This window comes from Pseudomonas sp. Irchel s3h9, from assembly GCF_900187475.1.
In the GTDB taxonomy this organism is placed as follows: domain Bacteria; phylum Pseudomonadota; class Gammaproteobacteria; order Pseudomonadales; family Pseudomonadaceae; genus Aquipseudomonas; species Aquipseudomonas neuropathica.
In genome coordinates this window covers 7348-238033 of sequence record NZ_FYDH01000001.1, presented here as the reverse complement: position 1 = coordinate 238033, position 230686 = coordinate 7348, and the positions used below count along the sequence as shown (strand labels likewise).

The following is a 230686-nucleotide window of genomic DNA, read 5'->3' as shown; positions in this document are numbered from 1 at the left end:
AGAGCGGAGATCTGCATCTGGAACGCGCCGTCACGGTCAACAGCCGGAGGCGGAACGTGGTCGACTACCGCTTGGTACAGCGGGGTCATGTCTTCAGCCATGGCGGTGTGATCCAGACCGGCAATGCCGTTCAGGGCCGAAGCGTAAACAACCTGGAAGTCCAGTTGTTCTTCGGTCGCACCGAGGTTGTCGAACAGGTCGAAGATCTGGTCCAGAACCCAGTCCGGACGTGCGCCTGGACGGTCAACCTTGTTGATCACCACGATTGGACGCAGGCCGGCTTCGAAAGCCTTCTTGGTCACGAAACGGGTTTGCGGCATAGGGCCGTCTTGAGCGTCAACCAGCAGCAGAACGGAGTCAACCATCGACATTACACGTTCAACTTCGCCGCCGAAGTCGGCGTGGCCCGGGGTGTCCACGATGTTGATGTGGTAGCCGTTCCAGTTGATGGCGGTGTTTTTCGCCAGAATGGTAATACCGCGCTCTTTTTCCTGGTCGTTGGAGTCCATCACGCGCTCGTCGTTGAGCTCGTTGCGCTCCAGGGTGCCGGATTGACGCAGGAGTTTGTCTACCAGGGTGGTTTTACCATGGTCAACGTGGGCAATGATGGCGATGTTGCGTAGATTTTCGATCACTTGTGTATCTCGATCAGAGGATTCGGTTTGCTGACAAGTCTTGGCAGCGATTAGCAGTAGTGTCCGGCATGGCCGTTACAGCTTGACGGCGGTGTCGGGGGGCCGGTGACGCAGGCCACAGGCAAACAGCCCCGGGCACTTAGCTCGGTCGATAAACGCGCACATTGGCATGCCCCTCACTGAGCAAATGGTGAGCATGCAGGCGACTCATCACGCCTTTGTCGCAATACAGCAGGTACTGGCGAGTCGGATCCAGCTCCTTGAAACGAGCGTTCACTGCGTAGAACGGCATCGTCTGTACTTCTACGCCAGCGAGTTCCAGCGGCTCATCCTCGGCGGCATCCGGGTGACGGATGTCGATCACGATCTGACCGGCCAGTGCTTCGCTGACTTCTTCAATCTGTACGTCCTGGCCCAATTCGTCGATCACCCGATCGATCGGCACCAGTTTGGCGTTTTCGAGCGCACGCTCGAGCACCGCCATGTCGAATTCTTTCTCTTCGTGCTCAACGCGACCGCGTTTGGCGGCCGTCTTCGGATTGACCGAAATGACCCCACAGTACTCCGGCATGTGCCGGGCGAAATCGGCGGTGCCAATCTCGTTGGCCGTGTCGATGATGTCCTGTTTGTGCGCCACGATCAGCGGACGCAGGACCAGTTTGTCGGTCACGCAGTCGATCACCGACAGATTCGGCAGGGTCTGGCTCGACACCTGGGAGATCGCCTCGCCGGTAACCAGCGCTTCGATGTGCAGGCGATCGGCGATGTTGGAAGCCGCGCGCAACATCATACGCTTCAATACGACGCCCATATGACTGTTATCGACTTTGCCGAGAATTTCGCCCAACACTTCTTCGAACGGAACACTGACAAATAGCACGCGTTGCGAGCTGCCGTACTTCTTCCAGATGAAATGCGCGACTTCCATCACGCCCAATTCATGGGCACGACCGCCCAGATTGAAGAAGCAGAAGTGCGTCATCAGGCCGCGACGAATGATCTGGTACGCCGCAACGGTTGAGTCAAAGCCGCCGGACATCAATACCAGCGTCTGCTCCAACGCACCGAGCGGGTAACCGCCGATGCCGTTGTGCTGGCTGTGGATAACAAATAACCGTTTGTCGCGAACTTCGATGCGGACTTCGATTTCCGGCGCTTTCAGGTCAATACCGGCAGCACCACACTCACGGCGCAGCTTGCTGCCGACGTATTTTTCGACGTCCATCGAGCTGAAGGTGTGCTTGCCCGCGCGCTTGCAGCGCACCGAAAAAATCTTCCCGGCCAGTGCATCGCCATAGTGCTGTTTGCACTTCTCGGTGATGTCGTCGAAGTCGCCCAGCGGGTACTCGTCGATCTGCAGAAAGTGCGCGATGCCCGGCATGCAGGTCAGGCGCTCACCCATCTCTTTCAAGGCTTTGGGGTCGGTAACGCGGGTTTCCAACTCGAGATTGTCCCACACACCGTTCACCACCACGGCCGGGTCCAGGTCACGGAGCACGGTGCGGATGTTCTTGGCCAACTGGCGGATGAACTTCGTCCGGACAGGTCGGCTTTTGATGGTGATCTCGGGGAAGACTTTTACGATTAGTTTCATGAAAACAGCGCGCGAACGGCCAGCCGAAAAAGGGGGGCGCGGATTATAGCGGAAATTGCTCAAGGTTTAACCAGTTAATGTGCAGAAGGTTTTGCACGCACCAAAACAGATCATTTCTGACTTAAGACGCTACATTAGAGGGCGAGATTTTCCGCAATCAGGTGCTTTGCACCTTTATAAGCGTGAATTTGGGGCAAAAAACCCATGCTGGGGCACTGGCATGCAATTTGCTCCCTTGTGAGGCAGGTTGCCTTGGCAGAGTATTCGCGCCGGCATCACCCAAATTCAAGGGCATCCACTACCAAGCCCGAAGCCACCCGGAGGACATATGTCGAAGACGGTTCAACTCATCAAAGATCATGACGTCAAGTGGATTGATCTGCGCTTCACGGACACCAAAGGCACTCAGCACCACGTGACCATGCCGGCTCGCGATGCGCTGGATGAAGACTTCTTCGAAGTCGGCAAGATGTTCGACGGTTCCTCCATTGCTGGCTGGAAAGGCATCGAAGCCTCCGACATGATCCTGATGCCGGTTGACGAAACTGCCGTTCTCGACCCGTTCACCGAAGACGCCACCCTGATCCTGGTGTGCGACATCATCGAACCTTCGAGCATGCAAGGCTACGACCGCGACCCACGTGCGATCGCCAAGCGTGCCGAAGAACACCTGAAAGCCACCGGTATCGGTGACACCGTGTTCGCTGGTCCAGAGCCAGAATTCTTCATCTTTGACTCGGTGAAATTCAAGTCGGACATCTCCGGCTCGATGTTCAAGATCTACTCCGAGCAAGGTTCGTGGATGTCCGACCAGGACATCGAAGGCGGCAACAAGGGTCACCGTCCAGGGGTCAAAGGCGGCTACTTCCCGGTTCCACCGTTCGACCACGACCACGAAATCCGTACCTCCATGTGCAACGCACTGGAAGAAATGGGCCTGACCGTTGAAGTTCACCACCACGAAGTGGCGACTGCCGGCCAGAACGAAATCGGCGTTAAGTTCAACACCCTGGTGAAGAAAGCCGACGAAACCCAAACCCTGAAGTACGTTGTGCACAACGTTGCTGATGCATACGGCCGCACCGCGACCTTCATGCCGAAGCCACTGTACGGCGACAACGGTTCGGGCATGCACGTACACATGTCGATCTGGAAAGACGGCAAGAACACCTTCGCCGGTGAAGGCTATGCCGGTCTGTCCGATACCGCTCTGTACTTCATCGGCGGCATCATCAAACACGGTAAGGCCCTGAACGGCTTCACCAACCCGGCGACCAACTCCTACAAGCGTCTGGTACCAGGCTTCGAAGCTCCGGTAATGCTGGCCTACTCGGCTCGCAACCGTTCCGCTTCGATCCGTATTCCTTACGTGTCGAGCCCGAAAGCCCGCCGTATCGAAGCACGCTTCCCGGATCCGGCTGCCAACCCGTACCTGGCCTTCGCAGCTCTGCTGATGGCCGGTCTGGACGGTATCCAGAACAAGATCCACCCAGGCGACGCAGCTGACAAAAACCTGTACGACCTGCCGCCTGAAGAGGCGAAAGAGATTCCACAAGTTTGCGGCAGCCTGAAAGAAGCCCTGGAAGAGCTGGACAAGGGCCGCGCGTTCCTGACCAAGGGCGGCGTGTTCTCCGACGACTTCATCGACGCTTACATCGCGCTGAAATCGGAAGAAGAAATCAAGGTTCGCACCTTCGTACACCCACTGGAATATGAGCTGTACTACAGCTGCTGATCCGGTAGCGCTGCGTTACGTGGCGTGAGTGAAAGAGGCCTCCTTCGGGAGGCCTTTTTTATTGCCCGCGATTTATGGCGTCACGCAGATCCCTGGGAGCGAGCCTGCTCGCGAAAGCGTCGTATCCGTCACCATCACTGTCAATGACGCACCGCATTCGCGAGCAGGCTCGCTCCCACAAGGGATTTGTGGTGTCTGAATGATCTCTGGATGTTTGCCGGGTTGGGCCAACCGCCGCGTCTGGCCTATGCTGCACCCCATCGCTTTCAATCCCGGTCGATTTCATGGGTCGCACCTTTCTCTACATTCTGCTGCTGATCGCCCTGCCCGCCGCCGCGCAGATCTACAAGTACACCGACGCCAACGGCAACACGGTCTACAGCGATCACTCGCCCGATGGTGTGCGGGCGCAGCCGGTGGAGTTGCCGCCGCTTAACAGGGTCGAGCCGCAAACACCGAGCACACCGCCTGCATCCAGCACCGAAACCCGTGAGCCTGCGCGCAACGCCTACGACATTCTTGAACTCGCTGGTCTACCCACCGAAGAGGCCCTGCGCGCCAATAACGGCACGTTCACCGTCCAAGTGCTGATCAAGCCGCGTCTGCAACCGCCGCATCAGTTAAGGCTGGTATTGGACGATGAGCCTTACGGCCAGCCGAGCAACGTGCCGATCCTACAATTGGTGAACGTTGATCGCGGCGAACATCGTCTAGCGGTGCAGGTGATTGACGGGCAGACGGTCATCCAGCAGAGCGCGCCAGTCCCTCTCAGCGTACAGCGGGTGCACAAGCCATGATTCGTGCGTGGCTGATCGCGGTGCTGGCGCTGCTCACGCTACAAGCATCGGCTGAGGTGTTCACTTATATCGATGCCCAAGGTAATCGCGTCTACACCGACCAGCCGCGTGGCAATGCCAAGCGCGTACCGATCGCGACCAGCAATCGCATGTCCGCAAACCCCACCGTCGCCGTGCCGATCACGACTGCAAAAAAAAACCCAGAGCAACCGCCCTTCCACTACGACATGCTGCGCATTCTGGTACCTGAACCCGATGCAACGATTCGCAGCAGCGCCGGCGAAATCATCGTCAGCGTCACCAGCGAACCGGGCCTGCAAAAAGGTCATCGTTATCGACTGCTGCTGGATGGCCAAGCCACCGGCGAACCGGGGCTGAGCCCGGTCTTCCCGCTAAACAACATCGATCGTGGCAGCCACAATCTTTCGGTGGAAATCCTCGATGCCGAAGGGCGCACGGTGGAACGCACTGCCAACCAGCCCTTCCACATGCTACGCATCTCCCTCGCACAGAAACGCCAGGTCAAGCCGTGCACCACCGACGATTACGGCATCCGTCCGGAATGCCCCTTGAAAGACAAACCGCCCGAGCCGAAAAACCCCTTTCTGCGTTTCTTCTAACGCCATTCAGCTTTGCGCACTATATTGGTGCACAAGACTGCACCGTACCCATATCTCAACCCATTTTGGTTCGAAAGTACCCGCGAGCGCTGGCCGACTGCCACGCAAAAGAGCGTCAAACGCCTGTTTCATGGGTAGAACGCTTCTTTTCGGAGCCTTGGTTTGGTTTTTGCATTTTCCCGATACCGACGCTTGTTACTTGCGCACGCTCCGCCCCCAAAAGAGGCTCTGATGACTATTAGCGACGCAATCCACCGTTTGCTGCTCGACAACCTGACCACCGCCACCATCCTGCTCGACGCCGAATTGCGCCTTGAGTACATGAACCCGGCGGCGGAGATGCTCCTCGCCATCAGCGGGCAGCGCAGCCATGGACAGTTCATCAGCGAGCTGTTCACCGAATCCACCGAGGCGCTCAATTCCCTGCGCCAGGCAGTGGAGCAGGCGCATCCGTTCACCAAGCGCGAGGCGATGCTTACCGCCCTCACTGGCCAGACGTTGACCGTGGATTACGCGGTGACGCCAATCCTCAGCAATGGCGCGACCATGCTCCTGCTGGAGGTCCATCCGCGTGACCGCTTGCTGCGGATCACCAAGGAGGAGGCGCAGCTGTCCAAGCAGGAAACCAGCAAGATGTTGGTACGCGGCCTCGCTCACGAGATCAAGAATCCGCTCGGTGGCATCCGCGGCGCCGCGCAATTGCTGGCCCGCGAACTGCCGGAAGAAAGTCTGCGCGATTACACCAACGTGATCATTGAAGAAGCCGACCGCCTGCGCAATCTGGTCGACCGCATGCTCGGCTCGAACAAACTGCCATCGCTGGCGATGTGCAACGTTCATGAAGTGCTGGAGCGCGTCTGCCAACTGGTCGAAGCGGAAAGCCAGGGCTGCATCACCTTGGTGCGTGATTACGACCCAAGCATCCCCGACGTGCTGATCGACCGCGAACAAATGATTCAGGCGGTGTTGAACATCGTACGCAACGCGATGCAAGCGATCAGCAGCCAGAACGAATTGCGCCTTGGCCGCATCAGCCTGCGTACCCGGACCATGCGCCAGTTCACCATCGGCCACGTCCGCCATCGTCTGGTGACCAAGATCGAAATCATCGACAACGGCCCGGGGATCCCGGCGGAACTTCAGGAAACCATTTTCTTTCCCATGGTCAGCGGACGCCCGGACGGTACCGGACTCGGCCTGGCCATTACCCAGAACATCATCAGCCAGCACCAGGGCCTGATCGAGTGTGACAGCCATCCAGGCCACACCACCTTCTCGATCTTTTTGCCACTGGAACAAGGAGCCACATCGACATGAGCCGTAGTGAAACTGTGTGGATCGTCGATGACGACCGTTCTATCCGTTGGGTTCTGGAAAAGGCCTTGCAGCAGGAAGGCATGACCACCCAGAGTTTCGACAGCGCCGATGGCGTGATGAGTCGCCTGGCCCGTCAGCAGCCAGACGTGATCATTTCCGACATTCGCATGCCCGGTGCCAGCGGTCTGGATTTGTTGGCGCGGATTCGCGAGCAGCACCCACGGTTGCCGGTCATTATCATGACCGCTCACTCCGATCTGGACAGCGCTGTCGCCTCGTATCAGGGCGGCGCGTTCGAGTACCTGCCGAAGCCGTTCGACGTCGATGAGGCGGTCTCGCTGGTCAAACGTGCAAACCAGCACGCACAAGAACAGCAAGGCCTGGAAGTGGTGCCGGCACTGACGCGCACCCCGGAAATCATCGGCGAAGCGCCGGCGATGCAGGAAGTGTTTCGCGCCATCGGCCGCTTGAGCCACTCCAACATCACCGTGTTGATCAACGGCGAATCCGGTACCGGTAAAGAACTGGTGGCCCACGCCCTGCACCGCCACAGTCCGCGCGCGGCCTCGCCATTCATTGCGCTGAACATGGCGGCGATCCCCAAGGATCTGATGGAATCCGAGCTGTTCGGCCATGAGAAAGGTGCGTTCACCGGCGCGGCAAACCTGCGTCGCGGCCGCTTTGAACAGGCTGACGGCGGCACGCTGTTCCTCGATGAAATCGGTGATATGCCGGCCGACACCCAAACCCGTTTGCTACGGGTTCTGGCCGATGGCGAGTTCTATCGTGTGGGCGGCCACGTGCCGGTCAAAGTCGATGTGCGCATCATCGCCGCGACGCACCAGAATCTGGAAACCCTGGTGCACGCCGGCAAGTTCCGCGAGGACTTGTTCCACCGCCTCAACGTAATCCGTATCCACATCCCGCGCCTCTCCGATCGTCGTGAGGACATCCCGACCCTGGCCAAGCACTTCCTCAGCCGCGCGGCGCAAGAGCTGGCGGTGGAACCGAAGCTGCTGAAGAGCGAGACCGAGGAATACCTGAAGAACCTGCCGTGGGGCGGCAACGTACGTCAGCTGGAGAATACGTGCCGCTGGATCACGGTGATGGCGTCCGGGCGCGAAGTGCACATCAGCGACCTGCCGCCAGAACTGCTGAACCTGCCGCAGGACTCGGCGCCAGTGACCAATTGGGAGCAAGCACTGCGTCAGTGGGCCGATCAGGCCTTGGCGCGTGGCCAGTCGAGCCTGCTCGACAGCGCGGTACCGGCGTTCGAGCGGATCATGATCGAGACGGCTTTGAAGCACACCGCCGGGCGTCGTCGCGATGCCGCCGTTTTGCTGGGTTGGGGGCGCAATACCCTGACGCGCAAGATCAAGGAATTGGGGATGAAGGTCGATGGCGGGGATGATGATGAGGGGGATGAGGGTTAACGCTTGAGAATTGTTGTGTGCTCAGGATCCATCCCCCTCACCCCAGCCCTCTCCCCCAAGGGGTAGAGGGGGAAGGGAGCCGATTTATGTGATGTTCAAAATCTGAGTTCGGCTCGGTATTTCAGGTCGGCTTATTTTGACCGGGCAACTCGCTAAGTCCCCTCTCCCTCTGGGAGAGGGCTAGGGTGAGGGGCAGCCGTGCACCGCATCAATGCACAATGACCCGCGATCGCGCACAGCCGCATCTGCATCCTTCATTCTGAAAACACCGACAAAACCATTATCCAAGTACACAAAAGCCCCGAGTTCCGGGGCTTTCGTATTTCTGATCAGCTTTTTTGTTTCAGCAAATGAAAACCTGGCACGCCCCCTGCAGTACCTCTTACAGGTGATTCGATTCACCACCCGTTTCGGGGACCTTGGTACAGGCAGGCCGGGGATTCCCCTCTTTACACCGGGCTCATACCGCAACGCGACGAGCCCACCCTTTTGGGATCCTTGGTACAGGCAGGCCGGGGGTTCCCTCTTTACACCGGACCGACGCTAGCAGCGAAGTCCATCCTTTTGGGAACCCTGATACAGGCAGGTCAGGGATTCCCGCTTTTATTACTCACGGAGATGGATTTCCAGCCGCCAGCGGTCATCGACCTCACTGCCGACCCAATCGCCCTGCAGCGGCCGCGCCGCCAGCACCGTCAGCAACAACCCTCCGTCACTCGCTCGCGTCCGCCAGTTCACATCTTTGCCATTGAGCTTGAGCTGGCCCTTCTGCGCCGGGCCCTCAGCCTGAAACAGCAGCGCCACCGTGCCATCGATGATTTCGCCGTGCAGCTTGGGCTCGTTGTTGAACCACACGACCAACCCTTGATCCGTCACCTCGACCTGCTGCAACACCGTCGGATCCGGCGTAGTCAGGCGGCCGATCATCAAGCCGATCATCAAGCCGACAATCGCCAGCGAACCGATGACTCGCGGCAATAGTTTCGAACGGTTGTCCACAGGCGGCGTAGAATGCCGCTCATCTTTACCTTCGGAGCCGTGCATGTTTCACGTCATCCTTTTTCAACCAGAAATTCCGCCGAATACCGGCAACGTTATCAGGCTGTGCGCCAACAGCGGCTGCCACCTGCATTTGATCGAACCGCTGGGCTTCGAGATGGACGACAAGCGCCTGCGCCGTGCCGGTCTCGATTACCACGAATATGCCACGCTGCAACGTCACGCGGACCTGGCCAGTTGCCTGGAAAGCCTGGGCAACCCAAGACTGTTTGCGTTCACCACCAAGGGTTCGCGACCGTTTCATGATGCCGCGTTTGTTCCTGGCGATGCGTTCATCTTCGGCCCGGAAAGCCGCGGCCTGCCGCCGGAAGTGCTCGACGCGCTGCCGCCGGAACAGCGCCTGCGCCTGCCGATGCGCGAAGGCTGCCGCAGCCTGAACCTGTCCAACACCGTGGCGGTGGCCGTGTACGAAGCCTGGCGCCAGAACGACTTCAAGTAACACCACACCTGATCGTTCCCACGCTCTGCGTGGGAATGCAGCCCGTGACGCTCCGCGTCACTGGACGCGGAGCGTCCCCAGAGGCATTCCCACGCGGAGCGTAGGAACGATCAGCCAAGAAAAAAGCGCCTGTTACGGCGCTTTTTTCTTTGTAGCCCAGACCGTCTTATTGAACGGTTGGCGTCTCGCCGCTTTCCTGCATGCGCTGCAGCTCTTGCGCGTACAGAGCATCGAAGTTCACCGGGGCCAGCATCAGGGCCGGGAACGAACCACGGGTCACCAGGCTGTCCAAGGTTTCGCGCGCGTACGGGAACAGGATGTTCGGGCAGAACGCACCCAGGGTGTGGCTCATCGAAGCCGCGTCCAGGTTCTTGATCAGGAAGATACCGGCCTGTTGCACTTCAGCGATGAAGGCGACTTCTTCACCGTTTTTCACGGTGACGGACAGGGTCAGCACGACTTCGTAAAAATCACCTTCCAGCGCTTTCTGACGAGTGTTCAGATCCAGAGCGACCGCCGGATCCCACTGCTGGCGGAAGATCGCCGGGCTTTTCGGGGCTTCGAAGGACAGGTCGCGTACGTAGATGCGCTGCAAGGAGAATTGCGGTGCGGTTTCTTCTTCGCTGGCTGCAGTGTTCTGTTGGTCAGTCATCTCAGATCCTTATCGATCTTGGGTCTTTTAGGGAGTGCTGTACGTGGGTGCAGCCGTTCAGGCCTTGAGCAGCGCGTCGAGCTTGCCGGCGCGCTCCAGGGCATACAAATCGTCACAACCGCCGATGTGCTTGCTGCCGATCCAGATCTGCGGCACGGACGTACGTCCGGCTTTCTGGGTCATTTCAGCGCGCACTTGCGGCTTGCCATCGACCTTGATCTCTTTGAAGGCCACGCCTTTGTTCTCGAGCAGGTATTTGGCTCGCGAGCAATAAGGGCAGTAATCGCTGGAGTAGACGATGACTTCGCTCATATCACTTCACCAACGGCAGGTTGTCGCCTTTCCAGCTGGAAATACCGCCGGACAGCTTGGCGGCGGTGAAGCCGGATTTCATCAGCTCGCGGGCGTGGGTGCCAGCGGTCTGGCCCAGCGCGTCGACCAGAATGATGGTCTTGGCCTTGTGTTTTTCCAGCTCGCCGATACGCGCAGCCAGTTTGTCCTGGGGAATGTTCACCGCGCCAACGATGTGGCCGGCAGCAAAATCCTTGGCCGGACGGATGTCCACCACCACGCCTGCGTCTTTGTTGACCAACGCGGTCAGTTCGCCGGTGCTCAGGCTTTTACCGCCGCCCTGCATCGTGTGCGCCAGCAGCAGAGCCAGCAGTACGACGAAGATACCGACAAGAATGTAGTGGTTAGTGGCAAATTCAATCAGGTGAGCAACCATCGAAGGAGGTTCCAGGGCGTTAAAATGTCGGCCAGTATACACAGCCACTATGGTCGGCCAAACCCCGTCCGGCGGTGACGCGGTCGGAACTTAGCTTTAAACTCCAACTCCCTTTTCCATCGCCCTCTTCTTTATTAGCCACGAGTGGATTCCATGACTACCACGCCTAAACCTTTGGTCCTGATGATTCTCGACGGCTTCGGTCACAGCGACAGCCCCGAATCCAACGCCGTTTTTGCGGCGAAGAAGCCTGTTCTGGATCGCCTGTGGGCCACTGTGCCCAACGGCTTGATTTCGGGCAGCGGCATGGACGTCGGCCTGCCGGACGGCCAGATGGGCAACTCCGAAGTCGGCCACATGAACCTTGGCGCCGGCCGCGTGGTGTATCAGGACTTTACCCGCGTGACCAAAGCGATCCGCGACGGCGAGTTCTTCGAGAACCCGACCATCTGCGCCGCTGTGGACAAAGCCGTGGCCGCCGGCAAAGCCGTGCACTTCATGGGCCTGCTCTCCGATGGCGGCGTGCACAGCCACCAGGATCACCTGATCGCCATGGCCGAACTGGCCTTCAAGCGCGGCGCCGAAAAAATCTACCTGCACGCTTTCCTTGACGGCCGCGACACCCCACCGAAAAGCGCTGCGTCGTCCATCGAACTACTCGATGCGACCTTCCAGGCACTGGGCAAGGGCCGTATCGCCAGCATCATCGGCCGCTACTTCGCCATGGACCGTGACAACCGCTGGGACCGTGTGGCTCAGGCCTACAACCTGATCGTCGACGGCAACAGCGAATTCCACGCCGCCACTGCGCAGGAAGGTCTGGAGGCTGCTTACGCTCGCGGCGAGAGCGACGAATTCGTCAAAGCCACGACCATCGGTGAGCCGGTGAAAGTCGAAGACGGCGACGCCGTGGTGTTCATGAACTTCCGCGCCGACCGCGCCCGCGAGCTGACTCGCGTGTTCGTCGAAGACGACTTCAAGGATTTCGAACGCGCGCGCCAGCCGAAACTGGCCGGTTTTGTGATGTTGACCCAATACGCAGCGAGCATCCCTGCACCCTCGGCGTTCGCCCCGGGCAGCCTGGAAAACGTCCTTGGCGACTATCTGGCGAAAAACGGCAAAACCCAGCTGCGCATCGCTGAAACCGAAAAATACGCCCACGTGACCTTCTTCTTCTCCGGCGGTCGTGAAGAACCGTTCCCGGGCGAAGAGCGCATCCTGATCCCGTCGCCGAAAGTCGCCACCTACGACTTGCAGCCGGAAATGAGCGCACCGGAAGTCACCGACCGTATCGTCGAAGCCATCGAAAACCAGCGCTATGACGTGATCGTGGTCAACTACGCCAACGGCGACATGGTTGGTCATAGCGGTGTGTTCGACGCGGCCGTGAAGGCTGTGGAATGCCTTGATACCTGCGTCGGGCGCATTGTCGAAGCGCTGGAGAAGGTTGGCGGCGAAGCGCTGATCACCGCTGACCACGGCAACGTCGAGCAAATGGCCGATGAATCCACCGGCCAGGCGCACACCGCGCACACCACCGAGCCGGTACCGTTCATTTATGTCGGCAAGCGCGACCTCAAGGTCCGTGAAGGCGGCGTGCTGGCGGACGTGGCACCAACCATGCTGAAGCTGCTGGGCCTGGAAAAACCGGCGGAAATGACCGGCACGTCTATCCTGGTGTAATCCGTCCGATCAACCACCACAAAACCCTGTGGGAGCTGGCTTGCCAGCGATAGCAATCTGACAGCCAACATCTATGTTGAATGTGCAGACGCCATCGCTGGCAAGCCAGCTCCCACAGTGGTTTATGGAGTTTTCGAAATGGAATTCGGTGTATTGCTTGGTCCAGTTATCACACAGCCCCAATTGGGCGTTTTTTTTGCAGCCTCGGGCGGGCATACTAGGCCGTCCATTACCCTGGTGCCGCCCGCCCCTATGCTTCGCGTCCTGATCGCCCTTGCTCTGACCTGCCTGCTCCAACCGGCTTTCGCTGACGAGCGCACGCAAACCCAACAACAGTTGGACGCCACGCGTCAGGACATTGCCGAGCTGAAAAAGCTGCTGAGCAAAGTCCAGGAAGAAAAGTCCGGCGTGCAGAAAGAGCTCAAGGGCACTGAAACCGAGCTGGGCAAGCTGCAGAAGCAGGTCGACGCGCTGCAGAAAGAACTGCAGAAAAGCGAATCCGAGCTGCAGCGACTCGATGCAGAGAAAAAAAAACTCCAGAGCGCGCGCACTGAACAGCAGCGACTGATCGCCATTCAGGCCCGCGCGGCCTATCAGAACGGTCGGCAGGAATACCTCAAGCTGCTGCTCAACCAGCAGAATCCCGAGAAATTCGCCCGCACTCTCACCTATTACGATTACCTGAGCCAGGCCCGCCTGGAACAGCTGAAGAACTTCAACGAAACCCTGCGCCAACTGGCCAATGTCGAAAAAGACATTGCCGCCCAACAGGCGCAATTGCTGGTACAGAAAAGCAGCCTCGATACCCAGCGCGACGAACTGGAAAATGTCCGCAAGGAACGCCAGCAAGTGCTCGCCAAGCTTAACGATGACGTGAAGGCCCGCGACCAGAAACTCGCCGCTCGCGAGCAAGATCAGGCAGACCTGTCTAAAGTCCTTAAAACCATTGAAGAAACCCTGGCCCGCCAGGCCCGTGAGGCAGAAGAAGCGCGGCAGAAAGCGCTGATCGCCCAGCAGGAAGCGGAAAAAAAGCGTTTGCGTGAGGCGCAGGCTGAAAACAGTGACGCCCCACGAAAACCCGCCAGATCCACTCCAGGCGCGCTGGTCTCCAGCAGCGGCGAAACCTTCGGTGGCCCTTTTGCTGCAACCCGGGGAAAACTTCCGTGGCCGGTTGATGGTCGATTGTTGGCACGCTTCGGCGAATCCCGTGGCGACGACGCCCGCACCAAGTGGGACGGCGTAATGATCAGCGCCTCCGCCGGCAGCCAGGTGCATGCCGTACACGGTGGTCGCGTGGTGTTCGCCGACTGGCTGCGCGGCGCCGGGCTGCTGGTGATCCTCGATCACGGCAACGGTTTTCTGAGTCTTTACGGTCACAACCAGACACTGCTCAAGTCGGCCGGTGACGTGGTTAAAGCCGGTGAGTCCATCTCCACTGTCGGTAACAGTGGCGGCCAGGACACATCAGCGCTGTATTTCGCAATTCGTCAGCAGGGTCACCCGAGTGATCCAGCACAATGGTGCCGCGCGCAAGGATAAGCGTGCCGCCTAATTCAGGAGTTCGTTCGACATGCTGCATTTGTCCCGCCTTACCTCGCTGGCCCTGACGATCGCCCTGGTGATCGGCGCGCCTCTGGCGTTCGCCGCTCAACCGGCCCCGGCCGTCGCTCCGGCAGGCACTGCCGCGACTTCCAAGGCTCCGTTGCCGCTGGAGGAATTGCGCACCTTTGCCGAGGTCATGGACCGGATCAAAGCCGCTTACGTCGAGCCGGTGGACGACAAGACCCTGCTGGAAAACGCGATCAAGGGCATGCTCAGCAACCTTGATCCGCACTCGGCGTACCTCGGCCCTGAAGATTTCACCGAACTGCAGGAAAGCACCAGCGGTGAGTTCGGTGGTCTGGGCATCGAAGTCGGCGCCGAAGACGGTTTCATCAAAGTCGTCTCGCCAATCGATGACACCCCGGCGTCGAAGGCCGGCATTCAGGCCGGCGACTTCATCGTCAAGATCAACGGCCAGCCAACGCGCGGCCAGACCATGACCGAAGCCGTCGACAAGATGCGCGGCAAGATCGGCCAGAAAATCACCCTGACCCTGGTACGCGACGGCGGCACGCCGTTCGACGTGACCCTCGCCCGCGCGGTGATTCAGGTGAAGAGCGTCAAGGCGCAGCTGCTGGAAACCGGTTATGCGTACATCCGCATCACCCAGTTCCAGGTCAAGACCGGCGAAGAGGTTTCCAAGGCTCTGGCCAAGCTGCGCAAGGACAACGGCAAGAAGCTCAACGGCATCATTCTCGACCTGCGTAACAACCCGGGCGGCGTGTTGCAGGCAGCAGTGGAAGTGGTCGACCACTTCATCACCAAAGGCCTGATCGTCTACACCAAAGGCCGAATCGCCAATTCCGAACTGCGTTTCTCGGCCACCGGCAAAGACGAAAGCGAAGCCGTGCCGATGGTCGTGTTGATCAACGGTGGCAGTGCCTCGGCTTCGGAAATCGTCGCCGGCGCCCTGCAGGATCAGAAACGTGCGGTGGTCATGGGCACCACCAGTTTTGGCAAGGGCTCGGTGCAAACCGTGCTGCCGCTGAACAATGACCGCGCGCTGAAAATTACCACCGCGCTGTACTTCACGCCGAATGGCCGCTCGATTCAGGCACAGGGCATCGTGCCGGACATCGAAGTGCGCAAAGCCAAGATCACCAACGAGGCCGATGGCGATTACTTCAAAGAAGCCGACCTGCAAGGTCACCTGGGCAACGGCAACGGCGGCGCAGACAAGCCGACAGGTTCCGGCGGCAAGGCCAAGGCGATGCCGCAGGATGACGATTACCAATTGGCCCAGGCTCTGAGCCTGCTCAAAGGGCTGAGCATCACGTCCGGCCGTTGAGGATGTCTTTGCGTCTCCTCTTCGTCCTGTTGTGCTGTCTGGCGGGTGCGGCTCATGCAGAGCCCGCCAGCCCAAAGCCACACAAAGCCTATCTGACACTGATCATCGACGACCTGGGGCAGAACCTGCCCCGGGATCGCCGCGTGCTGGCCCTGCCCGGCCCGGTGACCACGGCGATCATGCCGGACACCCCGCACGCCACCGAGTTTGCCCGCGAAGCCCATCGCGCCGGCAAGATCGTTATCCTGCACATGCCCATGGACCCAGCCACCGGTCCCTATGCATGGCACCCTGAACTGCCCATCGAAGAGCTGGAAAAACGCCTCAACGCCGCGTTCAAAATGGTCCCCTACACTGCCGGCATCAATAACCACATGGGCAGCCGCATGACTGCGCAACCGGTGGCGATGGCCTGGTTGATGGGCGAACTGCAGCGTCGGCACAAGTTCTTCGTCGACAGCCGCACCAGCGCCCAGACCGTGGCGGCGCAGCAGGCGCAGAAGATCGATCTGGCCAGTGTCTCGCGGGACGTGTTTCTTGATGACGAGCGCACTGAGGCAGCGATCTACACGCAGTTGCAGACCGCGATCAGCCTGGCGCGCAAGCAGGGTTCGGCGGTGATGATCGGCCATCCCTATCCGCAGACACTGGCAGTGCTGGAGCGCGAACTGCCGAAGTTGAAGAGCCAGGGAATCGACTGGATCGATATCAAACAGATGATCAGCGTGCGCAGCAATCGCGCCATGGCCAGTCATGGTAAAGACGGGGTTTATCGGTAATACCCTGTGACGCTAGCACATACATAGTTACCACCCGGAAACCGTCCCCATTCCCGATAGTGCGACCTGCAACAGGTCGCGACGCCCTCGCGTCGCTTTCAACTATCAGGAATCATCATGACTATTGAAGACAACACCGCAGCGCATCCCATACCCATGGAACCGATCATGCAGGACAATCTGCTGATCAACTTCACCACGGAGTTTCACCGGGTCTGGAGCACTAACGGCTCAAAAGCCAAACCCGCCACATTCTGGCGCCCCACCCCTGCTCCGGATGCATTGCCGGGCTACTTTCCGCTGGGCGACGTGCTCTTTCCCGGCGACGCCAACATCAATGGCGAAATGGTCGCAGCAGTAGTCTGCGAGAAAGATATGGAAGGGTCCTTAAGCACTAAAGGAAAGGCACTGGCCCGCCCTGCCGATTTTGAACTGGTCTGGAAAGAAACCGGAGCACCCAGTGTCACTCGCATGTCGATCTGGCGACCTCTGGCACCCGTCGGTTACGTCGCTCTGGGGCTCGTGTGCTCCAACGATCACTGCAAACCTTCGTTGAACTCGGTGCGCTGCGTCAGGCTCGACCTGGTCATAGCGGCGAACGTCGGTGATCTGATCTGGAATGACAAGGGCAGCGGTGCCAAGCTCAGTTTCAGCGCTTTTGGCATCGAACCTTCGACTGCCGCCGCAGGCGACATCCATTTTGCGCCCGGCACCTTCGTGGGCATCCAGGGCTACAGCAAGCCGGCAGCACCTTCGACGGCGTATGGCTTGCGCATGCAAATCCCGCTGCAAGTCAACGCATCGCCGCAAATTCCGACCCTCACCGGTTACACGAAGCCCGCAGTGAACGAACCCGCCACCGTCACCCAGATTGCCCGCCTGCCTTGGTTCGCAGTGCGAGATCATGCTCATCCCGGCGAACAGTTTCGCAATTCGCCTTACTACGAACTGAAGAGAACTGACGAATATGTGCTCATTGGCCACGAGCGCAATGAATCGGACAAGTATCGGGCCGTTAAATGGACAGCACCACGTCTGCAGAACGCGGTGACAATGCGTATGTTCCATAGTTTTACCGCCATGGAAATCGTCAAAGCCTGGCCGACCGTGCCTCTCAGCGATATCCGCATGACAAAATTCTCGGCCTGCCTGCCAAAAAGTTTGACCCGCACTGAAACGTCTTCCAACGGTTGGAACGAGCTACGACCTCAAGTGGTGATTGCCATGGCGCCGAAGCAAACATCCGTCGCGGTTTATCAGATGCAAAGCCATTACGAGTTGGTACGGGAAGACGGTACTCAAGTGGCGGTCGACTTTGGTTATACCGATGATTCAAGCGTTCTGCTGACGCAATATCCGCCGGAGTCCGTCGAGCGCGCCAGCGCGTGTCCGCCGCTGACGACAGACACCCCGACAATATCTGGCACCGATGGCGCCAACGCTAAAGAGCAGCCATCATCGGGCCCGGATGTCGTTATAGATACCGCCCCATGATTTCGTCCACCACGCCTTCTTTGCGCAACTGATCCAGCGCAGCCTGAAGCTTGGCGACCACTTCGTCGGAGACGTCCTTGTTCAGCGCCAGATACAGTTCTGCACTGTTGAAACGCAGCACGGTCTTGAGACCGGTGACACCGTCCTGCCGCGCCAGATAACGCCCGGCAGGATCACCGGTGGCCCACAGGTCGATCTGACCATTGACCAGTTTCTTCGCGTTGTCCTGATCGCGCAGCACGACTATCGGCTTCAGACCTTGTTTGGTCAGTGTCTCGGCAATCGCATCACCCTTGTAGGCACCGATTTTGTACTGGCGCGCATCATTGAGGGTTTCGAGGGTGATCTTGCTGTCAGCCTTGGCCAGCATGATCCAGTCATCCGGACCGATCGGGCCGACCCATTTGAAGAGCTTTTCGCGGTCCGGCAGACGCGCCATCACGAAGGCGCCATAACCGGGATTTTCCAGAGCCAGTTTGTAGACGCGCTCCCAAGGAAAGCGCAGGGTCAGGCTGTAAGTGATGCCGGCACGCTGGAACACTTCGCGCACGATGTCGGTGGCGATGCCATTGATGTTCTCGCCTTGGGCGAAGTTCTTGCCGTTTTTCGCCATGTTATACGGCGGGAAATTTTCGGTAAGGAGCACCAGATCGGTGTCGGGACTGTTTTCGGCGCGGGCAGTGTTGATGAGCAACATCGATGCACTGGCGAGAACAAGAAGCAGGCGTTTGATCATGTCGGGCTACCGGAATCCATGGCGTGCCCAAGAGTGCCTTGGGTGCGCCATGCTGTCCACTGGCCTGTATGGTTTTCGATCCTGACCCGATTAAAAAGCATCAGCACGTGCTGACGTATCAAAAAAACAGCATGCGAAAGAACAGTTCTCAGCCGAATCAGAGATTTCTGCGACCTTCACCGACCTCACATGTTTGACTTGCAGACAACAGCACTCACAACTAGTCACATTAGCCAGCACATACCGAACAGCACAACGAATTACACTCACCAGCGAAATACAGTTACTCCATTAATTCCTGAAATACGGTCAAGGATTGATCATGACTAATAAAGCCCGAATATTTTTTGCGTGCTCAGCAATAGCACTCACACTTCCATTGATCTCCTGTGCAGGCACCACAGCCGAAGCGCCGGAAGCAATTCTGCTAAGTAACGCGGGTGGCGACTTTAATCACTGGAACGGCATTGGCAAAATTTTCAAAGACGATAGACCTTATTGCAGCGCATTCCTGCTAGACACTCGCGAAACAGGCAAAGAAGCAAACGGGCCAGCTTACGTAATGACCAATGCGCACTGCACTTCCATCAGAGTCGGCACAATCGCTGACATTGCTTATCAAGGTCAGATACAGTTCAATTTTTTCCATGACACACTCGCGGACGCCAAGCGTTATGACATCGACAAGGTCAATTGGGCCAGTTTCGCCAGTACTGATATCGCTATATTGCAGTTAGGCACCTCACTGGACAGCCTGCTGAAAGACGGAATAACCCCACTCAAGCTCGCGGCGGCAGCACCACGCAACGTCAGTCAGGTGAACCTGGTAAGCGCGCCAGCCACTGCAGCCGGCTTGAGGCTTTCCACCTGCACACAAGAGCCGACCCACACAACCCTGATCAAGTATTTGAACATTCACACCGACTACCAAAAGCAGAACTGCAAAGGAATTGAGCCTGGCTCATCTGGCGCTCCGGTGATCGATGCTGAAACGGGACAAGTGACCGGCATATTATCCGGCACTACTTACGGTATTCCTTCGGATGACTTGTGTTTCTGGCATGGTCTGTGTGGAGATAAAAATACACAATCTCTATTGCCGCATCAGGCTAGCCAGAGTTTTCCTGTCGACTATCTGACTGCTTGTTTCGTTAATGGAACATTCCGTCTCGACACAGAAAACTGCGCACTCACTCCCAACTCAAACTTTCAGTTCAGATTAAACTCAAGAGCCATTACAGACATCGGACTGCACAAAACACCCAACAACACTAACCAGTCAGCGCCAAAATGGGATATCAATTTTTCCATGAGTACCGAGTTCTATCGCTTCAAGACTGTTCGTGATGCACAGGCTTGTTATTCACCTGACCACTACAGCGACCGAATCAGTACAACCAACGCAAAAGTGCAATCAGAAATTGGCCGAGAACCCGGACTGCATTATTTATGTTTGATTGGCGTGAACTCAATCGATCAACAAGCCGATAGCCGACTTCTTGGAAACGCCCAAATCCTGGCAGCAAGAGTCGTAACTCCCGTGCCGATGCAATTACCCGCGCCGACACTCACCATTGAGCCAGACGGCGATTATCTTTTTATAAAGTACCGCGAAGAGGCGGATCGCAATCTCTGGACCCGGATATACACGGGCCCGACAGAAGAAACCAATTGCTCCGAGATCAATCCTGAGCACTACAGCAAAGTCGACGACGGGTTTTACACCCCCGTTCAGGCGCTGCCATTGACGCTATGCAGTTACACGATGGATCGAAACCTGAGTGTTTCAGAGGTTCGGACTGATCAGCTTTACCCTACGCAATCCCGGATAGCAGAATGAGCCATGTGGCGGGTCTCGCTCGACGCGAAGTCCGCCACAGCACCGATGGCCATCTAACGCATCACGATCCCGCGATGCGCCATATAGGCCTTGGCTTCCTGCACGGTGTATTCGCCGAAGTGGAAAATACTCGCTGCCAATACGGCGCTGGCATGGCCCTCGAGAATGCCGTCAGCCAAGTGCTGCAGATTGCCGACGCCGCCGGAAGCGATCACCGGGATGCCCAGCGCATCGCTGATCGCGCGGGTCACGCCGAGGTCGAAACCGTTTTTCATGCCGTCCTGATCCATGCTGGTCAGCAGGATCTCACCGGCACCGAGGCCTTCCATTTTCTTCGCCCACTCGACCGCGTCGAGGCCGGTTGGCTTGCGCCCGCCGTGGGTGAAGATTTCCCAGCGCGGGGTTTCGCCCGGGCCGGAGACTTTCTTCGCGTCGATGGCGACAACGATGCACTGCGAGCCGAAATGCTGCGCCGCTTCACCGACGAACTCCGGGTTGAACACGGCAGCGGTGTTGATCGACACCTTGTCCGCGCCGGCATTCAGCAGATTACGGATGTCCTGCACGGTACGCACGCCACCGCCGACGGTCAGCGGGATAAACACCTGGCTGGCCATGCGCTCGACAGTATGCAGCGTGGTGTCGCGACCATCGACGCTGGCGGTGATGTCGAGAAAGGTAATCTCGTCGGCACCCTGCTCGTCATAACGACGGGCGATTTCCACCGGGTCACCGGCGTCACGAATGTTTTCGAACTTCACACCTTTGACGACCCGGCCGTTGTCCACGTCCAGGCAAGGGATGATGCGTTTGGCCAGCGCCATGGTCAGTCCTCAGCCTTGGTACGAATCGCAGAAAGCTTGCGCTTCGGCGACGTCGAGGGTGCCTTCGTAAATCGCCCGGCCGGTGATGGCGCCGATGATGCCTGGTGCTTTGGCGTCGAGCAGCGACTTGATGTCACCCAGATTGTGGATGCCGCCGGAAGCGATCACCGGGATCTTGGTAGCAGCGGCCAGCGCAGCGGTGAACGGCACGTTGCAACCCTGCATCATGCCGTCTTTGGCGATGTCGGTATAAACGATCGAGGAGACGCCGTCGGCTTCAAACTGCTTGGCCAGATCGATGACCTGCACGGTGCTGATTTCAGCCCAGCCATCGGTGGCGACGAAACCGTCTTTGGCATCCAGACCGACGATGATCTTGCCCGGGAACGCGCGGCAGGCCTCAGCGACGAAGGCCGGATCTTTAACGGCTTTGGTACCGATGATCACGTAGCTGACGCCAGCCTTGACGTAGTGTTCGATGGTTTCCAGCGAACGAATGCCGCCACCGATCTGGATCGGCAATGTCGGATAGCGCTTGGCAATCGCAGTCACCACTTCGCCGTTGACTGGCTGGCCTTCGAACGCGCCATTCAGATCGACCAGATGCAGACGGCGGCAACCGCCCTCCACCCACTTGGCAGCCATGCTCACCGGGTCATCGGAGAACACTGTGGAATCTTCCATGCGGCCCTGGCGCAGACGTACGCAGGCACCGTCTTTAAGATCGATAGCGGGAATAATCAGCATCTGGCAAACCTTCAAATTTGAATGTTCAGCTTGGCTCGGAAATCAGTTTTTCTCGAGCGCCCACAGGTCGCTTTCGATGCTTTCAAACCGCTCTTTGAGGTGGGTCTGCACATCGAAAATCGCCCTGTTGTAATAGTGCGGAGCAATTTCGCGGGTAAATAACTCAAGAATTTCCGCCGCTTCGAACGACCCCAGGTCCAATTCGAAACGGTCTTCCATGAACCGCTGAATCTTGCGATTGGCCTCGTTCTCCTGTTCGGGAGTAAGGGTCAGGATCGGCGGTTTGGATTTCTTGGCAGCCATTTACCAGCGACCATCCCATGCGGCGAAGTTCTGCAGTAATTGCAGGCCATGGGTATGGCTCTTCTCCGGGTGGAACTGCACGGCGAAGCGCGAGCCGTCGGCCAGCGCTGCAGCGAAGTCGACGCCATAGTGACCGCCACCGACCACCTGCCGCGCGTTGGCGGCGGCGATGTAGTAGCTGTGCACGAAGTAAAAACGCGCCATGTCCGGAATGTCGTGCCACAACGGGTGGCTGACCTTCTGCTTCACCTCGTTCCAGCCCATGTGCGGGACTTTCAGGTGCTCGCCGTCTTCATGCAGGTCTTTGCCGAAGAACTTCACCGCGCCCGGGAACAGGCCGATGCAGTCGACGCCGTCGTTCTCTTCACTGGTGTCGAGCAACGCTTGCATGCCGACACAGATACCGAGGAACGGACGATCCTGGCTGACTTCACGCACCAGTGAATCGAAGCCGAGGCGACGGATCTCCGCCATGCAGTCGCGAATCGCGCCAACACCGGGGAACACCACGCGGTCAGCTTCGCGAATCACGGCGGCATCGCTGGTGATCAGCACTTTACCGGCGCCGACGTGCTCGAGGGCCTTGGCCACCGAGTGCAAATTGCCCATGCCGTAATCGATAACTGCAACCGTCTGCATTACAGAACGCCTTTGGTCGATGGCATTTGCCCGGCCATGCGCTCATCCAGCTCGACAGCCATGCGCAGCGCGCGGCCGAAAGCCTTGAACACGGTTTCGATCTGGTGGTGGGTGTTGGTGCCACGCAGGTTGTCGATGTGCAGACTGACCAGCGCGTGGTTGACGAAGCCCTGGAAGAATTCCTGGAACAGGTCAACGTCGAAGCCGCCCACGGTGGCGCGGGTGTACGGCACGTGCATCTGCAGGCCCGGGCGACCGGAGAAATCGATCACCACACGCGACAGCGCTTCGTCGAGCGGTACATAGGCATGACCATAGCGACGGATGCCTTTTTTATCGCCGATGGCTTTGGCAAACGCCTGGCCGAGGGTGATACCGACATCTTCCACCGTATGGTGGTCGTCGATATGCAGATCGCCCTTGCATTCAATATCCAGGTCGATCAACCCGTGACGGGCGATCTGATCCAGCATGTGCTCAAGAAAAGGAACACCGATATCGAATCGGGCCTTTCCGGTGCCATCAAGGTTGATCGAGGCTTTGATCTGGGTTTCCAGAGTGTCGCGCTCGACAGACGCCTTACGTTCGGCCATCACCAGCTCCGCAAAATCATTGGGCGAAAAAGGCAGCCATTATAGGCACGCGAGGCGCAAACAGAAACACGAGAGGTGAGATGGCTGACGGATAGAATGCCCGGCTGTCGCGGGTAGACATGTCCATACAAGCCATAAAGGGCAATGATCGCTCCCACGCTCTGCGTGGGAGTGCAGCCCCGGACGCTCTGCGTCCGCTTCGAATGTGACGCAGAGCGCCACGGGAGGCATTCCCACGCAGAGCGTGGGAACGATCAGGTAGAAACGAACTTAGTGAAACAGTACCGCCGTCTTCTGCAGGGTCACCCACACCCCCCACGCCAACGGAATACCCACCACCAGCCACGCAGCGATCGCCAGCGGCTTGCTGCCCGGGGCGGCTTTCCACTCCAGAACCGTGCTGGCATCAGCACCTTTGTCGTGGCCCAGCGCCTGTTCGGCAGCCAGCTCAGCGTCGGTCATGAAGTATTTGTCAGCCACCGGACGCACCAGCAGGTTGCACAGGAAGCCCAGCACCAGCAGGCCTGCGAGGATGTACAGGGTGATGTCGTAAGCGGCAGCGCGCTCAACGCCGATGCTCAACTGATACTCACGCAGGTAGTTCACCAGCACCGGACCGAGCACGCCGGCCGCAGCCCAAGCGGTCAGCAAACGACCGTGGATCGCACCGACCATCTGCGTACCGAACAGGTCGGCCAGATACGCCGGCACCGTGGCAAAACCGCCGCCGTACATCGACAGAATGATGCAGAACGCCGCCACGAACAGCGCAACGTTGCCCAAATGGCCCATGTTCGGGATCAGCGCGTACAGGGCAAAACCCAGGGCGAAGAACACGAAGTAGGTGTTTTTGCGGCCCAGGTAGTCCGAGAACGAAGCCCAGAAGAAGCGGCCACCGATGTTGAACAGGCTAAGCAGACCGGTGAAACCGGCAGCAATCGCAGCGATCGAGGCCAGTTGCCCGGCGTCGAGCTGACCAAACGGCACATCGACACCCAGCAGTTTGCCGCCGAACACTTCCTGCAGCAGTGGCGAAGCCATGCCGAGGATGCCGATGCCGGCAGACACGTTCAGGCACAGCACCAGCCAGACCAGACGGAATTGCGGGGTTTTCCACGCCACATTCACGTGCACGTGACGGTGGGTGATCATCGAGTTCGAGGCTTTCTTCGCCGGAGCGGTCCAGCCTTCAGGTTTCCAGCCGGTTGGCGGGACACGGTAAGCCAGAGCACCACCGATCATGAACACGAAGTAGATCGCGGCCATGGCGACGAAGCTCTGCCAGACGCCGACACCGGTTGGCGAAGCGAAGTGGCTCATCAGCGCGGTTGCCAGCGGTGCACCGACCATCGCGCCGCCACCGAAGCCCATGATTGCCATGCCGGTAGCCATGCCGCGCTTATCCGGGAACCACTTGATCAGGGTCGAGACTGGCGAGATATAGCCCAGGCCCAGACCGATACCGCCGATCACGCCAGAGCCGAGCCACATCAGCCAGATCTGGTGGGTATAAATACCCAACGCGGAGATCAGCAGACCGCCGCACCAGCACAGTGCCGATACCACACCGGCCTTGCGCGGACCTGCGTGCTCCAGCCAGCCACCCCAGATCGCTGCCGAGCAGCCGAGGAAGATGAAGAACAGCGTGTAGATCCAGCCGAGCATCGAGATCGGCCAATCACATTGCGACGAGAACACTTGTGCGATGAAGCTCATGTCCGGTGCGCAAGCCACCGGAGCAGTCACGCCCAGCGCCTTAGACAGCGGCAACCAGAACACCGAGAAGCCGTAGGCCATGCCGATGCACAGGTGGATGGCCAGAGCGGCCGGTGGGACTAGCCAACGGTTGAAACCGGGCTTGGCGATGATGCGTTCCTTGGACAGGAACGCGGGCTGATCGGCTTTGAGGCCGTCCGCCGTGATGCTCGTGCTCATTGTGTATCCCCCAATTATTAGTATGGTTCGCCAGCCACTGTTCACCCCCGGCCTTTATGCACGCAGGCATGACCGTTTTTTGGGTGAAGCTCCTTGAAGGCGCGACGTTAAGTCGCAGAAGGACGGACGAACGGGCGAAGGTTACCATTTGCACGTGACAGAAAAACCAAACTGATATCACCTTTTTTCTGTCGTCTGATCTCGTATCACTCAGGAAAACGCCATGCCAATCGTCGTACAAGCGCTGAACGCCGCCAATTATCAGGACCAGGAGGATTTGCGGAAGATTTATCGCGACGCGCCGGACTGGCTGTTTGCGCCGTTTTCCGGTGAAAACAATCTGATCGACCGCACTCTCGCCGAGGGAAGTTTTATTGCCGGGCGTTTCAACGACCGCTTGCTCGGTGCCGCGCGCCTGCAGAGGCACCACGACGTTTGGTACTTGTCCCATTTATGCGTACGAAAAGTTACCCGTCGCCGTGGGGTTGCTGAACGGCTGGTGAACCAAGCGCAGAAAATGGCGTCGCAAGCGGGGGCTGAACTGCGTCTGCTGGCGCCTGCCGGGCATCCTGAAGCCTTGGCAATTGCAGCGAAGTTACACCTCCCGCTGGAGGTACTGGCAACATGACGCCACACCGAACCGGGCAATTGCAGCGCTATACTCCCCGGCTAAATTACGAATTCGACTAATTACAAGGACTCGCCCATGAAAGCGTTCGGCAAAATCCTGGGTCTGGTACTTCTCGGATTGTTGCTGATCATTGTGGCGGCAGGTTTTGCCCTGACCCACCTCTTCGATCCCAACGATTACAAAGACGAGATTCGCCAGATAGCCCGCGACAAGGCCCACATCGAGCTGACGCTCAATGGCGACATCGGCTGGAGCCTGTTCCCGTGGCTCGGCCTGGAACTGCACGAGGCCAGCGTTGCCACCCTGATCAATCCGACTGAACCGTATGCCGATTTGCAGATGCTCGGCCTGTCCGTGCGCGTGCTACCGCTGTTGCGCCGCGAAGTGCAAATGAGCGATGTCCGCGTTGAAGGACTGAACCTGCGCCTGAAACGCGACAAAAACGGCCACGGCAACTGGGAAGACATCGGCAAGGTGCCGACAGCCGCCGCACCTGCCGGCAGCCCGGCACCTGCCAGCGCAGCCACTGCAGAAGCGCCTGCCCAACCGGAAAAACCGCCACAGCCGATCCGCCTCGACATCGACAGCCTGACCGTCAACAACGCCCGCGTTGAATACAACGACGAGCTGACCGGCAAGCAATTCAGCGCCGAGAGCATCCAGTTGAGCACCGGCCCGGTACACGATTCGACGAATATTCCGGTGAAAGCCACGGCATTCCTCGGCACCAACCAGCCGGTCCTGCGCGTGCGTACCGAGCTCACTGGCGAGCTGCGCATCGAGCGCGCGCTGCAGCGCTACAGGTTCGAAGATATGAAGCTTTCCGGTGAATTGGCCGGCGATCCGTTGCAAGGCAAGACCATGACCTTCGCAGCTCAGGGCCAGTTATCGCTGGACAAAGCGGCGAACGTCGCCGAGTGGACCGGCATCAAGATCTCCGCCAACCAGTTGCGCGCGCTGGGTGAACTGAAAGCCAACGACCTCGACAAGACTCCGCAGATCTCTGGCGGCCTCTCCATCGCCCAGTTCGATCTGGCGAAATTCGTCGACAGCATCGGCCAGAAACTCCCGCCCATGGCCGAAGGCAGCCTGAGCAAAGTCGAACTGGTCAGCCGCGTGGCCGCCACGCCAACCAGCATTGCCTTCGACAATATCAATCTGAAACTCGACGACAGCAGCTTCAGCGGCCGCATCGCCGTCGAAGACTTCGCCAAACAATCGCTGCGGGCAATTCTCAAGGCCGATACGTTCAACGCTGACCGCTACCTGCCGCCGAAATCGGCACAAGCCAACAGCGCCACGCAAGTGCGTCAGGCCGAAGTCGCCAGCACCGAAGCCGATGCCATGGCCGGTGCCGGCTCCACGCCGCTGCCGGACAAACCGAGCAAAACCGCCTGGAGCACCGAGCGCCTGCTACCGGTTGAGCGCCTGGCCAAACTCGACGTCGACGCCGACCTGACTTTTGGCCAACTGACCCTCGACAAGTTGCCGATCCAGAACGCCGCACTGAAAGCCACCGGCCAAAGCGGCTTGCTGACCCTGACCAACCTGAGCGGCGAACTGTACAACGGCGGTTTCGCCGCCAATGGCACCCTCGATGTACGCCCGAGCGCGCCTGTGCTGAACCTGCAGACCAAGCTCAATCGCGTGCCTGTAGAAAAAATCCTCGAAAGCCAAGGCAAGAACCCGCCGGTCAAAGGTCTGGTGACCCTCACCAGCAATATCACTGGCAGCGGCAACAGCCAGCAGGCGCTGATCGATACGCTTAACGGCAACGCCATTTTCGTGATTAACAACGGCGTGCTGCTCAACGCCAATCTTGAACAGCAACTGTGCAAAGGCATCGCCACGCTTAACCGCAAAACCCTCAGCGGCGAACCACGCGGTAAAGACACGCCATTCCAGGAACTCAAGGGCAACCTGACTTTCCGCAATGGCATTGCCAGCAACCCGGACCTGAAAGTGCGCATCCCCGGCATGACCGTCAACGGTGACGGCGACATCGACTTGCGCGTGCTCGGCATGGACTATCGCGTCGGCATCATCGTCGAGGGTGACACCAGCGCCATACCGGATCCTGCGTGCCAGGTAGGCGAGAAATTCGTCGGTGTCGAATGGCCGCTGCGCTGCCGTGGTCCGCTGGAGCTGGGCGCCAAGGCCTGCCGCGTCGACAACGATCGCCTCGGTCAGGTCGCGACCAAACTGGCCGGCGACAAGCTCAGTGAAAAAATCGACGAAAAACTCGGTGACAAGGTCAGCCCGGAATTGAAAAACGCATTGAAGGGGCTGTTCAAGCGATGAGAGCGGAGCAATTTTCCACGGCGGTGCTGGATTGGTTCGACCGCCACGGCCGCCACGATCTGCCTTGGCAGCAGAACATCAACCCGTATCGGGTGTGGGTGTCGGAGATCATGTTGCAGCAGACCCAGGTCAGCACCGTGCTCAATTACTTCGACCGTTTCATGGCCGCGCTGCCGACGGTCGAAGCGCTGGCAGAAGCCCCCGAAGACGAAGTGCTGCACCTGTGGACCGGGCTGGGTTACTACACCCGCGCGCGCAATTTGCAGAAGACCGCGAAGATCGTCGTCAGCCAGTACGCTGGCGAGTTTCCGCGTGACGTTGAAAAGCTTACGGATCTACCGGGCATTGGTCTGTCCACTGCCGGCGCGATTGCCAGCATCAGCATGGGCCTGCGCGCGCCGATCCTCGACGGCAACGTCAAACGCGTGCTGGCGCGCTTTACCGCGCAAGAGGGCTACCCCGGCGAACCGAAGGTCGCCAAACAACTGTGGGCCACCGCTGAACGCTTTACGCCGCACGATCGGGTCAACGCCTACACCCAGGCGATGATGGATCTCGGCGCCACGCTGTGCACGCGTAGCAAACCGAGCTGCCTGCTGTGTCCGCTGGAACGTGGCTGCGAAGCGCACATGCTCGGCCTCGAAACCCGCTACCCGATTCCCAAGCCGCGCAAAACCATTCCGCAGAAGCGCACGCTGATGCCGATGCTGGCCAACGACGACGGCGCGATTCTGCTTTACCGTCGCCCCTCAAGCGGTTTGTGGGGCGGTCTGTGGAGCCTGCCGGAGCTCGACGACCTCGATGACCTGCAACATCTCGCCGATCAGCACTCGCTGACCATGGGCGAGCAGCAGGCCCTGCCGAACCTTGTTCACACGTTCAGCCATTTCCAGCTGTCCATCGAACCCTGGCTGGTTCAGGTGCAGGAGGCCGCCCATCACGTGGCCGAGGCCGACTGGCTCTGGTATAACCTCGCCACCCCGCCGCGCCTGGGCCTCGCCGCCCCGGTCAAAACCTTGCTCGAACGCGCGGCCGCCGTCTTGAATGCAGGAGAGTCGCCATGACCCGCACCGTAATGTGCCGCAAGTACAAAGAAGAATTGCCCGCGCTGGACCGCGCCCCTTTCCCGGGCGCCAAAGGTCAGGATATTTTTGACCACGTCTCGGCCAAGGCCTGGGCTGACTGGCAGAAACACCAAACCCTGCTGATCAACGAAAAGCGTCTGAACATGATGAACGCCGAAGACCGCAAATATCTTCAGGGCGAAATGGACAAGTACTTCTCCGGCGAGGAATACGCCAAGGCCGAAGGCTACGTTCCGCCTGCTGAGTAAACCCTGCAAAATCGGGGGCCGGATCGTAAGCGACGGAATTAATTTAAGAAATTTTAAAAAAGTCGTTGACGTAAATCCGAAAAACCCTTTTAATGCGCCCCGTTGCCCAGATAGCTCAGTCGGTAGAGCAGGGGATTGAAAATCCCCGTGTCGGCGGTTCGATTCCGTCTCTGGGCACCAAATACCGAAAACCCTGAATCGCAAGATTCAGGGTTTTTTTATGCCTGCGATTTGATCACGCCTCTCTCTGCGTCCCGCAACGCCCTCCTCTCGATACACCTCAAACCCGCCTGTACTGAAAAATACCCAAAATCTGTATCTCTCCCCATGTAGGAAAATTCGCCAGTATTCCTCCAAGCCTTGGCGAGCCAACGACTGGCTCTACTTTGCGCCCCGCAACACTCTGGGCCCCTGAAGCCCTCAGAGCGCAAAACCTGATTTTTTGAATAGATCGGCGTCCACCGCAAGGTCACTTCCTGTCCAGCTAAAAAATCTAAAAACAAACCCAACAGGCGAACTGCATTTACTGCTTTTCAAACATTCCAGGATGAATGCTGGCGCCCCTGTGCGCCCGGCAAAAGAGCGAAACGGACGACGTATGATCAAGCAACTTATCAATGAAGACAGTTATGTGCAGATTGGCGATCTGTGCAGCGCAACGATTCAGCTGAAAATCGAAGGACTGAATCCTGCCGGATCGATCAAGCTCAAAACCGCACATGCCCTGATCACGGATCTGGAAAATCAGGGCCGGATTCACCATAAGACCCGGCTGGTCGAGTCTTCCTCGGGGAATCTGGGGGTCGCGCTGGCCATGGTCTGCGCCGCCAAGGGTTACAAGTTTGTCTGTGTGATCGACCCGAACATTTCTGCGCCGAACAGAAAACTCATGCAGGCACTGGGTGCCGAAATGATCATGGTCGATCAGCGTGACGAAAACGGCGGCTACCTGAATTCGCGTATCCGTTTGATCGAGCAACTGGTCGCAGAGAACGCCGACTACATCTGGCTCAATCAATACAAAAACCCGACCAACCCCCTCGCTCACTATCAAGCTACCGCAAAGTCCATCGCCCATAAATTTCCACACGTGGACTACTTGTTCGTCGGCGCCGGTACCACCGGTACTTTGATGGGCTGCAAGAACTACTTCGCCGAACACCATCCGCACACCAAAGTGATTGCCGTCGATACGGTCGGCTCGGTGACCTTCGGTCTGCCGGGCGGTACGCGGCATATCCCGGGGCTGGGTACCAGCCGTCTGCCAGAGATCTTCGAGCCGTCGGGGATTCACGACTTCGTATCGATCGCCGAGGAACAGACGATCAAGGTCTGCCGCTGGCTGGCGCAACGCTACGGCCTGCTTTTTGGTGGCTCCACCGGCACTGTCCTGGCGGGCATCCAGCAATGGGCGCCGCACATCCGTCCTGACGATGTCGTCGTGGCGATCTCCCCCGACATGGGTGAGCGCTACCTCGAAACCATCTACTCCGATGACTGGGTCACCCAGCGGATCGGCGCAAGCGCTTTGCAATCACTCTTCCCAGAAATCGCTCTGGCACTCTCGGCGTAATCCCCATGACCACACAGAACCCGATTCAACCGTTCCATGTCATCCCAGGCGCCGTCGTCAAGGACATCCTCAACGGGCTGCGTCACGCAACCATCGACATGGTCGCCCAGACCTACCTGACCCACGAGCGCGGCGAAACCGTTAACCCGGATAGCTACTTCCTGCGTTTTCCGGCGCAACCGGCGAACCGGATCATTGCCTTGCCGGCGGCGATCGTCGACAGCGAGGGCGATCAGTCCGTCTCCGGGATCAAGTGGATTGCCAGCTATCCAGACAACATCAAGTCGGGCATCCCGCGTGCTTCGGCGGTGCTGATCCTCAACGATCCTGACACCGGCTATCCCTATGCGCTGCTTGAAGGCGCGCTGATCAGTGCCGTGCGCACCGCAGCGTCGGCGGTGCTCGGTGCCTGGTGGCTGAATGGCCAGAGCAAGAGCGCACAGAAACTCTCGATCATTGGCGGCGGGGTGATTTCGCGGAACATCCTTGAGACGTTCATCGCCGATGACTGGTCGTTCGACAGCGTGGGCATTCACGACCTCAACGCAGAGTCAGCGCAAGCGCTGTCGTCCTTCGGCAAACAGCTCGGGGTGCCGGATGTACAGCTGTTGTCGCTGGACGAGGCACTGAGCGCCGACATCGTGGTGTTCGCCACCAGTGCCGGCGAACCCTACGTCAACGGCAGCGGCACCTTCCGCCCGGGGCAGATCGTGCTGAACATCTCGCTACGGGATATCGGCGCAGAGATCATCGAAGAAAGTTACAACTACTTCGACGACGTGACCCATTGCTTGAAAGCCAATACCTCACCTCATCTGGCCGAGCAAAAGTACGGGCATCGTGATTTCGTTACCGGCACCGTCGGGCAATTGATTCGCGGTGACCTGCAGGTTGCCACGGACAAGCCGCTGATTTATTCGCCGTTCGGCATGGGCATCCTCGATCTGGCAATTGGCCGGATGATCCACGACATCGCGGTCAAGGACGGTTCGGCGGTCGCCATCCCCTCCTTCTTCGGGGAGGAGCGCCGATGGTGAAGGCGCCTCTGCACATCGGCCTGGTGGGCTGCGGCTCACGCGGGCTGTCGATTTTCGAACGCCTGCTGAGCCTTGCTGAAACGCGCCCGGAGCAGCCAGTCGTCATCGATATTCTCGATCCGAATGTGCTCGGAAGCGGCGCGCATTGGCCGGATCAACCGGACTATCTGCTGCTCAACACCGTTGCCGGTCAACTCGGGGTTTTCCCCGACGCAGCAGCCTTCGGAAACCTGGCGGATGCGCGGGAGCGGCCGGGCGCGGATTTCCTGACGTGGTGCCACGAGCAGCGCATCAAGGTCGACGCGGACAGCGGACTGCTCGCCGCCGACGGCCGTGACGTCGAGCCGCAGGACTTTCTGCCGCGCCATTTGCTCGGCGCCTATCTGGCGGACGCCTTCGCGCAAATCCTCGCGACGGCACCGCACTGGGTGAGCGTGAACCTGCATCAGCAGGCCGTCACCGCGGTCGAGCGCAACGCGGGTCAGCAATACCTGCTGCAGACCGCTTCGGGGGCTGCGGTCACCGTGGATCGGCTGATTCTGACGGTCGGCCATACCGGTCGCCTGCGCTCGGCGGATCGCAACCGCGTTGATGATGTCTATCCGCTGCCCGGCAGCCTCGCCACCATCGAGCCCGGCGAAACCGTGCTGGTCGAAGGGCTTGGGCTAGGTGCGATGGACACCCTGGCGGCGCTGACCTCCGGCAGGGGCGGTCGCTACAAGCGCATGGCCGACGGCAGTCACGCCTATCAGCCTTCGGGCCAGGAACCGGTGATCTTTATCCAGTCGCGGGACGGGTTGCCGTTTCGCACCCGACCTAACGGCCTGATTGAATGCCCGCGCCATCGCGCCGTACTGCTGACGAGTGCGCGCATCGAATCCCTGCGGGCAAGCAGCAATAACCGACAGTTGGACTTCGAACAGGACATCCTGCCGCTGATGCTGCTGGAGATGCGTGCGGCGGCCGTCGCCGTCGTGCACAGCCCATCAGCGCCAGAGCAGGTGCTGGAGCGACTCAGGGCCGTCAGCGTTGCTGGCGAACCCGGTGTTGTCGCCTGTGAAGCGTTACTACGCGATTACGAGGCGACTGGTGGTGCGATCGATCCGCAGGCGCTGATCTGGCATGCACTGCCCGACGACGTGCAGCCCTACAACTATCACGCCTGGATCTACGACACCCTCGAAGCCGATTTGCACGAGTCGCGCCTGGGGCGCGGAGGATCGGCGATCAAAGCCGCCATCGAAGTCTGGCGCGATCTGCGTGACCGCCTGCGTGAGGCCGTCGATTTCGACGGGCTGACCGACGCGTCGCATCGGCAGTTCTATGGCCGTTGGCACAAGGCAATCAACCGCCTCGTTGCGGGCCCGCAAAAAGAGCGCCACGCCGACCTGCTCGCCCTGTGTGACGCCGGTCTGCTGACATTTCTCAAGCCCGGCTCGCGCCCTGCGATCAACGACTTCAAACGCGTCGCCGGTTATGTCCAGAGCAGCGGCGTAAGCAACAGCGACTGCGCGCCGGTGCGTGATCTGGCGCGGCTGGGCCTGATCCGCCCGAGAACCGACGAACCAGGCATCGACGGCATCGATGTCGACGCCGCGTGCCACCCGAAATCGAGCGCTGGCGAACCGGTGCGCAACATTTGGGTACTCGGCCCGCTCGCCGAAGGTTCTTGCTACTACAACCACTACGTCACCTCGGCGGGCGCGCCTTCGCGTCTGTTCATGGACGCCCATCGAGCAGCCACTGCCATCCTTGAGACAGGGACTTCAGCATGAAGCTTTTCTACCAGACGCATTCACCCTACGCCCGCAAGGTGCTGGTGCTGGCTCACGAACTCGGCATCGCGTCGAGCCTGGAAGTGATCCACCACGAGACCAGCCCGACGTCGCCAAACGAGACCATCTACAAGGCCAATCCGTTGGGCAAAGTGCCGGTGCTGATCCTGCCTGACGCCACGGCGCTGTTCGATTCCATCGTGATCTGTGAATACCTCGACGACCTGAGCGACGGGCCGAAACTCATCCCGGCAAACGGCCCTGAGCGCTACAAGGCGCTGCGCCTGCAAGCATTGGCGCAGGGCATGTGCGATGTCGGCATCAAGCTGCGCTGGGAAGTCGAGCGCCGCCCCGAAGCCTTGCGCTATCCGGCCTACGCCGACGGCCAGGCGTTCAAACTCAAGGAGGCTTACCGCTTCATCGAGGAACACGTCGACCTCAATGGCCCGATCACCCTCGGCCACATTGCCTTGGCGACCGCGCTCGACTGGATCGCCTTTCGCCAACTCTCGGACTTTTCCGCTCAAGCACGCCTGACCGAGTGGTATCAGACTTTTTGTGAGCGGGCGTCCATGCGGGCGACCGAGTACAGCGGGCAGACTCACGATTAAGTTAAGGAAAACCGGGTATGAGTTCTCTCTTGTTGCAAATGTCACCGATCGCGCTGGTGATCGCGTTGATCCTGATCGTCCGCCGACCGCCAGTGCAAGCGGCACTGGCCGGCGTAGTGCTGGTACTCGTGCTGTGGGCCTTGGGCGCAGCCGGGCCTGTGTCGGCGGCAATCAGCACGGCCATCTTTCAGGACACCACCATCCTGTTTCTCAGCACGGCGTGCGTGATCATCCCGGGGCTGGCCTTCGTCATCCTGGTCGAGCGCGGTGGTGCGCCGCAGGCCATCGGCGCCTGGGTCAAGGAACTCGGCTGGACGCCGCCGGCGCAAGTCATCTTCATCGTGCTGGGCCTCGCACCGCTGCTTGAAGCGATGACCGGTTTCGGCGTTTCGCTGATCGCAACCGTGCCATTGCTGATGGGGCTGTTCGCCCGCCAGTCGGGGATGAAAATCGCCCTCGCCGGGATGGTCATCATGCCGTGGGGCACACTGGGTCTGGCCACCGTGATCGGCGCGCTATTGGCGCACTTGCCGGCGCAAACCCTTGGTAGTCATTCGGCGCTGATCAGTGCGCCAGTGTTCCTCTGCCTGGCGGCGATTGCTCTGTGGCAGGGTGGCATCCGTAAGGTTTCGCCGTGGCTTGGACTGATCGTGGTGACGGCGCTGTTCGTCGCGGTGCTGTTTTCCATCAACCTGTGGATCGGCCCGGAAGTCTCCGGTGTGCTGGCCGGTCTGGCAGTGGCTTGCGTCGGCCTGGGGATCTCTTATGCACAACGGAAGAAACTGGTGCGCTGGCCGAACGCAGCCTGGCCCTATCTGGCCTTGCTGGGGGTAATCGTTGCGTCGCGCGGGTTGTTCGTCCTGTCGGGCTGGGATGCGCTGTGGATCATCAAAGGCGAGCATGTTTCGTGGAAGCCATTGGCCTCCCCGGGGCTGGCGTTGCTGATCGTCACGCTGTTGATGGCAATCAAGCAAAGCGCCGCCGCAGGCTTCCCGTGGCGAGCGCTGTTCAACCGGGCGAAGTTTCCGGTCACGACAATTTTCCTGTTCCTGCTGCTTTCGCAGGTGATGGTCAACGCCGGTTTCCTGGTCGAAGCACAGCGCACACTGCAATCGTTGTCGGGGATTTCCCTGGCGCCAACCATCGCAGTGCTGGCGGGGCTTGCCGGTTACGTCACCGGTTCCAACGTCGGCGGCAACACCCTCGTCATGCCGTCCATCGCCGCGCTGAGCAGCGAACACGGTGCATGGCTGGCCGCGATGGTCAACAGTGCCGCCGGGCATGGCGCACTGGGGTCGCTGTCGATCCTGTCGCTGATCACCGGGCTGGCGGGCGCCAATCGGCATGAAGAAAACAACCTGATCCGATTCGCCTTCGGCCTGGTTGCGCTCAACATCGTCATAGTTGCTGCAACGGGAGTCGTTTTGCTCTACTTTCTCTGAATTGTTTCGAGACATCACAGAGAACTTATGGACAGGTTTGATCTACCGGACAAGCGCTGGCGGATAGTCAAGGACTGGATTATTCGTCAGATCGACAGCGGTGAGTGGGCAGCCGAAGCGAAACTGCCCTCGATCCGTACGCTGGCGCGAATGTTTGAAACCAGCATCACCACCGTTCAACGCGCGTTGGCGGATCTGGAAGCCGATGCTTACGTTTCGACCAAACCGCGCATCGGCTACTTCGTCTCAGCCTCCGGACAAGCAAAACCCGCCAGGGGCTTTGACTTCTCCAGTGTCACCGTCAACGTCAATCATGCGGTGGTCGCGATGCTCTCCCAAGCGGCCTCGCGCACCACCGCGTCGTTGAATTCAGCGGTGTTGCACAGCGACCTCACACCCAACGTGCTGCTCAACAAGTGCCTGTCGGTATTGGCTGGCAAAGCTGACAACTCGCTCACCGGACTGGTCGCACCGCCCGGTCTGCCGGCACTGCGACGACGCATCGCCGGGCTGATGCTGACCCGTGGCGTGGTCTGCGGGCCGGACGATATTCTGGTGACGTCGGGCGACACCATTGCCTTGGAACTGGCCCTCGAAGCCGTCGCCTCGAAAGGCGCTACGGTCGCGATCGAAACGCCGACTTATTACGGCATCCTGCAGACCATCGAACGCCTGGGCATGCGTGCCTTGCCCATCCGCACGCACGGTAAACTCGGTCTCGATGTCGATCACCTCGAAGAAGCGTTGAAGCTGAAAAAGGTCGCGGTGATCTTTCTCAACCCAACCCTGCAGAACCCGCGAGGTTTCATCATGCCCGACGAGACTCGCGCACGGCTGTCACAGATCGCACGCGAAGCGGACGTGCCGATTATCGAGGACGACATCTTCTTCGACCTGGTGCCGGAAGGCGATCGCCCCCGCGCCATCAAGAGCTACGACACCAGCGGGCAGACGATTTACTGCTCGTCGTTCTCCAAGACCATCGCGCCGGGTTATCGCGTCGGCTGGTGTCTGGCTGGCAAGTACCGCAATGCCATTCTGGCGCAGATGTTTTCGCGCAATCTGGCGGTTTCCAGCCTTGCGCAAAATGTCCTCAACGAATTTATCGGGCGCGGCTACATGGAAGAGCACTGCGCCAGACTCCGCTCGCAACTGTCGTCGCTGGCCAGTTTTGTCGAAGCGCTGGTGCGCACGGATTTCCCTGCGGGCACCGTGTACGTGCCGCCACGTGGAGGGTTCATCCATTGGATTGAACTGCCGCTACACACCGACATGTCGGCATTGCAGGATTTAGCCAGCGAACGCGGCTGCCACGTGGCCGGCAACGGCATCTTCTTCGCCGACGGGCATGCAACCACGGGTGTGCGCATCTGCCTTGGCACTGCGCTGACTCCGGGAGTGATCGAGATCCTCAAGGTGATTGCCGAAAGCGCACACCTCGCCGGGCGACCCTCTGACGGACGGCAAAACCTGACTGAGCAACATCAAGAACCAGCCGTTTCCTGAGCGCAAAAGGACGTTTGCAGTAACACTTCATGAATCAGAAAAGAACCCGCATTCCCCTGCCCCATCCGCCGCCGTATCGCCAGAGCCGGACAACCTTCTGGCTGACCGTGCTCGTCGGCGTACTGATTGCCTTCGCCCTGTGTGCATCGATCTACATACTGATCGACAGCTGGATCAGCGGCGCCATCACCACCACCAACCGTGGCCCCAAGCACACCTATTACCTAGCTGTGCAACCACGACGGTTCTGGATCGAGTTTGTCTCGCAAAGCCTAGGAACCGTGTTTCTGCTGGCTGCCGGGGTGTTCGGCCTATGGATTTATCGCAAAGTGCAGGAGCCGGCGGAGAAGCCCAAAGGCAAGCGCATACGACGATAATCAGGTCAGCGGTTTCAGAGCGTATTGACGTAGTCGATGGGCAACAGAACGGTATCCACGGCGGCATCTACCGGTAGCGATACGACAGTTATCAAAGGGCAAACGATCGTGACATAACAGATCACCGCTGTTGGCTTGCCGTCGTCATCCCTCACGCCGAGCAGGCGTAAATTACCGTCGACACCCTTGTAGTAAGGCTCTGGCGAGGCGCCACTCAAGCGCCCCGTCATCGTTCCACAACCGGCCAACAGCGCAACAAGGCTCGCCACGGAGCCAAAACGCAAAATCCCTTTCAATTCCAACATCCTTCTGACCATAAAGCGTGAGGGCCGCGATTGTACGCACAATCAACCGCGACCTCCGCGCCTGGCACCCGTGATTAATCGCTCGGGGCCCGTGCGAAATGGACTACAGACCGAAACCACCAAAAGCGCTCTTCGCCAGCAACTTCCTGCAACACCCATCCCGTCTTCCTGCTCGCTTCCAAGGCTCGGCCGACATCCTTCGCAAGCGGTTCTCGGCATGCTGACGCTTCTGTTTTCAATGATGCGGAAAATTCGATGAGCCAGCTGAAACCTGCTGACCTGCAAGACCCGAAAATCGATTCATTGCTGGGCGATCTTGGCGAACTGATCCGTCAGGCACGGCAAAAAGTGCTGCGTGTGGTCGATACGATTCAGGTTCAGACCTGTTGGCAGATTGGCCGGCATATTGTTGAGCTTGAACAGGACGGCGCCCGGCGAGCGGGGTATGGCAAGCAGTTGCTGGCCATACTGGCGAAGGATCTGACGGTTCAATTCGGGAAGGGATTTGATGAGACCAACCTGCGCAAGGTGCGCCTTTTCTATCAGACCTTCCCAATTCGAGACGCACTGCGTCCCGAATTGAGCTGGACGCACTATCGCAGGCTCCTGCGGGTTGAAAGTGACAAGGCTCGCCAGTGGTACATGGATGAGTGCGCCACCCTCAACTGGTCCAGCCGCGCTCTGGATCGCCAGATCAATACGCTCTACTACGAACGCCTGCTGATGAGCCGGGACAAGGCCGGTGTGATCGACGAAGCCACAACCAACATTGCCGCCCTGAACTGCCATCCACGCGAGTTCATTCGCGACCCCGTCATTCTCGAGTTTCTCGGCCTGCCATCGCCGGGCAAGGTCAACGAAACCGGACTTGAGCAAGCGCTCATCGATCACCTGCAGAGCTTCCTGCTTGAACTGGGCAAAGGGTTTTCCTTTGTCGCTCGACAACAACGCATCAGCGCCGGTGGCTCGGATCTGTACATCGATCTTGTGTTTTACAACTACTTGCTCAAATGCTTCGTGATCATTGATCTCAAACGCGGCCAGCTCAGTGCGCGTGATGTCGGACAGATGGACATGTACGTGCGCATGTACGACGAACTCAAGCGCAGTGAAGGCGACAAACCCACTGTCGGGATCATTCTGTGTTCACAGGACAACGAGGCCGTCGCGCGCTACTCAATACTCAAAGGCAGTGAGCAACTGTTTGCCAGCAGCTATAAAACGGTGCTGCCAAGTGTGGAAGAACTGCGAGCGGAGCTGCAAAGAGAGCAAGCATTGATCGAGGAACGCTTGCTCACCGAGTCCACTGAATAAGCGCTGCGGATTGTCCGCTGGATGCACTGAGACTATTGTTGCCAGCTACCCGCGAAGGTCGAGCGCCATGAGTTTTCAGGACACGCCTCCATTGCCAGCTCTGCAGCGCAAGCCGCTATTGGCCGCCGAGCTGCAAAATGAAGCCTTCAAGGAAACAGCCGCCGACGGTTTTGTCCTTGGCGGTTTCACCTGGCGCCATGCCCTGCCCGACCTTCAGCGCCCGGTGGTGATCATCAACGCCGCCACGTCCGTGCGCTGTCGCCATTACTCGCGTTTCGCGGCCTATCTGTTCGCCAATGGTTTCGATGTGATCATCTTCGACTACCGTGGCATCGGCGAATCTCGACCCGACTCAATGAAAGGCCTTGAGGCCTCGTGGACAGACTGGGGCGCGCTGGATTTCGAGGCGATGCTCAAACGCGCACAACGGCAATTTCCCGGTCAGCCGATCGATGTGGTCGGCCACAGTTTTGGTGGCTGCGCCGCTGGCCTCGGTGAGTCGGGAAAGTTTATCCGACGGCTGGTCACCGTCGGTGCGCAGTTCGCCTACTGGCGCGATTACGCCCCCGAACAGCGCTGGCGCATGTTCGGCAAATGGCATGTGTTGATGCCACTGCTGACGCTGGTCTGCGGTTACTTCCCGGGCAAACGTCTTGGCTGGCTGGAGGATACGCCGGCCGGTGTAGTGCGCGACTGGAGCACGCCTGCCGCCCATTATGAACGGCGTCCCAGTGGCAGCAGGATGTTGGCAAAAAATGCAAAATTGCCCTTCGCCAATGTCCGTGCGCAGACCTTGGCCATCAGCATCAGCGACGATCCCTACGGCACGATTCCAGCCATCGAACGCCTGCTCGACTACTTCAGTAACGCTGCAAAAACCCACTTGCGCATCGAACCGCAGGACATCAACGAACAACAAGTCGGACATTTCGCCTTTTTTCGCAGCGCATACCAAGCCACACTATGGCCCATCGCTCTGACCTGGCTGCAAACCGGAGAACTGGCCCCCGATACTCCCGGGCGGCAAGTGCCGCGCAGCTGAGCCCCTCTCAACGCACGACGGAACACATCATGGCCTCCGCCAACAAGCAGCAAAAACGCGCCACCCGGGCCAAAGCCAAGGCCAAACAGAACCGCACCAAACGCGCCGAAGCGCCGGTCGAGCTGGACCCGAACGATGATCGTATCGACTTCGAATCGGTGGACCTGACCGAGCTGTTCAAGAAAATGATCGACGCCGAGAAGATCAGCCAGCAAGCGCTGTGCAGCGCGTTCCTCGAAGACCCGCTGCTGGAGCTGGTCTACGAACAGGAAGGCGAAGAAGGCGCGATGGATTTCATCCTCGCCGCACTGATCGAGTACCGCCAGTGGTCGCAGGAAACCGACGAGGCCGGCGCGCTGGCATGGATCGAATCCCCGGCCTTCCAGGCCGACTATGTGGCGGCGTCCGACGCGATCGCCGCGCAAACCCAACAGAAGAACTGAGTTCCCATGGCATCCCTGAACAAGCAACAGAAACGCGCCAAACGCGCCAAGGCCAAAGCCAAACAAATCCGTATGGTCGGCCGCAAGCCGCTGGACCAGGACGAAGACCTCGACCACCTCGCCGAGCCGATCCCGGAATACACCCTGGCGATGTTCAGCAAAATGCGCGACGCCGAAGCCGTCAGCCGCAACGAAATGCTGCTGACCCTGCTGCGCGAACTGGCGTTCGTCATCGTTGATCATCCAGAACTGCTCGACATGGAAAACGCCGACAACGAAGGCATGGCCGCCACCCACCTGGCCGCCGACATGCTGATCGACTACCGCATGTGGGCTGAAGGCGTAACGATCGAAGAGGCCCAAGCCTGGCTGAGCGAACCGCAGTTCATCACCGATTTCGGGATTGCGCTGGATGCTTATGGCAAGTCGGTTGAAGACACCGAACCCAAGGCCGAGTAATTTTTTCCGCTTCACGTCCACGCACGATCAGGAAAAGGAAGTCAGATGAAGACAGCAGACTCACGCGAGGACGGGCAAATCCCGAAAGCAGAAGACTCAGCAGCGAACCTCGAGAGCGACCCTGTTAAATCTCTCAAACAACCAACTTGGGATGAATGGTTCGACGGAGAGAAATGCAGCTCAGACTTCATGCTCTCGCGAGAGCAAAGCTGATTCGGATCTGAAGCGCAGAATATTTCGAAACCGTTAGCAGAAACAAAAACGGCCGCTAGTCATCACTGACAGCGGCCGTTTTGCGTTACGCGTAACGGATCAGTTCAACACCACCGCACCACGTTTTTCCAGTTTGCGCCGGCGTGCCACCAGCAAACCGGCAGCCACCACCATCAGGCTCAGCAGACCAGTCGCGAGGATCTCCACGCGGTGCGCTTCCTGGAACAACATGATGGTCAGGGCCGCGACGATGAAGATGATCACCGCGTAGGTCAGGCCCGGGAACAGCCACATGCTGAAGACGATTTTCTCGCCGCGCGCCATGCGTTGTTTACGCATACGCAGTTGCGAGAAAGCGATCACCAGGTACACCAGCAGTGCGATCGCGCCGGAGCTGGCCAGCAGGAATTCGAACACCGCCGCCGGGGCCACGTAGTTGGCGAAGGTGCACAGGAACGCAGCGCCGGTGGACAGCATGACCGCCCAGTAAGGTGTGCCGCTTTTGTTCACCCGAGTCGCCATGGCCGGTGCATCGCCACGCTTGCCGAGGGAGAAGAGCATGCGCGACGAGGTATACAGCGCCGAGTTCAGGCAGCTGGTCACCGCGACCAGCACCACGATGTCGACGATCATTTTCGCGTTCGGGATGCCCATGCGCTCAAGCACGGTCTGGTAGGAACCGAGGTTGGCCAGCGTAGGATCGTTCCATGGCACCAGAGCCACAACGATGAAGATCGACACGAGGTAGAACAGGCCGATCCGCCAGATCACCGAGTTGGTGGCCTTGGAGATTTGCTTGCCCGGGTTCTTCGATTCCGCGGCCGCGATGGTCACGATCTCGGTACCCATGAAGGAGAACATGGTGGTCAGGATCGCACCGAGTACCGCGCCCATGCCGTTGGGCAGGAAGCCGCCGCTGTCGAACAGATGCGAAACGCCGCTGACCTGGCTGTTCGGCAGAAAGCCGAAGATCGCCGCAAGGCCGAGGATGATGAAGCCGATGATTGCCAGCACTTTGATCAGTGCGAACCAGAATTCGAACTCGCCGTAATTCTTTACGCTGAACAGGTTGGTGACGGTCAACAACAAGGTGATGACCAGCGCGAACGCCCAGATGCCGACATCAGGGAACCATGCATGGAGAATGGTTGCGGCGGCGTTGGCTTCCAGTGGAATCACCAAGACCCAGAACCACCAGTACAGCCAGCCGATGGTGAAACCGGCCCAGTGCCCGATGGCACGGTCGGCGTATGTCGAGAAGGAGCCAGTGTCCGGCGAGGCAACGGCCATTTCGCCGAGCATGCGCATCACTAAAACCACCAGGGTACCGGCGGCGGCGTAGGCCAGCAGCACGGCAGGGCCGGCGGCAGCGATGGCGTGGCCGGAGCCAACGAACAGACCGGCGCCGATTACACCGGCGATCGACAACATGGTCACATGACGCGGTTTGAGCCCCTGTTCGAGGCCATTGGAGCTTGGGGTACTGCTCATCGAAACTACCTTTGCAAGGAAAGCGATTGCGTCCGGCCCGTCTGGCATTTTCTTTCTCGTAAAAAGAAACCAACGGGGCGTTCCTTATTCTGCACGCAAGTTTTGCGCCAAAATGTTTCAAACTCTTCTGTGCCGCGGCTTTGCGCGCGACCGGACAGTCATCGCAAGTCCTTGGATTTAATGGCAATCCGCCAGAGCGTTACCCTGCGACTCACTTTTCAAACGAAACAGCGCACCAGAAACACACTGAAAAAGTGTGGGATGCACAATAAAAGGGCGATTCAGGAACGTTCGGCCGGATAGCGCTTCCAACACCCCGCCAAAGCTGGCAACATCGCGCCTTTTTTTACGCGACACCCACGGGTTTGCACGATCAAACACCCGTTCGGTTGTTGATGGGGCGACAGTCTGCTGTGCCGATGCGACAACCTGCCACATGCCACCCGTTAACCGCTCGTAGCGCTGTTGGCTGCCATTGAAACGCTATGCTAGCTTGGCCGCCTCGCCAGGAAGGCCATCCAACAGCAGGAGCGCAACATATATGAGGAACGCACATGGCTGAGGCCACGCCCGCGCTTGAAATCCGCAACTTGCATAAACGCTACGGACAGCTTGAGGTGCTCAAAGGTATCTCGCTGACCGCACGCGACGGCGATGTGATCTCGATCCTCGGTTCCTCCGGTTCCGGCAAGTCCACGTTCCTGCGCTGCATCAATCTTCTTGAAAACCCGCACCAGGGCCAGATTCTGGTGGCCGGCGAAGAACTCAAGCTCAAATCCGCCAAAAATGGCGAACTGATTGCCGCCGACGGCAAACAGATCAACCGCCTGCGCTCCGAGATTGGTTTTGTGTTTCAAAACTTTAATCTGTGGCCGCACATGAGCATCCTCGACAACATCATCGAGGCACCGCGCCGCGTGCTCGGCCAGAGCAAGGCCGAAGCCATCGAAGTGGCGGAAGCGCTGCTGGCCAAGGTCGGCATCGCCGACAAGCGCCATGCCTACCCGGCGCAACTGTCCGGTGGCCAGCAACAACGCGCAGCGATTGCCCGCACCCTGGCGATGCAACCGAAGGTGATCCTGTTCGATGAACCCACCTCGGCGCTTGACCCGGAAATGGTTCAGGAAGTACTTAGTGTCATCCGCGCATTGGCCGAAGAAGGCCGCACCATGCTGCTCGTGACCCACGAAATGGGTTTCGCCCGTCAGGTCTCCAGCGAAGTGGTGTTCCTTCATCAGGGCCTTATAGAAGAGCAAGGATCGCCTCAGCAGGTGTTCGAAAACCCGCTTTCGGCGCGCTGCAAACAATTCATGTCCAGCAACCGCTAACGGAGCAACATGCATGCAGAATTTTAAAAAGGTCTTCCTGGCCGCCGCCGTCACCTTGGCGTTCAGCGCCGGTGCCATGGCCGAAACACTGAAGATGGGCATCGAAGCGGCTTACCCGCCGTTCAACAACAAAGACGCCAGCGGCAACGTGGTCGGCTTCGACAAAGACATCGGCGACGCCCTGTGCGCGAAGATGAAAGTCGAGTGCACCGTGGTCACTTCCGACTGGGACGGCATCATCCCGGCCCTGAACGCGAATAAATTCGACTTCCTGATCTCCTCGCTGTCGATCACCGACGAGCGCAAGGGCGCGGTCGACTTCACCGACCCGTACTACTCGAACAAACTGCAGTTCATTGCACCGAAAAACGTCGACTTCAAAACCGACAAGGACTCGCTGAAGGGCAAGTCCATCGGTACCCAGCGTGCCACGCTGGCCGGCACCTGGCTGGAAGACAACTACGGCAGCGATCTCAACGTCAAACTCTATGACACTCAGGAAAACGCCTACCTCGACCTGACGTCCGGTCGTGTCGACGCGATCCTCGCCGACAAGTACGCCAACTACGACTGGCTGAAAAGCGACGCGGGCAAGAACTACGAGTTCAAGGGCGACCCGGTTGTAGAAAGCGACAAGATCGGCATCGCTGTGCGCAAGGGTGACAACGAACTGCGCAACAAGCTGAACGCTGCCCTGAAGGAAATCGTCGCCGACGGTACCTACAAGAAGATCAACGACAAGTACTTCCCGTTCAGCATCTATTGATCCTGACCTGTGGGACTGGCGCCGTGATTGCACGGTGCCGGCTCCCGACTTTGCCTGCCGCAATTTGAACAGAAACCCATGATTATCGACCTCTACGGATTCGGCCCGGCCCTCGCTGCCGGCGCGCTGATGACCGTCCAACTGGCTCTCACCGCCCTATGCCTGGGACTGGTGCTCGGCCTGCTCGGCGCCTTGGCCAAGACTTCCCCGTACAAGCCGCTGCAATGGCTTGGCGAAACCTACTCGACCATCGTACGTGGTGTGCCGGAACTGCTTTGGGTTCTGCTGATCTACCTCGGCACCGTCAAGACGATGAATGCCATTGGCGAATACTTTGGCAATCCAGACCTGGCGCTAAGCCCCTTTGTGGCGGGCGTAACCGCACTCGGACTGTGCTTCGGCGCCTATGCCACGGAGGTATTTCGTGGCGCCATCCTGGCCATTCCGAAAGGACACCGTGAGGCCGGTCAGGCCCTGGGCCTGTCGAAATGGCGGATCTTCACCCGGTTGATCATGCCGCAGATGTGGCGCATCGCCCTGCCCGGCCTGGGCAATCTGTTCATGATCCTGATGAAAGACACCGCTCTGGTGTCGGTCATCGGCCTGGAAGAAATCATGCGCAATGCGCAGAACGCCGTGACCTTCGCCAAGCATCCATTCACCTTCTATCTGGTCGCAGCCGTCATGTATCTGGGCCTGACCATATTGGCGATGGCCACCATGCACTTCATGGAAAAACGCGCCGCCCGTGGCTTCGTGAGGACGACGTAATGGAATGGGAAGTCATCTATAAGTGGCTGCCGAAGTTCTTTCAGGGCGCCGTCCTGACACTCGAACTGGTGGGCATCGCCGTTATTCTCGGGTTGTTGCTGGCGATTCCTCTGGGCATCGCGCGCTCCTCCAAGCTCTGGTTTGTTCGCGCATTTCCTTACGCTTACATCTTTTTCTTTCGTGGCACTCCGTTGCTCGTACAACTGTTTCTGGTCTACTACGGCCTGGCTCAGTTCGACGCCGTACGCGACAGTTTCATGTGGCCGTATTTGCGAGAACCCTTCTGGTGCGCTGTCGCCACGATGACCCTGCATACTGCCGCCTATATCGCCGAAATCCTGCGTGGCGCCATTCAAGCGATCCCGCCGGGCGAGATCGAAGCCGCGCGTGCACTGGGCATGTCCAAGGCCAAGGCATTGTTCTATATCGTCCTGCCGCGCGCCGCGCGCATCGGCCTGCCGGCCTACAGCAACGAAGTCATCCTGATGTTGAAGGCCAGTTCTCTGGCGAGCACGGTGACCTTGCTCGAGCTCACCGGCATTACCCGCACGATCATTGCCCGCAACTACCTCCACGTGGATATGTTCTTCACCGCAGGCGTCATTTACCTGCTGATGTCGTTTGTTCTCGTTCAGGCATTCAAACAGCTGGAGCGATGGTTGCGCGTCGATGCCTGCCAAGGGCGTTGACTCCTCCTGCGTGCTGACGGGCGAGGAGTTACTCGCCCGCTTCACTGCGCTGGATGCTTTTTTGATTGAGCATCAGGTGCTGTGGAAACCTCGTCCGTTCACTCATCTTTCGCCTGCCTGGGAAGCGTCCTACCCGGAGCTGGCCTTGTGGCTACGCGGGCGCTCACTGGAAGACGCGGAAAGTGCTCACAACCAACCCGCTGATCTGGCCGATGCGCCGCAGCCGTTTGCTTCATTGGCGACTCTGTCGGCTGAGCTGAGCGCGGTCGGTGAGTTGCCGGGGCATGCGCTGGAAGCTGCGGGGCATCGGCTGAATGTCGATGTACCGGGACGCAAGTGGCAGCAGATCGAGGCGTTTGCCAGCCGTTTGTCCTTTGCTTCGCAGCCGACGCATTGGCTGGACTGGTGCTCGGGCAAGGGGCATTTAGGGCGGCGCTTGCTGGGGGCGGGGCAGCAACTGACTTGTGTTGAATATGACCCTCTATTGGTCGCCAGCGGTCAGGCACTAAGTCAGCGTCATCACTTGCACGCTTTGCATGTGGAACAGGATGTACTGGCGGCGAATGCCTCTACCGTGTTGAGCGCGACTCACACACCCGCGGCCCTCCACGCCTGCGGCGATCTGCATGTGCGCTTGATGCAACTGGCCAGTGCTGCCGGCTGCCAGCAAATGGCGATCGCGCCCTGCTGTTACAACCGCATCAGTCGCAGCGAGTATCAGGCATTGTCCTCCGTCGGTTTGCGATCCGCCCTACAGCTCTCGCTCGAAGATCTGGCTCTACCCATGAGCGAAACTGTCACCGCCGGTGCACGGGTCCGACGTCAGCGTGACACCTCCATGGCCCGGCGCTTGGCTTTCGATTTGCTGCAACGGCAAGTACGTGGAATTGACGAATACCTGCCCACCCCGTCCCTGCCCAGCGCCTGGTTGGACAAAACCTTCGCCGATTACTGCCGCGATCTGGCAGCGCTGAAAGAGTTATCCACAATCGGCTCGCCAGATTGGTCGACACTGGAAGCCGCCGGTTGGCAGCGGTTGGCCGAAGTTCGCAATCTGGAATTGCTTCGCGGATTGTTCCGACGGCCGCTGGAGCTTTGGCTGAATCTGGATCGAGCGCTTTTCCTTGAAGAACAGGGCTACACCGTCCGCCTAGGCACCTTCTGCGACACCCCGCTGACTCCGCGTAATTTGCTGCTACTGGCCGAACGCGTTTAAAACATCACAGCCTGTGGATAACTCTGTTGATGGTTTTCCCATGGATCCAATATCTGCGCCTGTTTCGCTGCATTAACAGCACTGGTCATTTTTTGTTCATATGAATAAAAAACCTGTAAAACAGGTATTTGCGAACAAAATGAGAATGGATTCACAAAACCCCGCCTGAGTCCGATTTCGTGGCTCTCAGTTGTGCATAAGCTGCCAATCAAAACGACATAACCGCCGAATAATGGGCTTACCGAGCGAATAATTGCGGCGCTCAAGAAAGCCGAAATTCAACTGTGCACCCTGTCAAACAGCCCTATCGTACGTAAGGCGCAAATCCTACGTTGCGCATTGCGCAGGGCTTAATTTGCTGCGATGCAAAAATAGTCTGAATTCAGGGGTTTACAGGATCTTCCCAATCGCTATAATCGTCGCCCACAACGCCGGTATAGCTCAGTTGGTAGAGCAACTGACTTGTAATCAGTAGGTCCCGGGTTCGACTCCTGGTGCCGGCACCATACAAAACAAAGCCCCTGCAGAAATGCAGGGGCTTTGTTGTTTCTGGGGTGGTCATATTTTTGGCAGTGTTTCTGCTTCAGTAGAAATTGCTCCCTTCTTCCCCGTACTCGCCACACTTCCGCTTACAAACCCCGAAAGCATCGCGTTGCCTCATAGGTTCACACTTCAGTCTTTATGCCAAATTATGAGTTGGCGATAATTATTGTGTGGGCATAAAGAGGTGTAATCGTATGAGCCGCATTTTTCAGCGCCCTGTATTGGCTGAATCAATGGCACGCCGGCTTCTCAATCCAGATGTACTCGATGAAAGTCTGCGCTCAGGGCTCTTTCTGTTTGGCCTGCGCCGTACAGGCAAAACGACGTTTCTGAGGAATGATCTCATCCCGGCCCTGGAAGAAGCAGGTGCTTTGGTCATCTACGTCGACTTATGGAGCGACACTCTGGCTAACCCGGCAACGCTCGTGCACAACGTCATCCGGGAAACCCTGAAAGATCTGCAAACACCTGGCTCCTCTGCCTTGGAAACATTCAAGCGAGTCAGCAATGTTGAAATCGGCGCCGCTGGGTTCAAGTTCGGCTTCAAACTCGACAGCATTGGCAACGTCGACAGCCCAACACTGGCGCAAGCACTCACCGAAGTCATAGATCAAGCTAGGACTGATCTGGTGTTGATCATTGACGAGGTGCAGCACGCCATTTCCTCAGACGACGGCAATCAGCTGCTCCTGGCACTCAAAGCCGCTCGCGATGCAATCAACCCTCGTCCGAAAACGCCGGGATACTTTCTATTTATCGGAACAGGTTCGCACAGAGCGCAAGTCAGCGAACTGACCGCCAAACGCAACCACGCCTTTTCCGGAGCCACGTCAGCAGCCTATCCATTGCTGAAAGGCGATTACGTTGAATTCCTGCTCAACCGACTCGCAATGACCGTGAAGCAGGACAAATTACCGTCCCTCGAAGCTGCAATCGAAGCGTTCGACACTTTGGGCAATCGACCTGAAGAAATGCTGAAGGCCCTACGCCAACTCTTACAGCAAGAGGGCGAGCCCGATGTGTTCCTACCGGTAATCGCCAGCACATTGCGCTCGGCAACGGCGAGCATCGAGCTGGAAAAAGTCGAGCAACTGGGTAGCCTCGCTCAAGCCGTTTTCAACAAGATCGCCTCTACAGCAGGCGATGCTCGCGGAATTTTCTCCACTGACGCAGCGGCTGAGTATTCAAAGTCAGTCGGGCGAGAGGTACGGATCGAAGAGATTCAACCGGTGGTGATTGCGCTGGTTGCCGAGAACATCATCATGCGACGCGGCCATGGGATTTATGCGATTACAGATCAGTTTGTTCAAGAGATCTGGCTGGAAGAGCGGGCTTTGATAGAGGGGAGTTAGGCTGCGGGCTGATTTTTTTCAGTGACGGCATTTCTGCCGTGCAGTTAACGCAATCATCTCAGTGAGCCAGTTCGGGGCGAACGTCACTCCTCCAAGATCAAGATGACGAACTATCCACAGACGTAGAAAAGATCGGGCAAAACGCTGTCTTTGACAGCAACCCAGGTAGCCAGAACCTTTAAGGCTACACCACACCGTGGTGGTTCTCCCAAAGTGCGATTAGCGTCCGGCGGCTCGCACGGTCACAGCGATGTGATGGATGCCTACTTTTACCAGCGTGCCCACTGCGGCAACTCATTCCCTTTCCTAGCTGCCCTGCAGCAACCTATCCGCTTGGCCATTTCATTGCGCCAACCTGCGCCCGTCTCTTTCTCCCGGAAAGAGACGGGCGCTCCTACCGCTGCTGCAGCCCAAATCGTACAAGGCTTTGCGGCATTCCCCCTCGTGACAATCGGCGTGACAAACACCGAAGTCACCAGCAACAGCGATGCAGATGATGGTGCCGCAGCCCACGGAGTGGACTGCACCTGACTGACAGTCAGGCATGCCCCTGTCATCGCATCACAGCCTTCACCCGACTCAGGATCTCGCGGCATCGGTCTCGTCACCCAGTGCAGCCTCCACCCGCCCACTTCTTCAGAGGTGTTCAGGAGGCCAGATCATGAGATGCCCAAGATCCCGGTCGTGGAGAGCCGCCAGTCCCGCGTTTGTGGACAACCCTCACAGGTCGCAGGGGCCTTGATCCCTGATAACACTCAACATTCTTGGCGGGATGACGTGGGGAAGGTTTTAAAAGTTTTGGCTTCGAGAGGAGTTCGAAAATGGCACTGGTAGGTAAACGTGACGGGCGCAATTTTGGCTATGGCCGGCAACTGAGTTATGCCGGGCCGCAAGCGCTGAAAGATCTATTTGGCTGCGGACATTACGGCACGGTCAAGGCGCACAGTGATCGCTGGCAGGCGTTCGTGCGCTGGTGTCGGTCGGAGGATGGGCCGGGGTTTAACGATGCACGAAAAGTTGATCGGCAGACCTTGCTGGACTACGTCGAACATCTGCAGCAGCAAGTTGAACATGGGGCTATCTGCATCGCCACCGCGCAGAACCGGTTATCCAGCGTGAACCGAACGATGGCGGCGCTTCGCGGTGATCAGTATGTGAAAGTACCGAGTCCGAGTAAGGCGCTAGGCATGCGGCGCACCAGTGTTCGTCGTTCAGTGCCGCAAGGCCAAGACCGCGAACAGGTGAAGCGGATCGCCGAGGTGCTTTGCGAGCACCGGCAGCTGCGCCCCGCGGCCATTGCGCAGTTGGCGCGAGCTACCGGCATGCGCATATGCGAGACCATTTTGGCCGACCTTCCGCGTCTAAAGCGTGAAGCCGAGCACTACGGCAAGATCAATATCCAGGACGGAACCAAAGGTGGCCGCTCCGGCGCGTCGGCACCCCGCTGGATTACTGTAGATGATCATATTCGTGACGCGCTCAGTTTTGCCGAACAGGTCTCGCCTGACGGTAGTCACAACTTGCTTGCGCCGAACGAAAGCTACCTCGATTTTCAACGGCAGATCGTCCGCCCTGCAAGGGACATCCTCCATACCCACAACCTCAAGGGCTTTCATGAACTACGGGCGGTTTATGCGTGCGAACGCTATGAGCAGATTACCCAGCATCCCGCACCCATCAATGGTGGCCGTTGCTACCAGATCGACCGGCACCTAGATCAGGAGGCCCAAGACCCAATCAGCTATGAACTCGGGCACGGCCGTATCCACGTGGTATCGGCTTACATTGGCGGTCGAGCATGAGCAAGCCATTCGATATGGAGCTTTTCCTGGCCGGCATCCTGACCGGAGCACATGACACACGCCAGTGTCACCTACGCCAGGCAAAGGCCATTCAAGTGGCGATTGCTAATCGCTGGCAACGAGATAACCCATGGACCTGGAAGCAAAAACATCTCTACTGGTTTCTAAATCAGCACTTGGACCAGTACGCAGAATCGACCCGCTATTACTATTTGCTGACCGTGTACTTGCTCACTTACCGCTTAGGTAAACCCTGGCAGTTCAAAGTACTAGGCGAATGTCATGGAGCGGCCAGAAGAGCGCGATAGAAAAGCGAAATCTAAAACGTCCAGCAGTCGATGCCGGGGTACATCACTAGTAGTGACCAGCGGCAATGGCGAGAGCCATCAGATCAAACCTGGACAGGTTACAAAAGCTTAGCGTCTAAAAATGGACCACCCGGAACTGGCCATTGCCGATTTGGTACACATCACCCGCCCCCCCTCACTCGACCTGACCAACGGCGACCGGATGCGATTGGTCAGCACAGCCAACGCTGTGATCGAGCTGGTTTCGACCAAAGAGCGGGACGGAAAGCCGGAGTGCGTGGTGAAGTTGCCAGAGAGAAAACCGTTGCAACTAGAACACGCTTACTCCGCGATTTTTTGCAGTGAACAGGGTCTGACCAATGATCTGGTGATGATCTTCGCCACCACCAAGAGCCGTACCACTTCGCTCAATATCTTCTACATGTCCATCAGTCGGGGGCGATTAGAGGCGAGGATCTACACCGACGCTATCGCCGGTTTGCCAAGGGCCATTGCCAAGCGCAACGAAAAAACCATAGCTCTGGCCCTGCAAAAGGAGTGTGGCGTCCAGCGTCTGCAGAAAGCACATGCTCCAAAAACGGTGGTGGATGGGCCGAAAACCGAGCGTACCCTGGAACGCGAAAAACGTATGCGGTCCAACAGCTCAAATGGCGGCATGGAACACACTAAATAGGGGAAAAGAGAGAACACGGAAAAATAGCTGTTAGACCAAGGCGCAGCCTTCTAGGCCCACTACCACGAAGGGTTCTGGCGCTGTAAACCGCAATCATCGGGATTTTGCTGAAGCCTGGTATCTATTTTTATTTTGAAAAACATATCTATTTGTTTTTTATAGTTTTTTTTACTTTATCGCGTTATTAAATTCACATAAATAATAACTAAGATGTTGATCTTTAACGATTTTTTTAGATATTGCACATGTTCTATGTTTTGGCTATCGTAGTGCCATCACCCACACAGATAATAGGATATTGGCAATGTCACATACCCAAAACCAAAGTGCTACCACCTCAAACCAAGCCAGTGCGTTTGGTTCGAAGGTGGAAATTGATCCAACGAGTCTTTCGAGCATCACACTCGCTCGCTTGGCGGAAGAAGTTAAAAATCACGGTCCTATGGTATACGGATCGTTCGATCGCGTTCATAACCGTCATAATCGTTAAGTAGAAGGTGCAGTACGTGCAAATTGATACGGTTCTGGTGAAAGTCGCGAGCAGATGTAATATTAATTGCACGTACTGCTATATTTATAATATGGGAGATGAAGGTTGGCGTGACATGCCAAATTTGATATCCAAAGCCACAATAAAGGATTTGGCCCGCTCCCTTGCTCAGCTAATCAAAGACCAAGTTAGTCAATTTGCCACCGTGCTTCATGGAGGGGAGCCTTTAATGCTGGGAGCGCGGCGCCTCCAGTATTTGCTAACGGAGCTTAGAAGCGTTTTGCCACTTGAGTATCCGATAAGTCTACAAACAAATGGCATTTTGATCACAGACGAAATTTTAGATTTATGCGCGCTGTATCGAGTTAGCGTATCGGTCAGCATTGATGGCCCTCAAGCCATTAATGACAAATTTAGAGTAGACAAACAAGGACGAGGAACTTATCAGAAAGTTGTTGACGGGATCACCCTCCTTAAAAACCATTCTGATTCCGAATTCCTCTATGCAGGGTTATTGTCTGTTATCGATCCTAGCTCAGACCCTGAAGCAGTTTATAACTGTCTAAAGAGACTTGGAACAAAATCTATAGACTTCCTATATCGAGATGGCAATCACACTAGCCTCCCCTATGGTAAAGATAGTTCAATCTCGACCGAATATGGAGAGTGGCTCGCTAAGCTGCTGGATATCTACATTGCTGACAGAGAGCCTGTTAAAATTAGATTTCTTGATGATATTTTGCGTATCGCGTTAGGTGGTTTTGGTGTTAAAGAGGGGCTTGGCGATAATTTTTATGGCATCGCCATTATTGAGACTGATGGAAGTCTTTCCAAAAACGATACATTAAAAAGCAATTTTGACGGCGCAGATAAGTTTGATGAAAAATGGATGATAACAACAGATCGATTATCAGAAGCATTTAACACATCAAGCTTCGAAGAGTACTATAAGCTTCAGCGCCCGACGTCAAGTGAATGTAACTCTTGCAAATACCTGACCATATGTGGCGGTGGAATGCCACTTCATCGCTGGAGTAGGGAAAACGCATATGACAATCCATCAGTCTACTGCAGTGATCAAAAACTATTGATAAGTAAAGCTATTACTATTCTTAACAACGAAGGAATGCTCCGTTGACGCTTCCTAATTTTCTAAATATTCCAAGAATAGCCCCTTACCCACACGCACTACAAGAAGGCGCGCTTTCAGACGCAGACAGTGAAGTGCTTCTTACTTGGCTTGAAAGTGATGCACCCTGGAAGTTAAAAATTGCTGAATTCTACCAACAGTATGAATTCAGTTTTCATGGACTACAACTACCAGATCACATTAACAGAATTTTTTCAAAAGACGCTATAAGCAAGCTTCGTGAAAATATCGAACAGTTATTTAGAGTTGATTTATCTGACAGAATTGACATAACAGCGCACAAACTAATAGGTAGTCAAGTAATTAAAATACATAACGACTTTATCCCGAAGCAAGAAACTCATAGGGTTTTAATCCAGCTCAATAGGGGTTGGACAGAAGCGAACGGGGGTATTTTAATGATTTTTTCTGACAAAACACCTGAAAGTTTATCGAGTGCGTTTCTGCCGCTGCACAATACTGCCTTTGCATTTGAAATATCACCTAGGTCGTTCCACGCTGTATCTGCTATAAATTCTGGAAAAAGATTTACTATTGTTTTTTCGTTCTTTAGGGCTGAGAAATGATTTCTTTACAAACCCATATTCAGAAGTATCTGAATAATTCTCGATCTGATATATGGTGGCCAAATCTCGCGTCATTTATTATTTTTCACTCGGGCCGCTACAGTTACCATTTGGAAAATTATAGTACAGCTTCAATAATTAGCAGTAAAGAAGCTGAGCCAGTGAAGATTCTTCCTATCTCCGCCCTTCCAGCTGCAAAATTAGAGTTCTTATGTGACGCACATGCTAAGTTTTTCGCTAAACAAAAAGTAAGACAAGTAAGCCTTGAGCGGTTTTGCGCTCCTGAAACAATAGAAAAAATAGACTCTGCCATCGACCTAATTAGAGTATCACCGACACTACTGGACGTTATCTCAAACCTGGTAAAGTCAGTCCATATAATCCATGCAGATCCTGGCTTTGACATCAGCTTTACAGACCCTGAACTACCGTTTAGTATTTTTATTTCCATTGCAACAGATAATAAACACCCTAAATTAAGGCTAGCAGAATCCATCATTCATGAGGCTATGCACCTGCAGCTTTCGATTATAGAGAAAGAAATCAGCCTAGTTCATGATGACAAATCAAAATTTTATTCTCCATGGAAAAAAATGTTACGCCCAACATCGGGAATTATGCATGCACTGTACGTATTTACTGCAATCAAGCAATGGCTTGAGTTGATAAAAAATACGCCAGAAGGGTACGACTATGCATGCTATCGACTAAGGGAAATTCAAGAAGAGTTTGCCTTGTTAAACTACGACGCTTGTTACGACTCTCTTACTGATAGCGGAAAAACTTTATTCGATACTATGACCTGTTCCCTAGAAGGATAAGTACTTCATGTCGAATCAGAAGGTGCGCACACTTGAGTTGAAGTTTGACGTCAAAGACAAAGATCATCTTATTTGGAATGATCAAGTGGTGATGTCCAGTAGTGAAACTGATTACTTTGAGAAGCTTTTCAGCAAGCTCAAAGAAACCAATATTTTATCGAGAAATACTTTAGAGATCGGTTTTGGGTTAGGAATTTCTGCAAAACTAATTCAGAAAGAACTTTCACCCAATAGACATGACATCATAGAAATAGATAAAGGAATATATAGCGATCTACTAGTATTCTCTAATCAGCACCCATCAGTAAAGCCTATCTTAGGTGATTGGAGATCCTTAGAGTTAAGCAAAAAAGAATATGACTTTATTTTTCATGACTCTTACGATTACAGCGGCGCCGAAGGCTGGGAGTTTGATAGCTCAAGAGATGACTATGAGACGTTTAAAAGTATCTTAAAGCCTGGCGGGCATGTGTGTCACCCACATTTCGGAGATGGGCCGGTCAGGGACGTTAATGGTTTTGAGACAATTATTCTAGAACGCTTAGTAGTAGCTCCAATTTTGATGTGGGACAAAACCATATGTCATGATGTCGCTATAATTTTACGAAAACCTATCAGATAATTTTCAGTAAAAGCGAGTTGATTTTCTTTACAAATTCCTTGGACAAACGCTTTCTTTAGTCATACGCGCCAGGACGTTTTTATTACTCAGATTTAATCTACCTTCCACAGCACACAGACAACAAGTCCAAGCTGCTCGCACTCTTTTCTAACCCCTCTAACTTTCCCAGTCCACGCCATTTAGTAGGCCCTATGCTCTCATTACCGCGTTGCTGAAAATTGACCCGGCAGTTGGGGCAATCGTGAAGCCAAGCACTCGGATCTGCGGCATCTTACTTTCGAGCTCTAAAGTTCACCCGTGAAGTTGACCGCCAGAGGGAATGTAGTTCCAGAACAGAATTTTTAAATACACCATGGCATCCCTTTGCGATATCAATTTTACTTATCCGAGTATTAATGAATCAGTCAAAAACTCTGTAACTACCAGCATCAGCCCAGCCGCCCATATGCGCGACAAGTAGATTGCATAGTATTAAAGCTAGGGATAAGGATACTCCATGAGGTAGCGCATAATACTATAGGATAAAATAATGATATAAATCATTAGCTTATGTAGCAATTCGATTCTTGGTGCCGCACCATACAAAACAAAGCCCCTGCAGAAATGCAGGGGCTTCGTTGTTTTCTGTAGCAGAAGTCTGCCCAAAGGTTTTAAGTGGTATCAAGCAGGATGCAGATCCCGCAAAGCTTCCGGATGCTGGCTGGCGACCCTAAGGAGAGTTTGAGCCGCACCCGTCGGCTGCCTGCGCCCCTGCTCCCAATCCTGCAAAGTCCGCAGACTCACACCGATCAGTTTGGCGAACGCACTTTGAGAAACGCCCACTTTGGCACGCGCTTCTGCTGCCGCAGAGAGCGGCACTTGAGTCACGCGTGCAGCCTTTCCAGCCTTCATCTGACGTACAGATTCCAGCAAGTCCTGCTGGAATTGCTCCAGTTCATCGACCATCGCTGATTTCCTCCTTCAGTTGCTTAAGGAAGGCTAAGGGCAAATCGTCAAACTTTGCCTTGGTGTAGGCAATGAGTAACCAGATCGAGCCTTCAGAAAGCGTGTTGTAATAAATGACACGTGTACCGCCTCGCTTACCCATGCCGTTGCGAGTCCACCGCACCTTGCGCAAACCTCCACTGCCAGGCACGACATCACCAGCCAGAGGATTTGCAGCAAGCCAATTTATGAATTCATGGCGCTCACCATCGACCCATATGGCGTCTGCATAGCGCTTGAACATTTCCGTTTCGATGATTGTATACATGAACCTGACTATACGGCTACGCCGTACAAACAAACCATAAACGTTTATAGGGACAGATCGACGAAATGCATGGCGCGAAGCCTTGTGAAATCTGTTGTAACGACAAGCCACTACTAGCCACCGTTGCTCATTCGCCCCTCGCAAAGCTACCGTTCAGTTCGTCGCTGCCAATTCAGCGACCGGGCCTGATAACCCGCGTAAGATACAGGCGCACCAGCGCCCCAACTCACATTTGCCGGCGCATTTTTTGTGTCTGCATAACCGTGCAATGGCGGCTGTGCGTGGGAGACCTTCGGGTCTGCCGGGTTCCTGTATCTCCGGTTTATCAGCCCGCGCATAGCTGCCACCCATTCGTCTGATAACGAATTGGCAGCTCTCATTTGATACAGGGAGTTAACAAATGAAAGCCATTGATCCGTCAGCAACACCGGTCAATTTACACCGTCCATCTCGAACGGCAGGTGAACCGAAATGACCCATTCTCAAGATCTGAAAACCCTGGGCCTCACCCACTTTTCCTTCCACTCCAATCAAGCGATGTTCCGCACCAATCGTGGTGTTCCCGTAATCGCCGCCCTTTCCCACGCCTCTCACTTGCTTCACATTTCACGACTGCTCACTGCGGACACTTCAGTCGCGCGCGATCCTGACCTTCACGCTTATGCCTCGCAGTATTTGCAGGAATTGAGCAAAGCGCTGATCGATGATGTCGTGAAAGTATTGGATGCGCCGCCGGACAAGCCGTTGATGTGAACGCCGGTGTCAGGCCCTCGCCGATACGAGGGCTTTTGCGTTTCAGACCTGACTGATCTCAAGCACAAACGAAATCTTCTGCTGACTTGCACTCCACACATACCGCAAATGCTTGCCCTGCTTCGGAACCGATACCGCTGGAGGTCGAAACGCGGCGACACACTCATGGCCCGGCAAACGAACGCTGTTGTAGAGCAGTCCCCACGACTCGGTTTCGCGCAGTTGACGGGCGAATAGCTGAGACGGCCCGTAAACCTCAGGATCCGGATTGTGCAGCTCGGGGTGATCGTGGCGGATATCGTGCAGCGGTTTAACCACCCGATTGACGTAAGTCCGCATGGTCAACTCAAGATCCGCTTCTTGGGTTGCCGCAAGAAATCGCTCCTGGTGATAACAGGTTTCGGAGATGGCCGCGGCTTGGCTGCTCGCAGCGTAGTAAACGCCGAAGCTGCCGTCGCAGAAACGACTGCGTTTGCCGATGTGGGTAAACGCAGCCATCACCGGAGTCGAGCCGGGGCCGGAGAGTCGATCTTCGGGACGCACTCGGGCGAGAACCCCGGCCTGTTCGATCAGGCGATCGTTGGTCAGCGCTTCTAGCGCGTAGGCAACTTCCAGGTCTTCGGGATCGAGCACGTCTTCGAACAACGCGATCGGCGGGAAGCTGCTGTTGACGATCCGGTAGGCTCTCGGCCATTGCACATCCACCAAATCGGGCATTTTCAACCGCGCACCCCGTCGAGGTAGCGGCGAACGTCGGCGATATCGATCACGCGCCCAGCCAGCATGTATTCCAGCGCCGTTTGGCCATTGAATGGCGCTGCCGTGTTCGGACTACTGACCCACGTGTAGGCACGCTCACGGCTGTTGCTGAAGATGATGCTCAACGCCTTATGAATGCCCATCAGGTAGGAGATGCGCTCAAGGGTGTCGTTAGGCAGACGTATGTTCGGCAGGTGTTTGTATTTGTAGAACGTGGTGTTACCAACGCCGCCGAGTAATGTGCGTTGCTGCTCGGCGCTACAGCCCCAGCGCTCCATAAGGTTGAAGAAGAACTTCAGCGCGACGCGGCCCGCTTCGGGGGCATCAAGTTGTTCACGTGGGATGAGGGCTGGGGATGAGGTAGTCATTGCGCCTCTCCTGATTTGATTTGCTTTCATACTAGTACAGATATGAACCAATTTATAAATCTGATTCGCAAGCGTAGAGACAATAATCCAAACCCAGATTGACAGCTTTACTCGCGATGCCGAGAATCGGCCCAAGAGCGCGAAACCGACTGCTATCAGGTGGCGATAGTCGGCGTTAGGAACCCCATTGATGACCTGAGGATCAGTGTCCGGGTGAGACCTCTCTCCCTATTTGGGGAGTAAAAAAAGACCGACAGCGATGTCGGTTTTTTATTGCCTCAATTATTTGAGCATTCCGTCGACCGACTCAAACCGCTGCAGAATATTCAGTGCTTCCAACATCGTTTGAGCTGTCTTATCCGTAGGGATTCGTGCAACGGAAGGCCGCTCTCGAGTCTCAATAACCTGGTGCTGCCGGGTGCCATTTGGGCAGTCCAGATCAACCGCTTCTTGTGATGCACTCAATTCGCCCACCTCATTCGGATCCGCAGCCATATAGGCTTGATGCCTTCCCACTGCTACTTCATCTGCTTTGACGAGTCGCCGCTATCAGCTCGGTCGCAAGTTAGCCTAAGACGCATCCACGTATTTCGCAGGCCAAAACCACTAACGTTGTCAGCCTTTTCCCCGTGAAAAATCGCCCCCTCGCACCAAAACCACGCACTTTTTTTGACCCCCATCACCCCCACGTCACCAAAAACCCCGATCCTGTGTCAGCCTCCAGCCATCGGCGAGGACATCGATTCGCTACTAAACCCGCGACAACTATGCTCAGGTACAGGAATATAGCCAGCATATGGCGCCTGACCGGCAGTCTCGTAAACAACAATACCCAGCCCACTTCAGAGGGCATTACCCATGGATAGCAGAACCTTACGCAACCTCATGCGCATCGTGCAGACCGGCTCGTTGTCGGCCGCAGCCGAGCATTCGTGCCTGACTGTGCAGGCGTTGGCCGCGCAGTTGAACAAGGTCGAAGAGCAGTTCGGTTTCCGCTTGTTTCGACGTTCCAACAAAGGGCTGACGCTGACGCCGCAAGGCACTGAGCTGACGCCTTATATGGACAAAGTGCTGATTGCCACGCGACAGATGGAAGAGAAAGTCGAGGCACTGAAAGTGCCGGGCCAGCGCACGTTGAAGGTTGCGTTGAACAACACCTTGTCGCCTGATTTCAACCGGCGAATGATCGGACGCCTGATCGAGGTGTTTCCCGATTATCAGATGGAATTCAGCTACGCCGAGTCGATGGAAAACCTCAGCAAGCTGAAAAATGAGGACTTTGACCTTGCGGTGCTGATCGGTCCGCAGCGGCCGGGTTTGCCGAGCATTGTCTTGCCGGATGTGCAGGTACAAGTGGTCGGCGCGCATTGCGGGCAGGAAAACGATCCGCTGACATTACTGGGCAACAAGTTTCAGGTGCGTCCTGCGGAAGATTGTCCGTATTCCCACAGCTTTTTGCGTTTTCTCGACGCCGGGCTGGGCAATCACGAGAACGGCCAGCGCATGGTCTATTCGTGCAGTGAAACGTTGACGCTGTCGTTGATTACGCAGATGGATGCGGTCGGCATGGTTTCGCGTGAGGCCGCGCAGAAGAACGGCCTGACGATTTTCCCCGGTTTCGAGGATTTCCTCGAGGTGCGCCTGGCGGTGAACAATCCGGAGTTGTCGAGCCAGGCGCTCAGCGACGTTGTCGATTTGCCGTTACATGAACGAGCCGAGCGCAATGTACGCAGCCGTCCCAACCGCCACACTGAGAAAGAGGTTTTTGCTGAAATACGCACATAACAACGTCGGAATCGCGGCATAGAATTCCGGGCGATCGAGCTGTATGTGCTGATCCTTGATCAACAAGGGTGTCAGGCTGATCGCAGCGACGATCGCCACCGGCAAGTATTCCAGCGCCCGCGCAACGAACGGCGGCCAGTGCTCGGTGTTGACTTGCAGTGGCAGCGCGCGTGGCAGGAAAGTCACGGCCATCATCAGCGCAACCACCAGAATCAGGAACGTTTGGTCAGGCATACACCCACTCCGCAGCCCACAAACGTGGCGATAAACACATTGAACGGCGAACTGCCGACCAGACTCAACGCGCCCATGCACAGCACAGCGGCCGCAGCGGCAATGAGTTTGTTGCGCGTGTTGCACAGCGACACCAGCACGTAGAGCATCATCGCCGTCAGGGCGTAGTCGAGCTGATATTTGATCAGGTGCGCCGCGTACTGTGCGCAGACCGCGCCAAGCAAACCACCGAGCACCCACGAGGTGTGGCAGAACAGGTTGAAGCCGATCAGATAACGCACGTTGACCGGTGCGCCAGTGCCAAGTTTGACGCTGTGGAACGCGAAGGATTCATCGGTCAGGCCACCGGCATAAGCCCAGCGTTCCATGCGGCTGAGCCCCAGCGCCCGCAGGGCCTTGGCCATGTACACCGACATCAGCATGTGCCGCGCATTGATCAGGAACGTAGTCAGCACGATGGTGGTCAGCGAGGCGCCGCTAGAGATCAGCGCCAGCGCGGCGAATTGCGAAGCGCCGGCATATACGAACAAACACATCGCCACTGGCAGCCACATCGGCAACCCGGCGTTGACGGCCATCAGCCCGAACACGAATGACACCGTGAAGTAGCCAGCGACGACCGGGCTGGCTTCGGCAAACGTGCGCGACGGCTGATGGGCAGCCATCAGCGGCGCACTGCCGGACGTTTCATTCATAGATCCCTCTCAAATGTCCGCTCGCCGTGGGGCTCGCAAAAACCCTGGGCAGTCCAGAATCGCTTGCCCGCGAGGTTAGCATCGTCGACGAACAGAAACATCCGTAACACGCCGACCCGTTTCATATCGGACGACGCCGCTTCAACCAGTCGTTGACCCACGCCCTGACTGCGATAGCGCGGGCTGACCGCCAGATGATTGATGGTGCCGCGACTGCCGAGCATGCCACCGAGTACCGCGCCGACGATCTCGCCCGCCACGTCAAAGGCGAGATAGGCCGTGGTGGTTTTCTGGATCAGCACGCCACGCAGGCACTTGGCGTCCTGCCACTCGCAGAAGGACACTTCGTCGAACTGGCGGAAAAAGCGCTCCATGCGCTGCGCATCCTTGGCCGTGGCGCGTCGCAGCACCACCGGCGTCGAGCACTCGACGCCGTCGATTGGGGTGATCTGATTAGCGAACAATGTCGAAAGCGGTCCCGGGCCGCGAGAAGGAGATCGCCAGAATCTGCCGGTACGCCATCGCATGGGTGTGCGTGTTGCGGGCCGGGGTCACGTAGTGGCGCATGTCGCGATCGAGGAAGTAGGTGGTGTCGAGAATTTCCTGGTAAGTGGTCGACGCCAGTTGATGCTCGTGGATGTCGTACAAACGACTCTCCGCGCCCTCGACATTATTGCGGCCCCAGAAGTGCACACCGCTGAACGGATAGCCGTCGCAGTGAATGCCTTCGGGGGTGATTTCCAGTTGCTTGCCGGGTTTGATTTCGATGCGGATCTGATGGATCTGGCACTGCCAGATTTCATCGTGCAGCTCTTCCGGCAGTACGCTTTTGTACACTTCGAAATCGGTGTCGATCAGGCTGCGCATCACCGGTGAAGTAATTACTTCATCGGAGAAGTCCTGAAAGTGTCGTACCAGGCCGCCAACATAGGCGTTGTTCTCTTTCGACTGCACGTAGGCGCGATGCTCGAGTTGCTTGAGCTCGCGGGTTTTCGGGTTGTACTCAAAGTCGCTATAACGACGGTAACGCATGCCGGCTTCGGCCTGACCGTAGTAGCTGTCAGGCTCCATGTTTTCCCAACTTTTGGTCAGTCTGACGAAGTCGGCAAAATGACCGTAGAGATTGAAGTCACCACCCTGGACGTTGACATATTTGTCGCGCCGTAGCGATTCGCCCACTTCTCTGTTCAAAACGATCATTACCAAATTCTCCGCTGCGTTGAGCGGCCTAATCTATTAGGTGGAGAATTTGCGTCCATGAGAAAGAATTTCAGGCATTTAAAGTCCTGTTTGAAGCGGCGCTTGAAGCGACCTGAAAACAACTTTTACATGACAAAAACACCGGTTTATTCCGGTTTCCATCGAAAAACCGTCGAAAAAAAACCCCGAACCAGTCGGGGTTTTTCTTACGTTTCTTACACTGGATCAGGCATTAGAAAATGTTGATCGGGTAATCCACGAAAACGCGCAGTTCGTTACCGCTGACGTTGTACTCGCTGGATTTCTGCGAAACACGCAGGATCGAGCTGCGCAGTTTCACGCTCAGGTCTTTGGCCGGGCCACTTTGCACGACGTACTTGAACTGGTTGAAGATTTCGCGCTCGGTGCCGCCTTCGCTGGTGGACGTGGTGATGTTGTCGCCACGTACGTAAGCGAAGTTGTAGCTCAGGCCCGGCACGCCGAATGCGCCGAAGTCGAGGCCGTAGCCCAACTGCCAGCTGCGCTCGTCTTCAGCGTTGAAGTCCGACCAGTAGGAGTTGGCCAGGTAGATGGTGTTGCCGCCATCGCCGACACGCTGCTGATCTTTCTGGTAGCCGCCGTAGGCGTAGCCCAGGTTGCTGTCGCCAGTGGAGCGCTGGTGCGCCACGGTGAACGAGTGCGGGCCGGTGGCGAAGGTGGCTGCCAGGCTCCAGATCTTGTTGTCCTGACCGGTGACGATGCTTTTGCCAGGCACGGTGTTTTCGCGCACGTAGGAGCTGTCCAGCTTGGTGCGATAGCCGTTGAAGTCCAGGGTCAGCGACTGATCCTTGTTGAACGGCAACACGTAGTTGGCGTTCACGTATTGTTTCTTCAATACGTCTTCAACGTCAGAAGCGTACAGCGCACCCTTGAAGCGCTCAGTGAACTGGTAGCTACCGCCCAACACATTGATCGACTTCAGACCACCGCTGTCACGGCCTTCATCGCTCTTGCGCGATTCGGCGGTGAAACGACCGGCGTTCAGTTCCAGGCCTTTGATCTCTTTGGAAGTGATCAACGTACCGGTGTAACTTTCCGGCAGCAGGCGGGAGTTGTCGTAGTTCAGCACCGGCAGGGCCGGCATCTGGTCACCGTAGGTCAGCACGGTGTTGGAGAAGCGAAACTTCACCGCCGCGCCGGCCTTGGCCAGGTCGTTGGCCGCACTGCCGTTGTGGCCTTCCTGATAGCTGTTTTCTTGCTTGAAGAAGTCGATACCACCGGCGCCGCTACGGCCCTTGCCGCCGTCCAGACGCAGGGCGTACAGACCGAAAGCGTCGACGCCGACACCGATGGTGCCTTGAGTGAAACCGGACGAGAACGTACCGATGGCCGCTTGGCCCCATTCGGCCTTGTCGTCGTTACCGTTTTTGTAATCACGATTGATGTAGGCATTGCGCAGCAGCACTTTGAGGCTGCTGTCTTCAACAAACCCCTTGGACTCGGCCTGGTCGTTAGCCATGGCCTGAGTGGCACTCAACATCCCCAGTGCGATCAGACTGATTCGCTTGTTCAACATTTTGTTTTCCTTATTACGGGTTGAAACGCGCTGTGTCGAACGGCGGAAACGGCGCTTTTGCACTCTTTTATTCACCCCGAAACAAAAAGGCCCGCCCACGATAATGTGATGGCGGGCCTGCTCCTTATTTTGAGTCATGGCGGTTGGCCACAGGCGTTGGGCCGAATCGTAGCCGTGCCCTGAACAATGTGTCAATTTCAAGAATCGTCTTTAAATAGGCGAAAAACGTCTAAGAAACGTAAATTTTGCGCTGAGTCCTTGCTGGGAAATGCACGCAACCAGTGAATCCCGTGCGTATCACGCACAGCCGTCGATAGAACAAAACGCAGAGGCTTTACCTGGCTCATCGAGCACGATGGCTTGTCTCAACCAATCGGCAAAAGCCTGCGGCTTGCCCAGCCAGGGACTGATGTCGACCAACTGGAATGTGCCGTCCTGCTCCAGAGCCATGGTCGGAAAACCCTGACCGCCCAATTGCGCCAGAAACCGGCGACTGGCTTTTATATGGCTCTCGCTGTCAACGGACTCCAGCGCAACGTGGAAATCTGCCTGTGCATAGCCCATCTGCATCGCCAATTCCAACAGCACGGCTGAATCGGCAATGCGTCGCCCTTCCACATAGTGCGCCGTCTGCAACCGCCCCAGCAGGCGCAAACCGCCGCCGTCGATGGCTTCAGCCGCCATGACCGCAGCAATCGCTGGCGTCGAATCGAACACCGCTGAGTAATCACGCAGCAAACCTTCGAAATAGGCCTCGCCAAAAGGCTGGCCGGTGTACTCGGCAATGCGTCGGTCATGGGGCATGACGTAATTGCGCAATTGCGGGGAAACACGCTGGCGATTGGCACCACTCATCATTCCGCCGGCATGGGCATTCACCGGCAACACTGACTGTGCCGCTTCCACCAGCGGCTTGGCGCCGTAACACCAGCCACACAGCGGATCGTAGATGTAGTGAAGAATCATGGAAAAACTCCGGGAGAAAGTCAGGAAAATCGATGGCGGCAGATTAGTCCTCGCACTCTTGCGGAAAAACGCCGGAATGGCTTTCAGTCTGTTTCATGAATCGGTCGAATGATTCGTTCAGCCAGATTGTGTCGATCAGGACACAAATTGAAACAATCAGCCAAGGGAACTTATAAGGAATAATTAACGGAAGTAAATGCAAAGCATTACCATTCGCGCGATCGAATTCTTCCACCCTTTCGGATGCGCTGTTCAATGCCTGCCCCGTTCCGTCTTACGCCCGCCACCCTTGGGCTTTCTGCTTTTCTGTCCAGCGGTTTTGCCTACTCCGCGACCGAGTTACCCGCCACCGCAATCAGCGCCGAAGCGCAAGCCGATGACCCTCGGGTGAAGCTCAGCAGCACCGCGACTCGGACCTCGACGCCCGTACGTTATGTGCCGCAGGCGATCGATTCGATCAAGACCTCGAACGTCGCCAGCTACGGCACCAATGACATCGGCGACGCGTTGAGCGGCATGCCTAACGTCAGCAGCAGCGCCGACACCCGTTTCGACAGCCTGCGCATCCGCGGCTTCGACGCGAGCAACGATTTCTATCTGGATGGCATCCGCGACGACAGCCAATACAAGCGCGACTTGCACAATATTGAACGCGTCGAAGTGCTCAAAGGCCCGGCCGCCGTACTGTATGGCCGTGGCAGTCAGGGCGGGATCGTCAACCGCGTGAGCAAAATGCCCGAGTTCGGCCGGCGCTCGACTATCGAAGCCCAGGTTGGCAGCGAAGATTTGCGCAGTCTTTACGCCGACCTCAGCAGCGACCCGAGCGAAAACATTAGCCTGCGCCTGAACATGGGCAACATGGATGAAAACAGCTTCCGCGACGGTGTCAGTGGCAATCGCCAGTTGTTCGCGCCGTCGATGAGCTGGCAACTGACGCCGGACCTGAACTGGCTGGTGCAGTACGAATACAGCCGCTACAACCGCACCCCGGATCGCGGCATCCCCGGCATCAACGGGCGCCCGGCCGATGTCGGGCGCGATACGACCTACGGCAACGATCACGATTTCATCGACGACAAGTCGCAATCGCTGCGTTCGAAACTCACTTATGAAATCAATGACAACTGGCAACTGCGCCAGACCCTCGGCGTGTTCAAGCTCGACAGTGATTTCGACAACACCTACCTCACCGGTTACACGCCGGCGACCAACAAGGTCACGCGCCAGCACTGGCAGCAGGATCTGACCACTCGCAACGTCTATAACAACGTTGAACTTGAGGGCGGATTCGATACCTTGGGCCTTGAGCATCGCCTGCTCACTGGCATCGAGATCGGCAGCCAGCGCCGCGACCCGACGCTGTACAACGCGGCCTCTGGCAGAACCCCGGGCGCGCAGCCCGTACCGTCGCTCGACCTGTACAACCCGAACCGTGATCTGCGCCATACCGGCAGCATGCAGGTCTCCAGCAGCAGCCACACCGAAGTCGAAAGCCGTGCGGTATATGTGCAAGATCAACTGCGCTTGAACGATCAATGGCAAGTGCTCGCCGGTCTGCGTTACGACACTTTCGATATCGAGTCGACCAACAAACTGCGCAACATCTCCGAAGACCGCGACAGCCACAGCACCAGCCCGCGCGTCGGCCTGGTCTGGACGCCGCTACAAAACCATTCGTTCTACGCCTCGTGGTCGAAGACGTTTTCGCCGGTGGGCGGTGGCTTGATCGGCATCACTCCGGGTGCGGCCGGCAACACCAACGACCTCAGTCCCGAGCTGACCAAGCAGAAAGAAATCGGCGTGAAAAGCGACTGGTTCGATGACCGCTTGAGCACCACGCTGGCGATCTACGATCTGGAACTCTACAACCGCCGCACCACTGATCCAAACGATCCGACCCTGACGGTGATGTCCGGTCTGCAGCGCTCGCGCGGGATCGAATTGACGGCCACCGGCAATCTCGTCGGCAATTGGTACATGCGCGGTGGCGTCGGTCTGCAGGATGCGAAGATCGAGAAGGACAACAACGGCCTGGAAGGCAAACGCATCAACAACGTTGCCAAGCATAACGGCAGCCTGTTCCTGACCTGGAAACCGGAAATGGGCTGGTACGGCGAAACCGGCCTGACCCTGGTTGGCCAACGCTATGCCGATAACGCCAACACCACCGTGTTGCCGGGTTACGGCCGCTGGGATGCCCTGGTCGGTTACCGCTTCAAGGATTGGGATTTACGCGCGGCGCTGAACAACATCACCGATCGTGAGTACTACGCGTCGGCGACCAGCCAGTATCAGATTCAACCGGGTGCGCCACGTAGCGTCGTAATGACCGGCACCTACAGCTTCTGATTTCACACCAATCCTGTGGAAGCGAGCCTGCTCACGAAAGCGTCGGATCAGTCGGCATCTTCGTTAACTGATCCACCGCTTTCGCGAGCAGGCTCGCTCCCACATTGATTGGGTGTGTACAAAATAGCCGTGCATAAAAAAGCGCCGCCATCCCGGCAGCGCTTTTACCAATCCCTGTTGTGCTTCTTATCCTTCCATCACAGCCCACAATGCTTCCAGTTCGGCCTCGCTGAACAGGCCAGCGGGGTAACGCTCGATCATCATCCGGCGCGGATCAGGTTCCCTGATCTGACGCGTTCCATTGGACTTCAACCAGTGCGCGACAATCTGGAGCGATTCGCCGTTAACGGCCACGGGATGCAACGTCCGCTCGCTGACTACGTTCACTTCGGCGTTCATTTCAGCGCTCTCTCCCCGTTCGTGAGCGGCTACGTTATCCAAGGTTTATGACAGAACTGTTGAAGTTCTCCCCCCTCCCTAGTGCACGGGTGATGAATACAAGAGCTATGCCAATGTTTCTTAGTTGTCGACAAGCGGATACAAAGAAGCCCGCGGTCCTGTCGGGCTGCGGGCCTCAGTTGATGCATAGCGAGCTAATCATTACCCGGCTGATTTGTTAATCAACTCAAGGTGTTACGACTCAACTCACTCTTTGTGCGGCGCGGGTTGCTGTTGGGTAAGGCAATGGATATTGCCGCCACCCAGTAACAGTTCGCGACCCGGCACCATCACCACTTCGTGCTGCGGGAACAGCTTCTGCAGGATTTCCTTGGCCGGCGCGTCCATTGGATCGTCGAAGCTCGGCGCGATGATGCCGCCGTTGACGATCAGGAAGTTCACGTAGGAACCAGCCAGGCGCACAGACGGATTGCGTTCCTGCGTGCCGTCCACCGGGTCGACACCGGCGCACTCTTCTTCAGTCGCGTAAAGCGGCCCCGGAATCGGCATTTTGTGCACCGTGAACGGGCGACCCTTGGCGTCAGTGCTGCTTTGCAGAACTTTCAACGCAGCCTGGCAGCGCGGGTAGTTCGGATCCTGCGGATCGTCGGTCCACGCCAGCAGCACTTCGCCAGGACGCACGTAGCAGCAGAAGTTATCCACATGGCCGTCGGTTTCGTCGTTGAACAGACCGTCCGGCAGCCAGATGATTTTATCCACAGACAGATTGGCGCTCAGTACCGCTTCAATCTCTTCGCGGCCCAGGTGCGGGTTGCGATTGCGGTTGAGCAGGCACTCTTCGGTGGTGATCAGCGTGCCTTCGCCGTCGACGTGAATCGAGCCGCCTTCAAGCACGAAACCTTCAGTGCGGTAACGCGGGCTGCGCTCGATCTCGAGGATCTTGCCGCCGACCTGCGAATCGCGATTCCACGGCGAGTACAGGCCGCCGTCGAAGCCGCCCCAAGCGTTGAAGTCCCAGTTCACACCGCGCACTTCGCCGCTATTGTTGATGACGAAAGTCGGGCCGCTGTCGCGTACCCAAGCGTCATCGCTGGACATCTCGACCACGCGGATATTCGGCACGTCGAGGCGCGCGCGGGCGTTTTCATACTGGCCAGCGGACACGGCCACGGTGACCGGTTCAAAACGCGCGATGGCCTTGGCCACCGCAGCATGTGCAGCTTGCGCCGGTTTGCCGCCCAGACGCCAGTTGTCCGGGCGCTCGGGCCAGATCATCCAGGTCTGCGTTTGCGGCGCCCACTCGGCCGGCATGTGAAAGCCGTCGGCGCGCGGGGTACTTTTCAAAGTTGTCATCGGGATCAGGACTCCAGGGAACCGTCGAGGGTTTTCAACGCGCCGTACAGGTTCGGACGGCGGTCACGGAATGAACCCCACGCGCTGCGAATGTGTTCGAGCTCGTCGAGGTTAAAAGTGTGCACAAGAATACCTTCTTCGGTTTTATTCAGCTCCTGCACTTTTTCGCCGAACTGGTTGGCGATGAACGAAGAGCCGTAGAACGTGATGTCGTAGCCGTCCTGTTCTTCGTTGCCGATGCGATTGCTGGCGATCAGCGGCATCAGGTTGGCGCCGGCATGACCCTGTTGCACGCGCTGCCAGTGATCGCGCGACGAAATGGTCTTGTCGTGCGGCTCGCTGCCGATCGCGGTTGGGTAAAACAGAATCTCCGCGCCTTGCAACGCCATGCTGCGTGCGGCTTCCGGGAACCACTGATCCCAGCAAATGCCCACGCCGATTTTTGCGTAGCGGGTGTTCCACACTTTGAAACCGGTGTCGCCGGGGTTGAAGTAATACTTCTCGTGGTAGCCCGGGCCGTCAGGAATATGGCTTTTACGATAAATCCCGAGGTTGCTGCCGTCGGCGTCGATGATCGCGATGCTGTTGAAACGCGCGCGGCCGGCCAGCTCATAGAAGCTGATCGGCAGCACCACTTGCAGCTCTTTGGCGATTTTCTGGAAATGTTTGATCGCGACGTTTTCTTCCACCGTCGTCGCCAGTTGCAGATAGTCCGGGTTCGGCTTCTGGCAGAAGTACGGCGCCTCGAACAGCTCCTGAATCAGGATGATCTGCGCGCCTTTGGCGGCGGCTTCGCGCACCAGCCTTTCAGCGATTTCGAGGTTGGCTTCCAGATCCCAGGAACAGGCCATCTGAGTGGCGGCAACGGTAACGATACGGCTCATGAATCATCTCCGGGCAAGTGCTTTGACGGTCGACAATTCGACCGAAAAGAAAACGCGCGCACCGGACATGAGATCACCAAGCCGGAGCAATGGCGACTTTATAGCCGATAAATATCGGCTTTAGAAGCTTGTTAAATGCCTTTCGTCTAAATAGATTCAATAAAAGCCGATACAAATCGAACTATTGTCGCACTTCCTGTAGGAGCTGCGTTATAGGCCCTCGGTGAGGACTCGGTCGAGCATGTCGACAAAGAAATCCACACTCTGGCGCGACGTCACCATCGGCGGTTTGATCTTGAGAATGTTCAGATCATCCCCGGTCGGCTGCATGAAAATCCCCAACTCACGCAAGCGATCACACAGCAACACCGTCTCCTCGGTCGCCGGCTCCAGCGTCTCGCGATTGCGGATCAGCTCAAGTCCCAGATAGAACCCGGAACCGTGCACCGCGCCCACCAATGGATGTTTATCGATCAACGCTTCCAGACGCGCCTTGAAGTGGCCACCGACCACCTGCGCGTTCTCCCAGAGCTTTTCTTCTTCCATGACATCGAGTACCGCCATGCCGATCTGACAACTGACCGGACTGCCGCCCGCCGACGAGAAGAAATAGCCCTCGGCCTCCAGCGCCTCGGCAATTTCCCGTCGCGTGATCACCGCGCCCAGCGGTTGACCGTTGCCCATGCCCTTGGCCATGCAGATGATATCCGGCACCACACCCTGCTCTTCAAAGCCCCAGAAGAAGTGGCCCATGCGCCCGTAACCGACCTGCACTTCGTCGGCGATGCACACGCCGCCCTGCGCGCGCACCAGCGCGTATACCTGCTGGAGATATCCCGGCGGCAGCGAGATACCGCCGGCATTGCCATACACCGGCTCGCAGATAAACCCGGCCAATTGGCGCTTCTGCTCGGCGAGTTTTTTCAGGTGATGCTCAACGCTGCGCACGTAATCCGGCGCCGAGTCGAGACCGCGGAACTCCCCGCGATAAGTGTTTGGCGCAGGCACCGGATGCACCCAGTCCGGGCGGCTTTCCAGGGCTTTCGGGTTGTCGGCGATTGACGTCGATACCGCATCGGCGCCGACCGTCCAGCCGTGATAGGCCTCAAGCACGCTGATCATGTCGCGCCCGCCGCTGTAGGCCCAGGCCAGACGAATCGCCAGGTCATTGGCCTCGCTGCCGCTGTTGACCAGAAACACTCGATCCATGCCTTCCGGCGCCAATTTCAGCAAGCGCTCGGAAAACTCCGCCACCGCCGCATAGTTGAATCGCGAGTTGGTGTTGAGCAGCGACCACTGCCGAGCGGCGACCGCGGCCATGCGCGGGTGACCATGACCGAGCACCGCCACGTTGTTGAGCATGTCCAGATAGGAGCGACCCTGCATGTCGATCAGGTGATTGCGCCAGCCGCGTTCAATGCGCGGCGGATCAACGTAGTAGTGTTTCTGCGTGCGAGCGAAACTGGCGTCTCGGCGTTCGAGCAGGGTTTTTGCGTCCAGCTCCGGCTCGGCATCGCAGGCCAGTCCTAACAACGCCGCTGGCGACGGGCACAGGGCCCGCCACGCTGCTGCATGCGCCGGGGTGCAAAACAACGGCGTATCAATCTGCGCGCCCCGGCACAACTGCACCCGTAATGGGCCGCTGACCGCGCCCAGCACCTGGCCTTTGACCAGCGCCACGCCGCTGTGCAGCGAAGGTGTCACGCCCCACAGGCGCACGCTGAGTTGCGGGCCATCCAGTTGCAGCACACCATCTGCTGGCTGATGCACGACGCCAGCGAACGGCGCTTCCACGGCGGTACCATCGGGCACGCGCAATTCCACGTGCAGCGGGAAGGTATCCGGTTCAACGGCGCTGTCGGGACGGGTGCGCGACAAACGGTACTGACCATAACGGCTCGCCGCCAAACCATGCGCCGTCGCCGCTTCGTTCAACAGGTGCTGATCGATGCCGGCCTGCTCCCAGTTGCCGGCCTCGAAATGCGGGCTGAGGACACCGAGATCGATCAGCGCAAACTCGCGCCCGACCAGACCGGGCAGCAAGGGCGCAAACCCTTCGCTGTCGATCGCCGGCAATGCGTGACCGACGGCAGAGAGGATCGCCGCTTCCATCAGTGCCTGTGGCACCGATGTCGCTACGCGGAAGATTTCCCACTCATGGCTTAGGTTGTCACGGCTGTAGGTATTCGCGGGGTCGATGCTGACCTGTTGCTCGCCACTGAGTACCAACACCGCCGCGCGCGCGACGATCAATGGCCACAGCGCCTGCAGCTCTTCATGTTGCAGCGGGTTGACCGCGTGGTAGGCCTGCACGGCCGGCAAGATGACAAACGGATCGCCACCGGCGTGATGCAGCAACGCCGCACAGGTCACCGACAGATCGGTGATGCGCCAGGTGCGCACCAGATCGCCAAAGTCGATCACGCCCTGCAACTGCCAGTGACGCAGGGCATCGCGCGCCCAGACGGCGTTGTCGTCGGTGATGTCCATGTGAATCGCCTGCACCGGTAGCTTGGCCTGCAACGGCTGCAAACGGCGCTCGGCCTGTTCGGCCGCATCGGCAATCACTGAGCGTTGCTGCTCATCCTTGATCACCGGCAGCAGATGGCTGATCAGGGCACTGGCGTGACGGGCATCCCACTGCAACGTGCGCTCAAGGCCCGGGTGATCGAACCCGGCCAGCGCCAGATCCATCTCACCGCAGAGCCGGCCAAACCCCGCCACCACGTCGCGCCCCAAGTGTTCGAGATGCGTGAGCGGCTGGCCCTCGATGTAATCCAGCAGCCGCACATGGACGGCCTCGCCGCCGACCTCGAGTGACAGCAGATCCTCGCCGTTATTAGCCGCGATCACCCGCGGCACCGTCACCGCCGAGTGCTCGGCCAGATACTTGAGCCCGGCATGCTGGGCTTGCAGCTCCACCAGAGCGTAATCGCCACGGCAGATTTTCAGCACGAACCGCCCACGCGGGCTGTCGACGCGGTAATTGAGATCCTGCTGACTGCCAAGAGCCTGCAACGTGCCGCTGAGCCCGTAATGCTCCGCCAGCCATTGCCGGGCCTGCTCGGCAGAAACCTGCGGGCTGGGCAAACTGGCGCGATGAATCAACGTGGCGAGCGGCATGAAACGACCCCTTAAATGTTATTAGGCGCCTATATCGCCATTGCTGGACGGGATCCGCAACCCCCAACCGCGCAAAGGTATACGGGCTATTTGTCTTGCAGCACTCGCACCCTCCGGCACTTCGCGCAAGAATGTTCGCCATTCACACCTGCCTATGGAACTCCCCATGAATGTAATCACCACCGACCTGCCCGGTGTCCTGATCATCGAACCGAAGGTGTTCGGTGACGAGCGCGGCTTTTTCTACGAGAGTTTCAATGCCAAGGCGTTCCAGGATGCTACCGGTCTGGACACGCAATTCGTTCAGGACAACCACTCGCGCTCGCAAAAAGGCGTACTGCGTGGCCTGCATTACCAGCTGCAAAACACTCAGGGCAAACTGGTCCGGGTAACTGTCGGTGAAGTACTGGATGTCGCCGTGGACATTCGCCGCAGCTCGCCGCACTTCGGAAAATCGGTGGCTGTGCGCTTGTCGGCCGAAAACCATCGTCAACTGTGGGTGCCGGAAGGTTTCGCCCATGGTTTCGTGGTACTGAGCGAGTTCGCTGAATTCCTCTACAAGACCACTGACTACTACGACCCAGCGTCCGAGCGCAGCATTCGCTGGGATGACCCCGCGCTGGGCATCGACTGGCAGCTGGACGAAGCGCCGAAGCTGTCCGCCAAGGATCAAGCCGCAGTGCTGCTCAAGGACGCTGACGTCTTCGCCTGAGCCTAGGCATAATGCGCCTGACATCTCAGGCGCATCCGGCTCATGAAACCAACCCTCCCCCGCAGACCCCGCTGGCGCAGCCTCGCGCTGCTGGCCCTGTGTCTGGCGCCGCTGCTGTGGCCGCTGGAACATCTCGCCGAGCGCTATTACCGCAGCGAACTGGCCGGACAGAACCGCCAGACCCTCGATCTGTACGTCGCCAACCTGCTGGGCACCCTGCACCGCTATGAAGTGTTGCCGCAAATTCTCGGCGACCTGCCGGCCTTGCGCGCGGTACTCGGCGCGCCAGACGACGGCGTCAGCCAAGGCAACGCCAATCGCCTGCTGAAGAACATCGCTGCACAGACCGGTGCCGAAGTCATGTACCTGATGGACACCAGCGGGCAGACGCTGGCGGCGTCGAACTGGGACAAACACGATAGTTTCGTCGGCCGCAATTTCTCGTTCCGTCCGTACTTCAGTGAAGCCATGGCCGGACGCCTCGGACGCTTTTTCGGTCTCGGCACGACCTCGGCCAAACGCGGCTACTTCTTCGCTGCCGCCGTGCGCAACGGCGAAAAAATCATCGGCGTGCTGGTGATCAAGGTCGACCTCGACCACACCGAAAGCCTGTGGGGCAAAACTCCGGAACAACTGCTGGTGACCGACCATAACGGCGTGGTCATCCTCACCTCGCGCCCGGAATGGCGCTTCCGTTCGACCCGTAACTTGAGCGACAGCGAACGCTCGGCGATCACCGCCATCCAGCCTTACCCGACCCGCGAGCCGCGCCCCCTGAACCTCAGCCCGACTGCGTGGCTGATCCAGACCCACGACATCGCCGAAACCGGCTGGAGCGTCAGCATCCTCGCCCCGCGCACGCTGATCGACCGTCCAGTGCGCACCGTGGTTGCCATCGGCGGCGCCACGCTGCTGGTGCTGATGCTGTTGCTCGGTCTGATGATGCAGCGCCGTCGGCATTATCTGGAACGCATCGCGTTCGAGGCCAAGGCACGCCGTGAACTGGAAGGCCGCGTGGCGGAACGTACCAGCGACCTCGAAGGCCTCAACCGGCGTTTGAAGGAGGAAGTGCTGGAGCGTGAACAAGCCCAACAGGAACTGGTGCGTGCCCAGGATGACCTGGTCCAGGCCGGCAAGCTGTCGGCGCTGGGGACGATGTCAGCGAGCATCAGCCACGAACTCAATCAGCCGTTGGCAGCGATCCGCAGCTACGCGGAAAACGCCGAAGTGCTGCTCGATCATCAGCGCACCGACGATGCGCGCGGCAACCTCAAACTGATCAGCGAACTGACCGGGCGCATGGCTTCGATCATCGCCCACCTGCGCGCGTTTGCCCGCCGCGATCGCCACGCGCCGGAAAGCGTTGCCCTGCAACCGGCACTCGACGATGCCTTGGCGCTGCTGGCCAAACGGCGGCGGAGCATGGAAGTCGAACTGATTCGCGATCTGCCAGCCGCGACTCTGTGGGTCGAGGCCGGGGAAACGCGCCTGCGTCAGGTGCTTGGCAACCTGCTGGCCAACGCCCTCGACGCCCTCACCGAGAAAGGTCCGCCGCGCAAACTCTGGCTGAGTGCCGAATCCACCGCCGAAGGCGTCAATCTGTACATTCGCGACAACGGCCCGGGCTTTTGCATGGAAGCCCTCGGCCGCGCCAGCGAGCCCTTTTACACCACCAAGACCCGCACTCAAGGCCTTGGCCTGGGGCTGGCCATTTGTGAAACGCTGATGCGCGCCTTCGGCGGTGAACTGTCGTTCGCCAACCACAAGCAAGGTGGCGCCTTGATTACCCTGCGGCTGCGCGCCGGTGCGCCCGGGGTCAGCCTGCAACCGTCCGAGGATCGAAGTGCATGACCATCGACAATCGCATTCAGGTGGTGTTGATCGACGACGATCCGCACCTGCGTCAGGCCCTCGGCCAGACCCTGGACCTGGCCGGCCTGAAAATTCTGCCGCTGTCCGAAGCCAAAGGCCTGGCCGCACAGCTTGAGCGTGACTGGCCGGGTGTGGTGGTCAGCGATATCCGCATGCCGGGCATGGACGGTCTCGAATTGCTCAGCGAACTGCACGCGCAGGATCCCGAACTACCGGTGTTGCTGATCACCGGCCACGGCGATGTGCCGCTGGCAGTGCAGGCCATGCGTGCCGGCGCTTATGACTTTCTTGAAAAACCTTTCGCCAGCGATGCGCTGCTCGACAGCGTGCGCCGCGCCCTGGCCTTGCGCCGACTGGTGCTGGACAACCGTAGCCTGCGGCTGGCCCTCAGCGATCGCAATGAACTGAGCGCGCGGCTGGTCGGCCATTCGACCCCAATGCTGCGCCTGCGCGAGCAGATCGGCGCGCTGGCCGCGACCAAGGCTGACGTGCTGATCCTCGGCGAAACCGGCGCCGGTAAAGAAGTGGTCGCCCGCGCCTTGCACGATTTATCCAGCCGCCGAAACGGCCCGTTCGTCGCGATCAACGCCGGCGCCCTTGCCGAGTCGGTGGTGGAAAGTGAACTGTTCGGTCACGAACCCGGCGCGTTTACCGGCGCGCAAAAACGGCGGATCGGCAAATTCGAATTCGCCAATGGCGGCACATTGTTTCTCGATGAAATCGAGAGCATGAGCATGGATGTGCAGGTGAAGTTGCTGCGCATGCTGCAAGAGCGCGTGGTCGAGCGTCTGGGTGGCAATCAACTGATCCCGCTGGACATCCGCGTCATCGCCGCGACCAAGGAAGACCTGCGTCAGGCCGCTGACCAGGGCCGTTTCCGCGCCGACTTGTATTACCGCCTCAACGTCGCGCCACTGCGCATTCCGCCACTGCGTGAGCGCGGTGAAGATGCGCTGGTGCTGTTCCAGCATTACGCCGATGAAGCCAGCGCCCGCCACGGTTTGCCGCCCCATGAACTGCAACCGGCGCAACGCGCCTTGCTGCTGCGCCACACCTGGCCGGGCAACGTACGCGAACTGCAGAATGCCGCCGAACGTTTCGCCCTCGGCCTGGAACTGGCGCTGGATAACGCTGACGTCGAGGGCGGTGGCAGCACCACGGTCGAAGTCATCAATGGGGGGCTCAGCGAGCAGGTGGAAAATTTCGAGAAATCGCTGATCGCTGCTGAACTGGCGCGCTCCCACAGTTCGGTGCGCAGCCTCGCCGAAGCCTTGGGCATTCCGCGCAAGACCCTGCATGACAAATTGCGCAAGCATGGCCTCAACTTTGGCGATAGCAGCCATGGGGACGAGAACGAATGAGTACAGACAGTCGCTATCTAGAATCGGTCCTGCATCACGATATCCCGCTGACCCGAGACATGGGCCTTAAGGTGCTCGACTGGCATGAACAGCAACTGAGCCTGCATCTGCCACTCGACCCGAACGTCAACCACAAGAGCACGATGTTCGGCGGCAGTCTTTACTGCGGCGCGGTGCTGGCCGGTTGGGGCTGGTTGCATTTGCGTCTGAAAGAGGAAGGAATCACCGACGGGCACATTGTGATTCAGGAAGGGCAGATCAGTTATCCGCTTCCGGTCACCGGGGACGCTACGGCGATTTGCCCGGCGCCTGATGCGAAGGAGTGGAAGAGGTTTCTGGCGATGTATCGGCGTTATGGGCGGGCGCGGTTGACGTTGAACACGCGGATCGTCAATGCGGGTAGCGATGAGGATGCCGTGAGATTTACCGGGCAGTACGTTTTGCACCGGTAAAGATCAAGAGCCCCTCACCCTAACCCTCTCCCCGAGGGAGAGGGAACTGACCGAGGTGTCTTGCGTTATACATCGACCTGAAAGACCGCAGCGATTGTGGATTCAGCAAAGCTCGACCAGGTCGGCGCTACTCTCAAATATCCCGCGATCAGCTCCCTCTCCTGGGGGAGAGGGCTGGGGTGAGGGAGATTTCGGATCAGCCCACTTAACCGCGAGCCAACTCCAACAATCTGGAACGCCAGGCCGCCTTGGCCGGCAATGCCAAAAAGAACTCATTGAGTAGCGATTCCCGCGCCGGGTAACAGAACGCCTCCCCGCGCAGATCCAACACCTCACCGCCTGCACCTTCCAGCACACCTTGAGCCGCCGCCGTGTCCCACTGCGAAGTCGGCGCCAGTCGCGGATAGCAATCCGCCGCGCCTTCAGCCAACAGGCAGAATTTCAGCGAGCTGCCAATATTGGCCAGTTGCAACTCGCCCAGACTCGCACTCAAGCCGGCGAGCAAACGTTCCTGCTCGGGACTCGAATGGCGACGGCTGGCGACCACGGTAAACGCCTCGCCCGGCCCCGGTACATCGCGCACCTGAATCGCAACCGGCGTGCCGCCCTTGTCGCAACGCCAGGCACCGAGGCCTGCGCCGCCAACGTAGAAACGACCATTGGTCGGCATCGACACCACGCCGAACACCACGCGGCCGTTTTCGATCAGCGCAATGTTGACGGTGAACTCTTCGCTGCCGCTGATAAATTCCTTGGTGCCGTCCAACGGGTCGACCAACCACCAGCGCTGCCAGCCGGCGCGCACGCTCTGAGGGATGTTGGCGTCTTCTTCCGACAACACTGGAATGCTCGGGTCCAGCGCCGTCAGCCCGGCGAGGATCAGGTGATGCGCGGCCAGATCCGCCGCCGTCACGGGCGAGTCATCGGACTTGGCCGTGACTTCAACGCCGGCGCGCCAGAATGGCAAAATCGCCTCGCCGGCCTGCAATGCCAGCTCAACGACCGGCGCCATCAACGGGTGGGGAAACGTCATCGATATCTCACTCATGCTGGAAAGAACCCGCGCTCGGTCAGCAGATCGCGGGTCAGATACAGTGCAGCCAATGCACGGCCTTCGGAAAACTGAGGATTGAGCGCCAGCGACGACAGTTCGCGCAGGTTCACTTTGTCGACACGCATCGGCTCAGGCTCGTCGCCTTCCAGACGTTCCTCGTACAAATCAGTCGCCAGGACCACCTGAATCTTCTGGCTCATGTAACCGGGCGACAGCGACAGCTCGGTCAGATGTTCCAGTTGTCGCGCGCCAAAACCGGCCTCTTCCTTGAGCTCACGCTCGGCTGCGGCCAACACATCCTCGCCCGGTTCGATCAGACCTTTGGGCAAGGACAATTCGTATTCGTCGGTGCCGCCACAATACTCTTCGACCAACACCGCGTGCTCGGCATCCAGCATCGCCACGATCATCACCGCGCCGTAGCCCGCACCTTTACCAACCAGACGTTCGTAAGTGCGTTCCACGCCGTTGGAAAAGCGCAGCTTGAGTTCTTCGACGCAAAACAGACGGCTGGTGGCGACGATCTCGCGGGCAAGTACGGTGGGTTTCTGGCGCATGCAAAGCTCCTTGGCGTGAACGCGCTACTATAACGCGGCTTTCCCGATTGTTTATGTCGGATATCTTTCTACCGTTCGAGACGTTGCCATGCCTTCATTACCGTGGTCCGACATCGATACCGTTCTGCTGGACATGGACGGCACGCTGCTGGATCTGCACTTCGACAATCACTTCTGGCTGGAACACCTGCCCCAGCGTTACGCCGAACTGCACGGGGTCAGCCGGGCCATGGCCGAAATGGAATTGCAGCCGTTGTTCGAACGCCATGCCGGCCAGTTGCAGTGGTATTGCCTGGATTTCTGGAGTACCGAACTGAAGTTATCGGTGCGTGAACTGAAGCTGGAAACTGCGCACCTGATTGCCTTGCGGCCAGATGCCGATACCTTTCTGGAAGCGATCAAACGCGCCGGTAAGCGGGTGATCATGATCACCAACGCGCACCGCGATTCGTTGTCGCTGAAGCTGGAGCGAATCGAACTGGCGCCATATTTCGAGCGGTTGATCAGCTCCCACGATTACGGTTTCCCCAAGGAGAATCTGCAGTTCTGGGATGCCTTGCAGGCGGACATCGGCTTTGATCCGGCACGCAGTCTGTTTATCGACGACACCTTGCCGATTCTGCGCAGTGCGCGGGATTTTGGTGTGGCGCATTTGTTGGCGGTGAAGGAGCCGGACAGTCGCAAGGGGCCGAAGGACACGGCGGAGTTTGCGGCGGTTGAGGATTATCGCAGTTTGATTACAGGACTTTGATCTTTGTAGGAGCTGCCGAAGGCTGCGATCTTTTGATCTTGTTTGGAAAAATCAAAATCAAAAGATCGCAGCCTTCGGCTGCTCCTACAAAGGTGTTGTTTTACTCAGGAATACGCAGTGTCTGCCCCGGATAGATTTTGTTCACATCCTTGAGCATCGGTTTGTTGGCATCGAAAATTTTCTGATACTTGTTGGCATCCCCGTACACACGCAGAGAAATCGCGCTGAGGGTGTCACCCGACTTGACCACGACAAATTGTGCAGCAGTGACAACTGGGCCAGTCACGGTGATCTGATCATCAACACTGCCAACCCCGGCAATGTTACCCACCGCCAACAGAATCTTCTCTTTCTCTTCCTGACTCGCGACTTCACCGGTGACGGTCACTTTGTCGCCGTCCACCGTCGCCTGCACATTCGGATTGCCCAGGCCGACCTTGCTGATGTGTTCCTTCAACTGCTCACTGGCATTGGCGTTGCCCGGGGTCAGCAGATCGATCAACTTCTCACCGGCTTCTTTAACAAAACTAAAAAGGCTCATCGTGGTTCTCTCCATGGAATAAAGGTTCAGTCGTCCAAGCCTAGACCACCGCAGACAAACCCGGTTCCAAGCCGACCAATGACCCTGCCACCGCGCAAGCGGTAGAATCTGCCACCCCTGCCAGCGCCTGGAGCGAAGATGGACATCAAGCAGCTGAAATTCCTCATCGCCCTCGACGAAACCCGCCATTTCGGCCAGGCCGCCGCGCGTTGCCATATCACCCAGCCAACGCTGTCGATGCGCCTGCGCAGTCTTGAAGAAGAACTCGACCTGCCACTGGTCAACCGTGGCCAGCGTTTCGAAGGTTTCACCGCGCCGGGCGAGCGCGTGCTGGCGTGGGCACGTTCGGTGATGGCGGCGTATGACGGTTTGCACGCGGAAGCGGCGGCGTGTCGCGGCAATCTGATCGGCACGCTGAGGCTGGGCGTGGTGCCGCTGTCGAGTTTTGATCCGCTGCCGTTGATGCAACGCCTGCACAGCGCCCACCCGAATCTGCGCTTTGAAATGTCGGCACTGAGTTCTGAGCAGATCCTCGAGCATCTGGCGAACAACCGAATCGACATCGGTGTTTCTTATCTCGACCGCCTGGATCACGAACGTTTCGAATCACTGGCATTCGACGAAACCCGCATGGGCCTGCTGTACGACCAGCGCACTTTTACCTTCGGTGAAGCTCCGCTGAGCTGGGAATCACTGATCGAACTGCCGCTAGGCATGCTCACCAGCGGCATGCATTTCCGTCAATCCATCGACCACAACTTCCACAGCCGTGGCCTGACTCCGCAACCGTTGCTGCAAACCGACGCCGTGCATCAATTGTTACAAGCAGTACACGGCGGCTTTTGCTGCGCGATCATGCCGCTCGACGGCGGCCTGGAAAAACTCACCGACCACCTGCGCCTGCAACCCATCGAAAACGCTCAAACCCTCGCCCCGCTGGGCCTGATCATGCGCCGTGGCGCCCCGCGTTCAGCGTTAGCCGAGGCCTGTTTCGCGCTGTATCAGAAATCGCCAACGGTGCCTTGATCGACGGCCTCTATCGATAGATCGACACTAGCGATTAGACGCGACAACTTGCCGCGCCTAGTCTTAACGTTGATCAAACCGTCGGTGATGCCATGAACGCCAAGCGCCCTGCCTGCGCGGCGCCTGCACTTGAAACGCCCGCGCCTGCCGCCAGCCAGACCTACAGTTACAGCGATTTACCCCGTGAGGAATCGGCCAGCACTGCGCTGGCTGAGGAAGTCGCGTTGGCGATCGCCTACAACGGCATCAGTCAGGCGGTGATGCTGGTGACACCGACCGACCTGGAAGACTTCATCGTCGGCTTTAGCCTCGGCAGCGGCATCATCGAGGACGCCACCGACATCTATGACCTGCAACTGACCGGCGCCGGGTCTGCGCAGTACGCGCAAGTGACCATCGCCAACCGTGCGTTCTGGAATCTCAAGCAACAGCGCCGGCAAATGGCGGGCACCAGCGGTTGCGGGTTGTGCGGTGTTGAAGCGGTGGAGCAGGCATTGCCCGACCTCAAGGTGTTGTCCGGCGCGCCGCTGCCACCGAGCGAATGGCTCGACGGTCTGCGTCAGCGCATCGGCGCGTTTCAACCGCTCGGTCAGCACTGCGGCGCGGTGCATGCGGCGGTGTTCATGAACGCCAGCGGCGAATTGTTGCTCGGGCGCGAAGACATCGGCCGGCACAACGCCCTCGACAAGCTGATCGGCGGACTGATCCGCCAGAAGATATCCACAGATGGCGGACTGGCGATTGTTACCAGCCGTTGCAGTCTCGAATTGATCCAGAAAGTTTTGCGCGCCGGCATCCAGACCCTGGTCAGCCTTTCCGCACCCACCGGCCTTGCCGTGCAATGGGCCCGTCGACACAACCTCAATCTCATCCACCTGCCGCAGAAAAGTGCGCCGCGGGTGTACAGCCCCGCGATGGAGAATCAAGCGTGAGCCAACATCATCAAGCCGACCAGAAACCTGTCCCGCGCTACAAGCCTTACAAAGGCGCCGCCGGCGGCTGGGGTGCCCTGATCAGTGTGGCCCAGGCCTGGTTGACCAGCGACAACGCCCTGAAAAACCTGCGCATGATGCTCAAGACCAACCAGAACGGCGGCTTCGACTGCCCCGGTTGCGCCTGGGGCGACTCGCCGGAAAGCGGCATGGTCAAGTTCTGCGAAAACGGCGCGAAAGCGGTGAACTGGGAAGCGACCAAGCGTCGCGTGGATGCCAAGTTCTTCGCCAAACACAGCGTTACTTCGTTGCTGGAGCAGAGCGACTACTGGCTGGAGTATCAGGGCCGCCTGACCGAGCCGATGGTTTATGACGCCGAAACCGATCGCTACAAACCGATCAGTTGGGACGACGCCTACACGCTGATCGCCAAGCACCTGCAAAGTCTGCCGAGCCCCGATCTGGCCGAGTTTTACACCTCGGGTCGCGCCAGCAACGAAGCGGCGTACCTGTATCAACTTTTTGTGCGCGCCTACGGTACCAACAACTTCCCGGACTGCTCGAACATGTGCCACGAGGCCAGCGGTGTTGCCCTGGCGCAGAGCGTCGGCGTCGGCAAAGGCACCGTGACCTTCGATGACTTCGAACACGCCGATGCGATTTTCGTTTGGGGCCAGAACCCGGGCACCAACCACCCGCGCATGCTCGAACCCTTGCGTGAGGCAGTGAAACGCGGCGCGCAAGTGGTGTGCATCAACCCGTTGAAAGAGCGTGGCCTGGAGCGCTTCCAGCACCCGCAACACCCGATCGAAATGCTCACCAACGGCGACAAGCCAACCAACACCGCGTATTTCCGTCCGGCCCTCGGTGGCGACATGGCGCTGCTGCGCGGCATGGCCAAGTTCCTTCTGCAGTGGGAGCGCGATGCGCAGAAGGCTGGCGAGCCTGCTGTGTTCGATCACGACTTCCTCAACGCCCACAGCGCCAATGTGCTGGAGTACCTCGGTGTCGTTGACGATACGCCGTGGGAACAGATCGTCGAGCAATCCGGCCTGACCCTCGTCGAAATCGAGCAAGCCGCGCGTATGTACGCCAAGGGCAAGAACGTAATCATGTGCTGGGCGATGGGCATCACTCAGCATCGCCACTCGGTGCCGACGATTCAGGAAATCGCCAACCTGATGCTGCTGCGCGGCAACATCGGCAAACCGGGCGCCGGCCTGTGCCCGGTGCGCGGCCACAGTAACGTGCAAGGCGACCGCACAATGGGCATCAACGAGCGTCCGCCGGTGGCGTTCCTCGATTCGCTGGAGCGACGCTTCCAGTTCAAGGTTCCGCGCCACAACGGCCACAACGTGGTTGAAGCGATCCACGCAATGGCTGAGGGTCGCGCGAAGGTCTTCATCGGTCTGGGCGGCAACTTCGCCCAAGCCACGCCGGATAGCCCGCGTACCTTCGCCGCACTGAGCAATTGCGACCTGACCGTGCAGATCAGCACCAAGCTCAACCGCAGCCACCTGGCTCACGGTAAAGACGCGCTGATCCTGCCGTGCCTCGGTCGTACCGACATCGATATCCAGACCGAAGGCCCGCAAGCGGTCACCGTGGAAGACTCGTTCAGCATGGTTCACGCCTCCAACGGTCAGTTGCAGCCGCTGTCGAACCAGATGCGTTCCGAGCCGTCGATCATTGCCGGTATCGCTGCCGCCACATTGGGCAGCAAACCGGTGGACTGGAACTGGCTGGTGGCCGATTACGGGCGCATCCGCGAACTGATCGCCGACACCATTCCCAACTTCAAAGCGTTCAACGAGAAGATCAAGAACCCGGGCGGTTTCTACCTCGGCAACAGCGCCGGCGCACGCAAGTGGAACACGCCGTCGGGCCGGGCCAACTTCCGCGCGAACATGCTGCCGAAAGATCTCGTGCACGAACGCACCCGCGCCACCGGACAACTGCCGGATCTGATCCTGCAATCGATGCGCTCCCACGATCAGTACAACACGACGATTTATGGCCTCGACGACCGTTATCGCGGGGTCAAGGGCCAGCGTGATGTGCTGTTCGCCAACGAGGCGGACATCATTCGTCTGGGCTTCCGGCCGGGGCAGAAGGCCGACATCGTTTCGCTGTGGGACGATGGTCGCGAGCGTCGGGTGAAGGGCTTCACCTTGCTGGCGTTTGATATTCCGGCCGGGCAAGCGGCGGCGTATTACCCGGAAGTGAATCCGCTGGTGCCGCTGGAGAGCACTGGGGATGGCAGCCATACCCCGACGTCGAAGTTCATTGCGATTCGGTTGGAAGCGGCGAGTGAGACTGGGTTGATCATGGCCAAGTCGGCTTAATCCAAAATCAAAAGATCGCAGCCTTCGGCAGTTCCTACGCCGATTCCTGTAGGAGCTGCCGAAGGCTGCGATCTTTTCGCTTCTGCTTTTCAAACGCCCACAAAAAAGGCCGCTTTTTCACAAAAGCGGCCTGTCCGAAGTAGCTAAAGACCGGCGAAAATCGGTTAAGTTCCGCTGAAAAAACAGCAACTTGCAAAATTGTATACAGGTCGTGTTATTCGTCGGATTTCGATTGTCACGCTTGTCACACAGCCTCAGGATCGGCGCCGTCATCCCTTTGAGGCTCATCTATGAAGTTCTCCTCGATTCTCTTGTTGTCCCTTGGCCTGGTCAGTGGTTTTGCTTCCGCAGGCGGCACCACCGAAGCAGGTGTGGGCGGCGCATTGGGCGGGGTTCTTGGCTCGGTCGTCGGTCAGTCCTTAGGCGGCAATACAGGTTCCACCATCGGCGCAGCCCTCGGCGGCGCGGGTGGCAGTGCGGTCGGCGCCGACAAACGCAGCCGTGGCGAAGCCGCCATCGGTGGTGCGCTGGGCGCAGCCGGCGGTAACGTGGTCGGCCGCAGCATGGGCGGCACCACCGGCAGCCTGATCGGCTCCGCAGCAGGTGGCGGTGCCGGTGGCGCGCTGGGTAACTACATGGGTAACAAGAGCGATGACGATGATCGTCATTATGATCGCCGTCGTGACCGTGACCGTGGTTATTACCGCGACCGTCACCCGGGCCGCGGCCACGCTTACGGCCACCGCAAACATCACAAGTATTATCGCGACTGAGGCCTCAAACACCTTGCTGGCCGGTAAAGCAAAATCGCAGCCCAAGGGCTGCGATTTTTTTTGCCGTTTACACCACCAGGTATTCCAGTGCCTGCCGCAGTTCGGCAGGAATCGGCACCGGCTGATTAGTCGCCCGATCGACGAATACGTGAACGAAGCGCCCGGCCGCACACGCCTCGCTTTCGCCGACCTTGAACACTGCCAATTCGTACTGCACTGAACTGTTGCCCAGCTTGCCGACCCGCAAACCGATCTCGATCAGATCCGGGAAAGCGATCGAGGCGAAGTAATCACACGCCGAACTGACGACAAACCCCACTATCTCGCCGTCATGGATATCCAGACCACCGACTTGAATCAGGTAGGTGTTCACGGCCGTGTCGAAGAAGCTGTAGTAGGTGACATTGTTGACGTGACCGTAGGCGTCGTTGTCGTGCCAGCGCGTGGTGATGGGCTGGAAGTGAGGGTAGTCGGTGCGCTGAGGGGTGGACATGGTTGTGCTGGTTCTCTTGTTTTTTCAGTGAGGCTGCTTGCCCTCACCCTAGCCCTCTCCCAGAGGTAGAGGGGACTGACCGAGGTGTTCTCTCGAAATACACCGACCTGAACTGTCGAGTCGAACTCAAGTTTTGAAACCCACGCAGATCGGCTCCCTTTCCCCTCGCCCCCTTTGGGGGCGGTCCGACGTTTCGGGAGGGCTGGGGTGAGGGGGATCGATTCTGGCGGCGACATCACATTTGAGCAAACCCCTTCCCTTCTGCCGCCAACTCACCAATCAACCGCGCCGGCTTCCACTGATCACCCTGCCGCGTCTCCAGCGCCAACAGCCGCGAATGAATATCCGCCAGCCCTTGTTGATCCGCCCAGGCCATCGGCCCGCCCTTGTCCGCCGGGAAGCCGTAGCCATTCAGGTACACCAGATCGATGTCGTGTGCAGACTCGGCAATGCCCTCCTGCAAAATCTTCGCACCCTCGTTGACCAATGCCAGAAGACTGCGCTCCAGGATCTCCTCAGGACCGATCTCGCGGCGCTGGAAGCCCAGCCCTTCGCTGACCTGCAATACCAGCGCATCGACCTCAGGATCGTGCTCAGCCTGACGACTGCCCGGCTCGTAATGGTAATAACCATTGCCGGACTTCTGCCCGAACCGTCCCATCTCGCACAAACGGTTATCCACCTGAACCTCTGGCGCATCCTGGCCCTTTCCGGTCAACTCGCGTGCACGCCATTCCAGATCGATGCCGACCACGTCGTACATGCGGAACGGCCCCATGGCAAAACCGAAACCTTGCAAGGCTGCGTCGACCTGCTGTGGATAAGCGCCCTCAAGCAACATTTTGCGCGCCTCCAGGACATACGGATGCAGCATGCGATTGCCGATAAAACCGTGGCAGTTGCCCGACACCACACTGACCTTGCCCATGCGTTTGCCCAGTGCCAGTGCCGCCTCCAGCACCGCCGCAGAGGTCTGTGCGCCGCGAACGATTTCCAGCAGTTTCATGATGTGCGCCGGACTGAAGAAATGCAGGCCCAACACCTGATTCGGACGCTTTGTCGCTGCGGCTATCGCATCGATATCCAGTGCCGACGTATTGCTTGCCAACAGTGCCTCAGGCTTGAGCAAACCATCCAGCTCACGAAAGATCTTCTGCTTCAGCTCAAGATTTTCGTACACCGCCTCGATCACCAGATCGACATTGCGAATCGCCGCATAATCCGCCGCCGCACTGACCCGCGCCAGACGCGCATCCGCCTCGGCCTGATCAATCCGTCCCTGGCGCACGTTGTGTGCATAAGTCTCGGCCACAGTGGCGAGTGCCTGCTCAAGCATCTGTGGATTGTTATCCACCCATTGTACCGTCACGCCGGCATTGGCCAGGCACATGACAATGCCCCGGCCCATGGTGCCCGCGCCGATCACCGCGGCTTGCTGAATATCGAAGGTTGTCTGGCTCATGTTGTTCTCTTGTTGGCGATCCAAAGACTGGTCTCACCTTAGTCAGCCATCGACGTTTTTTGAAGTTTATTACCGTGATGATCGACATTCAGCGGATGGATAGAGCCCCTTCCCTGATGACACTTAATGTAGGAGCTGCCGAAGGCCGCGATCTTTTGATGCTGATTTTTTCAAGAGCAAGAGATCGCAGCCTTCGGCAGTTCCTACAAGGATCAGAGGTGCTCTTGCGCCCAGCTGCGGACTTCGGCATAGGGATACTCCTCCAATGCGGCAAACCCGGTAATCGTCCGCGCCTTGAGCTTGGTGAACAGCGGCACGCTGATCCCACACAAAAATCGCGTCAACCGCTCAGCCGTTGGAATCACCCCGGTGTACTGCTCATGCCTGTGGATAAAATCACCACACAGCGCCGCGAAGTTTTTATCCACAAGTGCTGGCAACTCCGGTGGTGCCGGCAACCGCGCCACCTGGCCATGACACACCGAGCAATGCCCGCATTGCTCGGGCGCATTGTGATCACCGAAATACTTGGCCAGGCGATTGCCCAGGCAGCGTTCGGTGGCGAACACTTCAAGCATGGCGTGGATGCGCGCCACTTCGGCCTGCTCATGCCGGGTGAAATACTCATGCAGCTCGGCACTCAGGACGTCGCTGTCAAAGTCACTATTCAGCAGGCTGTAGACTTCGGTCATCTGCTTGCTTTCCAGTTCGACCCAGCCTTTTTCCTGAAAGTAATCCAGCGCCTTCACCACCCGATTGCGCTCGGCGGAATATTGCGAATACATCGCCTCGAAATTCACCGTGGCCCAAGTGCGCGCGCGAGCCGAGGTCTGAATAATTGCAGCGACGAAATCCCTGCGTTCGCCCTCAAAACGCTCAAGCAGCACTTCGGGTTCCAACAGGTATTTGAAACGGTATTCGGCGTAATAGGCGTAGCGCGGCGCGATCAAACCGCGCAGTTCCAGTTGCACCAGCAAGGTCTTCAGCGGCAGTGCACGAATGTTGCTTTGATCAGCCAATGGCCCGAGCAGAAACTCCCACTGCCCTTCCGGCACCGAGGCCTTTAGCTCATCGAGTACATAGCGAATGCCATCGCGCTCCGGCGTATCGCCGTAGACGAAGTTTTCCAGCACATTGAGGCTGTCGCGATTAGCCAATACCAGACAATCCGACGGCTGCCCGTCGCGCCCGGCGCGGCCAATTTCCTGACTGTAGTTTTCGATGGATTTGGGCAGGTCGAAGTGCACGACATTGCGGATGTCACTCTTGTCGATGCCCATGCCGAATGCGATGGTCGCGACGATGCAATTGGATTGCCCGGCCATGAAGCGCTTCTGGATCGCCTCGCGTTTGTCGTGGGCTAAACCCGCGTGATACGCCTCGGCCTGAATGCCGTTGCGCTCAAGGTGTTCAGCGATGTGCTCAGCAGTTTTCTGCAAGGTCACGTAGACGATGCTCGGCTGCCCCGCACGCTCGGTCATCCACTCGACCAGCCGCCGGCGCTTGTCCTGGCCACGTACCGGCTCGACCAGCAGATTGAGGTTGGGCCGGTAGAAGCCGGTGGTCACCACATCGTCAGCGGCGATAGCGAATTTGGCCTGCATGTCGGCGATGACTTTCGGTGTTGCGGTGGCCGTCAGTAGCAAAGTTTGCGGGATGTTGAACTGGCGCTGATAGTCCGGCAGCTTGAGATAATCGGGGCGGAAGTTATGGCCCCACTCCGAGATGCAATGCGCCTCGTCCACCACCAGTAGCGAGATTGGCACCTGCTGCAGAAAGTTGCGAAAGCGCTCGTTTTTCAAGCGCTCCACCGAGATCATCAAAATCTTCAATTCACCCGAGCGGGCGCGGGCCATCACGTCACTGGCATCATCGCGACTCTGCGCCGAATCGATGCTGCCAGCGGAAATACCGTGTCGCTGCAAAAAGGCCAGTTGATCCTGCATCAACGCCAGCAACGGCGAGACTACCAACGTCAGGTGCGGCAGCATCAGCGCCGGCAATTGGTAGCAAATCGACTTGCCGGAACCGGTAGGAAAAATCGCCGCCGCCGAGCGCCCGGCCAGTACCGCACTGATCGCGGTTTCTTGACCGGGTCGAAACTGTGGAAAACCAAAAACCTGGTCCAGGGTGTTGTGCATTCGCTGTCACTCCATTGACTGCTGCCATGCCAACAGCCTAGCGGGCGATCGCAGCGAGTCGAGAAAAGGTCGGGGCCAAATCGATTCGGAATGATACAGCGGATGCCACGAACACCGGGGGACTCTGTGGGAGCGAGCCTGCTCGCGAAGAGGCCAGCCGCCACACCACAAAATTTAAAAAGTCAGGGACGTAAAACCGCCACCCGCAACTGCTCATTCAGCATCTGCTCATGCACACCTTGGCTCTTGCTCGCCCACTGCGCATGGGCCGGGCTGATGTCGCCGGTGAATGCCGCTGCCAACTGCCGCAAATCAGCGACGCTGCGCACACGCGGGCAGAACGGTTGCTCATCACAGTTCTGACTGGCGCTTCGATAGGTGCTCAGCAAGCCCTCCCAGAGACCGTCGCGCACATGGCGAATCGACTTCAGTTGCACGTGCGGCACCCCGAGTCGCTGCTCAAGCCCCTCTTCATCCAGTGCTTCGCTGGCCAACAGAGCTTTGGCGAACATCAACACTTCACCGCGCGACGCCGTGTCCATGCTCGCCTGGCTGATGAGTGCCTCCGGCCAATCGGTGCGATCGAGGCGATCCAGCACCCACGCATCGCCAATGTCAGAGGCCATGGTCAAACGGCAAGTGCTCAGCCCGAGCAATAAAATTGCGGCCATTCGTAGCCAGTGCATACCTAATTCCCTTTAAGCGCGTGTCAGACGTTTGGAAACGCCCTACAGATTCTGGCGCGCACGATACAGCGGTTTACCGCGAATCGCCTGACAATCACGTAGGAATTATTACGCCTAAGGGTTTTGGCCTGAAAAAGCTGCGAAAACACGTAGGGTATTTCCTCAAAACACGGAAAAACCCCTACGAATACTGTCCATTGCGGCTGTCTTGTCCCACAGAGAAACGCCCTTCTATAGTGGCCGGCGCGGCTGCAAATCCGCTGCCGGCCCGCCCCAGCGCTTTAGAACAGGACACGCCTCACCATGATCAACCGCTATCGCCCACTCAAGACCTGCTACAGCGAAAACCCGGTACTGCTTATCGACAGCCACTCCAGCCAGACCGACCTGATCAATGCCGCCGATCAGCGCTTGCGCGCGGCCGGTGATTTGCTGGAAACGCTCTACTGCTTATGTTTCAAACAGGCTGATGTGAAAGACATTCCAAACATCGTTAACGCGCTTTATCTGCTGGTTCAGGATGGCTGCGACTTGCTTGAAGTGGCCAAGCAGAGGCCAGCGCAGCCGGCGTAAAACTAGGCCACGCCAGGTCAGCGCTATATCTCCTTGGGCAGGAATCCAACAATGAATGTTACGAGCGATGAGTTCGATCCACCGAGTGACGAGGATGACTACACGGCTTGGTTCATCCGACAGGTTCAAGCCAGCCTTGATGATCCTCGCCCCAGCATTCCCGATGAGGTATCCAGAGCATTGATGGCTGATAAACGCGCTCGTTTAAAGCAGAAGGTCGATCAGCGGCGATGACCTATCAAATCTACGTCCCGTTCCTACAAAGACAGACTCCTTGTCTTCTATCGGCTTCGTGTAGCTGATCTCTATAGTCGTGGCTGTCGCTGTCAATTCAGCGGCTCGGGCTTGGTCACCCGATTGGATCGTGTATACGCATGCGCTGTATGCTGCCGGCACTCATTTGCCTGCAGTTTATGGTGACTGTGTTTGGGACACCTTCGGGTGTGCCGGGTATGTGCACGATCCTCACCGGTTGACCAACCCGAACACAGTTGCCTCCTGTCGCTTGGTCACGATGTGGTGGCTTCACCTGAAGCATATGAGGATCAAAAAATGAAAACATGGAATCAATTCACCACCGATCGCTACCGCCCACTCGAATCGAACCTCACCGACTCCAAGCCCCTGATCATCGACACAACGGCCAACCCACAAGACATCCTCGAGTGCGCCGTCCAGCGCCTGCGCGCTTCAAGCGACCTGCTACGCACCCTTTACTGCCTCAACTTCAGACAAGCCGACGTCGAAGACATCCCCCACATCACCCACGCCCTCTATCTGCTGACGCAGGATGGCTGTGATCTGCTGCAGGTTGCGCAGCAGCGGATGCTCAATTGGAAAGCTCCGACCGGAGCTTGAGTGATTAAACCGCTCTCACCTATCCGTCGAGAGCGGTAAATAAGGCAATTAACCATCGGAGTAACCATCGGAGTAACCATGAGCAAATTTTTTGATGAGCTGATGGAAAGCGTCCAGGAAATGGACGAGATCTTACGCCGGGAGCGTAGCGCTTCCAGTCCGACCTCTACACCGAAAACAGACGACAAGACCGCGTTGTCGCTTGAGCAAAAGCGAGCCTGCTACGACAAGCCACTTCCTTCAAGTGAGTCAGCTCTCGAAATGAACCGTAGAAACACAAACTGAATGGAAATTACAGCCCCCCATAAGTGGCAGTATTCTGGCTGTATATCCTAAAAACAGTTGGAATAATGCCATTTAAAAACTTGAACACTGCAGATCCGCCCTACCCTGCATCCTTCAACTTAAGTGCTATTATTCTGGCAGTTAAGGTTAAAAAATGAAGGAATACTGCCACTATGGCCAAGAAAACAGCGCCGCTTTTGCCCTCCACTGCTCGACTTCTGGTCGACTTTGGCGAACGCCTGAAGCTGGCTCGCTTACGCCGCAAATTGACGGCCAAGCAAGTCGCTGAACGATCTGGCATGTCGCTGACAACCTTGCGCAATGTGGAGACGGGAGGATCAGGAGTGACCATCGGTGCCTACCTTTCGGTCATGCAAGTGCTGGGGCTGGAAAAGGATCTGAACAAACTCGCTGCAGCCGATGAAACGGGTCGCCAATTGCAGGATGCGCAGTTAATGCCTGCAACACGATCCGCAGCGAAAAAGCCCCAGCGAGTACGAGCAGCCAGTGCGGTAAAAAAGGGCACATCCGAACACGTCGGGGCTTCAAACGTAATCGATGCCGCCACTACCACGAAAATTCCGGCTGACTTCCCATTCAACACACACTCACTCTCCAGCCTTTTGAACAAGAAGAAAAAGGCTGGCCCCCCGACAGGTGAAGAATGACGCTGATTGCTGTTTATGCAGACTGGGAATCTTTGAAAGGCGCCAGACGCCTCGGGTTTCTACACGCAAGGAAAACAAGCAACACCAACGTGTTCGAATTTGAGTACGACCCGAAAGCGCTGGCCGATCCCGAGTTGAGTTCCATAACTCTAGACCCGCGCATCGGCCCCTTCGAAGGTCGCCAATTCCCCGGCGAACATCAGAGCCGCTTTGGCGTCTTCGCAGACTCAAGCCCCGATCGTTGGGGCCAACTGCTGATGAAACGCCGATTGGAAAGGGACATTCGCGACGGCTTGCTCCCCAGCAACAGCAAGTTGTTCGAATCCGATTACCTGCTTGGCGTGCACGACCTGTTCCGTGTCGGCGCCCTTCGCTACAAACTCAATGACGAAGGCAACTTCCTCGACGACCGCGACGGCGTTGCAGCTCCACCCTTTGTCGAGCTACGCGCGTTAGAACAGGCAAGTCTCGCCTTGGAAAACGATAGGGACAACACAGCCACCGAGGGCCGCGAATGGCTAAGAATGCTCATCGCACCGGGCGGCTCACTGGGCGGCGCCAGACCGAAAGCCAGCGTCGTCGACGAGTTCGGCCAACTGTGGATCGCCAAATTCCCAAGTACGAGAGATGACTATGATGTCGGTGGTTGGGAAATGGTCGTGAACGCTTTGGCAGTCAACTGCGGGTTACGCGTAGCGACCGGCACAGCCCGACGCTACGCAAGCGATCACCACTGCTTTCTGGTGAAGCGTTTCGACCGAACCGAACGCGGCGGCCGACATCATTTCGCATCAGCCATGACCATGACCAACCGCGTCGACGGCGACGACGCCTCAACCGGCGCCAGCTATCTAGAGTTGGCGGAAGTGATCATGGAACACGGCTCGGAACCCAACACCGACCTCCGTGAACTCTGGTCACGAATCGTCTTCAACATCCTGGTCTCCAACACCGATGACCACCTGCGAAACCATGGTTTTGTTCTGGATCCTGGTCGGGGATGGCGGTTGTCCGCAGCGTATGACATGAATCCGGTGGCACATGCGGATGGGTTGAAGCTGAACATCACTGATTCTGACAATGCGCTGGACTTGGAGCTGGCGAGGGAAGTCGCGGGGTATTTTCGGGTTAGTCGTGAGGACTCAACAGACATCATTGAGCGCATTCAAGACGTGATCCGTCTTTGGCCGGAGATCGCTAATGCGCTTGGGATGTCCAGAAGTGAGCAGGAAAGGATGGCGCTTGCTTTTCGTACCTTCTAATCACCCACAAAAAAGCCGCCCCAAAGGGCGGCTTCTTCATTCACGACAGATCTTACAACTTCGGCCCAGCAGCCTTGATCGCGTCGCTCACTTCGAACTTCTTGAAGTTCTCGATGAACAGACCGGCCAGTGCTTTCGCAGCCTCGTCGTACGCAGCCTTGTCAGCCCAGGTGTTGCGTGGGTTGAGCAGGTTGGTTTCAACGCCCGGTACGGCCAGTGGCACGTCGAGGTTGATGGTGTCGAGGTGTTCGGTGGCTGCACCGATCAGCGCGCCGCTCTGGATCGCTGCGATCACCGCGCGGGTGGTCGGGATGTTGAAGCGTTTGCCGACGCCGTAGCCGCCGCCGGTCCAGCCGGTGTTGACCAGGTAGACCTTGGAGCCGAAGCCGCGGATGCGCTTGATCAGCAGCTCGGCGTATTCGCCAGCCGGACGCGGGAAGAACGGTGCGCCGAAGCAGGTGGAGAAGGTCGACTTGATGCCGCTGCCCGAACCCATTTCAGTCGAGCCCACCAGTGCGGTGTAGCCGGACAGGAAGTGGTAGGCCGCTTGTTCTTCATTGAGGATCGACACTGGCGGCAGTACGCCGGTCAGGTCGCAGGTCAGGAAGATCACAGCGTTTGGCTCGCCGCCCAGGTTCTTCTCGGAACGCTTGGCAACGTGCTCCAGCGGGTACGCGGCGCGGCTGTTCTGGGTCAGGCTGACATCGGCGTAGTCGGCGTGCTTGGCGTCGTCGATGACAACGTTTTCCAACACGGCGCCGTGCTTGATGGCTTTCCAGATAACCGGCTCGTTCTTCTCGGAGAGGTCGATGCACTTGGCATAGCAACCGCCTTCGATGTTGAACACCACGCCTTCGCCCCAGCCGTGTTCGTCATCACCGATCAGGTAACGGCTTTCGTCGGCCGACAGGGTGGTTTTACCGGTGCCCGACAGACCGAAGAACAGGGTCACGTCGCCTTCTTCGCCGATGTTGGCAGCGCAGTGCATTGGCAGCACGTCAGCGGCCGGCAGCAGGAAGTTCTGCACGGAGAACATGGCTTTCTTCATCTCACCGGCGTAACGCATGCCGGCGATCAACACTTTCTTCTGTGCGAAGTTGAGGATCACGCAACCGTCGGAGTTGGTGCCGTCACGCTCAGGCACGCACTCGAAGTTGGCCACGTTGAGCACTTGCCACTCTTCACGACCGGCCGGGTTGTACTGGGCCGGGTTGATGAACAGGCAACGACCGAACAGATTCTGCCAGGCAGTCTGGGTGGTCATTTTCACGGCCAGGTAGTGATCTTCCGCCGCGCCTACATGCACGTGGGACACAAAGTGCTCTTGCGCGTTGTTGAAGGCTTCTACGCGAGCCCACAGCGCGTCGAACTTGTCGGCCGGGAACTTGCGGTTGATCGGGCCCCAGGCGATAGCGGCCTGGGTGGAAGGCTCTTCAACGATGAAACGGTCAACAGGCGAACGACCGGTGCGGTGACCAGTGCGAACAACCAGAGCGCCGGTATCGGCAAGCTCGCCCTCACCGCGGTTCAGGGCTTCTTTAACCAGATCATCAACACTCAGATCGGTGTACACGGCGTTATTGGCTTGCGTCATGAGGTTCCCCGTCGGCCAGTGGCCGAGTGTGCTCCAAACGTTTTGTAGTAGAAAGTCGTGCACTACTACCGCGAAAAAAGTGGGCCGGATTATGCCAGAAAAGCCCAAAAAGAGTAGGGTCCTCCCGTCGTAACGGCGAAATTCCGTCGTTACGCAGTGAATTTACCTGCGCTGAACCGTTTTAGTGCCGGGTATCTGACGGCGTGTCGACGCCTGCGCCAGCGAACAATTGAGCAATATCGGCTGCGTCGAACAGGTACTGCTGGTTGCAGAACTGGCAATCGATCTCGACAGTGCCGCCGTTCTCTTGAACCAATTGCTGTGCATCCTCAAGACCCAGACTGACCAGCGCGTTGCCCGAACGCTCGCGTGAGCAGGTGCAACGAAAGCGCAGATTCTGCACATCGAACAGACGCACCTGCTCCTCATGGTAGAGGCGATGCAACACGGTTTCGTTGTCCAGACTCAACAACTCATCGGCGGTCAGCGTGCTCGCCAGTGCAGTGAGGTGCTGCCAACTTGCGGCACGGTCTTCTTCGTCTTTCAAACGGTCGGCCGGCAGTTGTTGCAGCAGCATCCCGCGGGCACGGCGGCCGTCAGCGAACAACTTGAAGCGCGTGCCAACTTGTTGCGACATGACGAAATAGTTGGTGAAGCACTCAGACAGGGTTTCGCCATCAAGATCGACGATGCCCTGGTAACGCTGGCCAATCGTCGGGTCGACGGTCAGGGTCAGGTCACCGCCCGGCATCAGGTCGGCAAGGCTCGCGTCCGGCTTGATCCGCTCAGCGTCATAACGCGCCAGACCACGAATTTCGCGCTCGCTGGAGCATTCGATCATCAGCAGCGGGATCGGCCCTTCGGAACGCGCCTGCAGAATCAGCAAGCCATCGAACTTCAGCGTGCCCACCAGCAAGGAGGCGGCCGCCATCAATTCGCCCAGCAATTGCGCCACCGGCTCCGGGTACGGGTGCTTGGCGAGGACTTCGGCGTAGCTGCGTTCAAGCGCAACCAGTTCGCCGCGCGTGTCGCTGTCATCGAAGATGAAACGTTGAGTGAAATCGGTATCCGCTAGCTCGGTCATAATTTTGGGTATCTGAATGTGGTGACAAAATGGTTACAAGACGTGAAAATTTGCGCTTCTTGGCACTCTTTTTGGTGCCGACTGCTCTGCCATGGGAGGCATTTTATGAACAATCCGGGTTTGTTCCAATCTAGGTGGAACCTCGGCCGGCTGGTTCTGTGCAACGTAGCGCCACTGGCGCTACTGGCTTTCTGGTTATGGCCTACGGGCAACTCGCTGTGTGTGATTTTCGACGAGTGGCTGTTCCGCTCACTCAATGCACCGCTGGCCAGCAACCCGATATGGCTCCACATCTGGGCAATTGCAAGTCTGCGTCCGTTCGACATCGTTGTCGGTCTGATCTTGCTGACGCTGCTGATCAAGGGCGACTGGGTCTTCAAGGCGATTGATGTGCGTCGCGCGTTCTTCGGTTTTTTCTCGATCCTGCTATTGATGGTGGTGATTCGCGCGCTGTTTTCCAAATTCGCCGACCACATGGACTGGCAGCACAGCAGCCCGTCGATGGTGCTGGAAGGCGCGGTGCATATCAGCGATTACTTCCCGCACATGGAGAAGACCTGGGAGCTGAAGGATCGCTCGAGCCAGAGCTTTCCCGGTGACCATGCTTCGGTGCTGCTGATCTGGGCGTTGTTCATGGGCGTGTTCAGCCGCACGGTTGGCCAGTTTGTGGCGATCTGGGGTCTGGCGCTGTTGTTCATGCTGCCGCGTCTGGTGGCCGGTGCGCATTGGGGTCAGGACGATTACATCGGCGGTCTGCTGCTGGCGGTTTGGGCCTTGGGCTGGGGTTATTACACGCCGTTTGCGTATCACGCCTCGAACTTCTGGTTGAAGGTGACAGCGCCGATATTCGCGCTGCTGGGCAAGTTGCCGCTGGTGTCGCGGATGAGTGTGGTGCGTAGCGCCTGATACCGGGCTGTTTTCGGCGAGGGCTGCGCCCTCGATTCGCGAGCAGGCTCGCTCCCACAATTGATCAAGTATCCACTGGAGGAACCGGATCTACTGTGGGAGCGAGCCTGCTCGCAAAGAGGCCAGCACATACAGCCCGGAAACGTCGCGCTTACTCGTCGTTGCTGCTACCCCGAAACTTGAACAAATCCCGCCGCTGCTTCTTGCTCGGCTTGCCGTCGGTACTCACACCCAACGCCCCCGCCTTGCGCATTGCCGCAGCCGCTTCACGTTTGGCAATACTCGCCTCGGTCTCCGCGTACAACGTCTGCGCCTCCGGTGCGCCGCGCCGCACAATCGACAACGCCTCGACCTTCACCGTACGCACCTCGAACCCAGTACGAATCTCGAACTCATCGCCGATGCGCGGCTCTTTGCCAGGCTTGCAGCGCTCACCGCGACAATGCACCTTGCCGCTTTCGATCGCCGCTTTGGCCAAGGCACGGGTTTTGTAAAAACGCGCGGCCCATAGCCACTTGTCGAGACGAACCTTGTCGTCCTCTTCGCTTTTTTGCGCCATTTGAATTCCTCGTTCAGCCAGTAGTCGGAACTGTACTACCGTTTCTGTCGGGCGCAACAACTCGGCCCTCCAGATAGACTGTGATCTTGGCCGGTGCACCGGCATGGGGGTGCTCAAGTGACTAAATTTCCCTCTTCATTGACTTCGACTCACACCGGTTGCCAGGGCTGCCAGCACAGTGAACCGCTGGGCTTCGATTTTGCCTTTGCCTACCAACCTATCGTGGATCTGCGCGACCAGTCGGTTTTCGCCCACGAAGCGCTGGTTCGCGGTGTGAACGGTGAAGGCGCATTCACCGTGTTGAATCAGGTTACGGAAGAAAACCGCTACCGTTTCGACCAGCTCTGCCGAACCCGCGCCATCGAAGGCGCGGCCAATCTTAATATGCAGACACACTTGTCGATCAACTTCATGCCCAACGCCGTCTATCGTCCAGAGCTGTGTATTCGCAGTACGCTCGAGGCGGCCAAAAAACACCGTTTTCCTCTCGACCGGCTGATTTTTGAAACCCTGGAAAGCGAGCACGTAGATAACTATCGCCATTTGACCAATATTCTGCGTGAATACCGCGAATTCGGCTTCAAGACCGCCATCGATGATTTCGGTGCCGGTTATTCGGGGCTCAATCTGCTGGCTGATTTCCAACCGGACCTGATCAAACTCGACATGGCGCTGATCCGCGATGTCGATCAAGACCGTGTTCGTCAGGCGATCGTTCGGGGGATTGTCACAATCTGTGCGGAGTTGGACGTTACAGTCATTGCCGAAGGCATTGAGAGCGCCGGTGAACGGGATTTCCTGGCCGACTGTGGAATATTTCTGATGCAGGGCTACTGGTTCGCCAAACCTGCATTCAAAGCGTTGGCCCGGGTTTCACCTGAGGCCTGGACGCGTTAATCGTTGGTTTTTTTCTATTGAAGACATTTGACCATTTGACCGTTGTCGGTCTGCGCGAGTGGGTGGCGCTCCCTGATCTGGGAGTCGCAGGCCTGCGAGCGAAAATCGACACCGGCGCCAGCACCTCCAGCCTGCATGCCACCGACATCGAGCCGTTCGAACGCGACGGCCAGAAATGGGTACGTTTCACCGCGCACCTGGGCACGGTGGTGCAGTTGCGTCACCGCCGCTGCGAAGCGCCACTGGTGACGCGCAAAACCATCAAAAGCTCCAACGGCCATGCCCAGGAGCGCTATGTGATTAGCACCACTCTGGCCCTGGGTGATCGGGTCTGGCCGATCGAGTTCACCCTCGCCTGCCGCAAGTCCATGCGCTATCGCCTGTTGCTCGGCTCCAAAGCCCTGATCGATGGCCAGTTGGTGGTCAATCCGGGCATCAAATATGTACAAGACAAGCCGGTGTTCCCGGTATCTACCTCCTCCACAGGTGTTGCATGAAGATCGCTGTGCTGTCGCGGAACCCGCGTCTGTATTCCACCCGCCGTCTGGTCGAAGCCGGAACCGAGCGCGGGCATGAAATGGTAGTGATCGACACCTTGCGCGCCTACATGAACATCGCCAGCCACAAGCCGCAGATCCACTATCGCGGCAAACCGCTGGAAGGTTTCGACGCGGTGATTCCGCGGATCGGTGCGTCGGTGACGTTTTATGGCTGCGCGGTGTTGCGTCAGTTCGAAATGATGGGAGTGTTCCCGCTCAACGAATCGGTGGCCATTGCCCGTTCGCGGGACAAGTTGCGTTCGCTGCAACTGCTGTCGCGGCGCGGCATCGGTCTGCCGGTCACCGGGTTTGCGCACTCGCCGGATGACATTCCCGACCTGATCGACATGGTCAACGGCGCGCCGCTGGTGATCAAGGTGCTGGAAGGCACCCAGGGTATCGGCGTGGTGTTGTGCGAAACCGCCACGGCGGCGGAGTCGGTGATTGAGGCGTTCATGGGCCTGAAGCAAAACATCATGGTTCAGGAGTACATCAAGGAAGCGGGCGGTGCGGATATTCGGTGCTTCGTGGTCGGTGACAAAGTCATCGCAGCGATGAAGCGTCAGGCCAAGCCGGGCGAGTTCCGCTCCAACCTGCATCGTGGCGGCAGCGCCAGCCTGATCAAGATCACCCCGGAAGAGCGCATGACCGCGTTGCGCGCAGCCAAGGTCATGGGCCTGGCGGTGGCGGGTGTGGATATCCTGCGTTCCAATCACGGGCCGCTGGTTATGGAAGTGAACTCGTCGCCGGGGCTGGAAGGGATCGAGACCACTACCGGCAAGAATGTGGCGGGGATCATCATTGAGCATCTTGAGAAGAATGGCGGGCCGAATATGACCCGCACCAAAGGCAAGGGCTAAAGCGAAGAGCTAGAGCTAAGAGCAAGAGCCCCTCATCGGAACGCCGCCCGCCTAACCCTCTCCCGAAGGGAGAGGGGACTGATTGGGGGATATTGGAGAACTACGCCGACTTGAACGAGTACCGCTGAATCCATAATCGACCTGATTTTGCAGGTCGATGTATGACGCAAGACACCTCGGTCGGCTCCCTCTCCCTCTGGGAGAGGGCTGGGGTGAGGGGCTTTTGATCTACACAGCGTCCCTAGGCAACATTAGCCCCAACGGCAACCTCACCCGCGCTTCCAGTCCACCCCCGGACCGATTACGCAATTCAACATTGCCGCCATGCATCGAAGCAATCCGCTTCACAATCGCCAACCCCAAGCCGGTGCCCTTACCGCCCCGGGCACGATCGCCTCGCGTAAACGGGTTGAAAATCGCTTCAAGTTCCGAAGGATCAATCCCCGCGCCGCGGTCCATCACGCTCAGCACCACATAAGGCGCATTGACGTCACCGGACACATAAGCCGCGACTTCCACGCTACCGCCGGCATGGTTCAAGGCGTTGCCGATCAGGTTATTGAGCAAGCGCTTCATCGAGACCCGACGCAGCGGGAACGGCTGAATCGGCTCCAGACGCAAACGCACTTTCTCTTCATTCTGGTTGTATGGCGCCGCCACCTCGCGCACCAGATCAGTCAGATCCACCTCTTCCACCGACTCGTCGCGACCATCACGAATAAACGCGAGGAACTGGTCGAGAATCGCGTCCATGTCTTCGATGTCGCGCACCATGTCGTCGGTCAGGTCGTTGCGGTCGCCCATCAACTCCAGCGACAGGCGCAAGCGGGTCAACGGTGTGCGCAGATCATGGGATACGCCGGCCAGCATCAATTCACGCTCGCGACCGGCCTGTTCGACGTCTTCCGCCATCTGGTTGAAAGCGCGATAGACCTCGGTCATCTCGCTCGGTGTATCGCTGATCGGCAGCCGCACGCTACGGCCCTGACCAAGCTGCCGGGCGGCATACACCAGACGTTTCAACGGCTGGTTGAGCTGACTGACGAAAATCCATGCAGAGGCTGTCGAGAGCAAGCCGATGGCGAGGAACCAGCCGAGCACGTTCCAGATTTTCTGGCCACGCAACGGGTGCGGATACAACGGCACCTTCAACCAGCCATCACCGAGGCTCGGCGCGCGCACCCACAACGCTGGCGGCGAGTGCATGCGCAAGCGCACTTCGGTGTCGGCGCCCAGCTCCGCCTGCATTTGTCGCTGATAGATTTCGCTGTACGGCCAGTGCTGTTCGCCTTCCGGCACACCGGCGCCGACCACCCGGATCAGGGTCGCCGCATCAGCAATCTTTGCGCGGTTTTCTTCATCCGCAGCCCAATAGGCACGCAGCGTCAGGGCGACGCCATGGCTGTATTGGCGATCCACCAGCACGTCCTCGTTCATCAACAGATAAACCAGGGTCAGCGCCTTGGAAAACAGCACGACGATGAGCACCAGCCAAAGGGTGCGGGAGAAAAAACTTTGGGGGAACCAGACAGGGGTTTTCATCTATAACCGCTACACACTTGCAGGAGCGAGCAATGCTCGCATATTGCGGATTGCGAGTCTGCGGGCATGGCCGTTCGACCAAAACCTGCAGACCCGCTCCTACAAATCACCGATCACTTGGTGGCGGCACCATCCGGTACGAACACGTAGCCCACGCCCCAGACAGTCTGGATATAGCGCGGCTTCGACGGATCAGGCTCGATCATGCGACGCAGACGGGAAATCTGCACATCGATGGAACGCTCGAGGGCATCCCACTCGCGGCCACGGGCCAGGTTCATCAGTTTGTCACGGGTCAGTGGCTGACGCGCGTTCATTACCAAAGCCTTGAGTACCGCAAACTCACCGGTGGTGAGCATGTGCACTTCTTCGCCGCGCTTCAATTCTCGAGTGGCCAGCGACAAGACGTAATCACCGAAGGTGACGTTTTCGTCTTCGCTGCCCGGCGCGCCCGGTACCGGTGCGGCCTGACGACGCAGGACAGCTTTGACACGGGCCATCAGCTCATCCGGGTTGAACGGCTTGGCCAGATAGTCGTCGGCGCCCAGTTCCAGGCCTTTGATGCGGCTCATCTCATCGCCCTTGGCGGTGAGCATGATGATCGGAATCTGATTGTTCGCGGCCCGCAGACGGCGGCACGCGGTCAGACCGTCTTCGCCAGGCAACATCAGGTCGAGGACCACCAGATTGAAAACTTCACGCGACAGCAGACGATCCATCTGCTCGGTGTTCGGTACGGTGCGGGCACGGTAGCCCTTGCTGACGAAAAAACGTTCCAGCAGGCTGCTTAAGCCCGGATCGTCGTCAACGATGAGAATTTTTTCGCCTTCAGCAGTTTGTGCAGTGCTGCTCATTGGATGCTCCTTTTAGCTCGGCGCGCATTATGGCGTAGCTGCCGTTATACGCACCGTGTGCATTGTTAGCAGATTTTTCCTTCACTGCCAGAAAACCGGGGTTTATGCCTACAGACTGCGACGCCCCCGAATGACAGAACGCTGGTTATAATGCGCGGCGTTTTGTGCCAGGCAACGTCTGAATCGTTACCGCAGGTGGCAGGCTTTTTTTCCTGCCGCGCGCAGTAATTGTTCGATTTCAAGGGTCAATGGGCTGCCTTTTGACCCAGGCAGCGGCAATTTTCTAGCCGCTCAACCAGACTCCGGGCCTTTATTTCCGTGCCTGCGAGCCTGATTTCACAATATGTCAGGTGGTTTTATGGACAGCATCAACAGCCGCATTGCCGAGGAACTCGGCGTACGCCCACAACAGGTCGAAGCGGCCGTCGCGCTACTCGATGAAGGCTCTACCGTTCCCTTCATCGCCCGTTACCGGAAAGAAGTCACCGGCAGCCTCGATGACACCCAGTTGCGTCATCTGGAAGAGCGCCTGCGCTACCTGCGAGAACTCGACGAACGGCGCATCAGCATCCTCGCCAGCATCGAAGAGCAAGGCAAACTCACCCCTGCCCTTGAGCGCGACATCAAACTTGCTGACACCAAGACTCGCCTCGAAGACTTGTACCTGCCGTACAAGCAGAAGCGCCGTACCAAGGGCCAGATCGCCCTGGAAGCCGGCCTCGGCGACTTGGCCGATGGCCTGTTCAACGACCCGAACCTGACCCCGGAAACCGAAGCCGCACGCTTCGTCGATGCCGAAAAAGGCGTGGCCGACGTGAAGGCTGCGCTCGAAGGCGCCAAATACATCCTCATGGAACGCTTCGCAGAAGACGCCAGCCTGCTGGAGAAACTGCGTAACTACCTGAAACAGGAAGCGACCCTCAGTGCCCGCGTCATCGCTGGCAAGGAAGAGGAAGGCGCCAAGTTCCGCGATTACTTCGAACACGACGAACCGCTGAAAAGCATGCCGTCGCACCGCGCGCTCGCCATTTTCCGTGGACGCAACGAAGGCATCCTCAGCTCCGCGCTGAAAGTCGGCGACGAACTGCCGGGCACCATGCACCCGTGCGAAGGCATGATCGGCCAGCAATTTGGCATCCAGAACCAGAACCGCCCGGCCGACAAGTGGCTCGGTGAAGTGGTGCGCTGGACCTGGAAGGTCAAGCTCTACACCCACCTGGAAACCGACCTGCTCGGCGAGCTGCGTGACGGCGCCGAAACCGAAGCGATCAACGTCTTCGCCCACAACCTGCACGACTTGCTGCTGGCCGCCCCGGCCGGCCCGCGTGCAACACTGGGTCTCGACCCGGGCCTGCGTACCGGCTGCAAGGTCGCCGTGGTCGACTCGACCGGCAAACTGCTTGATCACGCCACGGTTTACCCGCACGTGCCGCACAACAAATGGGATCAGACCATCGCCATTCTGGCCGCCCTGTGCGCCAAGCATTCGGTTGATCTGATCGCCATCGGCAACGGCACCGCCAGCCGCGAGACCGACAAACTGGCGATCGAGCTGATCAAAAAATATCCAGCGATGAAGATGACCAAAGTCATGGTCTCCGAAGCCGGTGCATCGGTGTACTCGGCGTCGGAACTGGCGGCCAAGGAATTCCCGGATCTGGATGTGTCGATCCGCGGCGCGGTGTCCATCGCCCGTCGTCTGCAGGATCCACTGGCTGAGCTGGTGAAAATCGATCCGAAATCCATCGGTGTCGGCCAGTATCAGCACGACGTTTCGCAGTTGAAACTGGCGCGCGGCCTGGACGCTGTGGTCGAGGACTGCGTGAACGCCGTCGGCGTTGACGTGAACACCGCTTCGGTGGCGCTGCTGGCGCGGATCTCCGGCCTCAACGCGACGCTGGCGCAAAACATCGTCACGCACCGCGACGAACACGGTGCGTTCAAAACCCGCGCAGCGCTGAAGAAAGTCGCGCGTCTGGGCGAAAAAACCTTCGAACAGGCGGCCGGTTTCTTACGCGTGATGAACGGCGACAACCCGCTGGATTCGTCGGCCGTTCACCCGGAAGCCTACCCGCTAGTGCAGCGCATTGCCGCTGAAACCGACCGCGACATTCGCTCGCTGATCGGCGATGCCGGGTTCCTCAAGCGTCTGGATCCGAAGAAATTCACCGACGAGACGTTCGGTCTGCCAACCGTCACCGACATCCTGCAAGAGCTGGAAAAACCGGGCCGCGACCCGCGTCCGGAGTTTAAGACTGCCGAGTTCCAGGAAGGCGTTGAAGACCTCAAAGACCTGCAATTGGGGATGATCCTCGAAGGCGTTGTCACCAACGTGACCGCATTCGGTGCCTTCGTCGACATCGGCGTGCATCAGGACGGTCTGGTGCACATCTCGGCGCTGTCGGAGAAGTTCATCAAGGACCCGCGTGAAGCGGTGAAGGCCGGCGATGTGGTGAAAGTGAAGGTCATGGAAGTCGACATTCCGCGCAAACGCGTCGGTCTGTCGATGCGCATGGGCGACACCCCGGGCGAGAAGATCGACGGCGCCCGTGGCTCGCGTCCAGGCTCGGCGCAACGCCAGCCTTCGAACAACGCACCGCGCAAGGAAACCGCCACCGCAGCGCCAGTGAACAACGCGATGGCCTCGCTGTTCGCCAACGCCAAGCAGTTGAAGAAACGCTGATGGAGATTCCGGCCGGGCTCGTCGAGAGCGCGTTTTTCAAGCTGTTGGGCTGCCGCCTGCACAGCCTGGAAACCGGGGTGGCGCAAGTCGCCCTGGTGCTGGAACCGGAACTGCGCAATCGCGGCGGCAAATTGCACGGTGGCGCGCTGTTCAGTCTGGTCGATATCGCCATGGGGCTGGCCTGTTCCAGCACTCATGGCTTCGATCAGCAGAGCGCGACCATCGAATGCAAGATCAACTATATCCGCGCCGTTTCCGACGGTGAGGTCATGTGCACGGCGCGGGTGATTCACCCGGGCCGACGTACTTTGGTGGTCGAAGCCGACGTGATGCAGGGCGACAAACTGGTCGCAAAAGCGCAAGGCACGTTCGCTGTCCTGTAGCTACCGGTCATCATTTTGAGTTAATTTCGGCGCAACGAATCCTGTAGGAGCTGCCGCAGGCTGCGATCTTTTGATTTTGTTTTTCAATAGCAAGATCAAAAGATCGCAGCCTGCGGCAGCTCCTACAGGTATGTGTGCGGCTGACCGGCTAGAAAAACCAGGCGAAAACGCCAGTTTCAACTTCACCCTTGTAGACCGTCTTGCCCACCCCCATATTGGGGCGACTGACGCGTGAAGGAATCCAAATTGAGCGAACTTCTCAACCGCCGCCTGGCTCTGCTCGGCGAGCGCGCTAACCTCTCTCTGCTCGAGCAGTGCCTGCACGGTATCGAACGTGAATGCCTGCGCGTGACCAGCGAAGGTCGCCTGGCGCAAACGCCGCACCCCGAAGCCTTGGGTTCCGCGCTGACCAACGAACAAATCACCACCGACTACTCCGAGTCGCTGCTGGAATTCATCACGCCCGCTCTGCCGGATCCGGCCGACACGTTGGCGAGCCTGGACAAGATTCACCGCTTTGCCTACAGCAAGCTCGGCAACGAGTACCTGTGGAGTCCATCGATGCCGTGCCCGTTGCCGGCCGAGGAAGACATCCCGATCGCCTACTACGGCACCTCCAACATCGGTCAGCTCAAGTACGTCTACCGCAAGGGCCTGGCCCTGCGGTACGGCAAGACCATGCAGTGCATCGCCGGGATTCACTACAATTTCTCCCTGCCGGAAAAGCTCTGGCCACTGCTGCGCGAAACCGAAGGTTTTGTCGGCACCGATCGCGATTACCAGTCGTTTTCCTACATCGCACTGATCCGTAATTTCCGTCGTTACAGCTGGCTGCTGATGTACCTGTTCGGTGCTTCGCCAGCGCTGGACGCCGGTTTCCTGCGTGGCCGTTCGCATCAGTTGGAACAGCTCGATCCAGACACGCTGTATCTGCCGTACGCGACCAGCCTGCGCATGAGCGACCTTGGTTACCAGAGCAACGCCCAGGCCGGTCTGACGCCTTGCTACAACGATCTGGCGAGCTACACCGACAGCCTGCGCAAAGCCGTGGCCACGCCGTACGCGCCGTACGTTGAAGTCGGCACGCACCAGGATGGTGAGTGGGTGCAGCTCAACACCAACATCCTGCAGATCGAAAACGAGTACTACTCCAACATCCGCCCGAAACGCGTGACCTATACCGGCGAGCGGCCGATTCAGGCGCTGGTGGCCCGTGGCATTCAGTACGTTGAAGTGCGTTGCCTGGACATCAACCCGTTCCTGCCGATGGGCATCGACCTCACCGAGTCGCGCTTCCTCGACGCGTTCCTGCTGTACTGCGCGCTGAACGACAGCCCGTTGCTGACCAACACCTCGTGCGGCAATGCGACGTCGAACTTCCTCAGCGTGGTCAAGGAAGGTCGTCGTCCAGGCCTGCAATTGCAGCGTGACGGTGAACCGGTCGAGATGAAGACCTGGGCGGCAGAACTGCTGGAGCAAATCGCCCCGCTGGCGGCGCTGCTGGATCAGAGCCATGGCGGCGATGCGCACAGCAAGGCGCTGGATGCGCAACTGGCCAAGGTCAGCGATCCGTCCCTTACGCCATCCGCGCAAGTGTTGGCGGCGATGGCGGAGCACAAGGAAAGCTTTGCGCAGTTTTCGTTGCGTCAGAGTCAGGCGCATGCCGAGTTTTTCCGTAGCGAGCCTTTGGCGGCGGATGAGCAGGCGAAGTTTGAGGAGCTGGCGCGTACTTCTCTGGCAGCGCAGGCTGAGCTGGAGCAGAACGAAGTCGGTGATTTCGACGTATTCGTCGGGTCGTATCAGGCGAGTATTTTGGCGATCAGCAACTGAAGAGCCCCTCCCCCTAACCCTCTCCCGGAGGGAGAGGGGACTGACCGGGTTGTTGGTGCGAAGTACGCTGACGTGAAATACCGAGCCGAACTCAGGCCTTGAAAAGCACAAAGATCGGCTCCCTTTCCCCCTCGCCCCCCTTGGGGGAGAGGGCTGGGGTGAGGGGGCAAAGATCTAACGTCGAACGCAAGATCCGAAATATCCACAATTCTGATCGTTCCCACGCTCCGCGTGGTAACGCCTCAAGGGACGCTCTGCGTCCAGGTGACGCGGAGCGTCACCGGCTGCATTCCCACGCAGAGCGTGGGAACGATCTACCCCCCCAATCCCACCAAGCCTTAGATTTTTCCGCTCATAAGCTCATTCTAAAAAGTTATTTATTTACTGATTCTTAGATCATTTAGTCTCCTTTCACGCCGACGCTCGGTCGCCTGATATGGAGCTGTTCAATGAAACTGAATTTCCCGCTTCGCCTACTGGCCGCGGCCTCTCTGGCTGCCGCGAGTTTTCTGGCCCAGGCCGCCGACCTTACCGTCGCCTACCAAACCACCGTTGACCCGGCGAAAGTCGCCCAGGCCGACGGCGCCTACGAAAAAGCCACCAAAGCCGACATCGCCTGGCGCAAGTTCGACAACGGCGCCGACATCATCGCTGCCATCGCCTCCGGTGACGTGCAGATCGGCTACCTCGGTTCGAGCCCGCTGACCGCCGCGATCACGCGCAAAGTCCCGGTCGAAACCTTCCTAATCGCCACCCAGATCGGCGCCGCCGAAGCACTGGTCGCTCGCGACGGTTCCGGGATCAAGACCCCGCAAGACCTGATCGGCAAAAAAATCGCCGTGCCGTTCGTATCCACCGGTCACTACAGCCTGCTCGCGGCGCTGAAGCACTGGAACATTGATCCGTCGAAAGTCACCGTGCTCAACCTCGCCCCGCCAGCGATCATTGCCGCGTGGAAACGCGGTGACATCGACGCCACCTACGTGTGGGATCCGGCACTCGGTGTCGCCAAGGAAAACGGCAAAGTGCTGATCACCTCCGGCGAACTGGCCAAGTTTGGCGCGCCGACGTTCGATGCGTGGATCGTGCGCAAAGACTTCGCCGAGAAGCACCCGGAAATCGTCACCGCGTTCGCCAAGGTCACCCTCGACGCCTACGCCGACTACCGCAAAGACCCGAAAGCCTGGCTCGCCAAACAGTCCAACGTCGACAAACTGGTGAAACTCTCCGGCGCCAAGGCCAGCGACATTCCGCTGCTGCTGCAAGGCAACGTCTACCCGCTGGCGGCTGATCAAGTCGTCACCCTAGGCGCGCCGACCACCCAAGCCATCACCGACACCGCCGCGTTCCTCAAGGAGCAGGGCAAGGTCGAAGCGGTTCTGCCGGACTACGCGCCGTACGTCAGCGCCAAATACATCACCAACTGATCGGGAGTTAACTGCGATGGCCTTGCTACAGCTGGAGCGCATCAGCGCACAGTACCCGGGCAGCCCGACACCGGTGCTGGCGGATATTTCTCTGACCCTGGGGCCTCAGCAATTGCTGGTGGCCCTCGGCCCGTCCGGCAGTGGCAAGACTTCGCTGTTGAACCTGATTGCCGGTTTCGTCGAGCCGAGCGCCGGGCGCATCACCCTCGACGGTGTGCCGGTCAAAGGCCCGAGCGCCGAACGTGGCGTGGTGTTCCAGGACGACGCTTTGCTGCCTTGGCAGGACGTGTTGGCCAACGTTGCATTCGGTCTGGAGCTGGCCGGTATCGCCAAGGACAAGCGCGAAAAAATCGCCCGTGAAATGCTCGCGCTGGTTGATCTCTCAGGGTTCGAAAGTCGCCGCATCTGGCAACTCTCCGGTGGCCAGAAGCAACGTGTCGGCCTCGCCCGCGCGCTCGCCGCTGATCCGCGCGTGTTGCTGATGGACGAGCCTTTCGGTGCCCTCGACGCGTTCACTCGCGAACAGATGCAGGAGCTGTTGCTGCAAGTCTGGCAGCGCACGGCCAAACCGGTTTTCCTGATTACCCACGACATTGAAGAAGCGGTGTTCCTCGCCACTGACCTGATTCTGCTCGCGCCGAATCCGGGGCAGATCGTTGAGCGTCTGCACCTGGATTTCGCTCAGCGTTACGCCACTGGCGAGTCCGCCCGTGCGATCAAATCCGATCCGCGTTTTATCGAAACCCGTGAACACGTGCTGAGCAAAGTGTTCTCGCAACGCAGCGCCGCACAACGGCAGGAGCGCGCATGAGCAGTTACGACGTTTCCTCGGCTGCGGTAAAACCCGCGAAACCATCCGTGGCGATTCCCGTACGCCGCAGCCTCAGCACGCGCTGGATCAGCCTGCTGACGCTGTTCGCGTTGTTGGCAATCTGGTGGGCCGTAACAGCCACTGGATTGATCGAGCCGCTGTTCCTGCCGCCACCGTCCGCCGTGCTGCAAAAAGGCTGGTTGCTGGCGACTACTGGTTACATGGATTCGACGTTGTGGCAGCACTTGGGCGCCAGCCTGAGCCGCATCGGTCTGGGCCTCGGTTTTGCGATCCTGACCGCCGTGCCGGTGGGCATTGCCATCGGGGCCAATCGCATCGCCCGTGGCGTGCTCGATCCGCTGATCGAGTTCTACCGCCCTATCCCACCGCTGGCCTATTTGCCGCTGATCGTGATCTGGTGCGGCATCGGCGAGTTGTCGAAAGTGCTGCTGATCTATCTGGCGATTTTCGCGCCGATTGCCATTGCCACCGCGACCGGTGTGCGCACGGTTGATCCGGCGAAATTGCGTGCTGCGCAGTCGCTGGGCGCGACGCGTTTGCAGCTGATTCGTCATGTAATTTTGCCGAGCGCGTTACCGGATATTTTGACTGGCGTGCGCATTGGTCTGGGGGTTGGTTGGTCGACGTTGGTCGCCGCTGAATTAATCGCAGCCACCAGTGGCTTGGGCTTCATGGTGCAGTCGGCCGCGCAATTCCTGGTCACCGATGTGGTGGTGCTGGGGATTCTGGTTATCGCCCTGATCGCCTTCGCCATGGAAATGGGCCTGCGCGCCCTGCAACGCAAACTGGTGCCGTGGCACGGCCAGGCCCACTAAATCGCCTTGTGAAACTTCCCCTGTGGGAGCGAGTCTGCTCGCGAAAGCGTCGGATCAGTCACTGCACTGTCGCCTGACACTCCGCATTCGCGAGCAGGCTCGCTCCCACAAAAGCATGACACTCCGAATTCGAAGAGAAAGACCATGAGCAGCCTCAACATCACCCCATTAAGCTCGGCCCTCGGCGCGCAGATCAGCGGCGTCGACATCAGTCAGCCGCTGAGCCTGGAACACCGCGACGCCATCGAACAAGCGCTGCTCAAGTATCAAGTGTTGTTCTTCCGCAAACAGCCAATCGAACCGCCACAACAAGCGCGTTTCGCCGCGTACTTCGGTGATCTGCACATTCACCCGATCTACCCGAACGTGCCGGAACAACCGGAAGTGTTGATCCTCGACACCGCCGTCACCGACGTGCGTGACAACGCAATCTGGCACACCGACGTGACCTTCCTGCCGACGCCGGCGATGGGCGCGGTGCTCAGCGCCAAGTTGCTGCCGGAGTTCGGTGGCGACACGCTGTGGGCCAGCGGGATTGCTGCGTACGAAGCGCTGTCGGCGTCAATGAAAGCCTTGCTCGAAGGGCTGACCGCGACCCACGATTTCACTCGCTCGTTTCCACTGGAGCGCTATGGCAATACGCCTGAAGCGTTGGCGCAGTGGGAAGAGGCACGGCGCAAGAATCCACCGCTGTCGCACCCGGTGATCCGTACGCATCCGGTCAGCGGACGGCGTTCGTTGTTCGTCAATGAAGGCTTCACGTCGAAGATCAATGAGCTGTCGGAAACCGAGAGCGAGGCGATTCTGAAGTTTCTGTTCGCCCATGCGACGCGGCCGGAATTCACCATTCGCTGGCGTTGGCAGCAGGACGACATTGCGTTCTGGGATAACCGCGTGACTCAGCATTACGCGGTGGATGATTATCGGCCGGCGCGGCGGGTGATGCAGCGGGCGACGGTGTTGGGGGATGTGCCGTTTTTTCGTTGAGCCGTTTTAACAGCCAAAAGCCCCTCACCCTAACCCTCTTCCGGAGGGAGAGGGAACTGAAAGGGGGGATGTTTTAGAGGTACGCCGACCTGATATTGCTTTGCTGAATCCATAGTCGACTCGGTTTTTCAGGTCGATGTATGGCTACAGACACCTCGGTCGGCCCCCTCTCCCTCTGGGCGGTCCGACGTTTCGGGAGGGCTGGGGTGAGGGTGACTCACTCCGCCGTCGAAGGCTTCTCCCAAAGATTGATCCCGCCCTCTTGGGCAAACCGGTCAATCTCCGCCAGCTCCTCAGCACTGAAGCTCAAATTCTTCAACGCCCCGACGTTCTCGATAATCTGCTCCGGCCGGCTCGCACCAATCAGCGCCGAGGTCACCCGTGAATCCCGCAACGTCCACGCCAGTGCCAGTTGCGCCAGACTCTGACCACGACGCTTGGCAATTTCATTCAACGCCCGCACATGAGCGATGTTGGCCTCGGACAGATGCGAAGCCTGCAACGAACCACCGCCCGGACGATTGACCCGCGCATCCGCCGGCACGCCGTTGAGGTATTTGTCGGTGAGCAGACCTTGCGCCAGTGGAGTGAAAGCAATCACGCCAGTACCGAGTTCATCGGTGGTATCCAGCAGATCCTTTTCCACCCAACGATTGAGCAGGTTGTACGCTGGTTGATGAATCAGCAGCGGCACTTTCCACTCGTTCAACAGCGCCGCGATCTCGCGGGTTTTCACCCCGGAATACGACGAGATACCGATGTACAACGCCTTGCCCTGTTGCACGGCAGTGGCGAGGGCGCTGGCGGTCTCTTCCAGCGGGGTATCCGGGTCGAAACGGTGCGAATAGAAGATATCCACATAGTCCAGACCGAGGCGCTGCAGGCTCTGGTCGAGGCTGGCCAGCACATATTTGCGCGAGCCGCCGCCCTGGCCGTAAGGGCCGGGCCACATGTCCCAACCGGCCTTGCTGGAGATGATCAGCTCATCACGATACTGCTTGAAATCTTCGCGCAGCAGGCGGCCGAAATTGATCTCGGCGCTGCCGTACGGCGGGCCATAGTTGTTGGCCAGGTCGAAGTGGTTGATCCCCAAGTCGAACGCGGTGCGCAGTAAGGCACGCTGGGTGTCGATCGGCGTGCTGTCGCCGAAGTTGTGCCACAGGCCCAGCGACAGCGCCGGCAGCACCAGACCGCTGCGGCCGACGCGGCGGTAAGGGATGGAGTCATAGCGGTTTTCGGCAGCGGTGTAAGTCATCGAATCCTCTCTTGTCTGTCTTGAAATGGGTGTCGACTTCATCGCTAGCAGGCTAGCTCCCACATTGGAATGCATTTCCCTGTGGGAGCGAGCTTGCTCGCGAAGGGTGTTACACAAATCGATTGCCGGGTCGGGCCAGACCCAGGTTCTGGCGCAACGTCCGGCCTTCATACTCGGTTCTGAACAGCCCGCGCCGTTGCAGTTCCGGGACCACGCCATTGGCGAAGTCTTCGAGCCCGCCGGGCAAGTGCGGCACCAGCACGTTGAAACCGTCCGCCGCGCCCTGTTCGAACCATTCCTGCAAGCGATCAGCGATCTGCTCCGGCGTACCGACCAGGCTGTAATGCCCGCGCCCGCCCGCAATCTTGCGCCCCAGATCGGCAAGGCTCAGGTTCTCGCGCCCCGCCAGCTCAGTGAGCAATTTCTGCCGGCTCTGCTGACCGCTTTCCGTCAGCGGCAACTCCGGCAACGGCCCGTCCAGCGGGTACTTCGACAAATCGAAGTTACCCAGCATACGCCCAAGCAAGGCAACGCCAACCTCGGGTTCGACTAATTGCTGAAACGTTTCACATTTTTCCTGTGCTTCGGCTTCGGTGCCGCCGACCACGACAAAAACCCCGGGCATGACTTTCAGCGAATCGGCGCTGCGACCGTACTTGGGCAAACGTGCTTTGAGGTCGGCGTAGAACGCCTGAGCGTTGGCCAGAGAGGTCTGCGCGGTGAACACCACCTCAGCGGTCTGCGCCGCCAATTCACGCCCAGTCTCGGAAGAACCGGCCTGCACGATCACCGGCTGCCCCTGCGGCGAACGCGCAACGTTCAGCGGGCCTTTTACCCGAAAGTGTTCACCGACGTGATCCAGCACGTGCAGTTTCGCAGGGTCGTAATACGCCCCACTGGCCTTGTCGCGCGCAAACGCATCATCTTCCCAGCTATCCCAAAGCCCGGTCACCACCTGGTGAAACTCGCGGGCGCGGCTATAGCGTTCGGCATGACCAATATGTTCATCACGACCGAAATTCAGCGCCTCGGCAGCATTGTCCGACGTCACCAGATTCCACCCCGCACGCCCACCGGAAAGGTGATCGAGCGAAGCGAATTTACGCGCCACGTGATACGGCTCGTTGTAACTGGTGGTCGCCGTGGCGATCAGGCCGATGTGCTCGGTCACCGCACTCAGCGCCGAGAGCAACGTCAGCGGTTCGAAGTGATCGGAGCGCGCCATGCGGCTGGCGATGTCCTGAGTCGGCGCGGCGACGCTGTCAGCGACAAACAACGCATCGAACTTCGCCGCCTCGGCAATTTGCGCCAGCCGCTTGTAATGGGCGAAATCCAGACCCGCGTTGGCCGGCACATCCGGATGACGCCACGCCGCCACGTGGTGCCCGGTGGCCATGAGGAATGCGCCGAGTTTCAACTGTCTGCTCATCTCAGAAATCCTTGCGCAGTTGCACGCCGAAATAGCGCTCGTCATCCCGTGGCACGGCGCGATAAATGTAGTTGCCGCCGCTGGCGAGCAATGGCGAATAAGACTTGTCGGTGAGGTTCTTGCCCAGCAGCGCCACGCGCCAGCCATTGCTGTAATCGGCCAGCGCGACACTGGCGTTCCACAGACCGTAGGCGCCCTGCTTGGTGTCGGCGTTCTGGCTGATGTCGTACTGCACTTCGCTCTGCCAGCTGTAATCGGTGCCCAGTTCGATATCCAGACCGTTATCGAGCGGGATGGTGTAATCAGCGCGCACGTAGCTTTTCCAGTCCGGGCTGAACGGCAGCGGTTTGCCGTTGACGTTGCACGACGCCGCTGCGCCTGCCGGGCAGGCGAATTCGTCGATGCGCGCGCGGGTGTAGGCGAGTGCGCCGGACAGCTTCAATTGCTGGGTCGCCTGCAAGGCGTAATCGAGTTCGACACCTTCGGTGCTGACACTGCCAGCGTTGATCAGGCGCGTCACCACTTGCCCGGCGACGGTGTCGAAGAAGTTCGCCTGATAGTTGTCGTACTCGCTGTGGAATATCGCGAGGTTGGTGGTCAGGCGATTGTTCCAGCTCGTCGCTTTGATCCCCGCTTCCCAGGTGTTGGAGGTTTCCGGTTTGAGCGCCTCGGTGTCGCGCGGCTGCATGTTGAAGAACACGTTGTAGGCCGGGCCTTTGTAGCCGCGCGAGTAGGTCAGGTAAGTAGTGACGGTATCGCTGAGGTCGTACTGCACGCCGAGGCGACCGGACCAGCCATCTTCGTCCACCGAACCGGAACTGCTGGTGGCCGGTTGAATGCCGCTGACCGTGGTCGCCGAAGTGGAAACGCGGCGGTGATCGTATTCGAGATCATCGTGGGTGTAGCGCAGGCCGGCGATGCCGCGAAAGTCCGAGGTGAAGTTCAGCGTGCTCTCGCCAAACACGGCGTAACTGTCGCTGGTGGTGCTGTAATCAGCGACGCCGCGATCGGTGCGTGTGGTCGTTGTCAGCGTGCGTTGATAGGTCTCGTCGTCCTTGCCGTGCATGTAGAACAGGCCACCGACGTATTCGAGAAATTCGCCCTTCGGCGAAGCCAGGCGCAGCTCCTGCGAGTATTGATCGAAGGCCAGATCGCCCTTGTCCGCGGTCCCGGGAAACGCTGCGGTCACTGTGCCGAGCCGGTCGCCATCCTGATACTGCGTATTGTCCCAACCGCGCCACGCGGTGATCGACGTCAGGGTGTAATCGCCCAGTTGCCAGTCGAGCTGGCCGGACAGACCTTTGTTGGTGTCCTCAACGTGTGAGCGGGTGTCGGTGTTGATGTCGCGGTTGTGGCTGCTTGCATTGACCGGACTCAGCGCGTTGGCGAAGGCCGGGGTCAGCGACTTGCTGACCACGCCGTTTGGACCGTCGTCGTGGGACTGCATGTAGTCGGCGATCAAGGTGAAGGTGACGTCGTCATTCGGGGTGAATTCGAGTTTGCCGCGCACGCCACGATGGTTGTAACCGTTGACCTCCTGGCCATTGTGCTGGTTGTCGACGTTGCCATCGTAGGTCCCGAATAGCGTGCTGATCGAGCCTTTCAACGTGTCCGGAATCAGGCTGCCGCCGATGCCGAATCGGGTGCGACTTTCGTTGCCGCTGTAGTACGACTGATCGATGTAACCGTGGGTCTCGGCGGTTGGCGCCTTGCTGGTGATGTTGAGTACACCTGCCGAGGCGTTCTTGCCGAACAGCGTACCTTGCGGGCCGCGCAGCACTTCGACACGCTCCAGATCCAGCAAGTCGAGAGTGGATTGGCCGGGACGCGCGTAGACCACACCATCGATTACCGTCGCCACGGTCGGCTCGACGCCCGGCGAGGTGGAAATCGTACCGACGCCGCGCACGAACAACGAGGTGTCCTTGTTCGATGCGCCGGTGCGGAAATTCAGCGACGGCACTTGCTGCACGATACTCGCCACGCCGTTGCGGTTGTCGCGCTCAAGTTGTTCGCCGTCGATCACCGAGACCGCGACCGGCACCTTTTGCAGCGATTCTTCGCGGCGCGTGGCGGTGACGGTCACGGATTTGAGTGTCGGCTCCTGATCACTGCTCTCGGTAGCGAATGCGTTGGGCAACGGCAGCGCCGCCAACCCCGTAAATAACCAACCAGCGGCGCGGATCGATTGCGCCAGTTTGTTTGTCGCCCCAGGAATGTTGTGCATGTTTGCCCGCTCGAAATTGGCCCTTAACCGCTGCCGTTCTGCGACGACAGCGCCTGAATCGGTGTCTTGGGCATTCGCTCGAGCGAGTAGCAGACAGCGCGCTTTGTTAGCGCTACCATCGACAGTATTGGCAAGCCGCACATAGAGCGTCCAATACTGAAAAATTACTTTTATATGCGATTTGGTTTTTAAGAAGGATCGAACCTTGAGCGAAGAAAAACCCCGCAAACGCCGTGGCGCCGGACGTGTAACGCTGAATGCCGTGGCGCGTGAGGCCGGGGTTTCGGCGATCACCGTGTCACGCTATTTCAACCAGCCTGAGCAGGTTTCGCCCGAGCGTCGCGAGCGGATTGCGGCGGTGGTGGCCGAGTTGGGTTACGTGCCGAATCTGGTGGCCGGCGGGCTGGCCTCGGCGCGGGGGAAAATCGTCGGCATGGTGATCCCGAATATCTCCGGGCCGATCTTCGCCAATACCATTCAAGGCTTCAGCGATACGCTCAGTCGTTATGGCTATCAGCTGTTGCTGGCGTCGAGTTACTTCAGCACTGAACAAGAAGAAAACGCCGTGCGTGCGTTTCTCGGCTGGTCGCCAGCGGCGCTGGTGCTGACCAGTCACTTTCACAGTGCGGGCACGGAAAAGATGATCGCCGAGGCGGATGTTCCGGTGATCGAGACGTGGGATTACCAGCCGGCGCGTGAGCCGATGCAGATCGGTTTTTCGCATTTCGAGGTGGGCGTGACAGCCGCCAGATATCTGCTGGAAAAAGGCTACCAACGTATCGCCTTCGTGCAGAACAGTGCGCCGGGGGACTTCAGCGCCCTGGAACGCCGCGATGGTTACGCGGCGACCTTGCGTAAATCCGGCCTGGATCCTTGGGTCTACGCCCCTGACGCTGATCGTGCGCCATTCGAGGCCGGCAAACAGGCGATGGATGCGCTGATGAATGCCTCACCGCGCCCCGACGCAATCATTTTCGCCAACGACAACCTCGCCGCCGGCGGCCTGCTCGCCGGGCAACGCGCCGGTTTCAAAATCCCCGAAGACTGTGCCGTTCTTGGCTTCGGCGATTACCCGTTCGCCGAGATGCTTTTGCCGAGCCTGAGCACGATCAAACCACCGGCGCTGGAGATCGGCGTACTGGCCGCAACACGCGTATTGGAAAGTCTTGGCGTGTTGCCGAGCGACGAGGTGCAACGGCTGAACCTGCTGCAATGCCAGGTCATCGAGCGCGAAAGCACCTGATGAATATGGTGGGGGCTGGATTGGCTATGCTCTAAAGAACACCGAGGTGGCCCTATCGCGAGAAGGCTCGCTCCCACAGGGATTTCCTGTGTACGTAAAATTTATGTCCAGCCGAGATCCATTGTGGGAGCGAGCCTGCTCGCGAAAGCGATTATTCAGGCAATGCACCTTCACCAGACAGAACCCGCCATGCACACTGCCATCATCATTTTCTTCGGCCTGGTCCTGCTCGCTCTGATGCTCTACATCGGCGAGCGCATCGGCTTCAGCCGCCAGACCATGGCCTACGGCTTCGCCGCCCTGTGGCTGGCATTGACGATGATTAATGGCGCCGTGGGAGTGGTGCATGCGGGCCAGCCGCTAGGTTCGGAAATTGTGATTGGCAGTGCGGTGTTCGGCATACCGATGGCGGCGATGGTGTTGTTCATGGTGCTAAGCGCCGAGTCCTGAACGGACCCGACGCTCAGGCGCCGATCAACGGACCAAGTGCAGGAACTGCATGTGCCGTTCGTACTGGTCGAGGATGTCGTTGATGATCTGCTCTTTGGTGTAGCCGACCAGATCGTAGTCCTGACTGCCCTCGCTCAAATGCACTTCGGCGCGGTAATAGCGACGATTGTTGAGCTGCTTCGAGCCCATCCCGCCACGCGCGAACGACGGCGTGAAGTAGCCGCGCATCTGCACCTGATAGATGAACGGATGCGCATCACCATGGCCGATTTCCAGGCTGACGCTGTCATTCGCCGGATCCGGCTGGGTGACCACGTTGAGGCCTTTTTCAACGAACACCGCCGTCACTTCTTCAATTGCCGGGCGTACCGTGGTGTCCATGAAGCGGTACACCTCGTCACGCGACGGGAAGTGCACCGCCTGACTCAGCCGCTGACGCCAGCCGCCCGTACCGCGCCGTGAACCGGAGACCGGTGCCAGCGAGTGCAACTGCGCGATCTGCTTCTGCGACTCCAGATAGAACGCCTTGTGCAAGCCCCACATCATCAACAGCAGGATCAACGAGAACGGCAACGAGGTCAGCACTACCGCTGATTTCAGCGCATCGATACTGCCGGAGAACAGCAACGCACTGGTGATCAGCGCCGTCATCGCGCCCCAGAACACTCGCAGCCATTTCGGCCCGTCTTCGTCTGGGTTGCCACCCTTGGCCGACAGGGTCGAGAGCACCACGGTGCCGGAGTCGGCAGACGTCACGAAGAACACGAAGCTGATAAACACCGTCACGGCGATGACGGTTTTGCTCCACGGGTAGGTTTCCAGCAGCAGGTAAATGCTCATCGACGGATTGTCGATGGCCGACATGCCCAGCGCGCTCATGCCGTGGTTGAGCACTTGATCCAGCGCGCTGTTGCCGAAAATCGACATCCACGCGAGGGTAAAACCGAGCGGAATCAGCAGCACGCCGAAAACGAATTCACGGATGGTCCGGCCACGGGAAATCCGGGCGATGAACAGGCCCACGAACGGCGACCATGCAATCCACCAGGCCCAGTAAAACACTGTCCAGCCGCCGAGCCAGTCGCTCGGTTTGTCGTAGGCGTAGAGGTCGAAACTCTTCATCGGCAAGGCGCCGAGGTAGTCGCCAAGATTCTGGATCAAGGTGTTGAGCAGGTGCTGGGTAGGCCCGGCGAACAACACGAACAGCAGCAGCGCACAGGCCAGCAGCATGTTGATGTCGGACATCACACGCACGCCTTTATCGACGCCGGAGACGGCAACGATGATCGCCGCGCCCATCATCAGCGTGATCAGACCGACTTGAATCCACTGGGTGTGAGCGATGCCGAACAGGTAGTCGAGACCGGAGTTGAGGTGCAGCACACCAAAACCCATGTCGGCGCCCAGACCGAACACCGTGGCGATGATGCCGAAGCCGTCCACTGCGTAACCAATCGGGCCGTTGATGCGTTTGCCAATCAGCGGATACAGCGCCGAGCGCAGCGCCAGCGGCAGGTTGTGGCGGTAGGCGAAGTAGGCCAGCGCCATGCCGACGAAGGCAAACACGCCCCAGCCATGCAGGCCCCAGTGCAGAAACAGAATCTGCATCGCCTGACGTGCCGCATCCGCGGTGCCCGCCTCGCCTTGCGGCGGCTGGAGCATATGGGTCAGCGGTTCAGAGACGCAGAAGAAGAACAGCGTGATGCTGATCCCGGCGGCGAACAGCATGCCGGCCCAGGACAAGTAACTGAATTCGGGCTCGTCGTGGTCGGCACCGAGTTTTATCTTGCCGTAGCCGGATAAGGCGGTGACCACCACGAAGACCAGATACAGGGTCATCGCGAGCATGTAGTACCAGCCGACCGTATTGGCCGCCCAGTTTTGCGCTTCCAGCAGCCAGGCGCCTGCCTGCTCCGGCATGACGATGACAACGAGACCAAACAGCAGAATGACCGTCGCGGCGAAGTAGAACACCGGCGGATTCATGCGTACCAGACCGCTGGCGGGGGTAGACGATGCACTCATGAAACGTGCACCTCGAGGGGTTGAAACGTGGCTGAAATGATCGGACTCAGCAAAGGCAAGCCTCCTGTTGTGAGCGGGCAGCGAACCACCGGTTTAACTTGAATGAACGTTCAAGTTAAACATGGATAGGGTGGCAAGGACTAATCGTACGGCTAGGCGGTAGTTTTCCTACGCTAGCTCAAGGATGGGTATGACGTGGGTTTGAGGGTATTCGTTCACTGGAGAATTGGCTGATTGCCATTATCTTGATTTGGTCTGAAAATCATTCGCGAGCAGGCTCGCTCCCACATTTGAAACGCATTCCAGTGTGGGAGCGAGCCTGCTCGCGAAGAGGCCAGATGCCGCAACGCAATTTCAGAGCCTACTTCTGCGTCCCGTCATCATGCTGCAAATTGGCCTGAGTCAAATTGCACCCCGCCGGCACACTGCGCGTCAGCCACACATTGCCGCCAATGGTCGACCCCTTGCCAATGGTGATCCGCCCGAGAATCGTCGCCCCGGCATAAATCACCACATCGTCTTCAACAATTGGATGGCGCGGATGGCCCTTCTGCAACTGCCCGTCTTCATCTGCCGGGAAACGCTTGGCGCCCAACGTCACCGCCTGATAAATCCGCACGCGCTCACCAATGATCGCCGTCTCGCCGATCACCACGCCCGTGCCGTGATCGATAAAGAAGCTACGGCCGATCTGCGCACCCGGATGGATATCGATACCGGTCGCCGAATGGGCGATTTCCGCGCTGATCCGCGCCAGCAACGGCAAACCGGCGCGATACAAATGGTGCGCGAGGCGATGGTGAATCACCGCGAGAATCCCCGGGTAGCACAGCAGCACTTCGTCGACACTGCGTGCCGCCGGATCACCGTGATAGGCCGCCAGCACATCGGTGTCGAGCAGCGTGCGCAGGCCCGGCAGTGCGAGGGCGAAATCTTGTACGATCTGAATCGCGCGGGCTTCGACTTCGGTGTCAGCCTGCGCGCTGTGGCGGGCGACGTAACGCAACTCCAGGCGGGTCTGCGCCAGCAACGCATTCAGCGCGACATCGAGGGTGTGGCCGACGTAGAAATCTTCACTCTCTTCGCGCAGGTCAACCGGGCCCAGGCGCATCGGGAACAACGCGCCACACAATGCTTCAAGAATCTCCGCCATCGCTGCACGGGACGGCAACTCGCGACCGCCCTGCTCGCCGGACGCCCGGCCGTTCTGTGCCCGCCACTGATCCCGCGCGCTGCGCAGTTGACTGACGATGGTCTGCAATTGCCAATGGCTGGAACGCTCGCTCACGGTAAAGACTCCTCACGGGCGGCCGGACTGTCTGGCCGCGTCAACGGCGCCTACTTTACGGCATGCTTACGAGGGCGAATTAAGAACCGATAGTGCTGGCCTCAGTTCATTTGGCTATAAGCGATTCACGGTTGCCCCTGCAAAAGCGCGTGCCTATAGTCCTTTCATCTTCCTCCGCCAGTACGGACCCATGATCAAACAACAGCTGGACCGCTTTAACCGTCTCGACCTGCTCAACCACCCAACGCCGCTGGAAAAACTCGAACGCCTGTCCACCTGGCTTGGCCGCGAGGTGTACATCAAGCGCGATGACCTGACGCCGCTGGCCATGGGCGGCAACAAATTGCGCAAACTCGAATACCTCGCTGCCGACGCTCTCGCGCAAGGCGCCGACACGCTGATCACCGCCGGCGCGCTGCAATCGAACCACGTTCGCCAGACCGCCGCACTGGCCGCCAAATTGGGCCTGGGTTGCGTGGCGCTGCTGGAAAATCCGCTGGGCACTGACGACAGCAATTACACCGGCAACGGCAACCGCCTGCTGCTGGATCTGTTCGACACCAAAGTCGAACTGGTCGACAACCTCGACAACGCCGACGAACAACTGACCGCCCTCGCCGCCCGCCTGCGCAGCAACGGCAAGAAGCCGTATCTGGTGCCAATCGGTGGCTCCAATGCGCTCGGTGCGTTGGGCTATGTGCGCGCCGGTCTGGAACTGGCCGAGCAGATCAACGACACCGGCCTGAATTTCGCCGCTGTAGTGTTGGCCTCAGGCAGTGCCGGGACGCACAGCGGTCTGGCATTGGCGTTGAGCGAAGTGTTGCCGCAATTGCCGGTGATTGGCGTGACGGTTTCGCGCAGTGAAGAAGATCAGCGACCGAAGGTTCAGGGACTTGCCGAACGCACGGCGGCGCTGCTCGGCGTCGAACTGCCGGCCAGCTTCAAGGTCGAGTTGTGGGACGAATATTTCGGCCCGCGTTATGGCGAGCCGAATGCCGGGACGCTGGCGGCGCTGAAGCTGCTGGCGAGTCAGGAAGCGGTGTTGCTTGATCCGGTGTACACCGGCAAGGCCATGGCAGGTTTACTCGACGGGATTGGTCGTCAGCGCTTTGATGAAGGCCCGATCATCTTCCTGCACACCGGTGGCGCGCCAGCGTTGTTTGCCTACAAGGATTTCCTGTAACAGAAGATCAAAACGGCAGCTCCTACAAGTGATCTCATGTAGGAGCTGCCGCGGGCTGCGATCTTTTTCCACAGACATTACATATTCCAATAACGAATAACATTTCAAATATTAAGTATTTTCAAGTCTAACGCAGACATCTTATAGTCTCGCCGCAGGCGAATTTCGCGAGAGACGCATAAGCTGCTTTAAGGCAGGATAGCGCTGTCGTCCGAATCACCAATTCGCCAACTTTCCTTAAGCGTCTTCCATAAGAAAACACAGGGGCTTGTCATGAATTTTTCCGCACTACGTCGCAATCTGCTGGTGGGTTCGCTGGGCCTTGCGCTGAGCGCCGGCCTGATCGGCCAGGCAGTGGCCGGTGAACAGTTGCAACAGATCAAGGACAAAGGCGTTATCAACGTCGGCCTGGAAGGCACTTACCCACCGTTCAGCTTCGTTGATGCCGACGGCAAGCTGTCCGGTTTCGAAGTTGAATTCTCTGAGGCGCTGGCCAAAGAGCTGGGTGTGAAGGTCAAACTGCAGACCACCAAGTGGGACGGCATCCTCGCGGCGCTTGAGTCCAAGCGTCTGGATGCAGTGATCAACCAGGTGACCATTTCCGAAGAGCGCAAGAAGAAGTATGACTTCTCCGAGCCGTACACAGTTTCCGGGATTCAGGCGCTGGTGCTGACCAAGAAAGCCGCCGACCTGAACATCAAATCCGCTGCCGATCTGGGTGGCAAGAAAGTCGGCGTGGGCCTGGGCACCAACTACGAGCAGTGGGTCAAAGCCAACGTGCCGACCGCTGACGTGCGCACTTATGAAGATGATCCGACTAAATTCCAGGACCTGCGTGTCGGCCGTATCGACGCCATCCTGATCGACCGTCTGGCCGCACTGGAATACGCCCGCAAAGCCAAGGACACCACTGCCGCAGGCGAACCGTTCTCTCGTCAGGAAGCTGGCGTTACCTTGCGTAAAGGCGAGCCTGAACTGTTGGCTGCAGTGAACAAGGCTATCGAAAAGCTGCGCGCCGATGGCACGCTGGCCAAGCTTTCGGAAAAATACTTCAGCGCTGACGTCACTAAATAATGGAAGCAACTTTCCAAATCGTACGGGAGGCCATGCCCTTTTTGCTCAAGGGCATGTACTTCACGGTCATCCTCAGCCTCGGTGGCATGTTCTTCGGCTTCCTGCTCGGCTTCAGCCTGGCGTTGATGCGTCTGTCGCGCTTCAAAGTGGCGAACTGGATTGCCCGCATCTACGTGTCGTTTTTTCGCGGCACGCCGTTGCTGGTGCAACTGTTCGTGATCTATTTCGGCTTGCCACAGGTGGGGATCGAACTCGATCCGATCCCGGCTGCCCTGATCGGCCTTTCGCTGAACATGGCGGCCTACATTTGTGAAATCCTGCGATCTTCGATCAGCTCGATCGAACGCGGTCAGTGGGAAGCCGCCGCGAGCATTGGCATGACCCGCGCGCAAACCCTGCGGCGGGCCATCTTGCCGCAAGCGATGCGTACGGCATTACCCGCGCTCGGCAACAGCTTCATTTCACTGGTCAAGGACACTGCACAGGCCGCCACTATCCAGGTGCCGGAGTTGTTACGTCAGGCGCAGTTGATCAGCGCACGTAACTTCGAAATTTTCACCATGTACCTTAGTGCCGCACTGCTCTACTGGATTCTGGCCTCGGTGCTCGCGCACCTGCAAAACAAGCTGGAAGAGCGGGTCAATCGGCACGACCAGGAGTCCTGACCCCATGATTGTCGTGGAAAAACTGACCAAGCAATTCAAGGGTCAGGTCGTGCTCAACGGCATTGACCTCGAGGTGAAGGAAGGCGAAGTCGTCGCAATCATCGGCCCCAGCGGTTCGGGGAAAACGACGTTCCTGCGCTGCCTGAACTTCCTTGAACAACCCACAAGCGGCCGGATCAAGGTCGGCGATATCGAAATCGATACCGGCCGCCCGCTGAACCAGCAGCAAAGTCTGGTGCGCAACCTGCGCCAGCATGTGGGCTTCGTGTTCCAGAACTTCAACCTGTTCCCCCATCGCACCGCACTGGAAAACGTCATCGAAGGCCCGGTTGTGGTCAAGAAGATGCCACGCGAAGCCGCCATTGCCTTGGGCAAAAAGCTCATGGCCAAAGTCGGACTCGCCGGCAAAGAAGACGCTTATCCGCGTCGTCTCTCTGGTGGTCAGCAACAGCGCGTAGCGATCGCCCGGGCGCTGGCGATGGAACCGGAAGTGATCCTCTTCGACGAGCCGACTTCGGCGCTTGACCCGGAGCTGGTCGGCGAAGTGCTGGCGACGATTCGTGGCCTGGCTGAAGAAAAACGCACTATGGTGATCGTCACCCACGAGATGGGTTTTGCTCGTGACGTGGCCAACCGTGTGGTGTTTTTCGATAAAGGCGTGATCGTCGAACAAGGTGAAGCGAAGGCATTGTTTGCCAATCCGAAAGAAGAACGCACTAAACAGTTTCTCAGCAAGTTCCTGAATCACGTCTGAGAACTTTTATTGCATCACCGATAACTTCCACGGACGGAAGTTTCCTTTATAAAACATTTACCCCCTTCAGTCTCATTCAAACAAAACATATCCCAAACAGTACATATATATGTTCTGCAACAGATAACACCCGCCTCCTCCCCTGCCACCTGAAATGATAGTGCTCAAATAAATCCGCGCATAAAACGCCGAGAAAGCCCTGTGTCCCGTGGCTCATTTCGCCTGATCACTTAGGCATATGGCCGCGACAGCGTAGGAAACTTCTGATTAATTCGTAATTCACGGATTAACTAATATCGTCTATTGACACCCCATCCCGCAGACTCTTATCTAGTCGGCAACCGGCATCAACTAGTTTAACCACCCCGTCTTCAACTTGAATAAAAGCCCAAAGCTTTATTGCCAGTTTATTCACGCTTTTTGTTCTTTCAGAAACGGACTTCGCTGCAAGGCTTCAAGGAGAGAAATCGATGACCCGCACTTCGCACACCCCCGAACTGGCAGCGCCGACCCTCGCGCCAGCGCAAAAAACCGGCATCAATCTGGCTGCCGCCGCACACCTCTTGATCGAGGTGTCGCCCTACCCTGATATGGACAGCGGCGATCTCATCGAGCTGTTCTGGAACAAATGCTATGTCGCTTCCAAAGTGCTGACGGCGGATGACGTCGGCACAGCCGTCAGCCTAAGGGTGCCGGAAAGCTTCATCACCAACGGCACCGCGCGCATCCACTACCGGGTGATGCAGGTCGGTCAGGGGCCGGCGTTTTCGGCGGCGACGCGCGTACAGGTCAAACTGGACTGCCCCGGCGGGCAACCCACGGCGCTGAGCGCAGACGAAAATCAGCAACTGGCCCCGGTTGCCATCCCCGACGCCATACGCCGTCAGGGCGTCAATCCGAACCAGATTAAACGCGGTGTGCCGCTGACCATCGAGCCGTACCTGAACATGGCCGAGGATGACGCCATCACCTTGCGCTGGGGTGACGTGCGCATGGATCTGGCACCGGTCACCGCCGCAGATATCGGCTTGCCGATTCAGGTCTGGGTACCGCCGTCGGTGATCGTCGAAGCAGGCGAGGATCTGCGCCTGGACGTGACGTATTGCATTCTCGATCGGGTCGGCAACAACTCCCGCTGGGCACCGCCCCGCACATTGAAAATCGGCTGCGCAAATCCTTATCTGAAAGTCCCGCTCATGCCCGAACTCAAAGCCGCCGAATCCCGCAAGCCCTGAACACAATGCCCCTGTGGCGAGAGAGCAAGCGCCCTCGCCACCGGATCATTCCAGCCGCAAAAAAATTCTTAACCAACCCGACCATCACCTCTTCTATGCATATTCCTAAAAGTTAGTTTATTTAATATTTATACACGTTTAGGGTATATAAACCGGACCACCGGACATTCATTCGTTCGCCGCACTTTTGCGGCGTTTTTCATGAGATGTGAGGTAGGTAGCATGGTCCGGAACACAATCACCCCAGTGCAGATCGCCAGGGCATTGCGTGCAGCCAAGGAGCGGCACTGATGTCCAGTCTGGCAGATGCAAACGTCCAGTCTGATCTGGACATCGCCCCGTTGTTGTTGCCTGCGCAGGTCTTGCGCAACGACGCCCAAGCCATCAACGCCGCCCAAGAGCTGGCACAAGTCGCCCGCGTGCAGGCCGCGAAACGCGACCGTCAGCGCAAGCTGCCGTGGTCGGAAATCGAACAGTTCACCCGCAGCGGATTAGGCAGCATCGCCATCCCGCGCGAATACGGTGGCCCGCAGGTTTCATTCGTCACTCTGGCCGAAGTGTTCGCGATCATCTCCGCCGCCGACCCGGCGTTGGGGCAGATCCCGCAGAACCAGTTCGGCATCATCAATCTGGTACTCGGCAGCGCCACCGAAGCGCAGAAACAACAGCTATTCCAGAGCGTTCTGGAAGGCTGGCGCATCGGCAACGCCGGTCCTGAGCGCGGCACCAAAAACACCCTGGAACTGAAAGCGCGGATCACCGCCGATGGCGATGATTACGTGATCAACGGCCAGAAGTTCTACTCCACTGGCGCACTGTTTGCGCATTGGGTTGCGGTGAAAGCGCTCAACGATGACGGCAAGCAAGTACTGGCCTTCGTCCGTCGCGGCACGCCGGGGCTGCGCATCGTTGATGACTGGTCGGGCTTCGGTCAACGCACCACCGCCAGCGGTACGATTCTGCTGAACAACGTGCGTGTCGAATCGAGCCTGGTGGTCGACAACTGGAAGATCAACGAAACCCCGAACACCCAAGGCGCGGTGTCGCAGCTGATTCAAGCCGCGATCGACGCCGGCATCGCCCGTGGCGCCATTGATGACGCCATTGAGTTCATCAAAACCCGCGCACGGCCGTGGATCGACGCCAAGGTTGATCGCGCCAGCGATGATCTTTATGTCATCGCCGATATCGGCAAACTCAAAATCGAACTGCACGCCGCCGAAGCGCTGCTGCGCAAGGCCGGCAAAGTGCTCGATCAAGTGCACGCCGCGCCGATCACCGCCGAGTCCGCCGCACGCGCTTCTATCGCCGTGGCGGAGGCGAAAGTGCTGACTACCGAGATCTCGCTGTTGGCCAGTGAAAAGCTTTTCGAACTGGCCGGCAGCCGCGCCACCCTCGCCGAATTCAACCTCGACCGTCACTGGCGCAACGCCCGCGTGCACACGTTGCACGACCCGGTGCGCTGGAAATATCACGCGGTCGGCGCCTATCGCCTCAACGGCACTTTGCCTGCTCGCCATTCCTGGATCTGACGACCAGACATCTGGAGAAAAACATGACGCTTTCCCATCACGTCGCGGTCATCACCAGCGATGAGCAAGCCCTGATCGTCGCCAGCGACCTGGCCGAAGATTTCAAACGCGACAGCGCCCTGCGCGACCGTGAACGCCGCCTGCCTCTGCCGGAACTCGACGTGTTTTCCCGCTCGGGTCTGTGGGGCATCAGCGTACCGAAGGAATACGGCGGCGCTGGCGTGTCCAACGTGACTTTGGCCAAAGTCATCGCGCTGATCGCTCAAGCCGACGGCTCGCTCGGGCAGATTCCGCAAAATCATTTTTACGCGCTGGAAGTGCTGCGGGTTAACGGCAGTCACCAGCAGAAACAACGGCTTTATGCCGAAGTGCTGGCCGGGCAACGCTTCGGCAACGCCTTGGCGGAACTAGGTACGAAAACCGCTCACGACCGCGTCACCAGCCTCAAGCGTGATGGTGACGGCTATCGCATCAACGGCCGCAAGTTCTATGCGACCGGCGCGATTTATGCTCAGCGCATTCCAACTTCCGTTGTCGATGAAAACGGTGTGCAGCAACTGGCCTTCGTTCCGCGTGACAGCAAAGGCCTGACCGTGATCGACGACTGGAGCGGCTTCGGCCAGCGCACCACCGGCAGCGGTTCGGTGGTGTTCGAAGATGTGTACGTCGCGGCTGAAGACGTGCTGCCGTTTCAAAGCGCCTTTGAACGTCCAACCACCGTCGGCCCGCTGGCGCAGATCCTTCACGCCGCCATCGACACCGGTATTGCCCGCGCCGCTTACGAAGACACCCTGCACTTTGTGCGCAGCAAGACGCGGCCGTGGATCGATTCCGGCAACGACAAAGCCACCGAAGACCCGCTGACGTTGAGGAGCTTCGGCCACTTGAGCATTCGCCTGCACGCCACGGAGGCGTTGCTTGAACGCGCCGGCGAATTCCTCGACGCAGCGCAAGCCGGGACCAGCGCAGAAACCGTCGCTGCCGCTTCGATTGCCGTCGCCGAAGCACGGGCGATCAGCACTGAAATCTCTTTGGCCGCCGGCAGCACGCTGTTCGAACTGGCCGGCAGCCAGGCGACACTGATCGAACACGGCCTCGACCGCCACTGGCGCAACGCCCGCGTGCACACCTTGCACGACCCGGTGCGCTGGAAATATCACGCGGTGGGCAACTACTACCTCAACGATGAAAACCCTCCGTTGCGAGGGACGATCTGATGAGCGCGGCGAAAAAGAAGATCCTGCTCAATGCGTTCAACATGAACTGCATCGGCCACATCAACCATGGCCTGTGGACGCATCCGCGCGATACCTCAACGCGCTACAACACCATTGAATACTGGACCGAACTGGCGCAACTGCTGGAGCGCGGACTGTTCGACGGCTTGTTCATCGCTGACATCGTCGGCGTGTATGACGTCTATCAGAACTCGGTGGACGTGACGTTGAAAGAGTCGATCCAGTTACCGGTCAACGATCCGTTATTGCTGGTTTCAGCGATGGCTGCCGTGACCAAAAACCTCGGTTTCGGCTTGACCGCCAACCTCACCTACGAACCGCCGTATCTGTTCGCCCGGCGCATGTCGACGCTCGATCATTTGAGCCGTGGTCGAGTGGGCTGGAACATTGTCACCGGCTATCTCGACAGCGCCGCGAAAGCCATGGGACTGAGCGAGCAGGTCGAGCATGACCGTCGTTATGACCAGGCCGACGAGTACCTGGAGGTGCTCTACAAACTCTGGGAAGGCAGTTGGGAAAACGGCGCGGTACTGAATAACCGTGAGCAGCGGATCTACGCCAACCCGGAAAAAGTGCACAAGGTCGAGCACAAGGGCGAGTTCTATCAGGTCGAGGGCTATCACCTCTGTGAGCCGTCGCCACAGCGCACACCGGTGCTGTTTCAGGCCGGCAGTTCTGAGCGCGGTTTGCTGTTCGCCGGGCGTCACGCCGAGTGCGTGTTCATCAGCGGCCAGAACAAACCGTCGACCAAGGTTCAGGTCGACAAGGTGCGCGCCAGCGCCGTCGAGGCCGGACGCAATCCTGAGGACATCAAGGTGTTCATGGGCCTCAACGTGATCGTCGGCGCGACCGAAGAAGCCGCGTGGGCCAAGCACGCCGAGTATCTGAGCTACGCCAGCGCCGAAGCCGGCGTGGCGCATTTTTCCGCCTCCACCGGCATCGACTTTTCCCAATACGAGATCGACGAACCGATCCAATACGTGAAGAGCAACGCCATTCAGTCGGCGACCAAAAACCTGCAGAACAACGACTGGACCCGGCGCAAATTGCTCGACCAGCATGCCCTCGGTGGCCGCTACATCACCGTGGTCGGTTCGGTTGATCAAGTGGCAGATGAGCTGGAATCGTGGATCGCCGAGACCGGCCTGGATGGTTTCAACCTGACCCGGATTGTTACGCCGGAAAGCTATGTCGATTTTATCGAGCTGGTGGTTCCGGAGCTGCAGCGGCGTGGGTCGTACAAGACCGCGTATGACAGCGGCAGCTTGCGCGAGAAGCTGTTTCACAGCGAAGCGCAGTTGCCCGAGCAACACACCGGCGCAGCGTTCCGCCGCTAAAAGCATCGCTGGCAAGCCAGCTCCCACAAGGGTCTGTGGCGCTCACAAAACCTGTGGGAGCTGGCTTGCCAGCGATGAGGCCCGACCCGACACCACAAAATTAATGCACTGACTGGAAAAACCATCATGACCAAGAAACGCCTGTCCCACCCAGTCAAAGCACTGGCCCTGGCCCTCGGCCTGTTCAGCTCGGCCGTTTTCGCCGCCGACGCTCCGCTGAAAATCGGCACCACCGCAGCCTTCGCCATCCCGCTGGAAGCCGCTGTAGAAGAAGCCTCCAGACAAGGCCTGAACGTCGAGCTGGTGGAGTTCACTGACTGGATCGCACCCAACGTCAGCCTCGCCGCCGGCGACATCGACGTGAACTACTTCCAGCACATCCCGTTCCTCGAAAACGCCAAAGCCGCCGCGGGTTTTGATCTGGTGCCGTTCGCACCGGGGATCATCAACAACGTCGGTCTCTATTCGAAAAAATACAAAAGCTTTGATGAGTTGCCCGAAGGCGCCAGCGTCGCCATCGCCAACGACCCGATCAACAGCGGGCGTGGTTTGCAATTGCTGGCCAAGGCCGGTTTGATCACGCTGAAGCCGGGCGTCGGCTACAAGGCTACTGAAGACGATATCGTCGCCAACCCGAAGAAAATCAAAATCCTCCAAGTCGAAGCCGTGCAATTGGTACGCGCCTATGACGACGCCGATCTGGTCCAGGGCTACCCGGCCTACATTCGTCTGGCGAAGACTTTCGATGCCGGTTCGGCACTGCTGTTCGACGGTCTCGACCACAAGGAATACGTGATCCAGTTCGTCATCCAGCCGAAAAGCAAAACCGACCCGCGCCTGATCAAATTCGTCGACATTTACCAGCATTCGCCGGTTGTTCGCGCGGCGCTGGATAAGGCCCACGGCAAGCTGTATCAAGCCGGTTGGGAAAGCTGAGCATGACGGCCGCGATCCAACGGCGACTGGAGATTCCAGAGCCACACCATGCTGAAAAAACCGAGCTGCACCCCGAGCTGAATCGCGCCCATGTACGCTTCATCGGCCTGGGCAAAACCTACAACGGCCGGCAGGGCCCGGTCGCCGCGTTGCAAGGCATCGATCTGGCGATTCAGCGCGGGGAAGTGTTCGGCATCATCGGCCGCAGCGGTGCCGGCAAGTCGTCGCTGATTCGGACGATCAATCGTTTGGAACAGCCGACGTCCGGGCGCGTTCTGATCGATCAGGTCGACATCGGCGAGTTCGATGAAGACCGTCTGGTCGCCCTTCGCCGGCGCATCGGTATGATTTTTCAGCACTTCAATCTGATGTCGGCCAAGACCGTTTGGCAGAACGTCGAATTGCCGCTGAAAGTCGCGGGCGTAGCAAAAGAGCAGCGCGACAAAAAAGTCCGTGAATTGCTCGAACTGGTCGGTCTGCAAAGCAAGCACGAGGCTTATCCGGCGCAGCTTTCCGGCGGGCAGAAACAACGCGTCGGCATCGCCCGTGCGCTGGTGCACGACCCGGATATTTTGCTCTGCGACGAAGCGACTTCGGCCCTTGATCCGGAAACCACGCAGTCGATCCTCGGCTTGCTGCGTGAGATCAACCAACGCCTGGGCCTGACCATCGTATTGATTACCCACGAGATGGCAGTGATCCGCGAAATCTGCGCCCGCGTTGTTGTGCTTGAACACGGGCGAGTTGTCGAGCAAGGCCCGGTCTGGGAAGTGTTCGGCAATCCACAGCATGAGGTCAGCCAGACCTTGCTCACGCCGCTGCAACACGCGTTGCCGGAGGAGTTGCAGAGCCGCTTGCAAGCTCAAGCGCCCTCCTCCGACGCCGCTGTGGTGCTGCGTTTGCAGTTCACCGGCAGCGCCAGTGACGAGCCGGATCTGGCGGCACTGTTCGCTGCATTGGGTGGCCGGGTGAAGCTGCTTCAGGGCGGCGTCGAACGGATTCAGGGGCATGCGCTGGGGCAACTATTGCTGGCGGTGAGCGGCTCTTCGTTCAGCGCCGAGCAACTGCGCGAGCGCGCCACGCCTTGGGCGCAACGGGTGGAGGTACTGGGTTATGTGGTTTGATCGCTTGTTGCAGGGTTTTATCGACACGTTTCTGATGGTCGGCGTTTCGTCGCTGATCGCCTTGCTGGTGGGGATTCCCATGGCGGTGATCCTGGTCACCAGCGACAAGGGCGGCATCTATGAAGCGCCGGTGTTGAACCGTGCCTTGGGCGCGTTCGTGAACCTGTTCCGCTCGATCCCGTTTCTGATTCTGATGGTCGCGCTGATTCCGTTTACCCGGTTGATTGTCGGCACCACCTACGGTGTCTGGGCGGCCGTGGTGCCGCTGACGATTGCGGCGACGCCGTTCTTTGCGCGGATTGCCGAAGTGAGCCTGCGTGAGGTCGATCATGGTTTGATCGAAGCCGCGCAGGCGATGGGTTGCCGACGTTGGCACATTGTCTGGCATGTGCTGTTGCCCGAGGCGCTGCCGGGGATTGTCGGCGGTTTCACGATTACGCTAGTGACGATGATCAACTCCTCGGCCATGGCCGGGGCGATTGGTGCCGGTGGCTTGGGGGATATCGCTTATCGCTACGGCTATCAGCGCTTTGACAGCCAGATCATGTTGACGGTGATTGTGTTGCTGGTGGCGTTGGTCGCGGTGATTCAGTTGGGTGGGGATCGCTTGGCGCGGGGGTTGAACAAGCGCTGAGCTCATCCGGAATCATGCCGCGCCTCTGAACCCGCTTTCGCGAGCAGGCTCGCTCCCACATTTGGAATGTGTTTCCCTGTGGGAGCGAGCCTGCTCGCGAATGGCTGCGCAGCAGCCCCGAACCCGATGGCGTATATTCGGCAAATCCCAATTGCCCGCGTATCCCGACCATGAAGCAGACCCCCACCGATCTCGAACAGATCACCGCGACCACCCTCGGCCATTACAACTCAGTGGCCGAAGACTTCCGTGAAGGCACCCGCGATCACGATGTCAGCCAGAACATTGATGCGTTGCTACGGCATATTCAGGGCACGGCGCCATTCACGATTCTGGATTTTGGCTGCGGCCCAGGGCGGGATCTGCAAACGTTTACGCGCATGGGGCATGTCGCTGTGGGTCTCGACGGTTCGCAAGAGTTTGCGCGAATGGCCCGTGAGGACAGTGGCTGCGAGGTGCTGCAACAGGACTTTCTGAAGCTGGATCTGCCGGCCGAACGCTTCGACGGGATCTTCGCCAATGCGGTGCTGTTTCATGTGCCGCTGCAGGAGTTGTCGCGGGTGCTCAAGCAATTGCATGGCGCCCTGAAGCCCGGTGGCGTGCTGTTCAGCTCGAATCCACGCGGGGATAACCGTGAGGGCTGGAACGGGCCGCGCTATGGCTCGTATCACGATCTTGAGGCGTGGCAAGGGTTGCTGACGGCGGCAGGGTTTGTCGAGCTTGAGCATTACTATCGGCCGGCCGGGCTGCCGCGTGAGCAGCAGCCTTGGTTGGCCAGCGTTTGGCGTAAGGCTTGAGTCGAGTCAGAGAAAAGCCCCTCACCCCCAGCCCTCTCCCGGAGGGAGAGGGAGCCGATTGGGGGATATTTAAGCAGTACGCCGACCGGATCTAACTTAGCTGAACCCATAATCGACCCGATCCTTCAGGTCGATGGATAGCGTCAGACACCTAGGTAAGTCCCCTCTCCCTTTGGGCGGTCCGACGTTTCGGGAGGGTTAGGGTGAGGGGCGCTGTTGACTCAATCCTTCTTTGGTTCGCGAATCTTGTACCAGGCCACATACAGCGCCGGCAGGAACAGCAGCGTCAGCAACGTCGCCACCACAATCCCGCCAATCATTGCGTAAGCCATCGGTCCCCAGAACACTTCCCGGGCAATCGGGATCATGCCCATGCTCGCCGCTGCGGCGGTCAACAGGATCGGCCGGCGCCGGTGCTCGGTCGCTTCCACCACCGCATCCCACGGCGCATAGCCTTTCTGCTCGAACTCATCGATCTGCGTCACGAGGATCACCGAGTTACGGATGATGATACCGATCAGCGCCAGAATCCCCAGAATCGCCACGAAGCCCATCGGCGTGCCGGTTGGCACCAGCGCCAGCACTACGCCGATCAGCCCCAGTGGCGCGACACTGGCGACGAGGAACATCTTCTGCACGCTGTGCAACTGGATCATCAGGAAGGTCGCCATCAAAAACAGCATCAACGGCAAAACCTTGGCAATCGGCCCTTGGGCCTTGCCGCTTTCCTCGACCGTACCGCCGGTTGCAACTTTGTAGCCTACCGGCAGTTTCTCGGCGAAGGCATCAATCGACGGTTTGAGGATTTTCACCAGATCGGTCGGCTGGATCTCGTCGCGCACCGAGGCCTTGATGGTGATGGTCGGCAAGCGGTCACGACGCCACACCAGCGGCTGCTCCAGTTCATAACGCACGGTGGCGAACGCCAGCAGCGGGATCGACGTGCCGTTGGGCGTAACGATCTGCAGATTCTGCAGGGTTTCCGGCGTACCGCGCTCCGAATTCACCGCCCGGCCGACCACATTGATCAGGTAGATGTCGTCGTTGACCTGGGTCAGAGGCGCGCCGCTGACGATGCTGTTCATCAGGTTCGCCACGTCTTCGGAGGACAACCCGAGTTGCCGCGCCTTGTCCTGGGCGATGTCGATGCGCAGAACTTTGCCCGGCTCGTTCCAGTCGTAAATGATCTCGCCGATGTGCGGGTTCTTGTCCAGTTCGGTGGCTAGGTCGATGGCGTGCTTGCGCACCTGATCGATGTCCTTGCCACTGACCCGGTACTGGATCGGACGCCCCACCGGCGGGCCCATTTCCAGCGCCTGGACGTAACTGCCGATGCCGACGAAGTCTTTGTGCAAGCGCTCACGCAGGCGTTGACTCAGGGCCTCGCGGGCTTCGAAGTCTTTGCTGACGATCACCAGTTGTGCGTAGTACGGGTTTTGCAATTGCTGGTCGAGCGGCAGGTAGAAACGGATCGCGCCCTGACCGATGTAGGTGCTCCAACGCACAATGTCCGCGTCGCCTTTGAGGGTTTCTTCCAACTTGTCGACGGCTTTGCGGGTTTCGTCAATCGAGGCGTTTTGCGGCAGGTTCAGGTCGACGAGAATTTCCGGCCGGTCCGAGGAAGGGAAGAACTGGTTCTGCACAAAGCGCATGCAAAACACTGCCAGCACGAACAGCAGCACGGTAATGCCGATGGCCCACCAGCGATTGCGCATCGCCCACAATAGACCGCCATTGAACGCACGCCCGACGCGGCCCGGCTCGGCTTCATGGGGTTTCACGTTGGCGCTGAGAATGTGCACGCCGATCACCGGAGCGAAGAACACCGCCACCACCCACGAAACCAGCATCGCCACAGCAATCACCGCAAACAGCGTGTAGGTGTACTCACCGGCGGAACTGGCGTTGAGGCCGATGGGCACGAAACCGGCGACCGTCACCAGCGTCCCGGTGAGCATCGGGAACGCCGTCGAGGTGTAGGCGAACGTCGCTGCCTCCTCCTTGCTCTCGCCCATTTCCAGGCGCGTGACCATCATCTCCACGGTGATCATCGCGTCGTCCACCAACAGACCGAGGGCGATGATCAAGGCACCGAGCGAAATCCGCTGCATGGTGATGCCACTGTATTCCATGAATACAAACACCATCGCCAGCACCAGCGGAATCGAGCACGCCACCACCAGGCCGGCGCGCACGCCGAGGCTGATGAAGCTGACCACCAGCACGATGATCACCGCCTCGAACAGGGCACTGGTAAAGCCACCGACCGCTTCTTCCACCACCACCGCCTGATCGGACACGGTGTGCACACCCACGCCAACCGGCAAGTCTGCAGTCAGTTCATCGATGCGCTGGTGCAACGCCTTGCCAAACTCCTGAACGTTGCCGCCCTTCTGCATGGCAATCGCCAGACCGATGGCCGGTTTGCCGTCGAAGCGGAATTCCGGGGTAGCCGGATCGGTGTAACCGCGAGTGATGTCGGCGATATCAGCCAGACGATAGAAACGGTCGTTGAGTTTGAGATTGACCTCGGCCAGATCCTTTTCCGAGGCGAACTGCCCCGAAGTGCGCACGGAAATCCGCTCAGGGCCGGCCTCGATCACACCGGCCGGGGTCACGGCGTTCTGCGATTGCAGGCTCTGCACGACCTGACGCTGATCGATACCCAACGCCGCGAGTTTGCGGGTAGAGAAGTTCAGATAAATCACTTCGTCCTGCTGGCCGATCATTTCGATCTTGCCCAGCCCCGGTACATTGCGGATCTCGGCCCGCGCCTGTTCTACATAATCGCGCAACTGGCGCATGGTCAGGCCGTCGGCGGTGAAGGCATAGACCGAGCCGAACACATCACCGAACTCGTCGTTGAACCCGGGCCCTTGAATACCTTGGGGGAACTGCCCGCGAATGTCGTCGATCTTCTTGCGCACCTGATACCAGATTTCCGGGATGTCCTTGGCGCTGGTGGTGTCGCGCAGGTACACGTACACCGTCGATTCGCCGGGGCGCGTGTAACTTTTCACGTAGTCGAGGGAGTCGAGTTCTTCGAGTTTTTTCTCGATGCGATCGGTGACCTGCGCAAGGGTTTCCTCCTGGGTCGCGCCCGGCCATTTGGTCTGGATCACCATGGTCTTGATGGTGAACGACGGATCTTCTTCGCGGCCCAGATTGAAGTACGAGAACACGCCCATCAGCAACGCGACGAACATCAGGTACCAGACGAATGACTGATGCTTGAGGGCCCATTCGGAGAGGTTGAAAGAGCCTTTCATTGACTGTCCTCGTCAAGTTTTACCGATTGTCCGGGTTTGAGGCTGTTGACGCCGGCGCTGACCACGCGCTCGCCGTTCTTCACGCCGCCCGCGAGCACTACGCTGCTGTCGGTGCGGCTGATCACGCTGACGTCGCGGGGGCTGACGGTTTTGCTCTGAGTGTCGATGACCCAGATCCGTAGTTTGCCGTCGACCTCCTGCAAAGCGGTAGCCGGCAATTCGATGCGCGGTTTGATCGCCGAACTGAGGGTCACGCTGATCGCCGTGCCGAGGCGGAAACCGTCCGGTGTCTCGGCCAGAGTCAGGCGTGCCCGACGAGTACGCGTGGCGCTTTGCGCCTGCGGTTCGATCTCGCGAAGGGTTGCCGTGGTGTTGATGCTCGGGTCGAGTTGCCCGGCCACCAGAAACACCACGTCGGAAGGAATCTGATCGACCAGGGTGTCGGGCAGATCGATCACCGCTTCCTTGATGTCCGGTTGCGCCAGAGTCACGACCTGCTGGCCCGCCGTCACCACTTGCCCGGCTTCGGCGTTCCACGCGGTGACCACGGCTTTATGGTCGGAACGCAGTTCGGTATAGCCGAGCTGGTCCTTGCTTTGATTGACCGCCGCCCGTGCCTGGTCCAGCGAGGCCTGGGTGGTTTTCAAGTCTGTGGTGGCGATGTCCAGTTGTGCCTGCGCCCCTACGCCACGATCAAACAGCGCCTGCTGACGGCGGGCATTGGCCTGGGCATTGATCAGTTGCGCCTGAACTCTGGCCAGGTCGCCCTGGGCCGAACGCAATTGGTTCTGCTGATCAGACGGATCGAGGGTGGCGAGCAGCGTGCCCTTTTGCACTTCGGTTCCGACATCGACGTTGCGGCTGGCGATGCGGCCACCGACGCGGAAACCGGTGTTGCTTTCATAACGCGCCTGGATGCTGCCGGCGAAACGCCCGAGGCTTTCCTCGCTCAACGCTTGAACTTTGACCGATAGCACCGGACGTACCGGCTCCGGAGGTGGCTCGCTTTTCGAGCAGGCCGCCAGCAACACACCCACGGATAACAGCCCCAGACGCTTCATGGCTGTGCTCCCGGTTGCAGATCCTTGTAGGTGTTTTCAGCGATTTCGACTTTCATGCCGGGATGCAACAACTGTCCTCCGGCGACAATGACTTTCTCCCCGCCCTTGAGGCCTTCGCTGATGATGACCTTGCCGATCAGGTAGCGGCCGACGGTCACGTTGTGCAACTGCGCTTCACCTTTATCGTCGACCATCCACACCGCCGGATCACTGATGTTTTTAGTCAGCGCCGACCATGGCAATTCGACTGCCGACTTGCCGCTGCCCTTGGCGGTGGCGCTGACCACCGAGCCCAGCTGCATCCCTTGTGGCAGGCTGTCGAGGCTGACTTTGACTTGCACCGTGCCGGACTGCGCCGACACCGCCGGGGTGATTTCACGCACCGTGCCGGTGGTTTTGATGGCAGGGTTATCGAGCAGACTGACGACGATCGAGGGATCCGCAGGGCGCTCGGCCAGCAGTGATTCGTAGACATTGAACACCGCGTCACGGTCGCCATCGCGGGCCAACGAAAAAATCGGTGCCGTGGCCTGTACCACCTGGCCGACTTCGGCCTGACGCTCAGTGATCACGCCCGGGGCGTCGGCGATCAGTGCGGTGTAGCTGAGCTGATCTTTAGCGTTGGCCAATTGCGCCTGCGCCGCGCTCAAGGCGCTCTGGCTGCTGCGCAACGCGGCTTGGGCGGAATCGTATTCGCTCTGGCTGGTGTAACCCTTGGGCAGGAGTTTTTGCTGGCGCACGAAAGCGGCCGCGCTCTGTTTCACCCGGGCTTGTTCAGCGACGACTTGGGCCTGGGCCGAATCGACGTTGGTCTGCAAATCCTTGGGGTCGAGCTTGGCCAGCACTTGTTTGGCGGTGACCCGGTCGCCGACATCAACCATACGCTGGATGATCTTGCCGCCGACGCGGAACGACAGCTCGGTCTGCACGCGCGCCTGCACGTCACCGGTCAATGTCACCGCAGCGGCGTAATCCGTGGGTTTGACCTCTTGTACAAAAACCCGTGGCAGGTACTCAGCGGGAGCTTTTTTCTCGCCACAAGCGGTCACCAACGTGAGCAGACTCAGCATGACCGCTGTTTTCAAACCGGGACTCGCCATGCAGACTCCTTCCTGTGTACGAACGTGCAAGTGACGATACGACTGTGAGCTTAGAACAGGGTTCAACGTTCGCCCGTTCGTCCCCCATATTTCCTGAAGGAGCTGCCGTAGGCTGCGATCTTTTGATCTTTTAAAAACAACATCAAAAGATCGCAACCTTCGGCAGCTCCTACAATAGGCGCCTGAAGAGAAGGAATTCCATGCTCAATACTCTCGCGGTGGGCAATTACCGTTCGATCAACAAATTGGTGATTCCGCTCGGCCGTCTGAACCTGATCACTGGCCCCAATGGCAGCGGCAAATCCAATCTCTACCGAGCCTTGCGCCTGTTGGCGGAAACCGCTCAGGGTGGCGTAGTCAATGCGCTGGCCCGTGAAGGCGGACTGGAGTCGACCTTCTGGGCCGGGCCGGAAACCATCAGCCGGCGCATGCGCAATGGTGAGGTGCCGATCCAGTCGACGGTACGCCAAGGCGTGAAGCGACTGCGCCTGGGGTTCGCCGGGGAAGATTTCAGCTACTCGATCAGCCTGGGGCTTCCCGACTCGAACGGCCACTTCATGCTGCCCGAGCAGTCGCGCCCCATTCCTTCGCGATTCAGCCTCGACCCGCAGATCAAGCGCGAATGCATCTGGGCCGGCCCGCTTTACCGCCCCGCCAGCTTGCTGGTGGATCGCGACGGCCCGATGATCCGCGCACGCGCCGAGCGCAAATGGGATGTACTGGCGCAACACACGCCGAATTTCGACAGTTTGTTTGATCAGGTTGGCAGCCTGCGCAGCTCGCCGGAAGTGTTTCAGATGCGCGAGTTTATTCGCCGCTGGCGCTTTTATGATCACTTTCGCAGCGACGCCGATGCACCGGTGCGCCAACCGCAATTGGGTACGCGCACGCCAGTGCTGCATCACGACGGCCGGGATCTGGCGGCGGCGTTGCAGACCATCATCGAGATTGGTGATGGCGATGCGATGCGTGCGGCGATTACCGATGCGTTTCCTGGCGCGCGGGTGCATATCGAAGCGCAGGCCGGTGGACGTTTTGCCATCGAGTTTTATCAGGAAGGTTTGTTGCGGCCGTTATCGGCGGCGGAGCTGTCGGACGGCACGTTGCGTTATTTGCTGTTGGTTGCGGCGCTACTGACGCCGAGGCCGCCGTCGCTGATGGTGCTGAACGAACCGGAGACCAGCCTGCACCCGGATCTGCTGCCAGCGTTGGCGCGGTTGATTATCCGTGCCTCGGAGCAGTGTCAGGTGTGGGTGGTGTCGCATGCGCGGCGGTTGATTTCGGCGTTGCAGGAAGACCCGGGTTGCAATTGCATCGTGCTGGAGAAAACCCTGGGGCAGACCGGGATTGTCGGCCAGCGGGTGCTGGATGAGCCGGCGTGGAACTGGCCGGATTGAGTGATTCAGGCAAAAGCCCCTCACCCTAACCCTCTCCCAAAGGGAGAGGGGACTGACCGAGTTGTTCTTTCGAGTTACGCCAACATGAAAGTCTCGAGTTGAACGCAGGTTTTGAAAAGCCCAGAGATCGGCTCCCTCTCCCACCGGGAGTAAGCTGGGGTGAGGGACTGATTGGGGGATGCTCAAGAGTGACGCCGACGTGAAAATGCATCTGTGAATCCAAAATCGAAGTGACGCCGACGCGAAATGCGTCTGTGAATCCATAATCGACTCGGTTTGTCAGGTCGATGTCTGATGCAAGACACCTCGGTCGGCCCCCTCTCCCTCCGGGAGAGGGCTGGGGTGAGGGGCAAGCCTCACCACCGACCTGACAGGCAATCACCCCTGCCACTTGCCACCCTCGACAATCACGCTCTCAGGTTTGGTGTCATCACTCAGCTCTTTACGCACATATTGGTCGTACAGCTTGAGCAGATACTTCTCCTCACCCAGCTTGGTCAGCTCGGTATTCACCCAGTCACGCAGCTCGATATTGCCCTTCTTCACCGCTGGCGCAATCGGTGCTTCGGCGCCAAGTTTTTCATCCAGCACGCGATAGCCCGGGTTCTGCTTGGCCCAGCTGAACAACACCAGATTGTCCTGTGCGTACGCATCGCCACGACCATTGGCCAGAGCTTGCAGCGACTCGGAGTTTTTCTCGAACTTGAGCAATTTCCAGTCCGGGTGATTCTTGGTCAGCCAGATATCAGCAGTCGTGCCCGTAGTGACGATGGTAGTGCGGGTCGCCAGATCATCGAGGTTTTTCACCGCGCTGCTTTGCGGCACCAGCGCCTGCACCGCGACCTTGAGATTCGGGTTAGTAAACTCCACCGCTTCCTTACGCTCCGGGGTCACAGTCATGTTGGCGAGGATCAGGTCGACCTTGTCGCTTTGCAGGAAAGGGATGCGACTCGCCGGCTCGACGGCGACGAACTCGACCTTGTTTTCATCGCCAAGCAGATCCTTGGCGAAACGGCGGCCGATGTCGGTATCGAAACCGACGTAGCGCCCCGCTTCGTCGACAAAACCGAATGGTGGTTTATCGGTGAAGACACCGACAATCAACTTGTCGCGAGCCTTGATCTTCTCCAGGTAACCGGCCGGCGCGGTGCTTTCGCTGGCGACTTTCGGCTTTGGTGGTTCTTCGGTCTTGCTGCAACCGGCAAGTAAGGCGAGGCTCAGTAGGGGCAGTAAAAAAGCGGCAGTTTTCATAACAGTTCCAGTTCCTTTGTCGGATTCGTTTTTGGCAGTGTTGCCACGAAGGAGAACTTCTCCAGAAACTGCTGCGCGCGTGCGGTTTGCGGGTTCGTAAAGAAAATCTCGGGCGGGTTCTGTTCAAGGATGCGCCCGGCATCCATGAACACGATGCGATCGGCCACCGCGCGAGCGAAGGCCATTTCATGGGTGACGATCAACAGGGTCATGCCTTCGCGGGCCAGGCCCTGAATGACCTGCAAAACTTCCTTGACCATTTCCGGGTCGAGGGCGGCGGTGACTTCGTCGAAGAGCATCACCCGTGGGTTCATGCACAGCGAGCGGACGATGGCGATGCGTTGCTGCTGGCCGCCAGAGAGCTGACGCGGGAAGGCATCGCGCTTGTCCGCCAGGCCAACGCGTTCGAGCAGCGCTTCGGCTTGCTGCTGCGCTTCGCGGCGCTGACGTTTTTGCACCTTCAGCGGACCGAGCAGCAAATTGTCGAGCACACTCATGTGCGGGAACAGGTGATAACTCTGGAACACCATGCCGATCTGCTGGCGGATCTCGCGCCAGTCGGTGGACTTGTCCAGCAGCTCGCGGCCGACAAATTTCAGGCTGCCGCTGTGGGCTTCCTCCAGACCATTGAGGCAACGCAGCAAGGTGCTTTTGCCGCAACCGCTGGGGCCGAGGATGACGATCACTTCGCCACTCTGCACTTGCAGGTCGATGCCGTTGAGCACCTGCTGCTCGCCGTAGAATTTGTTGAAACCGTGAAACTCGATCAATGCGCTCATGCTTGCGTCCAGCGCCGCTCCAGCACGCGCGAAGCGGCCGAGAGCGGGTAGCAGATAAAAAAGAAAAACAGGAACAGCGCGCCGTAGATCAGCACCGATTCGTAAGTGCGCTCGATGATCTGCTGGCCGACCTTGATCACATCGACCACACCGATCAGTACCGCCAATGAGCTGGTCTTGATGATCCGCGTATAGACGTTGATGGTCGGCGGCGTCATGCGCTTCAACGCTTGCGGCAGCAGTACGTAGCCATAAAGTTGTGCGGCGTTTAGGCCGATCGACAGCCCCGCTTCACGCTGCCCGCGCGGCAACGAATGCAGCGCACCGCGCGCCACTTCGCCCACCTCGCTGGCGCCCCACAGCGACAGCACCAGCACCGCGCACCAGAAACTTGGCAGGCTCAGTCCGAAGAAAATCGGCAAGCCGAAGAACAACAGGTACAACCAGACCAGCACCGGAATCGCCCGGAACAACTCCAGATAGACCCGCAGGATCGCGTTCAGCCACCTCACGTTGAGCGTTCGCAGCACACCGTAGAGCACGCCGCCGACAGTGCTGATGGCGATGCTCAGGAACGAGATCGACAAAGTTTGCCCGGCGCCTTTGGCCAGTTGCGGCAACGACACCCAGAGCAGTTCAAGACCCGAACTGGCCATGCTGGAGCCTCCTTTCCAGACGGCTGAGCAGCAGCGACAGCGGCAAGAACAGCAGCACGCAGATCAGCGTCAGCACGGCGAGCATTTCGTAGGTTTTGTAGTAGAGCGCGATGTAGCTCTTGGTGGTGTAGAGGATTTCCGGCACGGCCACCGCCGAAACCACGGTGGTTTCCTTGAGCAGGAAAATGAAATTGGCGAACAACGACGGCAGGCTGAGAATCCCCGCTTGCGGCAGGATCACGTAGCGCAGCAACTGGCCATGGGACAGGCCGATTGAGCGCCCTGATTCCAGTTGCGCTTGGGGCACCGCATCGACGCCGGCGCGCAGCACTTCGGTGAGGTAAGCGCCGCCGAGAAAGGTCATGGTGATGATCGCGGCAGTGAAACCAGAGACTTTGATCCCCAACGCCGGCAAGGCGAAGTAGACGAAGAACAACTGAATCAGCAACGGCGTGTTGCGTGCCAGCTCCACATACAGGCTCACCAGTCTTTGCAGGTACGGCGTGCGGAACACCAGAATCGTCGCGTTGAGCAGCGCCACCAGCAGCGAGGTGCCAATGGCGATAAAACCGACCTGCAGCGTCACACCCACGGCTTTGAGAAACGCCGGCAGGGTGCTGAGGATGAATGCGTAATCGAAAGTCATGAAGCGTCCTGACGCCGCTCGGTAAGCGACGGTGGTGCAGTCCATGGACAGCGGGTGGCTGTCCGGCAGACACCGACTTTATAGGTATAAAAACAAGAATTTAAATACCGTTAAAGCATATTGATATCACCCAAAAAACTATCTTGTGGGTTTGCCGGGAAGGAATAAGAAGGCTATTTTTCTTTGCGCTGTAGGAAGGATCTTTTTTTCATGAAAGCCCTCCAAGGACGAACAGCTTTTGGCCAGACTCCCCCGGCCAACCTCATAACAAGGAAGAGAACATGGACGTAAAAGTGCCGCAGCGACTGGATCCGCAGGAGATTGTGAAATTGTTGGTGGCGTTGAGGCGGGCGTTGAAGGCTGCAGCGTAAGTCAAAAGCCCCTCATCGGAACGCCGCCCGCCCAGCCCTCTCCCCCGAGGGAGAGGGGGCCGACCGAGGTGTCTGGCGTCATACATCGACCTGAAAGACCGAGTCGATTATGGATTCGGCAGAGATCTTTCACATCGGCGTACCTCTACAGCATCCCCCCCAATCAGTCCCCTCTCCCAAGTCCTCTCCCGGTGGGAGAGGAGACTGACCGAGGTGTCGGGCGTATTACATCGACCTGAAAGACCTTATCGATTATGGATTCGGTAAAGCCGTGTCAGGTCGGCGACTTCTACAGCATCCCCCAATCAGTCCCCTCTCCCTCTGGGCGGTCCGACGTTTCGGGAGGGCTAGGGTGAGGGGCTTTTCAACGCACACACAAAAACGCCGATGCCCATCACTGGCCATCGGCGTTTTCACACCTTGAAGGGGGTGGTTCAAGCGTCAGATCAGAACGCCGGCAGTACCGCGCCGTTGTACTTCTTCTCGATGAACGCTTTGACTTCCGGGCTGGTCAGGGCTTTGGCCAGTTTCTGGATCGCGTCGCTGTTCTTGTTGTCCTCACGGGCCACCAGGAAGTTCACGTACGGCGAATCAGCACCTTCAATCACCAGCGCATCTTTCTGCGGGTTCAACTTGGCTTCCAGCGCGTAGTTGGTGTTGATCATGTCCAGATCAACTTCTTTCAGAACGCGTGGCAGCAGGGCCGACTCCAGTTCCTTGAACTTGAAGTTGTGCGGGTTCTTGGCGATGTCTTTTGGCGTTGCCAGAGCGTTCTTCGGGTCTTTCAGCTCGATCAGGCCAGCCTTCTGCAGCAGGATCAGTGCGCGGCCGCTGTTGCTACCTTCGTTCGGGATGGCGATGGTGGCGCCGTCCGGCAGTTCAGCCAGGGTCTTGTACTTGCTCGAGTAACCACCGAACGGTTCAACGTGCACGCCCTGCACGGTCACCAGGTACTTGGACTTGTCGTCCTTGTATTTGCCCTGGTTGAAGCTGTTCAGGTACGGCAGGGTCTGGAAGTAGTTGGCGTCCAGACGCTTCTCGCCAACCTGTACGTTCGGCTGAACGTAGTCGGTGAACACTTTGATTTCCAGATCCACGCCTTCTTTGGCCAAGGTCGGTTTAATCAGCTCAAGGATTTCAGCGTGCGGAACCGGGGTCGCGGCAACCACCAGTTTTTCGCCAGCATTGGCCAGGGAAGCAGTCAAAGCAGCCGCCAATGCGGTAAACAACAGAACCTTTTTCATGCAGTGTCCTTATCGAAAATCACGGTCGTCATCGACGACGGCATTAATACGTGTGCCAGTGAAGTGATATCGCTGGCGTGGGGCGGACAATACCGGGATTTTTTATTCCCGGACAATAACGTTTATTCAGCTTCATATTCCATTTTGTTCATGTTGAACGAAACGGTTACAACCCCTCACTCAAACGAATCAGCAAATCTTTCAATGCCTTACGCTCGGCGACGCTGCCGCCGATGTTGATTTGTGCAACCAGCCGTTCGATCTGAAGCTGCGGCCCAGACGCTTCGGGCAGATTCAGGTGCTCCGGAAGAATCTCGTCGCCCGTGCTCACCAGCAACGCAAAATGAATGACGTTTTCCAGCTCGCGGGTGTTGCCCGGCCAACTGTGTTGTTCGAGCACGTGCTGCGCCGCTTCGCTGATCAGCGGTACGGGAAGGTCGAGACGCTGACTGTAGATACCGAGGAAATACTCGGCCAGCGACAGGATATCGCCGGTACGCGCACGTAACGCCGGCAATTCGAGGTGGCCCTCGCTGAGGTAGTGATAAAGGCGCTCGTGGAATTTCCCGGCGTCCACCGCTTGCGCCAGATCGATGCTGGTGGCCGCGACCAGCCGCACATCCACCGGACTCGGCTGATGCGCACCGACACGGGTGACTTCGTGATTCTCCAGGGCAGCGAGCAATTTGATTTGAATCGGCAGCGGCAGATCGCCGATTTCATCCAGATACAAGGTACCGCCGTTGGCCGAACCGAACCAGCCTGCACGGCTGCTGGCCGAGCCGCTGTAACTGCCGGCAGCGTAGCCGAACAGCTCGGCATCAGCGTAGGTCGGGCTGATCGCCCCGCAATTGACCGAAACGAACAGACCGCTGCGGTCACTGGCGCGATGGATGTGCCGGGCGAGCAGTTCTTTACCCGTACCGGTCTCGCCACGGATCAATACCGAAGTCGAGCGCGGCGCCAGTTGCTCTAGCTCCTCACGCAGTTGACGCGAGCGCGGATCGACGAACACCAGCGCCTTGGCGCGAATGCTCAGGGGGCTTTTTTCCGCATCGGGAAAGGTCAGCAACGGCTGACCGAAGGTTTCGAAACTCATGGCAGGCTCCCGCCCAAAACCGCCGGCAGACGGGGGCGTTGAAAGAAAAAAGGTCAGGCGCGGCGGCGGGCGTGGTGTTCCATACGGTTTTGCAGGCGATAGAGATAAGCAAAACCCTGCTCCCAACGCTGATGCCCGGACTTGACGTTGATGTGTCCGGCACCGGCGAGAATTCCCGCCTCGGCACCCCAGTTGCGCGCCAGCTCCAGTGCGCGCGGCGCACTCACGGCGGCGTCGTTGTCGGAGCTGACGACCTGGCTCGGAAACGGCAGCAGATCAGTCGGAATCGGCGCGAAATTGCGCAGCGCCGGTGCACACGCCGGACGCTCGACATCTGCCGGCGCGACCAACAAGGCGCCACGCACCTGACGCAGGTATTGCAGCGGCGCAGTGGCTGCCCAATGGGCAACGGTGATGCAGCCGAGGCTGTGGGCGATAAGAATGACAGGCGTGCTGTCAGCGGCAATCGCCTCGGCCAGTGCCGCCACCCAGTCTTCACGACGCGGCGTCAGCCAGTCGGCCTGCTCGACCCGCGCGCTGTTCGGCAGGCTGTTCTGCCAGTGGCTTTGCCAATGATCTTCTGGCGATCCTTGCCAGCCCGGCACAATCAGGTAGCGGATTGATTCGTTGCGCATGGGGAGCTCTCCTGCGTCGTGTCTGTTCCTGGACGAGTATAGGGAGGGGATTTATATTCGTTAAGGAATAAGAAGCTATTTATTAAGACCTGAATTGAATATGAGATTTGTGCATGGCTTGAAATCTTTTCCCCCTCACCCCAGCCCTCTCCCCCAAGGGGGCGAGGGGGAAGGGAGCCGATCTTCATGCCGTTCAAATCTTGAGTTCGGCTCGAAATCTCAGGTCGGCGTATCTCGAACAATCACCTCGGTCAGTCCCCTCTCCCTCTGGGAGAGGGCTCTGCTTTTAATGCCAGAAATAAAAAAAGGGCCGCACCCTGCCAAGGAGACGGCCCCGGAAAAACGTTGAATCTGTTACCGCGCAGTAATCACCGACAGCTTGGTAATCCCCGCGCGTTCAATCGAAGCCATCGCTCGCGCCACTTCGCCGTAGTTCACCCCGTCATCGGCCTGCAATTGCACGCGCACTTCCGGGTCCTTGGCCTTGGCCGACTTGAGGTTGAATTCGAGCAAGTCAGGCTGAATCTCGTCCTTGTTGATAAACAGCTTGCCGGCGCCATCGATGCTCACCACCAGCGGGTCCTTCTGCTCGACCGGCGCCACCGCTTCGGTCTTCGGCAGGTTGATCGGAATCGCGTTGGTCAGTAGCGGCGCTGTGACGATAAACACCACCAGCAGCACCAGCATCACGTCCACCAGCGGGGTCACGTTGATCTCGCTGAGTACCTCATCACTGTCTTGCGTGGAGAAGGCCATATCAGGACGCCTCCTTCACTTTTGCTGCGTTGCCCGGCGTTGCGACCTTGTGCGCCGTCGGGTGGATCAACACGCGGAACGCACTCTTCTGCGCCAGGCTGTAGAAGTCGTGGGCGAAGTCATCCAGATCCGCCGCCGTCAGTTTCAACCGACGCAAAAAGTAGTTGTAAACCAGCACCGCCGGCACCGCGACGGCGATCCCCACACCCGTGGCGACCAATGCTGCACCAATCGGCCCGGCGACCGTTTCCAGGCTCGCCGAACCTGCGGAGCTGATGCCTTTCAACGCTTCCATGATTCCCCACACCGTGCCGAACAAACCAATGAACGGCGACGTACTGCCAATACTCGCGACCACCGCCAGGCCCGTTTCCAGCGAACGGCGTTCGCGAACGATCTGCTGACGCAATGCGCGCTCGAGGCGATCCTGATGGTTGATCGCCTGGCTCAAATCATTGGCCTGTGGCGTCTCGCCCACCTGAATCGCCGCGTAACCGGCCTGTGCCACCCGCGCTGCAGCGCCGGGATGGGTCTCGCTCAATTCAGCGGCTGAATCGAGACTCGACGCCGCCCAGAAACGCTTATGAAAACGCCGATCCTGCGCCTTCAGTCGCCCGAACTGCACAGCCTTGAGCAGTGCCAGGCCCCAGGTAGCGACGGAAAAAACCACCAGCAGCCAGATCACCGCGCTTTCGATGGATTCCAGTGGAGATGCCAGTAACGTCATGATGATTCCCTCGTGTAAACGTTTCGCGCGAATTTGGTTTCGGTTTAATGAATCTTGAAATCGATGGGCACGCTGACCCAGCCGTCCTGGGCGACATCACCCTGCTTGGCCGGGACGAAACTCCAACGTTTGACGGCGTTCAGCGCCGCGTCGTCGAGCTGTTGCCGGCCACTGCTTTTGGCTATCTGGATCTCACCCGGTTTGCCGCTGGCCAACACATGCACACGCAGCAACACCGTGCCTTCCCAACCGCGACGCTGAGCCAGCGACGGGTATTCCGGTGCCGGGTTTTTCAGGTATGCGGCGTTCGCTGAGGCCGGGGTTACCGGTGCCGGCGCGGGGGGAGCAGGTGGCGCTGGCGCTGGCGCTGCAACCGGGGCTGCCGGTTGTGGCGGCGCGGGTGGTTGCTCGACGGCTTTCGGCGCTGGCTTGGGGGCCTGTTTAATCACCGGTTTGGGTTTCGGAACGGGTTTTGGCGGCGGTGGTTTTACCGCCAGTTCGTCTTCTACCGGCGGCGGTGGCTCAACCACAGGCGCAGGTGGGGGCAGCTCGACAACCGGTGGTGCTGGTGGTGCCGGGCGCGAGAATTCGATAGTCATCGGCGGAATTTCCGGCGGCACGATCGGCAGCACCGGCGTCGGCTTCTGGCTGATCCAGTAGATCACCGCGCCATGCACCACCAATGCGAGCACGCCGAGCAGAAGGATTTCGCGCCGACTCAAAATACCTTTGGGCGCACGCTGCAAACGCAGCTGTCCCAACGGCACACGATGCGGCCGGCCGAGATCGACCAACTCGCCACCCGGCGTCTGACGCCACAGCAATTCCTCTGCGCTGGCGGCGGTCTGGACATTGCCCATTGATTCACTCCCTGCGGTCTTTTTGCGTTCTCTACAAAAACTGCCGATCAACCGTTTGTTGAATCCCCCACGGTGGATCGATGTGTGAATCATTGGGCTTTACGCTTATCTCCGAAAGTAATCTTTAACGTTATGCATAGGCCTTTATGGAATATGAAAAATGATCAATTCCGCCAAAGCCGCGTGCTACGCGGGCTGCAGCGATGCATGAAAAAATGCATGCTTTTCAGGCATTAAAAGTATTCATGCAACGCATCAAATTCACCTGACCCGGTTTTGCAGGACGACTAATACCAAGTAGATAGTTGATTATTATTTTCTAAAAACAAAAAAAGGCCGGGCACTTTCGTGCGCCGGCCTATTTGTTCAATCAGCTTTTATTGCTTGACGAACTCCCCTGCCACGCCAACAACATCACCATCAAAGTTTGTGCGCGAACCAACCGCACGAACTTTTGAATAATTGTGATCCGGCGAGAACAATGTCCAGGACTGATAACCAGTGCCGTCATTCAGAGCCGTGAACGTGATGATCGTAGGCTGCCCGGTGCTGTTCTGGAAATGGTAGTGCCCGTAAGCAATGTCGTAATTCACGCCGTTCTGACTGAATTTACCGCTGAAGGTGCCGTTGGAATCGTTGCCATCGGTAATCGTCAGTTTGGCGCCAGCGTTAGCGTTTACATAATTGCCATTAATGCTCGACATAACGAGATTTCCTTTATCGTTGGATAAGTGTCTTCCGATGAGAGCAAGTTTCCTCCTGGAAACTCACGACAGTCAGAATGGTTGCACATTCAATTATTGTCCACGCGAGCTACTAACGAAATTGCAATAAGCACTATTCAACCCGCTCATAACTTATCGCCGTTCGATCGAGCATTAATTCCAATTCAACTAACGGCTGGCATTGGTTTGCTGCACACCGACAACCGGGGCATTAACCGCCGTCTCGGAGCGTGGCGTACCCGTTGGCACCCAGTCATAACTCACAGGCAGTGCCCGATACACCCAGTTGCTGATCGCGTCGCTGCCCGGCGCCTTGCCGAGATAGGGGCTGACGTATTCCCAGACGTTCTCACCGTTGGCCGTCACTTGGAAAAACCGCCCGTTCATGCCTTCATCGATTAACGTATTGCCGTTGGGCAAGCGCCGCGCGCTGCTGATAAACGAGCTGTAGAACGCCCACCCCGGTTGCTTCGAATTGGCCGCGCTGTACTGCCAGACGATCTCGCTTTTCACCGGGTCGATTTCCAATACCCGCGAGCCGGAAATCAGCCCGAGGGTGACGTTCGGATAACCCGCCGATCCCTGGTTATCGAACACCAGCACGTTACCTGCGCCAGGCAATCCTGCCGGAATGATGTGCGCATCATGCTGACCGACAAACTGATCCACCGGACGCGGCAATTTCTGCGCGGTTTTCGGGTTGATCAGCGGCAAATTCGGGCCAAGACGCCAGACCACTTTGCCGCTGTTTTTATCGATGATCGCGATGAAGTTGGCATTGCGTGAATCGATCAACAGGTTGTCCGGATTGAAGCGCTTGTCACCGGAATCGAACCACTTGTTCGGCCCGACCAGGCTGAGGTTGTTGATATGCAGGTAGTCCGGATTTTCACTGGCGCGCACCAGCTTCAACTGCTCGGCGGTGAAGCCGAATTCATTGAGATGCTCCGACGCCAGCCACTGCCATTTCACCGCACCGTCGGGGCTGACTTCATAGATCGCATCATCGATCACCTCGGGCACTTTGAAGCCTTTGACCTTGTGCACCTTGTTCGCCAGCACCACGGTGTTGCCGTTGCTCAAACGGCGCTGATCATGATGCTGTTGCGCGGCGCCACCGGGCGCCTTATCGCCCCACTGCCAGACGACTTTGCCATTCCAGTCCAGCTCGCCAACGCTCTGATTGCCCAGACCATTGCCGGCCGAACCGAGTTTGCCGGGATCCTTTTCACTCAATTGCAGCAGCACATGGCCGCGCTCACCGCCAACCAGTTTTGGGTCGATGATCGCCGACGGAAAACCTGCCTGTGGCCAGGTTTTCACCTCGTTGCCGTTCATGTCGATCAGGTGCGTCTGTTTGTCCGCGCCGCTGAAAATCACGTACTGATTGAAGGCCTTGTTCGGGTCATAACGGGTCACGCCGGTCGGGTAAACACTCGGTGCGGCGAAGGCGCCGGCACTGAGCACTGCGCCGGACAGCAACACCGGCAAAGCCGTTTTGATAGGCAACATGATGCAGCTCCTTGAGTGACGAATCAGAAGTCGTAGCGACCGGTGACGCCGAGGGTGCGCGGTGTGCCGAGCAGGCCTTCATAGCCGCCGTTGCCGCCCGTCCACAGAGTCGTGTAGTAGGTTTTGTCGAAAGCGTTTTTCAGCCACAGCGACACGTCCCACTGGCCTTGGTTGAAGTCGCCGCGCAGGCCGGTGGAAAAGTTGACCACGGCGTAACTCGGGATCTGGCCGTAGTCGGAATCCTCGACTGTGCCGACGGCTTTGGAGCGGAATGCATAGCTCGCGGTGACGTAGGGTTCGAAGCCGTTATCCAGATTCCATTTGTATTCGCCGTTGGCGTTGCCGATCCACTTCGAAGCGCCGACCACTTGATGACCGCTGAGGTCGCATGAGGCTGGAGCACCCGGTGCCTGGCTGACTTCCGGCGGGCACGGGGCATCCTTGTACGAGAGGTAGCTGACGTCGTTGTAGGAGCCGTTGATGTTCAGGGTCAGGCCGCGCAGCGGGATCACCGTGCTTTCGAACTCGACGCCGCGCGAACGCACGGAGCCGGCGTTGGTCAGGTATTGCACGCGGTTTTCCGCGTCGTAGGCGTTGGTCTGGTAAGCGTTGACCTGCGTCCAGAAGACGTTGGCGTTGAGTTGCAGACGGTGGTCCCACAGCGTGCTCTTGAAGCCAAGTTCGGCGTTGTTCGCGCGTTCGGTGCCGATCAGCAGCGAATCGGCACCCGCTACCGGAGCGGAACCGACGGCGAGGTTGACCCCGCCGGATTTCTCGCCGTGGGATAACGTGGCGTAGCCGAGCACATCGTCGGTGATCCGGTAGCTGAGATTGAGCAGCCCGGAGGGACTGGAGCTGTACTGATTCAAGTCGCCGGAATCGTAAGCGCCGGCACGACCGCGTCGCGCCGTGGCCGCAGCGCCCGTTACGGCGGCACCACCGAGCGGCGCATCGCGGGTGACCCAGGCAGATTTCTCCTCATACGTGCCACGCACCCCGGCGGTGAAATCCAGCCGCTCGGTAAGGTGCCAGGTGCCTTGGGCGAACAATGCAAAACTGTCGGTCTTGATATGGCCGTTGCCGACACTGGTGACGTTGGCCAGCGCACCGGGCGCCGTACCATTCCAGATATCGGCTTGCGGGCCGTAATAGGCGAAGGATTTATTGTCCAGATCCGAGCCGAAGTAGTACGCGCCTACGACGTAATCGAAGAACTCACCCTTGGGCGAGGCCAGGCGAAATTCCTGCGAGTACTGTTTGTCCTCCACCGACACCCCGGCGTTGTAGCTCGCCGGCACGTTGAGGCCGTCGTCGTTGCGCGGAGTGAAATTCCAGAAGCGATAGGAGCTGATCGAAGTCAGCGTGAAGTCGCTCGGAAGCGTCCAGTTGGCTTCCACCGACGTGCCACCCTGATGCACGGTAACGTGCTGGTCGTTGTCCAGATTGACCTTGCGGTGTGAGCCGTTGACCAATGTTGCGCCGGCCGCGTTGGCGCGCGACTGATAGAGATTGACGCCATTGATGGTCGGCCCGGTGTTGTAGAGCACGCGGGTGCCGGCGCTGGAATCCTCCTCGTTGTAGTCACCGATCCAGCGCAGATTGAAATCTTCATTGGGCTTGAACAGCAGTTGCGCGCGGAAGCCCTCGCGCGAGCCGCCATTCAAATCATGGCCGTCGTATTCGTTTTTGATGTCACCGTCACTGCGTGTGCGATAGGCCGAAAAACGCCCAGCCAATTGATCGTTGAGCGGGCCGGAAATGGTGCCCTTGGTCTGGAAATAACCGTCCTCGCCGACCGAGGTTTCGATGCTGCGCTCAGGGGTGAAGGTTGGCGCGCGGGTGCTGATGTTGATCACCCCGGCGGTGGTGTTTTTGCCGAACAACGTGCCCTGCGGCCCACGCAAGACTTCGAGCTGTTCGATATCCATCAGGTCAAACACCGCCATCCCCGGGCGGCCCAGATAGACGTTGTCGATGTACAGGCCAACGCTGCCTTCCAGGCCATCGCTGGCCGGGTTATTACCGAGGCCGCGGATCGATACGCTGGACTGCCGTGCGTGCATGTAGGCGACGTTGACGCTGGGCACCAGTTGCTGCAAATCCTGAATCCGGTAGACCCGCTGCGTCTCCAGATTCTGCCCGCTGACCACGCTCATTGGCGTTGGTACATCTTGCGAGCTTTCTTCGCGGCGGCGGGTGGTGACGGTCACGGTTTCCAGTTGCGAACTGTTGGCGGCAGGCTTGCCGGCCGGCACCGGCGCCGGGGTTTCGGAGTCGGCGGCGTAACCGTGAGTCCAGCTCGCGCTCCCTGCCAGCAACAGGGCCAGAGGCAGGCGTTTGAGCCGTCGTGGCGTTAGGGGTGACGCAAGGTTCAACGGACTCATGGCGCGGCTCCTGGTCAAAAAACACACAGACATCTTTAGCGCTGCATATTCTTTTAAGTTATTTATTTATGTATTTACAGATATTTACTGCATAAGAGATTGCCTTTATAAGGAGTCGACCTAATGCATATCCAATGCATTTCCCGGATATTTTTTATGTGAAAAATGCATATCGACTTGCGTCAACTTCGTCACTTCATCGCCCTGGCTGAACAACGCAGCTTCGTCGCCGGCGCGCAGGCGGTGAACCTGTCGCAGTCGGCGTTCAGCCGCAGCATTCAGGCGCTGGAGCACAGCGTCGGCTGTCAGTTGGTTGACCGTGGGCGCAAGGAATTACCGCCGACCAAACAGGGCCAGGTGTTGCTGGAGCACGCACGGCGACTGGTCAGTGGTGCGCAGCAGATGGCCAACGAGATCAGTCAGTTCAATGGGCTGGAGGCGGGGGAATTACGCTTCGGTTGTGGGCCGGCGCCAGCGGCGGGTTTGATCCCTCGGGCGATTGGCAGCTTCATCGGCCGCTATCCGAAAGCGCGGGTGCAGTTTCAGGTCGATGACTGGCAGAGCCTGAGCAAGCGACTGATGAGCGAGGAGTTCGAGTTCTTTGTCGCGGACACACGCTACTTCGAGGCGGATCCGGATTATCTGACGCACCGCTTGCGGCCGCGTAAATGGCATTTCTGTTGTCGTGCGGGGCATCCGCTGGCGGGTTTCGATAAGGTCAGCGCCGAGCAATTGATGAGCTATCCGCTGGCTGTGAGCATTCGCCCGCCGAACTTGCGCAAGGTCATCGTTGACCTCAGTGGGCGGCCGGATTTCACCCCCAATGTCGAATGTGAAAACAGTTCGAGTCTGCTCAGTGTGGTGCTGCGCTCGGATGCGATCGGCATTGTCGGGGCATATTCCGATGCGCTGCATCAAGCCAAGGGAGAGTTGGTGTGTTTGCGCATTGAAGGGTTGGCGGATGATCTTGAGGAGTTGTACACCCGCTATGGGATTGTCAGCCGCGCGGGGTATCGGTTGTCGCCGTTGGCCGAGGCAATGATCGAGCAGATAAAAGAGATTGATCAGCAGGATGAGGAGGTTTGCTCGCTGCAGAATCTCGCTGTCTGATCCAGCGCTATCGCTGGCAAGCCAGCTCCCACATGATTCGCGCCGAGCACAAACCATGTGAACACCCCTAATACTTGTGGGAGCTGGCTTGCCAGCGATAGCGGCAGTGCAGGCGCCGATGCATTTCCTGCATAAAACCCATTCCCCAAATGCACTTGCCGAACACCCCCACCGAAAGCGAAAACCCTCGCCTGTCCCATTGACCGGTGAACCCCATGCCCACCCCGCCAAACACCGTGCACAACGTGCTGTACATCATGTGCGATCAACTGCGCCGCGATTACCTGTCCTGCTACGGCCATCCGCATCTGCACACACCGAATATCGATCGCCTCGCCGCTGCCGGCGTGCGTTTCAGCCGCGCCTACACCCAAGGCACGATTTGCGGCCCGTCGCGGATGTCGGCCTACACCGGACGCTATGTCAGCAGCCATCAAGTGGCGTGGAACGCCGTGCCGTTGCCGCTGGAAGAACTGACCATCGGCGATTACCTGCGCCCGCACGGCATTCGTACTGCGCTGGTCGGCAAGACCCACGCCACGGCGAATGTCGATGCCTTGCAACGCCTGGCAATCAATCCCGAAAGCGAACAGGCCGAAATCCTCAACGAAGTCGGTTTCGAACCTTACATGCGCCACGACGGCATCTACCCCGACGACCCGCTGTTCGACGACAAACGCGAATCCGCGCCCTACACCCATTACCTGCGCGAGCAGGGTTTCGACGGCAAAAACCCCTGGCACGACTGGGCCAACGCCGCCGAAGGCGAGCACGGTGAAATCCTCAGCGGCTGGCAAATGCGTCATTCGAATTTGCCAGCACGAATTCCCGAGCAACACTCAGAGACTGTCTACACTACAAATCGAGCCATCGACTTCATCACCGAGCAAGGCGAGAAATCGTGGTGTTTACACCTTTCCTATATCAAACCGCACTGGCCCTACATCGTACCAGCGCCGTACCACGCTTTGTACAGTACGAAATCGATTCTCGAAGCGATCCGCGCGACACCCTCCGAAGCCAGTAAACACCCCGTATACACTGCCTTTCGCCAGCATGAGGAAAGCCTCAACTTTTCCCGCGATTCAGTACGATTGACTGTAATCCCTACGTACATGGGTCTGATCAAGCAGGTGGATGATCAACTCGGACGGCTGTTCGACTTTTTGCAGAGCAACGGTCGCTGGGATGACACATTGATCGTGTTCACCAGCGATCACGGCGACTTTCTCGGTGATCACTGGTTGGGCGAGAAGGAGTTTTTGCTGGAGCAGGCGGTGGGCGTGCCGTTGATCGTGCGTGATCCTCGGGCGGCGGCGGATGTCACGCGCGGCACGGTGGAAGATCGACTGGCGGAAACCATCGATGCATTGCCGACCTTTCTTGAAGCACTGGGATTGCCGGGGGCGGAGCATCGGCTTGAAGGGCGTTCGTTAATCCCGCTTCTGCACGGCGAAAATCCGCACTGGCGCCGCTATGCAATCAGCGAATACGACTATGCCTTCCAGGCGCCGGCGCGGGAGCGTCTGGGCCAGCCGATCGATCGTTGCCGGATGACCATGGTGCGCAGCGAGCGCTGGAAATACCTGGCGTACGACGGCTTTCGGCCGCAGCTGTTTGATCTGTTGAATGATCCGCAGGAGTTGCGGGATTTGGGCGAGGATCCGGCGTATGCGGCGGTGCGCGAGGAGCATGCAGGGTATTTGTTTGAGTGGGTGCGGGGGTTGAAGCGGCGCACGACCATCAGTCATCAGGAAATTGATTTGCGCGGGCAGCGGTTTCGTTATGGTGAGCCGGAGTCGGAGAAGGTTGTTCAGATTGGTGTCTGGTAGCGGGAAGAGCCCCTCACCCTAACCCTCTCCCAGAGGGAGAGGGGACTGAATGGGGGATATTTCAGAGGTACACCGACCTGATCCAGCTTCATCGAATCCATAATCGATAGGGTCTTTCAGGTCGATGCATAACGCGAGACAACTCGGTCGGCTCCCTCTCCCTCGGGGAGAGGGCTGGGCGGGCGGCGTTCCGATGAGGGGCTTTTGATCTTTAATCACGACCCTTGATGGTCTGACTACGCTGCCCATTCGCGCCCACCGGCACTTCACCCTTCAACGTCACCCGACGCACCACCCGATCCTGCGTGCCGTAATCATCAATCGCATAATGCTGCGTCGAGCGGTTATCCCAGATCGCCACATCACCGGCCTTCCAGCGCCAGCGCACGATGTTTTCCTGGCGAATCACATGGCTCTGCAACAGCCCGAACAGATGCGCCGAATCCGCTTGCGAGTAACCCTTGATGCGTTTGACGAAATGCCCCAGCAGCAAGCTCTTCTCACCGCTGATCGGGTGCACGCGCACCACCGGATGCTCAGTCTCGTAAACGGTCGACGTGAAGACCTTGCGATAGCGCTCAAGCTTCTCCGCCGAGACGTCCGGCTTGGCGCTGGCGTAGTCATATTCGTTGCTGTGCACGGCGACCAGTTTGTCGGCCAGCTCACGCAGTTCGGTCGGCAAGCCGTTGTACGCCGTCGCGGTGTTGGCCCACAGGGTGTCGCCGCCGAATGCCGGCGCGACGACCGAGCGCAGGATCGAGGCTTTCGGGTAGGCGTCGACGAAAGTCACGTCGGTGTGCCAGGAGTTGGCGCGCTGGCCCTCGGCACCGTCCAGCTCCAGCAGATAACGCGTGCCTTCGCGCGACGGCACGGTAGGGTGCGCCACCGGCTCGCCGAGCAAATGGGCGAAGGCTTCCTGACGCTGATCATCGAGTTGGGTCTGCTCACGGAAGAACACGACTTTGTACTGAACCAGCGCCTGTTGAATGGCTTCGACGGTGGCGGCGCCCAGCTCACCGGACAGGTGCACGCCACGGATCTCGGCGCCGATACGACCGGCGACCGGATGAATCTCCAGCGCGTGGACAGCGGGTTTTACTGCGAGTGCGGCATTGCTCATGGGTAGACCCTCATCGACTGCTTACGGTTTTTAACGGCAGCGAAACAACGCTCTATCTATATTCCATTTACATCTAATAGATATTCACATGCTTCGTTGACGGAATAAGAGCTTGCATTTAAAACCTCTAGCAACCCTCGTCGCAAATGCCTTCGAGCTATTTTTAGGATGCCGGAAAAGCATATGGATCTTCGCCAGTTGCGTTACTTCATCGCCCTCAACGAACACCGCAGTTTTGTCCGCGCGGCCGACGCGATGGGCATCACTCAACCGGCGTTCAGCCGCAGTATTCAAGGGCTCGAGCAGGAGTTCGGCTGCGTGCTGGTGGATCGCGGCAACAAGGATTTGCGCCCTACACCCGAGGGCCAAGTGGTGCTGCAACACGCCCTGAGCTTGGTGCAAGGCGCGGCGCTGCTCAGTGCCGAAGTGACGCAGATGACCAAGCTCGATGCCGGTGAAGTGCACTTCGGTTGCGGCCCGGCGCCAGCAGTGAAACTGGTGCCGGACGCCGTGGCGCAATTCATCAACGCGCACCCGAAAGTGCGCACCTGTTTTCAGGTGGATAACTGGGAAAAACTCAGCCGCGCGTTGAGCCGTGAAGAGATCGAATTCTTTATCGCCGACATTCGCCATTTCGAGTCCGATCCGAACTTCCAGACCCAGGCACTGACACCCAAACGCGGGGTATTTTTCTGCCGCCCGGGACACCCGTTGCTGGCCAAGGAAAGCCTGTCGACCAACGACATGTTCGACTATCCGCTGGCGACCACGCTGATCCCGCCGGGGATTCGCAAATTATTGGCGAACCTCAGCGGCCGCATCGATTTTTCCCCGACCATCGAGACCGAGCATTTTCCGGCGCTGGTGAAGGTGGTGCTGCAATCGAATGCGATTGGCGTCGGTACGGAAGAGGCGTTTGTCGAGGACATTGCCAAGGGTTCGCTGGTGTTGCTGCACTGGCGTAATTTGCCGCAGAACCTGGAGAGCATGAATGCGCGTTGCGGGATTGTCAGTCGTACCGGGTTTCGCCTGTCGCCGGCGGCACGGGCGATGATCGAGACATTGGTGGCGGTGGATCGGCAGGAAATCAGCGTCGCTGTTTAAGGGGATCGTTCCCACGCTCTGCGTGGGAATGCAGCCCGGGACGCTCCGCGTCCCAAAGTGGACGCAGAGCGTCCATTGATGCGTTCCCACGCAGAGCGTGGGAACGATCGGTGTACGTTAGAGCTTGGCCGCTGCCAGCTCAGGCGCCACCCAATCATTCACCTTGAACGGCTTGCGAATCAGCTTCTGCTGCGCCGCCAGATCCACTTTGTCCTGCAGGCTGCCAAGGAACACCGGATCCAGCGTCGACGGGAACACTTCGCTCAACCTCTGATCCTGCAGATCCTGGGTCAGGATCACCGGCGGATAGCTGGCCAAACCCGAGACCAGTTGCACGTAAGCGGCCTTGTTGCCGTCCTGCGTCAGCCACTCCACGGCCTGTTGTTGCGCCTTGAGCAACTTGGCCACCGCCTCCGGGTGCGCGTCGACAAACTTGCCCGTGCCGACCAATACCGACTGCACGCTGCCTGCGCCACCGAGATCCTTAGTGTTCAGCGGCAACTCGGCCAGCCCCTTGGCCTGCAATGCGGTCAACCCGGAGCTGCCCCATGACGCATCGATCTGCTTGGCTGCCAACGCCGCGACCGCTGCATTGAAATCCAGATTGATGACTTTCAGATCCTTCTCGCTCAGGCCCTGGCTTGCCAGCGCCGCATCAAACGACAACTGCGTCGCGGTGCCACGGAAGATCGCCACGCGCTTGCCCTTGAGATCCTGCAAAGTTTTGATCCCCGAACCCGGTACCACCCCCAAATACTGCTTCACCCCACGCGCACTGGCGCTGAGCAAGCGAGTATCCAGGCCATTGGACTTGCCGATGATTGCCGCCAGATCGCCGAGATACGCCAGATCAACCTGACCGTTGGCAAACGCCTCATTGATCACCGGTCCCGCACCTTTGAAGAAACTCCACTGAATCTTGATGCCCTGATCGGCAAAGGCCTTTTCGAAGATCTGCTGATCACGCAGCACGTCGACCACACCGCCGCCACTGTGTTGAGTCCCCGCGCTCAGGTCGGGCACGGCGATTCTGATTTCCTTGAGTTCGTCGGCATGCGCGGTAAACGCCAGCAGGCCCACCAGAGCAGGAACGGCAAACAGACTGAAAACACGTTTGAAGGGGAGGTTCATGGGTGCTGCTCCTTGATCACGACGGGCGTTGAGGAGCCGAAAGTAGGCCGAATGACTACCTACGCTTAAATACTATAAATGCACATTTTTATAGCTTTTAGCGCTAAGCGAGCAGCGCCGGGGCTCGCAGCGGCGTATGCATTAACAGCATCGAAAATATTCTTCGAATGCATTGGATGCGTGTGGGCTGGAGGCCTTAAATGGCGCTGCTTATCTCTAAAAACAACTTATTGAAGATTATTTATAACCATTAGCTCTTAGTTAATACCGCAAGAGATCGCAGCCTTCGGCAGCTCCTACAGGGGTCAATTCAAGGACGCATTCCCCCGTGGGAGCTGCCGAAGGCTGCGATCTTTTGATCTTGATCTTGAGCCAACCCGACAACGGAGGTCACCCATGGCCCGCCAATCCTTGCTCAGTCTTCCACTCCCCGCGCCGCCGCTGAAAAGCCGCCGTACCTGGCCCAGCCTGAACCAGCGCCTGTTGCCATGGCTGCTGCCGCTCAGCTTGTTCGCCCTATGGTGGCTGGCCGCAAGCAATGAATGGATGAGCGAGCAGATCTTGCCGGCGCCGTCGCTGGTCTGGAACAGCGCTGTCGAGCTGTCTCAAGGCGAGTTATGGAGCCATTTGTGGATCAGCCTGCAGCGTTTGTTCTGGGGCCTGCTTGCCGGGGTTTCGGCCGGTGCATTGCTCGGCGCAGCACTGGGCTTCAGTCAGCGTCTTGAACGTTTGATCTTCCCGACCTTCGCCGGCCTGTCGCAAATACCGACGCTGGCGTGGATTCCATTGTTCATGGTGTTTTTCGGCATCGGCGAAGTGCTGAAACTGGTGGTGCTGATCAAAGCGATCGTGGTGCCGGTGACCCTGCACACATTGGTCGGCGTAAGAGATGCCCAGCCGAAATTGCGTGAAGCCGCCGCTGTTCTGCGCCTGCCACCACGCCTGCTGATTCGGCGCCTGGTATTGCCCGCCGCCCTCCCCGCGTTCATGGCTGGCGTGCGCCTGGCGCTGGCCGCCGGCTGGACGTCGTTGCTGGCCGTCGAACTGCTGGCTTCCAGTGAAGGCATCGGCTACCTGATGGTCTGGGCGCGACAACTGTTCATGCTCGACATCGTTTTCGTCTGCATCGTCGTCATCGGTTTGATCGGCGTGGCGATGGATCGCGGCATCGGTCTGCTGGACAAGAAACTGGTGCACTGGCCGCATCCGGCCACCGCCGAAATTCGTCGCGGCCCGCGTTATGACGGCTGGCAGCGGCTGCAACCGTGGCTGCTACCGCTGGGCTTGTTGGCACTGTGGCAATTGGCAAGTGACCAACAGTGGGTCGACGCCAATATTCTGGTCAGCCCATTGGCCGTTTTGAGCACGGCTTGGGCTGGCGTGCTCGACGGCACGTTGATCAGCGGCATGGCCCTCAGTCTCGGCCGCACACTTGGTGGCCTGTTGCTCGGCGGCGGTCTCGGATTTGCCTTGGGCCTGCTGCTGGGTCTGTCGAACATCAGCGAACGCCTGCTCGGCCCGACCCTCGCGGCCATCCGCCAGATCGCCATTTTCGCCTGGGTGCCGCTGCTCACCGCATGGTTCGGTCTCGGCGAATTGGCCAAGTGGGTGTTCGTCGCCCTTGCCGCCTTCTTCCCGCTGTTTATCGCCACGCAACGCAGCGTCGCCAATCTCTCACCGCAACTCAACGAAGCCGCACAAGTGCTGCGCCTGAGCCTCGGCCAGCGTCTGCGTCGACTGGTACTGCCGGGCGCCGCACCGGGGATTTTCGCCGGGCTCAGACTGAGCCTGATCTACGCCTGGCTCGGCACCATCGGCGCCGAATATTTCATGCCATCCAATGGCGGCATCGGCAGCCAGATGATTGGCGCACAACAACTGCTGCGCATGGACCTGATCATGGCCGGCATGCTTTTCGTCGGTCTCACCGGCGCCCTGCTCAACCTCATTGGCCAACGCCTGGAAATTCGCGCGACCCGCTGGAGACACGCATGAACGCACCGATTGTCAGCTTCAATCACGTAGGCAAATCCTTCGACGTCGACGGTTTCGAACTGGAGGCGATTCGCGAATTCAACCTCGACATTGCCGAGGGCGAATTCGTCGCCATTGTCGGCTCCAGCGGCTGTGGCAAATCGACCTTGCTGCGCTTGTTGGTGGGCCTTGATACGCAGTTTCGCGGGCAGATTACCGTGGATGGCAAAGCCGTCAGCGGCATCGGCGGCGAACGTGGCATTGTCTTTCAGGAACACCGTTTATTCCCGTGGCTGACCGTCGCCGACAACATCGGTCTGGGTCTGGTCAACGAGCCGCTGAGCGCTGCGCAGAAGCAACAACGGATCAACGACTTCATCGATCTGGTCGGCCTGCGCGATTTCACTCGCGCCTATCCGCACCAGCTCTCCGGCGGCATGGCCCAGCGTGTGGCGATTGCTCGCGGCCTCGTCGCCAGCCCGCGCATTCTGCTACTCGACGAACCCTTCGGTGCCCTTGATGCACTGACCCGCCAGCAGATGCAGGACGAGCTGTTGGCGATTCGCGAGCGCGCAAAAATCACCACGATCCTCGTCACCCATGACGTCGAAGAAGCGATCTTCCTCGCCGACCGCGTGGTGGTGATGGAGCCGCGTCCGGGACGGATCAAGCAGGTGGTCGACATCGCCCTGCCCCATCCGCGCCAGCGCAGCAGTTTCGACTTCCATCAGTTGCGTGAAGAGCTGCTGCACGAGCTGACCAGTGACGACCATTACCAACCGAGCGTGCCGGTGCAGATCCGCGATCTGCCGCTGACGTTCATTGCCTGCTGAACAGGAGTTTTGCGATGCCGCAACGTCCCAACTTTCTGGTGATTCTGGCCGACGATTTAGGCTTCTCCGACATCGGTGCGTTCGGCGGCGAAATCGCCACGCCGCACCTTGATGCCCTGGCCAACAATGGCCTGCGCCTCACCGATTTTCATACCGCACCGACCTGCTCGCCGACCCGCTCGATGCTGCTGACCGGCACCGACCACCACATCGCAGGGATCGGCACCATGGCCGAAACGCTGACGCCGGAACTGATCGGTAAACCGGGTTATGAGGGCTATCTCAACGATCGGGTGGTGGCGCTGCCGGAGTTGCTGCGCGAGGCCGGTTATCAAACATTGATGAGCGGCAAATGGCACCTCGGTTTGAAGGCTGAATTGGCGCCCCATGCGCGAGGTTTCGAGCGTTCGTTTTCGCTGCTGCCGGGCGCGGCCAACCATTACGGTTTCGAGCCAACCTACGATGAGCAAACACCCGGCCTGCTGAAATCCACTCCGGCGCTGTACATCGAAAACGATATGTTTCTCGACGAATTGCCGAAGGATTTCTATTCCTCCGATGCCTTCGGCGACAAGTTGCTGCAGTACCTCAAGGAGCGTGACCAGACCCGGCCGTTCTTCGCCTATTTGCCGTTCTCCGCGCCGCACTGGCCGCTGCAGGCGCCCGCCGACATCGTCGAGAAATACCGTGGCCGCTATGACGCCGGCCCTGAAGTGCTGCGCCTGGAACGCCTGGAAAAACTCAAAGCCCTCGACCTGATCGAACCAGACGTCGAGCCGCATCCACTGATTCAGTTGACCCAGCGGTGGGACGCGTTGAGCGATGAGCAAAAACAGATTTCCGCACGGGCCATGGAAGTCTACGCGGCGATGGTCGAGCGCATGGACTGGAACATCGGTCGGGTTGTCGATTATCTGCGCCAGCAGGGGCAGCTCGATAACACGTTCATCCTGTTCATGTCGGACAACGGTGCCGAAGGTGCGCTGCTTGAAGCGTTCCCCAAATTCGGTCCGGAACTGGTGACGTACCTCAGCCAGCATTACGACAACAGCCTCGACAACATTGGCCGGGCTAACTCCTATGTCTGGTACGGGCCGAACTGGGCACAGGTGGCGACCGCACCGTCACGGTTGTTCAAGGCGTTTACCACTGAAGGCGGGATTCGCGTGCCGGCGCTGTTGCACTATCCGCAATTGGCGATCAAAGGGCAGATCAGCCATGGTTTCGGCACGGTGATGGACGTCACACCGACGATTCTCGATCTGGCGGGTGTGCGGCATCCGGGCAAGTTGTGGCACGGAAAACCGGTCGCACCGTTACGTGGCAAATCGTGGCTGGGGTTCTTGTCGGGTGAGACTGCGCAGGTGCATGACGAGCACACGGTGACGGGGTGGGAATTGTTCGGGCGTCGGGCGATTCGCCAGGGGTCGTGGAAAGCGGTGTGGATCCCCGGGCCGGTCGGGCCGGCGACCTGGCAGCTGTATGACTTGAGCAGTGATCCGGGGGAAATTCATGATCTGGCGTTGAGTCGGCCGGAGAAGCTCAGCGCGTTGATCGGGCATTGGCAGCAGTATGTCGAGGAGACCGGGGTGATTCTCAGTGAGTCGCCGTTTCAGCCGGATTGAGGCGAAGATCAAAAGCCCCTCATCGGAACGCCGCCCGCCCATCCCTCTCCCGGAGGGAGAGGGGGCCGACCGAGGTGTCTTTCGCTATACATCGACCTGAAAAATCGGGTCGATTATGGATTCACTGAGGAACATTCAGGTCGGCGTACTTCCCCAATATCCCCCAATCGGTCCCCTCTCCCTCTGGGCGGTCCGACGTTTCGGGAGGGCTAGGGTGAGGGCGCCTTCTGTCAGGCCTCCACCGCCTCACCAGACACCGCAACTTCATCCCGACGAACAAACCGGTTCGCCCGCCCAAACGTGCCGAAATCATTGAACCGCACACCCATCTCACGCATCACCTTATGCGCCACCGGTACCGTCATTTGGCGAATATAAAACGGCTCCTTCACGACAAAATGATGAATCCCGTGACTGCTGCCAAAGTTGAAGCAGAACGCCTGCAACGGCCACAACCACCAAGGGTTCAATACCTGACACTGCTGCAACACATTACCCAACTCGACATCGCCGTAGTAATGCATGTTCGAGCTGATGAAGTGCAGGCAAAAGGTGCGCAACACGTTCGGGCCGATGATCACCACGGCGGCGATATCGATTACCTGCATCACCGATAACGTCGTCGCTGACCATTCAATCGGCGCACCCAGCAGATACGCAATGCCATTGGCCGCATGAAAACCGAGAAACACATACCACGCGCCCCAATGCACCAGCGCCAGCGGCGCGTAGACCTTGAGCGTGCGCTTGATGATGCTGAACTTGTGCGCCCAGGTTTTGGCTCGCAGCATGCGGATGAACGCCGACATCACGTTGTCGCCAACCATCAGCAAACGTGCAAAACCCCACGGTTCGCCGTTGGTGATCGCGCGCTCTTCCATGTCGGTTTCAGTGCCGGAGACCTTGTGGTGATTGAGGTGCAGATGGCGACGAATCCACGGATTGATCGTGCTCGGTCGCGCCAGCCACACCAACCCCATCATCAAATTGTGCGGCACGCGTTGCTTGCGGAAATACATGCTGTGGATCAGGTCGTGTTCCAGCTCATGGGTCAACGAAGCAAAAAACGCGTTGAGCAACAAGCACACCCACCACGCCATATGGCCGGTGATGTACAGCGCCGCCGAACCGATCATCCCGATCAGGGCAAAGGCCAGAATCCCCGCGCCCAGCGCATCCTGATGCTTGAGAATCGGGTAGCGTTCGCGCAGTTCGACGCCTTTGGCCAGCACCACTTGGCGAATATGCGCTGATCGCTGGGCCGCATTGTGTCGTTGGGGACTTGCAGAAGTACCGTCCATGCTTCCATCCTCGGGTTTATGATGTTCGCATCGTGCCTCGCCAACGCTTCAATTGCGGTAGCCGAGAACGCCAACCTGTTGACCGGAAGCGCCAATCAGCATGAAGGAACCGACCTCCCTCGCCAGCTGGACCCGTGCCTTGCGCAAGCAACTCGATGCGTTGGGGCTGGACAGCATTGCCCTGTGTCAACAGGCCGGGCTCGATCCGAGCTTGATGGATGATCCCAACGCGCGCTATCCACTGTCCGGCACCACGCGCCTGTGGGAAATTGCCGTGCAGGTCAGCGGCGACCCGGCGATTGGCTTGCGCGTGTCACGCTTCGTCAGTCCAACTACGTTCCACGCGCTCGGTTATGCACTGGTGGCCAGCGGTAGCCTGCGTGAAGTGTTCGAACGCATCGTGCGCTATCACCCGGTGGTCAGCGATGCGCTGGAACTGGAGCTGAGTCGTGGCGACGACCGCTATCAATTTCGTCTGAAAATTCCGTCAGGCAATCCCGCGCCAGCCTTCGAAGCCATCGACGCCTTCACCGCGATCTACGTGCGCACCTGCCGTAATCGCCTTGGCCGTGATTACGCACCGTTGGCTGTGTACCTGCGCCGCCCGGAACCGATCGATGCGCACCAATGGCACAAAGTCTTTCGCGCTCCGGTGCATTTCGGCTGCCTCGAGGATCGCCTGGAGTTCGCCCTCGCCGACTTCGACAGCCACCTCGACGACGCCAATCCGGAACTCGCCGAACACAATGAAGCGGTGCTCAAACGCACCATGGCCCAGCTCCAGCCGCTAACCTGGGAACGCAAAGTGCGCGATGCGATTGAAGAACAATTACCGGAAGGTGAACCAAGTGCAGAGCGCATTGCCCAGGCCTTGCACCTGAGTTTGCGCAGCCTGCAAAGGCACTTGGCGGATGAGGGTTGTCGCTTCGACACATTGCTCAATGAGAGCCGTGAGAATCTGGCGCTGCTGCACCTGCGCGATCCGCAGTGCTCGTTGAGTGAGGTGAGTTATTTGCTCGGGTTCGCCGACACCAGCAGTTTCAGCCGCGCGTTCAAACGCTGGACGGGGCTGACGCCGGGGCAGTTTCGTGATGGGTTGCGCTGATCGTCAGCCTTTAGCCAGACTGCGTTCCATACCGGATGACCATTGTTCGATCATCGCAGCACCCATTGCGGCGAACGCCGGATGACTGGCGCCGTACTCCGCCATTTCGCCCATTGCCACCTGCATACCGTTAGCGACTTGCTGCAGTAATTGATTACAACGCGCCTCCGTCAGATTGCAGGCCGTACGACCGAACCGCATCAGCATTTTGTGCTTGGGCCAAGCCTTCGAGCCACCCAAGAGCAACGCCATACTGTCGTTCTTTATGTAGACCGATGTGGTGATGATGTCGTATGCGGGCGCGAGTCTGATTGACGATTCCTCGCCGCAGCTTTCGTAAAGCACGCCGAAGTTTTTTAAATGCGCGTCGCCGTTTTTCAGGCCTGCAGACAACGCCACAATTTTGAAAAATGCTTCGAGCGCATGATTGAGCAGCGCGGGTGAAACAAACGCTTTGATCTGCCGGGCTGCGCCTTCGTAAGAACCATCGTATTTGGCTTTCGACGGCCAACCGTTGAGCACGCAAAAGTCCTCAAAACCCAGGTAGCCCGAAGCGCTCAAATCAAAGCGCTCGATAACCAGAAACTTGCCATGTTCGCTGAGCTCGAACTTCGGTACTTCTAGCCCGCAGTGTTGCGCGGCACGCATGCAAAAGTACTCGTTGGTTGCCAGCTGCGGATATTCATCGGCGCGAAAAGCTTTAACCAAGTGAGTGGATCCGCGATGAGTCAGACGATCAATCGCAGCCGCACTGTCACGCACCAGCACTTTGGGCTGCACCCCAGACACTCCGGAATACTGGCCATAGGTTTGCAACAGATCCTCGAACAAGCCTTGCGCTCCATCGTGCACTAGCAGATCGGCCAGCGATGTTTCACGCGGGCGATCCGTCAACGATGCGCTGGCAATGGATAACTGACCGAGCTGATAGGGGCCGACAATGGCCAGCAATGCAAAGTCATCGAAGCCGCGAACCGCTTTGCTGAAGCGCCGAACCAGCTCATCACGAAGGGCACCTTCGGGCAGATTCATCTCGAAAACCGGATGAATGCCATGCTCCCAACCATAACTTTCCAGCCGGGACGGCATTGTCAGTGACACGGCATTTTCAGCACTGGTTTCTTCGCGGTAACTGAAGACGCTGTGGACTCGATCTTTCCCGCGCGCCAACGTTCCCACCGCTTGCCCGCCGACACAGACGTTTAATCGATCCGACGACTCACTCATGGAAGTTGGCCTTTTGTAGCGTATCGAGTGTCGGGCGGCGAGACTGACGTGGAACCGCTGTCAGCTCATAGCCAAACCCGTTAAGGATCGCTTCGACTTTGCGCAGGCCGATTTCGGCAATGGTGTTGTTTTCGATCCCCGAAATCGTCGCGCGGCTCATTCCGTATTGCTGAGCCAGCGCCTGCTGGGTCATTTTGTTTGCCTTGCGCAGGGCTTTGATCAATTCGCCAAGATGTTCCATGCGATTTCCTGCATCAAATACGGTGCAAATTAAGATATTTGTTTATTTTGCATCGAATTTGATGCGGCCATTCGACAAGATTAGCCTAATTACAAGTGATCAAGAACTACTCAATTGCTCACCATAAACCCCAACTCAAAAACGGTGCCGTCAGCATCACTGCTGACCCGCACCTGCCCACCATGCAACTGCATGATCGACTGCACAATCGCCAACCCCAACCCACCGGAATCCCCCGGCTCTGCCCGTGCAGGATCGACGCGATAGAAACGGTCGAACAGTTTGCCCAGATGCTCCGACGCAATGGCCGGGCCATGGTTGTGCACTTGTAACCAGCACCAGCCCGACTCGTCACGCCGGCGCAGGCTGATCACGGTTTCGGAGTCAGCATGACGCACGGCATTGGCCAGCAAGTTGCCCAGCGCCCGTTGCAGCAACTGCTGATCGGCACGCAGTTCGCCATGCAGTTGATTGTCCAGCCGCAGGTCGCGGTCATCCGCCAACGCTTCAAAATAATCACACAGCTCACCACCAACGCTGCACAAATCCAGAGTTTGCAGATTGAGCGCGCGCTCGGCCTGCTCGGCGCGGGCAAGGAACATCAGGTTTTCCGCCATGCGCTTGAGCCGTTCGAACTCTTCCATGTTCGAGGCGAGGACTTCCTGATACTCCTCGGTGCTGCGCGGATGATTCAGCGCCTGACCGTTGCTCGCCAACAAGGTGTGCAGCGGCGTACGTATCTCGTGGGCGAGATCGGCGGAAAACTGCGAGAGGCGCTGCACGCTGTCGTCCAGCCGCGCCAGCATGCCGTTGAGCGCCTGCACCGGCTCAAGTAGTTCGGCGGGCGTGCCGTTGGCGGGCAAGCGTTGATCGAGGCTACGCAGATCGATACCGCGTACCGCTTCGCTCAACTGCCGCAACGGTCGCAGGCCACGGCGTAGCAACAGCAAGCCCAAGGCAAAGGCGAGCAACGCACCGAGGCCAACCGACAGGTACAAGCGCATGCGATAGCTGCCGAGCATCTGTTCGCGCTCGCTAAGCACTTTGCCGGCGATCACGGTCAGCGGTTCGCCGTTCGGCCCCTGCGCTTCGCCGGACAACAGCGCGAGTTCGGCACCGTCCGGCGCTTGCCACGTCAACACATCACGGCGCTGCGGCGTTTGCTCGCGGGGGATCGCGCTCAGCGCGGGCAACTCGCGTTGCCGTGGATTGATCGCGATCACGCTCGATCCGTCGGCGCGGCGCACCAGCAACAGGCTGTCGAGATTACCGAGCATGTTCTGATACAGCCGTGGCCGCGCCTGCAAGGCATCGAGGCTGTCGCTGTCAGCGAGCAACGCGCGCACTTGCTCCAGTCGACCGAGCAACGCGAGGTCGTCGCGGTAGGCGATTTCCGAGGCCAGCGAACGGTAGAGAAACACACCGATAGCACTCAACACCACGGCGCAAACCAATGCGAACGCCAGCGCCAGGCGCCAGGCGATCGATCTAGAGCGCATCGTCGGGGGCTTCCAGTTGATAACCGACGCCGCGCACGGTGTGAATCAGTTTCGGCATGTACGGGTCATCGACTTTCGCACGCAAACGCCGCACCGCGACTTCGACCATGTTGGTGTCGCTGTCGAAATTCAGGTTCCACACCTGCGAGGCGATCAGCGTGCGCGACAGCACTTCGCCCTGACGACTGGCGAGCAATTGCAGCAAGGCGAACTCCTTGTTGGTCAGGGCGATGCGCTGGCCGCCGCGACTGACCCGGCGGCGCAACACATCGATTTCCAGATCGGCGATGGTGTACGACTCGGCTTCGCGCATCGGCCCGCGCCGCAACAACGTGCGCACCCGCGCGAGCAGTTCGGCGAAGGCGAAGGGCTTGAGCAGGTAATCATCGGCGCCCAGCTCGAGGCCGCGCACGCGATCTTCAATGGCGTCCTTGGCGGTCAGGAACAACACCGGCGTGGCGCCGCGCTGGCGGATCAGTTGCAGCAATTGCCAGCCATTGAGGCCGGGGAGCATCACGTCGAGGATGATCAGGTCATATTCCTGTTGCTCGATAAAGTAGCGCCCATCGAGGCCATTGAGCGCCACGTCCACGGCAAAACCCGACTCGCCCAGGCCCTTGGCGAGGAAATTCGCGGTTTTGGCTTCATCTTCTACGACCAGCAAACGCATGGCACACCTCGATTATTCAGACACACAGGCTAGGCGCCTTCGGCGGCGTTGCCCATTACAAACTTGTAATCAGACTGACGAGGTTCTGACGAAGACCGGCGATTAAGGTGTCGACCTTCGCTTTTGGAGCCTGTCCATGACCGTCAAATACCTTGTAGCCAGCCTGATGATCGGCCTCAGTGGCATCGCTGTCGCCAGTCCTGAGCTGCCGCGTCACGCTGATCTCGACCTGAAAACTGCACGGCTGCTCGCCGACACGGCAATGGCCAACTGCACCGGCACGGTGTCGGTGCTCGATCGGGGCGGCAATCTGTTGGTGACCCTGCGCGGCGACGGTGTCGGTCCGCACAACACCGCCGCCAGCCAACGCAAGGCGTATACCGCGCTGTCGACCAAAACCGCCACCCGGTTGTTCGCCGAACGTGCTCGCAGCAATCCGGAAACCGCCAACCTCAACACCCTCGATGAGTTGCTGTTGCTCGGCGGCGGGATCCCGCTGTTCCTCGGCACTGAACTGGTGGGGGCGATGGGCGTGGCCGGTTCCGGCGGCGGCGAGCAAGACGAAAACTGTGCGATCAAGGCTGCCGGGAAAACCGGTCTGGCCACTACCCGTTCCCAATAAGGAGATGCATCCATGAGCACTTTGCGCATGACCTTCGCCGCGCTCGGCCTGAGCGCTTTTTCCAGCCTGGCCCTGGCCGCCGGCAACCCGTTGAGCGTGCACGTGCTCAACCTGGAAAACGGCCTGCCGTCGCCGGGCATTAACGTGACCCTGGAAAAACACGTCGGCGAGAACTGGCAGCCTCTTGCTCAAGGCACGACCAATGAACAAGGGCGCATCGCCGAACTGTTCCCGGCCAAACAGCCTTTTGAAGCGGGTGAATACCGCGTGGTGTTCAAGACCGGCGAGTACTTCAAGAAGGTCAAGCACGACACGTTCTTCCCGGAGATCCCGGTGATCTTCGAAGTGAAGCAGACCGATCAGCATTACCACATCCCGCTGCTGCTCAGCCCGTACGGTTTCTCGACCTATCGCGGTTCCTGAGCCCTACACAAATGCCCCTGTAGGAGTGAGCCTGCCCGCGATAGCAATCTGTCAGTTGATCAATCTGTGACTGACAGACCGCTATCGCGAGCAGGCTCACTCCTACAATGGTTCGGTGTTAGATCCTAGATCGTGGCGAGAGCGCGCAATCGCATGGCATCAAGGATTTCGATCTCTCCATACCCGAGTCCGATAATCCCCTGCCCCTGCAAATCCTTGAGGATCTGGTTGGTGGTCTGCCGCGACAGCGACAGCATCGATGCCAACTGCTCCTGCGGCAGTTGCAGAACGCGGCGTGGCGCATCGAGCTCGCCGTAGCCTTCGGCAATCATCAGCAAGCGATGGGCCAAGCGTGCCGGGGCTGGCAGCAGGCTCAGTTGTTCGAGATTGATGAAGGTCAGGCGCAGTTTATGGCTCATCAGCAGCGCCAGATGCCGCCAGTACACCGGGTGTTCGTCGAGCAGTTTGAGCAACGTCGCCTGAGGGATATTGAGCAAGGTGCACGGCCCGACTGCATAGGCGTCATGGGTGCGCGGCTGGCCATCGAACAGGCAGATTTCGCCGAACCAGTGCGGCGCCTCGACCAGACTCAACAACGCCTCTTTGCCCTGCTCGCTCACCGCGCCTATACGCACGGCGCCGTCGAGCACCGCGTATAAACCGCACGGTGGATCACCGCGCTGGAACAGCCGCTGCCCTGCCGTCAGCCGCCGCTCCCGGGCCGTAGCCAACAGACTATCCTGAAAGGACGCCGGCAGATGACTGAACCACTGGCCGCTCATCAGCCGTGAACGTATTTGCATAAACACTCCTGGATTGTCGCCTGCCTGACAGAGCGAACCCTGATCCCGAGGGATGATGCGATCAACCCTACCGGAGGAACAACAATGAAAAGCCTCGTCGACCATCTGAGTCAATACGCCGCCTACCACCGTGATCCGCGTAATATCGCCAGCCACTTTATCGGCATTCCGCTGATCGTGGTGGCGGTGGCGGTTTTGTTGTCGCGGCCAGAATGGTCGCTGGGCGGCTTGTGGATATCTCCAGCCGTTGTCGTGGCGCTGGCCTCGGCGTGGTTTTATCTGCGTCTGGAGGTGAAGTTCGGGGTGCTGATGACGCTGCTGATGGGGCTGTCAGTCTGGGCCGGGCATGTGCTGGCGCAGCAGAGCACCATGGTCTGGCTGAGCAGTGGTCTGGCGATGTTTGTGGTCGGCTGGGTGATCCAGTTTGTCGGGCATCACTATGAAGGGCGCAAACCGGCGTTTGTCGATGATGTCTCGGGGCTGATTGTCGGGCCGTTGTTTGTCGTGGCCGAGGTGGCGTTCATGCTCGGCATGCGGCATGAATTGAAAGAGCAGATCGAGGCGCGGGCGGGGGTGGTACGAGTTAATCCGAATCGTGCGGCAATCTAGACTTCAACCCTGCTCGTTCCCACGCTCTGCGTGGGAACGCCGCCATGGACGCTCCGCGTCCACTGTGACGCGGAGCGTCACGGGATGCATTCCCACGCAGAGCGTGGGAACGATCAGTTAAAGGCTGGCGACTTTCTGCCAGACCTTCGGCTTGAAGAACAGAGTTTCACCCTTGGCCAAGCCGATCAGGCTGTCGTGGTCTTTCACCACTTCGGCCTCGATCAGATCCGTCTGCCCTTCGACCTTAAGCGTCACCCGCGTGGTCGCGCCCAACGGCCGAATGTCACGCACCTCAGCAGCGTGGTGATCTTCCAGCTCATGTTTGGACAGCGACACCTCATGCGGGCGGAACAGCACGTGGTTGTCGTCGCTCAACAGCAAGCGGTTCGAATCGCCGAGGAAGTGATAAACGAAATCGCTGGCCGGGTTTTCGTAGACGTCGCCCGGTGAGCCGATCTGCTCGATCACACCCTTGTTCATCACCACGATGCGGTCAGCGACTTCCATCGCTTCTTCCTGGTCGTGGGTCACGAATACCGAGGTCAGGTTGATGTCTTCGTGCAGGCGGGCGAGCCAGCGACGCAGCTCCTTACGCACCTTGGCATCGAGGGCGCCGAACGGCTCATCCAGCAGCAGCACTTTCGGCTCCACCGCCAGTGCGCGGGCCAAAGCAATACGCTGACGCTGACCGCCGGACAACTGCTCCGGATAACGATCCGACAGCCAGTCCAGCTGCACCATGTTCAGCAGCTCATGCACCTTGACCGCGATCTGGCTTTCGTTCGGACGCTGGTTTTTCGGTTTCATGCGCAAACCGAACGCGACGTTATCGAACACGGTCATGTGACGGAACAAGGCGTAGTGCTGGAACACGAAACCGACGTTGCGATCACGCACGTCGTGGCCGGAGACGTCTTCGCCGTGGAAGACAATGTTGCCGTTATCCGGGGTTTCCAAGCCGGCGATAATCCGCAGCAACGTGGTTTTGCCGCAGCCCGACGGGCCGAGCAATGCGACCAGTTCACCGCTGTGGATGTCCAGGCTGATGTTGTCCAGCGCCTTGAACGCATTGAAATTCTTGCTGACGTTACGCACTTCGATCGACATGAATTATTCCTCCGCGGCGCTGGCGCGCAGGCGGTTGATACGGTTTTCGCTCCACTGCTTGAGCAGCAGGATGAAGAGCGCCAGGATCAGCAACAGGCTCGCCACGGCGAACGCGGCCACGTGGTTGTATTCGTTGTAGAGGATCTCGACGTGCAGCGGCAAGGTGTTGGTCACCCCGCGAATGTGCCCGGAGACCACCGACACCGCACCGAATTCACCCATGGCCCGCGCGGTACATAGCACCACGCCATAGATCAGGCCCCACTTGATGTTCGGCACAGTGACATGCCAGAACATCTGCCAGCCATTGGCACCTAGCAGACGCGCGGCCTCCTCTTCCTGCGTGCCTTGTTCCTGCATCAGTGGAATCAGCTCACGAGCGACGAACGGCACGGTGACGAAAATCGTCGCCAGTACGATGCCCGGCAGGGCGAAGACAATCTGGATGTCGTGATCCTGCAGCCACGGCCCGAACAAGCCTTGTGCGCCGAACATCAGCACGTAGACCAGACCGGCGATTACCGGCGATACCGAGAACGGCAGGTCGATCAGGGTCACCAGCATGCTCTTGCCGCGGAACGAGTATTTACTCACGCACCACGCGGCGCTGACCCCGAACACCAGGTTCAGCGGTACCGAAATCAGCACGGCGAATACGGTGAGTTTCAGCGCCGAAAGCGCATCCGGCTCAAAGATCGCGGTGAAAAATGCGCCGAGGCCATTCTTCAAACCCTGCGATACCACGATGAATAACGGCAGCAACAGAAACAGGAAAAAGACCAGCCAGCCAAGGCCGATCAGGATTCTGCGCGAAGTGGCGCTGCCACGGCGTGCAGCGTTGGCCGAAGAGGCGGCCGCAATAGACGATTGGGACATGGTTCGCGCCTCCTTATGGGGTTTCGATGCGCCGCTGCAGCAAGTTGATCAGCAGCAACAGGACGAAGGAAACCACCAGCATCAGCACGCCGATGGCGGTAGCGCCGGTGTAATCGTATTGGTCGAGTTTGACCATGATCAGCAGCGGCAGGATCTCGGTTTTCATCGGCATGTTGCCGGCGATGAAAATCACCGAACCGTACTCACCGACGCCACGGGCGAAGGCCAGGGCAAAACCGGTCAGCCAAGCGGGCAACAATGCGGGAACGAGGATGTGGCGGAACACCTGCAAGGGTTTAGCACCGAGGCACGCGGCGGCTTCCTCGACTTCACGGGGAATGTCGGCCAGCACCGGCTGCACGGTACGCACCACAAACGGCAGAGTGACGAAGGTCAGCGCCAACGTGATACCCAGCGGGGTATAGGCAATCTTGAAACCGAGGTCAGCGGCGAATTGCCCGACCAGACCGGCCGGCGCATACAGCGCGGTCAGCGCGATACCGGCCACCGCTGTCGGCAGGGCGAACGGCAGATCGATCATCGCGTCGATCACCTTGCGCCCCGGGAAGGTGTAGCGCACCAGCACCCACGCCAGCAACGTACCGATGATGCCGTTGATGATCGCGGCACACAGCGCGGTGCCGAAGCTCAGCTTCAACGCGGCCAGCACCCGTGGTGCGGAGATGATCGTCCAGAACTGATCCCAGGTGAGTTGCGCGGCGTGGACGAACATCGCCGCCAGCGGGATAAGCACAATCAGGCTGAGGTACACCAAGGTGTAGCCCAGCGTCAGCCCGAAGCCGGGTATGACGGGGGAGATACGACGCGACATAAAAGTCCTTGGTTAAAAACGCATCAATGTGGGAGCGACGGTGCGACGATTCGACCTGCTCGCGAAGAGGGAGTATCAGTCAACATCCCTGTCGCCTGAAATACAGCCTTCGCGAGCAGGTCGAATCGTCGCACCGTCGCTCCCACATGTGGTGTGCCTAAACAGTAGGCTCGTTGTGGGTCAGATTACTGCGCCTGATAAATCTGGTCGAACACGCCACCGTCGTTGAAGAATTTCGGCTGCGCGGTTTTCCAGCCGCCGAAGTCCTTGTCGATGGTCACCAGTTCCAGTTTCGGGAACTGCTGAGCGTACTTGGCAGCAACGTCCTTATCACGCGGACGGTAGAAGTTCTTCGCGGCAATTTCCTGGCCGGCCGGGCTGTACAGGTGCTTCAGATAAGCTTCGGCGATCTGCTCGTTGCCTTTCTTCTCGGCGTTCTTGTCGACCACGGCCACTGGCGGCTCGGCGAGGATCGACAGCGAAGGCACGACGATGTCGAACTTGTCAGCGCCGCCATCTTCTTTCAGCGCCAGGAATGCTTCGTTTTCCCAGGCCAGCAACACGTCACCCTGACCGTTGTTGACGAAGGTGATGGTCGAACCGCGTGCACCGGTGTCGAGAATCGGCACGTGCTTGAACAGGGTCTGTACGTATTCTTTGGCTTTGGCTTCGTCACCGCCGTTGGCTTTCAGGCCGTAGGCCCAGGCGGCGAGGAAGTTCCAGCGGGCGCCGCCGGAGGTTTTCGGGTTCGGGGTGATCACCGAGACGTCGTTCTTGACCAGATCGCCCCAGTCCTTGATGCCTTTCGGGTTGCCCTTGCGCACCAAGAAGACGATGGTCGAGGTGTACGGCGTGCTCGCTTCCGGCAGACGCTTCTGCCAGTCGGCGGGCAGGGTCTTGCCGAGTTTGGCGATTTCGTCGATGTCGCCAGCCAAGGCCAGGGTCACGACGTCAGCGCGCAGACCGTCGATCACCGCACGGCCCTGCTTGCCCGAACCACCGTGGGATTGCTGGATTTTCACGGTGTCGCCGGCGTGATCTTTCTGCCAGAACTTGATGAATTCAGCGTTGTAGTCCTGATACAGCTCGCGCGTCGGGTCATACGACACGTTGAGCAGTTCGTAATCCTTGGCAACGGCGGAACCGGCAAACACAGCACTGGCCAGGGCGGCCAAAGCGTAACGGCGAATCGACGACATGGTGAAAGCTCCTGGAATTCTGGGTGGTGGCTTTTTCTTATGTATTTCGGGAATCGTGTTGTCGGTTCAAAGATCGCAGCCTTCGACAGCTCCTACGCACAGCCCCCTGTAGGAGCTGCCGCAGGCTGCGATCTTTTAGCCCGGTTGTTTGCCCGGTTGCTGCAAACGGAATTTCTCTTTGCGTTCGATCTGTACAACCTGGGCGTTGTGCACAGTGATCTCCACCGCGCCGAAACGCAGATCGCGCAGGGCGCTCTGGATTTCACGCAAGATGGTGGTTTCGTCCTGACCGTCAACGCTGCGAAGGGATGCGCTCATGGTGCTGCTCCTTTGAATGGGATTTGCCTGGCAGTGGGCGGCACTGCGTTCGGCGTGGGAGCAATATAAGAGAGGCGCGGATATTCTTAAAAAGACTATTTAAGAATGTTTATATAACTGAAAAACTGATCGTTCCCACGCGCAGCAAAGGAATGCAGCCGGCGGCGCTCTGCGCTGCGATTTTGGGCCGACGCAGAGCGCCCCTTTGCTGAGCGCAGGAACAAGTTTGCCCCTGTCTTAGCTAATCACCGGAGTTCTCACCCAATCTATCTCGTGCGCCGGAGCCGGTCGCCCAAACCAATAGCCCTGCCCCAGATCACACTCCTGCTCAAGCAGAAACGCCGCCTGCTCAACCTGCTCGATGCCCTCGGCATGCACCTGCATGCCCATGCTTCGGGCCAGCGCGATGATCACCCGGACAATCGCCACGTCATCCTCATCCCACGGCAACCCGGCAACGAATCCCTGATCGATCTTCAGCTTCTGCACCGGCAAGCGCTTGAGTCGCAGCAGTGACGAGTAACCCGTGCCGAAATCATCAATGGCCAGGCGAATACCCAACTCGCGCAAACGGTGCATCTGCTCCAGCGCCACTTCCGGATCATCCATCACTGCGCTTTCAGTGACTTCCAGCTCCAGATATGCCGGATCCAGTCCGGTGTCGTGCAGCACCTGCGCCACCTGCTGGTACAACTCGCGCCGGGCGAACAATCGTGACGAAACATTCACCGCGACAAACGACAGCACGATCCCGGCCTGCTGCCACTGGCACATCTGTCGACACGCCTGCTGCATAACCCACGCGTCAATTTCGGCGATCAGCCCGGTGCGCTCGGCAATCGGGATGAACTCCGCCGGCGACACCAGACCACGCAACGGATGCTGCCAGCGGACCAGCGCTTCAACGCCAATCAAGCGACTGGTTTTCAAGTCATGCACCGGTTGGTAGTAAACCCGCAGTTCCTGCTGCTCCAGCGCCCGGCGCAGCTCGAATGCGATCTCCACACGTTGCTGGGCGTGGGCGGTCAGTTCTTCGGTGTACAAGGCATAACCGTTGCGGCCGCTGCTCTTGGCCTTGAACAGCGCCGCATCGGCATTGCGCAACAGTTGCTCGGCGCTTAGCGCGTCGCTGGGGAACAGGCTGATGCCGAGACTGGCGTTGATGAACAACTGATTGCCATCAATGCTGAACGGCTCCTTCAGCGCATCGAGAATCCGTTGCGCCAGCGCCGCTGCCTGCACCGGCTGTGGACAACTCTCTGCCAACACCGCGAACTCGTCGCCGCCCAGGCGCGCCAGGGTAATACCGGGGCCAAACAGTTCTTGCAGGCGCGCCGCTACTGCCTTGAGCAAGCGATCGCCGACGTTATGGCCAAGGCTGTCGTTGATCATTTTGAAATGATCGAGATCAAGCATCAGTAACGCGCAGCCGCGCTTGTGGATCTGCGCCGAAGCCAGCGCCTGTTCGGCGCGGTCGCTGAACAGCAGGCGATTGGGCAGATCGGTCAGTGGATCGTGGTGCGCCAAGTGTTTGAGTTCATGCTCGGAATCCTTGATGGCGCTGATATCGGAAAACACCGCAACGTAATGGCTGAGCCGGCCCTGATCATCGTGAATGACCCGGATGGTTTGCCACTGTGGATAAATCTCGCCGCTTTTACGCCGGTTCCAGATCTCGCCGCTCCACTCGCCCTGCGACTCCAGGGTGGCGAACATCGCTTGGTAGAAACCCGGCGGATGATGGCCGGACTTGAACAGGCTCGGCTGCTGCCCGAGGACTTCTTCACGCTGATAACCGGTGATCTCGATGAACGCGCGATTGACGTGCACGATCAACCCTTGGTGGTTGCTGACCAACACCCCTTCGCGGGTGCAATCGAAGACGGCCGCCGCTTGACGCAGGCGTTCGCGATCGGCGTGGCGCTCGCGCAACCGCGCACCGATTCCGAGAAACTCGCACAAGCGCGCCCGCGCCAGGAAAATCAGCCCGGCGCTGAACGCCGCTAAAACGTAACCGTTGATCAGTTGCCATCGGGCAAGATCGACGGAGTTATCGAAGAAATTGTTTAATAAATGATCAGTACCTTGCAGCCAGACAGCGGCAAGCACGAGATAGAGCAGCGCTGCACGCAAAGCATCGCGGTAAGTGGCACGCATTCGGCTGTCCATGTCCCTACAAAAAGGTTGGAATTATAGGTCAAGAAACATCCAGCGACTCTTATCTGAAAGGGCGACTGGTTTTATCTGTGTGCTTGGTGATAATGCAACGGCTGTTTTTATATTTATCGAGGGCCCTATAGCCTATGTGGTACGAAGGTTTTCTTGGCTTGTCGGCCTGGTCTCTGGTCGCGGTCACCCTGCTGATGACCCACGTGACGATTGTTGCCGTCACGGTCTATCTGCACCGTTACTCGGCCCATCGCTCGCTGGAGCTGAATGCTGGCCTGAAGCACTTTTTCCGTTTCTGGCTGTGGCTGACCACGGCGCAGAACACCCGCGAGTGGACCGCCATCCACCGTAAGCATCACGCCAAGTGCGAAACCGAAGATGACCCGCACAGCCCGGTCATCAAAGGCCTTTCCACCGTACTTCGCACCGGCGCCGAGCTGTATCGTGCCGAAGCGCAGAACCCGGAAACCCTGCGCATCTACGGCAAGAACTGCCCCGAAGACTGGATCGAACGCAACGTCTACAGCCGCTACCCGCTGTTGGGCGTGGCGATCATGGGCGTTATCGACCTGCTGCTGTTCGGCACCATCGGCATCACCATCTGGGCGATCCAGATGATGTGGATCCCGGTGTGGGCCGCTGGCGTGATCAATGGCCTGGGCCATGCCGTCGGCTATCGCAACTTCGAATGCCGCGATGCGGCGACCAATCTGGTGCCTTGGGGCATCCTGATCGGCGGCGAAGAACTGCACAACAACCATCACACCTACCCTAACTCGGCCAAGCTATCGGTGAAGAAGTGGGAGTTCGACCTCGGTTGGGCGTGGATCAAAGTCTTCTGCTTCCTGCGTCTGGCCAAGGTTCAGCGCGTGGCGCCGATCGCCCACCGCGTTGAAGGCAAGGGCAATCTGGACATGGACACCGCCATGGCCATCCTCAACAACCGCTTTCAGATCATGGCCCAGTACCGCAAATTGGTGATCGGCCCGCTGGTCAAGCAAGAGCTGGCCAAGGTCGATCATTCGGTGCGCCACCAGTTCCACCGCGCCAAGCGTTTGTTGTCGCGGGAGACTAGCCTGCTGGAAGATCGCCATCACTTGCGCATCCAGACCATGCTCGAGCACAGCCAGGCATTGAAGGTAATTTACGAAAAACGCTTGGCACTGCAGCAGATCTGGGTCAAGACCAGCGCAAATGGCCACGACATGCTCGCGGCCATCAAAGAGTGGATTCACGAGGCAGAAGCCAGCGGCATCCAGTCCCTGCGCGAATTTGCTGATCAGTTGAAAACCTACTCGTTGCGTCCTGCAGCGGTCTGAGACCGTTGATCGGTGCACCCGGCTCCCGGGTGCACCCTTCGGAACTTCGCTAAAAATCGCCTATCTCAAAGACACTTCGCCATCCCGGCGGGCTGTACTGTGGCCGTTGTCGAATTGCGGCACGTCCTTTGAGATCTGTGCCGATGGTCAACAACAATCAAAAAGACTCATCCTTCCCGCAGTGGCCCGAGGCCGCGCAAACCCTGATGGCGTTGATGCACGCCCAAGGCGAGGTCGCCCGCTTGAGCGAACGCGAACAGCTGTTCAGCTCCTTGCTGGTCAGCGTCAACGCCGTGCTCTGGGCCTTCAACTGGGAAACCCGGCAGGTGCTGTACGTCAGCCCCGCCTACGAACGGATTTTCGGCCGCTCTGCAGGCCTGCTACTCGCCGACTACAACCAGTGGCGCGACAGCATCTACCCCGACGACCTGGAATACGCCGAACGCAGCCTTGCCGAAGTCCTGCACAAAGGCGCGGTGGAAGATCGCGAATACCGGATTATCGCCGCCGACGGCCAGGTGCGCTGGCTCAGCGACAAATGCTTCATCAATCGTCAGGACGAGCCCGGTCAGCCGGTAATCATCGTCGGCATCGCCGAGGACATCACCGACAAGAAGCAGATGGAAACCGAGCTGCACCGTTTGGCGACTACCGACGTGCTGACACAAAGCAGCAATCGCCGGCACTTCTTCGAGTGCGCCAATCGCGAGTTCGAAGTAGCGCGTGTACAGGGCGCACAAATGGCCTTTCTGCTGCTGGATATCGATGACTTCAAAATGATCAACGACACCTACGGTCATCCCGAAGGCGACAACGTGTTGCAGCGGATTGCCGAGTGCGGGCGCGGGTCATTACGTCGAGGGGATCTGTTCGGGCGGATTGGCGGCGAAGAGTTTGCAGCGGTATTTCCCGGTTGTGCGCCGGACATGGCCATGCAAGTGGCGGAACGGCTGCAGCAGGAGATTCAGCGGTTGAGTTTCAGCCATGATGGCCAGACGTTCGGTATCACCGTCAGCCAGGGGTTGACCAGTCTGAACGAGACAGACGACAGCCTCGACAGCCTGTTCGCCCGCGCGGATGCGGCGATGTATGAGGCCAAGCGACAGGGCAAGAACCGCATTATCTCTGCCTGACCCCCGTCCTCCCGCCTCAACACAAACCCACTGTGGGAGCGAGCCTGCTCGCGAAAGCGTCGTATCAGACAATGATGTGCTGAATGACACTCCGCCTTCGCGAGCAGGCTCGCTCCCACATTTGGAATGTGGGTGAGTCAGGTTATTTGCGCATCCGCATCAACTCCGGCAGCCCGATCTTCAGCAACCGCGCCGTGCGGCTCTTCGCCAACTCCTCAACGCCCTCATGCTCGGTCAAGCGGGCCATCTGCGCCGCCATGTTCATCACCAGCGCCTCACGGGAATACACCCCGCCGCCGAGTTGGTACACCGACGCAATCAGCTCCCGCAATTCCAGCGGCAATCGCCATCGGGTACGCAACGCCGAACCATAAGCCGCGCCAAACTCGGCCAACGCCTCGCCGACTTCCTCCAGTTCATCCAGCTCACCACCCGCCTGCTGCCATTCCTGCAGACAACGCAGCAACGCCAGATCGCCCAAGCGATGCAGCATACCCGCGCAGTAACAGCGCTCCTGATCGAGATCGAGCAGCCGCGCGAGGGTGCGCGCATATTCAGCGGTGTGCAGCGACAACCCCCAGTAACGTTCGGCATAGTCCGCCAGACACGGATCACTGAGCCTTGCGCTGCGCTTGAGTGCCAGCCCCAGAATCAGGTTCATGCTCTGCCCGGTGCCCAACCGATGCAGGGCTTGCGCCAGTGTCTGCACCGGCGCGCCATGGTGCTGCGCCGCGCTGTTGGCCGCAGCGATCAGCACCGCCGTGATTTGTGGGTCGGTCTTGATCTCATCTTCCAACAGCTTCAGATCGAGGCCATTGGGGTTGAGGCTGCGCTTCACCGCCACCTGCACATCGGTCATCAACGGCGCACCGTCAGCCTGCTCACGACGTCGCTCGAGAAACACCGACAAGGTCATGCCCGGCGCCAATGCCGGTACGTCACAGAAAACCTCTTCACCGGCATTCAGCAGCAAACCCTGCAAACGCTCGGTCAGGCTTTCCATGTTCAGTGGTTTGGTCAGATAGGCCGTCGGTGCCAACGGAATCGCTTCGCGCACGCTGGCGCTGTCGTTACGGCTGCTCATCAGGATGAACGGCAACGGCGGGTTGCGTTTGCGCTGGCGCACGCTGCGCAGCACGCTCAAACCATCGATGCCGGGCAACTCCCAATCAACGATCGCCAGGTCATACGGCACTTCACTGAGCAATGACAGGGCTTGCTGCCCGTCGGCGCACAAGTCTATCCGCGCATCGCAACGCACGTTCAGGAGCACTTGTTTGAGCAGGTCCCGGGACCACGGATCGGCCTCGGCAATCAGCACTCGGGGTACGGCGGGTAAATCAACGGCAGTCATGCGCGCTCTCCCTTGCAATGCCTGAACCTTAGCCAATGCTGGCCATTCGATACAGCGCTAAAGCAATTGATATGTTCACGGGGCGAAAAAAAACCCGCCGAAGCGGGTTCTTTTGTCTATCCGATCACACAGTGCGCGGCTTACAGCTCCGAGAAGCACTCTTCGATGATCGCCAGACCTTTGTCCAGTTGCTCGTCCGGCGAGGTCAGCGGTACGAGGACGCGCAGAACGTTGCCGTAGGTGCCGCAGGACAGCAGGATCAGGCCCTTGTCGCGCGCCTTGGCCACAACGGACGCTACAGCGGCGGCGTTCGGCTTGTGGCTGTCGCCATTTTCGAACAGCTCGACCGCGATCATCGCGCCCAGAGCACGGACTTCGCCGATCACCGGATACTTGGCCTGGATAGCTTTCAAGCCAGTAACCAGACGCTCGCCGACAGCCTTGCAGCGGTCCAGCAGTTGCTCTTCTTCGAACACTTCCATCACCGCCAGCGCAGCGGCGCAAGCGATCGGGCTACCGGCGTAAGTGCCGCCCAGGCCACCCGGGGCGATGGCGTCCATGTATTCGGCCTTGCCGCACACACCGGCCAGCGGGAAGCCGCCTGCGATGGATTTGGCGAAGGTGGTCAAGTCGGCAGAAACGCCCATCTGCTCCATGGCGAAGAAGGTGCCGGTACGGCCAGCGCCAGTCTGTACTTCGTCAGCGATCAGCAGGATGCCGTGCTGGTCGCACAGGGCACGCAGACGCTTCATGAACTCTTTCGGCGCAACGTAGAAACCCCCTTCACCCTGCACAGGTTCGATGATGATCGCGGCGATGTCTTTCGGCTCAGCGTCGTTCTTGAAGATGCGTTCGATGGAAGCGATCGAATCATCGATGCTCACGCCGTGCAGTTCGTTCGGGTACAGCGCGCGGAAGATGCCGCCTGGCATCAGGCCCATGCCGGCCGAGTACGGCACGACTTTACCGGTCAGGCCCAGGGTCATCATGGTGCGACCGTGGTAAGCGCCGGTGAAGGCGATCACGCCAGCGCGGCCAGTGGCGGCACGGGCGATTTTCACGGCGTTTTCAACGGCTTCGGAACCGGTGGTGACCAGCAGGGTTTTCTTGGCGAAATCACCTGGCACCTTGGCGTTGATTTTCTCGCACAGCTCAACGTACGGCTCGTAAGCCAGCACCTGGAAGCAGGTGTGGGTCAGCTTGTTCAGCTGTTCGGTCACGGCGGCGATGATTTTCGGGTGCACGTGGCCGGTGTTCAGTACCGCGATGCCGCCGGCGAAGTCGATGAATTCGCGACCTTCAACGTCCGTCACGGTGGCGTTCTTCGCCGACTCAGCGAAGATCGGGTGAATCTGGCCGACACCACGTGGAACAGCTGCGGTACGACGGGCCATCAGTTCAGCGTTAGTCTTGCTCATTACAGTCCTCATTCGCCGCTCATCGGGCGGCGTGGTTCAAGGATTAAGCGGGAGAAATCGACGGTGGCAGCATGCGATGATCGACTGCCACGGCGTTCCTGGCCGCAGAGAAAATTCCGGTTTGAAACCACGCAAAGGGACAGCGCTCTCGTGCCCTTTGCGTTTGCAGCAATCCTTGTCCGAGCTTAGATGCCCAGGCAGAGGTATTTGATTTCCAGGTAATCTTCGATGCCGTACTTGGAGCCTTCACGGCCCAGGCCCGAGGCCTTGATGCCACCAAATGGCGCGACTTCGTTGGAGATCAGCCCAGTGTTGACGCCAACCATGCCGTATTCCAGCGCTTCCGCGACACGGAACACACGACCGAGGTCGCGAGCGTAGAAGTAGGAGGCCAGGCCGAACTCGGTGTCGTTGGACATCGCGATCACTTCGGCTTCGTCTTTGAAACGGAACAGCGGCGCCAGTGGACCGAAGGTTTCTTCCTTGGCCACGGCGGCATTTTTCGGCACGTTGGTGAGGATGGTCGGCTCGAAGAAGTTGCCTTCCATCGCCTTGCCGCCAGCCAGCACGGTGGCGCCTTTGGCTACAGCGTCAGCGATGTGTTCTTGCACCTTTGCCACGGCTTTTTCGTCGATCAGCGGGCCAGTGGTGGTGCCGTCTTCCAGACCGTTGCCGATCTTCAGTTTCGCCACAGCCACTTTCAGCTTCTCGGCGAATGCGTCGTAGACCGAATCCTGAATGTACAGACGGTTGGCGCAGACGCAGGTCTGGCCGTTGTTGCGGTATTTGGAAATGATCGCGCCTTCAACGGCCTTATCCAGGTCCGCGTCGTCGAACACGATGAACGGCGCGTTGCCGCCCAGTTCCAGCGAGACTTTCTTGATGTCCTTGGCGCATTCCGACATCAGTTGACGACCGATTTCGGTCGAACCGGTGAAGGACAGTTTGCGCACGATCGGGTTGCTGGTCAGCTCGCTGCCGATGTCGCCGGCGCTGCCGGAGACCACGCTGAACACGCCCGCAGGAATGCCCGCGCGCTGGGCCAGTTCGGCCAACGCGAAAGCGGAAAACGGAGTTTGCGAAGCTGGCTTGAGCACCATGGTGCAACCGGCAGCCAGTGCTGGACCGGCCTTGCGGGTGATCATCGCCGCCGGGAAGTTCCACGGGGTAATCGCCGCGGTCACGCCGATTGGCTGCTTGATCACGATCAGGCGCTTGTCTGGCTGGTGGCCCGGAATCACGTCACCGTAGATGCGCTTGGCTTCTTCGGCAAACCACTCGATGAACGACGCGGCGTAAACGATTTCGCCCTTGGCTTCGGCCAGCGGCTTGCCCTGCTCGAGGGTCATCAGACGCGCGAGGTCGTCCTGGTTCTCGATCATCAGCTCGAACCAGCGACGCAGCTTGCCGGCACGCTCTTTGGCGGTCAGGGCACGCCAGGCCGGCAGCGCTTTGTCTGCGGCTTCGATGGCACGGCGGGTTTCGGCAGCGCCCATTTTTGGCACGGTACCGAGGATTTCGCCGGTGGCCGGGTTGTTGACCTTGATCGTCTGACCGTTGTCCGCATCGACCCAAGCGCCATCAATGAAGGCTTGCTGGCGGAACAACAGGGTGTCTTTAAGCTGCATGTCGGCTTTCCTTAACAGCACCGCGGCCTGCGCGGAGCAAATTATGATTGTAGAAAGGCGCCTCGCAAGGCTGCCGTCAGGGAAATCAGTGACCGGGTGTGGCGCATCGACAGTGCACGATTCGAAACACCGGCGCTTCAACGCCCGGTCAACGAGCGTTTGAAATCTCAAACGGATCGTAGGATCAAAGGGGTTAAAGGACAATAGGTCGTTCGAAAAAAAGAACAAAAACGCCGCGTTTGTGGAATTTTTCAGATCAACGAGCCTAAAGCCTCAGCCGCAGCAAAACCATAGAACAGTCCCACGAAAGCGCCAAGCGAGGGTTTTGCAGGACGTTACCGCTTTATGGAATACCGCGATTTGCGCGGACATGCGCACTGACAATACCCGCCAAAACCCGGCATGGACGCCCCGAGTCGACCTAGGTATGATGTCGCCCGCTGCACCAGTAGCTCAGCTGGATAGAGTACTGCCCTCCGAAGGCAGGGGTCGTGGGTTCGAATCCCGCCTGGTGCACCATTGATTTAACGAGAAAGCCCCGGACTGTCATGGTCCGGGGCTTTTTTGTGGACGATGCAAAGGCACCTGAACGACGTCACTCCGTCGTCCAGTCGAACTCGTCGTAATCATCGTCGTCTTCTTCCTCCTCAACCTCCTCTTCGAAAACGTCGTCTTCATCAACGACATCTTCTTCCGGCTGATTCAGCAGAAATTCCTTACGCGTCTCGGTAATCGCTCGCCGCATCTCTTCGCCCTTCTCCGGGCAGTTGAGCAGTTGGGCGATGCGGTCAATTTTTGCTGCCACGTTGTCCTCCAGCGCATTGGCAATAGCCCGATAGTGCGCGTTTTTGCGGGGCAATGCCAAATGGCTGGGGGTTCAGGCGGTCATTTTTTCTGCAACTGTTCGAGTTGGGCGTCGAGATCGGCGTTCGGGTAGCGTTTGTGCAGGTTGTTGAACAGGCTGTCGGCGGCTTGCGATTGGCCGGATTCGCGTAGGCGCAGGACTTCGCGCAGTTGTGCGTCGAGGCCGTTGGCCGGGGCGGCGGCGCGTTTGCTGAATTTGGCTTCATCGGCGCTGATGGCTTGATCCTGCATCGGTGCGGCCATTTCCATCATCGGCGCAGGTGCCGGCATGGCGCCGGCCGGAGCGGACAATCGGTGCAGTTGCGCTGAGTTCGTATCGGTCATCGGTACGGCAAGTTTGGGGGCTGGGGCGTAGTCGTAATGACGCAGCGGCTCAGGAGCGCGCTGTACCAGTGACAACATCAATGCCACGCCGACGAGGCTGGCGAATGCAACCTGCCAGCGTGGTTTACGGCAAGCATCCAGCCAGCGTTGCCACAGGCTTGGTTTCGGCGCAGGGGTTTGACGCTGCGCAGCGTTGAGGATGAACGCATCCAGATGCGCTGGCGGTTCAGCGTTGTGCTGTTCGCGAACATGTTTAATCACCGAATCTTCCGGTGTCTGGCGGGCGTCAGTCATGTCAGTACCTCCTCGGCCAGCAGCCGACGCAGTTTTTGCTGGGCATAGCGCAAGCGGCTTTTGACGGTTTCCAGCGGTGTTTCGGTGAGGCTGGCGATTTGTGCCAGGTCGAGGTCGCCGTGGGCACGCAGCAAGAACACCTCGCGCTGGTCGGCGGGCAGGGTTTGCAGGGCGCTTTCCAGGCGCTGGCTGTCGCGACTGAGGCTGAGCAGTTGTTCGGGATCGTTGGTTTCATCGCTGACCGCGTGATGTTGCTCGTCGTAGCTGTCGTGCAACGGTTGCCGGGCGCCGTGTTTGCGCCAGTGGTCGATCAGGCGATTACGGGCAATCTGGAACAACCACGTCCGAAATGTCGCCAGCCCTTGTGGCTGACTGCTGCTGCGGATCAGGCTCAACCAGGTTTCCTGAAACACCTCGTCGGCCAGTTCCGGTTTGCCGCTCAATCCGAGCAGAAACCGGTACAAACCCTGACGATGGCGCGCGTACAAGGTCTCGAACGCCGCGCTGTCGCCCTGGCGATAACGCGCCAGCAACGATTCATCGCTGCTGGCGGTTGAGCTGTCTGCCGAGGCAAACAGCTGACTGATGAAGCCTTTCAGACGACTCACTTATTTGATCCGTTGTTCAGTGGCCAACGCGTTCGATGCGGTTGAGCTGCGCAAGCTCTGCGCCAGTTCGACCAGTTGCACGAACTCGTTGCGCAGACCGAAGCGATCATCGCCGCGAGCGCCACGGGCCAATGCCTCGGTGTCCTTCAAGCTGAAGTCGCCGGTATAACGGCCGTCTTTGAGCTGCTGGGAGAACGCGGCCACGGCGGCGGCAAAACGCAGATCTTCGCTGGCGGTTGCAACCTGATTGGCGATGGGCCGTTCGATCAGCAGACTTTTCCCACCTTCGGCACGCTGATAACGCACACGCAGCATTGCTAATTCTCCGCTCTTTGCCGAAACAACAGCGTCGGATTTGCCGTAACGCAGCGGCTCCAGCCAGCCCTGCTCGCCCGCCGGAACAATTTCGTACAGCGCGGTCACCGTGTGTCCTGCGCCGATTTCGCCGGCATCGACTTTGTCATTGCTGAAATCCTCACGCTTCAACGCACGGTTCTCGTAGCCGAGCAGGCGATATTCGCTGACCTGCGCCGGGTTGAATTCCACCTGCAGTTTGACGTTTTGCGCCACCACGGCGAGGGTCGAACTCAACTGATCCACCAATACTTTGCGTGCCTCGCGCAGGTTGTCGATATAGGCGTAGTTACCATCGCCAGCGTCGGCCAGTTGTTCCATCAAGTGTTCATTGTAGTTATCCACACCGAAACCCAGGGTCGTCAGCGAAATCCCGGTTGTGCGTTTATCCACAGCCATTTGTTTGAGGCTGTCGAAGTCACTGACGCCGACATTGAAGTCACCATCAGTGGCCAGGAGGATGCGGTTGATGCCTTTGGGGATGAAGGCTTGCTGTGCCATTTGGTAGGCCAATTCGATGCCTGAAGCGCCGGCGGTCGAACCGCCCGCAGTCAATTGCTCAATGGCTGTACGAATTTTCGCTTTTTCACGTCCAGAAGTCGGCTCCAGCACCACTCTCGATTCGCCGGCATACACCACCAACGAAACGCGATCCTGATCGCGCAACTGATCGACCAGCAATTTCAGCGTGCTTTTGACCATCGGCAGGCCTTCGCGGCGATCCATCGAGCCGGACACGTCGACCAGAAATACCAGATTGGCCGGGGCCAGTTCCGCCACGGCGCGGTCGGAGGCCTTGATGCCGATGCGCAGCAAGCGCGTGTGCGGGTTCCACGGTGAAGCGGCCAGTTCGGTGGTCACGCCGAAGGGCGAGCCATCACTGGGCAGCGCGTAGTCGTAGGGGAAGTAATTGACCAGTTCCTCCAGCCTCACCGCGCCTTCCGGCGGCAGTCGGCCCTGATTGAGCAAGCGGCGGACGTTGGCATAAGCGCCCGTATCGACGTCGGCACTGAAAGTCGAAACCGGTGTCTCGGCGACGCTGTGGATCGGGTTATCGGCCAACGTCTGATACTGCTCGCGCTGCTCGTCGCGATAGCTCTGTGGATAACTTTCACTCAACGGCATCGGCGCGCTGCCCGCATTGGGCATCCTGTACAGCGCGCGTTTGGCCATTGAGCTGTCAGCCATCACGGCTTCCTGTTGAACCAGCACCTCAGGCTGCGCCAGCGCTGGCACAGCAGCGGAATCGGGTGTGGACGAAGCACCGCAACCGGCGAGCGCCAGCAGCACACCAACCGCAACAGGACGCAAGAGAGAATGAGACATGGGGGCTGACCTCGGGATGAATTTGATCATTCATCCCCTGAGACGGGCAGCCCTTTCAGTTCGGGTTAAACGCCGCTAAAAATATTTTCAGCGGTGATAACGGCGCACCGCACTGCTGTTGCGCAGCACATGGCCTTTGATTTTTTCCATCAGCTCGGCGCGGGTCAGACCAGCGGGCAAGGCGTCCGGCGCCAGATCCAGTGCGTAGATCTGGATGATGTAATGGTGCGCACTGTCGCCCACTGGCGGGCACGGCCCCATGTAATGGGTGTTGCCCTTGCTGTTGGTGCCACCGACACCTTCGAACGCGGACTTGGCACCGACGCCAGCTGCAATCTGCCGTGTAGTGGACTTGATGCCGTAATGAATCCAGTGATCGACACCCAGGCCTTTCTGGCCGTCCGGGTCGTGCATGACGATCGCGTAACTCTGGGTGCCGGCAGGCCCGGCGTTCCAGCTCAGGGCCGGCGACTGGTTCTTGCCACCGCAACCGGGCGCATCGCTGGCCGCTGCCGAGGTGAACAGGCGGTTATCGGAAACACCCGGGATGCTCAGGGTGAAACGCTCCTGGGCCTGCGCCGGAAACTGCACGCAAAGGGTGACGGCGAGGGCCGCCAGCCAGGGGTTGAGAGAGGTCAATCGGGTCATTCCGGGAGCACCTTGTGCAGTGGGGCCGTCGTCGGCTTGCAAACTATAGCTGTACCGTTCGTGCCGTGGCAGTGGCAAATGGCTGAACCTCGCACTACCGCGCAAACTCACAAGAGAAATGCCCGCGAGGAAGCCGATCATGCCCCTGCACCGTGTCGCCCGATTCGCCGATGTCCCTGAAGACCGTGGCCTGCAGGTTGAAATCGGCGAATGCAAGATTGTGCTGTTGCGCACCAACGGCCAGTTACGTGCCTTTCAGGGCGAATGCCCACATGCCGGCGCGCCGTTGGCTGATGGTGCGTTGTGTCACGGACGCCTGATCTGCCCGTGGCATAAAGCTGCGTTTCGCGCGGAGGACGGCGCACTGTGCGAGCCCCCGGCGCTCGACAGCCTCAAGCGCTATACGCTGGAACTGCGTGGCGACGAGGTTTGGGTCGATGATCAGCCGTTGCCCGACCCGCATACGCCGCCGGCGGACGATTCGCGCACTTTCGTGATTGTCGGTGCCGGCGCGGCAGGTACAGCGTGCGCGGCGGCGTTGCGGGAAAAGGGTTTCGGTGGGCGGATTGTGATGATCGATCGCGAGGCGGATGCCGGTTACGACCGTACCGTGTTGAGCAAATTTGTCCTAGCCGGGGAGATGACCCCGCAAGAAACACCGCCGCTGCGTGAAGATGACTTCTATAAAGAGCAGCGCATTGAACGTCAACGAGGCGAAATTAGCGCAATCGACGCGCCGAACAAAACCTTGCACCTTATCGACGGCCAGACGCTGAGTTATGACGCCGCGGTGCTGGCCACTGGCGGTGAGCCCAACTCGCTGAAGTTACCCGGCGCCGACCTGCCTCAGGTGTTCGTTTTGCGCTCAAAAACTCAGGCAGAGCAGATCATGAGCTCAGCCAGACCGGAGCAACGCGCGGTGATCATCGGCGACAGCTTCATCGCCCTCGAATGCGCATCGGCCCTACGCCAATATGGCCTCGACGTCACGGTACTGGCTCGCCACGCGATTCCCTTCGCTGCGCAATTCGGTGAAGCCGTGGGCAAGGCGATCCGCGCGCTGCACGAACAGAACGGGGTGAAGTTCATCACCGAACACGCTGCCACCGAGATCATCGGCGATGGCAAAGTCGAGGCCGTATTGCTGGACAATGGCCTGCGTCTTTCGGCGGATCTGGTACTGGCCGGGATCGGTGTGCACCCGGCCACCGAGGCCTTCGCGTCACTGCCGAGGGAAAAAGATCAGTCATTGCGCGTCGATGACGGTATGCGCGTTACGGACGGCCTGTGGGCGATCGGCGACATCGCTACTTTCCCGCTTCACGGCCAGCCGCAACGCATCGAACACTGGCGCCTGGCCCAGCAGCATGCGCGAATCGCGGCTGCCAATATGCTGGGTGGCGAGGAGCATTACCTCGACGTGCCGTTTTTCTGGACCTGGCACTTCGGCAAGAATTACGACTACCTCGGCCATGCTGAGCACTGGGATGAAGTGGAGTTTCTCGGCGAGCCTGAACATCCGCCATTTATTGGTCTGTTCGGCAGAAACGGCATTCTGGTCGCTGCAGTCGCTTGCGAGAAGGAACGGGCGATGGCGCTGCTGGCCGAGCGAATGAAGCAACCGCTGGCAATGGAAGAGGCTTGGACACTGGTCCGCGATTACGCTTGATCGTTCCCACGCTCTGCGTGGGAATGCAGCCCGTGACGCTCCGCGTCACTGGACGCAGAGCGTCCCTAGAGGCATTCCCACGCGGAGCGTGGGAACGATTAGTTAACGGGGAAGGGGTTCGCGATTGTCGTCATCTTCAGCATGCAGAAAGATCACCCGCGGATGCTCCAGTGGTGCCAGCGGCGGTGGCAGTTCCTGCGGCTGAACCGGCCAGAAATGTGTCACCACATGGCTGATGTCACCCTCCTGATCGTTATGAATGGTCATCACCCCTGGCGTGCGCAACTTCTGAAAGCGGTCATCGCAGAGTTTGAAACTCTTGCTCAGCCCTTCATCGTCAATCACCGGCGATGGCAAGCGGCGCTGGGCGAAGCTGCGGCTTTTGCGCTGCTGATAGCGCGCCCAGGAAATCAGAATCACCGCGTTGACCAAGGCAATCCACAGATAAATCTGCAGGGTGCCCAGCGCGTCGAACGCCGATTTATCGAGCAGCGGCCCGCCCGCGTGAGTTTCGATCAGCGGCCATAAGCCACGGATCAGCAGAAACAGCAGGCCAACCCAGGCCACCACGGTGAGGATCACATCGATCACTACCAGAAAGGGCCGCTGGCGAGTCCGGATGATTTTCATTTGATGACCTCCTCTTCGTCGTCGCCGATCGGTTTGATGCCCCGATCAGGACTGACCCAACGCGCACGTTTCTGATGTTGACCGAACAGCACTTTGGGGAAGCTGACCAACGTGGTCAGCAGGCTGATTAGCCAGAACACCAACGGATACCAGACCACCCAGAACATCGTGCGGCCCAATCCCGGCTCATAGCGCCGATCGATGACGATGCTTACCGCGAACTGCACCAGGCAGACGAAGGCCAGCAGCAACCCGGTAAATGCCGGCGGCATCAGGTGATCCACCGCGATCGCCTCCGGCATGACCACAAATTTGCCCACGCCCCAGAAGATTACCGACAGCAGGAAGGTGAACGCCCAACCGGTCGACAGGCAGTATTCGAAGAGCAGCGGCCACAGGTAACGATGGCGGTACTGCCAGATGCCACGAATATTCTTGAACAGCACTTCGGCGCCGCCCTGCGCCCAGCGCAGTCGTTGCTTCCACAGACCGCCGAGGGTTTCCGGCATGAGGATCCAGCACAGCGCGCGTGGCTCGTAGAAGATGCTCCAGTGATCCAGTTGCAGCTTCCAGCTGATATCGATGTCTTCGGTGATCATGTCCGGGCTCCAGTAACCGACGCGGTTCAACGCGGTACGGCGGAACGCGACGATCACCCCGGAGACGGTAAAAATCCGCCCGAATACCCGTTGCGTGCGCTTGATCAAGCCGATGATCGATGAGAACTCACCGACCTGCACCCGCCCGACCAGCGTCGAGCGCGTTCGGATCCGCGGGTTACCGGTCACCGCGCCAAGGCGTGCGTTATCCAGCATCGGCGCGACCAGATACGCCGCGGTGTTCGGCGCCAGCAACGCATCACCATCGATGCACACCAGATACTCACTACGCGCAGCGATCGCCCCCATACGCAGCGCGACAGCCTTGCCCTGGTTTTCCGCCAGATGCAGCACGCGCAAACGTGGATCTTCCTTGGCCAGCGCATCGAGCACTTCGGCGGTGTTGTCCTTCGAGCCGTCGTTGATCGCGATAACTTCGATGTTCGGATAATGCTGGGCCAGCGCCGCATGGATGGTGTCGGCAGCGTTGTCACCTTCGTTGTAGCAAGGAATCAGGATCGAGATCAGCGGCTCGCCTTCCAGTGGCGGCGGCAGGGTGTCGTCCTGCCATGGCCAGTGGCGCTCCCAGTGCAGCCAGAAATACAGGCCGCCGGCAATCCACAACCCGGACATGAACAGCGGGTAGAAGAACACGAAGTCCATCAGGAACTGCCCGGTGACCAGGAAGATCAGCCCCAGCGGCACGCCGAGGACGAGCGCCAGAACAAGCAGGGCTAACAGTCTATCCAGCATGTTATGGATTCCATTTGTTGGAGAGTGCAGGCCTTACGGTTTTCAGGTCCGGCAGGTTGTCGAGGAAGTTGTCCGGGTAGTAACCGAAACTGGTCGCGCCCTGACGCTTGAGGCGGCCCATCCAGTCCGCCAGATGTGCGCCGTCGATGTCGGCCTGATCCTTTTTCGTCCAGTCGCGTGCCTGCAATTCGAACACCGTACGATCCAGCGCGCCGGGGCGTTTCCTGACTGTAGCCACCAACGCTTCCAGCCACGGGCCGGACTCTGCCTGGGTCTGTTTTTCCATCAGCGGCATGGCCATCGGCGCGGTCCAGTCGTAGGTCTGCAAGAAGTCATCGAGGTTCTGTGCGTACCATGCTTCGCTCTCGGGATTGAGCATTGGCTCGGCGAAAATATTGCGTGCGGTCAGCACCTGCGGGCCGCGGATCGCACGGACTTTGACGGTCAGCTCGTTGGTGAAGTCAATGAGGTATTGGCTCTTGAAGCGCGTCCAGCGCTGCATCGCTGCCGGATCGTCGCGCAATGCTGCAATCGAACCCGGCAAGCCGTGGGCAGCGTAGGCTTTCAGGGCTTCAGGGCCGGCATCTTCGAAATCCGACAGTACGGCGTCGTCGTGGTAAAGAATGCCGTTGACCGAGGTCAGGCGCGCCACGTCTTCGTAGATTTCACCGATGATCCGTCGCACTTCAGGATCGAACGGCGACAAGCGTTGGTACTGATCCGGATCCACCGAGGTGATGCCGGTTTTCGGGTCCCAACGGGTCACGCGCGGCAGTTTCGAGTCGAGACCAAAACTCAGCACCGGCATCCACGCGAAGACCTTCACGTTAGCGCGGGTACGTAGTTGCCAGGCGACGCGGTTAAAAATATCCGCACGCACCGGCAAGTGACGGTTGGGGAAGTACAGCGAATGCACCAGGCCATCGCCCTTGGGATCGGCGAAGGCTTGCAGGAACACCGTGTTGGCGCCCAAGTCAGCGATGCGCTGCACCAGTTTTCCGAGGTTGATGTCCTGCTGCGCCGGATCCGGGTCGTAAACGTTGTCCAGATCAACATGCACAACGCGCATGACGAAATCCGACTGCACGTCGACGATACTGTTGGCGAAACGCTCGCCGTCAGGATCCGAAGCAACGAGAAAGCGCGGGCTGCTCATCAGGTTGTCGAGGGCGTCGAGACCGTCTTCGAGGGTCAGGGCCATTTCGTAGCCCTCCTCGCCAACCACCGTCAGCGATGTGCCGTCCGCCGCGCCATACGGCCAGACCCAGACGCGTGGTTTCTTGCCGGTGACCTTGCGGATTTTTTCCGAGATGTTGTTCACGTCGGTGCGAATCCGTGCTTGGAATTCGGCCTCGGACTCATAACGTTTGGTCAGCGGATCATAGCGCCGGGTCGCGGCAGCAGGCTGCAGGTTGCCCTGCGGGTTGGCCAGGATCCCTTTGTGGTTGGCGTCGGTGTGCGCGGCAATTTCCACCAGACCGGATTGCGAGATTTCGCGAATCTGATCCCAGGTCAGGAAGTCGGAACGCGCACGCGGCGCACCGGCAAAATCCACCGGTTGATTGAGCGGCGTGTCGATCCAGCTGCCGACCGGTGCCAGCAGCGCGTGCCAGTTATAGGCGCGCAGCACCGGCAGTACGCGGGTGTAAAAGCTCGAATAGCCGTCGTCGAAGCTGAGCAGGATCGCTTTCGCCGGCAGCTCCGGGCCGCCCTTGCGCGCGGCCATGATCTGGTCGACGGTGACCGGTTTGTAGCCGTTCTCGCGCAACCACGCGAGCTGCTCGATCATGCGCTCGGTGCGCACCGCCACCACGGCCTGATCGGGATCGCGGTCTTCAACGTCGTGATAGGCAATGCCGAGCACGTGATTTTTCGGCCACGGTTTTTCGCTGGCCGCCAGCGGACGCTCGGATGGCGGCGCAAAGGCCGGAGCTTGCTGGGCGCAGGCGCTGACCAGCAGCGCTCCCAGCAGAAGGATGAAACGCGAAATCAAAGGCATCTTCAAACTCTTCTAGAAGCGGAAAGTGAGGTCGACGAGCAGACGCAGATCGGTCTCCCGATCACCGTCGTAAGGCCGGTTGATCACACTGAACAAACCGCCCACTTCGAACACGTCGTTCCAGGCGTAACGTTGGCCGTAACCGAGCAGGGCCATGCCGCCGGTGCCGTGCTCACGCTGGCTGTACGTGCCTGCTCCGGCTTGGAATTGTTGGCTCCAGGAGGTTTCGTAGCGGTGGTAGAGCACGTGATTGACGTTGACCAGCGGCATCACGCTGAAGTCGGATTTGGGGTTGAAGTACGGCACATCATCAGACTTGGAGTTGTGGCTGGTGCCGACCTCCAGACCGGCGTCGACCTGCACGTTCGGCGCGCTGTAGACGCCCTCACGGCCGGTGAGCAAGGCTTCGACTCGGTTGTTACCGTCGCTGAAGTGCGACGGGCTCACCGACAGGCGCCATTCGCGGCTTTCGTTGGCGCGCCAGCGGATGAAACCGCTGCCGCCGTTGGCCTTGATGTCGCTGTTGAGCGCGCGCAATGGTGTCTCAGCCGAGAGGTATTCGAGGCTGCCGCCGTACTGCCAATGGTCGTTGATGTCGCGGGCGATCGCCAGCCGCGCGCCCTGTTTGTCGCCGAAACCGTAATCGTGATTGGACACTTCGGCTTCAAGGGTCATGTCACGAGTGCGGCGTTCCAGGCCAACACGCTGAAAGCGGTGGTGACCGGTGCCTTCGGCGAAGTCGCCGGTGGCATAACCGACCCCGGCGAACACGCGCCAGTCTTCATTGATGGGCGGGCTGTACAGGGTGGTCTGGATACCGAAATCGCGGCTGCCGCTGACAGCACCGGCATCACCGCTGCCACCACCGTTGGCCTTGCCGCCGTAGGCTTCGACGCGCAGCTCGGACATGTCGTGCACTTCGCGCTCACGGGCCAGACGCTGTACCTGGCGGTTATCCGGATAACGGGCGACGACGTCGTCGGTCAGCGCATCCATTTGCCGCCATTCCTGTAATTCCATCGCGGTGTGGGCCTGGCCAATTTCCAGGCCCATGGCGCGTGGCACCATGCTCTCGGTTTCCTTGAGCTGCATTTCTGCGCGGCGCGGCCAGTTACGGGCCAGGTATAAATCGGCCTGAGCCAGACGCAAACCGACGTTACCCGGCGCCTGATCGACCAGCGTCTGCAAGCGCTCCCCACCGTGGGGCAAGTCAGCGCTGTAAGTGCCGGCCTGCGCCGCCAGTTGCTGGGCGTCCATCCATTCATCATTGGGGTTGCCGATCGGCAAGCCCTTGAGTTCGACACGCGGACGCTGGGACTTGGCGGCGTCCTCGGCGACTTTGCGCGCCTCATCAGCGCGGTCGCTTTCCAGCAGCGAGTAGTACAGCGCTGTGGTGTCTACGAGTCGGTCGCCGACATCGGCATCCGGCGCCGCAAGCACTTGGCGATACAAGTCCGTGGCGATTTCCGGCTGGCGTTGATCCAGATACGACGCCGCTACCCAACGCAGTGCGTAGGTCGGAATCTTCACGCCTTCGGCTTGCAGCTTTTGGTATTCAGTGATGACGTCGGCGGTGCGCGCCCGGGCCTTGAGCGCGCCCATGCGATCGATGCGCCAGCGAATCACGTCGTCGTGCGCCGTGGCATCCGGTGTCCAGGTGGCGAGCAGTTTGTCGTAATCGACCAGCGCTCGGTCGGCGATGACGTAGCGTTCTTTTTCGCTGCGGGTGGCGAGTTCGGCGAGGCGCACGCGCTCGGCGGCCAGATCACCTTCGAGGCGACGCAACGTGACCGGATCGATCAACCCCGGACGCTGATTGGCCAGACGCAGCGCCGGTTCCGGCAAACGCGCCTTTTGCAGGGCAACCACGTATTCGCGAGCGACTTCCGGCTTGCTGCCGGCGCGCTTGAAGGCCTGATCGTATTCGAACAGGGCATCGTAAGGTTTGTTGTCACGGGTCAGGGCATAGCCCAAGGCGAGACGGCGCGACGGATCATCGGGCTTGGCCGCGACCAGCGCTTTGGCGCGGATCACCGCTTCGTCGGGTTTACCGGCGTCAGCCTGAGTCAGGGCCAGGCCCAGTTGCAGGTCGGCGTTGTCCGGCTCCAGCGCCAAAGCCTTGTTGTAGACCTGCGTGGCTTGATCCCAACGTTTGAGATTGCGATAGGCGCGGGCGGTGGCGGTCAGCGCCTGCACCGGCAGCACACGGTCGCGGCCCTGGGTTTCATAGACTTGCACCACTTCGGCGTCGAGTCCGGCCCAACTGGCAATTTGCAGGTGATCGCTGATCTGCCCGGTGGTCGATTGGCCGGGTGGCACCTGCCGCAAAACCGTTAGCGCAGGCGTGGTTTGCCCGGCACGGGCGTCGCGCACCATTTGATCGTAGGGTGTGTCGGCAAACGCCAGTGCCGGCCAGAGCAACTGGCTGCACAGCGCGACTCGAAACAAAGGGCGTAAACCACGATGTAATACGGGAACATCAATACGCGGCATTCGTCAGCATCCTTACATGGCCAGCCGGGTCGCAATGCCCTCCTTGCCCATTCGTAACGGTGGCCGCCAATGCACATGCAACGGCCAAGCTTAGTCAGGCAGTTTTGCACGCAAGCGCAGAGCAATATCCAGAACACAATAATTGTTCAGAATCGTGCTGGCGGTTCAGTCAAAAACCCGAACGCCAGACAGCAAAACGCCCGGCGTCTGTGCGATACAGAGGCCGGGCGCTGCTATTAAGAACGCAGAATTACTGCACTTGCGTGACGCCTGCGAACTTGCTCATCAGGAAGCCGACGAACTGCTCGACGGTCATCTTCTGGCCGTTGAATTCGACCTGATTGGCGGCGTAATGCAGCTTGGTCACGACATTGGTGCCGTCGACGACGGCCAACTGCGAACCGACCGCCATGCCCGCAAACATGTCGGCCGCTTCCTTGGACTGATCGACGATGGCTTTGGCATCGGTCTGGCCGTCGAGTTGCGCCTGCACACTGAGCAGATCGACCAGCATCGGCTTGGACACCTGGATATTCAGATCCAGCAATGCAATCAGTTGTTTGCCCAGTTGATCCGGCGGCAAATCCATCGATTGCGGCTTGGTCAGGTCGATCACCAGATTGGCCTTGCTCTCGCCGTTGGCGGTGTTGAACGACAGGTTCTCCAGCGCAATCTGTGGGCCGGCGGCCAGCAATTTCTGCAGGTCGGCTTTGACCTGGGCGTTTTCAGCTTCGGTGAGGTTCAGCTCCGGCGCTGGCAAGCCTTGGGCTGCAGCCTCGGCCGCGGCTTTTTCATACGGCTGCAATTTAGTCTGGTAGATATGCATCAGAGACATGGTCGACGGGATGTCGAGGTTTTTCAGGCTCATGGCCATATTGGCCGAGCCGATTTTCTTGTCGTTGAGGCTGACTTCGCCAACCTTGTAATCGGCACGGCCAGAGGCATTGCTGCCGTTTTCTTCGGTGAGGTTCTTCATTTCGAAGTTCTTCACACCGAGCACCGATTGCTTGGTGCCGAAGGTGGTTTTGCTGTTGGTCAGCTCCAGAGTGTTTTCCCCGGTGTAGTAGCCGTAGCTGCTCTTGGCGAGGTTGCTGGCCAGGGTCAGACCGTTGAGCTCGACCTGCACCGGCGCCTGGTCTTCAGCCACAGTAACCAGTTTCAGGTTATCCATGTAGCCGTCTGCCTTGACCTTCTGCGCTTTGGCGTTAGCGGAGATGCTCATGGTCAGGCCGGAAAATTTCAGACTCGATTGCTCATCCAGCGCAGTTTCGAACGGCAGCAGGTCGAGAGTGCTGGTGGTGGACTCGTCGTAGCCGATGCTGGTCACGCCTTTGAGCGGCGCGGCGCCCTTGGTGGCGGCGAACCACTTCTCGGTAGCCGGATTCTTTTCCAGTTCGTAGTTGCTGGTGGCCATGACCGGCAGCCATTTCAGCGAAACCAGACGCGAGAACGGCAGCGGACCGTGTTCGATGTGGTCGACGAACAGCAGTTCGACCGGCGCATCACCGAACATCTCGCCTTCACCCTTGAGGCGATAGTGCGCGGTGCTGGTGAAGGTGTGGCGATCCAGCGACACCAGCTCCAGCGATGCGGTGCCGTTGGAGCCGGCCATCGCGGTTTGCAGCTCTTTGTTGGCGTTGCTGACGGCGTTGTTCAACACGCCTTCGATTTTGGTCCCGGTGTACCAGGCCCCGCCCGCGCTGATCGCGCCGATGGCAACAACAATTCCGAAGAGCACGCCTGCTGATTTATTCATGAATGACCTGATCGATTTCCGTGGCTGTGAGTGTGGTCGTCTTCCCTGAACCCGTGACCGGGTCGCGGCTCGACTGCGCTGAATTCAGCGGTGGAGATTAGCACCGGGCGCGTGAGCTGGCCCAATGTTTAAAGGTTAAAGAGTGTCTATGGGGGGAATGGACAGTCGACAGGTTGGAAGAGTTTCGGTGTTTTTCAGTCCGCCTTCGCGAGCAGGCTCGCTCCCACAAGGACAATACTGTACCTGTGGGAGCGAGCCTGCTCGCGAAGGGGCCAGATGATTCAGGCAAAAATCAGGAATACTGAACCTCGATCTCATCCAACTGATGATCAAAGCTTTTGAGCCGCGCGGTCCAGGTGTACACCAGCACTTCAAAGTCCCGATCGATCACCGCCCCGCCCGGCCCCTCGGCGCGCGGGTCGCAGAAATCCAGTTGATAACGCTCGCGGGCCATGGCTGTAGCGACATCGGACAATTCGCGGGCATTGTTGAGCCAGTGCCAGCCCTCGTCATCGATCTGCTTGTCGAGTTCCAGGCACTGCTTTTTCAGCGCTTCGAGACTTTTTTCCAGCGGCGTGCCGGTGAGTTCGCCCATGACTTCGGCGAAGGTGCGCCCCGGCTGCCAGTAACTGCCCCAGAAATACCGGTCGAACACGGTTTCGACCCGGCGCAGGGCGACTTTGATGTCCCAGATCAGCACCAGGGTCTTGCCCTGTTCAAGCTGCCGCTTCTTCACGCGTTGCACCTGAACCGACGCCCAGGCGACCACGACGATGGCCATGACCGCAATCAGCGCGACGGCGCTGTCGAGGAAAACCATGGCCTTGTCGATCTGGTGGGCCAGCATGATGCCGTAGAAATAGGTCGCCGAGAGCAGCACCAGCGCTGCGATGGCGCACCAGAAGCCGAGAGCGTAAGGGTTTTTCATTATTGGTTTCCCCTAGACCAGCGCTAGCAATGTGCGCTGAAAGGGCGCCTTGCTCGGGGCGCCCCTCCAACACTTCAAAGCATAGCAACGGCCTCAGGGTTTGCTGGGGCTTGCAGCGTGCGTTCGTCCGCTTTCCCAGCCGCCGCCCAAGGCGAGGAACAAATCGATCTGGCTCATCGCAACCTGGGTGTTGGCGGCGGCCAGTTGCGCGGTGACATCGGTGTAGGTGCGCGTTGCTTGCAGGTCGGCGAGGAACGACTCGCGGCCGGCCTGGAAGAAGCGGTGGGTTTGGTCCGCGGCCAGTTTCGCCGACTGCTCGGCATCGGCCAGCGCATCGCGGCGTTGCAGCAGCGCGCTGTACTGGGCCAGACCGGTCTGGGTTTCACGAATGGCGTTGAGCACCACGCCATCGAAGTGCGCCAGTGCGCCTTGGGTCGCCGCTTCTGCCTCGCGGATTCGAGCGCGGGCGCCGTTGGTCGGCACCTTCCAGCTCAGCGACGGGCCAAAGCCCCAGCGGTTGGTCGACGGATCACCCAAGTCATCGATGAGACCAACAGTGCCGATGGTCGCGCCGATACTGATGTCCGGATACAACTCGCCCGTGGCGACGCCGATCCCGGCGGTCGAAGCGGCCAGACGACGTTCGGCCTGGCGAATGTCCGGGCGACGTTTGAGCAGCGCAGCGCCATCGCCGACTGGCACCAGTTGAGCGATTTTCGGCAGTTCTGCGCAGGTGGCGGTACCGGCCGGCAATTGATCGACCGGTTTTGCCAGCAGCATCGACAGACGGAACAGCCCGGCCTGACGCGCCGCTTCATAGCGCGGCAGGTCGGCGCGCAGGGATTTGAATTGGGTTTGCGAACGGGTGACCTGGGTTTCGTCGCCACGTCCGGCGTCACGCAAACGCTGAATCAGCGTGGTGCTTTGCGATTGCAGGTCGAGGGAGTGCTGGGCAATTTCCCGTTCTTCGTTGGCCGCGCAGACTTGGGTGTAAGCGCGAACCACGTCCGCCACCAAGGTGATACGCGCCGTATCCGCTGCGGCTTGGGTCGCATCGGCATTGGCCTTTGCGCCTTCGATGCCGCGTTGCAAAGTGCCCCACAGATCGAACTGATAAGAAGCGCTGATGCCGATGTCGCCGACGTTATCGACCGGGACTTTTTCCGGCAGCAAGAATGCCTGACCAGACTCTTGCAAACGCTGCGCGCCCATCTTCACACCTGCGCTCCAGCCGCCCGCTGCTTCGGCCTCATCGACCTGAGCTCGAGCCCGTTGCAGGTTCGCCGCCGCGACGCGCAAATCGGTGTTGGAGGCCATGGCCTGCTGTACCAGTTGATCCAGCCGCGCATCCTTATAAAGACGCCACCAATCCGCTGGCACCGGCGCCGAGACGACCGGTTTTCCGGCAACCGCCAGTTCGCCCTGAAAATCCTTGCGCTGAACCGCTGCATCCTCAGGCACCTGATAGTCCGGCCCGACCATCTGACAGGCCGAGAGCATCACGCCCAACCCGGCGATCATCAGCGCCCTGCTCATTGCGCGGGCTCCTGCTTTTTATCGTCGACCTTTGAGTCTTCGATGATCGAAACGGTGGCAGTGCGCCCGGCAATCATGCGGAAATCTTCAGGCACATCATCAAAGGCGATCCGCACTGGAATCCGCTGCGCCAGCCGCACCCAGCTGAACGCCGGGTTGACGTTCGGCAACAGATTGCTGCCGCTGGTACGGTCGCGGTCTTCGATACCGGCGACGATGCTTTCAACATGCCCGCGCAGTTTGGCGCGGTCGCCGATCACACGAATATCCACCGACTGGCCAACATGAATGCCGTCGAGTTTGGTCTCTTCGAAATAGCCGTCGATGTGAAACGAATTGCTGTCGACCACCGACAACACCGGACGCCCGGCCGTGACGAACTCCTGCGGACGCGGCGCACGGTCGTTGACGTAGCCGTCCACCGGGCTGCGGATCACCGAGCGGTCGAGGTTGAGTTGGGCGCTGTCCACGGTGACCATGGCTTCGGCCAGCGCTGATTGCGCGCGGGCGACCTTCGACTGGCTTTCTTCCAGTTGCTCGGCCGGCACGAGGTTGCCGAGGCCACGGTTACGCTTGGCTTCGCGCTGGGCTTGAGCGAGGGTTTCTTCGCGATCAGCGACAGCCGCTTTGGCCTGACGCAGAGCCAGTTTGAAACGGTCCTGATCGATGCTGAACAGCACCTGGCCGCGTTTGATCAACTGGTTGTCTTTCACCTCAACCTGCTGGATCAACCCGGACACGTCCGGAGCGATCTGGATGATGTCGGCGCGAATGTGGCCGTCACGGGTCCACGGCGCAAACATGTAATACATCACCATGCGCCAGACGAGGACAACGGCAAAAGTCACGATCAGCAGGGTCAGTACCACGCGACCGATGGTCAAAAACGGTTTTTTCATGTCATCAGGTATCGACTGAGTGAGTCCACGCCGTACAGCAGTACCGCGTAGAGGGCCACGTTGAACAATGCCCGGTGCCAGACCAGACGGTAAAAGTGCACACGCGTAAGCACGGCATGCACCAGCAAAAACAGCACATAAGTGATGCCCATCAACACCAGCAGGGTCGGCAGGAAAATGCCGCTGATGTCCAGATCACCGATCATAGGGGCGCTCCATCGGGCAGCGGTTCTTCGGAGTCGGCACTGGCGACGAATTCGACGCCGGGCAACAGCGCCAGACGCAAACCGCTCAAGGCGTGCAGCAGGTTCAGACGGGTTTCATCGTCGCCGTGGCCATTGAGTGCGCGACGAGTGCGATCGAGGGTCATCAACAGCGGCGCTGGCGCCGGCAAGCGTTCGCCAGCCTTGAGGCAGGCGCGGAAATACTCGCCGACTTCACTGACCACTTGCTGCAACAGCGCGTTCGGCGCGCCGGTCACCCGTGGGGTGTAGGCGAGCAAATCGAGCAGGTTCAGGCCCACCCGCACTTCGCGCATGGCGATGCCGGTGTCCTGGCCGGTGAGGGCCAGACGCGGCAGGTGCTGCATCAGTCGATCGAGCAACTGCACGCCCAATTTGCGGTGTTCGGCAAGGTTGGCCGGTTCGGTCATGTCGACGATGTCTTTCCAGCTGAAGCGGGTCAGGCGTTTGGCCGCCAGTTCGGCGCCGAACGGGCGTGCAACCAGCGTCCATATAAACGCGAACAACAGCCCTAACGGACCCGCCAGGTTGGAGTTCACGAAGGCAAAAAAGTCCGCGTCGTAAGCCCCCTGAATACTGATGAATGAGGAGGTGTTAACCAGCGTCAGCAGCATGCCGAGGAAGAACCGCGGCTGCACCGTCAGGGTGCCGACGCAGATGAACGGGATGGAAAACGCCAGCACCAGCATCGGGAAGTCATGCAGGTTGGGCAGAATCAAAAACAGATAAAGGCTGGCGAACAATACCGACATGCCGGTCCAGAAAAAGAACCGGTAAATCTGCGGTGCCGGGTCGTCCATCGAAGCGAAGAAGCTACAGGCCACCGCGGCGAGAATCACCGCGCTGCCGCCGTCCGGCCAGCCGAGCAGAATCCACAGCACCGAGGCGGTAATGATCGCCAGAACGGTCGAGGCCGCCGAGTAGAGCATCAGCCCACGATCAATGAACGGCGTCAGACGACCGAGGCGCCAGTGACGGTAGACCGCGCGCCAGCTGTCCTGGCGCTCGCAGAGAATCGCGTCTTGCAGACTGCGGCAGTCCTGCCATAAATCGATGAATTCGCCGAGGCGATAAATCGAGTTGGAGAACAGCAGTTGTTTGCGGTCTTGCAGTGCTTCGGCACTCGGTTGCAGGGCTTCGAGCTGATCTTTCAGCGCTTGCCAGCGGTCGAGATCGGCGTCCTGATGAGCGAGCCATTCACGGGTTGCAGCCAGCAGCGGTTCGAACTTTTCCACCAGTTCCGGCGTGCGCCGTTCGAGGGCGTAGAGCGAATCTTCCAGCGCATCGATCACCGGTAATAGATGAATCATGCGCCCGCGCAATTCCTTGGTGTTGCGCACGGTTTGCGGTCGCGCGCCTTCGTGGGGCAACTGGCCGATCATCAATTCGAGGCTGTTGAAGTTGGCAACCATGGCCATGCGCAGCGCAGTGACTTCTTCGGGCTGCACGTCGCGACTGAGGAATTTCAGGCTATAGGTCGTTGCGTCGGCGAACCACTTGCTCACGGCATCGTTGAACACCGGGGCCAGACGACGCGGCCAGAACATCGCACCAACCACGGCGGCGACAGCGATGCCGAGGAAAATCTCTTCGGTGCGCGCCTCTGCTACGTCCCACACCGCCAGCGGGTTATCCACCACCGGCAAGGCAATCAGCGGCAGGGTGTAACCGGCGAGCATCAATGCATAGTTGTTGGCCGTGCGCAGTTGCAGGGACAGGAACAACAAAATGCCCGTCCACAGCGCGATGACTACCACCAGCACATACGGGCTCTGCACGAACATCGGCACGAAAAAAACCGCCGCCGCGGCACCGAGAAAAGTCCCGATGGCGCGGTATAAGGCCTTGGAACTGGTCGGCCCGAGAAACGGGCTGGAAACGATATACACCGTGGCCATCGCCCAATATGGACGCGGCATTTGCATGAGCAAGGCGATGTACAGCGCGATCATCGACGCTGCAAAAGTTCGCACCCCATAAAACCAGTCACGGGCCGGCGGGATGCCAGAGAAAAAACCGTTCAAGAATTGACCACCAAAGGCGGGCTGGCCGCCTCAAAAGCTCTGAGTACCCGAAGCGTAGCTTCCAGATCGCTTTGCTCGATGCCTTCGAGCACCTCATGACGCAAGCGCACCAGTTCGATCTCGACAGCCTGCACCAGTTCACGCCCGGTGTCGGTCAGGCTCAGGCATTTGGCCCGGCGATCCTGGGCATCTTCGGTGCGGCAGACGTAGCCGGAATGGCAGAGCTGATCGAGCAGACGCACCAGCGACGGACTCTCCATCCCGGCCGCCTGCGCCACTCGCACCTGGCGCACGCCCTCGCCCAAGCGGCCGATCATCAACAGCGGCACGGCGCAGGCTTCGGAGATTCCATAGTTGACCAGCGTGGTCTGGCAGATCTTCCGCCAATGCCTGGCGGCTACCACCATGGCACTGCTGATGTTCATCTGGAGAGCGTCGAGATCGTTCGGCAAGGGGAGATGCACACTGTTAGTTTGCTAACTATCAATATCGCATTGGAGGGGAATTTCAGTCAAGTTTTGAAACAAATTGCCTGTTCAGGGTTAGCCTACCGAATCGAAATCACCCGCTATCTGCTCAATGAAATCGAAAACCTCCTCCGGCACGCTGAACTGGAACTGCTTACGTCGATGCTTTGAAACTTTGTTACCGTTATCCAGACACATCATTACCAGTTTCGAGAGGTCGCTCCCCCGTACGTCAAAACGCCCATTCACCTCTTTGATGACGTAGTCGTATTTTTCAAGAAACTCGGTCTCCTCGCGCAGCTCCACTTCCAATGCTCGCAAGGCCATCTGCAAGGTAAATTCTGCACATTGAGTCCCGTCCCAGAATCGATAGATTGAGTCGTGCCCAATAAAATCGAAAGCCATCTGATCAGCGTCCAGCCAAGTGACATTCCAGAACTCTCTTGCTGGTTTCGAGAACTCCTTTAACGCTTCGAGATAGCCAGACTCTTCGTGTTTCATCGCTACGGAAACCGGTAACAACAAACCATTTTTTAGAGCGCCAGAGTGGCAAAGCGTCTGGTGAATCAGGAAACGTGAAAGTCGACCATTGCCATCCATGAACGGGTGAAGAAAGACAAACCCGAAAGCCACAACCGCTGCAGCTATCAACGGATCAACCTGCTTGGCTGAGTGATTGGCAAAACTCATCAACTCGTCCATCAACTCCCTGCACAATTGCGGTGGAGGCGGGACATAGCTGACGCCAGCTGCGCCTCTCAAGCCGTTGTGTAAATGGTTCTGTTCATGACGGAAAAGCACAGCTTTATCGAAAGGATTGGAAACCGTACTGTTCTGCAACTCGACCAAATAGTCTTCGCTCAACTCTGTTCGCTCATGGGCTTGGCGGAGAAGCCGAACAAAACGGCGCGACTTTTCTTCGTTGGGCTCTTCTTTCTCAATGGCGAAAGAATCGCGGGTCTCATGCAGATAGGCCCAATTGATTGCCCGATCCATCATTTCCGGCGGCAACGTCGCCATAAAAGCCTGGACTCGACCAAGGATGTCCAGATCAAGCAGCGCCTGCAGCTCCGTCGTACGCTCGACTGTGGCGCAGTAACGCATTGACCCCAACCCGTTAAAATCTACCCGCCAACGACTATTTCGAATTGCAGGCCCGGTGACATAACGCTTGGGATCAAACAAAGCGACAACGTTGCCCCGAACCGGTACGGAATATTCCAGCTGTTTGCCCGTGAAACTTTCCCAAAGAAAACAGGCCTTGCGGATAAATACCCCGTTAGGTGATCGGCTCAACTCACCTAGCAACTCGTCCGCTTCAACGGTTTCAAGCGCCTGAGCAAGAATGCACAGGTTTATTCCCTCATGCTTCAGAGCAAACAAGATGTGCTCAAGTGTCGAACCCTGTGCCGGCGCGACGCCGTTTGGAACCGCTAGACACTCACCGATCAAGGTAATCCGGGTAACCGGTTTGATCATCGCAATGCGCTTGGGGGCAAATGCATTAAGCTTCAGCGCATCACGCAGGTGGGCATATCCAACAGTTGGCATCGTCATCGTCCACATAAAAAATTCACTGAGACGATTAAAGCCCAGTTTTTTTTACATCGCGCATGTTTTTTTTACATTTCAGCCTTTTCCTGCAATTTTTTTTACACACTTCTACCCTTACGCAACAACACATCCAACTGATCCACCACCTCCGCCCAGTCGGCGTCATCCAGAATCTCGTCCCGTAAAAACTCCGCTTGGCTCTTCGTCCAGAAAAACGCATCAGCCAAATGCAGTTCGGGTTTGAGCGGGGAATGGGTGGTGATGAATTGGTCGATGCTGGTCGGGTCGTTGTCCAGGCCGAGTTGTTTGAACAGGGATGGGAGGCTATGGGTTGGTTGCTCCATTGCTGAGTTCCTTCAAAAATGGGGTGTTTGGAAGATTATTCGCGAGCAGGCTCGCGAAGGCCTCAGTGCCGGCGCCACAAAACCTAATCACTCAACTCCCGCACCTCGGCATGCGGCACCATTTTCAGAAACTCCGGCATGCTCATGTGCAGCAAGTAGTTGTGGTTGCCCGCCTCCAGATAAATATCCTTCTGCCGCGTCAGCAACGGGTCGATGACCATGTCCAGGCCATAGGAGTCACCCAGCGGCGGCACCGCGCCGCGCTCACAGTCGTCGAAGATGTGCGCCAGATTGCTTTCGCGGGTCAGTTGCCATTCGCCGCTGGTGCGCACCTTGCTCAGGTCCAAGTGACGGCTGGCCGGTAGCACGGCCATCAGGTAATGCCCGTGGTGGTCGTCGAGGATGATCGATTTGGCCACGCGCTCGGCGGGCACCCCGGCGACCCGTGCGGTTTCCAGGCTGCTGGACGAGTGTCGATGGGCGACGATGTCGTATTCGCAGTGCGCCCGGTTCAGGCTGCTCTGCACCTTTTTTGCCATACGCATGATGCACCTCGGTGTTGCGCTGAACGGTGGTTGCCGTGTCTTTGAGTCTAGTTCGGCGGGTGTCTGGCGCAGGGAAATCCGCTCACCGGACATATCTGCACATTGATCAAAATTCATACAGGACAACCCTCAACTAGACTGAAAGAACCAGCCCATGACGCTCGCGGAGGGTCACGTGAACAGCCGATGTTGTGCGTTTGCCTTGCTCCTGCTGATTAGCGGCTCAGCCCTGGCTGCCGACACCCCGTTGCCGCCGATGAGTCCGGCCGGTTTGTGGCTGATTACCTTGGGCATCGTCTTTCTGATCGCCGAAGCGGCGCTGCCCAATTACGGAGTGATCGGGCTGGGCGGCATCATCATGTTCGTCATCGGTGCGCTGATTCTGAGCAACGCCGAGTTGCCAGTGCCAATGATGATCGGCCTCGGTCTGATCAGCGCCCTGCTGTTGATCGGACTGCTGATCCGCGCCCTGAAAACCCGCCCGCGCCACGCCGTCAGTGGCGACGCCGGCCTGCTCGGCAGCGTGACCGCGATCACCACGGTGCAACCGGGCGATGCCCGCAATGGTTGGGTGCAACTGCAAGGTGAACGCTGGCAAGTGCTCAGCGCCACGCCGCTGCACACCGGGCAACCGGTACGCGTGGTGGCGCGCAAGGGATTGTTGCTGCAAGTGGCCGCGACTGACGCGGCACCGCTCGGAGAGTGATCATGGGTCTGCAAATCGGTTTTGTTGCGCTGCTGTTACTGGTCATTGCCTTGGCCGGCTCGACGTTTCGCATCCTGCGCGAGTACGAACGCGGCGTGGTGTTCCAGCTCGGCCGCTTTTGGCAGGTCAAAGGCCCTGGCCTGATCCTGCTGATCCCGGTGGTGCAGCAAATGGTCCGGGTCGACCTGCGCACGGTGGTGCTCGACGTGCCGCCGCAGGACGTGATCACCCGCGACAACGTCTCGGTCAAGGTCAACGCCGTGCTGTATTTCCGCGTGCTCGATCCGCAGAAGGCGATTATTCAGGTTGAGGATTATCTTTCTGCCACCAGCCAACTGGCGCAAACCACCCTGCGCGCGGTGCTCGGCAAGCATGAACTGGATGAGCTGCTGGCCGAGCGCGAGCAGTTGAACATCGACATTCAGCAGGTGCTCGATGCTCAAACCGATGCCTGGGGCATCAAGGTCGCCAACGTCGAGATCAAGCACGTCGACCTCAACGAGTCGATGGTGCGCGCCATCGCCAAACAGGCAGAAGCCGAGCGCGAGCGGCGGGCCAAGGTGATTCACGCCGAAGGCGAACTGCAAGCCTCGGAAAAACTCATGCAGGCAGCGGAAATGCTCGGTCGCCAGCCTGGCGCAATGCAGTTGCGCTATATGCAGACCTTGAGTTCGATTGCCGGGGACAAGAGTTCGACGATTGTCTTTCCGTTGCCGATTGAATTGCTCAAGGGCATGGCGGATTTGTCCGGCAAATCCTGACCCGCCTATCCACCCGCAGGTTTGGCCACGAACAAGCGTGCTTGCATCCCGCCCGCGTGGACTTCAGCGCTGGCCTGCCAGGTTGCGGGTAGCGGTGAGAACTCTTGTGGCTCGTCGACGGTTCCGACCAGCCAGACCCGGCCTCCGGCTGAGAGCTCCGTCAGGCTGTTCAGATAGACATCACTCGTCACCAGCGTGCCGAACCCGTACTCATTTGGCCGCGTCGATTGGCCATCGGCTTTCGGTGGGGTGAAGAGACGCACCTGCGCCCCGGTGCGATCGTAGTAGACGTAGCTCAGATACCAGAGCATGTCGCTGGTGACGATGCGGTCACCGGCAAGGAAATGCTGGTTGACGTACTTCACGACCGTGTCGAGTTGATCATGAGTGTCGACCGTGGTGTTGTTGTTTACGCCGACCAGTTCCACCGCGATCAGCGACACCAGCACCGCCAATGCCAACATCCGCACGCGGCTGTACAAACGGTCGATGGCCAACGCCGTCAGCATCGGCAGGCCGAGGGCGTAAGCCGTCAGATAACGTTCGATGAACACTGGCGTAATGAACGACACCAGATACACCAGCAACAGCGGCAGGCCGGTGTACAGCGCCAGCAGGATGCTACCGCGCGACACGCTGCGATCGCGCATCACAGCAATGACTGCCAGCCCCAGCATCGCCAGCGGCAACGCCGCGAAAATCAGCCACGGCAAACTTTCACCGTCATCCTGAATCAGCCATGACCAGATCATCGACGGCAGCGAACTCAACGTTACGGCAGGCTCCCAACCGACATCGCCACCGGCCTCGAGCTGCTGCATGTGTTGCACCAAATCAAGCAGATTGGGCAGCCAAGGCAGATACAAAGCAACGATGGCCAGGTTCGCCAGCCACCAGTTCCAGCGCTGGATATGCCGGAATCGATAACCTCGTTGTACGCGGATCGCGATCAGATAAAGCCAGTGACACAGCGCCGCGAGCACGGCGAAATAGTGGGTGTAGAGCGCGGCGCTCATCAGCAGCACGTAATACACCAGATATCGCTGGCGTTGCGGGCGCCGGATCCAGTAGGCCAGCGCCAGGCTCGCGGCAAGCAGCAGCGCCCCGAGCAGCGCGTACATGCGCACTTCCTGGCTGTAACGCACCGCAGTCGGCAGCAGCGCCAGCAACACACCGGCGATGAATGCGGCGCGGCGAGTGGCCAGGCGATCCACCAGCCACACGCCCAGCCCGACCGCCGCAATGCCGGCCAGCGCACTGAGAGAGCGGACCGCCAGAATGCCGTCCCCGAACAGTTCGACCCAGCCATGCAGCAGCATGAAGTACAGCGGCGGATGCACATCGAATGCCGCGTGCTGCCAGATTTCACTCAGCGAATAGCGCGCCAGCAGCAGACTGGAACCTTCATCGCCCCATATCGCTGCCGCGGTCAGATCATAAAAACGCACGAATGCGGCCAGCGCCAGGATCGGCCATAGCCAGTGATTTTTTATCCAGCGCACCCAGCGCAAGCTGCCGAACCAGGAGCCGGGCGCGGCAAACGGATCTTGCGTGTCGCCCATTGGCGTGACTCTGTTCGCCGCCATTGCTGCCTCTTGCCGCGCCGCAGCGCCACGAGAGTATGACGCGCCAACCTGCCCATCACTTTAGGTCAGCCACGGCAGAACCGTCGATGCCGGTTGGTGCTTTCACGACACCCGGCAACCCGACGGCGACTTTTGCCTCTGGATACACCGACTCCCAACCGCCGCCCAACGCCTTGTACAACCCGACCATCGCCAGCGAAACACCGGTCGAACTCTCCACCCACTGCTCCTGCGTCGCCAGCAGCGCGCTTTGCACGGTGAGGACGTTGACGAAATCGACCACGCCTTCGACGTATTGCTGTTGCGCAGTGCGCAGGGCGATCTGGTTCTGGCGTACGGCTTCGGCGAGGCTGTCGCGGCGGCGTTGACTGGCGTTGTAGGCGCTCAGTTGATCGTCGATTTCGTGCCAGGCACGCAGTACGGTTTGCTGGTAGGCAACGGCCGCTTCCTGCTGTTGCGCTTCGCGCAGTTGCAGCACGCCGCGCAGGCGTCCGCCGTCGAATAACGGCAAACTGAATTGCGGGCCGATGCCGAAGGCCCGCGAACCCCACGAGCCAAAGTCGCTGAGCTGCATGGCTTGCGAGCCGAGGTTGCCGGACAGGGTGATGCGCGGATAGAAATCGCCCTTGGCCACGCCGATATTGGCAGTGGCAGCGTGCAGGCGCGCTTCGGCCTGGCGGATGTCAGGGCGGCGTTCGGCCAGTTGCGACGGCAGGCCGATGCCGACTTGCAGCGGCGACTGCGGCACGGCGGCGTCTGTGGATAACTCCTTGGCCAATGCCTGTGGCGGTTCGCCCATCAACAGGCTGATCGCGTTGATCAGTTGCGATTGGCGCTGTTCCAGCGCGGGCAGGCGCGACTCGATCGCGGCGACTTGCGCGGCGGCTTCGGCAACGTCGAGGTCAGTCGCCACGCCGTCGGCCAGGCGCAGTTGCGAGAGCTTGAGGCTGTGCCGGGCAACATCGAGGTTTTGCTCGGTGACCGCGCGAGTGTTCTGCACGCCGCGCAGCTGAATGTAGTTTTGTGCGGTATCGGCGAGCACGGCCAGCAACACGCCGCGACGGTCGTTTTCGGCGACTTCGAGGTTAGCATCGGCAGCTTCGGTTTCGCGGCGCACGCGGCCCCAGAAATCCAGTTCCCATGAGGCGGAGAAACCGGCGTCCCACAGGTTGAACGCGGAATCGCCGTTGCGTCCGGACGGGTCGTTCAGGCCTTCGCCGCTGTTGCGTTTGCGCGCGTAGCTGCCAGTGGCGGCGGTGTTCGGATAACGGTCGGCGGTGATCACCTGGCGAGCGGCGCGGCTTTGTTGCAGGCGGCTGCTGGCCAGTTGCAGGTCGAGGTTGCTCTTCACCGCACGTTGAGTGAGCGCGGAGAGTTGCGGGTCATTGAAGACTTCCCACCAGCGTTCGTTGAGAGGTTCGCTGACGGCTTGGCTGGGGGCGGACTTGGCGGGTTTGCTCCAGTCAGCGATTTGCGTGGTTTCGGGCTTGTGGAAGTCCGGGCCTACGGTGCAGGCAGTGAGGCTTACTGCGAGCAAGGCACTGAAGGTGAGTGGCTGCCACAGACCCCATCGCTGGCAAGCCAGCTCCCACAGGGATTGTGCAGGTTGTCCAAATTGTTGAGCCCTACCGACGGAACCTGTGGGAGCTGGCTTGCCAGCGATGAGGCCAGTCGAATTACCACCCATCATCGCTGGGTCACCTCACGCACGGATTTCTCTGAACTGCCCGTATCAATACTCGCCTCCACCGACATCCCCACGCGCAAGCGCTCGGCCAATGGCTGACCCGGTTCCAGCATGATCTTCACCGGAATCCGCTGCACCACCTTGGTGAAGTTGCCCGTGGCGTTATCCGGTTTGACCGCCGCAAAGGTCACGCCAGTTGCTGGAGCAATACTTTCGACGCGACCGCTCAATGTCTCACCGCCGAGGCTGTCGACACGCACTTGCACTTCCTGCCCAGGCTGCACGTCCGTCAGTTGCGTCTCCTGAAAATTCGCCACTACATACGCCTGCTGCAACGGCACCACCGCCAGCAGTTTGCTGCCCGGCGTCACATACGCACCTACGCGCACCGCACGCTCGCCGATCATGCCGTCCTGCGGCGCCGTGATACGCGTGTAGGAGAGTTCGAAACTGGCGATTTCCAGTGCCGCTTGCGCGTGTTTCAGACTGCCTTCGGCGGCGTCACGCTGAGCGGTGAGGATGTCGACCTGCTTGCGTTCCGCCGCCAGCTTCGCGGTGGCGGTGTCCAGATGAGCAGTGGCCTGATCGATGCGCGTGCGCGCCTGTTGCGCGTTTTGCACGGTGCCGGCGCCGACGCCCGCCAAGTGGTTGTAGCGGTTCAATTCCTGCTGGGCAAAGGCCATTTCAGCCTTGGCAGACACCACCGAGGCTTGCGCCTGGGCGATCACCGAAGTCTGGCGCTCCAGCGTCGCTTTGGCATTCTGCAACTGCGCCCGCGCGACCAGGGTTTGCGCGTCCGCTGCCTCAGCTGAAGCGCGCAAGTCGCGATCATCGATCAGCGCCAGCAACTGGCCCGCCTTCACTTGCTGGTTGTCCTCCACCAAGACTTCCTTGATAAACCCGGCCACGCGCGGCACGACGAGCGTGTAGTCGGCAGAGACAAAGGCGTCGTTGGTGTTTTGCTGGGTGCGTTTACCAAACACACCGGGGAATGCCAGGTATACCAGCACGCCGACAGCCAGCGCGGCCGCTACAGCCACTGCGAGTTTTTGCTTTGCTTGAGTCGTCATAAAAACCTTCATTGTTCAGTGCAGCAATCAGGTCGGTGCGCGGGGCGGAAAGATCCGCGTCGGCAGCCAGAAAATCAGCAGGATCAACGCCACCGCGACGCCGGCCATGCACACGTAGAGATCGGAAGAGGTCAGCACCACGGCCTGCTCGTGCAGGCGATGGGCGAGGCCCGGATCGCTGCGGTCGGCCAGCGGCGAATTGCCGAGGCTGTCGACCAACATGGTCGAGTGAAAATGCAGGCGCGCCGTGGTCAGCGCCTCAAGCGCCCCGGTGGCGACCACCGCTGCCAGACCTTTCACGGTGTTGAACCACGCCGAGGCAAACGGACCGTCCGTTGGCTGGATGCTGCCGGTCGAGAGCATCAACAGCGGCAACACTGACATCGGTTGACCAAAGATCTGCAGCCATTGCAGGACGTAGAAATTGTCGCGAATCCATTCCGCGGTCAGCAGCGAGCCACCGAGGCAGGACAGCACCAGCATGCTCAAACCGATCCCGAGCACCCAGCGGCAATCGACCCAGCGCAGGTTGCACAACGCTGCCACCAACGGCAGCGCAATCAGTTGCGGCAACGCGGCGATCAGCATGATCGGTGCGGTCTGCGCCGGGCGATAACCCTGCACCTGTGCCAGATAACTCGACGGAATCAACACCACCGCCTGCAGAACGACCAGCACACCGGCCAACGTCATCAAGGCGAACGACAGGTTACGAATACCGAGCATCTGCAATTTGAAAAACGGGATCGGCTGCGACCACTCGTTGATCAGGAACGCCACCAGCAGCAGCGAGCCGGCGCCGAGCAATCCACAGATCAGGCTCGACTCGAACCAGTCCAGCCGATTGCCCTGCAACAAACCGATCACCAACATGCAGATCGCCGGAAAGCCCAGCAGCAGGCCCTTCCAGTTGAACGATTTGAGGCGTTCCAAACGCAGCGAGTCCTGCGGAATACCCCACGCGACCATCGCCATGGCGATCAGGCACGGCACGATGATCTGCCAGAACGTCCATTGCCAACCGACGTATTCGGTCCACAAACCGGCCAGCGGCGTGCCGAGACCCGGGCCGAATGTCGCCGTCAGTGCGTAGCCGGCCAGACCGTAAAGCTTGATGTTCGCCGGCAAAAAGCGCAGGGCGACGGTCATCAGCATCGGCGGTAACGCACCGCCGGCGAGCCCCTGCAAAGTGCGCATCAGCAGCAGACTTTCGTAGTTCGGTGCAAACGGGCACAGCACGCCAAGCAAGGTGAACAGGCTGATCGCGCAGAGGGTGAAGCGGCGCAACGAGAAGGTCACCGAACACCACGGCGCGAAGGCCATGGCTGCAACCGAGGTGGCGGTGTAGCTGGCGACCAGCCAGGTGCCTTCGTCGTAACCGATGTGCAACCCGCCACGGATGTCGGCCAGGGCCACCTTGGTGACCATCTCGTTGAGGCCCGACACCAGCACCGCCAGCAGCACGCCGACCAGGCCAATGATGATCCGCGCCCCGAACACCGGTGGCGCGGCCGCCGTCGCCGGGCTGGCCGCAGCGATGGGCACCGCAGCCGACAGGGATGTCATGAATACACACTCCGGAGGGAAAAATACCGGAGCATCTTAGTCGGGCTTAGCAATGACGAAAATTGACTTATTGGCAGCTTATAAGTGCGCCGGACGCAATCATTAACCTCTGTAGGAGTGAGCCTGCTCGCGATAGCGTTGGGTCAGCCAATGTATGTGTTGACTGACACACCGCTATCGCGAGCAGGCTCACTCCTACAAGGGTTTTGTGTGGGTTCGCAGATTAAGGCTGGGCAGCCAGCCACGTTTCATCACAACAAGCCTTGAGGGTTTCGCGCAGCCAGCGGTGCGCCGGATCTTTGTCGAAACGCGGGTGCCAGGCTTGGGTCAGCATCAAGGTCGGCAATGGGATCGGCAGGTCGAACGAGCGCAGTTTCAAACCGAGCCGGCGCACGCTGAGCAACGCTTCTTTGGGCACCGGCAGGATCAGGTCGGAATCCGGCAAGGCAAACATCGCCGCATGAAAACTCGGCGCAATCACTGCCACACGGCGCTCCAGCCCCAAGGCATTCAGCGCCGTATCGATCGGGCCGCGCGCGATGCCGCGTCGCGACATGCTGATATGGGAAAACCCGGCGTAGCGCTCGGCGGTGATTTCACCGTCGAGCAATGGATGATCTTCGCGCACCAGTCCCACGAAGTGCGTCGAGAACAGGTTCTGCACTTTGACTTCCGGGGTGACGGGCCGGGTGTTGCTGACGCTCAGATCGATGCGGCCCTCGCGCAGTGCCTCATCGTCGCCATCGCCTTCCGGGACGAAACGCAATTCGCAGTGCGGCGCCAGTTGATCGAGGGTGTCGAATAGCTTGCCGCCGTAAACACCGATGAAGAAGTCATTGGCACGGATGCTGAAGCGCCGGCGCAGCGTGCCCAGTTCCACCGAGTCGGCCGAGCGGAACAGCAGCGCGGCCTGCTCGACCACATCGCGCACCTGTTCGCGCAACTCTAGCGCCTTGGGGGTTGGCACCAGACCACGACCGGCGCGCACAAGGATCGGGTCGCCGATGGCCTCACGGATCCGCGTCAGGGTGCGGCTCATGGCCGCCGGACTGAGGTTCATCCGCCGAGCGGCGCCGACCACACTGCCCTCATCGAGCAAGGCGTCGAGGGCGACCAGAAGGTTCATGTCCGGGAGCTGCATACTGAGCACTCATGGCTGATCAGGATTGATCTGCGCGCAATGCTAGCAAACATCCTTTAGGTATGGAGGCGCCGGACAGGACGCCATCGCTGGCAAGCCAGCTCCCACAGTGGTTGAGGCGTTCACAACATCTGAAAACACCAAAAAACCTGTGGGAGCTGGCTTGCCAGCGATGGGGCCAGCCGTCACGCCAGAAATTACCGCTGCATCCCCCACCGCTTAACGGTCACCCGCTCCAGCGTATCGAACACCAGATTCTCCACCAGCAACCCGATCAGAATCACCACCGCCAACCCGGCAAACACCTTGTCGGTATACAGCTCATTGCGATTCTGAAAGATGTACCAACCCAGCCCACCCTTGCCGCTGGTCGCGCCAAACACTAGTTCCGCCGCGATCAACGTGCGCCAGGCAAACGCCCAGCCGATCTTCAGCCCGGCCAGAATCGACGGCAGCGCCGCCGGGATCAGGATGAACAGCACCAGCCGCAAGCCCTTCAAACCGTAATTGCGCCCGGCCATGCGCAGCGTTTCAGAAACTCCGAGAAACCCCGCGTAAGTGTTTAGTGCCAAAGCCCACAACACCGAATGCACCAGCACAAAAATCAGGCTGTTCTGCCCTAGGCCAAACCACAGCAGCGCCAGCGGCAACAGGGCAATCGCCGGCAACGGGTTGAACATCGAGGTCATCGTGCTCAGCAGATCGCGCCCCAACTGCGTCGACACCGCCAGCGTGGTCAGGGCAAACGCCAGAACGATGCCGATCAGGTAGCCCTTGATCAGGACCACCAGCGATATCCACACCTTGGCCAGCAGCTCACCACTGAGCAGCCCCTCGAACAGCGCGTGGCTGGTCTGCAAGAAACTCGGCAGCATCAGGTCATTGTTCTGGATCCGTGCGACCACTTCCCAAAGCACCGCCAGCACAATCAGGATCAGGCCTTTACGCAACCAGCCCTGTTGCCACAGCCGCGTGCCGAGCGACAACTCCCGCTCGACCGGCACTTCAGTCAGCGGCTCCAGAACAACTTCAAACTCTTCACGCACAGATGATGAATGGCTCATCGGGTAATCCTCCTGGCCGCTCAATAGGCGATGCGAATGTCGTTGAAGTCGTGGTCACGCTCGGTTTCCGGCGACTGGCCTTCGTCGAACAGCAGTCGATGAATGCGCCGCGCCGACTCCTGAAACGCCACGCCACCCAAGCTGTGCAAGTCGTATTGATGGCTGTGCACTTCGGCGCGCACTCGGCCGGGATGCGGCGACAGCAGCAGGATACGATTGCCGACCACCAACGCCTCTTCAATCGAGTGGGTGACGAACAGCAGAGTGAAGCGCACCTCTTCCCAGAGCAGCAGCAGTTCTTCCTGCATCTTGCGCCGGGTCAGCGCATCGAGTGCGGCGAATGGCTCGTCCATCAGCAGGATTTTCGGCTGCATCGCCAACGCCCGGGCAATCGCTACGCGCGCTTTCATGCCACCAGACAAAGTGTGCGGATAGGCATCGGCAAACGCCGCCAAGCCGACCTTTTCCAGATAGTGCAGCGCGCGTTCTTCAGCTTCTTTTTTCTTCAGCGTGCGTGAGGCGAGCAGCGGAAACATCACGTTCTGTTTGACGGTTTTCCACGGCGGCAGCTGATCGAATTCCTGAAACACCACAATCCGGTCCGGACCCGGCGCATCGACGCGCTGACCTTGCAGACGGATCTCGCCTTCGCACGGTTGAATGAACCCGGCGACCGCTTTGAGCAAGGTGGATTTGCCGCAACCGGACGGCCCGAGCAACACGTAGCGATCGGCCGGATCGATTTCGAAACTGACCTGGTGAGTGGCGCGCACCACACGTTGCGGCGTGCGGTATTCGAGGCTGACGTGATCGACCGCCAGCAGTGCTTCGCTGCGGGCGATCGGGTTGCTGGCCGCGTGGCCTGGCAAGAGAGCGTTCATGATTTGATCAATCTCCGGCGAATCAGAAAGGCGCATCGCCCTGAATGGTCGTGCGATACAGCTTGCGGCGCAGGTGCGCCGGGCAGCCGGCGGCGAGATGGATCAGCGAACGGTTGTCCCAGAACACCAAGTCGTGTGGCTGCCACTGATGGCGGTAGATGTTTTGCGGCAGCACGCTGTGGGCGTAAAGCTCGGTCAGCAACTGCTGGCTCTCGTCATCCGGCAGGCCGACGATGCGCGTGGTGAAACCTTCGCTGACGAACAACGCCTTGCGGCCGTTTTCCGGGTGCGTGCGCACCACCGGGTGCACCACTTCCGCGACTTGAGCCAGTTGCTCCGGGGTCAGGGTCGGGCGCCAGTTGCCTTCGAATTTGGTTTCGCTATAGCGGGCGGTGTAGGAATGCGCGGCACTGCGGCCTTCGACCGCTTTGCGCAACGCTTCGGGCAAGCTGTCCCAGGCTTTGTGCATGTCGGCGAACAGCGTGTCGCCGCCCTCCTCTGGCAACTCCTGTGCATGGAGCATCGAGCCGAGACTTGGCAACTCTTTATAGGAGAGATCGGAGTGCCAGAACTTGCCAGCATCGCCGAGGCCGATGTTCTGGCCGTTTTCGATGATGTTGGAAACAATGAGGATTTCCGGGTGATTGGCCAGCAGGAACTGCTTGAGCACGTGGATCTGCAACACGCCGAAGCGGCGGCTGAAGTCGATCTGTTGCTGCGGGGTGATTTGCTGGTCGCGGAACACCACGACGTGGTGATCCAGGTGCGCGCGGTGAATGCGCGCGAAGTCCTGATCATTGATCGGCCGGGTGAGGTCAAGGCCGATGATTTCGGCGCCGACGGCACCACTGAACGGGCGGATTTCAAAGGATTGCGGCGCGGCGGTCGCGGCGCTTGGGGAAGCAGTAGCTGCGGACATCTTTCCATCTCCCACGCACGGCGCGCTCACGGGCGCGCTCGTCGATCAGACACTCACGCTGGATTGCGTGTTGGTTCAGGTCGTGCGGCGCGCCGATTGGTCGGCAGGTACGCAGGGGGAGACTTTATAGCTATAAGAAGTGGAGATTAAATACCGTTAATGAATAACGATATGGCGATTGGTGAGGAATGGACTGGATGGTGAGTGACGGTTTTTGTCACTTACTGACAGGCATGTGGTGTTTTGGCTGCCGCCATCGCTGGCAAGCCAGCTCCCACAGGGTTCTCGGCTGGAACATCAATATGTGTCCGACACAGAAACCTGTGGGAGCTGGCTTGCCAGCGATGAGGCCGGCAAGGCCACTAGAGAATCAACGCTCGTGCAACGCCTCAGCCCGCGCGCGAATGATCGGCTTGAGCAGATAACTCAACACCGACTTCTTGCCGGTAATGATATCCACCGACGCCACCATCCCCGGGATGATCAGCAACGGTTTTTCATCCGTACCCAAGTGGCTGCGCTCAGTGCGCACCTTGATGATGTAGTAGGTGGTTTTCTTGTCTTCGTCGGTGATGGTGTCGGCACCGATCTGCTCAAGCTTGGCTTTGAGCCCGCCGTAAATGGTGTAGTCGTACGCGGTGAATTTGACGATCGCTTCCTGCCCCGGGTGCAGGAAGGCAATGTCCTGTGGACGGATCTTCGCTTCGACGAGCAAGGTGTCGTCCAGCGGTACGATTTCGACCATGTCGCTGCCCGGCTGAATAACGCCGCCGATGGTGTTGACCAGCAACTTGTTGACGATGCCGCGCACCGGCGATGTCACCAGCGTGCGGCTGACGCGGTCTTCCAGCGCCTTGCCGGTAGCGCTGGCCTTGTTCAGGTCGGTGCGCGCCTCGTTGAGTTGGGTCAGCGCTTCGCTGCGGAATTTACCGCGCGTCTCGTCGATCTTGCGCTGCACTTCCTTGATCGCCGATTCAGCGCGCGGAATCGCCAGCGTCGTTGCATCCAGCTGACCACGGGTTTCCACCTCGGCACGCTTCAGACGCAAGACCTCTACCGGGGACACCGCGCCCTGCGCCACCAGCGGCTCGGACATATTGATTTCCTGCCGCTGCAAGCCGAGCTGCTGCCGATACTGCGCTTGCTTGGAGGCGAATTCGCGCAGCTCTTGCTGACGCTGAATCAACTGCTCCTGCAAACCACCAATTTCGTCATGCAATTGCTGACGGCGGCTGATGTACAGCGATTCCTCACTTTTCGCCTGGCCCGGCACGGCCTTGAGCACGTCCTCGGGGAAATTCAGCGGACGGTCATCCACTTCGGCGCTCAGGCGCTCGACCCGCAGCAACATCGACAGGCGATCGGCTTCGGTTTCGCCGACGTTGGAGGCAAATCGCGTGTCATCGAGACGAATCAGCGGCGCACCCGCCTCGACGATCTGGCCTTCCTTGACGAAAAGTTCGGAGATGATCCCGCCCTCAAGGTTCTGGATTTTCTGGATCTTCGACGACGGAATCGCTTTGCCGTCGCCCTTGGTCACTTCGTCGATCACGGCGAAGTTGGCCCACAGCAGCAGGAATATAAAGAAGCCGATGATCGCCCAGATGGTCAGGCGCACGACGCGCGGGGCGTCTTCGATCAGCGCTTTGTTGACCTCTGGGAGGGGCTGGCCCTGCAGTGATGCCGAGCCTTTGAAGTAGCGACGGATCGAATCCTTGAAACCCGACTTAAGCAACACTGATCTGCCCCTTCTTCAACGCTTCCATCACGGCGGCTTTCGGGCCATCGGCGAGAATCTGTCCACGGTCAACCACCAGCAGGCGATCGACCAGCGACAGCAGCGACGCCCGGTGCGTCACCAGCACCACAGTCTTGTTTTCAATCACGGCGGCGAGGCGTTGCTTGAGTCGTTCTTCACCGGTGTTGTCCATGGCGCTGGTCGGCTCATCCATCAGCAGGATCGGCGGATTGAGCAACAAGGCCCGGGCCAGCGCAACGTTCTGCCGTTGACCGCCGGAGAGGTTCTGCCCGCGCTCGCCAACTTGCAGCTCATAGCCTTGCGGGTGCAGGCGGGCGAATTCGTGGACGCCGGCCAGTTCGGCCGCCTGCAGGACCAGCTCGTCTTCGACATAACGCGCGCCGGAGACGAGGTTGTCACGCAGGGTGCCGGCCAGCAGTTGGATGTCTTGCGGCACGTAGCCAATGTTGTAGCGCAGTTCGCTGACGTCGATCTGGCGGATATCCACACCGTCGACCAGCAACGCGCCATCGTCCGGCTGATACAGGCCGACCAACAGTTTGGCGAGGGAGCTTTTGCCCGAGCCGCTGCGTCCGATGATGCCGATTTTCTCGCCCGGACGGATCACTAGGTTGATGTTCTTCAGCGCCGGGTTCTGTTGTTCCGGGTAGGTAAAGCTGAGCTGGCGGCACTCGATCGCGCCTTGCAGCACCTTGCGGCTCAGCGGGCGCTCTTCGAAATTGCGCTCTTGCGGCAGCTCCATCATCTGGTCGACCGAGGTCATGGTTACCCGCGCCTGCTGATAACGGGTCAGCAGACCCGACAGCGACGCCAGCGGACTCAGTGCGCGACCGCTAAGCATGTAGCAGGCAATCAGACCGCCCATGCTCAGGTTGCCGGCGATGATCTGGTACACGCCGAAGACAATCATGATCACCCCGGCCAGTTGCTGGATCAGCAGGGTGATGTTCATTGCCAGGCCGGAAAGCATTTTCACCCGCAGCTCGAGACGGCTGAGGGTGCCGATGGTCTGTTCCCACTGGTACTGGCGTTCGCTCTCGGCGTTGTTGACCTTGACCGCGTCGAGGCCGGCGAGTGTTTCGATCAGGCTCGACTGGCGCTCGGCACCGAGGGCCATGGTGCGCTCCATGGTCGCCACCAGCGGTTTCTGCAACGCGTAGCCGATCAGCAAGGCAATCGGGAAAGCCAACACCGGAATCCACACCAAGTGCCCGCCGAGAATGGCGATAACGATAAAGATGAGGATGGTGAACGGCAGGTCGATCAGGCTGGTCAGGGTCAGCGAGGCAAGGAAGTCGCGCAGGCTCTGAAACTCGTGGATGTTCTGCGCAAAGCTGCCGACCCGCGCCGGGCGGTATTTCATCGACATGCCGACGATGCGTTCGAACAGCGTCGCGGAGATGATCAGGTCGGTTTTCTTCCCGGCCAGATCCAGGCACAAACTGCGCAGGCTCTTGAGGATCAGGTCAAAGAGGTAGGCGCCGGTAATCCCGAGGGCCAGCACCCACAGGGTCGCTTCGGCCTGGTTCGGCACCACGCGGTCGTAGACGTTCATCACGAACAGCGGCGCGGCCATGGCGATGATGTTGATCAGGAAACTCGCGGCGATCGCATCGGCATACAGCCAGCGCGAACGCTTGAGGGTGTCGCGGAACCACGAGCGTGCGCGCGGAATCAGCGTGCCGTGGTTGACGTCGAATTTGTGTTGCGGCTGGGCGAAGAAGACTTTGCCGGTGTAATCGTCAGCGAGCAGTTCGCGACTGACGATGGACTCGCCGCCGTCGGTTTCGCTGAGCAGCACCCGCGCTTCGTTGTCACCCTGCCAGCCGAGCAGGACGGCGCTGCGGCCATCCTTGAGCAGCAACAGTGCCGGCATGGCGATCGCCGGAATTTCTTCCAGTTTGCGCTGCAGCACTCGACCTTGCAGGCCGGCGCGAGCCGCCGCGCGGGGCAGCAACTCGACACTGAGGCGTTGTTTGGGCAGCGGCAGGCCGGTGGTCAGCATCGCCGCGCTGGCGGGTTTCTGGTGGAGCATGCAAAGGGCGAGCAGGCCGTCCAGTAAAGGATCGTCGTGCAACGCGCGTGGATCATGACTGAGTTGAACTCGACTGACTTCTGATTCCACGCTCGACACTCTTTGACAGTTGAAAAGGGATAACTCAATTCATCCCAGGCAGCTGGACCTTGGGCTTCACGTCGTTTTGCACAACGGATGCCAACGGTGCGACCACTCCCTGGCTTCTGAGCAACTCGCCCATGGTCGCCTTGATTCGGTACTGAGTAAATAACTGAATGTTTTTGATTTCAGCCAGACGCCGCGAAGCGGTGAACAACTCGTTTTCGCTGTCGAGCAAATCGAGCAGGGTCCGTTCGCCGAGGCTGAACTGACGCTGGTAAGCGGTGCGCACCGAGGTGCTGTGGTCGACGTATTGCTGAGCGATCGGCACCTGCGCGTTGGCGTTGTTCAAGGCGTTCCAGGCCAGACCCAGCTCTTCGTTCAACTGACGCAAAGCGTTGTTGCGGATGTCCAGCGCCTGGTTCGACAGGTACGACTTGGATTCCAGATCGGCCTTGTTGCTGCCGCCCGAATAGAGGTTGAAACGCATGCGCAGCATGGCTTGCCATTCGTTGTTGTGACCGTTCTGGCCGTCGAGGTCGTTGTCGGCGGTGCGCCCCAGTTCGGCGTCGAAACGTGGGTAGAAGGTCGACTTGGCTGTTTCGTATTGTTTCTCGGCGGCGGCGATGTCGGATTCGGCCGAACGCAGGATCGGGCTGTTTTCCAGCATCTGCTGCCGCGCTTCGTTGAGGTTGGCCGGCATCATTGCCATGAACGGCGCCGGCCGCTCGAGTTGATCGGGCATCTGGCCGACGGCGCTGAGGAAATTGGTTTCCGAGTCGGCCAGATTGGTCTGCTCGGTGATCAGGTTGTTGCGGGCCTGGGCCATCCGCGCTTCGGCCTGATCGAGGTCGGCACCGCTGCCGACGCCGCGCTGGGTGCGCAACTGGATCTGATCGTAGATGCGCTGGTGGCTCTTGAGGTTTTCTTCGGCCAGACGCACGAACTCACGACGGGTCAGCACGTCCAGATAAACCTGGGCGACGGTCAGCGCGGTGCGCTCGGAAGTACCAAGCAACGAGTACGCACGGGAGTTAACGGTGGCTTGTTGACGCCCGACTTCGCTGGACGTCGCAAAACCGTCGAAGACCATTTGCGAGAGACGTAAACTTGACTCGCTGCGGTTCAGGGTTTCCCAGTGGTTGCCGCCGCCATTGGCGCGGGTGGTGACGCTGTCGGTGCCTTCACGGCCATAACCGCCGAGCAGATCGACCTTCGGCAGGTATCCCCCTTTCGCCGCTCTTAATTGATAATCCGCCGCCAAACGACTGTTGACCCCTGCCTGGATTTCCGGATGGACATCCAGTGCCTGCTGCATGGCTTCTGGTAAGGATTGTGCTTGTACAAAAGAGGCGGCGAGAGCGAAGGGTACGGCGAAAAGCAGGGGCGAACGCATGATAGGAATTTCCCAGAACTTCTTGTCTTGAATCACAGCAAAACGTGGCGCTGCGTCGGATGATGGCAACCAGATTGACCGTATGTCGGAAAGTTCAAAACAGGAACTGGATCACACGCTAAAGGACAGGTCGCCGCGGAAATATCAATGTGACATTAGTGGGGCGATTGTTTAGGATGGCACCCAGAAGGTCAATAGTTTGGCATAAAGTTAATAGCGAAAGAATATAGCCAAATTATTGACGATTAGATGCGTCAAACTTGATTCGCAAATTTTAAAAGTACGTCCAGACTGAGTCGGCGCCAAAAGCCATCAGGTCTATGGAAGTCAACTGAACGTGACACCCCCGGAGAGTCTTCAATGAGCAGTGTTGTTGCCATCGTCAAAAGCATTGTCGGTCAGGTATTTGTAGTCTCCCCTGAGGGTGTACGTCGCGTACTCGTTGAAGGCGATCGCCTGTTCGTGGGTGACCAGATCGACACCGGCCTCTCCGGCGCCGTGTCGCTTGAGTTGGCTGATGGCCGCACCCTCGATCTGGGCCGAGAAACCCAGTGGAGCGCCAACGCGCCTGACTCCAGCACTGACCTGGCCGAGGCCACTGCGCAGGCAGCGCCGTCGGTAGCCGAACTGCAGCAAGCCATCGCCGCCGGTGTCGACCCGACCACCGCGCTGGACGCCACTGCTGCCGGCCCGAGTGCCGCAGGCACGGGCGGTGCCGCCGGTGGTGGTCACAGCTTCGTCATGCTCGACGCCACCGCTGGCCGCGTTGACCCGACCATTGGTTTCCCGACTGCAGGCATCAACGCTGGCGGACAAGCCGCGCAAAACATCACCGGCGGCCAGACCACCGACACCACCACCAACGCCTTGCGTGATTCGACCCTGAGCCTCAGCGCCACGCCGTCCATCACCGAAGCCGGCGGCGTGCTGGTGTACACCGCGACCCTGACCCAGGCGCCGCTGACCGACCTGACCATCACCCTGTCCAACGGCGCGGTGATTGTGATTCCGGCAGGCGCAACCACTGGCACCGTCAATGTGCCGCTGGCGCCGAACGACACCGTTTACAACGACCCGACCCAGATCGACGTGACCGTCACCGGCACCACCGGCGGCAATGGCATCACCGTGACCCCGCCGACCACTCCGGCCACAACCCAGGTCACTGACACCATCGACACCACCACCGTCACCCTGACGGCCGGGCCGAGTGTCACCGAAGGCGGGCAGATCACTTACACCGCGACCCTGACCAACCCGGCGCAAACCCCGGTGACCGTCACCCTGTCGAACGGCTCGACCATCACCATCGGCGCCGGCCAGACCACCGGCACGGTCAACGTGCCGACCCCGGCCAACGACGTCTATAACAATGGCAGCACCGTCACCACGACGATTACCGGTGCCAGCGGCGGTAACTTCGAAAACCTGGTGCCGAACCCGACGCCAGCGGTGACCACCATCACCGATTCGATCGACACCACCAACCTGACCCTGACCGCCACCGGCACTGTGGTCGAGGGTGGCCAGATCACTTACACCGCGACCCTGACCAACCCGGCGCAAACCCCGGTGACTGTCACCCTGTCGAACGGTTCGACCATCACCATTGAGGCTGGGCAGACCACCGGCACCGTCAACGTGCCGACTGCGGCCAATGACGTCTACAACAATGGCGGCACCGTCAGCACCACCATTACTGGCGCTACCGGCGGCAACTTCGAAAGCCTGGTGCCGAACACCACGCCTGCGACCACCACCGTTACCGACTCGATCGACACCACCAGCGTGAGCCTTACCGCCACCGGTACGGTCGTCGAAGGCGGCCAGATTACTTACACCGCGACGCTGACCAATGCTGCGCAGACTCCGGTGACGATCACCCTGTCGAACGGCTCGACCATCACCATTGACGCCGGCCAGACCACTGGCACCGTCAACGTGCCGACTGCGGCCAACGACGTTTACAACAATGGCAGCACCGTCAGCACCACCATCACCGGTGCTACCGGTGGCAATTTCGAAAATCTGGTGCCGAACACGACGCCAGCGACCACCACCATTACCGACTCGATCGACGACACCAACCTGTCGCTGACGGCAACCGGGACCGTGGCCGAAGGTGGTTCGATTGTTTACACCGCGACCCTGACCAACCCTGCCGGCACACCGGTAACCGTGACCCTGAGCAATGGCTCGGTGATCACCATCGAGGCTGGCAAAACCACTGGCACCGTGACCGTTCCGGCGCCGGCCGATGATGTCTATAAAGACTCAGGCAAAGTCGAAGTCACCATCAAGGATGCAACTGGCGGCAACTTCGAGAATCTGGTGCCTAGCACCGTTCCAGCCGTGACCGAAGTGACCGACACCATCGACACGTCGACCGTGAAACTGACGGCTGACACCTCGGTGGCTGAAGGTGGCACCGTCACTTACACCGCCACCGTCGGTGCGCCGGTGACTGGCTCGCCAGTGATCGTGACCCTGGCCAACGGTCAGAACATCACCATCGAAGTCGGCAAAACCAGCGGCACCGTGACCACCACCGCCCCTAACGATGCGTTGACCGGCAATGCGCCGCTGACCAACTCGATCACCGGTGTTTCCGGTGGTAATTACGAAGATCTGGTTGCCGACAAGACCCCGGTATCGACCACTGTTACCGATGTCGCCGACACCACCGACCTGTCGCTGAGCGCCACCGGTTCCGTGGCCGAGGGTGGTTCGATCGTTTACACCGCGACGCTGACCAATCCGGCCGGCACGCCAGTCACCGTGACCCTGTCGAATGGCTCGGTGATCACCATCGAAGCGGGTAAAACCACTGGCACCGTGACCGTTCCAGCGCCATCTGATGACGTTTACAAAGACGCCGGCAAAGTCGAAGTCACCATCAAGGATGTGTCTGGCGGTAATTTCGAGAACCTGGTCCCGAGCACCACGCCAGCCGTGACCGACGTCACTGATACCATCGACACGTCGACCGTAAAGCTGACGGCTGAC

210 protein-coding genes and 3 tRNA genes (1 of these 213 cut by a window edge) are annotated in these 230686 nt (G+C 59.0%); 104 read left to right on the top strand and 109 right to left on the bottom strand.

The genetic code is table 11. The features are described from left to right. Positions 1 to 635, bottom strand: partial view of a translational GTPase TypA gene (typA, locus tag CKW26_RS01070; protein WP_095047173.1) — the 5' end (the start) only. Its footprint begins 1186 nt before the window's first position; the window shows 635 of its 1821 coding nt (coding positions 1-635); its start codon is at positions 633 to 635; its stop codon lies off the left edge, out of view. A 139-nt stretch (positions 636 to 774) separates the two neighbouring features. Further along, complete coding sequence (thiI, locus tag CKW26_RS01065) at positions 775 to 2229, bottom strand: tRNA uracil 4-sulfurtransferase ThiI (RefSeq protein WP_095047172.1); 1455 nt, start codon at positions 2227 to 2229, stop codon at positions 775 to 777. A gap of 328 nt (positions 2230 to 2557) precedes the next feature. Here thiI and glnA point away from each other — a divergent pair, with 328 nt between their 5' ends. The 5 genes from glnA (at position 2558) to ntrC (ending at position 8131) form a co-directional block, all read left to right on the top strand. Beyond that, a complete protein-coding gene (gene glnA / locus CKW26_RS01055) occupies positions 2558 to 3964 on the top strand; it encodes a type I glutamate--ammonia ligase (RefSeq protein WP_007909254.1) in 1407 nt (468 codons plus the stop codon). Positions 3965 to 4248: 284 nt separating this feature from the next. Then, on the top strand, positions 4249 to 4761 hold the full coding sequence (locus CKW26_RS01050; protein WP_095047171.1) for a DUF4124 domain-containing protein: 513 nt from the start codon (positions 4249 to 4251) through the stop codon (positions 4759 to 4761). Beyond that, positions 4758 to 5381, top strand: a complete 624-nt coding sequence (locus CKW26_RS01045) for a DUF4124 domain-containing protein (protein ID WP_095047170.1) — start codon at positions 4758 to 4760, stop codon at positions 5379 to 5381. The genes CKW26_RS01050 and CKW26_RS01045 overlap by 4 nt, the downstream gene beginning before the upstream one ends. A gap of 231 nt (positions 5382 to 5612) precedes the next feature. Beyond that, positions 5613 to 6698, top strand: coding sequence for a nitrogen regulation protein NR(II) (gene glnL, locus CKW26_RS01040; protein ID WP_095047169.1), 1086 nt, complete (start codon positions 5613 to 5615; stop codon positions 6696 to 6698). Continuing rightward, positions 6695 to 8131: a nitrogen regulation protein NR(I) gene (gene ntrC, locus CKW26_RS01035; protein ID WP_007909238.1), complete on the top strand. Its 1437-nt coding sequence runs from the start codon at positions 6695 to 6697 to the stop codon at positions 8129 to 8131. The genes glnL and ntrC overlap by 4 nt, the downstream gene beginning before the upstream one ends. Before the next feature lie 606 nt (positions 8132 to 8737). On the opposite strand, the gene CKW26_RS01030 is transcribed toward ntrC, so the two are convergent. Then, positions 8738 to 9175 carry a hypothetical protein gene (locus CKW26_RS01030; protein WP_095047168.1) on the bottom strand — a complete coding sequence of 146 codons (438 nt, stop codon included), beginning with the start codon at positions 9173 to 9175 and terminating at the stop codon, positions 8738 to 8740. Here CKW26_RS01030 and CKW26_RS01025 point away from each other — a divergent pair. After that, on the top strand, positions 9174 to 9629 hold the full coding sequence (locus tag CKW26_RS01025; protein WP_007909235.1) for a tRNA (cytidine(34)-2'-O)-methyltransferase: 456 nt from the start codon (positions 9174 to 9176) through the stop codon (positions 9627 to 9629). The genes CKW26_RS01030 and CKW26_RS01025 overlap by 2 nt on opposite strands. A 166-nt stretch (positions 9630 to 9795) precedes the next feature. Here the strand turns inward: CKW26_RS01025 and secB are convergent, their stop codons facing one another. The 3 genes from secB to CKW26_RS01010 are packed head-to-tail and all read right to left on the bottom strand — an operon-like array spanning position 9796 to position 11008. Beyond that, complete coding sequence (gene secB, locus CKW26_RS01020; protein WP_007909233.1) at positions 9796 to 10281, bottom strand: protein-export chaperone SecB; 486 nt, start codon at positions 10279 to 10281, stop codon at positions 9796 to 9798. Positions 10282 to 10338: 57 nt separating this feature from the next. Further along, the gene (grxC, locus tag CKW26_RS01015) at positions 10339 to 10593 is read right to left on the bottom strand and encodes a glutaredoxin 3 (protein ID WP_038359971.1); all 255 of its coding nucleotides are present in this window, start codon (positions 10591 to 10593) and stop codon (positions 10339 to 10341) included. 1 nt (position 10594) lies between these two features. Then, positions 10595 to 11008, bottom strand: a complete 414-nt coding sequence (locus CKW26_RS01010) for a rhodanese-like domain-containing protein (RefSeq protein WP_083367280.1) — start codon at positions 11006 to 11008, stop codon at positions 10595 to 10597. Positions 11009 to 11161: 153 nt separating this feature from the next. On the opposite strand from CKW26_RS01010, the gene gpmI reads away from it, so the two are divergent. The 5 genes from gpmI (at position 11162) to CKW26_RS00985 (ending at position 17854) form a co-directional block, all read left to right on the top strand. After that, positions 11162 to 12691, top strand: coding sequence for a 2,3-bisphosphoglycerate-independent phosphoglycerate mutase (gpmI, locus tag CKW26_RS01005; protein ID WP_095047167.1), 1530 nt, complete (start codon positions 11162 to 11164; stop codon positions 12689 to 12691). 252 nt (positions 12692 to 12943) lie between these two features. Beyond that, the gene (locus CKW26_RS01000) at positions 12944 to 14230 is read left to right on the top strand and encodes a murein hydrolase activator EnvC (protein ID WP_095047166.1); all 1287 of its coding nucleotides are present in this window, start codon (positions 12944 to 12946) and stop codon (positions 14228 to 14230) included. 31 nt (positions 14231 to 14261) lie between these two features. Beyond that, positions 14262 to 15581 carry a S41 family peptidase gene (locus CKW26_RS00995; protein ID WP_095047165.1) on the top strand — a complete coding sequence of 440 codons (1320 nt, stop codon included), beginning with the start codon at positions 14262 to 14264 and terminating at the stop codon, positions 15579 to 15581. Between the two features lie 2 nt (positions 15582 to 15583). After that, positions 15584 to 16360 (top strand): divergent polysaccharide deacetylase family protein, encoded by a 777-nt coding sequence (locus tag CKW26_RS00990; protein ID WP_095047164.1) that lies wholly within the window; start codon positions 15584 to 15586, stop codon positions 16358 to 16360. A 117-nt stretch (positions 16361 to 16477) separates the two neighbouring features. After that, positions 16478 to 17854, top strand: a complete 1377-nt coding sequence (locus CKW26_RS00985; protein ID WP_095047163.1) for a Vps62-related protein — start codon at positions 16478 to 16480, stop codon at positions 17852 to 17854. Here the strand turns inward: CKW26_RS00985 and CKW26_RS00980 are convergent. Beyond that, positions 17835 to 18590 (bottom strand): ABC transporter substrate-binding protein, encoded by a 756-nt coding sequence (locus CKW26_RS00980; RefSeq protein WP_095047162.1) that lies wholly within the window; start codon positions 18588 to 18590, stop codon positions 17835 to 17837. The genes CKW26_RS00985 and CKW26_RS00980 overlap by 20 nt on opposite strands. Positions 18591 to 18912: 322 nt before the next feature. Between CKW26_RS00980 and CKW26_RS00975 the strand changes: the two genes are divergently transcribed. Next, positions 18913 to 20430, top strand: a complete 1518-nt coding sequence (locus CKW26_RS00975) for a serine protease (protein WP_095047161.1) — start codon at positions 18913 to 18915, stop codon at positions 20428 to 20430. A 53-nt stretch (positions 20431 to 20483) separates the two neighbouring features. Here the strand turns inward: CKW26_RS00975 and hisF are convergent, their stop codons facing one another. The 6 genes from hisF to CKW26_RS00945 form a co-directional block, all read right to left on the bottom strand. Then, positions 20484 to 21254, bottom strand: a complete 771-nt coding sequence (gene hisF / locus CKW26_RS00970; RefSeq protein ID WP_007897430.1) for an imidazole glycerol phosphate synthase subunit HisF — start codon at positions 21252 to 21254, stop codon at positions 20484 to 20486. A 9-nt stretch (positions 21255 to 21263) separates the two neighbouring features. After that, the gene (hisA, locus tag CKW26_RS00965; RefSeq protein ID WP_003220753.1) at positions 21264 to 22001 is read right to left on the bottom strand and encodes a 1-(5-phosphoribosyl)-5-[(5-phosphoribosylamino)methylideneamino]imidazole-4-carboxamide isomerase; all 738 of its coding nucleotides are present in this window, start codon (positions 21999 to 22001) and stop codon (positions 21264 to 21266) included. Positions 22002 to 22043: 42 nt separating this feature from the next. Further along, on the bottom strand, positions 22044 to 22304 hold the full coding sequence (locus CKW26_RS00960) for a DUF2164 domain-containing protein (protein WP_003220751.1): 261 nt from the start codon (positions 22302 to 22304) through the stop codon (positions 22044 to 22046). Next, complete coding sequence (gene hisH / locus CKW26_RS00955; RefSeq protein WP_007909206.1) at positions 22305 to 22943, bottom strand: imidazole glycerol phosphate synthase subunit HisH; 639 nt, start codon at positions 22941 to 22943, stop codon at positions 22305 to 22307. After that, positions 22943 to 23536, bottom strand: a complete 594-nt coding sequence (gene hisB, locus CKW26_RS00950; RefSeq protein WP_007909204.1) for an imidazoleglycerol-phosphate dehydratase HisB — start codon at positions 23534 to 23536, stop codon at positions 22943 to 22945. Before hisB ends, hisH begins: the two co-directional genes overlap by 1 nt. Positions 23537 to 23806: 270 nt before the next feature. Then, positions 23807 to 25471, bottom strand: a complete 1665-nt coding sequence (locus CKW26_RS00945; protein WP_095047160.1) for an OFA family MFS transporter — start codon at positions 25469 to 25471, stop codon at positions 23807 to 23809. 223 nt (positions 25472 to 25694) lie between these two features. On the opposite strand from CKW26_RS00945, the gene CKW26_RS00940 reads away from it, so the two are divergent. The 12 genes from CKW26_RS00940 (at position 25695) to CKW26_RS00890 (ending at position 38057) form a co-directional block, all read left to right on the top strand. Further along, complete coding sequence (locus tag CKW26_RS00940) at positions 25695 to 26099, top strand: acetyl-CoA sensor PanZ family protein (RefSeq protein WP_093430030.1); 405 nt, start codon at positions 25695 to 25697, stop codon at positions 26097 to 26099. 78 nt (positions 26100 to 26177) lie between these two features. After that, positions 26178 to 28403 carry an AsmA family protein gene (locus CKW26_RS00935; protein ID WP_095047159.1) on the top strand — a complete coding sequence of 742 codons (2226 nt, stop codon included), beginning with the start codon at positions 26178 to 26180 and terminating at the stop codon, positions 28401 to 28403. Continuing rightward, on the top strand, positions 28400 to 29467 hold the full coding sequence (mutY, locus tag CKW26_RS00930) for an A/G-specific adenine glycosylase (RefSeq protein ID WP_095047158.1): 1068 nt from the start codon (positions 28400 to 28402) through the stop codon (positions 29465 to 29467). The genes CKW26_RS00935 and mutY overlap by 4 nt, the downstream gene beginning before the upstream one ends. Continuing rightward, positions 29464 to 29736 carry an oxidative damage protection protein gene (locus tag CKW26_RS00925; protein ID WP_016986336.1) on the top strand — a complete coding sequence of 91 codons (273 nt, stop codon included), beginning with the start codon at positions 29464 to 29466 and terminating at the stop codon, positions 29734 to 29736. The genes mutY and CKW26_RS00925 overlap by 4 nt, the downstream gene beginning before the upstream one ends. A 104-nt stretch (positions 29737 to 29840) precedes the next feature. After that, positions 29841 to 29916: transfer RNA gene (locus CKW26_RS00920), tRNA-Phe, on the top strand. A 418-nt stretch (positions 29917 to 30334) separates the two neighbouring features. Beyond that, on the top strand, positions 30335 to 31309 hold the full coding sequence (sbnA, locus tag CKW26_RS30395; RefSeq protein WP_320413760.1) for a 2,3-diaminopropionate biosynthesis protein SbnA: 975 nt from the start codon (positions 30335 to 30337) through the stop codon (positions 31307 to 31309). 5 nt (positions 31310 to 31314) lie between these two features. Beyond that, positions 31315 to 32346, top strand: coding sequence for a 2,3-diaminopropionate biosynthesis protein SbnB (gene sbnB, locus CKW26_RS30390; RefSeq protein ID WP_309475308.1), 1032 nt, complete (start codon positions 31315 to 31317; stop codon positions 32344 to 32346). Further along, positions 32340 to 34121: an FAD/NAD(P)-binding protein gene (locus CKW26_RS00910; protein WP_095047157.1), complete on the top strand. Its 1782-nt coding sequence runs from the start codon at positions 32340 to 32342 to the stop codon at positions 34119 to 34121. Before sbnB ends, CKW26_RS00910 begins: the two co-directional genes overlap by 7 nt. Then, positions 34118 to 34732, top strand: a complete 615-nt coding sequence (locus tag CKW26_RS00905) for a glutathione S-transferase family protein (protein ID WP_016986334.1) — start codon at positions 34118 to 34120, stop codon at positions 34730 to 34732. The genes CKW26_RS00910 and CKW26_RS00905 overlap by 4 nt, the downstream gene beginning before the upstream one ends. A 17-nt stretch (positions 34733 to 34749) precedes the next feature. Next, entirely contained in the window at positions 34750 to 36174 is a 1425-nt protein-coding gene (locus CKW26_RS00900) for an L-lactate permease (RefSeq protein ID WP_095047156.1), read from the top strand. Between the two features lie 27 nt (positions 36175 to 36201). Then, positions 36202 to 37680, top strand: a complete 1479-nt coding sequence (locus tag CKW26_RS00895) for a PLP-dependent aminotransferase family protein (RefSeq protein ID WP_095047155.1) — start codon at positions 36202 to 36204, stop codon at positions 37678 to 37680. A 29-nt stretch (positions 37681 to 37709) separates the two neighbouring features. Next, positions 37710 to 38057: a hypothetical protein gene (locus CKW26_RS00890; protein WP_095047154.1), complete on the top strand. Its 348-nt coding sequence runs from the start codon at positions 37710 to 37712 to the stop codon at positions 38055 to 38057. A 14-nt stretch (positions 38058 to 38071) separates the two neighbouring features. Here CKW26_RS00890 and CKW26_RS00885 read toward each other — a convergent pair whose 3' ends face one another. After that, complete coding sequence (locus tag CKW26_RS00885; protein ID WP_176471275.1) at positions 38072 to 38362, bottom strand: YceK/YidQ family lipoprotein; 291 nt, start codon at positions 38360 to 38362, stop codon at positions 38072 to 38074. A gap of 255 nt (positions 38363 to 38617) precedes the next feature. On the opposite strand from CKW26_RS00885, the gene CKW26_RS00880 reads away from it, so the two are divergent. From CKW26_RS00880 to CKW26_RS00865, 4 genes are all read left to right on the top strand, one after another. After that, a complete protein-coding gene (locus CKW26_RS00880) occupies positions 38618 to 39676 on the top strand; it encodes a YhcG family protein (protein ID WP_095047153.1) in 1059 nt (352 codons plus the stop codon). Positions 39677 to 39743: 67 nt separating this feature from the next. Beyond that, positions 39744 to 40718, top strand: a complete 975-nt coding sequence (locus tag CKW26_RS00875; protein ID WP_095047152.1) for an alpha/beta fold hydrolase — start codon at positions 39744 to 39746, stop codon at positions 40716 to 40718. A gap of 29 nt (positions 40719 to 40747) precedes the next feature. After that, entirely contained in the window at positions 40748 to 41161 is a 414-nt protein-coding gene (locus tag CKW26_RS00870) for a hypothetical protein (protein WP_016986326.1), read from the top strand. A gap of 6 nt (positions 41162 to 41167) precedes the next feature. Continuing rightward, positions 41168 to 41620, top strand: a complete 453-nt coding sequence (locus CKW26_RS00865; protein WP_095047151.1) for a hypothetical protein — start codon at positions 41168 to 41170, stop codon at positions 41618 to 41620. 312 nt (positions 41621 to 41932) lie between these two features. On the opposite strand, the gene gabP is transcribed toward CKW26_RS00865, so the two are convergent. Beyond that, a complete protein-coding gene (gene gabP / locus CKW26_RS00860) occupies positions 41933 to 43324 on the bottom strand; it encodes a GABA permease (RefSeq protein ID WP_007909168.1) in 1392 nt (463 codons plus the stop codon). 554 nt (positions 43325 to 43878) lie between these two features. On the opposite strand from gabP, the gene CKW26_RS00855 reads away from it, so the two are divergent. The 15 genes from CKW26_RS00855 to CKW26_RS00785 all read left to right on the top strand — a co-directional run bounded on the left by CKW26_RS00855 (position 43879) and on the right by CKW26_RS00785 (position 56421). Continuing rightward, positions 43879 to 44652 carry an ABC transporter ATP-binding protein gene (locus CKW26_RS00855; protein WP_093430016.1) on the top strand — a complete coding sequence of 258 codons (774 nt, stop codon included), beginning with the start codon at positions 43879 to 43881 and terminating at the stop codon, positions 44650 to 44652. Between the two features lie 13 nt (positions 44653 to 44665). Beyond that, positions 44666 to 45418, top strand: coding sequence for an ABC transporter substrate-binding protein (locus tag CKW26_RS00850; protein ID WP_095047150.1), 753 nt, complete (start codon positions 44666 to 44668; stop codon positions 45416 to 45418). A 78-nt stretch (positions 45419 to 45496) separates the two neighbouring features. After that, positions 45497 to 46189 carry an ABC transporter permease gene (locus CKW26_RS00845; protein ID WP_095047149.1) on the top strand — a complete coding sequence of 231 codons (693 nt, stop codon included), beginning with the start codon at positions 45497 to 45499 and terminating at the stop codon, positions 46187 to 46189. Next, the gene (locus tag CKW26_RS00840) at positions 46189 to 46878 is read left to right on the top strand and encodes an ABC transporter permease (protein WP_095047148.1); all 690 of its coding nucleotides are present in this window, start codon (positions 46189 to 46191) and stop codon (positions 46876 to 46878) included. Before CKW26_RS00845 ends, CKW26_RS00840 begins: the two co-directional genes overlap by 1 nt. Continuing rightward, positions 46859 to 48094 carry a methyltransferase gene (locus CKW26_RS00835; RefSeq protein WP_095047147.1) on the top strand — a complete coding sequence of 412 codons (1236 nt, stop codon included), beginning with the start codon at positions 46859 to 46861 and terminating at the stop codon, positions 48092 to 48094. The genes CKW26_RS00840 and CKW26_RS00835 overlap by 20 nt, the downstream gene beginning before the upstream one ends. A 430-nt stretch (positions 48095 to 48524) precedes the next feature. Then, a tRNA-Thr gene (locus tag CKW26_RS00830) sits at positions 48525 to 48600 on the top strand. 231 nt (positions 48601 to 48831) lie between these two features. After that, positions 48832 to 49989 carry an AAA family ATPase gene (locus CKW26_RS00825; protein WP_095047146.1) on the top strand — a complete coding sequence of 386 codons (1158 nt, stop codon included), beginning with the start codon at positions 48832 to 48834 and terminating at the stop codon, positions 49987 to 49989. An 821-nt stretch (positions 49990 to 50810) separates the two neighbouring features. Continuing rightward, complete coding sequence (locus CKW26_RS00815) at positions 50811 to 51791, top strand: integrase domain-containing protein (protein ID WP_095047144.1); 981 nt, start codon at positions 50811 to 50813, stop codon at positions 51789 to 51791. Further along, entirely contained in the window at positions 51788 to 52099 is a 312-nt protein-coding gene (locus tag CKW26_RS00810; protein WP_095047143.1) for a hypothetical protein, read from the top strand. The genes CKW26_RS00815 and CKW26_RS00810 overlap by 4 nt, the downstream gene beginning before the upstream one ends. A gap of 121 nt (positions 52100 to 52220) precedes the next feature. Then, positions 52221 to 52772 carry a hypothetical protein gene (locus CKW26_RS00805; RefSeq protein ID WP_095047142.1) on the top strand — a complete coding sequence of 184 codons (552 nt, stop codon included), beginning with the start codon at positions 52221 to 52223 and terminating at the stop codon, positions 52770 to 52772. Between the two features lie 304 nt (positions 52773 to 53076). Next, positions 53077 to 53262, top strand: a complete 186-nt coding sequence (gene yhhA, locus CKW26_RS30385) for a YhhA family cyclophane-containing RiPP (protein WP_371857738.1) — start codon at positions 53077 to 53079, stop codon at positions 53260 to 53262. Between the two features lie 16 nt (positions 53263 to 53278). Beyond that, positions 53279 to 54400: a cyclophane-forming radical SAM/SPASM peptide maturase YhhB gene (gene yhhB / locus CKW26_RS00800; RefSeq protein WP_176471274.1), complete on the top strand. Its 1122-nt coding sequence runs from the start codon at positions 53279 to 53281 to the stop codon at positions 54398 to 54400. Further along, on the top strand, positions 54397 to 54978 hold the full coding sequence (gene yhhC / locus CKW26_RS00795; RefSeq protein ID WP_095047141.1) for a cyclophane-containing peptide 2OG-Fe(II) oxygenase YhhC: 582 nt from the start codon (positions 54397 to 54399) through the stop codon (positions 54976 to 54978). The genes yhhB and yhhC overlap by 4 nt, the downstream gene beginning before the upstream one ends. A gap of 161 nt (positions 54979 to 55139) precedes the next feature. Next, positions 55140 to 55799, top strand: coding sequence for an HEXXH motif-containing putative peptide modification protein (locus CKW26_RS00790; protein ID WP_176471273.1), 660 nt, complete (start codon positions 55140 to 55142; stop codon positions 55797 to 55799). A 7-nt stretch (positions 55800 to 55806) separates the two neighbouring features. Beyond that, positions 55807 to 56421 carry a hypothetical protein gene (locus CKW26_RS00785; RefSeq protein WP_095047139.1) on the top strand — a complete coding sequence of 205 codons (615 nt, stop codon included), beginning with the start codon at positions 55807 to 55809 and terminating at the stop codon, positions 56419 to 56421. 660 nt (positions 56422 to 57081) lie between these two features. On the opposite strand, the gene CKW26_RS00780 is transcribed toward CKW26_RS00785, so the two are convergent. Both CKW26_RS00780 and CKW26_RS00775 read right to left on the bottom strand, forming a co-directional pair. Further along, positions 57082 to 57366: a DNA-binding transcriptional regulator gene (locus CKW26_RS00780; protein ID WP_016986316.1), complete on the bottom strand. Its 285-nt coding sequence runs from the start codon at positions 57364 to 57366 to the stop codon at positions 57082 to 57084. Continuing rightward, the gene (locus CKW26_RS00775) at positions 57356 to 57673 is read right to left on the bottom strand and encodes a hypothetical protein (RefSeq protein WP_026000690.1); all 318 of its coding nucleotides are present in this window, start codon (positions 57671 to 57673) and stop codon (positions 57356 to 57358) included. The genes CKW26_RS00780 and CKW26_RS00775 overlap by 11 nt, the downstream gene beginning before the upstream one ends. A 471-nt stretch (positions 57674 to 58144) precedes the next feature. Here CKW26_RS00775 and CKW26_RS00770 point away from each other — a divergent pair, with 471 nt between their 5' ends. Continuing rightward, on the top strand, positions 58145 to 58426 hold the full coding sequence (locus CKW26_RS00770; RefSeq protein WP_095047138.1) for a DUF3077 domain-containing protein: 282 nt from the start codon (positions 58145 to 58147) through the stop codon (positions 58424 to 58426). A 42-nt stretch (positions 58427 to 58468) separates the two neighbouring features. Here the strand turns inward: CKW26_RS00770 and CKW26_RS00765 are convergent, their stop codons facing one another. Then, positions 58469 to 59143, bottom strand: a complete 675-nt coding sequence (locus CKW26_RS00765; protein ID WP_095047137.1) for an RES family NAD+ phosphorylase — start codon at positions 59141 to 59143, stop codon at positions 58469 to 58471. A gap of 2 nt (positions 59144 to 59145) precedes the next feature. Next, positions 59146 to 59553: an MbcA/ParS/Xre antitoxin family protein gene (locus tag CKW26_RS00760; protein ID WP_095047136.1), complete on the bottom strand. Its 408-nt coding sequence runs from the start codon at positions 59551 to 59553 to the stop codon at positions 59146 to 59148. Positions 59554 to 60411: 858 nt separating this feature from the next. Between CKW26_RS00760 and CKW26_RS00750 the strand changes: the two genes are divergently transcribed. Further along, entirely contained in the window at positions 60412 to 61338 is a 927-nt protein-coding gene (locus CKW26_RS00750) for a LysR family transcriptional regulator (RefSeq protein WP_008080520.1), read from the top strand. Here the strand turns inward: CKW26_RS00750 and CKW26_RS00745 are convergent. The 6 genes from CKW26_RS00745 to CKW26_RS00720 all read right to left on the bottom strand — a co-directional run bounded on the left by CKW26_RS00745 (position 61255) and on the right by CKW26_RS00720 (position 65988). Continuing rightward, positions 61255 to 61572, bottom strand: coding sequence for an AzlD domain-containing protein (locus CKW26_RS00745; protein WP_007952614.1), 318 nt, complete (start codon positions 61570 to 61572; stop codon positions 61255 to 61257). The genes CKW26_RS00750 and CKW26_RS00745 overlap by 84 nt on opposite strands. After that, a complete protein-coding gene (locus CKW26_RS00740; protein ID WP_007909125.1) occupies positions 61551 to 62267 on the bottom strand; it encodes an AzlC family ABC transporter permease in 717 nt (238 codons plus the stop codon). Before CKW26_RS00740 ends, CKW26_RS00745 begins: the two co-directional genes overlap by 22 nt. Next, positions 62264 to 62641, bottom strand: coding sequence for a GNAT family N-acetyltransferase (locus tag CKW26_RS00735; RefSeq protein ID WP_008080517.1), 378 nt, complete (start codon positions 62639 to 62641; stop codon positions 62264 to 62266). The genes CKW26_RS00740 and CKW26_RS00735 overlap by 4 nt, the downstream gene beginning before the upstream one ends. A 79-nt stretch (positions 62642 to 62720) precedes the next feature. Beyond that, the gene (locus CKW26_RS00730; RefSeq protein WP_034151909.1) at positions 62721 to 63467 is read right to left on the bottom strand and encodes a 2OG-Fe dioxygenase family protein; all 747 of its coding nucleotides are present in this window, start codon (positions 63465 to 63467) and stop codon (positions 62721 to 62723) included. Positions 63468 to 63699: 232 nt separating this feature from the next. After that, positions 63700 to 65022 carry an OprD family porin gene (locus CKW26_RS00725; RefSeq protein ID WP_095047134.1) on the bottom strand — a complete coding sequence of 441 codons (1323 nt, stop codon included), beginning with the start codon at positions 65020 to 65022 and terminating at the stop codon, positions 63700 to 63702. 297 nt (positions 65023 to 65319) lie between these two features. After that, positions 65320 to 65988, bottom strand: coding sequence for a DsbA family protein (locus CKW26_RS00720; RefSeq protein WP_095047133.1), 669 nt, complete (start codon positions 65986 to 65988; stop codon positions 65320 to 65322). A 255-nt stretch (positions 65989 to 66243) separates the two neighbouring features. On the opposite strand from CKW26_RS00720, the gene CKW26_RS00715 reads away from it, so the two are divergent. Then, entirely contained in the window at positions 66244 to 68337 is a 2094-nt protein-coding gene (locus tag CKW26_RS00715; protein WP_095047132.1) for a TonB-dependent siderophore receptor, read from the top strand. Between the two features lie 186 nt (positions 68338 to 68523). On the opposite strand, the gene CKW26_RS00710 is transcribed toward CKW26_RS00715, so the two are convergent. The 4 genes from CKW26_RS00710 to CKW26_RS00695 all read right to left on the bottom strand — a co-directional run bounded on the left by CKW26_RS00710 (position 68524) and on the right by CKW26_RS00695 (position 74096). Beyond that, positions 68524 to 68736, bottom strand: coding sequence for a hypothetical protein (locus tag CKW26_RS00710; RefSeq protein ID WP_095047131.1), 213 nt, complete (start codon positions 68734 to 68736; stop codon positions 68524 to 68526). A 246-nt stretch (positions 68737 to 68982) separates the two neighbouring features. Beyond that, complete coding sequence (gene aguA / locus CKW26_RS00705) at positions 68983 to 70089, bottom strand: agmatine deiminase (RefSeq protein WP_095047130.1); 1107 nt, start codon at positions 70087 to 70089, stop codon at positions 68983 to 68985. A 5-nt stretch (positions 70090 to 70094) separates the two neighbouring features. Then, positions 70095 to 70973 (bottom strand): N-carbamoylputrescine amidase, encoded by an 879-nt coding sequence (aguB, locus tag CKW26_RS00700; RefSeq protein ID WP_034151905.1) that lies wholly within the window; start codon positions 70971 to 70973, stop codon positions 70095 to 70097. A gap of 210 nt (positions 70974 to 71183) precedes the next feature. Then, the gene (locus CKW26_RS00695) at positions 71184 to 74096 is read right to left on the bottom strand and encodes an aminotransferase (RefSeq protein ID WP_095047129.1); all 2913 of its coding nucleotides are present in this window, start codon (positions 74094 to 74096) and stop codon (positions 71184 to 71186) included. A 166-nt stretch (positions 74097 to 74262) separates the two neighbouring features. Here CKW26_RS00695 and rfbC point away from each other — a divergent pair, with 166 nt between their 5' ends. Genes rfbC through CKW26_RS00675 form a run of 4 tightly spaced genes read left to right on the top strand, consistent with a single transcriptional unit; the run spans position 74263 to position 78493 of the window. Beyond that, positions 74263 to 74808 (top strand): dTDP-4-dehydrorhamnose 3,5-epimerase, encoded by a 546-nt coding sequence (rfbC, locus tag CKW26_RS00690; protein WP_095047128.1) that lies wholly within the window; start codon positions 74263 to 74265, stop codon positions 74806 to 74808. Positions 74809 to 74850: 42 nt separating this feature from the next. Then, on the top strand, positions 74851 to 76659 hold the full coding sequence (locus CKW26_RS00685; protein ID WP_095047127.1) for an ATP-binding protein: 1809 nt from the start codon (positions 74851 to 74853) through the stop codon (positions 76657 to 76659). Further along, positions 76656 to 78041 (top strand): sigma-54 dependent transcriptional regulator, encoded by a 1386-nt coding sequence (locus CKW26_RS00680; protein WP_095047126.1) that lies wholly within the window; start codon positions 76656 to 76658, stop codon positions 78039 to 78041. Before CKW26_RS00685 ends, CKW26_RS00680 begins: the two co-directional genes overlap by 4 nt. Further along, positions 78038 to 78493, top strand: a complete 456-nt coding sequence (locus tag CKW26_RS00675) for a YiiD C-terminal domain-containing protein (RefSeq protein ID WP_095047125.1) — start codon at positions 78038 to 78040, stop codon at positions 78491 to 78493. Before CKW26_RS00680 ends, CKW26_RS00675 begins: the two co-directional genes overlap by 4 nt. A 205-nt stretch (positions 78494 to 78698) precedes the next feature. Here the strand turns inward: CKW26_RS00675 and cysQ are convergent, their stop codons facing one another. Continuing rightward, positions 78699 to 79526 (bottom strand): 3'(2'),5'-bisphosphate nucleotidase CysQ, encoded by an 828-nt coding sequence (cysQ, locus tag CKW26_RS00670; RefSeq protein WP_095047124.1) that lies wholly within the window; start codon positions 79524 to 79526, stop codon positions 78699 to 78701. Positions 79527 to 79537: 11 nt separating this feature from the next. Next, positions 79538 to 80104 carry an ADP compounds hydrolase NudE gene (gene nudE, locus CKW26_RS00665; protein WP_034151897.1) on the bottom strand — a complete coding sequence of 189 codons (567 nt, stop codon included), beginning with the start codon at positions 80102 to 80104 and terminating at the stop codon, positions 79538 to 79540. Positions 80105 to 80192: 88 nt separating this feature from the next. Between nudE and yrfG the strand changes: the two genes are divergently transcribed. Continuing rightward, positions 80193 to 80855 (top strand): GMP/IMP nucleotidase, encoded by a 663-nt coding sequence (gene yrfG / locus CKW26_RS00660; protein WP_095047123.1) that lies wholly within the window; start codon positions 80193 to 80195, stop codon positions 80853 to 80855. 100 nt (positions 80856 to 80955) lie between these two features. Here yrfG and lysM read toward each other — a convergent pair whose 3' ends face one another. Beyond that, a complete protein-coding gene (lysM, locus tag CKW26_RS00655) occupies positions 80956 to 81396 on the bottom strand; it encodes a peptidoglycan-binding protein LysM (RefSeq protein ID WP_095047122.1) in 441 nt (146 codons plus the stop codon). A gap of 138 nt (positions 81397 to 81534) precedes the next feature. On the opposite strand from lysM, the gene CKW26_RS00650 reads away from it, so the two are divergent. The 4 genes from CKW26_RS00650 to CKW26_RS00635 all read left to right on the top strand — a co-directional run bounded on the left by CKW26_RS00650 (position 81535) and on the right by CKW26_RS00635 (position 86472). Continuing rightward, a complete protein-coding gene (locus CKW26_RS00650) occupies positions 81535 to 82422 on the top strand; it encodes a LysR family transcriptional regulator (protein WP_095047121.1) in 888 nt (295 codons plus the stop codon). Positions 82423 to 82514: 92 nt separating this feature from the next. Then, positions 82515 to 83354, top strand: a complete 840-nt coding sequence (fdhD, locus tag CKW26_RS00645) for a formate dehydrogenase accessory sulfurtransferase FdhD (RefSeq protein ID WP_095047120.1) — start codon at positions 82515 to 82517, stop codon at positions 83352 to 83354. Next, positions 83351 to 85699, top strand: coding sequence for an FdhF/YdeP family oxidoreductase (locus CKW26_RS00640; RefSeq protein ID WP_095047119.1), 2349 nt, complete (start codon positions 83351 to 83353; stop codon positions 85697 to 85699). Before fdhD ends, CKW26_RS00640 begins: the two co-directional genes overlap by 4 nt. A gap of 290 nt (positions 85700 to 85989) precedes the next feature. Continuing rightward, positions 85990 to 86472: a glycine zipper domain-containing protein gene (locus tag CKW26_RS00635; protein ID WP_095047118.1), complete on the top strand. Its 483-nt coding sequence runs from the start codon at positions 85990 to 85992 to the stop codon at positions 86470 to 86472. Positions 86473 to 86539: 67 nt separating this feature from the next. Here CKW26_RS00635 and CKW26_RS00630 read toward each other — a convergent pair whose 3' ends face one another. The 4 genes from CKW26_RS00630 to CKW26_RS00615 all read right to left on the bottom strand — a co-directional run bounded on the left by CKW26_RS00630 (position 86540) and on the right by CKW26_RS00615 (position 91254). Continuing rightward, the gene (locus tag CKW26_RS00630) at positions 86540 to 86965 is read right to left on the bottom strand and encodes a thioesterase family protein (RefSeq protein ID WP_095047117.1); all 426 of its coding nucleotides are present in this window, start codon (positions 86963 to 86965) and stop codon (positions 86540 to 86542) included. A gap of 235 nt (positions 86966 to 87200) precedes the next feature. After that, the gene (locus CKW26_RS00625; protein ID WP_095047116.1) at positions 87201 to 88427 is read right to left on the bottom strand and encodes a 3-hydroxyacyl-CoA dehydrogenase; all 1227 of its coding nucleotides are present in this window, start codon (positions 88425 to 88427) and stop codon (positions 87201 to 87203) included. Positions 88428 to 88639: 212 nt separating this feature from the next. Next, positions 88640 to 90568, bottom strand: coding sequence for an ATP-dependent DNA helicase RecQ (locus tag CKW26_RS00620; protein WP_095047115.1), 1929 nt, complete (start codon positions 90566 to 90568; stop codon positions 88640 to 88642). Positions 90569 to 90750: 182 nt separating this feature from the next. Beyond that, the gene (locus tag CKW26_RS00615; protein WP_095047114.1) at positions 90751 to 91254 is read right to left on the bottom strand and encodes a polysaccharide deacetylase; all 504 of its coding nucleotides are present in this window, start codon (positions 91252 to 91254) and stop codon (positions 90751 to 90753) included. 303 nt (positions 91255 to 91557) lie between these two features. On the opposite strand from CKW26_RS00615, the gene CKW26_RS00610 reads away from it, so the two are divergent. From CKW26_RS00610 to CKW26_RS00585, 6 genes are all read left to right on the top strand, one after another. Next, positions 91558 to 91827: a hypothetical protein gene (locus tag CKW26_RS00610; RefSeq protein WP_095047113.1), complete on the top strand. Its 270-nt coding sequence runs from the start codon at positions 91558 to 91560 to the stop codon at positions 91825 to 91827. Positions 91828 to 91878: 51 nt separating this feature from the next. Further along, on the top strand, positions 91879 to 92061 hold the full coding sequence (locus CKW26_RS00605; RefSeq protein WP_095047112.1) for a hypothetical protein: 183 nt from the start codon (positions 91879 to 91881) through the stop codon (positions 92059 to 92061). Positions 92062 to 92379: 318 nt separating this feature from the next. Then, positions 92380 to 92685, top strand: a complete 306-nt coding sequence (locus CKW26_RS00600; RefSeq protein ID WP_095047111.1) for a hypothetical protein — start codon at positions 92380 to 92382, stop codon at positions 92683 to 92685. Between the two features lie 78 nt (positions 92686 to 92763). After that, on the top strand, positions 92764 to 92970 hold the full coding sequence (locus CKW26_RS30170) for a hypothetical protein (RefSeq protein ID WP_095047110.1): 207 nt from the start codon (positions 92764 to 92766) through the stop codon (positions 92968 to 92970). A 173-nt stretch (positions 92971 to 93143) separates the two neighbouring features. Then, positions 93144 to 93638 carry a helix-turn-helix domain-containing protein gene (locus tag CKW26_RS00590; protein ID WP_095047109.1) on the top strand — a complete coding sequence of 165 codons (495 nt, stop codon included), beginning with the start codon at positions 93144 to 93146 and terminating at the stop codon, positions 93636 to 93638. Further along, positions 93635 to 94900, top strand: a complete 1266-nt coding sequence (locus tag CKW26_RS00585; RefSeq protein ID WP_095047108.1) for a type II toxin-antitoxin system HipA family toxin — start codon at positions 93635 to 93637, stop codon at positions 94898 to 94900. Before CKW26_RS00590 ends, CKW26_RS00585 begins: the two co-directional genes overlap by 4 nt. 52 nt (positions 94901 to 94952) lie before the next feature. On the opposite strand, the gene CKW26_RS00580 is transcribed toward CKW26_RS00585, so the two are convergent. Then, positions 94953 to 96494, bottom strand: coding sequence for a phosphoenolpyruvate carboxykinase (locus CKW26_RS00580; protein ID WP_025110978.1), 1542 nt, complete (start codon positions 96492 to 96494; stop codon positions 94953 to 94955). Positions 96495 to 96675: 181 nt separating this feature from the next. Further along, positions 96676 to 97578: an Hsp33 family molecular chaperone HslO gene (gene hslO, locus CKW26_RS00575; RefSeq protein WP_095047107.1), complete on the bottom strand. Its 903-nt coding sequence runs from the start codon at positions 97576 to 97578 to the stop codon at positions 96676 to 96678. Between the two features lie 105 nt (positions 97579 to 97683). Between hslO and CKW26_RS00570 the strand changes: the two genes are divergently transcribed. Then, on the top strand, positions 97684 to 98484 hold the full coding sequence (locus tag CKW26_RS00570; RefSeq protein WP_095047106.1) for a phosphatase PAP2 family protein: 801 nt from the start codon (positions 97684 to 97686) through the stop codon (positions 98482 to 98484). Between the two features lie 151 nt (positions 98485 to 98635). Here the strand turns inward: CKW26_RS00570 and CKW26_RS00565 are convergent, their stop codons facing one another. Continuing rightward, positions 98636 to 99043: an RNA-binding S4 domain-containing protein gene (locus CKW26_RS00565; protein ID WP_007917939.1), complete on the bottom strand. Its 408-nt coding sequence runs from the start codon at positions 99041 to 99043 to the stop codon at positions 98636 to 98638. A gap of 117 nt (positions 99044 to 99160) precedes the next feature. Between CKW26_RS00565 and CKW26_RS00560 the strand changes: the two genes are divergently transcribed. From CKW26_RS00560 to rimK, 3 genes are all read left to right on the top strand, one after another. After that, positions 99161 to 99940, top strand: coding sequence for an EAL domain-containing protein (locus CKW26_RS00560; RefSeq protein ID WP_095047105.1), 780 nt, complete (start codon positions 99161 to 99163; stop codon positions 99938 to 99940). Between the two features lie 77 nt (positions 99941 to 100017). Continuing rightward, complete coding sequence (locus tag CKW26_RS00555; protein WP_245398053.1) at positions 100018 to 100437, top strand: ATP-dependent zinc protease; 420 nt, start codon at positions 100018 to 100020, stop codon at positions 100435 to 100437. Next, positions 100434 to 101339, top strand: coding sequence for a 30S ribosomal protein S6--L-glutamate ligase (gene rimK, locus CKW26_RS00550; protein ID WP_007949201.1), 906 nt, complete (start codon positions 100434 to 100436; stop codon positions 101337 to 101339). The genes CKW26_RS00555 and rimK overlap by 4 nt, the downstream gene beginning before the upstream one ends. A 228-nt stretch (positions 101340 to 101567) precedes the next feature. Here the strand turns inward: rimK and CKW26_RS00545 are convergent, their stop codons facing one another. Beyond that, a complete protein-coding gene (locus CKW26_RS00545) occupies positions 101568 to 102881 on the bottom strand; it encodes an ATP-binding protein (RefSeq protein ID WP_095047103.1) in 1314 nt (437 codons plus the stop codon). A gap of 113 nt (positions 102882 to 102994) precedes the next feature. After that, positions 102995 to 103735, bottom strand: a complete 741-nt coding sequence (gene ompR / locus CKW26_RS00540) for a two-component system response regulator OmpR (RefSeq protein ID WP_095047102.1) — start codon at positions 103733 to 103735, stop codon at positions 102995 to 102997. Between the two features lie 358 nt (positions 103736 to 104093). On the opposite strand from ompR, the gene CKW26_RS00535 reads away from it, so the two are divergent. From CKW26_RS00535 to tauD, 7 genes are all read left to right on the top strand, one after another. Beyond that, positions 104094 to 106418, top strand: coding sequence for a Tex family protein (locus CKW26_RS00535; RefSeq protein WP_095047101.1), 2325 nt, complete (start codon positions 104094 to 104096; stop codon positions 106416 to 106418). Further along, positions 106418 to 106801, top strand: coding sequence for a PaaI family thioesterase (locus CKW26_RS00530; protein ID WP_053116527.1), 384 nt, complete (start codon positions 106418 to 106420; stop codon positions 106799 to 106801). The genes CKW26_RS00535 and CKW26_RS00530 overlap by 1 nt, the downstream gene beginning before the upstream one ends. Positions 106802 to 107047: 246 nt before the next feature. Further along, positions 107048 to 108631, top strand: coding sequence for a glutamate--cysteine ligase (gene gshA / locus CKW26_RS00525; RefSeq protein ID WP_095047100.1), 1584 nt, complete (start codon positions 107048 to 107050; stop codon positions 108629 to 108631). Positions 108632 to 109080: 449 nt separating this feature from the next. After that, entirely contained in the window at positions 109081 to 110058 is a 978-nt protein-coding gene (gene tauA / locus CKW26_RS00520; RefSeq protein WP_095047099.1) for a taurine ABC transporter substrate-binding protein, read from the top strand. Positions 110059 to 110074: 16 nt separating this feature from the next. Next, entirely contained in the window at positions 110075 to 110869 is a 795-nt protein-coding gene (gene tauB / locus CKW26_RS00515) for a taurine ABC transporter ATP-binding subunit (RefSeq protein ID WP_095047098.1), read from the top strand. Further along, positions 110866 to 111705, top strand: a complete 840-nt coding sequence (tauC, locus tag CKW26_RS00510) for a taurine ABC transporter permease TauC (protein ID WP_095047097.1) — start codon at positions 110866 to 110868, stop codon at positions 111703 to 111705. The genes tauB and tauC overlap by 4 nt, the downstream gene beginning before the upstream one ends. Before the next feature lie 144 nt (positions 111706 to 111849). After that, on the top strand, positions 111850 to 112692 hold the full coding sequence (gene tauD, locus CKW26_RS00505; RefSeq protein WP_095047096.1) for a taurine dioxygenase: 843 nt from the start codon (positions 111850 to 111852) through the stop codon (positions 112690 to 112692). A gap of 217 nt (positions 112693 to 112909) precedes the next feature. Here tauD and mgrA read toward each other — a convergent pair whose 3' ends face one another. From mgrA to CKW26_RS00490, 3 genes are all read right to left on the bottom strand, one after another. After that, entirely contained in the window at positions 112910 to 113947 is a 1038-nt protein-coding gene (mgrA, locus tag CKW26_RS00500; protein ID WP_095047095.1) for an L-glyceraldehyde 3-phosphate reductase, read from the bottom strand. Between the two features lie 109 nt (positions 113948 to 114056). Continuing rightward, positions 114057 to 115376, bottom strand: a complete 1320-nt coding sequence (locus CKW26_RS00495; RefSeq protein WP_095047094.1) for an LLM class flavin-dependent oxidoreductase — start codon at positions 115374 to 115376, stop codon at positions 114057 to 114059. A gap of 1 nt (position 115377) precedes the next feature. After that, positions 115378 to 117603 (bottom strand): TonB-dependent receptor, encoded by a 2226-nt coding sequence (locus CKW26_RS00490; protein WP_095047093.1) that lies wholly within the window; start codon positions 117601 to 117603, stop codon positions 115378 to 115380. Between the two features lie 205 nt (positions 117604 to 117808). Here CKW26_RS00490 and CKW26_RS00485 point away from each other — a divergent pair, with 205 nt between their 5' ends. Together CKW26_RS00485 and CKW26_RS00480 are read left to right on the top strand one after the other, a co-directional pair. After that, a complete protein-coding gene (locus CKW26_RS00485; RefSeq protein WP_095047092.1) occupies positions 117809 to 118846 on the top strand; it encodes a LacI family DNA-binding transcriptional regulator in 1038 nt (345 codons plus the stop codon). 189 nt (positions 118847 to 119035) lie between these two features. Beyond that, positions 119036 to 119296, top strand: coding sequence for a hypothetical protein (locus tag CKW26_RS00480; protein WP_095047091.1), 261 nt, complete (start codon positions 119036 to 119038; stop codon positions 119294 to 119296). A 24-nt stretch (positions 119297 to 119320) separates the two neighbouring features. Here the strand turns inward: CKW26_RS00480 and betT are convergent, their stop codons facing one another. Together betT and epsC are read right to left on the bottom strand one after the other, a co-directional pair. Then, positions 119321 to 121282, bottom strand: coding sequence for a choline transporter BetT (gene betT, locus CKW26_RS00475; protein ID WP_177409219.1), 1962 nt, complete (start codon positions 121280 to 121282; stop codon positions 119321 to 119323). 400 nt (positions 121283 to 121682) lie between these two features. Then, on the bottom strand, positions 121683 to 122609 hold the full coding sequence (gene epsC / locus CKW26_RS00470) for a serine O-acetyltransferase EpsC (protein WP_016983653.1): 927 nt from the start codon (positions 122607 to 122609) through the stop codon (positions 121683 to 121685). A 190-nt stretch (positions 122610 to 122799) separates the two neighbouring features. Here epsC and CKW26_RS00465 point away from each other — a divergent pair, with 190 nt between their 5' ends. From CKW26_RS00465 to CKW26_RS00410, 12 genes are all read left to right on the top strand, one after another. After that, entirely contained in the window at positions 122800 to 123792 is a 993-nt protein-coding gene (locus tag CKW26_RS00465) for a D-cysteine desulfhydrase (protein ID WP_095047089.1), read from the top strand. A 273-nt stretch (positions 123793 to 124065) separates the two neighbouring features. Then, the gene (gene tcyJ / locus CKW26_RS00460; protein WP_095047088.1) at positions 124066 to 124866 is read left to right on the top strand and encodes a cystine ABC transporter substrate-binding protein; all 801 of its coding nucleotides are present in this window, start codon (positions 124066 to 124068) and stop codon (positions 124864 to 124866) included. Continuing rightward, positions 124866 to 125531, top strand: a complete 666-nt coding sequence (gene tcyL / locus CKW26_RS00455; protein ID WP_095047087.1) for a cystine ABC transporter permease — start codon at positions 124866 to 124868, stop codon at positions 125529 to 125531. Before tcyJ ends, tcyL begins: the two co-directional genes overlap by 1 nt. Positions 125532 to 125535: 4 nt before the next feature. Further along, the gene (gene tcyN / locus CKW26_RS00450; protein WP_095047086.1) at positions 125536 to 126285 is read left to right on the top strand and encodes an L-cystine ABC transporter ATP-binding protein TcyN; all 750 of its coding nucleotides are present in this window, start codon (positions 125536 to 125538) and stop codon (positions 126283 to 126285) included. 470 nt (positions 126286 to 126755) lie between these two features. Then, positions 126756 to 127520 (top strand): hypothetical protein, encoded by a 765-nt coding sequence (locus CKW26_RS00445; RefSeq protein WP_095047085.1) that lies wholly within the window; start codon positions 126756 to 126758, stop codon positions 127518 to 127520. A gap of 290 nt (positions 127521 to 127810) precedes the next feature. Beyond that, the gene (locus CKW26_RS00440; RefSeq protein WP_095047084.1) at positions 127811 to 129052 is read left to right on the top strand and encodes an SfnB family sulfur acquisition oxidoreductase; all 1242 of its coding nucleotides are present in this window, start codon (positions 127811 to 127813) and stop codon (positions 129050 to 129052) included. 23 nt (positions 129053 to 129075) lie between these two features. Then, positions 129076 to 130269 carry an SfnB family sulfur acquisition oxidoreductase gene (locus tag CKW26_RS00435; protein WP_095047083.1) on the top strand — a complete coding sequence of 398 codons (1194 nt, stop codon included), beginning with the start codon at positions 129076 to 129078 and terminating at the stop codon, positions 130267 to 130269. Continuing rightward, complete coding sequence (locus CKW26_RS00430) at positions 130269 to 131627, top strand: LLM class flavin-dependent oxidoreductase (RefSeq protein ID WP_095047082.1); 1359 nt, start codon at positions 130269 to 130271, stop codon at positions 131625 to 131627. Before CKW26_RS00435 ends, CKW26_RS00430 begins: the two co-directional genes overlap by 1 nt. 126 nt (positions 131628 to 131753) lie before the next feature. After that, positions 131754 to 132563, top strand: a complete 810-nt coding sequence (locus CKW26_RS00425) for a MetQ/NlpA family ABC transporter substrate-binding protein (RefSeq protein WP_095047081.1) — start codon at positions 131754 to 131756, stop codon at positions 132561 to 132563. Between the two features lie 2 nt (positions 132564 to 132565). Continuing rightward, positions 132566 to 133687, top strand: coding sequence for a methionine ABC transporter ATP-binding protein (locus tag CKW26_RS00420; protein ID WP_095047080.1), 1122 nt, complete (start codon positions 132566 to 132568; stop codon positions 133685 to 133687). Further along, entirely contained in the window at positions 133677 to 134321 is a 645-nt protein-coding gene (locus tag CKW26_RS00415) for a methionine ABC transporter permease (RefSeq protein WP_034151854.1), read from the top strand. Before CKW26_RS00420 ends, CKW26_RS00415 begins: the two co-directional genes overlap by 11 nt. 170 nt (positions 134322 to 134491) lie before the next feature. Beyond that, positions 134492 to 135118 carry a bifunctional 2-polyprenyl-6-hydroxyphenol methylase/3-demethylubiquinol 3-O-methyltransferase UbiG gene (locus tag CKW26_RS00410; RefSeq protein ID WP_095047079.1) on the top strand — a complete coding sequence of 209 codons (627 nt, stop codon included), beginning with the start codon at positions 134492 to 134494 and terminating at the stop codon, positions 135116 to 135118. A 221-nt stretch (positions 135119 to 135339) separates the two neighbouring features. On the opposite strand, the gene CKW26_RS00405 is transcribed toward CKW26_RS00410, so the two are convergent. The 3 genes from CKW26_RS00405 to CKW26_RS00395 are packed head-to-tail and all read right to left on the bottom strand — an operon-like array spanning position 135340 to position 140548. Then, positions 135340 to 138387 (bottom strand): efflux RND transporter permease subunit, encoded by a 3048-nt coding sequence (locus tag CKW26_RS00405; protein ID WP_095047078.1) that lies wholly within the window; start codon positions 138385 to 138387, stop codon positions 135340 to 135342. Then, positions 138384 to 139448 carry an efflux RND transporter periplasmic adaptor subunit gene (locus CKW26_RS00400; protein ID WP_095047077.1) on the bottom strand — a complete coding sequence of 355 codons (1065 nt, stop codon included), beginning with the start codon at positions 139446 to 139448 and terminating at the stop codon, positions 138384 to 138386. Before CKW26_RS00400 ends, CKW26_RS00405 begins: the two co-directional genes overlap by 4 nt. Beyond that, a complete protein-coding gene (locus CKW26_RS00395; protein ID WP_093440524.1) occupies positions 139445 to 140548 on the bottom strand; it encodes an efflux RND transporter periplasmic adaptor subunit in 1104 nt (367 codons plus the stop codon). Before CKW26_RS00395 ends, CKW26_RS00400 begins: the two co-directional genes overlap by 4 nt. A 200-nt stretch (positions 140549 to 140748) precedes the next feature. Between CKW26_RS00395 and CKW26_RS00390 the strand changes: the two genes are divergently transcribed. Then, positions 140749 to 141945, top strand: coding sequence for an AAA family ATPase (locus CKW26_RS00390; protein ID WP_095047076.1), 1197 nt, complete (start codon positions 140749 to 140751; stop codon positions 141943 to 141945). A 378-nt stretch (positions 141946 to 142323) separates the two neighbouring features. Here CKW26_RS00390 and CKW26_RS00385 read toward each other — a convergent pair whose 3' ends face one another. From CKW26_RS00385 to CKW26_RS00325, 13 genes are all read right to left on the bottom strand, one after another. Continuing rightward, positions 142324 to 143196 carry a transporter substrate-binding domain-containing protein gene (locus CKW26_RS00385; RefSeq protein ID WP_095047075.1) on the bottom strand — a complete coding sequence of 291 codons (873 nt, stop codon included), beginning with the start codon at positions 143194 to 143196 and terminating at the stop codon, positions 142324 to 142326. Next, entirely contained in the window at positions 143193 to 143975 is a 783-nt protein-coding gene (locus CKW26_RS00380) for an amino acid ABC transporter ATP-binding protein (protein WP_095047074.1), read from the bottom strand. Before CKW26_RS00380 ends, CKW26_RS00385 begins: the two co-directional genes overlap by 4 nt. Beyond that, on the bottom strand, positions 143972 to 144631 hold the full coding sequence (locus tag CKW26_RS00375) for an amino acid ABC transporter permease (protein WP_095047073.1): 660 nt from the start codon (positions 144629 to 144631) through the stop codon (positions 143972 to 143974). The genes CKW26_RS00380 and CKW26_RS00375 overlap by 4 nt, the downstream gene beginning before the upstream one ends. Then, positions 144612 to 145277, bottom strand: a complete 666-nt coding sequence (locus CKW26_RS00370; protein ID WP_095047072.1) for an amino acid ABC transporter permease — start codon at positions 145275 to 145277, stop codon at positions 144612 to 144614. Before CKW26_RS00370 ends, CKW26_RS00375 begins: the two co-directional genes overlap by 20 nt. 817 nt (positions 145278 to 146094) lie before the next feature. Continuing rightward, positions 146095 to 146892, bottom strand: a complete 798-nt coding sequence (locus CKW26_RS00365; RefSeq protein ID WP_007918708.1) for a MetQ/NlpA family ABC transporter substrate-binding protein — start codon at positions 146890 to 146892, stop codon at positions 146095 to 146097. A 166-nt stretch (positions 146893 to 147058) separates the two neighbouring features. Further along, on the bottom strand, positions 147059 to 147991 hold the full coding sequence (locus CKW26_RS00360) for a sigma 54-interacting transcriptional regulator (protein ID WP_095047071.1): 933 nt from the start codon (positions 147989 to 147991) through the stop codon (positions 147059 to 147061). Between the two features lie 53 nt (positions 147992 to 148044). After that, positions 148045 to 148626 carry an alpha/beta hydrolase gene (locus CKW26_RS00355; protein WP_095047070.1) on the bottom strand — a complete coding sequence of 194 codons (582 nt, stop codon included), beginning with the start codon at positions 148624 to 148626 and terminating at the stop codon, positions 148045 to 148047. 354 nt (positions 148627 to 148980) lie between these two features. After that, on the bottom strand, positions 148981 to 149382 hold the full coding sequence (locus tag CKW26_RS00350; protein WP_003220570.1) for a biopolymer transporter ExbD: 402 nt from the start codon (positions 149380 to 149382) through the stop codon (positions 148981 to 148983). A gap of 1 nt (position 149383) precedes the next feature. Next, the gene (locus CKW26_RS00345; RefSeq protein WP_095047069.1) at positions 149384 to 150109 is read right to left on the bottom strand and encodes a MotA/TolQ/ExbB proton channel family protein; all 726 of its coding nucleotides are present in this window, start codon (positions 150107 to 150109) and stop codon (positions 149384 to 149386) included. 44 nt (positions 150110 to 150153) lie between these two features. Then, positions 150154 to 150969: an energy transducer TonB gene (locus tag CKW26_RS00340; protein WP_095047068.1), complete on the bottom strand. Its 816-nt coding sequence runs from the start codon at positions 150967 to 150969 to the stop codon at positions 150154 to 150156. 377 nt (positions 150970 to 151346) lie between these two features. Continuing rightward, complete coding sequence (locus CKW26_RS00335) at positions 151347 to 151673, bottom strand: hypothetical protein (protein WP_034151843.1); 327 nt, start codon at positions 151671 to 151673, stop codon at positions 151347 to 151349. Positions 151674 to 151862: 189 nt separating this feature from the next. Continuing rightward, positions 151863 to 153206: an aryl-sulfate sulfotransferase gene (locus CKW26_RS00330; RefSeq protein WP_095047067.1), complete on the bottom strand. Its 1344-nt coding sequence runs from the start codon at positions 153204 to 153206 to the stop codon at positions 151863 to 151865. Between the two features lie 23 nt (positions 153207 to 153229). Next, a complete protein-coding gene (locus CKW26_RS00325) occupies positions 153230 to 155590 on the bottom strand; it encodes a TonB-dependent receptor (protein ID WP_095047066.1) in 2361 nt (786 codons plus the stop codon). A 165-nt stretch (positions 155591 to 155755) separates the two neighbouring features. Here CKW26_RS00325 and CKW26_RS00320 point away from each other — a divergent pair, with 165 nt between their 5' ends. Continuing rightward, positions 155756 to 156700, top strand: coding sequence for a LysR family transcriptional regulator (locus CKW26_RS00320; RefSeq protein ID WP_095047065.1), 945 nt, complete (start codon positions 155756 to 155758; stop codon positions 156698 to 156700). Between the two features lie 215 nt (positions 156701 to 156915). Further along, positions 156916 to 158532: an alkaline phosphatase family protein gene (locus tag CKW26_RS00315; RefSeq protein ID WP_095047064.1), complete on the top strand. Its 1617-nt coding sequence runs from the start codon at positions 156916 to 156918 to the stop codon at positions 158530 to 158532. 211 nt (positions 158533 to 158743) lie between these two features. Here CKW26_RS00315 and CKW26_RS00310 read toward each other — a convergent pair whose 3' ends face one another. Next, on the bottom strand, positions 158744 to 159652 hold the full coding sequence (locus CKW26_RS00310) for a TauD/TfdA family dioxygenase (protein WP_095047063.1): 909 nt from the start codon (positions 159650 to 159652) through the stop codon (positions 158744 to 158746). Between the two features lie 183 nt (positions 159653 to 159835). Here CKW26_RS00310 and CKW26_RS00305 point away from each other — a divergent pair, with 183 nt between their 5' ends. Continuing rightward, positions 159836 to 160756, top strand: coding sequence for a LysR family transcriptional regulator (locus CKW26_RS00305; protein ID WP_093440454.1), 921 nt, complete (start codon positions 159836 to 159838; stop codon positions 160754 to 160756). A gap of 117 nt (positions 160757 to 160873) precedes the next feature. On the opposite strand, the gene CKW26_RS00300 is transcribed toward CKW26_RS00305, so the two are convergent. Beyond that, a complete protein-coding gene (locus CKW26_RS00300) occupies positions 160874 to 161887 on the bottom strand; it encodes an ABC transporter substrate-binding protein (RefSeq protein ID WP_095047062.1) in 1014 nt (337 codons plus the stop codon). Positions 161888 to 162283: 396 nt separating this feature from the next. On the opposite strand from CKW26_RS00300, the gene CKW26_RS00295 reads away from it, so the two are divergent. From CKW26_RS00295 to CKW26_RS00285, 3 genes are read left to right on the top strand one after another with little or no spacing between them, the layout of a single operon-like run. After that, positions 162284 to 163882: an ABC transporter permease gene (locus CKW26_RS00295; protein WP_095047061.1), complete on the top strand. Its 1599-nt coding sequence runs from the start codon at positions 162284 to 162286 to the stop codon at positions 163880 to 163882. Further along, the gene (locus tag CKW26_RS00290) at positions 163879 to 164694 is read left to right on the top strand and encodes an ABC transporter ATP-binding protein (protein WP_038359705.1); all 816 of its coding nucleotides are present in this window, start codon (positions 163879 to 163881) and stop codon (positions 164692 to 164694) included. Before CKW26_RS00295 ends, CKW26_RS00290 begins: the two co-directional genes overlap by 4 nt. Positions 164695 to 164708: 14 nt before the next feature. Continuing rightward, entirely contained in the window at positions 164709 to 166319 is a 1611-nt protein-coding gene (locus CKW26_RS00285; protein ID WP_095047060.1) for an arylsulfatase, read from the top strand. Positions 166320 to 166549: 230 nt separating this feature from the next. Here CKW26_RS00285 and CKW26_RS00280 read toward each other — a convergent pair whose 3' ends face one another. Then, positions 166550 to 167620, bottom strand: coding sequence for a fatty acid desaturase (locus tag CKW26_RS00280; protein ID WP_095047059.1), 1071 nt, complete (start codon positions 167618 to 167620; stop codon positions 166550 to 166552). 100 nt (positions 167621 to 167720) lie between these two features. Between CKW26_RS00280 and CKW26_RS00275 the strand changes: the two genes are divergently transcribed. After that, a complete protein-coding gene (locus CKW26_RS00275; RefSeq protein ID WP_095047058.1) occupies positions 167721 to 168725 on the top strand; it encodes an AraC family transcriptional regulator in 1005 nt (334 codons plus the stop codon). A 3-nt stretch (positions 168726 to 168728) separates the two neighbouring features. Here CKW26_RS00275 and CKW26_RS00270 read toward each other — a convergent pair whose 3' ends face one another. The 4 genes from CKW26_RS00270 to CKW26_RS00255 form a co-directional block, all read right to left on the bottom strand. Next, a complete protein-coding gene (locus CKW26_RS00270; protein WP_095047057.1) occupies positions 168729 to 169952 on the bottom strand; it encodes a type II toxin-antitoxin system HipA family toxin in 1224 nt (407 codons plus the stop codon). Further along, on the bottom strand, positions 169945 to 170193 hold the full coding sequence (locus CKW26_RS00265; RefSeq protein ID WP_095047056.1) for a helix-turn-helix domain-containing protein: 249 nt from the start codon (positions 170191 to 170193) through the stop codon (positions 169945 to 169947). The genes CKW26_RS00270 and CKW26_RS00265 overlap by 8 nt, the downstream gene beginning before the upstream one ends. 110 nt (positions 170194 to 170303) lie before the next feature. Beyond that, entirely contained in the window at positions 170304 to 171692 is a 1389-nt protein-coding gene (locus CKW26_RS00260) for a heavy metal sensor histidine kinase (protein WP_095047055.1), read from the bottom strand. Then, on the bottom strand, positions 171682 to 172362 hold the full coding sequence (locus CKW26_RS00255) for a heavy metal response regulator transcription factor (RefSeq protein WP_016987597.1): 681 nt from the start codon (positions 172360 to 172362) through the stop codon (positions 171682 to 171684). The genes CKW26_RS00260 and CKW26_RS00255 overlap by 11 nt, the downstream gene beginning before the upstream one ends. Before the next feature lie 136 nt (positions 172363 to 172498). On the opposite strand from CKW26_RS00255, the gene CKW26_RS00250 reads away from it, so the two are divergent. Together CKW26_RS00250 and uraH are read left to right on the top strand one after the other, a co-directional pair. After that, positions 172499 to 172984, top strand: a complete 486-nt coding sequence (locus CKW26_RS00250; RefSeq protein ID WP_095047054.1) for a heme-binding protein — start codon at positions 172499 to 172501, stop codon at positions 172982 to 172984. 12 nt (positions 172985 to 172996) lie between these two features. After that, entirely contained in the window at positions 172997 to 173407 is a 411-nt protein-coding gene (gene uraH, locus CKW26_RS00245) for a hydroxyisourate hydrolase (protein ID WP_038367220.1), read from the top strand. Positions 173408 to 173532: 125 nt separating this feature from the next. Here uraH and CKW26_RS00240 read toward each other — a convergent pair whose 3' ends face one another. Further along, entirely contained in the window at positions 173533 to 174210 is a 678-nt protein-coding gene (locus tag CKW26_RS00240; RefSeq protein ID WP_093440412.1) for a Crp/Fnr family transcriptional regulator, read from the bottom strand. 84 nt (positions 174211 to 174294) lie between these two features. Here CKW26_RS00240 and CKW26_RS00235 point away from each other — a divergent pair, with 84 nt between their 5' ends. Continuing rightward, positions 174295 to 174819: a DUF962 domain-containing protein gene (locus tag CKW26_RS00235; protein WP_095047053.1), complete on the top strand. Its 525-nt coding sequence runs from the start codon at positions 174295 to 174297 to the stop codon at positions 174817 to 174819. Between the two features lie 117 nt (positions 174820 to 174936). On the opposite strand, the gene CKW26_RS00230 is transcribed toward CKW26_RS00235, so the two are convergent. The 6 genes from CKW26_RS00230 to dibA form a co-directional block, all read right to left on the bottom strand. Continuing rightward, positions 174937 to 175926, bottom strand: a complete 990-nt coding sequence (locus CKW26_RS00230; RefSeq protein WP_034151825.1) for a sulfate/molybdate ABC transporter ATP-binding protein — start codon at positions 175924 to 175926, stop codon at positions 174937 to 174939. Between the two features lie 3 nt (positions 175927 to 175929). Continuing rightward, positions 175930 to 176802, bottom strand: coding sequence for a sulfate ABC transporter permease subunit CysW (gene cysW, locus CKW26_RS00225; protein WP_038367233.1), 873 nt, complete (start codon positions 176800 to 176802; stop codon positions 175930 to 175932). Between the two features lie 13 nt (positions 176803 to 176815). Further along, entirely contained in the window at positions 176816 to 177634 is an 819-nt protein-coding gene (gene cysT / locus CKW26_RS00220) for a sulfate ABC transporter permease subunit CysT (protein ID WP_038367238.1), read from the bottom strand. Positions 177635 to 177819: 185 nt separating this feature from the next. Then, positions 177820 to 178833 carry a sulfate ABC transporter substrate-binding protein gene (locus tag CKW26_RS00215; protein WP_034151823.1) on the bottom strand — a complete coding sequence of 338 codons (1014 nt, stop codon included), beginning with the start codon at positions 178831 to 178833 and terminating at the stop codon, positions 177820 to 177822. Between the two features lie 135 nt (positions 178834 to 178968). Beyond that, positions 178969 to 179151: a sulfur starvation response protein OscA gene (gene oscA, locus CKW26_RS00210; RefSeq protein WP_034151822.1), complete on the bottom strand. Its 183-nt coding sequence runs from the start codon at positions 179149 to 179151 to the stop codon at positions 178969 to 178971. 237 nt (positions 179152 to 179388) lie between these two features. Continuing rightward, a complete protein-coding gene (gene dibA, locus CKW26_RS00205) occupies positions 179389 to 181308 on the bottom strand; it encodes a phosphodiesterase DibA (protein WP_095047052.1) in 1920 nt (639 codons plus the stop codon). A gap of 146 nt (positions 181309 to 181454) precedes the next feature. Between dibA and desA the strand changes: the two genes are divergently transcribed. Continuing rightward, on the top strand, positions 181455 to 182639 hold the full coding sequence (gene desA / locus CKW26_RS00200; RefSeq protein WP_034151820.1) for a delta-9 fatty acid desaturase DesA: 1185 nt from the start codon (positions 181455 to 181457) through the stop codon (positions 182637 to 182639). Between the two features lie 143 nt (positions 182640 to 182782). Beyond that, positions 182783 to 183772, top strand: coding sequence for a sensor domain-containing diguanylate cyclase (locus tag CKW26_RS00195; protein WP_095047051.1), 990 nt, complete (start codon positions 182783 to 182785; stop codon positions 183770 to 183772). Between the two features lie 142 nt (positions 183773 to 183914). On the opposite strand, the gene CKW26_RS00190 is transcribed toward CKW26_RS00195, so the two are convergent. The 3 genes from CKW26_RS00190 to gabD form a co-directional block, all read right to left on the bottom strand. Next, complete coding sequence (locus CKW26_RS00190) at positions 183915 to 185126, bottom strand: response regulator (protein ID WP_095047050.1); 1212 nt, start codon at positions 185124 to 185126, stop codon at positions 183915 to 183917. A 140-nt stretch (positions 185127 to 185266) separates the two neighbouring features. Next, a complete protein-coding gene (gene gabT, locus CKW26_RS00185; protein WP_095047049.1) occupies positions 185267 to 186544 on the bottom strand; it encodes a 4-aminobutyrate--2-oxoglutarate transaminase in 1278 nt (425 codons plus the stop codon). 185 nt (positions 186545 to 186729) lie between these two features. Then, positions 186730 to 188172, bottom strand: coding sequence for an NADP-dependent succinate-semialdehyde dehydrogenase (gene gabD, locus CKW26_RS00180; RefSeq protein WP_007917688.1), 1443 nt, complete (start codon positions 188170 to 188172; stop codon positions 186730 to 186732). A 442-nt stretch (positions 188173 to 188614) separates the two neighbouring features. On the opposite strand from gabD, the gene CKW26_RS00175 reads away from it, so the two are divergent. Next, positions 188615 to 188691: transfer RNA gene (locus tag CKW26_RS00175), tRNA-Arg, on the top strand. 76 nt (positions 188692 to 188767) lie between these two features. Here the strand turns inward: CKW26_RS00175 and CKW26_RS00170 are convergent. From CKW26_RS00170 to CKW26_RS00150, 5 genes are all read right to left on the bottom strand, one after another. After that, a complete protein-coding gene (locus CKW26_RS00170; protein WP_245398013.1) occupies positions 188768 to 189037 on the bottom strand; it encodes a hypothetical protein in 270 nt (89 codons plus the stop codon). Between the two features lie 20 nt (positions 189038 to 189057). Then, positions 189058 to 189654 carry a hypothetical protein gene (locus CKW26_RS00165; protein ID WP_095047048.1) on the bottom strand — a complete coding sequence of 199 codons (597 nt, stop codon included), beginning with the start codon at positions 189652 to 189654 and terminating at the stop codon, positions 189058 to 189060. After that, positions 189651 to 190232, bottom strand: a complete 582-nt coding sequence (locus CKW26_RS00160) for an RNA polymerase sigma factor (RefSeq protein WP_176471279.1) — start codon at positions 190230 to 190232, stop codon at positions 189651 to 189653. The genes CKW26_RS00165 and CKW26_RS00160 overlap by 4 nt, the downstream gene beginning before the upstream one ends. Before the next feature lie 30 nt (positions 190233 to 190262). Beyond that, positions 190263 to 191942 (bottom strand): VWA domain-containing protein, encoded by a 1680-nt coding sequence (locus tag CKW26_RS00155; RefSeq protein WP_095047046.1) that lies wholly within the window; start codon positions 191940 to 191942, stop codon positions 190263 to 190265. Positions 191943 to 192029: 87 nt separating this feature from the next. Beyond that, positions 192030 to 192590, bottom strand: coding sequence for a YbhB/YbcL family Raf kinase inhibitor-like protein (locus tag CKW26_RS00150; protein ID WP_095047045.1), 561 nt, complete (start codon positions 192588 to 192590; stop codon positions 192030 to 192032). Between the two features lie 139 nt (positions 192591 to 192729). Here CKW26_RS00150 and CKW26_RS00145 point away from each other — a divergent pair, with 139 nt between their 5' ends. Further along, on the top strand, positions 192730 to 194259 hold the full coding sequence (locus CKW26_RS00145; protein ID WP_095047044.1) for an FAD-dependent oxidoreductase: 1530 nt from the start codon (positions 192730 to 192732) through the stop codon (positions 194257 to 194259). 102 nt (positions 194260 to 194361) lie between these two features. On the opposite strand, the gene pgaD is transcribed toward CKW26_RS00145, so the two are convergent. The 14 genes from pgaD to CKW26_RS00075 form a co-directional block, all read right to left on the bottom strand. Beyond that, positions 194362 to 194889, bottom strand: coding sequence for a poly-beta-1,6-N-acetyl-D-glucosamine biosynthesis protein PgaD (gene pgaD, locus CKW26_RS00140; RefSeq protein ID WP_095047043.1), 528 nt, complete (start codon positions 194887 to 194889; stop codon positions 194362 to 194364). Beyond that, on the bottom strand, positions 194886 to 196241 hold the full coding sequence (gene pgaC / locus CKW26_RS00135) for a poly-beta-1,6-N-acetyl-D-glucosamine synthase (protein WP_095047042.1): 1356 nt from the start codon (positions 196239 to 196241) through the stop codon (positions 194886 to 194888). Before pgaC ends, pgaD begins: the two co-directional genes overlap by 4 nt. Before the next feature lies 1 nt (position 196242). Continuing rightward, positions 196243 to 198240 (bottom strand): poly-beta-1,6-N-acetyl-D-glucosamine N-deacetylase PgaB, encoded by a 1998-nt coding sequence (pgaB, locus tag CKW26_RS00130; protein WP_095047041.1) that lies wholly within the window; start codon positions 198238 to 198240, stop codon positions 196243 to 196245. A gap of 12 nt (positions 198241 to 198252) precedes the next feature. Further along, the gene (pgaA, locus tag CKW26_RS00125; protein WP_095047040.1) at positions 198253 to 200733 is read right to left on the bottom strand and encodes a poly-beta-1,6 N-acetyl-D-glucosamine export porin PgaA; all 2481 of its coding nucleotides are present in this window, start codon (positions 200731 to 200733) and stop codon (positions 198253 to 198255) included. A gap of 250 nt (positions 200734 to 200983) precedes the next feature. After that, positions 200984 to 202489: a YdgA family protein gene (locus tag CKW26_RS00120; protein ID WP_095047039.1), complete on the bottom strand. Its 1506-nt coding sequence runs from the start codon at positions 202487 to 202489 to the stop codon at positions 200984 to 200986. A 292-nt stretch (positions 202490 to 202781) separates the two neighbouring features. Further along, on the bottom strand, positions 202782 to 203417 hold the full coding sequence (locus tag CKW26_RS00115) for an NADH:ubiquinone oxidoreductase subunit N (protein WP_095047038.1): 636 nt from the start codon (positions 203415 to 203417) through the stop codon (positions 202782 to 202784). A gap of 93 nt (positions 203418 to 203510) precedes the next feature. Then, positions 203511 to 204953, bottom strand: coding sequence for an efflux transporter outer membrane subunit (locus tag CKW26_RS00110; RefSeq protein ID WP_095047037.1), 1443 nt, complete (start codon positions 204951 to 204953; stop codon positions 203511 to 203513). After that, positions 204950 to 205852, bottom strand: coding sequence for an HlyD family secretion protein (locus CKW26_RS00105; protein WP_064389057.1), 903 nt, complete (start codon positions 205850 to 205852; stop codon positions 204950 to 204952). The genes CKW26_RS00110 and CKW26_RS00105 overlap by 4 nt, the downstream gene beginning before the upstream one ends. After that, entirely contained in the window at positions 205849 to 206058 is a 210-nt protein-coding gene (locus CKW26_RS00100) for a DUF1656 domain-containing protein (RefSeq protein ID WP_007917703.1), read from the bottom strand. Before CKW26_RS00100 ends, CKW26_RS00105 begins: the two co-directional genes overlap by 4 nt. Continuing rightward, positions 206055 to 208118: an FUSC family protein gene (locus CKW26_RS00095; RefSeq protein ID WP_095047036.1), complete on the bottom strand. Its 2064-nt coding sequence runs from the start codon at positions 208116 to 208118 to the stop codon at positions 206055 to 206057. The genes CKW26_RS00100 and CKW26_RS00095 overlap by 4 nt, the downstream gene beginning before the upstream one ends. Continuing rightward, positions 208115 to 208543 carry a MarR family winged helix-turn-helix transcriptional regulator gene (locus tag CKW26_RS00090; protein ID WP_093440308.1) on the bottom strand — a complete coding sequence of 143 codons (429 nt, stop codon included), beginning with the start codon at positions 208541 to 208543 and terminating at the stop codon, positions 208115 to 208117. The genes CKW26_RS00095 and CKW26_RS00090 overlap by 4 nt, the downstream gene beginning before the upstream one ends. A gap of 117 nt (positions 208544 to 208660) precedes the next feature. Then, on the bottom strand, positions 208661 to 210151 hold the full coding sequence (locus CKW26_RS00085) for a Fic family protein (RefSeq protein WP_095047035.1): 1491 nt from the start codon (positions 210149 to 210151) through the stop codon (positions 208661 to 208663). A gap of 86 nt (positions 210152 to 210237) precedes the next feature. Further along, positions 210238 to 210483 carry a DUF2789 domain-containing protein gene (locus CKW26_RS00080; RefSeq protein WP_095047034.1) on the bottom strand — a complete coding sequence of 82 codons (246 nt, stop codon included), beginning with the start codon at positions 210481 to 210483 and terminating at the stop codon, positions 210238 to 210240. Between the two features lie 83 nt (positions 210484 to 210566). Beyond that, the gene (locus tag CKW26_RS00075) at positions 210567 to 211028 is read right to left on the bottom strand and encodes an aminoacyl-tRNA deacylase (RefSeq protein WP_095047033.1); all 462 of its coding nucleotides are present in this window, start codon (positions 211026 to 211028) and stop codon (positions 210567 to 210569) included. Positions 211029 to 211182: 154 nt separating this feature from the next. On the opposite strand from CKW26_RS00075, the gene CKW26_RS00070 reads away from it, so the two are divergent. Next, positions 211183 to 211734, top strand: coding sequence for an NfeD family protein (locus CKW26_RS00070; protein ID WP_095047032.1), 552 nt, complete (start codon positions 211183 to 211185; stop codon positions 211732 to 211734). Between the two features lie 2 nt (positions 211735 to 211736). Next, positions 211737 to 212495, top strand: a complete 759-nt coding sequence (locus tag CKW26_RS00065) for a slipin family protein (protein ID WP_007917711.1) — start codon at positions 211737 to 211739, stop codon at positions 212493 to 212495. Between the two features lie 5 nt (positions 212496 to 212500). Here CKW26_RS00065 and CKW26_RS00060 read toward each other — a convergent pair whose 3' ends face one another. The 11 genes from CKW26_RS00060 to CKW26_RS00010 form a co-directional block, all read right to left on the bottom strand. After that, positions 212501 to 214081 carry a glycosyltransferase family 39 protein gene (locus CKW26_RS00060; RefSeq protein WP_095047031.1) on the bottom strand — a complete coding sequence of 527 codons (1581 nt, stop codon included), beginning with the start codon at positions 214079 to 214081 and terminating at the stop codon, positions 212501 to 212503. A 55-nt stretch (positions 214082 to 214136) separates the two neighbouring features. Next, positions 214137 to 215771 (bottom strand): efflux transporter outer membrane subunit, encoded by a 1635-nt coding sequence (locus CKW26_RS00055; protein WP_256579856.1) that lies wholly within the window; start codon positions 215769 to 215771, stop codon positions 214137 to 214139. Beyond that, complete coding sequence (locus CKW26_RS00050) at positions 215768 to 216838, bottom strand: HlyD family secretion protein (RefSeq protein ID WP_095047030.1); 1071 nt, start codon at positions 216836 to 216838, stop codon at positions 215768 to 215770. The genes CKW26_RS00055 and CKW26_RS00050 overlap by 4 nt, the downstream gene beginning before the upstream one ends. Before the next feature lie 27 nt (positions 216839 to 216865). Next, entirely contained in the window at positions 216866 to 218404 is a 1539-nt protein-coding gene (locus CKW26_RS00045; RefSeq protein WP_095047029.1) for an MFS transporter, read from the bottom strand. Between the two features lie 223 nt (positions 218405 to 218627). Next, positions 218628 to 219545, bottom strand: a complete 918-nt coding sequence (locus CKW26_RS00040) for a LysR family transcriptional regulator (RefSeq protein WP_016985559.1) — start codon at positions 219543 to 219545, stop codon at positions 218628 to 218630. 197 nt (positions 219546 to 219742) lie between these two features. Next, the gene (locus tag CKW26_RS00035) at positions 219743 to 220609 is read right to left on the bottom strand and encodes an ABC transporter permease (RefSeq protein WP_016985558.1); all 867 of its coding nucleotides are present in this window, start codon (positions 220607 to 220609) and stop codon (positions 219743 to 219745) included. A 20-nt stretch (positions 220610 to 220629) separates the two neighbouring features. Beyond that, positions 220630 to 221490 (bottom strand): ABC transporter ATP-binding protein, encoded by an 861-nt coding sequence (locus tag CKW26_RS00030; RefSeq protein ID WP_095047406.1) that lies wholly within the window; start codon positions 221488 to 221490, stop codon positions 220630 to 220632. 22 nt (positions 221491 to 221512) lie between these two features. After that, positions 221513 to 222409 carry a TauD/TfdA family dioxygenase gene (locus CKW26_RS00025; RefSeq protein WP_095047028.1) on the bottom strand — a complete coding sequence of 299 codons (897 nt, stop codon included), beginning with the start codon at positions 222407 to 222409 and terminating at the stop codon, positions 221513 to 221515. A 370-nt stretch (positions 222410 to 222779) separates the two neighbouring features. After that, positions 222780 to 224147, bottom strand: coding sequence for an HlyD family type I secretion periplasmic adaptor subunit (locus CKW26_RS00020; protein WP_007918311.1), 1368 nt, complete (start codon positions 224145 to 224147; stop codon positions 222780 to 222782). Continuing rightward, entirely contained in the window at positions 224137 to 226293 is a 2157-nt protein-coding gene (locus CKW26_RS00015) for a type I secretion system permease/ATPase (RefSeq protein WP_095047027.1), read from the bottom strand. Before CKW26_RS00015 ends, CKW26_RS00020 begins: the two co-directional genes overlap by 11 nt. 34 nt (positions 226294 to 226327) lie before the next feature. Beyond that, positions 226328 to 227680 (bottom strand): TolC family outer membrane protein, encoded by a 1353-nt coding sequence (locus CKW26_RS00010; protein WP_095047026.1) that lies wholly within the window; start codon positions 227678 to 227680, stop codon positions 226328 to 226330. 360 nt (positions 227681 to 228040) lie between these two features. Between CKW26_RS00010 and CKW26_RS29250 the strand changes: the two genes are divergently transcribed. Continuing rightward, a partial coding sequence (locus tag CKW26_RS29250) for a retention module-containing protein (protein ID WP_141231844.1) occupies positions 228041 to 230686 on the top strand: 2646 nt, incomplete at its 3' end.

Excerpts from the sequence above, each read along its gene's own strand:
- thiI (WP_095047172.1), bottom strand. The coding sequence starts at position 2,229 with ATGAAACTAATCGTAAAAGTCTTCCCCGAGATCACCATCAAAAGCCGA.
- glnA (WP_007909254.1), top strand. The coding sequence starts at position 2,558 with ATGTCGAAGACGGTTCAACTCATCAAAGATCATGACGTCAAGTGGATT.
- CKW26_RS01050 (WP_095047171.1), top strand. The coding sequence starts at position 4,249 with ATGGGTCGCACCTTTCTCTACATTCTGCTGCTGATCGCCCTGCCCGCC.
- CKW26_RS01045 (WP_095047170.1), top strand. The coding sequence starts at position 4,758 with ATGATTCGTGCGTGGCTGATCGCGGTGCTGGCGCTGCTCACGCTACAA.
- glnL (WP_095047169.1), top strand. The coding sequence starts at position 5,613 with ATGACTATTAGCGACGCAATCCACCGTTTGCTGCTCGACAACCTGACC.
- ntrC (WP_007909238.1), top strand. The coding sequence starts at position 6,695 with ATGAGCCGTAGTGAAACTGTGTGGATCGTCGATGACGACCGTTCTATC.
- CKW26_RS01025 (WP_007909235.1), top strand. The coding sequence starts at position 9,174 with ATGTTTCACGTCATCCTTTTTCAACCAGAAATTCCGCCGAATACCGGC.
- CKW26_RS01030 (WP_095047168.1), bottom strand. The coding sequence starts at position 9,175 with ATGCACGGCTCCGAAGGTAAAGATGAGCGGCATTCTACGCCGCCTGTG.
- secB (WP_007909233.1), bottom strand. The coding sequence starts at position 10,281 with ATGACTGACCAACAGAACACTGCAGCCAGCGAAGAAGAAACCGCACCG.
- grxC (WP_038359971.1), bottom strand. The coding sequence starts at position 10,593 with ATGAGCGAAGTCATCGTCTACTCCAGCGATTACTGCCCTTATTGCTCG.
- CKW26_RS01010 (WP_083367280.1), bottom strand. The coding sequence starts at position 11,008 with ATGGTTGCTCACCTGATTGAATTTGCCACTAACCACTACATTCTTGTC.
- gpmI (WP_095047167.1), top strand. The coding sequence starts at position 11,162 with ATGACTACCACGCCTAAACCTTTGGTCCTGATGATTCTCGACGGCTTC.
- CKW26_RS01000 (WP_095047166.1), top strand. The coding sequence starts at position 12,944 with ATGCTTCGCGTCCTGATCGCCCTTGCTCTGACCTGCCTGCTCCAACCG.
- CKW26_RS00995 (WP_095047165.1), top strand. The coding sequence starts at position 14,262 with ATGCTGCATTTGTCCCGCCTTACCTCGCTGGCCCTGACGATCGCCCTG.
- CKW26_RS00990 (WP_095047164.1), top strand. The coding sequence starts at position 15,584 with ATGTCTTTGCGTCTCCTCTTCGTCCTGTTGTGCTGTCTGGCGGGTGCG.
- CKW26_RS00985 (WP_095047163.1), top strand. The coding sequence starts at position 16,478 with ATGACTATTGAAGACAACACCGCAGCGCATCCCATACCCATGGAACCG.
- CKW26_RS00980 (WP_095047162.1), bottom strand. The coding sequence starts at position 18,590 with ATGATCAAACGCCTGCTTCTTGTTCTCGCCAGTGCATCGATGTTGCTC.
- CKW26_RS00975 (WP_095047161.1), top strand. The coding sequence starts at position 18,913 with ATGACTAATAAAGCCCGAATATTTTTTGCGTGCTCAGCAATAGCACTC.
- hisF (WP_007897430.1), bottom strand. The coding sequence starts at position 21,254 with ATGGCGCTGGCCAAACGCATCATCCCTTGCCTGGACGTGGACAACGGC.
- hisA (WP_003220753.1), bottom strand. The coding sequence starts at position 22,001 with ATGCTGATTATTCCCGCTATCGATCTTAAAGACGGTGCCTGCGTACGT.
- CKW26_RS00960 (WP_003220751.1), bottom strand. The coding sequence starts at position 22,304 with ATGGCTGCCAAGAAATCCAAACCGCCGATCCTGACCCTTACTCCCGAA.
- hisH (WP_007909206.1), bottom strand. The coding sequence starts at position 22,943 with ATGCAGACGGTTGCAGTTATCGATTACGGCATGGGCAATTTGCACTCG.
- hisB (WP_007909204.1), bottom strand. The coding sequence starts at position 23,536 with ATGGCCGAACGTAAGGCGTCTGTCGAGCGCGACACTCTGGAAACCCAG.
- CKW26_RS00945 (WP_095047160.1), bottom strand. The coding sequence starts at position 25,471 with ATGAGCACGAGCATCACGGCGGACGGCCTCAAAGCCGATCAGCCCGCG.
- CKW26_RS00940 (WP_093430030.1), top strand. The coding sequence starts at position 25,695 with ATGCCAATCGTCGTACAAGCGCTGAACGCCGCCAATTATCAGGACCAG.
- CKW26_RS00935 (WP_095047159.1), top strand. The coding sequence starts at position 26,178 with ATGAAAGCGTTCGGCAAAATCCTGGGTCTGGTACTTCTCGGATTGTTG.
- mutY (WP_095047158.1), top strand. The coding sequence starts at position 28,400 with ATGAGAGCGGAGCAATTTTCCACGGCGGTGCTGGATTGGTTCGACCGC.
- CKW26_RS00925 (WP_016986336.1), top strand. The coding sequence starts at position 29,464 with ATGACCCGCACCGTAATGTGCCGCAAGTACAAAGAAGAATTGCCCGCG.
- sbnA (WP_320413760.1), top strand. The coding sequence starts at position 30,335 with ATGATCAAGCAACTTATCAATGAAGACAGTTATGTGCAGATTGGCGAT.
- sbnB (WP_309475308.1), top strand. The coding sequence starts at position 31,315 with ATGACCACACAGAACCCGATTCAACCGTTCCATGTCATCCCAGGCGCC.
- CKW26_RS00910 (WP_095047157.1), top strand. The coding sequence starts at position 32,340 with ATGGTGAAGGCGCCTCTGCACATCGGCCTGGTGGGCTGCGGCTCACGC.
- CKW26_RS00905 (WP_016986334.1), top strand. The coding sequence starts at position 34,118 with ATGAAGCTTTTCTACCAGACGCATTCACCCTACGCCCGCAAGGTGCTG.
- CKW26_RS00900 (WP_095047156.1), top strand. The coding sequence starts at position 34,750 with ATGAGTTCTCTCTTGTTGCAAATGTCACCGATCGCGCTGGTGATCGCG.
- CKW26_RS00895 (WP_095047155.1), top strand. The coding sequence starts at position 36,202 with ATGGACAGGTTTGATCTACCGGACAAGCGCTGGCGGATAGTCAAGGAC.
- CKW26_RS00890 (WP_095047154.1), top strand. The coding sequence starts at position 37,710 with ATGAATCAGAAAAGAACCCGCATTCCCCTGCCCCATCCGCCGCCGTAT.
- CKW26_RS00885 (WP_176471275.1), bottom strand. The coding sequence starts at position 38,362 with ATGTTGGAATTGAAAGGGATTTTGCGTTTTGGCTCCGTGGCGAGCCTT.
- CKW26_RS00880 (WP_095047153.1), top strand. The coding sequence starts at position 38,618 with ATGAGCCAGCTGAAACCTGCTGACCTGCAAGACCCGAAAATCGATTCA.
- CKW26_RS00875 (WP_095047152.1), top strand. The coding sequence starts at position 39,744 with ATGAGTTTTCAGGACACGCCTCCATTGCCAGCTCTGCAGCGCAAGCCG.
- CKW26_RS00870 (WP_016986326.1), top strand. The coding sequence starts at position 40,748 with ATGGCCTCCGCCAACAAGCAGCAAAAACGCGCCACCCGGGCCAAAGCC.
- CKW26_RS00865 (WP_095047151.1), top strand. The coding sequence starts at position 41,168 with ATGGCATCCCTGAACAAGCAACAGAAACGCGCCAAACGCGCCAAGGCC.
- gabP (WP_007909168.1), bottom strand. The coding sequence starts at position 43,324 with ATGAGCAGTACCCCAAGCTCCAATGGCCTCGAACAGGGGCTCAAACCG.
- CKW26_RS00855 (WP_093430016.1), top strand. The coding sequence starts at position 43,879 with ATGGCTGAGGCCACGCCCGCGCTTGAAATCCGCAACTTGCATAAACGC.
- CKW26_RS00850 (WP_095047150.1), top strand. The coding sequence starts at position 44,666 with ATGCAGAATTTTAAAAAGGTCTTCCTGGCCGCCGCCGTCACCTTGGCG.
- CKW26_RS00845 (WP_095047149.1), top strand. The coding sequence starts at position 45,497 with ATGATTATCGACCTCTACGGATTCGGCCCGGCCCTCGCTGCCGGCGCG.
- CKW26_RS00840 (WP_095047148.1), top strand. The coding sequence starts at position 46,189 with ATGGAATGGGAAGTCATCTATAAGTGGCTGCCGAAGTTCTTTCAGGGC.
- CKW26_RS00835 (WP_095047147.1), top strand. The coding sequence starts at position 46,859 with ATGCCTGCCAAGGGCGTTGACTCCTCCTGCGTGCTGACGGGCGAGGAG.
- CKW26_RS00825 (WP_095047146.1), top strand. The coding sequence starts at position 48,832 with ATGAGCCGCATTTTTCAGCGCCCTGTATTGGCTGAATCAATGGCACGC.
- CKW26_RS00815 (WP_095047144.1), top strand. The coding sequence starts at position 50,811 with ATGGCACTGGTAGGTAAACGTGACGGGCGCAATTTTGGCTATGGCCGG.
- CKW26_RS00810 (WP_095047143.1), top strand. The coding sequence starts at position 51,788 with ATGAGCAAGCCATTCGATATGGAGCTTTTCCTGGCCGGCATCCTGACC.
- CKW26_RS00805 (WP_095047142.1), top strand. The coding sequence starts at position 52,221 with ATGGACCACCCGGAACTGGCCATTGCCGATTTGGTACACATCACCCGC.
- yhhA (WP_371857738.1), top strand. The coding sequence starts at position 53,077 with ATGTCACATACCCAAAACCAAAGTGCTACCACCTCAAACCAAGCCAGT.
- CKW26_RS00785 (WP_095047139.1), top strand. The coding sequence starts at position 55,807 with ATGTCGAATCAGAAGGTGCGCACACTTGAGTTGAAGTTTGACGTCAAA.
- CKW26_RS00780 (WP_016986316.1), bottom strand. The coding sequence starts at position 57,366 with ATGGTCGATGAACTGGAGCAATTCCAGCAGGACTTGCTGGAATCTGTA.
- CKW26_RS00775 (WP_026000690.1), bottom strand. The coding sequence starts at position 57,673 with ATGTATACAATCATCGAAACGGAAATGTTCAAGCGCTATGCAGACGCC.
- CKW26_RS00770 (WP_095047138.1), top strand. The coding sequence starts at position 58,145 with ATGACCCATTCTCAAGATCTGAAAACCCTGGGCCTCACCCACTTTTCC.
- CKW26_RS00765 (WP_095047137.1), bottom strand. The coding sequence starts at position 59,143 with ATGCCCGATTTGGTGGATGTGCAATGGCCGAGAGCCTACCGGATCGTC.
- CKW26_RS00760 (WP_095047136.1), bottom strand. The coding sequence starts at position 59,553 with ATGACTACCTCATCCCCAGCCCTCATCCCACGTGAACAACTTGATGCC.
- CKW26_RS00750 (WP_008080520.1), top strand. The coding sequence starts at position 60,412 with ATGGATAGCAGAACCTTACGCAACCTCATGCGCATCGTGCAGACCGGC.
- CKW26_RS00745 (WP_007952614.1), bottom strand. The coding sequence starts at position 61,572 with ATGCCTGACCAAACGTTCCTGATTCTGGTGGTTGCGCTGATGATGGCC.
- CKW26_RS00740 (WP_007909125.1), bottom strand. The coding sequence starts at position 62,267 with ATGAATGAAACGTCCGGCAGTGCGCCGCTGATGGCTGCCCATCAGCCG.
- CKW26_RS00735 (WP_008080517.1), bottom strand. The coding sequence starts at position 62,641 with ATGGAGCGCTTTTTCCGCCAGTTCGACGAAGTGTCCTTCTGCGAGTGG.
- CKW26_RS00730 (WP_034151909.1), bottom strand. The coding sequence starts at position 63,467 with ATGATCGTTTTGAACAGAGAAGTGGGCGAATCGCTACGGCGCGACAAA.
- CKW26_RS00725 (WP_095047134.1), bottom strand. The coding sequence starts at position 65,022 with ATGTTGAACAAGCGAATCAGTCTGATCGCACTGGGGATGTTGAGTGCC.
- CKW26_RS00720 (WP_095047133.1), bottom strand. The coding sequence starts at position 65,988 with ATGATTCTTCACTACATCTACGATCCGCTGTGTGGCTGGTGTTACGGC.
- CKW26_RS00715 (WP_095047132.1), top strand. The coding sequence starts at position 66,244 with ATGCCTGCCCCGTTCCGTCTTACGCCCGCCACCCTTGGGCTTTCTGCT.
- CKW26_RS00710 (WP_095047131.1), bottom strand. The coding sequence starts at position 68,736 with ATGAACGCCGAAGTGAACGTAGTCAGCGAGCGGACGTTGCATCCCGTG.
- aguA (WP_095047130.1), bottom strand. The coding sequence starts at position 70,089 with ATGACAACTTTGAAAAGTACCCCGCGCGCCGACGGCTTTCACATGCCG.
- aguB (WP_034151905.1), bottom strand. The coding sequence starts at position 70,973 with ATGAGCCGTATCGTTACCGTTGCCGCCACTCAGATGGCCTGTTCCTGG.
- CKW26_RS00695 (WP_095047129.1), bottom strand. The coding sequence starts at position 74,096 with ATGCCGCTCGCCACGTTGATTCATCGCGCCAGTTTGCCCAGCCCGCAG.
- rfbC (WP_095047128.1), top strand. The coding sequence starts at position 74,263 with ATGAATGTAATCACCACCGACCTGCCCGGTGTCCTGATCATCGAACCG.
- CKW26_RS00685 (WP_095047127.1), top strand. The coding sequence starts at position 74,851 with ATGAAACCAACCCTCCCCCGCAGACCCCGCTGGCGCAGCCTCGCGCTG.
- CKW26_RS00680 (WP_095047126.1), top strand. The coding sequence starts at position 76,656 with ATGACCATCGACAATCGCATTCAGGTGGTGTTGATCGACGACGATCCG.
- CKW26_RS00675 (WP_095047125.1), top strand. The coding sequence starts at position 78,038 with ATGAGTACAGACAGTCGCTATCTAGAATCGGTCCTGCATCACGATATC.
- cysQ (WP_095047124.1), bottom strand. The coding sequence starts at position 79,526 with ATGACGTTTCCCCACCCGTTGATGGCGCCGGTCGTTGAGCTGGCATTG.
- nudE (WP_034151897.1), bottom strand. The coding sequence starts at position 80,104 with ATGCGCCAGAAACCCACCGTACTTGCCCGCGAGATCGTCGCCACCAGC.
- yrfG (WP_095047123.1), top strand. The coding sequence starts at position 80,193 with ATGCCTTCATTACCGTGGTCCGACATCGATACCGTTCTGCTGGACATG.
- lysM (WP_095047122.1), bottom strand. The coding sequence starts at position 81,396 with ATGAGCCTTTTTAGTTTTGTTAAAGAAGCCGGTGAGAAGTTGATCGAT.
- CKW26_RS00650 (WP_095047121.1), top strand. The coding sequence starts at position 81,535 with ATGGACATCAAGCAGCTGAAATTCCTCATCGCCCTCGACGAAACCCGC.
- fdhD (WP_095047120.1), top strand. The coding sequence starts at position 82,515 with ATGAACGCCAAGCGCCCTGCCTGCGCGGCGCCTGCACTTGAAACGCCC.
- CKW26_RS00635 (WP_095047118.1), top strand. The coding sequence starts at position 85,990 with ATGAAGTTCTCCTCGATTCTCTTGTTGTCCCTTGGCCTGGTCAGTGGT.
- CKW26_RS00630 (WP_095047117.1), bottom strand. The coding sequence starts at position 86,965 with ATGTCCACCCCTCAGCGCACCGACTACCCTCACTTCCAGCCCATCACC.
- CKW26_RS00625 (WP_095047116.1), bottom strand. The coding sequence starts at position 88,427 with ATGAGCCAGACAACCTTCGATATTCAGCAAGCCGCGGTGATCGGCGCG.
- CKW26_RS00620 (WP_095047115.1), bottom strand. The coding sequence starts at position 90,568 with ATGCACAACACCCTGGACCAGGTTTTTGGTTTTCCACAGTTTCGACCC.
- CKW26_RS00615 (WP_095047114.1), bottom strand. The coding sequence starts at position 91,254 with ATGCACTGGCTACGAATGGCCGCAATTTTATTGCTCGGGCTGAGCACT.
- CKW26_RS00610 (WP_095047113.1), top strand. The coding sequence starts at position 91,558 with ATGATCAACCGCTATCGCCCACTCAAGACCTGCTACAGCGAAAACCCG.
- CKW26_RS00605 (WP_095047112.1), top strand. The coding sequence starts at position 91,879 with ATGAATGTTACGAGCGATGAGTTCGATCCACCGAGTGACGAGGATGAC.
- CKW26_RS00600 (WP_095047111.1), top strand. The coding sequence starts at position 92,380 with ATGAAAACATGGAATCAATTCACCACCGATCGCTACCGCCCACTCGAA.
- CKW26_RS30170 (WP_095047110.1), top strand. The coding sequence starts at position 92,764 with ATGAGCAAATTTTTTGATGAGCTGATGGAAAGCGTCCAGGAAATGGAC.
- CKW26_RS00590 (WP_095047109.1), top strand. The coding sequence starts at position 93,144 with ATGGCCAAGAAAACAGCGCCGCTTTTGCCCTCCACTGCTCGACTTCTG.
- CKW26_RS00585 (WP_095047108.1), top strand. The coding sequence starts at position 93,635 with ATGACGCTGATTGCTGTTTATGCAGACTGGGAATCTTTGAAAGGCGCC.
- CKW26_RS00580 (WP_025110978.1), bottom strand. The coding sequence starts at position 96,494 with ATGACGCAAGCCAATAACGCCGTGTACACCGATCTGAGTGTTGATGAT.
- hslO (WP_095047107.1), bottom strand. The coding sequence starts at position 97,578 with ATGACCGAGCTAGCGGATACCGATTTCACTCAACGTTTCATCTTCGAT.
- CKW26_RS00570 (WP_095047106.1), top strand. The coding sequence starts at position 97,684 with ATGAACAATCCGGGTTTGTTCCAATCTAGGTGGAACCTCGGCCGGCTG.
- CKW26_RS00565 (WP_007917939.1), bottom strand. The coding sequence starts at position 99,043 with ATGGCGCAAAAAAGCGAAGAGGACGACAAGGTTCGTCTCGACAAGTGG.
- rimK (WP_007949201.1), top strand. The coding sequence starts at position 100,434 with ATGAAGATCGCTGTGCTGTCGCGGAACCCGCGTCTGTATTCCACCCGC.
- CKW26_RS00545 (WP_095047103.1), bottom strand. The coding sequence starts at position 102,881 with ATGAAAACCCCTGTCTGGTTCCCCCAAAGTTTTTTCTCCCGCACCCTT.
- ompR (WP_095047102.1), bottom strand. The coding sequence starts at position 103,735 with ATGAGCAGCACTGCACAAACTGCTGAAGGCGAAAAAATTCTCATCGTT.
- CKW26_RS00535 (WP_095047101.1), top strand. The coding sequence starts at position 104,094 with ATGGACAGCATCAACAGCCGCATTGCCGAGGAACTCGGCGTACGCCCA.
- CKW26_RS00530 (WP_053116527.1), top strand. The coding sequence starts at position 106,418 with ATGGAGATTCCGGCCGGGCTCGTCGAGAGCGCGTTTTTCAAGCTGTTG.
- tauA (WP_095047099.1), top strand. The coding sequence starts at position 109,081 with ATGAAACTGAATTTCCCGCTTCGCCTACTGGCCGCGGCCTCTCTGGCT.
- tauB (WP_095047098.1), top strand. The coding sequence starts at position 110,075 with ATGGCCTTGCTACAGCTGGAGCGCATCAGCGCACAGTACCCGGGCAGC.
- tauC (WP_095047097.1), top strand. The coding sequence starts at position 110,866 with ATGAGCAGTTACGACGTTTCCTCGGCTGCGGTAAAACCCGCGAAACCA.
- tauD (WP_095047096.1), top strand. The coding sequence starts at position 111,850 with ATGAGCAGCCTCAACATCACCCCATTAAGCTCGGCCCTCGGCGCGCAG.
- mgrA (WP_095047095.1), bottom strand. The coding sequence starts at position 113,947 with ATGACTTACACCGCTGCCGAAAACCGCTATGACTCCATCCCTTACCGC.
- CKW26_RS00495 (WP_095047094.1), bottom strand. The coding sequence starts at position 115,376 with ATGAGCAGACAGTTGAAACTCGGCGCATTCCTCATGGCCACCGGGCAC.
- CKW26_RS00490 (WP_095047093.1), bottom strand. The coding sequence starts at position 117,603 with ATGCACAACATTCCTGGGGCGACAAACAAACTGGCGCAATCGATCCGC.
- CKW26_RS00480 (WP_095047091.1), top strand. The coding sequence starts at position 119,036 with ATGCACACTGCCATCATCATTTTCTTCGGCCTGGTCCTGCTCGCTCTG.
- betT (WP_177409219.1), bottom strand. The coding sequence starts at position 121,282 with ATGAATCCGCCGGTGTTCTACTTCGCCGCGACGGTCATTCTGCTGTTT.
- CKW26_RS00465 (WP_095047089.1), top strand. The coding sequence starts at position 122,800 with ATGATCAAACAACAGCTGGACCGCTTTAACCGTCTCGACCTGCTCAAC.
- tcyJ (WP_095047088.1), top strand. The coding sequence starts at position 124,066 with ATGAATTTTTCCGCACTACGTCGCAATCTGCTGGTGGGTTCGCTGGGC.
- tcyL (WP_095047087.1), top strand. The coding sequence starts at position 124,866 with ATGGAAGCAACTTTCCAAATCGTACGGGAGGCCATGCCCTTTTTGCTC.
- tcyN (WP_095047086.1), top strand. The coding sequence starts at position 125,536 with ATGATTGTCGTGGAAAAACTGACCAAGCAATTCAAGGGTCAGGTCGTG.
- CKW26_RS00445 (WP_095047085.1), top strand. The coding sequence starts at position 126,756 with ATGACCCGCACTTCGCACACCCCCGAACTGGCAGCGCCGACCCTCGCG.
- CKW26_RS00440 (WP_095047084.1), top strand. The coding sequence starts at position 127,811 with ATGTCCAGTCTGGCAGATGCAAACGTCCAGTCTGATCTGGACATCGCC.
- CKW26_RS00435 (WP_095047083.1), top strand. The coding sequence starts at position 129,076 with ATGACGCTTTCCCATCACGTCGCGGTCATCACCAGCGATGAGCAAGCC.
- CKW26_RS00430 (WP_095047082.1), top strand. The coding sequence starts at position 130,269 with ATGAGCGCGGCGAAAAAGAAGATCCTGCTCAATGCGTTCAACATGAAC.
- CKW26_RS00425 (WP_095047081.1), top strand. The coding sequence starts at position 131,754 with ATGACCAAGAAACGCCTGTCCCACCCAGTCAAAGCACTGGCCCTGGCC.
- CKW26_RS00420 (WP_095047080.1), top strand. The coding sequence starts at position 132,566 with ATGACGGCCGCGATCCAACGGCGACTGGAGATTCCAGAGCCACACCAT.
- CKW26_RS00415 (WP_034151854.1), top strand. The coding sequence starts at position 133,677 with ATGTGGTTTGATCGCTTGTTGCAGGGTTTTATCGACACGTTTCTGATG.
- CKW26_RS00410 (WP_095047079.1), top strand. The coding sequence starts at position 134,492 with ATGAAGCAGACCCCCACCGATCTCGAACAGATCACCGCGACCACCCTC.
- CKW26_RS00405 (WP_095047078.1), bottom strand. The coding sequence starts at position 138,387 with ATGAAAGGCTCTTTCAACCTCTCCGAATGGGCCCTCAAGCATCAGTCA.
- CKW26_RS00400 (WP_095047077.1), bottom strand. The coding sequence starts at position 139,448 with ATGAAGCGTCTGGGGCTGTTATCCGTGGGTGTGTTGCTGGCGGCCTGC.
- CKW26_RS00395 (WP_093440524.1), bottom strand. The coding sequence starts at position 140,548 with ATGGCGAGTCCCGGTTTGAAAACAGCGGTCATGCTGAGTCTGCTCACG.
- CKW26_RS00390 (WP_095047076.1), top strand. The coding sequence starts at position 140,749 with ATGCTCAATACTCTCGCGGTGGGCAATTACCGTTCGATCAACAAATTG.
- CKW26_RS00385 (WP_095047075.1), bottom strand. The coding sequence starts at position 143,196 with ATGAAAACTGCCGCTTTTTTACTGCCCCTACTGAGCCTCGCCTTACTT.
- CKW26_RS00380 (WP_095047074.1), bottom strand. The coding sequence starts at position 143,975 with ATGAGCGCATTGATCGAGTTTCACGGTTTCAACAAATTCTACGGCGAG.
- CKW26_RS00375 (WP_095047073.1), bottom strand. The coding sequence starts at position 144,631 with ATGGCCAGTTCGGGTCTTGAACTGCTCTGGGTGTCGTTGCCGCAACTG.
- CKW26_RS00370 (WP_095047072.1), bottom strand. The coding sequence starts at position 145,277 with ATGACTTTCGATTACGCATTCATCCTCAGCACCCTGCCGGCGTTTCTC.
- CKW26_RS00365 (WP_007918708.1), bottom strand. The coding sequence starts at position 146,892 with ATGAAAAAGGTTCTGTTGTTTACCGCATTGGCGGCTGCTTTGACTGCT.
- CKW26_RS00360 (WP_095047071.1), bottom strand. The coding sequence starts at position 147,991 with ATGAGTTTCGAAACCTTCGGTCAGCCGTTGCTGACCTTTCCCGATGCG.
- CKW26_RS00355 (WP_095047070.1), bottom strand. The coding sequence starts at position 148,626 with ATGCGCAACGAATCAATCCGCTACCTGATTGTGCCGGGCTGGCAAGGA.
- CKW26_RS00350 (WP_003220570.1), bottom strand. The coding sequence starts at position 149,382 with ATGGCCTTCTCCACGCAAGACAGTGATGAGGTACTCAGCGAGATCAAC.
- CKW26_RS00345 (WP_095047069.1), bottom strand. The coding sequence starts at position 150,109 with ATGACGTTACTGGCATCTCCACTGGAATCCATCGAAAGCGCGGTGATC.
- CKW26_RS00340 (WP_095047068.1), bottom strand. The coding sequence starts at position 150,969 with ATGGGCAATGTCCAGACCGCCGCCAGCGCAGAGGAATTGCTGTGGCGT.
- CKW26_RS00335 (WP_034151843.1), bottom strand. The coding sequence starts at position 151,673 with ATGTCGAGCATTAATGGCAATTATGTAAACGCTAACGCTGGCGCCAAA.
- CKW26_RS00330 (WP_095047067.1), bottom strand. The coding sequence starts at position 153,206 with ATGTTGCCTATCAAAACGGCTTTGCCGGTGTTGCTGTCCGGCGCAGTG.
- CKW26_RS00325 (WP_095047066.1), bottom strand. The coding sequence starts at position 155,590 with ATGAGTCCGTTGAACCTTGCGTCACCCCTAACGCCACGACGGCTCAAA.
- CKW26_RS00320 (WP_095047065.1), top strand. The coding sequence starts at position 155,756 with ATGCATATCGACTTGCGTCAACTTCGTCACTTCATCGCCCTGGCTGAA.
- CKW26_RS00315 (WP_095047064.1), top strand. The coding sequence starts at position 156,916 with ATGCCCACCCCGCCAAACACCGTGCACAACGTGCTGTACATCATGTGC.
- CKW26_RS00310 (WP_095047063.1), bottom strand. The coding sequence starts at position 159,652 with ATGAGCAATGCCGCACTCGCAGTAAAACCCGCTGTCCACGCGCTGGAG.
- CKW26_RS00305 (WP_093440454.1), top strand. The coding sequence starts at position 159,836 with ATGGATCTTCGCCAGTTGCGTTACTTCATCGCCCTCAACGAACACCGC.
- CKW26_RS00300 (WP_095047062.1), bottom strand. The coding sequence starts at position 161,887 with ATGAACCTCCCCTTCAAACGTGTTTTCAGTCTGTTTGCCGTTCCTGCT.
- CKW26_RS00295 (WP_095047061.1), top strand. The coding sequence starts at position 162,284 with ATGGCCCGCCAATCCTTGCTCAGTCTTCCACTCCCCGCGCCGCCGCTG.
- CKW26_RS00290 (WP_038359705.1), top strand. The coding sequence starts at position 163,879 with ATGAACGCACCGATTGTCAGCTTCAATCACGTAGGCAAATCCTTCGAC.
- CKW26_RS00285 (WP_095047060.1), top strand. The coding sequence starts at position 164,709 with ATGCCGCAACGTCCCAACTTTCTGGTGATTCTGGCCGACGATTTAGGC.
- CKW26_RS00280 (WP_095047059.1), bottom strand. The coding sequence starts at position 167,620 with ATGGACGGTACTTCTGCAAGTCCCCAACGACACAATGCGGCCCAGCGA.
- CKW26_RS00275 (WP_095047058.1), top strand. The coding sequence starts at position 167,721 with ATGAAGGAACCGACCTCCCTCGCCAGCTGGACCCGTGCCTTGCGCAAG.
- CKW26_RS00270 (WP_095047057.1), bottom strand. The coding sequence starts at position 169,952 with ATGAGTGAGTCGTCGGATCGATTAAACGTCTGTGTCGGCGGGCAAGCG.
- CKW26_RS00265 (WP_095047056.1), bottom strand. The coding sequence starts at position 170,193 with ATGGAACATCTTGGCGAATTGATCAAAGCCCTGCGCAAGGCAAACAAA.
- CKW26_RS00260 (WP_095047055.1), bottom strand. The coding sequence starts at position 171,692 with ATGCGCTCTAGATCGATCGCCTGGCGCCTGGCGCTGGCGTTCGCATTG.
- CKW26_RS00255 (WP_016987597.1), bottom strand. The coding sequence starts at position 172,362 with ATGCGTTTGCTGGTCGTAGAAGATGAAGCCAAAACCGCGAATTTCCTC.
- CKW26_RS00250 (WP_095047054.1), top strand. The coding sequence starts at position 172,499 with ATGACCGTCAAATACCTTGTAGCCAGCCTGATGATCGGCCTCAGTGGC.
- uraH (WP_038367220.1), top strand. The coding sequence starts at position 172,997 with ATGAGCACTTTGCGCATGACCTTCGCCGCGCTCGGCCTGAGCGCTTTT.
- CKW26_RS00240 (WP_093440412.1), bottom strand. The coding sequence starts at position 174,210 with ATGCAAATACGTTCACGGCTGATGAGCGGCCAGTGGTTCAGTCATCTG.
- CKW26_RS00235 (WP_095047053.1), top strand. The coding sequence starts at position 174,295 with ATGAAAAGCCTCGTCGACCATCTGAGTCAATACGCCGCCTACCACCGT.
- CKW26_RS00230 (WP_034151825.1), bottom strand. The coding sequence starts at position 175,926 with ATGTCGATCGAAGTGCGTAACGTCAGCAAGAATTTCAATGCGTTCAAG.
- cysW (WP_038367233.1), bottom strand. The coding sequence starts at position 176,802 with ATGTCCCAATCGTCTATTGCGGCCGCCTCTTCGGCCAACGCTGCACGC.
- cysT (WP_038367238.1), bottom strand. The coding sequence starts at position 177,634 with ATGTCGCGTCGTATCTCCCCCGTCATACCCGGCTTCGGGCTGACGCTG.
- CKW26_RS00215 (WP_034151823.1), bottom strand. The coding sequence starts at position 178,833 with ATGTCGTCGATTCGCCGTTACGCTTTGGCCGCCCTGGCCAGTGCTGTG.
- oscA (WP_034151822.1), bottom strand. The coding sequence starts at position 179,151 with ATGAGCGCATCCCTTCGCAGCGTTGACGGTCAGGACGAAACCACCATC.
- dibA (WP_095047052.1), bottom strand. The coding sequence starts at position 181,308 with ATGCGTGCCACTTACCGCGATGCTTTGCGTGCAGCGCTGCTCTATCTC.
- desA (WP_034151820.1), top strand. The coding sequence starts at position 181,455 with ATGTGGTACGAAGGTTTTCTTGGCTTGTCGGCCTGGTCTCTGGTCGCG.
- CKW26_RS00195 (WP_095047051.1), top strand. The coding sequence starts at position 182,783 with ATGGTCAACAACAATCAAAAAGACTCATCCTTCCCGCAGTGGCCCGAG.
- CKW26_RS00190 (WP_095047050.1), bottom strand. The coding sequence starts at position 185,126 with ATGACTGCCGTTGATTTACCCGCCGTACCCCGAGTGCTGATTGCCGAG.
- gabT (WP_095047049.1), bottom strand. The coding sequence starts at position 186,544 with ATGAGCAAGACTAACGCTGAACTGATGGCCCGTCGTACCGCAGCTGTT.
- gabD (WP_007917688.1), bottom strand. The coding sequence starts at position 188,172 with ATGCAGCTTAAAGACACCCTGTTGTTCCGCCAGCAAGCCTTCATTGAT.
- CKW26_RS00165 (WP_095047048.1), bottom strand. The coding sequence starts at position 189,654 with ATGACTGACGCCCGCCAGACACCGGAAGATTCGGTGATTAAACATGTT.
- CKW26_RS00155 (WP_095047046.1), bottom strand. The coding sequence starts at position 191,942 with ATGTCTCATTCTCTCTTGCGTCCTGTTGCGGTTGGTGTGCTGCTGGCG.
- CKW26_RS00150 (WP_095047045.1), bottom strand. The coding sequence starts at position 192,590 with ATGACCCGATTGACCTCTCTCAACCCCTGGCTGGCGGCCCTCGCCGTC.
- CKW26_RS00145 (WP_095047044.1), top strand. The coding sequence starts at position 192,730 with ATGCCCCTGCACCGTGTCGCCCGATTCGCCGATGTCCCTGAAGACCGT.
- pgaD (WP_095047043.1), bottom strand. The coding sequence starts at position 194,889 with ATGAAAATCATCCGGACTCGCCAGCGGCCCTTTCTGGTAGTGATCGAT.
- pgaC (WP_095047042.1), bottom strand. The coding sequence starts at position 196,241 with ATGCTGGATAGACTGTTAGCCCTGCTTGTTCTGGCGCTCGTCCTCGGC.
- pgaB (WP_095047041.1), bottom strand. The coding sequence starts at position 198,240 with ATGCCTTTGATTTCGCGTTTCATCCTTCTGCTGGGAGCGCTGCTGGTC.
- pgaA (WP_095047040.1), bottom strand. The coding sequence starts at position 200,733 with ATGCCGCGTATTGATGTTCCCGTATTACATCGTGGTTTACGCCCTTTG.
- CKW26_RS00120 (WP_095047039.1), bottom strand. The coding sequence starts at position 202,489 with ATGAATAAATCAGCAGGCGTGCTCTTCGGAATTGTTGTTGCCATCGGC.
- CKW26_RS00115 (WP_095047038.1), bottom strand. The coding sequence starts at position 203,417 with ATGAAAAACCCTTACGCTCTCGGCTTCTGGTGCGCCATCGCAGCGCTG.
- CKW26_RS00110 (WP_095047037.1), bottom strand. The coding sequence starts at position 204,953 with ATGAGCAGGGCGCTGATGATCGCCGGGTTGGGCGTGATGCTCTCGGCC.
- CKW26_RS00105 (WP_064389057.1), bottom strand. The coding sequence starts at position 205,852 with ATGAAAAAACCGTTTTTGACCATCGGTCGCGTGGTACTGACCCTGCTG.
- CKW26_RS00100 (WP_007917703.1), bottom strand. The coding sequence starts at position 206,058 with ATGATCGGTGATCTGGACATCAGCGGCATTTTCCTGCCGACCCTGCTG.
- CKW26_RS00090 (WP_093440308.1), bottom strand. The coding sequence starts at position 208,543 with ATGAACATCAGCAGTGCCATGGTGGTAGCCGCCAGGCATTGGCGGAAG.
- CKW26_RS00085 (WP_095047035.1), bottom strand. The coding sequence starts at position 210,151 with ATGTGGACGATGACGATGCCAACTGTTGGATATGCCCACCTGCGTGAT.
- CKW26_RS00080 (WP_095047034.1), bottom strand. The coding sequence starts at position 210,483 with ATGGAGCAACCAACCCATAGCCTCCCATCCCTGTTCAAACAACTCGGC.
- CKW26_RS00075 (WP_095047033.1), bottom strand. The coding sequence starts at position 211,028 with ATGCGTATGGCAAAAAAGGTGCAGAGCAGCCTGAACCGGGCGCACTGC.
- CKW26_RS00070 (WP_095047032.1), top strand. The coding sequence starts at position 211,183 with ATGACGCTCGCGGAGGGTCACGTGAACAGCCGATGTTGTGCGTTTGCC.
- CKW26_RS00065 (WP_007917711.1), top strand. The coding sequence starts at position 211,737 with ATGGGTCTGCAAATCGGTTTTGTTGCGCTGCTGTTACTGGTCATTGCC.
- CKW26_RS00060 (WP_095047031.1), bottom strand. The coding sequence starts at position 214,081 with ATGGCGGCGAACAGAGTCACGCCAATGGGCGACACGCAAGATCCGTTT.
- CKW26_RS00055 (WP_256579856.1), bottom strand. The coding sequence starts at position 215,771 with ATGATGGGTGGTAATTCGACTGGCCTCATCGCTGGCAAGCCAGCTCCC.
- CKW26_RS00050 (WP_095047030.1), bottom strand. The coding sequence starts at position 216,838 with ATGACGACTCAAGCAAAGCAAAAACTCGCAGTGGCTGTAGCGGCCGCG.
- CKW26_RS00045 (WP_095047029.1), bottom strand. The coding sequence starts at position 218,404 with ATGACATCCCTGTCGGCTGCGGTGCCCATCGCTGCGGCCAGCCCGGCG.
- CKW26_RS00040 (WP_016985559.1), bottom strand. The coding sequence starts at position 219,545 with ATGCAGCTCCCGGACATGAACCTTCTGGTCGCCCTCGACGCCTTGCTC.
- CKW26_RS00035 (WP_016985558.1), bottom strand. The coding sequence starts at position 220,609 with ATGAGCCATTCATCATCTGTGCGTGAAGAGTTTGAAGTTGTTCTGGAG.
- CKW26_RS00030 (WP_095047406.1), bottom strand. The coding sequence starts at position 221,490 with ATGAACGCTCTCTTGCCAGGCCACGCGGCCAGCAACCCGATCGCCCGC.
- CKW26_RS00025 (WP_095047028.1), bottom strand. The coding sequence starts at position 222,409 with ATGTCCGCAGCTACTGCTTCCCCAAGCGCCGCGACCGCCGCGCCGCAA.
- CKW26_RS00010 (WP_095047026.1), bottom strand. The coding sequence starts at position 227,680 with ATGCGTTCGCCCCTGCTTTTCGCCGTACCCTTCGCTCTCGCCGCCTCT.